Origin of the sequence: Erythrobacter sp. NE805, assembly GCF_046452355.1 — a bacterium.
Lineage (GTDB): Bacteria > Pseudomonadota > Alphaproteobacteria > Sphingomonadales > Sphingomonadaceae > Erythrobacter.
The window spans coordinates 1-219,437 of the sequence record NZ_JBKFDI010000003.1; the positions used below are offsets into that span (position 1 = coordinate 1).

Here is a 219,437-nt window from a genome sequence, read left to right on the forward strand (position 1 = left end):
AAGGTCGTCGGCGACCACCGTCTCGGCGGCGGCGGCAGCGGCGGGTGCGGCGACCGGCGAGCGCCCGGCCTGCGGGCCCGACACCCAGCGTGCGCCCTCGGGGCCGAGCTCCATGACATCGGCATGGGCCGGCACCGCGCAAAGGCTCGTCGCGGCTGCGAGCGCGAGACCGCCCGCCCGGGCAAGAATCATTCCGGACCCTCCAAGAAAGCGCGCGCGGTCTAACCCAAAATAGCCTCGTTTGACACCTCTTATGATGCCCGCGCGGCTCGGGTCACCGCATCGGCGGGGGGCATGGCGTGCGGGTGCCGGGAGGGGGATGGGGCGCATCGATCGATCTCAGCCGGCGTCGAAGACGTAGCCCATCGAGCGCACCGTGCGCAGCGGATTGCCCCCGCCCGCGGCTTTGATCGCGCGGCGCAACCGGCCGACCCAGACGTCGACCGTGCGCTCGTCGATCGGCGGCTCGCGCTTGCCGAGCCCGGCGATCAGGTCCTCGCGGGTCAGCACCCGGTTGGGGTTCTCGGCGAGGAAGCGCAGCAGCCGGAACTCGTTGGGCCGCAGGACGATCGGCTGCCCCGCCCAGCGCGCCTGGAGCGCCGCGAGGTCGATGGTGAGCGCGCCCACCTCGAAACGTCGCGGCGCCTGGCGCTCGGCGGTGCGCGATTGCAGCGCGAGCACCCGGTCGAGCACCGCGGTGCGGGTCAGCGGGCCGACCACGTAGTCGTCCGCACCGGCCCGCAGCGCGCGGCGGCGGTCCTCGGGATCGTCGGCCTCGAGCACCATCGTCACGTGCGCCTCGGCAGTGCGCGGATCGGCGCGCAGGCGGCGGCACATCTCGAGCCCGGCAAGCTCGGGCATCACCCAGTCGACGAAGGCCCACATCGGCCCCTCGACGAGGCGCAGCGGCCCCTCGGGGCCGAGCCTGTCGAAGGTGAAGCGGCGCTGGTCGTGCACGAAGTCGGCAAGGCCGTCGCCGAGGTCACCGGTCAGGAAGATGTTGATGACGTCCATTCTGCGCGGCGGCCCCGGTTTCGGAGAATCGCGTGGCGCAGGCGTGTGACGGGACTGTGACCGAATTTCAATTGTGTGTCATGATTGGTTTGGCGGCCACCTGTGGTGGCGCAGACCTCCCGCCCCATTCCTCCCCGTTCCGCAGGAATGGGGAGGTGGCGCGCGCCGCAGGCGCGTGACGGAGGGGTCATGCGGCCGGGCTTCACCCCTCCGTCACCGCTTCGCGGTGCCATCCTTCGACAGGCTCAGGACAGGCTCTCCCCATCCGTTCCGGACGGGGAGGGACTGGTCAGAGCACGCTCACCCGGTCCATCGCGGGCACCGGCATCCCCATCCCGGTCGGGAACTTGGGGCGGTAGGGCGCCTCGAGGCCTGCGGCCTCTTCGGCGCTGAGGGTGATGTCGAGCGCGCGGACGGCGTCGGCGATGTGCTCGGGCCGGGTCGCGCCGATGATCGGGGCGGTCACCTGCGGCTTGGTGAAGTGCCAGGCGAGGCCGATCGTCGCCATCGGCACGCCCCGCGCCGCGGCGACCTGCTGAACCGCCTCGACCACCGCGCGGTCGGCCTCGTCCTCGGCCTTGTAGAGCGCCTTGCCGACCACGTCGGTCTCGCTCCTGACGGTGCTCTCCCCCCAGGGCCGGGTGAGGCGGCCGCGGGCGAGCGGGCTCCAGGGGATCACGCCGACACCCTCCACGCCGCACAGCGGGAGCATCTCGCGCTCCTCCTCGCGGTAGAGGAGATTGAGCTGGTTCTGCATGGAAATGAACCGCGTCCAGCCGTTCGCCCGCGCCACCTCCTGCGCGCGGGCGAACTGCCAGGCGAACATCGAGGAGGCGCCGATATAGCGCGCCTTGCCCGCCTTCACGATGTCGTGGAGCGCCTCCATCGTCTCCTCGATCGGCGTCTTGTCGTCCCAGCGGTGGATCTGGAAGAGGTCGACATGGTCCATGCCGAGGCGCGTCAGGCTGTCGTCGATGGCGGTCAGCAGCGCCTTCCTCGACAGGCCCCCGCAATTGGGGGCGTTGCGCCACACCCCATAGGCCTTGGTCGCGACCACGATCTCGTCGCGCCGGGCCATTTCGCGCAGGAGCTTGCCGGTGATCTCCTCCGAGGTGCCGCCCGAATAGATGTTGGCGGTGTCGAAGAAGTTGATGCCCGCTTGCAGCGCCTCGCGGAAGAAGGGTCGCGCGGCGTCCTCATCGAGAAGCCAGTCGCCGTGCCAGCCCTTGGAGGTGTCGCCATAGCTCATGCACCCGAGGCACAGGCGCGAGACGGTGAGGCCGGACTTGCCGAGGCGGGTGAACTGCATGGGGCGCGTCTCCTTCGCGAAATCCTACAGCGGGCGCGGGCGGCGTGTAGGAAAAGTTTCGTTCAATGGGTCCGAAAAGCCGGTTTGCGGGAGTGTTTCATCAACTTGCGCCCCCTCAGGAGAGGGTCAGCCCCCCGTCCACCACCAGCGTCTGCCCGGTGATGTAGGACGAGAGCGGCGAGGCGAGGAACAGCGCGGCGCCCGCCATGTCCTCAGGCGTGCCCATGCGGCGCAGGGGGATCTTCCGCAAGGACGCTTCGAGCCGCTCCGGGTGATCGGTGGTGACCGCAGTGAGCTTGGTCGGCACCAGCCCCGGGGCGATGCCGTTGACCCGGATGCCGTCCCGCGCCCAGGCCTCGCCCAGCGTCTTGGTGAGGCTCGCCGCACCGGCCTTGGAGGCGGCGTAGGCGGGGGTGCCGATGGTCGACTTGAAGGCGGCGACGCTGGAGACGATGATGATCGTGCCCTTGGTGGTGGCCAATGCCGGATGGAAGGCGCGGGCGGCGTCCATCACCGAGTTGAGGTTGACGTCGACCACGGCGTCCCATCCCTCGCGGGTGAATTCCTGCCGCCCGTAGCGCACCGTCCCCTGGCACAGCACCAGCACGTCGAGCGGGCCGAAACCCTCCGCCAGCCGCCCCGCCGCCGCGCGGTCGGTGAGGTCCAATTGGCGGTAATCGAGCCCGGTGAAGTCCGAATCCTCGGCTTCCAGATAGTCGCCGAAATCGGGCCGGGTGCCGGTGACGGTGACGCTCGCCCCGTGCGCGCGGAAGCCGTGGGCGATGCCGTTGCCGATCCCCGACGATCCGCCGATGACGAGGACGCGGCGGCCGGTGAAGTCGAGCGGTTCGGTCATGTCAGGCCCCTCCCAAGGCGCTTGCGTGCCTCCTCAGATCGAGCGGCTGATCACTTCCTTCATGATCTCGTTGGTGCCGCCGAAGATGCGGGTGACGCGGGCGTCGCGCCACAGTCTCGCAATCGCGTACTCGTTCATGTAGCCCGCCCCGCCGTGGAGCTGGAGCGCGGTGTCGCAGGCCTCCCACTGGAGCTCGGTGTGCCACAGCTTGGCCGCGCTCGCCTCGTCGGTGGTGAGCTCGCCCGCGAGGTGCTTCCTGATCGCCCAGTCGAGATGCGCCCAGCCCACTTGCAGCTTGGCCTTGAGGTCGGCGAGGGTGAACTTGGTGTTCTGGAACTCGAACACGGTCTTGCCGAAGGCGGCGCGCTCCTTGGTGAACTTGACCGCCTCGTCGAAGGCACGCTGCGCCGCCGCCTGCGCGCCGACCGCGATGCCGAGGCGTTCCTGCGGCAGCTCCTCCATGAGGTGCACGAAGCCCATGCCCTCGGCGCCCAGGATGTTGGTCATCGGCACGCGGCAGTCGTTGAAGAACAGCTCGGAGGTGTCGGCGGCGTGCTGGCCGATCTTGTCGAGATTGCGCCCCCGCTCGAAGCCGGGGGTGTCGGCGTCCACCAGCACCAGCGAAATGCCCTTGGCGCCCTTCTCGGGATCGGTCTTGGCGACGACGATCACGCAGTCGGCGTTCTGGCCATTGGTGATGTAGGTCTTGGAGCCATTGATGACGAGGTGGTTGCCGTCCTTCTTCGCCGTGGTGCGGATGCCCTGGAGGTCGCTCCCTGCACCCGGCTCGGTCATGGCGATCGCGGTGATGATGTCGCCGCTGACCATGCCGGGGAGATACTTGGCGCGCTGCTCGGGGGTGCCGAGGCGCTCGAAGTAGTTCGCGGTGATGTCGTTCTGGAGGGTGAAGCCGGCCGAGGAGCCAAGGTAGGAGAGCTCCTCGGTCAGCACGCAGTTGAAGCCGAAATCGAGCCCGAGCCCGCCGTTCTCCTCCTTGACGGTCATGCACAGCATCCCCGCATCGCCGACCGCCTTCCACACGGAGCGCGGGACGATGCCGTCGGCCTCATGCTGGTCCATGTGCGGGGCGACGTGCTCGGCGAAGACCTTCCGGACGGTGTCGCGGAAGGCCTCGTGGTCTTCGTTGTAGGCGGTGCGATGGGCGGTCGCGAGCATGGGGGTTCTCTCCGGAGGACGGGTTGCGTTTTGCCACGATAAAGCCGCGCGGGCGGGCGGGGGTCAAGCGCGAAAGTGGGGGTGGGGTAAGCCTTCTGACCTGTTGCCAGCATCCCCGATCAAAGCCATCATCCCGTGATGAAAACAGTTCCTGCGCTTCTTGCCCTCTTCGCCGGTTCGGCATGCTCTGCACAATCGAGCGAGCACGAAGCGATCATGGAGACCTCACGATCAAGCCTTGGCCGCCACGCAGGGAAAGGCTGGACAATCACGTTGGTTTGACGACTATCTCGAACTGCCAACAATTCTGGATGGCGGGTGTGACGCGGTTACTATCATCTACGATCCGCACACCAAGAAGGTCGAGAGCGCGGAGTGCAACGGGGACGCGTGATATCAACCCCACGTCATCCCAGCGCAAGCTGGGACCTAGGGCGGCGAACGCTGCCGTGTGAGGCTCTAATGCCCCAGCGTTCGCTGGGGTGACGGAGAGATCTGAACTCAAGATCCTTCGTCACCCCGGACTTGATCCGGGGCTAGGCTTCTACTTTTCGGTATTCGACCAAAGGGCAGCCAAGCCCCGTGTCAAGCACGGGGCGACCTTCTACTCTCACCCCCGCTGGCAGAGCACCAGCACGCGCAGGGTGTTGCCGCTGCCGGAGAAGACCGGGGTCGCATGGCCGACGGGCAGGGTCTCGAGCAGCGTCGCAAGCCGCGGCGGGAGGCGGTCGGGCGTCACGCGGGCGTTGCGCACCACCTCGGCGCCGAGCTCGCCGGCAAGCTTCACCGCCTCGGGGCAGGAGCGGATCGCCCCGGTGCGGGTCTTGAACTCGCCGGTGGCGACCTTGCCGGGGTGAAGCGAGAGCTGGATCAGCGCGTAGCTGACGGGGGCGGGCGCCTCGCTCGGGGCTGCGGCAGGCTGCGCGGCGGCGGGGGCAATGGCCAGCGCAGCGGCCAGCAAGGCGGGCGTCATCCGGGCCATGCCTCCCCTCCCCGCGCCGTGCCTCGCGTCAGCCGACGAAGGCGCGTTCGATCACGAACTGGCCGGGCGAGGCGTTGCTGCCCTCGGTGAAGCCGCGGCGTTCGAGGTCGGCGGCGTGGTCCTTGATCATCGCCATCGAGCCGCACAGCATCACGCGGTCCTCGTCCGGAACGAAGCGCTGCGGGCCCTTGGACTGTTCGAACAGTCGCCCGTCATCGATCAGCTGCTGGATGCGGCCCTGGGTGTGGAAGGGCTCGCGCGTGACGGTCGGCACGTAGATCATCCGCGCGCGGTCTTCGTCCTCGAGCAGCGGGTCGCCTTCGAGCTTGCTCTCGAGCAGCTCGCGATAGGCGAGCTCGGCGACGTTGCGCACCGAGTGGACGACGATCACCTCCTCGTACATCCCGTAGACCTCGGGATCGCGCACGAGGCTCATGAAGGGCGCCAGCCCGGTGCCGGTCGAGAGCATGAACAGCCGCTTGCCCGGCAGCAGCGCGTCGGTGACGAGCGTGCCGGTCGGCTTCTTGCCGAGGTAGATCGGGTCGCCGACCTGGATGTGCTGGAGGCGCGAGGTGAGCGGACCGTCCTGCACCTTGATCGACAGGAACTCCAATTCCTCGGCGTAGGAGGGCGAGGCGACGGAGTAAGCCCGCAGCAGCGGCTTGCCGTTGTCGCCCGGCAGGCCGATCATCACGAACTCGCCCGAACGGAAGCGGAAGCTCGCCGGGCGCGTCATCTTCAGCGTGAACAGCCCCTCGGTCCAGTGGTGGACAAAGGTGATCGTTTCGATCGAGAGCGCCGCGCTTTCGGTGAACTGGTCGCGGTCGATGATGGGAGGGTTCACGCTCTAGCCTCGGATGCAGCAGTGGGGCCGCCCGGAAAGGGGCGGCGGGATGGGGCGCGCAAATGGACTAGTGGCGCGCCCCCTTCAAGACAGTTTAGCGTTAGGAGGTGAAAGGGTGCCTTGGTTTGCGCCGCGTCAATTCCACCGCGCGGCGTTGTAGAGCTGGGCCGCCCGCGCCTCGTTCCTGCCGATTTCCGACGCGCTCAGCGGGTCCGCCTTGAAGGTGCCGAGCGCCTCGACCGCCGAGGTCGGGGCGACGCCCTTGGCGGCCGGGTACTCGTTGTTGCCGTTGGCGAGGTACTTCTGCGCGCTCTCGGAGGAGAGATATTCGAGGAACTTGATCGCGTTCTCACGGTTGGGTGCGGTCTTCACCAGCCCCGCGCCGCTCATGTTGACGTGGGTGCCGGTGGTCGCCTGGTTGGGGAAGATGATCCCGAGGGCATCGAGCACCTTGCGCTTCTCGGGGGTGGCAAAGCGGGCAAGGTAATAGGTGTTGACCAGCGAGATGTCGCACTCGCCCGCCGCGACCGCCTCGATGTTCGAGACGTCGTTGCCCTGCGGGGGGCGCTGGAAGTTGGCGACCACGCCCTTCGCCCAGGCGCCCGCCTTCTCGGGCCCGTCATGCGCGATCATGCTGGCGAGCAGCGCGATGTTGTAGACGCTCGAGGAGGAGCGCATGCAGATGCGGCCCTTGAACGCCGGGCTCGCGAGGTCCTCGTAGGTGGCGAGGCCCTGCGGCGCGCCCTTCGCCTTGTTGTAGATGATGATCCGCGCCCGGGTGGTGAGCGCGAACCAGCGCTTCTGCGGATCGCGCAGGTTGGCGGGGATGCGCTCCTCGAGGACCTTGGAATCGACCGGCGCGAGGATCCCCGCCTCCTCGGCGCGCCACAGGCGCCCGGCGTCGGTGGTGATGAGCAGGTCCGCCGGGCTGAACTCGCCCTCGGCCTGGATGCGCTCGATCAGCGCGTCGGCCTCGGCCTCGATGCGGTTGACCTTGATGCCGGTCGCCCGCGTGAAATCCTCGTAGAGCGCGAGGTCGGTGTCGTAGTGGCGCGAGGAGTAGATGTTGATCTCGCCGGTGATCGGCTTGCCCTCAGTGGCGGCGGTCTCGCCGTCGCTGTTCGCGCAGGCGGCGAGCAGGCCGAGGCTGAGGCCGGCGAGCGCGGCGAGAAGGGTTCTTTTCATGGGGAGAGGCTTTCCGGTCAATTCTTGCGAATGACTTGCAATAGAATGCCCGCGCGCGCAAGACCTATCTGCGCGCGAAGGCTCTGACGCTGCCCGGATCGGGAAGCACCGAATAGGTCTTGTCCGGATCGACCGGCAGCGCGGTCTCGACCGTGATGCTCGCCCCGTCGGGGCTCTCGATCAGCACCCGGGCACGGGTGCCGAGGGGGTGGACGTCGCGCACCCGGCAGCCGCGCGGATCGGGGACGGGCACCAGCCGGTCGGCCTGGACGAGCAGGTCGAGCGCGCCCGCCTCCTCCGCCAGCTCGCCGATCAGCGCGGTGAAGGGCCACAGGCCGAAGACCGTGTCGAGCCCCTCGGCGCGCCATGCCCCGGCGATCACCTGCGCGCCGCCGAAGATCGCGCCGACCGCAGCGGTGGCGGGGGCCTCGTGGAGCTCTTGCGGCGTGCCGAACTGGACGATGCGCCCCGCCTCCATCACCGCGATCCGGTCGCCGATGTCGAGCGCTTCGGCGGGGTCGTGGGTGACCAGCACGACCGTCGCCCCCGCCTCGCGCAGCAGGATGCGGCACTCGCGGCGCAGGCGGCGGCGCAGCACGATGTCGACGCTCGCGAAGGGTTCGTCCATCAGCAGCACCTGCGGCCCCGGCGCCATCGCCCGGGCGAGCGCGGCGCGCTGCTGCTGGCCGCCGGAAAGCTCGTGCGGATAGCGGCCGCCCATCCCGGCAAGCCCGACGCGCGCGAGCCAGCCCTCGGCCTCGCCGCGGCGCTCCCGGGGGAGCCCGAAGGCGACATTGGCGGCGAGCGTCATGTGCGGGAACAGCGCCCCGTCCTGGAACACGAGGCCGACGGGGCGCGCCTCGGGCGGAGGGCTGCGGTGCGCATCGGCGAGCACCTCGCCCGCCAGCACGACCTCGCCCTGCTGCACCGAGAGCAGCCCCGCCGCGAGGCCGAGCAGTGTTGACTTCCCGCAACCCGAAGCGCCAAGCAGGCAGGTGATCTCCCCCGCGGGCGCGGTGAAACTCACGTCCTCCAGCGCCCTGACGGGCCCGTAAGCATGGGCAATATGACGGAATTCGAGGCTCAAGTGACCGATCCAGCCCAGTCTGACGCGGGGTTGCGAGTGAGCCGCATTAGGCGTTTTGCTTGGCCAAGCGCAAGCGGCGGCGCAGGCTGGTGGAGCGTGGCGGCGCTGGTCCTCGCGCTGCTGGCGGGCGTGCCGATCCTCGCGATCCTTTGGGAATCGCTCGCCGGCGACGCGGGACCCTTGCGCGAACTCGCCGCGACGGTGCTGCCGACCTACGTCCTCAACACCGCGCTGCTGATGCTGCTGACCGGGACCTTCGCGGGGGTGACGGGGACGGGCACCGCCTGGCTCATCGCCGCAACGCGCTTTCCGGGGCGCCGGGTGCTCGGCTGGGCGCTGGTCCTGCCGCTCGCGCTCCCGGCCTACCTCTCGGCCTATCTCTATGCCGACATGCTCGACTACGCGGGTCCGGTGCAGAGCGCCCTGCGCGGGGCGACGGGCTGGAGCGCAGGCGACTACTGGTTCCCCGACATCCGCTCGCTGCCGGGCGGCGCCTTCGTGCTCGGCTCGGTGCTCTACCCTTACGTCTACCTCCTCGCCCGCACCGCCTTCGCCACGCAAAGCGTGACCCAGTTCCGCGCCGCGCGCAGCCTCGGTGCGCCGCCGCTGCGCGCTTTCCGCCACGTTGCCCTCCCCGCCGCCCGGCCCGCCATCGCCGGGGGCCTCGCGCTGGTGCTGATGGAGGTGCTCGCCGACTTCGGGGTGGCCGACTACTTCGCGATCCCGACCTTCTCGACCGGCATCTTCCGCAGCTGGCTGGCGATGGGCGACAAGCCCGCCGCGCTCAAGCTCGCGGCGGTGATGCTGCTGTTCGTGATCGCGCTGGTGACGTGGGAGGCGCACACCCGCGCCGGGCGCAGCGACAGCCGCGACGGCCTCGCCGCGCGCGAGGGCGACGAGCCGCTGGTGGCGCTCACCCCGCTCGGCAAGGCGCTGGCTTTCGCCGCGTGCCTGCTGCCCGTGCTCCTCGGCTTCGCCATCCCGGCGGGCTATCTTGTCACCCTCGCGCTCAGTGATACCGCGCGGGCCGCGGCCGGGGACCTTGCGACCTATCTCGGCGGGAGCCTGCGTCTCGGCGCGCTCACCGCGGGCCTGTGCCTCGCGGTCGCGCTGCTGCTCGGCTTCGCCCGCGCCCGCTCGACCTCGCGCGTGACGGCGGGCGCGATCCGGCTGGCGACGCTCGGCTACGCGCTGCCCGGCGCGCTCCTCGCGGTCGGCCTGCTCGCGCCGCTCGGAGCGCTCGACGTCACCCTCACCCGCTTCGCCCGGGACAGCCTCGGCTGGAGCGGCGGCCTGCTGCTGACGGGGACCAGCGCAATCCTCGTCTATGCGCTGGCGGTGCGCTTCCTGACGGTCGCCTACAACAGCGTCGGCGGCGGCCTCGCGCGTATCCCCCCGAGCCTCGACGCCGCCGCGCGCAGCCTCGGTGCCGGGCCGTCGCGGGTGCTCGCCCGGATCTACGCCCCGCTGCTCGCCCCGAGCCTCGCCGGGGCCGCGGCGCTCGTCTTCATCGACACCCTGCGCGAGCTTCCGGCGACGCTGATCCTGCGGCCCTTCAATCTCGAGACCCTCGCCACCCGCACCTACCGCCTCGCCGGCGACGAGCGGCTGGTCGAGGCGGCGATTCCGGCGCTGATCCTGCTTGCCGCGGGGCTGCTGCCGGTGCTGGTGCTGAATCGCTTGTCCCGCCGCTGACGCATCGGGAGCAGACACCCCCCGCCCCGCCTCCCCACCTGGCCACCATAGCCTGATGGTATCGTTGGTGGTCGGGTGGGGAGGCGGGGCGGGGGGTCTGCCGGTTCGCGCAAGCGAACCGCGCGAACGAACTGTCCAGCCAGCTTGTCACTCCCCCTTGTCCAAACCCGGCTTGTCGCTACAAGGTGGCGAGAATGGCACGCTTCCCCTTCTCCGCGATCGTCGGTCAGGACGAGATGAAGCAGGCGCTGCTGATCGCGGCCGTCGACCCGAGCATCGGCGGGGTGATGGTGTTCGGCGACCGCGGCACGGGCAAGAGCACCGCCGCCCGCGCGCTCGCCGCGCTGATGCCGCCGATCATGGCCGCCGAGGGCTGCCCCTATGGCGGCTCGAAGGAGGATCAGGCGCGCTATCCGGGCGTGGTCGGCAGCGGCAGGATGGTGAGCCGCCCCGTCCCCTTCGTCGACATGCCGCTGGGCGCGACCGAGGACCGGGTGATCGGCAGCCTCGACCTCGAGCGCGCGCTCAGATCGGGCGAGAAGGCCTTCGAGCCCGGGCTGCTCGCCAAGGCCCATCGGGGCTTCCTCTATATCGACGAGATCAACCTCCTCGAGGACCATCTCGTCGACCTGTTGCTCGATGTCGCCGCCTCGGGCGAGAACGTGGTCGAGCGCGAGGGGCTTTCGGTGCGCCACCCGGCGAAGTTCGTGCTGATCGGCAGCGGCAACCCCGAGGAGGGCGAGCTGCGCCCGCAGCTGCTCGACCGCTTCGGCCTCTCGGTCGAGGTGCGCACCCCCAAGGACATCGAGACGCGCATCGCGATCATGAAGCTGGTCGCCGAGAACGAGGCCGACCCCGCGGGCTTCGCCGCGCGCTGGGCGGAGGAGGACGCGAAGACCCTGAAGCGCATCGCCAGGGGCAAGGCGCGGCTCGCCAAGCTGGTGCCGGGCGAGGACGTGCTGCGCGATGCCGCCGAGCTGTGCCTCGCGGTCGGCGCCGATGGCCTTCGCGGCGAGCTCACCCTGATGCGCGCGGCCCGCGCGCTGGCGGCGCTCGAGGGCGCCAAGAGCGTGACCCGCAAGCACCTCGTCGCGATCGCCCCCAGCGCGCTCCGGCACCGGCTGCGGCGCGACGTGCTCGACGAGACCGGCTCGACGGTGCGCATCACCCGCGCCCTTACCGAGCTGTTCGGATGACCCCCGAAGCCGCCGACCCGCTGGAAGACGCGGTGCTGGCGGCGCGGCTTTTCGCCCTCGCGCCGAAGGTGTTCAAGGGGCTGGTGCTGCGCGGAAGCAGCCCGGCGCGCGAGGCGCTCGTCGCCGCGCTCGGCGAGGCGATCCCCTTGCGCCGCTTGCCCGGCCACATCGACGACGAGCGGCTGCTCGGCGGCATCGACCTCGCCGCGAGCCTCTCCGCGGGGCGCCCGGTCCGCCAGACCGGGCTGATCGAGGAGGCCGCGGGGGGCGCGCTGATCGCCCCGATGGCCGAGCGGATCGACGCCGGCGTCGCCGGGCGGCTCGCGCAGGCGCTCGATGACGGCGCGACCGCGCTGGTGCTGCTCGACGACGCCGCCGAACCCGAGGAGGCGCCGCCGACGAGCCTTGCCGAGCGGCTCGCCTTCCCCTGCGACCTCGCCGCCTCGCGCCGCTGGCAGGAGGTGACGCTCGAGCCCGCGCGAGGCGGCCTCGCGGCGGTGCAGCCGCTCGAGGAGGCCCAGCTGCGCGCCCTTGCCGCGACCGCCGCGGCGTTGGGGGTGGACTCGATGCGGGCGCTGATCTTCGCCGGTGAGGCTGCGCGCGGGCTTGCGGCGCTGGCGGGTCGAACCGCCGCCGACGCCGCCGACCTCACCGGCGCCGTGCGCCTCGTCCTCGCACCGCGCGCCACCCGCCTGCCGCCGCAGGAGGCTCCCGAGGAGGCCCCGCCCGAGGACCAGCCACCCCCGCCGCCCGACGGCGAGCGGGACGAGCAGTCCGACAGCGACCGGCAGCAGCAGGACCCCGACCTTTCCGAACTGCTCGTCGAGGCGGCGCGGGCGGCGATCCCCGCCGACCTCCTCGCAAGCCTCGCCCAAGGCAAGGCCCCGCGCCGCGCGCAGAGCAGCGGCACCGGGCAGAGGCGCAAGGCGGCGACCCGCGGCAAGCCGCTCGGCGCACGCCCCGGAAGCCCGCGCGGGGGCGCGAAACTCGCGCTGATCGACAGCTTGCGCGCCGCCGTCCCCTGGCAAGCCGTCCGCCGCCGCGAGGCGCCCGCGTCACCCTCGGCGATCCTGATGCGCAAGGAGGACCTGCGGATCCGCCGCTTCGAGGAGCGCGCCGCGCGGGTGACGATCTTCGCCGTGGATGCGAGCGGATCGGCGGCGGCGGCGCGGCTCGCCGAGGCCAAGGGTGCGGTCGAGCTGATGCTGGCGCAGGCCTACGTCACCCGTTCGGAGGTCGCGCTGGTCGCCTTCCGCGGCACCTCCGCCGAGCTGCTGCTTCCCCCCACCCGCTCGCTGACCCGCGCGCGGCGGCGGCTCGCGGAACTCCCCGGCGGAGGCGGCACGCCGCTCGCGCTCGGCCTCGCCGCCGCGCGCGAGGTCGCCGAGAGCGTCATCGCCAGGGGGCGGAGCGCCGCGCTGGTGATCCTCACCGACGGGCGCGCCAACATCGCCGCCGACGGCTCGCCGGGGCGAGGGCAGGCGAAAGAGGACGCCGAGGCCGCCGCGCGCGCCATCGCGCGCGCCGGGATCGACGCGCTGGTGATCGACATCGCCGCCCGCCCCGGCCCCGAGGGCGCGGCGCTCGCGAGCGCGCTCGGCGGACGCTTCCTCGCGCTCCCGCGCGCCGACGCGAAGATGCTCCAGGCGGCGATCAGTGCCGTCCAGCCGCTCGGCCTTGCGGCATGAGCCGGCTCGACTGGAACCGCGAGGGGCAGATCTGGCCGCACCGCGAGGCGAGCAGCTTCATCGCGGCGGGGGCCAAGCGCTGGCACGTGCAGCGCATGGGAGAGGGACCGCCGCTGCTGCTGCTCCACGGCACCGGCGCCTCGGTGCACTCGTGGCGCGGGGTCATGCCGCTCCTCGCCCGCACCCACGCCGTGACCGCGATCGACCTCCCGCGCCACGCCTTCACCACCGGGCACGACGCCTATGCCATGAGCCTCCCCGCGATGGCCGCCGCGGTCGCCGGGCTGCTCGAGGCGCTGGCGCTTCGGCCCGCCGCCATCGTCGGCCACTCGGCCGGGGCGGCGATCGCGCTGCAACTCGCGCTCGCGCACGGTCATCGCGGCCCCATCGTCGGCCTCTCCGCGGCGCTGCGTCCCTTCCCCGGCCCTGCGGCGCAAATCTTCCCCGCCATCGCCAAGGCGCTGTTCGTCAACCCCTTCGTGCCGCGGCTCTTCGCGGGCACCATCGACATCGCGGGCGGGACCGAGCGCTTCATGTGGCGCTCGACCCGCTCGCGGATCGATGCCGCGGGCATGGCCTGCTACCGCACGCTGCTCAAGAACCCCGAGCACGCGGGCGGGGGCCTCGCGATGATGGCGAACTGGGACCTGCCCTCGCTGCGCGCACGGATCGGCGAAGTCGCGAACCCGGTGCTGCTGGTCCACGGCGCGCGGGACCCGGCGATCCCGCTCGAATGGGCGCGGGAGGCGGCCGGATGGCTCGCCGACGCGCGGCTTGAAGTGCTCCCCGGTCTCGGCCATCTTGCCCACGAGGAAGCGCCCGAGGCAGCCGCCGCGCTGATCGCCGCCTTCCTGGCTGAAGCGGAGGCGTAGCGATGCACGGCGGGCAGTATGGCTGGATCGAGATCGCGCTGTTCTACGGCCTCGCGATCGGCTTCGGGCTCTGGCAGGTCGTGTCGATGGACCGCAAGCTGAAGAAGACCCGCGCCGAGGCCGCCGCCCGCGACGCGGCCGAGCGCGAGGGGACGCCGCCCGAGGGCTAAGCCCCGGCGAGCGCCGCCTGCCAGGCGCGGCCGAGCGCCTGCGCCGCTCCGGTCCCGAACACGTGCCGGTCGGGCCGGACCAGCACCGCCTCGGCCGCGTGCGCCGCGAGCCATTGCCCGAGTTCCTCCGCGAAGGGTGCGAGCCGCGAGGTGCCCAGATCCGCGCGGGCGATCGTCCACGCGCCCGACCCGAGCACGTCGTCGAGGCGCGTCCCGTCGGCGGCGATGCCTTGGGGAAAGTAGCTCCCCGCGCCCGGCGACCCTGCGAGGATCGCTCCCGCGGCGAGCGGCGGGTAGGCGGGCGGGCCGGAGGGCAGCTTGCCGAGCGCGCGGGCAAGGCCGAGCTTCGCGTCGCGCAGGGCGGCACCGAACCGGCTCGTGATGCACACCATCCGGCCCATCATCACCGCCATGTCGATGGTCGCGCGCAGGTTCGGCGCGCGCTCGGGCTGGTAGGTGTCGAGCAGCGCCGCCTCGCCCTCGCCCCGCGTCACGGCGGCGAGTTTCCACGCGAGGTTCGTCGCATCGCGCAGGCCCGAGCACAGGCCCTGCCCCGCGAAGGGCGGCGTCTGGTGCGCGGCGTCGCCTGCGAGCAGGATGCGCCCCTGCCGCCAGCTCCGCGCAATGCGGGCGCGAAAAGTGTAGACGGCGGTGCGCTCGATCCGCACCGCGCCCGCGACGTTCCACGGGGCCAGCAGGCGCTCGACGCTCTCGGGCGCGGCGATCGCCTCGGGGGTCTCGCCGGGCAGGATCATGAACTCCCAGCGGTGCCGCCCTTCGCCCATCATGACGCAGGTGGTGGGGCGCGCGGGGTCGCAGATCTGCAAGTTTGCCGCGGGCAGGCGCGCGGGATCGTCGACCAGCACGTCGACCACCAGCCAGGGCTCCTCGAAGCCGAGGTCCTCGAAGGCGATGCCGCAGGCCTTGCGCACCGGGCTGCGCGCCCCGTCCGCGCCGACCAGCCATCTGGCGGTGAGCAGGCGCTCGCCCTCGGGGGTGGCAAACTCGGCGGACACCCCCTCGTCCTCCTGTTCGAAGGCGAGCATCTCCCAGCCACTCCGCAACGCGCCCGGCGCGCGGTCGGCGAGCGCGGTCCGGAGCGCCGCCTCCACCGAGGGCTGGTGGATCATGTTGGCAATCGGCCAGCCGCCCGGGCCGATGCCGCTCGCGCCATCGAAGGCCATCAGCACGCGCCCGCGCGCGTTGCGGAACTCGTAGGCGTCGGCGCGGCGGCTGGTCGCCATCACCGCCTCGGCCGCGCCCGCCTCCTGGAGGATGCGCATTCCCTCGTGGTCGATGTGCGCCGCGCGCGGGAGCGGGAAGATCCGGGGCTCCTTCTCGGCGACGATCACGCTGACCCCGCGCGCGGCGAGCAGCGAGGCGAGCGTCACCCCGGTCGGCCCGCCGCCGACGATCAGCACGTCGCAGTCGAAGGCTCCCCCCGCCGCCATGGCGCGTCAGCCCTCGGCGACCATCGTGCCCTCGATGTGGCCGATGCTGTCGATCTCGGTGCGCACCACGTCGCCGGCCTTCAGGAACTGGCGCGGGTCCATCGCCGCGCCGATCCCGCCGGGAGTGCCGGTGAACAGGCAGTCGCCGGGCTCCAGCGTCATGCCGACCGAGAGGTGCTCGACCTGCGCCCAGACATTGTAGACGAGGTGCCGGGTGTTCGAGTTCTGCCGCTCCTCGCCGTTGACGAAGCAGCGGATGCCGAGGTCGTGCGGATCGCCGATCTCGTCGGCGGTGACGATCCACGGGCCCATCGGTGCGTGGGTGTCGAAGCTCTTGCCGAGCGACCATTGCGGCACGGCGTGCTGCCACATCCGCTCGGTGACGTCGTTGCCGACCGTGTAGCCGAAGATCGCCGCGGGTGCGTCGGCGGCGGCGATGTGCTTGCCGCCCTGGCCGATCACCGCGACGAGCTCGGCCTCGTAGTCCGGGGTCATGGTGCCGCGGGCGATCAGGATCGGATCGTAGGGGCCGTTGACCGAGGTCTGCGCCTTGGTGAACCACACCTGCCGCTCGGGCGTGCCGAGGCCGCTTTCGGCGATGTGGTCGGCGTAGTTGAGGCCGATCGCGAAGATCTTGCCGGGGCGCGGGACGGGGGCCTCGAGCTTCACCTCGGCGAGCGGGATCGCGCCGTCGCCGATCGCTGCCTTGGCTTCGAGGCCGGGCTTCAAGCTCTCCCAGTCGCGGATCAGGTCGATCATCGTGCCGGGGACGCCGGTCGGGACGACGGTCTCGCCGACGACGATCCCGGTGCGGGTGTGGCCCTCGTGGGTGAAAGTGCAGAGCTTCATGGGGTCAGGCTTCCTTGGGGGTGCGGGAGAAGAGGCGCTTGATGCGCAGTTGCAGGGCGGTGATCCAGGCGACGAGGCCGGGGGGCGGGGCGAGCTTGCCGGCGAACATCGGGTGCGGGGCGCCCCATTGCACGGCGAGCAGCGCCTGCATGGTCTGCTTGGCCGGCGGGTCGGCGGCGGTGAACAGGTCGCCGTCGGTCCAGTGCTCGAGCTCGTTGCCGAAGGGGTCCTTCCAGTAGTCGAAGATCTGGCTGCCCATGATGTGCCGCCCGACTCCCCATGCGGCCTCACGGCTTCGGGCCTTCAGCCACTCATGGCCGCACATCAGGTCATCGAGGCTCTCGACCTCGAAGGCGGCGTGGAGCAGGCCGAGGGGGCCGGGGAGCTGGGCGAGGAAGATGGTGTGGTGGTCGGAGGGCAGATCGCCCCGGTCGCAGCGCATGAAAGCACCGAGCGGCACGCCCGGCGCGGCCTCGATCTCGTCCGAGGTGAGGAACCCGAAACGCTCTTTCCACCAGGCCTCGGAGCGACGGAAGTCGCTGACCTTGAGCACCGCGTGGCCGATGCGGCGGACATGCGCGGGGGCGGGCGCGAGGCGGATGGTCTCGCGCTGGCGCGGCTTGGCGGCGGCGGAGTTGAAGCGCGGCGCGGCGCAGGGCGCGGGCGCGTCGCACGCCTGCCCGGCGATGACCTCGATACAGTAGCCGTCGGGATCGGTGAGGCGCACCACCATGGCGCCGCCCGGGTCATTCAGCGGCGCGACGGCAACGCCTTCGTGCGCGGCGAGGCGTTCGAGATCGGCGATGCTGGCGGCGCGCAAGCCCACGGCGAGGAACTTCGCATCGCCGCGCTCGGTCACGTGAACGAAGGGGCGCCCGTCGCTCCCGGCGCCGTAAAGCCGCCCGCGGGCCTCATAGCAGACGAGGCCGAAATCCTCGAGGAAGCCGCGCATCAGAGCGAAGTCGGGCGCGGCGAAGCGGACATGGGCAATGTCCTCGACCTTGATGATGGCCACGATCCCCTCCTCCTGTCCGACTTTTCGATTTGCGCCGAATCAATTCTGACTATTTGGTCAAGTAACTTGAAAATGACCGATCGGTCAAGTATGCGGAAACGATGGTCGCCGCCCGCTCCCCCTCCCCGCGCACCCGCCGCACCCGCGACGCGCTGCTCGCCGCCGGGCTCGACCTGATGGTCGACCGCCCCATCGACGCCATCGCCATCGACGAGCTGGTCGCCCGCGCCGGCGTCGCCAAGGGGAGCTTCTTCAACCACTTCGTCGACAAGCACGGCTTCGCCTCGGCGGTCGCGGCGATGGTCCGGCTCGAGGTCGAGGCCGAGGTCGCGCGCGCCAATGCGGGGATCGCCGATCCGGTCGCGCGGATCGCCGGGGGGATGGTGGTGGTCGCCCGCTTCGCCCTCGCCGACCCGCGCCGCACCGCGGTGCTGCTGCGCGCGCAGGAGCCCGCCACCAGCCAGACCCACCCATTGAACCGCGGCCTCAAGGGCGACATCGAGGCCGCGCTCGCCGCCGGCCTGCTGCGCCCCGAGGCGCGGGAGATGGGGGTGACGCACTGGCTGGGCCTGTGCCTCGTGCTCGCCGCGCACCTCATCGTCACCGCCCCGAGCCGCGAGGAGGCCGAGAAGGCGCTTGCCGACATGCTGGTGCTCGGCCTCACCGGCCTCGGCGTGCCCGCCGAGCGTGCCGCCGCGATCGCCTGGGAGGCCCGCCTTTAGGCCCTCTTGCGGGGCATCCGGTAGGGCAGCATGAACTGCACGGGCCGCGAGGAGAAGCGCCGCATGTCGAGGCTCTCCTGCACCGCCACCACCTCCTCGCCGAGGAAGCGCGAGGCAAGCTCGGAGCGCGCGTAGAAGGGCGTGTCCTCCCAGGTCCGCCGCACTGCCGCGACCCCGATATCCGAGCGCGTCCGCCGCTCGATCCGCCATGCGCTCTTCGGCAGGCGCGCGATCGGCGGCAGCTCGACCGGCTCGGGCACGCCCTTCGCATCGAACCTGAGCGCGCTGGCGAACAGCGATCCGTCACCGCGTTCGCCCTCGTAGCACACCAGTGCGCCCTGCCTGAGATGCGCGCGCGACCAGTGCCAGGTGTTGAAGCCGGTCTCCAGCGGCTCGGCCCCGCGGTTGTGGTCGAGATAGGCTTTGCCGCTCCACGACAGCCCCGGCGAGGTCATCTCGACCTCGATCCGCGCGCACGGCGCAAGGCAATGCCAGATGTGCTTCTCCGCCGGATCGAGCGCGAAGGCGGCGCGGTTGAGGATCTCCGGGATCACCCGCACGCGCCCCACCACTCTCCTCTGCCAGGGCACGAACAGCCGGGTGTCGCCTTCGTGGATGTCGATGACGAGTTCCCCGCCCTCCCAGCGCACGCTGCTCGGTCCGATGGCGAGGTTCGCCGCATCACGCGCGACCGCGCCGCGCGGGCGCTCGGTCATCACCCAGCGGTGCTGCGGCCCATAGAGCGCGACATTCAGAGCGCAGTGGTCGAGCGGATCGCCCCGACCGCTCCGCTTGTAATAGGGCGAGAACACCGAGCCCAGGAAGGCGATGATCGTCAGCCCGTGCTGCCCGTCGTCGCTGATCGCGTCGACATACCACCAGGAATAGCCACCCGCGGGGATCGCCTCGTCGAAGCGAGGTCCTTCGCGATCACTCGCGCGGCCAGCTGCCCGGACAAGGCTGCCATGGGGACGCCGGCCGCCGGATGGGTCGCCCCGCCCGTGCAGTAGAGACCGGGGAGCCGCGTCCGGGGCCCCTGCCGCTGGAAGGAGGCCGCCCAGCCGTGCGACGCTCTGCCATAGAGCGCGCCCCCCGTGGCCGGGAACAGCTGCTCCCAGTCCTGCGGGGTCATGAGCCGATGCGGCAGCGGGTCCTCGAGCGCGAGGCCGCAGCGTCTCAGCGTGGCGATCATGGCCTGCGTGCATTGCTCTCTCTCCTCGGGCGAATAGGCGTGGACGTCCCCGTCGGCGGGCGCGTTGACGATGATCTGGAGGCGCTCGCGCGCGCCGGGCGGCGGGGCCGGGTCGGACAGGCGCGCGCCGCGGTCGATGGCGCAGACGTAGACCGTGGGCTCGGACGGGGTCCGGCCCGCGGCGATCTCGCGGAACTCGCGGGCATAATCGCGCGAGAAGAAGACGTTGTGGTGGGTGAGCTCGAAGCCTCGGGTGCGGGTGTGGGCGTACCAGACCAGCGCCGACAGCGAACGCCGCCCGGGCGGGATCGCCGGCACCGCGCGGCGGACCTCGGTCCCGAAGCGCCCGGTGGCGAGCGCCGACGGGTCGGCGTTGCAGATGACGATGTCGGCGGGAATCACCTCGCCGCTCGCGAGCCGGACGCCGCTCGCACGGCCGTTGGTGGCGAGCACCTCGGCAACGGGTGCATTGGTCCGAACCCTTGCGCCCTGCCCCTCGGCGAGGCCCGCGAGCGCCTTCGCCAGCGCGTGGATGCCACCCTCGATCAGCCACACCCCCATCGCCTCGACATGAGCGATAAGCATCAGCGTTGCGGGCGCGGCGAAGGGGGAGGAGCCGCAATAGGTCGCATAGCGCCCGAACAGCTGCTGGAGGCGCGGGTCGGCGAAGTGCTCACCGAGCGCGCGCCACATCCCGTCGAAGGGCCGCATCGCGAGCATCTCGGGCAGGCGCGCGAGCCCGATCCGCCGCATCATCGGGAACGGCGTCGAGGCCTTGTCGCCGCGCAGGAAGGGCTCCTCGAGCACCCTGAAGATGCGCGCGGCCTCGGCGGCGAAGGCGCGGTAGCCCGCCGACGCCTCGGCACCGGCGAAGGCGCCGACCGCCTCCACGCTCGCCTCGCGGTCGGCGAAGAGGTCGAGCGTGCCCCTGTCGTCCCAGGCGTGGCGGGCGAGCACCTCGGCGCGGGTGACCTTGACATGATCCTCGAGCCGCGCGCCGCACGCGGCGAAGACCTCGTCGAAGACCGCGCGGTAGGTGAAGACCGTGGGCCCGCCGTCGATCGCAGCGCCGTCAACCGCGACGCGGCGCGCCTTGCCGCCGACCCAGGCCTCCTTCTCGAGAACGGTGACCTCGGCCCCGCGCGCGGCGAGGAGCGCGGCGCTGGTCAGCCCCCCGATCCCGGCTCCGATCACGGCGACTCGCACGTTCACTCGCCTCGCTCCCGTCAATCCCCGTTTATCATTGACCTTACGCCTCTATCTGTCCAATCATTTAGACATATGGCGTGTAAGGCACCTTGATGATGCGGCGGCGGGATCGCGTCCGGATCGGCTACGCCCGGCGCCGCAACCGGCTCTTCGCCGATCCCCGCTTCCAGCACTGGGCCGCGCGCCTGCCGCTGATCCGCTGGATCGCGAGAAGCCGCGCCAACGGGGCTTTCGACCTGCTCGCGGGCTTCGCCTATTCGCAGGTGCTGCGCGCCTGGGTGGAGGGCGGTCTGTTCGCGGTGTTGCAGGACGGGCCGCTGCCCCCTGCCGCGGTGGCCGCGCGGATGGACCTCACGGAAGAAGCCGCGCTAACCCTCCTGCGCGCCGGCTGGGCGCTGATGCTCGCCGAGGAGCCTGCCCCCGGCCTGTGGATGCTCGGCGAGCAAGGCGCTGTTTTCGCGAGCAATCCCGGCGTGCAGGCGATGGTCCGACACCACCGGTTGCTCTATGCCGACCTCGCCGATCCGCTGGCGCTCCTGAGGGCAGATCGCCGCGAGCCGACCGCCCTGTCGCGCTTCTGGACCTATGCGGGCGCGCTCCACGGCGCGGCGGAGCGGGGGGTGGAGACAGCGGAGTATTCGCAGCTGATGGCCGCCTCGCAGCACTTTGTCGCGGACGAGGTGCTCGCCTCGGTGAGCTTCCGGGGCGCCCGGCGGCTGCTCGACGTCGGCGGCGGGCACGGCGCATTCCTGCGCGCGATCGGCACCGCGCACCCGCACCTCGCGCTCGGCCTGTTCGACCTGCCCGAAGTCGCGGCAACCGGCGCGAGGCTCCTCGGCGAGGCGCTCGGGCCGCAGCGGGTCACCGCTCATCCGGGAAACTTCTTCAAGGATTCCATACCACAAGGCTACGACATGGTGTCGCTGATCCGGATCCTCCACGATCACGACGACGGCCCCGCACAGGCGCTGCTCGCCAACATCCGCGCCAGCCTCGCGCCCGGCGCGCAGCTGCTGATCGCCGAGCCGATGGCGCGGATCCCCGGGCTAGAGCCGATGGGGGAGGCCTTCTTCGGCCTCTACCTCTGGGCGATGGGCTCGGGCCGTCCGCGCAGCCCGGGGGAGATCACCGCGATGCTCACCGCCGCCGGTTTCGCCCGCGTTCGGATCGTCGCAACAGCGCAACCGGTCAACGCAAGCGTCGTCCTCGCCACCGCCTGAGCATAAATTGTCCAAGTTGTTTGACAGTCAGATGCGTAAAGCGTAGCAAACAGATGGGAGAACGCATTATCGGACTTCTGAGTCGGCGTTCGCGTCGGCGGAATCCGAGAAATCGGAAGAGAGCGCAGCGATGAACACCCTGGCCGTCATCCTCGAAGCACCGGAGCGCCTCGCGCTTCGCTCGCTCGAGATGAAGGCACTGGAGCCCGCCGACGTTCTCGTCGAAATCGCGTTCAGCGGGATCAGCACCGGGACCGAGAAGCTGCTCTGGTCGGGCCGGATGCCGCCCTTCCCGGGCCTCGGCTACCCGCTCGTCCCCGGATACGAATCCGTCGGCCGGATCGTCGACGCCGGGCCCGAGGCGCGGGCCCGGGTCGGCGACTGGGTCTTCGTCCCCGGCGCCAATTGCTACACCGACGCGCGCGGCCTGTTCGGCGGCACGGCGCGTCGGGTGATCGTGCCGTCGGCGCGGGCGCTGCCGATCCCTGAGCACCTCGGCGAGGCCGGGGTGCTGTGCGCGCTCGCGGCGACGGCGCTCCACGCCATCAAGGGCGGGTTCGCCCGGCGCGAGGCGCTGCCCGACCTCATCATCGGCCACGGCGTCCTCGGCCGCCTGCTCGCCCGACTGACGCTGGCCCTGGGCGGCGCCGCGCCGACCGTGTGGGAACTGAGCCCCGCCCGCCGCCACGGCGCGGTCGGCTACGAAGTGATCGACCCCACCACCGACGAGCGGCGCGACTACCACGCGATCTACGATGCGAGCGGCGATGCCGGCCTCATCGACGATCTCGTCATGCGCCTCGCCAAGGGCGGCGAGATCGTGCTCGCGGGCTTCTATTCCGAGCGGGTCAGCTTCGCCTTCCCCGCCGCCTTCATGCGCGAGGCGCATTTCCGCGTCGCCGCCGAATGGCAGCCCGGCGACCTCGCCGAAACGCGCGCGCTGATCGAATGCGGGAGGCTCGACCTCAGGGGCCTCGTCACCAACCGGCGCCCCGCCGGCGAGGCGCTCGACGCCTACCCCCAGGCCTTCACCGATCCCGATTGTCTCAAGATGGTTCTCGATTGGAGCGAATGCTGATGTCCGTGCTCGACACCCAGACTGCCCAATTGCGCGAAGAAGCGAGCGTCGAGCCCGATCCGGTCCACACCGGCGAGGTCAGGAGCGAGACCCAGGTCATCGCCATCTACGGCAAGGGCGGCAGCGGCAAGAGCTTCGCGCTCGCCAACTTGAGCTACATGATGGCCCAGCAGGGCAAGCGCGTGCTGCTGATCGGCTGCGATCCCAAGTCCGACACCACCAGCCTGCTGTTCGGCGGCAAGGCGACGCCCTCGATCATTGAGACCTCCTCGAAGAAGAAGCTCGCCGGCGAGGAGGTGCGCATCGAGGACGTGTGCTTCCAGCGCGACGGCGTCTTCGCGATGGAACTCGGCGGCCCCGAAGTCGGGCGCGGCTGCGGCGGGCGCGGAATCATCCACGGCTTCGAGACGCTCGAGAAGCTCGGCTTCCACGAGTGGGGCTTCGACTACGTGCTGCTCGATTTCCTCGGCGACGTGGTGTGCGGCGGCTTCGGCCTGCCGATCGCGCGCGACATGTGCCAGAAGGTGATCGTGGTCGGCTCGAACGACCTCCAGTCGCTCTATGTCGCCAACAACGTGTGCCACGCGGTCGAATATTTCCGCAAGATGGGCGGTAACGTCGGCGTCGCGGGCATGATCGTCAACAAGGACGACGGCACGGGCGAGGCCCATGCGTTCGCCGAGGCGGTGGGCATTCCGGTGCTGACCGCGATCCCCGCCAACGAGGACATCCGCCGCAAGAGCGCCAATTACCAGATCGTCGGCAAGCCCGGCGGCGAATGGGCGAGCCTCTTCGAGGAGCTCGCGACCAACGTCGCCGAGGCCCCGCCGCTGCGCCCCAACCCGCTCGATCAGGACGGGCTCCTCGGCCTGTTCAGCGCCGATGTGGTCGGCGGCAATGTCGAGCTCGTCCCCGCCACCCAGGCCGACATGCGCGGCGGCGTGTTCGAAACCCGCCCCAGCCTCGAAGTGATCTACGACGAGGCATGAGCGAACACGGCGCCTTTGACGCACCGCGCGCACCCGATCGGATCGACCTTGCGTCGACCCCGGCGGAGGGCGGCGCCTGCGCGTCGAAGGACACGATGATCGAGGCCGCGCGCGCGGCGGGCAAGAGCGAGATCCTCGACCAGTATGCCGCCGACTATCCGGTCGGGCCGCATGACCAGCCGCAGTCGATGTGCCCCGCCTTCGGGAGCCTGCGGGTGGGCCTGAGAATGCGGCGCACCGCGACCGTGCTCTCGGGCTCGGCCTGCTGCGTCTATGGCCTCACCTTCACCTCGCACTTCTACGGCGCGCGGCGGACGGTGGGCTACGTGCCCTTCTCCTCCGAGACGCTCGTCACCGGCAAGCTGTTCGAGGACATCAAGGAAGCGGTCGAGGGTCTCGCCGACCCGGACGCTTACGACGCGATCGTCGTCACCAATCTTTGCGTCCCCACCGCGAGCGGCGTGCCGCTCAGACTTCTCAAGAAGCAGATCAACGGGGTGCGGATCATCGGCATCGACGTCCCCGGCTTCGGCATCCCGACGCACGCCGAGGCGAAGGACGTGCTGGCGGGCGCGATGCTGCAATATGCCCGCGAGGAGGTCATGGCAGGCCCCGTCGCCGCCCCGCGCGAGCGTTCGGACAAGCCGACCGTCGCGCTGCTCGGCGAGATGTTCCCGGCCGATCCGGTGGTCATCGGCCAGATGCTCGCGCCCCTCGGCCTTACCGCAGGGCCGGTCGTCCCGACCCGCGAATGGCGCGAGCTCTATGCCGCACTCGACTGCGCGGTGGTCGCCGCGATCCACCCATTCTACACTGCCAGCATCCGCGAATTCGAAGCCGCCGGACGCCCGGTGATCGGCTCGGCGCCGGTCGGGGCCGACGGCACCGCCGCCTGGCTGCAATCGCTGGGCGACGTCATGGGGCTACCCCAGGCCCAGGTCGACGGCGTCAAGAACGCGATGATCGGCGCCTGCCGCGGCGCTTTGTCGAAGATGCCGATCAAGGGCCGGATCACCGTCTCGGGCTACGAGGGCTCGGAGCTGCTCGTCGCCCGCCTGCTGGTCGAGAGCGGCGCCGATGTGCGCTATGTCGGCTCGGCCTGCCCGCGCACCAGGTGGTCGGACGCCGACCGCGAATGGCTCGAGGCGCGCGGCGTGCAGGTGCAGTTCCGCGCGAGCCTCGAGCAGGACATCGCCGCTCTCGAGGAATACCGCCCCGACCTCGCGATCGGCACCACCCCGGTGGTGCAGCACGCCAAGCAGCGCGCCAATCCGGCGCTCTACTTCACCAACCTCATCTCCGCGCGGCCCCTGATGGGCCCGGCGGGCGCGGGCAGCCTTGCGACCGTGATCAACGCCGCGATGGGCAACAAGGCGCGCTTCGACGCGATGCGCGACTTCTTCGAGGGCGTCGGCACCGAGCATGCCGCGGGCGTGTGGGAAGACTTGCCCGTCGACCGGCCGAAGTTCCGCAAGAAATACGCGGCCCTCAACGAAGCGGCGCGCAAGGCGTCGGAGGCGGTGGGATCATGACCCTCGTCCTCGATCACGACAGGGCCGGCGGCTACTGGGGCGCGACCTACGTCTTCACCGCGGTGAAGGGGTTGCAGGTCATCATCGACGGGCCCGTCGGCTGCGAGAACCTGCCCGTCACATCCGTCCTCCACTACACCGACGCCCTGCCTCCGCACGAGCTGCCGATCGTCGTCACCGGCCTGGGCGAGGAGGAGCTCGGCAAGACCGGCACCGAGGGCGCGATGAAGCGCGCCTGGCAGACGCTCGACACCGAGCTGCCCGCGGTGGTCGTCACCGGCTCGATCGCCGAGATGATCGGCGGCGGCGTCACGCCCGAGGGCACCAACATCAAGCGCTTCCTGCCGCGCACCATCGACGAGGACCAGTGGCAGTCGGCCGACCGCGCGCTGACCTGGCTGTGGACCGAGTTCGGCCCCAAGAAGCTCCCCGAGAAGCGCGAGCGCAAGGACGGCGAGAAGCCGCGGGTCAACATCATCGGGCCCTCCTATGGCATGTTCAACATGCCCTCGGACCTCGCCGAGATCCGCCGCCTCGTCGAAGGCATCGGCGCCGAGGTCGGCATGGTCTTCCCGTTGGGCAGCCACCTCGCCGACATCCGCGACCTTGCGACCTCGGACGCCAACGTCTGCATGTACCGCGAGTTCGGCCGCAACCTGTGCGAGACATTGGAGCGGCCCTATTTCCAGGCCCCCGTCGGCCTGTCGCAGACCACCAAGTTCCTGCGCGCGCTCGGCGCCGAGCTCGGCCTCGACCCCGAGCCCTTCATCGAGCGCGAGAAGCACACCACCATCAAGCCGCTCTGGGACCTGTGGCGCTCGGTCACCCAGGACTTCTTCGGCACCGCAAGCTTCGGGATCGTCGCGAACGAGACCTATGCGAGGGGCATCCGCCACTTTCTCGAGGACGACATGGGCCTCCCCTGCAACTTCGCGTTCTCGCGGTGCGCCGGGGTCAAGCCGAAGAACGACGAGGTGCGCGCCGCGATCCATGCGAGCCCGCCGCTGGTCATGTTCGGCAGCTACAACGAGCGCATGTACATGGCCGAATGCGGGGCGCGGGGGATGTACATCCCGGCGAGCTTCCCGGGCGCGGCGATCCGCCGCCACACCGGCACGCCCTTCATGGGCTATGCGGGCGCGACCTACCTCGTGCAGGAGGTGTGCAATGCGCTGTTCGACGCGCTGTTCCACATCCTCCCGCTCGCGACCGACATGGACAAGGTCGAGCCGACGCCCGCCAGGGCCGACGCGCCCTTGATCTGGGACAAGGACGCCAAGGCGCGGCTCGATAGCCTGGTCGAGGCCCAGCCGGTGCTGATCCGCATCTCCGCCGCCAAGCGGTTGCGCGATGCGGCCGAGCGGACCGCGCGCCGGCGCGGCACGGACGAAGTCACGGCGGACTGCCTCGATGAGGCGCTGCTCGAAGGCGCGGGAGCATGACGACGATGCTGTCTCGCACCACCAGATTGTCGCCGCAGCGGAAGCCTTCCGCGGCGGCACAAGCCCATGCCCCCGGCGAGGGGGCTCTCCAATCCACGTGGGGGATCACGCGGGGATGCCGACGGGGGCCTTCGGGACCCCATTCACACCCAACTGAACGGAGACAACCCAATGAATGAACGCATCGGGACTCACCTGACGCCCGAAGAGGCTCAGGAAATCCACAAGGGGTTCATGGGGACCTTCACCCTTTACGTGGTGATCGCTCTCGTGGCTCACGCCCTGCTGTGGGCCTACAAGCCCTGGCTCTGAGCCCGGCTTGACCCGGCGCGGTCCGCTGTTCGCGGGCAGCGCAACATCCTGATCGGTTTCACGAAAGGAATTTTCCCATGTGGAGAATCTGGTTCTATTTTGACATCCGCCGCGTGCTCGTGGCCCTGCATGTGGGCCTCGCTGTGCTGGCCTTCACCATCCACTTCATCCTGCTCAGCACGGATCGCTACAACTGGCTCGAGCGCGCTCCCGGCGCACCCGCTCCGGCCCAGGCGCACGTGGAATCGTCGGAAGCTCCGGCAGCGACCTGACGCGTCTCGAAAATGTGAGGGGGCAGGTTCGCCTGCCTGCCTCCTGACACTCTCGTCGAACAACTCATGAAACCCGCCCTCGTGGCGGGGAGGATGGACCTATGGCGCTCCTTAGTTTCGAGCGGAAATACCGCGTCCGCGGCGGCACATTGATCGGCGGCGACCTTTTCGACTTCTGGGTCGGGCCGTTTTATGTCGGATTCTTTGGAGTGACGACGGCAATCAGCGCGCTGCTTGGCACCGCGCTGATCTTCGCCGCCGCGACACAGGGCCCGACCCTCAACCCCTGGCTGATCTCGATCAACCCGCCGCCGGTCGAATACGGCCTCAGCCTCGCGCCCCTGAAGCAGGGCGGCTACTGGCAGATCATCACCTGCTGCGCCGTCATCGCCTTCGGCTCCTGGGTGCTGCGGCAGGCGGAGATCTCGCGCAAGCTCGGCATGGCATACCATGTGCCGATCGCCTTCAGCGTCGCGGTCTTGGCCTATGTCACGCTCAACGTCATCCGTCCGCTGCTGATGGGCGCGTGGGGCAACGGCTTCCCCTACGGGATCTGGACCCACCTCGAGTGGGTGTCGAACGTCGGCTACGCCTTCGGCAACTTCCACTACAACCCCGTGCACATGCTCGCGATCAGCTTCTTCTTCACGAACTGTCTCGCGCTCGCGCTGCACGGCGGCCTGGTCTTGTCGGCGGTCAACCCGAGCGGGGGCACCGACGTCAAGTCGCCCGAATACGAAGACACCTATTTCCGTGACTTCATCGGCTATTCGGTCGGCACGCTCGGCATCCACCGGGTGGGGCTCTTCCTCGCGCTTTCCGCCGCGTTCTGGAGCGCCGTCTGCATCGTCATCTCCGGCACTCTGTATGTCGGCAGCTGGATCGAATTCTGGGATTTCTGGAAGAAGATCCCGATCTGGTCGTAAGGAGCACCTGAAACATGGCGACTTATCAGAACATCTTCACGCAGGTTCAGGTCAAGGGGCCGCCCGAGATGGGCGTTCCCCTGGCCCCTGAGGAAGACATCCGCATCCCCTTCACCGGGCACACCTACTGGTTCGGCAAGATCGGGCAGGCCCAGTGGGGGCCGATCTACCTCGGCTGGACGGGCATGCTCAGCCTCGCCTTCGGCACGCTGGCGATCCTCATCATCGGCCTCAATTTCTGGGCCCAGGCCGGGTGGAGCCCGCAGACCTTCATGCGCGAGTTCTTCTGGCTCACGCTGAACCCTCCGGGGCCGGAATACGGCTTCAGCCCCTTCGTGCCGCTGAAGGAAGGCGGCTGGTGGATCCTCGCCGGCTTCTCGCTGACCGTCTCGATCCTGCTGTGGTGGGTGCGCACCTATCGCCGGGCCAAGGCGCTCGGCATGGGCATGCACATCCCCTGGGCCTTCGCGAGCGCGATCTGGCTTTACCTGGTGCTCGGCTTCATCCGGCCGATGCTGCTCGGCCAGTGGTCGGAAGCGGTGCCCTTCGGGATCTTCAGCCACCTCGACTGGACCAACAACTTCTCGCTCACCTACGGGAACCTGTTCTACAACCCCTTCCACGCGCTCTCGATCGTCTTCCTCTACGGGTCGGCGGTGCTGTTCGCGATGCACGGGGCGACGATCCTGGCGCTCGGTCGCTACGGCGGGGAACGCGAGATCGAACAGATCACCGACCGCGGGACCGCCGCCGAGCGCGGCGCGCTGTTCTGGCGCTGGGTGATGGGCTTCAATGCCTCGTTCGAATCGATCCACCGCTGGGCCTGGTGGTTCGCGGTGCTGACCACGCTCACCGGCGGGATCGGCATCCTCTTGACCGGCACGGTGGTCGACAACTGGTACCTTTGGGCACAGGAGCATCACTATGCTCCCGACACCATCAACTACGACCCGACCGGAGCGGCCCAGGCCTCCGCCGGCAACAAGTAGGGGCGCAAGCGAGCCGGGCGGCGGCGTCCGGCTCCACCGCGCACATTTCGGACCCGGCCGGGCGCGAGCCCGGCCGGGTTTTCCTTTGCGCTGGCCGGACGCGGAGCGGGGGCAAGCGGGCGAGCTCCCTGGGCGGGGACGGAGGGGCGCTCGAGCGTCGGGGGAGGCCTCTCGCCCCACCTTGAGGTCCCTGCCCCTGCGCAAGGGGCCTCGCCAGACGATCATGGCACGACCCCGCACCCGATGATGGCCCCGGGATCACGCGTGATGGAGAGCGGGAGGGGGCGCTCGGCTTCGCCTTCGCGCTCCCGTTTGGTTGCCCGGAGCGGCCGGGACCTCCGACGCCTCCGCCGCGCGCCTCTCCTCGCGCGCTCAGCCCTTCAGCCGCGCGCGCAGGTCCATGAGGTGAAGCGGCAGCGAGGCCGCGAGCGGCGGGGCGATCCACCACCACGCCGCCCCCGTCAGCGCAGCCCTCAGCCCGAGGACGATCAGCGCCGCGGGGCCGAGCAGCCCGGCGATCGCGCCCCAGCGCCAGCCCCGGCCCCAGCGCAGCCACGCGCCCTCCACGGCGAGCACGGCGAGGATCACGTCGGCCGCGTGGCCGGCCTCGAAAAGCAGTGCGATGAGGCCCTGGCCGGCCAAGCGCGCGTCCCCGCCCCCGCTCTCGCCCGGCGCCCCGCCGGCCTCAGCCGAAGGGCGCGTTGAGCTGGACCACCGCCCAGTTGAGCGCGCCTGCGAAGCTCACCCAGCCGAGATAGGGCACCAGCAGCAGCGCGGCGCTCCGCGAGAAGCGTGCGGCATAGACCATGATCGCGAGGATCGAGGCCCACAGCAGCACCACCTCGACGAAGGCCCAGTCGGGGCGCTGGAAGCGGAAGAACAGGATCGACCAGGTGATGTTGAGGAAGCCGTTGAGGGCGAACAGCCCGATCACCCACTCGGCCTCGGCGCTGGTCCGGGCGGCGCGCCAGGCGGTGATCGCCGAGACGGTGATGAGCGCGTAGATCGCCGTCCAGCCCATCGGGAAGACGACGTCGGGCGGGTTCCACTCGGGCTTGGCGAGCCCCTGATACCACGGGCCGAGGTCGGTGACGGTCGCGCCCAAGGCTGCGACGCAGACCGCCGCGACGGTCGCGACGGCGACCGGGATGATCATCATCGGCTTCATGAAGGCGGGTCTAGGACCCGTCCGGCGGGCCTGCAACCCGGATGCGCGGCGCATCGTCGCTCCCTCCTCACTCGGTCGCCGGCCTGAGGCCGAGCAGGTGCGCGGTGTCCTTGAGGAAGATCTTGACGTGCGCCATCGGCTTTGCGCGCACCAGCTTCTTGTGCATGTAGGCCTGCCAGGTGAGCTCCTGCACGTCCTTGTCGTCGCACATGGTGACGAAGCGCTCGCGGCGCTTGTCGGAGGAGTACCAGAAATACTGCATGATCCCGAGCACCCAGAAGACGCGGCCGTGCTCCTTCATGAAGCGCTTGCGGGCGGTGCGCAGGTGCTTGGCCTCGCCGGTCTTCAGGAACGCCGCCGAGGCCTCCGCGACGAGCCTGCCGCCGACCATCGCGTAGTAGATCCCCTCACCCGAGGCCGGGGCGACGATCCCCGCGGCGTCGCCCGCGACGATCACGTCGGCGCCGTTGTCCCAGCGCTTCAGGGGCTTCAGCGGGATCGGCGCGCCCTCGCGGCGGACCGTCTCGCAGCGGTCGAGGCCGAGGTCGTCGCGCATCGTCGCGATCGCGCCGCGCAGGGAGAAGCCCTTGTTGGCGCTTCCCACCCCGATGCTCGCGGTCTCGCCGTGGGGGAAGACCCAGGCGTAGAAATCGGGCGAGAGGCGACCCTGGTAGAAGACGTCGCAGCGCGAGGCGTCGAACTGTTCGCTGTTGCGCGGCGGGGACTTGATGATCTCGTGATAGGCGAAGACGCAGGGGATGCGTTCCGCGCCGACGAGGCACTGCTTCGCCACCGCCGAGCGCGCGCCGTCGGCACCGATCACGACCCGGGCGCGCACGCTCTCGATGGGCCCTCCGCGGGTGCGGCGGAAGGTGACCAGCGGGTGCGCCTTGTCGTCACGCTCGATCTTCTCGAAGGTCGCGGTGAGGCGTTCCGCCCCCGAATGGCGCGCCCGCTCGCGCAGCCATTCGTCGAACTCCTCGCGGTCGACCATGCCGACATATCCGATCTCGCCCACCGGCATGTCGACCGCGCGGCCCGAAGGTGCGATCATGCGGGCCGAGCGCGCCTTGGCGACGAGCAGGCTCTGCGGAATGTCGAAATCGGCGAGCAGCCGGGGGGGGATCGCGCCGCCGCAGGGCTTGATCCGCCCGCCGCGCTCGATCAGCAGCACCGAGTGCCCGGCGAGCGCGAGGTCGGTCGCCGCGGTCGCGCCCGAGGGTCCGCCGCCGATCACCACCGCGTCGTAGATGTCCTGGTTCATGCGAACTGCTCCCTCTCCCGTTTCGCGAGCCCCGCCCGCATCGCCGCGCCCCCGGTCGCCCTGACCGCGAGCGCCGCCGCGAGCAGGAAGGCGCCCGCCTCGACGGCGAAGACCAGCTGGAAGGCCGCGCCGACCTCGCCCAGAGCCGCCCGCGCGAAGTCGAGCCCGACGGCGCCGAGCAAGCCGCCCAATCCGAAGGCGATCGCCTGCGAGGCGCCCCACACCCCCATCCGCACGCCCTCGCGGGTGGTCTCGCCCGCGCCCGCGAGCCCCATCATCGCGCCGATGCTTGCGACCGCGAAGATGCCGTTGCCGAGGCCGAGCACCATCAGGTTCATCTCCAGCGGCCACGGCGGCCCGCTCACCGCGGCAAGCCCGAGCCCGCCGAGCCCGAGCCCCGAGGCGAGGCAGCCGCCGACCACCCAGGGGCGAAGGCCATCGGGGCGCTTGCCCGAAAAGGCGCTCCCGCCGATCCCTGCGAGGATCATGCCGATGAGGATGCCCCCTTGGTGGAACTGGCCGACCGTCTTGGTGCTCTCTCCCGGCGCCATGCCGAAGATCAGCCCGGCGAAGGGCTCGAGGATCAGGTCCTGCATCGAGAAGGCGATCATCGAGACGAAGATGAAGATGGTGAAGCGCCGCGCCGGGGCTTCCGCCCAGATCTCGCGGATCGCGGCGCGGAAGTCGGGCGCGGGGGCGCTCTCGTCCTCGTCGCGGAAGTGGCCCGCCTGACGCTCGAGCCGGAAGGTGGCGAGCACCACGGCCAGCACCATCACCGCCGCCAGCCCTCCGGCGACCTCGATCAACCGGGCGGGGGAATAGGGGATCAGCAGCTTGCCGACGGTGATCGCCGAGGCGACGATGCCGCCGACCATCATGATCCACGTGACCGCCGCCGCCGCCGCGCGGCGTTCGGGCGCGACCCCGCTCGCCAGCAAGGCCAGCGCCGAGGTCCCGCCCGCGCCCACTCCGGCACCGATCAGCGCATAGGCGAGGATCGCGAGCGCGAGGGCGAGCGGAAAGTTATCCCCCATCATCAGCGTCGCCTGGGTCGCGAGCAGTCCGCCCGCCGCCAGAACGCCGAGCCCGCCGACGATCCACGGCGTCCGCGCGCGGCCCTTGTCCGAGCCGTGGCCCCACAAGGGCCGGGCGAGCTGCACCCCGTAATGCCACGCCACCAGCCCCGCGGGGATTGCGGCGGCGAGCGACATCTCGACCACCATGATGCGGTTGAGGACCGTCGTCGCGAGCATCACCAGCGCGCCGATCGCCGCCTGCACCACGCCGATGCGCATGATCCCGAGCCAGCCGAACCCCGCCCGCGTCGCCGTGTCGGGCAGGCCGCCGTGCATCAGATATAGCCCCCGAGGCCGAGCGCTGCGGCGAGCATCCCGAGCACGTAGAGCGTGACGCCGACCCCGTTGTACCACGGCGCCTGTTTCGCGGGATTGCGGATCAGCCGCGGCATGGCGGCGATCTGCGCGGCGAGCACCCCGGTCACGACCAGCGCCGAGATGCCGTAGCCCCACACCGCGAGCAGGCCGATCACCACGATCTGCGCCGAGGCCATCGTCGTGCAGGCGAAGCGCGCGGCCTCGGCGACGCCCATCGTCACCGGGAGCGAGGTGAGGCCGGTCCGGCGGTCGCCCTCCACCGCCTTGAAATCATTGAGGACCATGATCCCGTGCGCGCCCAGCGAATACATGAAGAGGATGAGGCAGGTCTCGACCGAGGGCGCGGCGCCGAGCATCACGGTCGCGCCGGTGAACCAGCTCAGCCCCTCATAGGTGAGCCCGCACACCAGCGGGCCGAGGAGGCCGTTCGCCTTGAAGCGGAAGGGCGGCGCGGAATAGGCCCAGGCGAAGGCGAGCCCGACCAGCGCCGCGGCGAAGACCAGCGGGCCGAGCAGCCAGCCCACGCTCGCCGAGACAAGCGTGGCGAGGATGGCGATATACAGCCCCCAGCGCCCCGGGATGCGGCCCGAGGGGATCGGCCGGTGCGGCTCGTTGATGGCATCGACATGGCGGTCGAACCAGTCGTTGACCGCTTGGCTGGTGCCGCACACCAGCGGCCCCGCGAGCAGCACGCCGCCCGCGACGAACCACCAGCGGCCCTCCAGCCCGGCGCCGGACGAGACCGCGCCGCACATGAAGGCCCACATCGGCGGGAACCAGGTGATGGGCTTGAGAAGTTCGAGCACGTCGCCCGGGCGCAGGCGCGGCTTGCCGGCCGGCGCCATGGTCGGGGCGGTGCGATTCGAGGGGATCGACTGCTCCATGTGAGGAAGCTATCATGACAGGCCAAAGCGTCAACTTGTTTGGACACTGCTGTTCCAACAGAAGCCGGTTTCGCTGTCGAAATTCGTTAAGGCGGCAAGAACCCTGTCAAATGTGTGCCTGTCAGGCAGTTGGCGTGTTGGGAAAACCCGCTGCGCCGACTCGCACATTTTCAGGAGGCGGTTTGCGGCAATTCGCGGCCGGCCAGACCGCGCCATCCCCCGCCTAGACCCCCTCCAGACCCCGCCAGGCCCCCGCTTGCCCGGGGTGCCCTGCGCGGGGCCGGATTGTCCTACGAGCAGGTGTCAGTCATCCCCGGCAAGGTTGCCGAGGCCGTAGCGGTGGAGCTTGGAATAGAGGCTCTGGCGCGAAAGGCCGAGGATTTCCGCGGCCGAGGCGCGGTTGTCCGAGGTATAGGAGAGCGCCGCCTCGATGCACAGCCGCTCGATCAGGTCGGTGCTCTCGCGCACGATGTCCTTGAGGCTCATCCGGCCGACGAGGTCGGTGAGCTGCTCGACCGAGCGCGGCAGGTCCTGCGAGCCCGGCGGCAGATCGCGCAGCCGGCGGCCGACGGGGCGGATCACGAAGGCGTAGTAGCCATCCTCGCCGGTGGTGCGGACCGCCGATAATTCAACGGGTTCGCCCTCGATATCGTGACCGACGCGCAGGATCGTCGCGACATTGCGCGCTGCGCCGTGCTGGTCGATCTGGCCCTCGATCAGGTCGAGGTCGATGCCCGGCCGGCCGATCGATTCCGAGAGGTGCCGCCCGCGCAGCTGGTCGACGCTGGCGGCCTGGAGGAGCTCGACGAAGGCGGCGTTGGCGGTGACGATCTCGAGGTTGCTGTCGGCGACCACGAAGGCGTCGGGCATCTGGTCGACGAGGCTGAGGACGGGGGAGAACTCGGCCGCAGGACGGTCCGAGGCGGGCACCAGCCGGACCAGCAGGAACTGTCCGCGGTCCTGGGTGAAGCCGTTGACCGAGGCCATCACCTCGCGCGAGCCGCGCGCGATGCGGATGCGCCCGGGGCTCACCGTGTCGGAGACCAGCGCCGCACCGACGAGGGCGGAGACCGCCTCGTGCGAGCCGCGGTCGATGAAATTGAGGAGCTTCTTGCCCGGCAGGCTCGCCGGCCGCGCGCCGACCAACTGGTGCGCGGCGGGGTTCGCCTCGCGGACCCGGAGCGTGCCCGCCTCGACGATCAGCACCGGCTCGGTCGAACGCTCAAACAGCATCCGGTAGCGCGCCTCGAGCTGGCGCATCCTGAGGTAGTCACGCTCGAGCGATTGCTGGACCTGGAGGAGGCGCTGCTGGAGCTTGCCCGCCTCGCGCAGGTCGCGGCCGAAGGCGATGCGGTGCTCGCCCCCGTTGACGCTGAGCACGGCGTAGCGGATCGGCACGTCGCCCTCGCGCGAGGGGTGGTTGACCTGGCGCCAGTGCTGCACCTCGCCGCGCCGGGCGGCGGCGAGCATCTCCATGACTTTCGGGCGGGATTCGTCGGTGACGGTCTCGATCCAGTTGGTCCCGACCAGGCTTCCGAATGTCGGGAACTCGCGCGGGTCGAAGGCCGCGTCGAGGATCGTTCCGGTGTCGTCGAGCACCAGGGTCACGTCGCCCGCGACCATCGCGAGCTTCATCGCCGCATCGGCATCGAGCGTGTTGAACAGCTCGGCGGCGCGTCCGAACGGGTGCTTGCCTTCGATGCTGTGCTTGCGGGTGAGCATGGTGCCGTGCCGCCCCTATCGCAGGGTCAAGGCGCGGGCTGCAGCAGTCTTCACCAGGCCGTTCGCGAGCTCGAGCGCGGCGAGCGCGTCGGCACCCGTGCCGTCCGCTCCCACCTCGCTCGCGATATCCGGATTCTCGTTGATCATTCGTCCGCCGACCAGCACGATGATGTGGGGGTTGGCGGAGACATTGCGCACCGCCCTGATGAGGTTGCCGAGCGCGGCGCTAGGGCAATCGCGGGCGAGCGTCAATCCTAGCAGGTCGAAGGGCTGGCGGGCGAGCCGGTCGAGCAGCTCGCGGCGCTCGGGCTTGACCAGTGCCTCGCTGCGCCAGCCGCCGCGGGCGAAGACCTCCTCGATCATCAGGGTGCCGAAATTGTGGTGGTCGCCAGGCATCGGGGAGAACAGCGCGCTGTAGGGCAGCTGGGCCTCGCCGAGGTCCATCGGCGACCGCGCGGCGACCTCGCGCATCACCTCCTGGAGGCGCCACAGGCCCATCGTGACGTCGAGGAAATCGCACTCGTCGCGGTCCCACATCTCGCCGAGCTTGCGGGCGGCGGGGGCGAGCAGGTCGAGGCAGATGGTCTCGACGCTGGCGCCCTTGGCCATGAAGGCGTCGACCTCCTCGAGCAGGCTCGCCGCCTCGAGCCGGAGCGGGAGCATCGCGAAGCGCGAGGCCTCGTCCGCGGAGATCGCGCGCGAGCGGCGGGCACGGGCGGCGGTGTCGGAGGTGTTGTGCGCCATCAGCAGGCGCGGGATGATCTGGCTCTCGATGATGGTGTTGACCGTGTCCACCGGGTCCGGATCGGCCGCGGCACTACGGCGTCGGACCCGTTCGAGCGGCGCGGCGATCACTCCGCGGAGCACCGCCGAGCCGGCTTCGAACATCGAGGTCTTCGACTCTCCCATACTGACAGACCCTCCCCAGGTCATGCGGACGACCCTCCGCACGGGGTATTGGGCACCAAAAAAGGCCCTTGGCCCTGATCCCGAAAAGCCAGCGACTCCAACCTACGCTCTTTTGTCCGCTCGCGCAAACGACCTTACCCAGTATAGACCGAGCGTCAACAAGATCGAACGTCCAATTGAGTTGACACTTAAGTTGGAAAGCGTAAACCTCCGAGTCCGAAAACAAAGGCTGACGCAAGCATGACTCGGATGGATCAGGCATCCCCGGTCGAACCCGGAACCACGGTGAAGGGGGCGGGCCACGAGAGGGGCAAGAGCCGAGCACTCTACACCGCCGAAGAGCGGCAGCGCCGCGACTCATCGGTCTGGACCATCGTGCAGGGCGTGCTCGCCCCGGTGCAGTTCTTGGTGTTCCTCGTCAGCCTCGGCTTGGTGCTGCGAACCCTCGCAACGGGCGAAGGCGCCTTCGCCGCCGACGTCTCGATCGTCGCCAAGACGCTGGTGCTCTACACCATCATGATCACCGGCTCGATTTGGGAGAAGGTGGTGTTCGGCAAGTGGCTCTTTGCCGAGGCCTTCTTCTGGGAAGACGTCTTCTCGATGCTCGTCCTCGCGCTGCACAGCCTCTACCTCGTGCTGCTGCTGGGAGAGATCGGCACGCTCGAGCAGCGCATGCTGGTTGCGCTGGCGGGCTACGGCACCTACGTCGTCAACGCCGGCCAGTTCCTGTGGAAGCTGCGCATGGCCCGGCTCGAAGGCGCGGCCACGCCCCGGGCGGTCGCCGCATGAGCCCGGTCGCCATCCTCGACGGCTGCACCGCCGAGCTTGCCCGGCCCGCGGCAGAGGCGCAGCGCCCGGTGCTGCGCGAGCGAGGGCAGCGCGAGGTGTTCTGCGGGCTCACCGGCATCATCTGGCTGCATCGCAAGATGCAGGACGCCTTCTTCCTCGTGGTCGGCTCGCGCACCTGCGCGCACCTCCTCCAGTCGGCTGCGGGCGTGATGATCTTCGCCGAGCCGCGCTTCGCCACCGCGATCATGGAGGAGCGCGACCTCGCCGGCATGGTCGATGCCCAGGACGAGCTCGACCGCGTCGTGAACCGCCTGCTCGAGCGCCGCCCCGACATCAGGACGCTGTTCCTCGTCGGCTCATGCCCCTCGGAGGTCATCAAGCTCGACCTTGCCAAGGCCGCGCAGCGCCTCGGCGCCATCCACATGCCGCGGGTGCGGATCCTCAACTACTCGGGCAGCGGCATCGAAACGACCTTCACGCAAGGGGAGGACGCCTGCCTCGCCGCTCTGGTGCCGGTCATGCCCGCCCTGCCCGCCGATGCGGCGAAAGAGCTGCTCATCGTCGGCAGCCTGCCCGACATCGTCGAGGACCAGTTCCTGCGGCTCTTCGCCCAGCTCGGCATCGAGCGCGTCGGCGTGCTCCCGGCGCGCAACGCCCGCGACCTGCCGGGCGTCGGCCCGAGCACACGCTATCTCCTCGCCCAGCCCTTCCTCGGCGAGACCGCGATGGCGCTCGAAAACCGCGGTGCCACGCGCATCGAGGCGATGTTCCCGTTCGGCGCCGAAGGCACCTCGGACTGGCTCCACGCCGCCGCCCGCGCCTTCGGGATCGACCCCGCGCACGCCGAGCAGGTCATCGCTGCCCCCCGCGCCCGCGCCGAGAAGGCGCTCGCCAACCTGCACCCGCAGCTGGCCGGCAAGCGCATCACCTTCCTGCCCGACTCGCAGCTCGAGGTGCCGCTCGCGCGCTTCCTCCAGGACGAGCTCGGAATGGAGCTGGTCGAGGTCGGGACGCCCTACCTTCACCGCGCGCACCTCGCCCGCGAGCTAGAGCACATCGGCGCCGAGGTGCGCCTCTCCGAAGGCCAGCACGTCGAGCGCCAGCTCGACCGGGTGCGCGCCGACCGGCCCGACATCACGGTGTGCGGCCTCGGTCTCGCCAACCCGCTCGAGATGGAGGGGCTCACCACCAAGTGGGCCATCGAGCTCGTCTTCTCGCCGATCCACGGCTTCGACCAGGCCGCGGATCTCGCCGAACTCTTTGCCCGGCCGCTGCGGCGGCGCGATCTGCTGGAGGTCTAGACCCATGCAGCTCGCCGTCTGGACCTATGAAGGGCCGCCTCACGTGGGCGCCATGCGGGTCGCGACGGCGATGGAGAAGCTGCATTACGTGCTCCACGCGCCGCAGGGTGACACCTACGCCGATCTGCTGTTCACGATGATCGAGCGGCGCGGCAAGCGCCCGCCGGTCACCTACACCACCTTCGAGGCGCGCGATCTCGGCAAGGACACCGCGCAGATTTTCCAGGATGCCGCGCGCGAGGCCGTCTCGCGGTTCGATCCGCAGGCGATCATCGTCGGCGCCTCGTGCACCGCCGAGCTGATCCAGGACGATCCCGCCGGTCTCGCCGAGGCGATGGGCCTGCCCTGCCCGGCGATCCCGCTCGAGCTTCCCAGCTACCAGCGCAAGGAGAACTGGGGCGCGGCGGAGGCCTTCTACCAGATCGTCCGCGCGCTCGCCGACAAGGGCCTCAAGCGCGAACCCCGCCAAGGCCGGAAAGCGCGGGCCAACATCCTCGGACCGACCGCGCTGGGCTTCCGCCACCGCGACGATCTGGTCGAGATCCGCAAGATTCTCAGCGCACTGGACGTCGAGGTGAACCTCGTCGCCCCGCTGGGCGCCACCCCCGAGGACATCGCCCGCATCGGCGCGGCCGATTTCAACATCGTCCTCTACCCTGAAATCGCAGATGAGGCCTCACGCTGGCTCGAGCGCACTTTCGCTCAACCCTGTGTGCGGACCGTCCCTATCGGCGTGGGAGCGACTCGCTCTTTCATTGCCGACGTCGCCGAGCTGGCAGGTGCAGATCCCACGCCTGCCCTCGGCGACACCTCTTCCCGGATGCCCTGGTGGTCACGGTCGGTCGATTCGACCTACCTGACCGGCAAGCGCGTCTTCATCTTCGGTGATGCGACCCACGCCGTCGCCGCCGCCCGCATCGCTCGCGAGGAACTGGGCTTCGAGGTCTGCGGCCTGGGCTGCTACAACCGCGAATTCGCCCGCGAGATCAGGGCCGAGGCCGCGCGCTGCGGGGTCGAGCCGCTGATCACCGACGATCACCTCGCGGTCGAGGACGCGATCGCCGATGCCGTGCCCGAGCTGGTGCTCGGCACCCAGATGGAACGCCACATCGCCAAGCGCCTCGGGCTCCCCTGCGCGGTGATCTCGGCCCCGGTTCACGTGCAGGACTTCCCGGCACGCCACTCGCCGCAAATGGGTTTCGAGGGCGCGAACGTGATCTTCGACACCTGGGTGCACCCGCTGGTGATGGGGCTCGAGGAGCACCTCCTCACCATGTTCCGCGACGATTTCGAGTTCTCCGACGAGGCTGGCGCCTCGCACCATGCCGCGCATTCCCCACGCAAGCAGACACCTGAACCCGTCCCGTTCGTGTCGAGCGAAGTCGAGACACAGGCGTCATCGCCAGTTCCGGGTCTCTCGACTTCGCTCGAGACGATCGGGGACTTGGCGGATACGCTCTGGACTGCCGAGGCCGAGCGCGAGCTAAAGAAGATCCCCTTCTTCGTGCGCGGCAAGGCGAAGCGCAACACCGAGGCCTTCGCCGCCGCCGAGGGGCGCGGGCAGATCGATCTCGACACGCTCTACGATGCCAAGGCGCATTATGCACGGTAGTGTCGCCTCGTCCTCCTCCGTGGACCCGCGCGCGCCCGTCCGGGTGGTGATCATCACCCTCGACAACCACCTGAAGGGCGCCGTCTCGCGCGCCGAGGAGGCCCTCGCCAAGGAAGGCATCCTCCTCAGCCTCCACGCCGCCGCCGAATGGGCGAGCGATCCGGCCGAGTTCGAGACGCTCACGGCCGCCATCGCCGAGGCCGACGTCCTGATTGCGACGATGCTGTTCCTCGACGATCACATCCGCATGGTCCTCCCGCTCCTCGAGGCGCGGCGCGAGGCCTGCGATGCGATGGTCTGCCTGATGAGCGCGGGCGAGGTGGTGCGGCTCACCAAGATGGGCGCCTACCGCATGGATGCGCCCGCCAAGGGCCCGCTGGCGCTGCTCAAGAAGCTGCGCGGTTCGCCGAAGCCGGGCGGCAATTCGGGCGCGGGGCAGATGAAGATGCTGCGCCGCCTGCCCAAGCTGCTGCGGTTCATCCCCGGCACCGCACAGGACGTGCGCGCCTATTTCCTCACGCTGCAATACTGGCTCGCGGGCTCGGACGAGAACGTGGTGGCGATGGTCCGCGCGCTGATCGACCGCTATGCCGCGGGCGAGCGGATGTATCGCCGCGGCATCACCAAGGCGGCCGAGCCGCTCGAATATCCCGAGACCGGGGTCTACCATCCCGCCACCCAGCAGCGCATCTCCGAGAGCCTGCGTCTCCTGCCGCGCGGCGAGGGGCGCGAGGGCACGGTCGGGCTGATCCTGCTGCGCTCCTACCTGCTCGGCCGCGACAGCGCGCATTACGACGGCGCCATCGCGGCGTTCGAGGCGGCGGGGCTCAAGGTCGTGCCGGTGTTCGCCGCCGGGCTCGACGCGCGGCCCGCCATCGAGCAGTTCTTCATCGGCTCCGACGGCCGGCCGACGGTCGATGCCGTCGTCAACCTCACCGGCTTCTCGCTGGTCGGGGGCCCCGCCTATAGCGACGCTGAGGCGGCGCGCGAGGTGCTGGCGCGGCTCGACCTGCCCTATCTCGCCGCCCACGCGATCGAGTTCCAGACCATCGAGGAATGGGCGCACCGGCCGCAGGGCCTGCTCCCGCTCGAGGCGACGATGATGGTCGCCCTTCCGGAGCTCGACGGCTCGACCGTCCCGCACGTCTTCGGCGGCCGCGCCGGATCAGGCGAGTGCTGCAACGGCTGCGAGCGTCACTGCGCGCGGCCCGCGGCCGAGAAGGCGCGCCCGATGCAGGCCTGCGCCGAGCGCGCCGAGGCGCTCGCCGCCAAGACCGTCCAGCTGATCCGCCTGCGCCGCGCCGAGCGCGCGAACCGCAAGCTCGCGATCGTCGTCTTCAACTTCCCGCCCAATGCCGGGGCGACCGGCACCGCGGCCTTCATGGCGGTGCACGAGAGCCTCTACGAGACGCTCAAGCGGCTCAAGGCGGAGGGCTACACCGTCGATGTGCCCGAGAGCGTCGATGCGATGCGCGACGCGCTGCTGGGGGGCAATTCCGACCGCTACGGCACCGACGCGAACGTGGCCCACAAGATCCCGGCCGACGAGCACGTCGCGCGCGAGCCCTACCTCGCCGAGATCGAGGCCGCCTGGGGTCCGGCGCCCGGCAGGCAGCTCTCGGACGGCGGGCACATCCTCGTCCAGGGCGCGCAGTTCGGCAATGTCTTCGTCGGCGTCCAGCCCGGCTTCGGGATCGAGGGCGATCCGATGCGGCTGCTGTTCGAGGGCAGCTTCGCGCCGACCCACGCCTTCAGCGCCTTCTATCGCTGGATCCGCGAGGACTTCGGGGCTCACGCGATCCTCCACTTCGGGACCCACGGCGCGCTCGAGTTCATGCCGGGCAAGCAGGCGGGGATGTCGGGCCAGTGCTGGCCGGACCGGCTGATCGGCGACACCCCCAATTTCTACCTCTATGCCGCCAACAACCCCTCGGAAGGCATGCTGGCCAAGCGCCGCTCGGGCGCGACCCTCATCAGCTACCTCACCCCGCCGCTCGCCCAGGCCGGGCTCTACAAGGGCCTTACCGAGCTGAAGGCGAGCGTCGAGCGCTGGCGGGCGACCATCGACGACGAGACCCACGCCGAAGAGCGCGCCGACCTCGCGCAGCTGATCGCCGACCAGTGCGAGGCGCTCGACATCGCCTACACCGAGATCGGCGAGCTGCCCGCGCGGCTCTACGAGATGGAGGAGGCGCTGATCCCGCATGGCCTCCACGTCTTCGGCCGCAACCCGCAAGGGGCCGAGCGCGAGGACATGCTCGATGCGATGATGGAAGCGGGCAGCCACGACGGTCCGACGCCCGACCGGGCGCGGCTCGCCGCGAAGCTCGACAGTTCGGACGAACTCGGGGCGCTGATCCACGCGCTCGACGGCGGCTTCGTCCTCCCCGCACCCGGCGGCGATGTGGTGGTGAACCCCGATGTGCTTCCCACCGGGCGCAACATCCACGGCTTCGACCCCTTCCTCCTGCCCTCGTCATTCGCGTGCCGGATGGGCAGCGAGCAGGCCGAGCGGCTGGTCGCTCGCCATGTCGAGAGCGGGCAGCCCTTCCCCGAGAGCATCGCGATGGTGCTGTGGGGCACGGACAACATGAAGTCCGAAGGCGTGCAGATCGCCCAGGCGATGACCCTGATGGGCGCGCGGCCCCGGCGCGACACCTATGGCCGCCTTGCCGGCGCGGAGCTGATCCCGCTCGCAGAGCTCGGCCGTCCGCGGATCGACGTGGTGATGACCCTCTCCGGGATCTTCCGCGACCTCCTGCCGATGCAGACCCGGATGCTCGCCGAGGCCGCGCTGCTCGCCAGCCGCGCCGAGGACGAGCCGCTCGCGGCCAATTTCGTCCGCAAGCACACGCTCGCGCAGATGGAGCGGCACGGCTGCGACCTCGAGACCGCAGCGCTGCGTGTCTTCTCCAACGCCGAGGGGGCCTACGGCGCCAACGTCAACCAGATGATCGAGGGCGGCGTCTGGGCCGATCCGGACGAGCTCGCCAACGCCTTCGAGGTCAACAAGGGCTTCGCCTACGGGGTCGGCGGCAAGCCGGTGCAGCAGCGCGAGCTGTTCCAGAGCGCCCTCGGCACGGTCGATTTCACCTACCAGAACCTCGAGAGCATCGAGCTCGGGATCAACGACGTCGACCAGTATGTCGACGGCCTCGGCGGGGTGACCCGCTCGGTCGCCCGCGCCAAGGGCGCCGAGACCCCGGTCTACATCCTCGATGCGACCCGCGGGCGCACCAAGGTGAGGACGCTCGCCGAACAGATCGACCTCGAGGCGCGCACCCGCACCCTCAACCCCAAGTGGTTCGAGGGCCTGCTCGAGCACGGCTTCGAGGGCGTGCGCCAGATCGAGGGGCATGTGACCAGCACGCTCGGCTGGTCGGCGACCACCGGTCAGGTCGCGCCGTGGGTCTATCAGAAGATTTCCGAGACCTTCGTGCTCGATGCCGAGATGCGGCGGCGGCTCTCGGCCTTGAACCCCAAGAGCGCGGGCCGCGTCGCCGGACGCCTGCTCGAAGCCTGCGACCGCCATTTGTGGGAGCCGGACGAGGCGACGCTCGCCGCCTTGCGCGAAGCAAACGACGAGCTGGAGGACCGCCTCGAAGGCGTGTTCCCGGCCGAATGACAAAGGGATCGCTCGCATGAACCTGCACAACCCCCGCTCCGCCTTCAGCCCTCCCGACGGCGAGGGCTCGGTTCAGGTCCAGCTCGACCCGCGCGACCGGATCGGCGGCGCGAAGGTCTTCGCGGTCTACGGCAAGGGCGGGATCGGCAAGTCGACGACCTCCTCGAACCTCTCGGCGGCCTTCTCGAAGCTCGGCCACCGGGTGCTCCAGATCGGCTGCGATCCCAAGCACGACAGCACCTTCACGCTCACCAAGAAGCTGATGCCGACGGTCATCGACGTGCTCGAGACGGTCGAGTTCCACTCCGAGGAACTGCGGCCCGAGGACTACATGTTCGAAGGCTACAACGGGGTGATGTGCGTCGAGGCGGGCGGGCCGCCGGCGGGCACCGGATGCGGCGGCTATGTCGTCGGGCAGACGGTCAAGCTGCTGAAGCAGCACCACCTGCTCGAGGAGACCGACGTCGTGATCTTCGACGTGCTCGGCGACGTGGTGTGCGGCGGGTTCGCCGCCCCGCTCCAGCATGCCGAGCGCGCGATCGTGGTCGCCGCCAACGATTTCGATTCGATCTTCGCCATGAACCGCATCGTCGCGGCGATCGGCGCGAAGTCCAAGAACTACGACGTGCGCCTTGCCGGCGTGGTCGCCAACCGCAGCCGCGAGACCGACGAGATCGACCGCTTCTGCGACCGCATCGGGATGCAGCGCCTCGCGCATTTCCGCGATGTCGACGCGATCCGCCGCTCGCGCCTCAAGAAGTGCACCCTGTTCGAGATGGGCGACGATCCCGAGGTGGTCGAGGCCCAGAACGAATACCTGCGGCTCGCGCAGATGCTCTGGGACGGGGTCGAGCCGAGCCTCGCCCAGCCGATGAAGGACCGCGACATCTTCGACTTCCTGGGGTTCGAGTGATGGCGACCCGGCTCCCCTCCGATTACGACACCCGCCGCGAAGCGCTGGCGACCTATTTCGACAGCACCGCGCGCCAGGCGTGGATCGACCTCACCTCCGACGCCAAGGTCTCCGGCATCCGCGCGACCGTGCGCGCCGGGCGTGACGCGATGCGCGGGGCGCTGCTGGACTGGCTGCCGACAGACCTCCGGCGCACCCGCATCCTCGATGCCGGCTGCGGGACCGGATCGCTGGCGGTCGCGGCCGCCTGCCGGGGCGCCGAGGTGACCGGGATCGACGTCGCCGCCGGCCTCGTCGACGTCGCCCGCCAGCGCACGCCCTCCTTCATCGGCCACGGTCGGATCACCTGGCTTGCGGGCGACATGCTCGACCCGGCCTTGGGCACCTTCGCGCATGTCGTGGCGATGGATTCGCTGATCCACTACCAGCCCGAGGACCTCGTCGCCGCGCTCGCCCGGTTGGCGAGCCGCACCACGCACTCGATCCTCTTCACCTTCGCCCCGCGCACGAAGCTGCTCGCGGCGATGCACAATATCGGCAAGGTCTTCCCCAAGTCGGACCGCAGCCCCGCGATCGTACCCGTCGCCGAGGCCAAGCTGCGCGAGCGGCTGGCGCGTCTCAGCGGCTGGAGCATCGGGCGCACGCAGCGCATCCAGTCAGGCTTCTACACCTCGCAGGCGCTCGAGCTGGTGAGGCACGGATGACCGTCCCGGCTCGCCCGACCCCCCCGCGCCTTGCGGAGCTGGTGTTCCGGATGCTGCCCTTCGCGGACGCGGCGAGCCCCGACCTGCCCCTGCCGCGCCTGCTGCGCCTCTCGCTGTTCCAGGTGAGCGTCGGCATGGCGACGGTGCTGCTCAACGGCACCTTGAACCGGGTCATGGTGGTCGAGCTTAGTACGCCGACCTGGCTGGTGGCGCTGCTGATCGCGGTGCCGCTGCTCGCCGCGCCCTTCCGTGCACTGATCGGCCACAGGTCCGACACCCACCGCTCGGTGCTCGGCTGGCGGCGGGTGCCCTATATCTGGTTCGGCACGATCATGCAGTTCGGGGGGCTGGCGATCATGCCTTTCGCGCTGCTGCTGCTCGAGATTCCCGAACGCTTCGTGCTCGGCCTCGTCGCGGCGACGGTGGCCTTCCTGCTCACCGGGACGGGCTTCCACGTCACCCAGACCGCCGGGCTGTCGCTGGTCACCGACCTCGCCGCGAAGGACAAGCGCCCGCGCGCGGTGGCGCTGCACTACGTGACGCTGCTGATCGGCATGATGTTCTCGGCCTTCGTGATCGGCGGGATCCTCGCGGATTTCTCGGCGACCAAGCTCGTCCAGGTGATCCAGGGCTGCGCGGTCCTCAGCGTGATCCTCAATGTCACCGCGATCTGGAAGCAGGAGGCGCGCAATCCGGCGCTCACCAAGGGGCCCGAGCCCGACCAGCCGGGCTTCCGCGAGCTGTGGCGCGAGTTCGTCAGCAATGGCCGCAACGCCCGGCTGCTGATCGCGATCGGCATCGGCGCGGCGGGCTTCGCCATGCAGGACGCCCTGCTCGAGCCCTATGGCGGCGAGATCCTCAAGCTCTCGGTCGGCGGGACGACCGGGCTGACCGGGGCCTGGGCGCTGGGCTCGCTCACCGGCTTCACCCTCGCCGGCGCGGCGCTCGCGCGCGGGTGGGACCCGCTGCGGCTCGCGGGAACGGGCATGGTGATCGGGATCAACGCTTTCCTGCTGGTGCTCTTCGCCGGGCCTTTCTCGGAGCCGGTGATGCTTTATGCCGGTGCACTCGGCATCGGGGTCGGGCTCGGCCTGTTCTCGGTCGGCACGCTGATGGAGGCGATGAACCTCGCCGCCGCCGACGGCGCGGGGCTGGCGCTCGGCGCATGGGGCTCGGTGCAGGCGACCTGCGCGGGGCTCGGCATCGCGGTCGGCGGCTTGCTGCGCGACGGGGTCGCGGCGCTCCTCAGGAGCGACGCGCCCGCCGCCAGCATGGCGATGCGCGCGACCGGCTACGGCACGGTCTACATCCTCGAGATCGCGCTCCTCCTCGCAGGCCTCGTCGCGATCGGCCCGCTGGTCTCCTACCAGCGCCGGGATCCCGACGCACCTGAACAGCAGGGCCAGCCCTTCGGCCTGATGGAGTTCCCGACATGATTACCCGTGCCCGCCCGTCCCGATCCTTCCCCGGCTCCGCCTCAGCCGGCCTGTTTCACGAGAGGAATGTGAAATGAACGCTGCCTATATCGTCGGCACCTTCGATGTTGCCGAGCTCGCCTTCCTGACCTTCCTGGGCTTCTTCATCGCCCTCGTCTTCTACCTCAACCGCGAAAGCCGCCGCGAGGGCTACCCGCTCGAGGACGAGGACACCGGGCGCATCCACCCGATCAAGATCACCGACGGCGACAAGAAGGTCTTCCAGCTGCCCAACGGCCGCGGCACCTACGTGCCCGAGGACGTCGCCCGCGACGACATCAACGTCCCCGCCGTCCAGGCCTTCCGCGCCGCCGGCGCCCCGCTGGTGCCGACCGGCAACCCGATGATCGACGGCATGGGTCCGGCCGCCTGGGCGAACCGCTCCAAGTATCCCGACCTCACCTTCGACGGCCGCCCGCGCATCGTGCCGATCGCGCAGAGCCACGAGCTGGTGATCGCGCCGAACGACCCCCAGCTCGTCGGCTGGACCGTGATCGGCGCCGACAAGCAGGTGGTCGGCAAGGTCAGCGACGTGTGGGTCGACCAGGCCGAACACATCATCCGCTACCTCGAGGTCGAGACCACCAGCGGCAAGAAGGTGCTCGCCCCGATGCCGGTCGCAGTGGTCCAGACCAAGGGCTTCTTCGGCGACCGCCCGGAGCTGGTCGAGATCGACGCGATCACTGCCGCGCAGTTCGAGGACGTGCCCGCGATCGAGACCGCCGGGATCATCACCCGCTACGAGGAAGACCGCATCCAGGCCTATTTCGGCGGCGGTTACATGTATGCGACGCCTGAAAGGTCGGAAGCATGGCTCTGAACGACCCTGCGGCTGGATCGGGCCCTGCGGCGGGGGCGGCAGCGCCGGTCGCCGCCGGGCGCGACCATTCCGCGCTCGAGAACGACGGTCCCCGGGCCTTCGGCGACCGCATGGGCACGCCGCAGCCTGACGAGGCGGTGCTGTGGAAGGGCCGCCCGCAAGTCGGCCTCCTCGCCCGCACCGCCTTCCACACCCGCACGCTCGGCCTCTACATGGCCGCGCTCGCAGGAGTAGCGGTGGTGCTCGGCAGGACCGATGCGGCGCTGGTCGCGGCGGGGCTCGGCATCGCGCTGACGGCGCTTCTCTACGGCCTTGCCTGGATGAGCGCGCGCACCACGCTCTACATCCTCACCGACACGCGGCTGATCATGCGCATCGGCATGGCGATCGAGACGCGGGTCAACATCCCGCTGAAGCAGGTCACCGCCGCCCATCTCAGGCTGCGCGGCAAGGGGCATGGCGACATCGCTTTCGAGCTCTCGGGCGAACGGATGCTCGGCAACCTGCTGCTCTGGCCGCACGTGCGCCCCTGGCACTACGCCATGCCGCAGCCGATGCTGCGCGCGGTGCCCGACGCGGCGGCGCTCGCGCAGATGATCGCCGAGGCCCGCGCGCGGTTCGGAGCGATCGATCGCAATTTGAGCGAGATCAAGGAAGCCGCCCCGGCCGGCGGGCAGACGCTGGGGCAGCCCGCGGCGGCGACCGGCCGCCGGGCGCCGGTCCTGCGCGGCGAACCGGGACTTGAGGGAGCCCCCGCATGATCGTTCGCGAATACGAGAAGGACGAGGTCACCGTCAGCCGGGCGCCGCTGGTTCTCGCCGGCGGGATCATCGCGATCTCGCTGGCGCTGACCGCCTCGGTGCGGCTCGGCTGGTTCGAGCGCGAGGCCGTGCCCGCCGAGGCGCGCGCCGCGGCCGGGGTGACGGTCTCGGCCGAGCGCCCGCTCAAGTTCTACGACGAGGCCGACGGCACGGTGCGGGTCGAGGACGGCGCGACCGGCGAGGTGCTCGCGCGCTTCGGCCAGGGCGAGGGCGGCTTCATCCGTGCGACGGTGCGCAGTCTCGTCCACCAGCGCCGCATCCGCGACATCGGACCCGAGGTGCCCTTCACCCTCACCCGCTGGACCAACGACACCCTGACCCTCGCCGACCCCGCCACCGGGCGCAGCGTCGAGGTGAGCTCCTTCGGGCCGGACAACCGCAAGGTCTATGCCGACATGCTCCCCCCGAAGGCGGAGACCCGCTGATGCCGCTGTCGCTGCTCGCCCGCGAAACTTTCGAGCTGCCCTGCACGATCACGGTCGAGCAGAGCTCCGAGGCGTTCCACGCCCATGTCGAGCTCGCGCAGGAGGTGGCGATCCAGCCCGGTGACAAGGTCCGCGTCCACGGCGCGCCGATCCAGATCCCCTTCGGCACACGCCAGGTGTTCGAGCGCCGCGCCACGGTGACCCGCGCCTCCCCGCTGCTGCGCGGCCTCACCAGGCTCGCGGCCTATTTCGATCTCGCCGAACTCTACGAAGTCAGCTTCAACGCCGGGAGGATCAAATGAACGCCTACAAGCCGATGACCAGCGAGGAGGCGATGGCGCTGGCGACGCAGGACACGATGCTGACCCCGCGCTTCTACACCACCGATTTCGACGCGCTCGACGCGATCGACGTGTCGCCGGTGCGCGCCGAATGGGACCAGCTGATCGCGGACATGGTGGGCGATCCGAACAAACTCCACTTCAAGCACACCGACGCCTTCAAGGGCGTGATCGAAGGGCTCGAGCCGGCGCTGCGCCAGGAGTTCACCGATTTCCTCGTCAGCTCGATGACGAGCGAGTTCTCGGGCTGCGTGCTCTATGCCGAAATCGCGCGGCGGACCAAGAACCCCGACGTCAAGCAGCTCTTCCGCCTGCTCGCCCGCGACGAAAGCCGCCATGCCGGCTTCATCAACGAAAGCCTCAAGGATGCCGGAATCGGCGTCGACCTCGGCTATCTGACGAAGACCAAGAAATACACCTACTTCAAGCCGAAGTTCATCTTCTACGCGGTCTATCTGTCCGAGAAGATCGGCTACGCGCGCTACATCACGATCTTCCGGCACCTCGCGAGAAACCCGCAATACAAGTTCCACCCGATCTTCGACTGGTTCGAGGAGTGGTGCAACGACGAGTTCCGCCACGGCGAGGCCTTCGCCATGCTGCTGCGCTCGGACCCCAAGCTGCTCGAGGGCGCCAACAAGCTGTGGGTGCGCTTCTTCCTGCTGTCGGTCTACGCGACGATGTACGTGCGCGATCACAACCGCCCGGTGTTCCACGCCGCGCTCGGGGTGGACCCGACCGAGTACGACTACAAGGTCTTCGCGATCTGCAACCAGATCGCCCGCCAGGTCTTCCCGGTCGAGCTCGACATCGATAGCCCCGCCTTCCGCCGCCAGATGGAGAAGCTCCGCCTCGCCGCCGCGCGCATCGAGGAGGGCAAGGAAGAGGGCGGCCTCGGCGGGCTCGTCAAGCGCGTCACCGGGGCGGCGGGCGCGGGCCTCGCCTTCGCACGGATGTATCTCCAGGCCCCCAAGCCCAACGCCCTGCCCCGCTCGATCCGGCTCCAGCCGGCATGGTGAGCTGGAGCGGCCATGTCCTGCCGTTCATCGTGACGGTGGCGATCTGGTTCGTCGCGACCGGGCTCATCGCCTGGGCCGACAACCGCGAGCGCGCCACCTTCTCGCGCAGCCTGATGATCGGCAGCGTCGCCGGGATTGCGGGCCTAGTAGTGATCCTCGTCGCCTCGCTCTCGGCCGAGGTCTGGGCGGTCTACCTGTCGTTCGTCGGCGCGCTGATGGTGTGGGGCTGGCACGAGCTCGCCTTCCTCACCGGCGCCGCCGCGGGGCCGCGCCGCGAGCCGGCCGACCCGGCGCTGACCGGCATCGCGCGCTTCCGCCAGGCCGCCGCGACGATGATGCACCACGAGGTCGCACTCGCAGTCACCGCGCTCCTGCTCATCTCGCTCTCGTGGAACGTCCCGAACCAGATCGGCGCGACCGTGTTCGTGCTGATGTTCGCGATGCGGCTGATTTCGAAGATCAACCTTTTCGTGGGCGTGCCCAATTCGACTTCGGAAATGCTGCCCGCGCATCTGGCCTACCTCAAGACCTATTTCGGACGCAGCCGCATGACGGTGCTGCTCGCAGCCTCGATCGCCGCCATCGCCTCGGCGACTGCCTGGTTCGCCGCGCTCGCCCTCGCCGCCCCGGCAGGCAGCGCCGCGATGGTCGGCGCGAGCCTCCTCACCACGCTCGCCTTCCTCGGCGTGCTCGAACACCTCTTCCTCGCCCTCCCGTTCCGCGACGGGATGCTGTGGGGCTGGGCCATCCCGACCCGTGCAGGGGCACAAGGGAACGACAACGCATGACGACACACACCACCAAGGGAACCCCGATGGACTTCGAAGCCTATTTCGCCGGCGAACTCGACACCGTGCGCGCCGATGGCCGCTACCGGGTGTTCACCGACATCAAGCGCCACCGCGGGCGCTTCCCGCACGCGACCCGCTTCATCGCCGAGGAGACGCAGGCCGTAACCGTGTGGTGCTCGAACGACTACCTCGGCATGGGCCAGCACCCCGCGGTGCTCGAGGCGATGCACGCCTGCCTCGACGAGTGCGGCGCGGGCGCGGGCGGCACGCGCAACATCTCGGGGACCAACCACTATCACGTTGAACTCGAAGCCGAACTTGCCGACCTCCACGGCAAGGAGGCGGCGCTGCTGTTCACCTCGGGCTACGTCTCGAACTGGGCGGGCCTCGGCACGCTGGCGGGCAAGATCCCGGGCTGCGTGGTGTTCTCCGACGCCTTGAACCACGCCTCGATGATCGAGGGCATCCGCTATTCGCGGGCGCCGTACAAGATCTGGAAGCACAACGACGTCGCGCACTTGGACGAGCTGCTCTCGATGTACGGCCCCGAGGTGCCCAAGCTGGTCGCCTTCGAAAGCGTCTACTCGATGGACGGCGACATCGCGCCGATCGCCGAGATCCTCGACGTCTGCGAGAAGCACGGCGCGATGAGCTATATCGACGAGGTCCACGCGGTCGGCCTCTACGGCCCGCGCGGTGGCGGGATCGCCGAACGCGAGGGGCTGATGGACCGCATCACCGTGATCGAGGGGACCCTCGGCAAGGCCTTCGGGGTGATGGGTGGCTACATCGCGGCGAGCGCAAACCTCGTTGATTTCGTTCGCTCTTTCGCGAGCGGCTTCATCTTCTCGACCGCCCTCCCCCCCGCCGTCGCGGCGGGCGCTGCGGCAAGCATCCGCCACCTCAAGGTCTCGAGCGAGGAGCGCGAGCTCCAGCAGAAGCGCGTGGCGCAGGTGCGCCGTGCGCTCGACATCATGGGCATCCCGCACTTGGACAACCCGAGCCACATCATCCCGGTGATGGTTGGGGACGCCAAGAAGTGCAAGATGATCAGCGACTGGCTGATGGACAACCACGGCATCTATGTGCAGCCGATCAATTACCCGACCGTGCCCGTCGGCACCGAGCGGCTGCGCGTCACGCCCTCGCCGGTGCATTCGGATGGCGACATCGACCGGCTGATCAAGGCATTGAGCGAGATCTGGTCGCATTGCGAACTCGCCCGGATGGCAACCGCCGCCTGAGGCTTGCCGACTGACAGGACTACCGGTTCTCCCTTGGACGGGAGTGAGGGCGGTCGCCTTTGGGGGAAGGCGGCCGCCCTCTTTGTGTTGGGGGGCGGGGGCTTTTGGGTGATGGCGATTAGGGGGCGAATGTCGGCAAGTGGGTGGTTTCCGGACGCTCCCTCATGCCCACCCCGCTGCGACTAAGCGCACCTACGGCGCGCTAAGTCTCGCTCCCCTCCCGCCTGCGGGAGGGGCTGGGGGTGGGCCCGTACGATGTCCGCAACGGGGTCGCTTCCAGAATGTCCGCTTTCGGTGGCGAGATGGCTTAAGCTGCCATCCTCTCCACCGTCGCCCCGTGCTTGCCTGCCCCGGCGAAGGCCGAGGACACGGGGCTAGGCTTCCGTTGGCGTACACCATGCAAGAAAAGCCTAGCCCCGTGTCAAGCACGGGGCGACGAAGGATCATCCCCGAGGCTCCCGCCCCCTCACTTCACCGGAATGAACCGCACCGCCACCCCGCCCGAGGCAGCAAGGTGCACCGCGAAGGTGTCGCCGCCGGTGACGACCTTTTCCTCGATCACGATGTCATAGGGGTTGTAATCCCAATGCGCGTGCGGGCCGTCGCGGTAGATCTGGGCGCGGTATTTGCGGCCCGGCTCGAGGAAGCTGAGCGGCAGCGACAGGTCGCGGGGATTGGCGTCCGTGACTGCGCCGAGGAACCACTCCTTCGATTTGCGCCCCTGCCGCGCGATCGCGACATATTCGCCGACCTCGCCGGCGAGCGCGATCGACTGCTCCCAGTCGGCCTCGACGTCCTTGATGAACTGGAAGGCGTCCATGCGCTTCTCGTAATTCTCGGGGAGGTCGGCGGCCATCTGGAGCGGCGAGTAGATCGTCACGTAGGTCGCGAGCTGCTTGGCGAGCGTCGTCTGCGGGCGGTTCTTAGGGTCGCCGCGCGGCATGTCGGGGCGGACCGGGGGGCGCTCGTTGGGGCGCAGGTCGAAGATGCCGGGGGTGTAGTCGAAGGGCCCGGCGAGGAGCGCGGTGAAGGCGAGCATCGGCTCGTGGCTCGGCGGATTGGGCGGCGAGCCCCAGGCGTTGAACTCCATCCCCCGCGCGCCCTCGCGGCTCATCCAGTTGGGATAGGTGCGCCGCAGCCCGGTGTCCTTGACCGGCTCGTGGGTGTCCATGGCGATCTGGCGCTCGGCGGCTTCCTTGATGACCTTGAGGTGGTGCTCGATCATCCGCTGGCTGTCGTAATATTCGTAGTGGCGAATGCCCTTGTCGTCGGTCCACACCGCGTCGCCCGCGTCGGAGACATAGCCCGACTTGACGTAGTGCGAGCCGATTTTCTTCACGAGGTCGAGCCCCGCTTCCAGCTGGTTCTCGTAATTGGTGAGGTTCGCGGACGTTTCGTGGTGGACGATCAGCTGGACGCCCTTGGCGGCGGCATATTTGCCAAGGCCTTCGATGTCGTAGTCGGGATAGGCCTCGGTGAAGCTGAAGACGTCGCCGTTGTTGAACCAGTCGCCGTCCCAGCCCTTGTTCCAGCCCTCGACGAGGACGCCGGAAAAGCCGTGCTTTGCGGCAAAGTCGATGTAGCGCTTGGCCTCGGCGGTGGTCGCGCCGTGGTAGCGGTTGCTCGCCCAGGTGCGGTCGTTGATGTGCATCGCCCACCAGATGCCGACATACTTGCCGGGCTTGGCGTAGGAGACGTCGCCGAGCTTGTTGGGCTCGTTGAGGTTGAGGACGATGTCGGAATTGATGAGGCCGACGGCGTCGGGGGCGATCTGGATCGTGCGCCACGGCGACTTGAAGGGCGCCTTGGTCTTGACCTTCGGACCGCCCGACCAGTTCCTCAGCCGTGCCTCGAAATTGCCGGGGCGCAGCGCGAGGAGCGACATCGACGACCAGTCGACGAGCCCTGCCTCGTGGATCGCCATGTAGATGCCGTCGGGGTTCTTGAAAGTGGCGGGCGTGTGCGCGGTCTCGACCTCGCCGGCGGGGGCGACGCGGTAGATGTACTCGTTGCGGTTGAAGCCGTCGGCGGGCGTGTACCAGGTGGTGGTTGTCTCGCCGACGCCGAACTGGGTGAGTTCCTCGACGACCGCGACGTCGCCGTCGAGCGCGGGCTGGGCACCGAACTCGTAGCGGAAGCCGATGCCGGTGTCGAAGGCGCGGAAGCGGACGGTCATCTGCCGGTCGGGGCCTTCAGAGGAACGGAAGGTGACGGCGAGCTCGTTGTGCTGGTCGCGCACCAGCCGGCGCTCGCCCCAGGGCTGCTCCCACGTGGTGTCGTTGGTGGCGGTCGTCGATCCGGCGATGACGAGCCCGCGCTCGAAGCCGTGGTGCTCGGCGAAGAGCAGGCCCAGCTTCGAGGGCGCGATGACCTGCTTGCCGTTGTAGGCGACGGCATAGGTCGCCTGGCCACCGTCGTCCTTGACGGTGACGGTGATCTTCCCGTCGGGCGAGGCGAGGGTCAGGGTCTCGGCGTGAGCGGGCGCAGCGGCCCCCATGGCTGCCCACGCGATGGCGGCGAACGCCACGAGTGATTTCCAGTGCTTCGTCATCGTCCCTCTCCTCGCGCAGGCCCTAGGGGCGGCCTCGCGTCACTTGGTTTCCTTGAAGATGCGGTAGCCCCAGGCGGGCAGGTCGAGCGTCTCGCCGCCGCCGAAGCGCGCGGGCGCGCCGGTGAGCGCGTCGGTGTAGCGGCCGTGGTGGCGGGCCTTGTCGAAGGTCACCGCGTGCGGCCGTGGCGACAGGTTGAACACCGCGAAGATGCGCTCGCCCGGAGCGCCGCGGGTGAAGGCGTAGACGTCGGCGCTCTCGCTGGTGGGCACCTCGACCATCGGCGCGCCGAAGCGGCCGTTGTGGAGCGCGGGGGTCGCGGTCTTCAATGCGATCAGCTTGGCGAAAAGCGCGGCGTGCTTGCCCTCCTTCCAGACGATCGGGTCGCGCTCGAAAAACTTGAGCTGGCGGTCGTTGTCGGCCTCCTGCCCGTTGTAGATCAGCGGGAGGCCGGAGCCCGTGAAGGACAGCGCGATCGCCGCTTCGTAGGCCGGACCGTAGATCTGGCTCGCGACCCCGTCCCACGAGTTCTGGTCGTGGTTCTCTGTGTAGATCATGCGCATCGCGGCGCGCGGCCATGTCTCGGCCTGCGCCGCGTAGTAGCCGCGGATTGCTCCTGCCCCCTCGCCGCTCCTGACGAGCTTCTGCATCGCCTCCTTCCAGCCCCAGCCGTAGGTCGCGTCGAAGGCGCGGGCGTGGAGGTCGCGCTGCTCCCATTCGGCGAGCATGAAGACCGGCTTGACCGTGTCGAGCTCGGCCCGCGCGGTCTCCCAGAAGTCGGTGGGGACATAGCCCGCGACGTCGCAGCGGAAGCCGTCGATGCCGTATTCGCGCACCCAGTGGGCGAGGCTCTCGGTCATGTATTGCCTGAGACCGGGTTGGCTGTAGTCGAAGTCGGCGACGTCTGACCAGTCGGTCCCCTGCGGGCTCATCAGCGCGCCCTCGGGGGTGCGGGTGTACCACTCGGGGTGGCTCTTGGTCAGCGGGTTGTCGGTGGCCGAGTGGTTCGCGACCCAGTCGAGGATCACCTTCAGCCCCAGCCGGTGCGCCTCGGCGACGAAGGCGCGGAAGTCGGCCTCGGTGCCCAGCTCGGGATTGACGGCGCGGTAGTTGCGCACCGCGTAGGGGCTGCCCAATGAGCCCTTGCGGTTCGCCTCCCCGATCGGGTGGATCGGCATCAGCCAGACGATGTCGACGCCCATCGCGGCAAGGCGCGGGAGCTGCCTCGTGGCGGCGCGGAAGGTTCCCTCGCTCGTGAACTGGCGGGTGTTGAGCTGGTAGATCACCGCGTCGCGCGTCCACTCCGCGTTCCGGACCTCGACATAGTCGCGCGGCGTGTAGTCGGGCGCGGCGAGCGCCGGGGCGGCGAGGACGGCACTCGCCAGCAGCGTGAGCCCGAGCCGCATCACGCCTGCTCCGCGCGGAGCGCGGGCGCCTCGGCCCGGTCGCTGTCGGTGACGAAGAAGGTCGCCGCCGCCGCGAGCACGAAGCTCACCGCCGCGATCACCATCGCGTAGATCGGGTGCCCGGCGAAGAGGTTGGTGAGGAGGAAGCCGAGCAGCGTCGAGGCGAGCAGCTGGGGCACGACGATGAAGATGTTGAACACCCCCATGTAGATGCCCATCTTTTCCTGCGGCACGCATCCGGCGAGGATCGCATAGGGCATCGACACGATCGAGGCCCAGGCGATCCCGATCCCGATCTGCGGGATCCACAGGAGCGCCGGATCGCGCACCAGCAGCACCGCGGCAAACCCTGCTGCGCCCAGCAGCAGGTTGACCGCGTGGAGCCGGCAGCGGTCGATCTTCGCGGCGACCAGCACGAAGCCCAGCGCAGCGGCAGCGGCGAGGCCGTTGCGCACCGATCCCATCAGGCTCCACCAGTCGGCTCCGTCCTGATAGGCGGCGCTCACCGTGTCGGTCGCGCCGAAGTGGTATTCGGTCACCCCCGGCGTGCCGTAGATCCACAGCGCGAACATCCCGAACCAGCTGAAGAACTGCACCACCGCGAGCTGGCGCATCGTCTTCGGCATGGCGAAGAGGTCGGTGACCACCTCCATGAACCCGCTCTCGTTCCGCCCCTGCCCGCGCAGCATCCCGGCAAGGAGCTGGATCACCCCGAACCCGGCGACCAGCGCGGCGAGGACGTAGATGTCCTTGGCGACCTCGATCGTGCCGAGGAACGCCGGACGCGCCTCGCTGCGGGCGAGCATCACCAGCGCGGCGATCAGCGCTCCGGCGAAGGCCCAGATAATCCCGCCGCGGGTGAACTGCGCGGCGCTGCGCTCGTCGACGTCGCGCGCGGCGCTGCCGCCCGCCCCGCGCGCCGCCTCGAAGCGGGCGAGGTCCTGGGGGGAGTATTCCTTGGTCGAAAGCACCGTCCAGGCCACCGCTGCGAGCAGCGCCGCGCCGCCGATATAGAAGGACCAGTGCACCGTCTCGGGGATTTGCCCGGCGGGAGCGACGTTGCTGAGGCCCATCCAGTTGGTCATCACCCAGGGCAGGGCCCCGGCCATGACCGCTCCGGTGCCGATGAAGAAGCTCTGCATCGCATAGCCCATCGTCCGTTGCCGATCGGGCAGGTTGTCGCCGACAAAGGCGCGGAACGGCTCCATCGTGACGTTGAGCGAGGCGTCCATCACCCACAGCATCCCCGCCGCGACCCACAGCGCGGAGGCGTCGGGCATGACGAACAGCGCGAGGCTCGCCAGCAGCGCCCCGGCGAGGAAATAGGGGCGGCGGCGGCCGAAGCGTCCCCAGGTCTTGTCGGAGAGGTGGCCGATGATCGGCTGGACGATCAGCCCGGTCATCGGCGCGGCGATCCACAGGATCGCGAGCTCGCCGACGTCCGCGCCCAGTGTCTGGAAGATCCGGCTGACATTGCCGTTCTGGAGCTCGAAGCCGATCTGGATTCCGAGGAACCCGAAGCTCATGTTCCAGATCTGCGCTGCGCTGAGCGCAGGCTTGTGGCCGCCTTGCGTCATGGTCGTCGTCATCCCTCTCCCCGCCGCGCCGCCCGATCGGGCATGACGCGGCTCGCGGCAGGACCTATGCTGGTGACGGGTCTTGCGCCCGCGCTCGCCATGCACGCTGCCGCCGGGCAGTCTGGACGCGCTGCAAATTTTTGCAAGAACCTTCGTGCGTCCGGCTCCGCAAAAATCGTCCTCTGCCCCGCCCTTATGGCAGTTTGTCGTCGGAAATGCGCGCCTTGTCTGCCCGCCGCGGCGCATCTCGCGCCTATCACAAAGATTTGCAAAATTTTTCCGCAACTGTCACAAGCTGCGGCGAGGGAGAAGGGTCATGACGCGAATCTTCGTGAGGCTTGCGGCTGCGCTGTGCGCCGGAACCGCGCTGGCGGGCGGTGCGCTCGCCGCCGGGGCGCAGGCCCAACCGGCCGCGCCGCCGCCGATCGCCGAGCGCCAGCTCGAGGACGAGGTGATCTACTTCGTCCTGCCCGACCGCTTCGAGAACGGCGACCCCAGGAACGACCGCGGCGGGCTCAAGGGCGGGCCGCTCCAGCACGGCTTCGATCCCGCCGCCAAGGGCTTCTACCACGGCGGCGACCTCAGGGGGCTGACGAGCCGCCTCGACTACATCCAGGGCATGGGCGTGACCGCGATCTGGTTCGCGCCGATCTTCAAGAACAAGCCCGTCCAGGGCAAGCCCGGCGAGGAGAGTGCGGGCTACCATGGCTACTGGGTCACCGACTTCACCAGCGTCGACCCGCATTTCGGCACCAATGCCGAGTTCAAGGCCTTCGTCGATGCCGCCCATGCGCGGGGGATGAAGGTCTACATGGACATCATCGTCAACCACACCGCCGACGTGATCGACTATGCGGAAGGCACCTACGACTACCGCAGCAAGGGCGACTATCCCTTCTCGAGGCTGGGCGGCCCGGGCGGCGCGCCCGTCAACGCGGGCTTCGCGGGCGACGACAATCCCGATCCCGCCAACTGGGCGAAGCTCACCGACCCCGCCTTCGCCTACACCCCCAAGGTCGCCGAAGCCGAGCGGAACGTGAAGGTCCCCGCGTGGCTCAACGACACCGCGCTCTACCACAATCGCGGCAACTCGCACTGGGTGGGCGAGAGCAGCCTCTACGGCGACTTCTCGGGGCTCGACGACCTCGCGACCGAGCACCCGCGGGTCGTTCAGGGCATGATCGACATCTTCGGCCAGTGGATCGACGACTACCGGATCGACGGCTACCGCATCGACACCGCCAAGCACGTCAATCCCGAGTTCTGGCGCGCCTTCGTCCCCGCGATCCTCAAGCGTGCCGAGGCGAAGGGCATCAAGCACTTCCACATCTTCGGCGAGATCGCCTACGAGGAGCCGACCGCGACCATCGCCGCGCAGGTGATGGCCGACAGCCACCTGCCCTATGCGCTCGACATGGGCTTCGCCAAGGCCGCGCAGATGGTCGCGAGCGGCAAGAGCCCGCCGCGGGTGATGGCCGAGTTCCTCCAGCAGGACGCAATCTATCCCGGCGGCGCGAAGACGGCGCTGGGGCTTCCGACCTTCCTCGGCAACCACGACTTCGGGCGCTTTTCCATGTTCGTGCGCCAGATGAGCGGCTCGGACGACGAGGCGAGCCTGCTCGCCCGAGTCCGGCTCGGCCATGCGATGATGTTCCTGCTGCGCGGGGTGCCGACGGTCTACTACGGCGATGAGCAGGGCTTCATCTCCGACGGCAACGATCAGCTCGCCCGCGAGGACATGTTCGCGAGCAAGGTGGCGGTCTACAACGACAACAACCTCATCGGCAGCGACGCGACCACCGCGCAGGCGAATTTCGATCCCGCCCACCCGCTCTACAAGCTGGTCGGCGAGCTCGCCGCCGCGCGCACCGCGAGCCCCGCGCTGCGCCGCGGCCTCAGCACGGTGCGCGCCTTCGAGGAGGCCGCCCCCGGGCTTCTCGCGGTCGAGCGGCACGATTTCGAAAGCGGCCAGCGCGTGCTCGTCCTATTCAACACCGGCGAAACGCCACTTTCGCGCAATGTCGAGGTAAGCTACGGCGCGCGCCGCGTCACGCCGCTGGTGGGCCAGTGCCCTTCGGCGCCCGCCGCGCCGGGTTCGCTCGCCGTGACCTTGCCCGCCTACGGCTTTGCCGCCTGCATTCTGGAGACCGACGACTAATGGCAACCGCCGAGGCCATCACGGGCACCCCCGCCGACACCGCCAGCGCGCTCGCCTGGTGGCGCGGCGCGGTCATCTACCAGATCTATCCGCGCAGCTTCGCCGACACCAACGGCGACGGCATCGGCGACCTTGCCGGCATCGCCGAGCGGCTCGACTACGTCGCCGACCTCGGGGTCGACGGCATCTGGATCTCGCCCTTCTTCACCTCGCCGATGAAGGACTTCGGCTACGATGTCGCCGACTATCGCGGGATCGATCCCTCCTTCGGCACCTTCGCCGACTTCGACCGAGTGGTCGAGAAGGCGCACAAGCTCGGCCTCAAGGTGATCATCGACCAGGTCTATTCGCACACCTCGGACGAGCACGCCTGGTTCCAGGAGAGCCGCCAGAGCCGCACCAACCCCAAGGCCGACTGGTATGTCTGGGCCGACCCCCGGCCCGACGGCTCGCCGCCGTCGAACTGGCAATCGGTGTTCGGCGGCTCGGCGTGGCAGTGGGACGGGCCGCGCAAGCAGTATTACCTGCACAATTTCCTGACCTCGCAGCCCGATCTCAACGTCCACAGCGTGGAGGTGCAGGATGCGCTGCTCGACGTGGCGCGTTTCTGGCTGAACCGCGGTGTCGACGGCTTCCGCCTCGATGCGCTGAACTTCTCGATGCACGACCCCGAGCTGCGCGACAATCCGCCCTCGGGCCTGCCGATGGAGCTGGTCACCCGGCCCTTCGACATGCAGGTCAAGCGCTACAACCAGTCGCACCCCGACATCACCCGCTTCCTCGAGCGGATCCGCGCCACGATCGACGAATTCCCCGGCCGATTCACGGTCGCCGAGGTCGGCGGGCCCGAGCCGCTCGCCGAGATGAAGGCTTTCACCGAAGGCGGCAAGCGGCTCGATTCGGCCTATAACTTCGACTTCCTCTACGCCCCGCGCCTGACCGCGCCGCTGGTCCGCGCGAGCCTTTCGCAATGGAGCGGCGAGCCGGGCGAGGGCTGGCCCTCCTGGGCCTTCTCGAACCACGACGCCCCGCGCGCGGTGACCCGCTGGGCGCTGGACGGCGACATGGCGCGCGCGGCGCGGCTCAACCTGCTGCTGCTGCTGTCCTTGCGCGGCAACCCGATCATCTACCAGGGCGAGGAGCTCGGCCTGCCGCAGGGCGAGGTCGCCTTCGAGGACCTGCTCGATCCCGAGGCGATCGCCAACTGGCCGCACACCCTCGGGCGGGACGGGGCGCGCACCCCGATGCCCTGGGCCGCCGACGCCCCGCAGGCAGGCTTCTCGAGCGCCAACCGCACCTGGCTGAAGCGCGATCCGGTCCACGCCGCCTATGCCGTCGACCGGCAGGCCGCCGACCCCGGCTCGACCCTAGCCTATGCCCGCACGATCCTCGCGCTGAGGCGCGAGCACCCCGCGCTGGTGCGCGGCGACATTGCGCTGCTCGACACGCCGCCCGACATCCTCGCCTTCGTGCGCGAGGCCGACGGCGCGCGGGTGCTCGCCGTCTTCAACCTCGGCGAGGCGCCGGGGCACTGGGCGCCGTCCGCGCTGGGCGGCGTCCGCCTGCTCGCCACCGAGAGCAGGGTCGGCGGCGGGAGCCTGCCCGAGGCGCTCGCCCCCGGCACCGGCTACTGGGCCGCGCTCGAGCGCTGATGGCCGACGCGCCCCCTCCTCCCTCGCGCCGCAGCGCCACGCTGGAGGACATCGCGCGCGAAGCGGGGGTGTCGATCTCGACCGTCAGCCGGGCCCTCAACGACAGCCCCTCGGTCAAGCGCCGCACCAAGCAGCAGATCTGGCAGATCGCGCGCGCCCACGACTACGAGTTCCGCGCCTCGATGCCGAGCGGCCCGATCGGCGCCGACGCGACCATCGCCGTCGTCGTCCCCGCCCCGCAGGCACGCGACACGCGGGTCTCGGACCCCTTCTTCCTCGAATTGCTCGCCGGGATCGCCGAGGCCGCGCGCGAGCGCAATGCCGACCTCATCGTCAGCCACCTTTCCCCGCGCGCCGGGGGCGACCTCGACTACGCGATGAGCACCAGCCGCGCGACCGGCGTGATCTTCATCGGCCAGAGCTCGCTCCACCACGAATTCAACGCCCTGGCGGCGCGCGACGACCGGTTCGTGGTGTGGGGCGCGGAGTTTCCGGACGCGCAATACTGCGTCGTGGGCTCGGACAACCTCGCCGGCGGGCGGCGCGCGACGGCGCACCTCGCGCGGCTCGGACGGCGGCGCATCCTGTTCCTCGGCGACACCGAGGCACCCGAGGCCGAGCAGCGCCTGCGCGGCTATCGCCAGGCACTGGACCAGGCGGGGATCGACCTCGACGACGGCCTGATCCTCCCCGCTCACTTCGAGGTCCACTCCGCCGAAGCCGCGCTGCGCAGCGCGATCGCGCGGGGGCTCAGGTTCGACGCGGTGTTCGCCGCGAGCGACCTCATCGCGATCGGCGCGATCAGGGCGCTGACCCGCTCGGGGATGCGGGTGCCCGAGGACGTCTCGGTGGTCGGCTACGACAACATTCCGGCCGCGCGGCTGGTGACGCCGCAGCTCACGACGATCGACCAGGACGCGAACCTTGCGGGCCGTATGCTGGTCTCCAAGCTGATCGACCGGGGCGAGGGCCCGGCGATCTCGCAGCGGCTTGAAACGAGCCTGCTGATCCGCGAAAGCTGCGGGGGGTGACGTCATGACTGAAGCCAGGCCCTTGAAATCCATCGTGATCGTCGGCGGCGGCAGCGCGGGCTGGATGACCGCGGCGGCGCTCGCCGAGGCGGTCGGCCGGTCCTGCGCGATCACCCTCGTTGAAAGCGAGGCGATCGGCACCGTCGGCGTCGGCGAGGCGACCATCCCGCCGATCCGCCACTTCAACGCGCGCCTCGGGATCGACGAGGCGACCTTCGTGCGCGAGACGCAAGGGAGCTACAAGCTCGGCATCGAGTTCGTGAACTGGGGGCGGCAGGGGCACCGCTATTTCCACCCCTTCGGCCAGTATGGTGCTGAATTCGATAGCGTTCCCTTCTACCACCACTGGATGCGCGAGAGCCTCGAGGGCCGCGTCGAGGGCCCGATCGACGACTTCTCGATGTGCTGGGCGATGGCTCGCGCCGGCAAGTTCGCCCACCCCTCGCCCGACCGGCGGCTGATCCAGTCGACCTTCGACTACGCCTACCATTTCGATGCCGGGCTCTACGCGGCCTTCCTCAGGCGCTATGCCGAGGCGCGGGGTGTGACCCGGGTCGAGGGCAAGGTCGTCGATGTGGCGCTCGGGGGCGAGGACGGGTTCATCGAAGCAGTCACGCTCGACGATGGCGAGCGGATCGAGGGGGAATTCTTCATCGATTGCAGCGGCTTCCGCGGCCTGCTCATCGAGGAGGCGCTGCACGCAGGCTACGACAACTGGCAAGCCTGGCTCCCCTGCGACCGCGCCGTCGCGGTCCCTTGCGAGCGGGGCGAGTTCACCCCCTACACCCGCTCCACCGCGCGCGAGGCGGGGTGGCAGTGGCGCATTCCGCTCCAACATCGCACCGGCAATGGTTATGTCCATTGTTCCCAGTTCATTGGCGAGGACGAGGCGGCCGCGACCCTGCTCGCCAACCTCGACGGCGAGGCGCTCGCCGACCCGCGGCCCTTGCGCTTCGTCACCGGCAAGCGGCGGAAATTCTGGGAGAAAAACTGCGTCGCCATCGGGCTGTCGGCGGGGTTCATGGAGCCGCTCGAATCGACCAGCCTCCACCTGATCCAATACGGCATCCTGCGCCTCCTCGCGCTGCTCCCCGACAGCGCCATGTCGCCGCTCCTGGCGCGCGAATATAATGCCCAGACTTCAAAGGAATACGAGCTGATCCGGGACTTCCTGATCCTCCACTACAAGGCCACCGAGCGCGACGATTCCGAGCTGTGGCGCTACTGCGCGGCGATGCCGATCCCGGACAGCCTGCAATACAAGATCGACCACTTCCGATCCAACGGGATGCTTGTCGCCGACGGGCAGGAGCTGTTCGCCAATCCCAGCTGGATCGCGGTCTATCTCGGCCAAGGCATTGTTCCTGCAAGCGTTCCTGCCCTCGCCCGGATGCGCGAGGGTGTGCCGGTGGCCCAGAGGCTCGGGCAGATCCGGCACGCCATGGACGAGGCCGTGGCGGCGATGCCGTCACATGGCGAGTTCATCGCCCGGCATTGCGCCGCGCCTGCCCTTGCGGGCTGATTGGTCCACTTGGAAGCGAAGCTCTGCGAAGCAGAAACATCACTGAAAAGCCCCCTCTAGAGGGGGTCAAGCCGGGGTCTGGGAGGGGTCTAGAGGGGGTCTGGCGCCGTCCTGACCCGTGCAAGCACGCCGCTGGCACCACCCAAACAGAAAGGGCCCGCCGCTGCCGGCGAGCCCCTCCTTGCCACCCTCGATCAGGCCCGAGGGGCCGATCCGTCAGAAGCTCTTGCGAATCGTGAGGTTGAACGTGCGACCGTAGGTCTCGTGACGGCTCGGGAAGGTCCCGACCGGCGCCGTGCCTGCCGCGTTGAGAAGGGTGTTCTCGGTCACGAAAGGCTCGTTCGTCAGGTTGAACACTTCCGCGAGGATCTGCACGCCGTTGAGCAGACCGTCGGCCTTCTCGAAGGTGTAGCCGATCTGCGCATCGACGATCGTTTCCGGCAGAGCCTGCGCGCCCTGGAGCTGGCCTGCGAAGTTCTGCACCTCCGACAGGAAGCCGGCGCGGTAGCGGGCGGCGAGCTTCGCGCGGAAGCCGTTCTTCTCGTAGAAGATGTCGCCCGACCAGGTCACATCCGAATAGCCCGGGATCGGCGTCGCGCGAACGCCGTTCGAGATGTTGGCATCGGCGTAGGTGATGCTGGCAAAGCTGCCGAACCCGTCGAGCGCGTCGACGAGATCGCCGTAGTTGATGCGCAGCGTCCCTTCGATGCCCTTGATCTTGCCGCTCGCGAAGTTGGTCGGGCCCGAATAGGTCCCGGTGCGCAGCTGCGGGTTGGCCGTGAGCAGCCCCTGCCAGCCGGCAAGGTTGATCTCGCGGGTCAGATCGGCGGTGCTGGTCTGGTCGACGACCCAACCCGACAGATCCTTGTAGAAGGCCGCGATGATGATCGCGGTGCCCGGCGAGAAGTACTTCTCGAAGGACAGGTCGAGGTTGGTCGAGCGGTAGGGCTCGAGCCGCGGGTTGCCGCCGCCGAGGGTGAAGCACACGTTGAGCGGCGGATTGAAGGTGTTCGGCAGCAGCGTGTCGGGGATCTGGTCGGCGTTGCTGTCGACGCAGACCTGGTTGCGGAACCCGATGTTCTGGTTGGCCGCCAGCTGGTCGAGCCGCGCACGGGTCACGGTCTTGGAGGCGGCGACGCGGATGAAGGTATCCTGCGCAACCTCGAAGGCCAGGTTCATCGTCGGCAGCCAGTTGTCGAAGGAATATTCGACCACGTTGTCACGGCCGCCGGCGATCGACCCGCGCGAGCGCTGCGTTGTGTCGGCATAGCGCAGACCGATATTGCCGCGCACCGGAACCGAGCCGAGGTCGCCGTCGATATTGGCCTGGATGTAGAAGTTGTGGATCTTCTCGCCCACGGTCCACTGCGTGTCGAAAGTGGCCTTCTCGACGCGGTAAGTGCCGTCGGTCAGGAACTTCGCCGGGTTGTAGGCGAGGATGTCCATCCCCAGGCTCTTGGTGTTGGTCGACCCGACGATCGCGCCGGCAGGAATGGCGAGGCCATTGCCGAAGGCGTTGGTGGGACGCAGGAAGCTTTCGTTGGAATCGAAGTTCTTCTCGCGGTCGGTATAGAGCCAGCCGACGGTGATGCGGTCGATCAGCCCGCCGTCGAACTCCCAATAGGTCTCGGCGCGCAGCTGGTGCAGCTCGTCCTGGATGATCGGCTCCTTGATGAAGCCGACCTGGCCCCAGCCACCCGGATCGGTGAGCAGCACGTTGGCGGGGTTGGTGTAATCGAGCTGGGTCTGGATCGAATAGGCGCCGCTGCGCGGCATGGTGAAGGTCAGGCGGTCCTGCGCGCCCGAGCGCGCGCGGCCCGAACCGGCATAGCTTTCGTAGTTGATGTCGTTACGGTCGAGGGTCGAATAGCCGTAGTCGAGCACGAAGCCGAGATTGTCGGTCGCCTTCCACTCCATGTTGGCGCCCAGCGCCCAGATGTCCGAATCCGCGCCCTGCGTGTCGGTGCGCAGGATCGGCACCACCGCCGAGTAGGTTGCGGTTTGAGCAAACTGATCGCGGGTGCCGGTCGCACCGACGAAGCCCGCGCCGCTCCACGAGGCGATCGGGGTTTCGGTGCCGCGGAAGATCCCGGCGTCCTTGGTGTTGGTGTAGAAACCGTCGAGGGTCAGCGAGAAGCTGTCGGTCGGCTCGAACTGGAGGCTGCCGGCGACCGAGGTGCGCTGGAACTCGCGGCTCACCACGCCCTGGCGCGGGTTGTCGGCGGGGTAGAACACGCCGTTGGCATCGCGGCGCACCTGGCCGTTGAGGACGGTCGGATTGCCGTTCTCGCGGGTGTCCTGGGTCTTCAGTTCGCGGCTGATGTACTGGGTCGGGATCGACTGGATGGTCGCACCCAGCGACCAGCCGATGGTGCCGTCGGCGTTCTGGTCGATATAGCTGCCGAAGAAGCGGTAGCCGCTCGCCGAGAAGTCGGGGTTGAGCTTGCCGTTGTCGTTGTAGGAATAGGTGCCCGACAGCGTGATCTGGCGCTTCTTCGAATCGAGCGGACGGATCGTGCGCAGGTCGACCGCGCCGGCGATGCCGATCGCGGCGAGCTGGGCGTCACCGGTCTTGTAGACCACGCCCGAGGCCACGAGCTCGGAGGGGAACTGGTCGAACTCGATCCCGCGGTTGTTGCCGGCCGAGACGACTTCGCGGCCATTGAGCAGCGCGAGCGAGAAGTCCGGGCCGAGGCCGCGGATCGAGACCTGCTGCGAGCGGCCGCGCACGCGCTGGGCGGTCACGCCGGGCAGGCGGGCGAGGGTGTCGGCGATCGACTGGTCGGGGAGCAGGCCGATGTCTTCGGCCGCGATCACTTCGACGATCGAGGTGGCGTTGCGCTTCTGGTCGAGCGAGGTCTGGATCGAGCCGCGGATACCGGTGACGGTGATCCCCTCTTCGGCCTGGGCCTCTTCCTTCGCCTCGACAGTACCCGGCTTGGGTTCGCCGGAGGCTTCCTGGGCAAGGACCGGCGCGCCGGTGGCTGCCAGAGCCAGGAAGGTTGCGGCCCCGCACAGCAGGCGCGCGCTTGCATTGATCCCGTTCGTCTTCATCAAGAGTCCCCTCCGCACACGTCGTTGTGTCGACGCTTTTGCAGATTTTTTCATAGCCGAACCTGAACCGCAGGTAAATCGCCAATCCGCAGGAACCTGTGTGCGGCCCAGTTTTCTTGGATTAGGAATTTGATACAATGGGTTAGATGAGGCACAGGGCGGTGGTGAAGGCGTTCGGGCGGTGTTGCGCGCTGTGAATGTTGCGGGATTGTCACAGGTATCTTGCGTTTTCTTGCCCGGAGCGGCGGTTCGGCGCACGAGGGTGCGGCGGCCCGCGGCGTGAGTGCAGCCATGGGCTCGAAATCCTCAGCGTTTCCTTGCGCTTGAGCATCGCGCTTGGAGCGGTCGCGGGACTGCGGTAGGCTGCTACGCCATGACCGCCCTGCCCGCCTCGCCCGCTTCGCCGCCCCTCGATCGCTGGGGAATCGCCCTCGGCGGGGCGCGCGGCGAGCGTTTTTCCGGGCAGAATCACCTGCTGGTGACGGTCCCGGGCTTCCTCGAACATCCCGAAGCGGCGATCGAAGCAGCGACTTTGCAAAATTTTGCAAAGATCACCCCGCAATATCCCGGGGTGCGCGCGGCGCTCGATCCGGCGGTGTGCCGCACCTGGCTCGGAGCCCTGGGACCGCTGCTCGACGAGGCCTTCGGGCGCGCGGAGGGGGGCTGGGCGATGCAGGCGTGGTTCTCGCTCGTCACCACCCCGCCCGCCGCGCTCCTGCCGATCCAGCGCCTGCCGCACGTCGACGGCACCGACGCGCGGCAGGTGGCGATGATGCTCTACCTCCACCGCACCGGCCACGGCGGGACGGCGTTCTTCCGGCACAAGGCGACCGGGCTCGAGGCGCTCACCCCCGAGACCTGGCCGCGCTATGCCGCCGCGGTGCAGGCCGAATACGGGCGCGCCCTGCCGCCCGCCGCCTACCCGACCGACGGCGCGCCGCATTTCGCGCGCACCCATGTCGTCGCCGGGCACTTCAACGAGGCGGTGTTCTACCGCGGCAACATCCTCCATTCCGGCGTCATCGACAACGCCGCGCCGCTCTCCGCTTCCCCAAGAGAGGGACGGCTCACGATCAACGCCTTCTTCCGCCCGGCGGCGGGGTGACACGATAAGGGACGGGACATGGGACAGCCTGAAGTGAGGAAACTGGTGATCGTCGGCGGCGGCACCGCGGGGTGGATCACCGCCGCGGCCTTTTCCCGGCTGCTCGGGGGGCGGCTCGCGATCGAGCTCGTCGAGAGCGAGGCGATCGGCACGGTCGGCGTCGGCGAGGCGACGATCCCGCAGATCATCCGGCTGAACGCCATCCTCGGCCTCGACGAGAACGCCTTCCTCAGCGCGACCTCGGGCACCTTCAAGCTCGGGATCGAGTTCGTCGACTGGGGGCGCAAGGGGAGCCGCTACCTCCACACCTTCGGCGAGACGGGGATGAACCTCGGCCACGTCGCCTTCCACCACTACTGGCGGAAGAGCGTCGCGGAAGGGACGCCCTCCTCGCTGTGGGACTATTCGCTGCACCAGATGGCGGCGACCCAGGCGAAGTTCGGCAAGCTCGACCGGGTCGGCAACACCTCCATGACCGGCCTCGCCTATGCCTACCACTTCGACGCGAGCCGCTATGCGCTGTTCCTGCGCGCCTATGCCGAAGGGCGCGGCGTGACGCGCACCGAGGGGATCGTCGAGAGCGTCCAGCGCGATAACGAGAGCGGCGACCTGACGGCGATCACCCTCAAGGGGGGCAGACAAGTCGAGGGCGACTTCTTCATCGACTGCACGGGCTTCCGCGCCCTGCTACTGGGCGATGCGCTGGGGGTGGGCTACCGGGACTGGTCGAAGTGGCTCCCCTGCGACCGCGCGCTCGCCGTGCCGAGCGAGCGGCTGCCGGTGCTCGTCCCCTACACCCGTGCGACCGCGCGCGACGCGGGGTGGCAGTGGCGCATCCCGCTCCAGCACCGCACCGGCAACGGGCATGTCTATTCGAGCGGCTTCACCAGCGACGAGGTGGCGGCCGACACGCTGATGCAGGGCCTCGACACCCGCGCGCTCGACACCCCGCGCCCGATCCGTTTCACCACCGGGCGGCGCGAGACGTTCTGGGCGCACAACTGCGCCGCGATCGGCCTCTCCAGCGGGTTCCTCGAGCCGCTCGAGTCCACCTCGATCCACCTCATCCAGTCGCATGTCAGCCGGCTCATCCAGCTCTTCCCGCGCGCGGGTGACCCGGCGGCGCTGCGCGCGGAATACAATGCCCGCTGCGCCGAGGAATTCGCGCAGATCCGCGACTTCCTGATCCTCCACTACCACCTGACGGACCGCGAGGATTCGGAGTTCTGGCGCTATTGCAAGCACATGGAGGTGCCCGACAGCCTCACCCACAAGATGGCGCTGTTCGCAGCTGGGGGCCGCGTCGGGCGCGATGTCGACGACCTGTTCCGCGACGCGAGCTGGGTGCAGGTGATGCTCGGCCAGGGCATCATGCCCGCCGACCACGACCCGATGGCCGACCAGGTCGCGCCTGCGCAGCTCGCCGAGTTCCTCGCCAACGTGAAGACCCTCACCCAGCGCGCGGTGGCCGGCCTGCCGAGCCACGAGGACTACCTCGCCCGCCACTGCCCCGCCGATCCGGCGCTGCTCGCGGCCTGAGGAAGGGCGCGCCAATTCCCCTCCCGCTTGCGGGAGGGGTTGGGGGTGGGCGCGCGCGGCGCGCGCTTGCTTTTCGACAGGCCCACCCCCGGCCCCGATACCTGCCCCGCCCACGCAAAAGGGCGACGCAGTTGCCTGCGCCGCCCCTTCGATCCGGCCCCGCGGGGGGCCTTGCGGATTACTTGGCCGACTGCTGCTCGAGATAGGCGACGAGGTCGGCGCGCTTCTGGTCGTCCTTGACGCCCGGGAAGGCCATCTTGGTGCCCGGGACGTAGCCCTTCGGGTCCTTGAGGTATTCGAACAGGACCTGCGGCGTCCAGGTGATGCCGCTGTTCTTGTTGGCGTCCGAGTAGCTGAAGCCCGGGACCGAGCCCGACTTGCGGCCGACGACCTTGTGCAGCGACGGGCCGACGCGGTTCACGCCCTCGTCGAAGACGTGGCAGGTGCGGCACGCGGCGAAGACCTTCTCGCCCGCGGCGGCATCGGTGGTGAAGCTGGCATATTCGAGCTTCGCGCCGTCCGCCGGAGCGGCCGCAGCGGCAGTCTCGGTCGCGGCCGGGGTCTCGACGGCGGCAGCGGTCTCGGCCGGAGCCGGTGCGTTGGCGTCGCTGCCGGCACCGCCGCCGCACGCCGAAAGGGTGGCAAGGCTCGCCAGCGCAGCCGCGCCCATCAGGAAATTACGCTTCATGTCGTTTGTCCTCTTGAACAATTCAGTTCCTCCCGCATCCCAGCGGGCTTTACCGCAGATTCTCGGGCATGAAAAGCGGGACTTCACGCATGGTAAACCCCCTCCCCCCGGGTGCCGTGAAGCCGTAACGCCTCGCCTGCGAAAGGGTTTCCGCGCGCCTCGCAAAGATTGCCAAGGCAAACGGGCGCGTTATGCTCGCGGGCATGATGAACACCCTGCCGCGCCACGCCAAGATCCTCCTCGTCCTGCTGGTCCTGCTGCCGATCTACTTCGCGATCGCTTCATTCGGCACCAAGATCGGGCTGTGGGGATGGAAGTTCGGGCTGGTGGCGATGACGCTCGGCGGGGGGGTGGTCCTGCTCGGGCTGGTGGCGCTCGCGGCGCTGGTCTCGCTGGTGATGGCGCTGCGGGCCAAGCCCCGCCGCAAGGGGCTGGTCGCGCTTGCGATCCTCGGCCTGCTGGTGCCCGCGTCGGCGCTGCTCGTGTTTGTGGGCGCGCTCGGCAAGGGGCAGGCCAACCCGATCCACGACATATCGACCGACACCGCCAACCCGCCCGCTTTCTCCGCCAGCACGATGGCGGCGCGCGAGGCGGCGGGCGCGAATCCGCTGTCCGACTACCAGACCCCGCTCGGTCAGCTTGCCTTCTTCAAGGACAAGGGCCTCTCGCCCGAGCTCGCGGTCAAGAGCCATGCGCAGATCATCACCGACCGCCCCGACCGCCCCGCCCCGCTGCCGCTGGGCGGCGCGAGCAAGGCGGAAGGGGTCGCGGCGGTGGCGGCGGCGATGGGGCAGATGGGCCTCACCGAGATCCGCTCCGACCCTGCGACCGGCATCGTCGAGGGCGTTGCGGAGACCTTCTGGTTCGGCTTCAAGGACGATATCGTCGCCCGCGTCGGCGATGCGCAGATCGACTTCCGCTCGGTGAGCCGGGTGGGGGTGAGCGACCTCGGCGCGAACACCGCGCGCATCCTTGCGCTGCGCGAAAAGGTCCAGGCGCAGCTCGGGGCGGCGAGCCGCTAGTCGCGGAAGGTCAGGGCCGCCAGCGCGCTCCTCTGGAACACGGTGAGCACGCAGAGCGCCGCATAGGCATAGGCGATGGCGCCGAACCATCCGGGCGCGAGGCACATGGCGATGAACACCGCGATGGTCTCGGCCCCCTCGGCGAGGCCGGTCGAGTAGAAGAAGCTCTTGCGCCCATGCGCCTCGGTGGTCGCACCGCGCTTGGCGGCGATCACCGCGAAGGCGAGGAAGCTGACGCCGGTCAGCACGAAGCTCGCCACCAGCACCAGCGCGGGAAGCGTGCGCCCCTCGTCCCCGAAGCCGAAGGCGAGGGGCACGCTCACATAGAAGGCAAAGTCCGCGACGATGTCGAAATAGCCGCCGAGGTCCGAGGGGCCCCGCACCCGCGCCACAGCGCCGTCGAGCCCGTCGAGGAGCCGGTTGGCAAGGATCAGCGCGAGGCCCGCGCCGAGGTGGTCGAAGGCGATCGCGGCGGCACCCGCGAGGCCGAGCGCGAGGCCTGCGAAGGTCAGCGTGTTGGCGGTGACCCCCGCCCTCGCGAGCGCCCGCCCGGCAGCGTTGAGCGGCGGGTCGATGAGGGGGCGCAGGCGGGCGTCAAGCAAGTGTCACCAGCCCGATCCACGCCCCGGTCATCGCGCTCGCGATATTCCCCGCGACCCAGCTCTTCATCCCCAGCCCCGCGGCCTCGGCGCGGCGCTCGGGGCAGAGCGTGCCGATGGTCGAGACCAGAAGGCCGACGCTGGCAAGGTTCGCGACGCCGCACAGCGCATAGGTGACGATCAGCAGGCTGCGCGGCCCGAGCGTCCCCGCCGGGAGCGCGGCGAGTTCGAGATAGGCGACATATTCGTTGAGCACCGCCTTGGTCCCCATCAGCGCGCCCGCCGCCTGCGCCTCGCCCCAGGGCACGCCGATGCTCCACATCGCCGGCGCCAGCGCCCAGCCGAGCAGCCGCTTGAGGCTGATCGGCGCGCCCTCGACGAGGGGGAGCGCGGCCAGCATCCCGTCGACCAGCGCGACCAGCGCGAAGACGGTGATGATGACCGCGATCACCGCGAGGAACAGCTGCATCCCGTCCATCGTCCCGCGCACGATCGCATCGATGCTCCCCTCGTAGGCGAGCGCGGGCGCGCCGTCCTCGTCCTCGTCCTCGGCCTCGGTGGCGGTGTCGTCCGCACCCGGCGGCACCATCAGCCGCGCGGCGAGAAGCGCGGCGGGGATCGAGATCAGCGAGGCGGCGATGAGATGGCCGACCGCGTCCGCCACCACCAGCCGCAGCGTCGTCGCGTAGAGCACCAGCAGCGCGCCGCTGATCGTCGCCATCGCGAGCACCATCAGCTGGAACAGCTCGGAGCGGCTCACCCGGGCGAAATAGCCGCGGGTGACGAGCGGGGTCTCGACCACTCCGAGGAACAGCGCCGCCCCGCCGGCGAGCCCGACCACGCCCGACACCCCGAGCGAGCGGCGCAGCAGGAAGGCGAGGCCATTGACGATCCAGCGCAGCACCCCCCAGTGCCACAGCAGCGCCGAGAGCGCGGAGAAGACGATCACCAGCGGGAGGATCCGGAAGGCGATGATAAGCGGCGCCTCGGCGCCCGGCTTCAATGCGAAGGGCAGTTCCGCCCCGCCGAGATAGCCGAACATGTAGGACGAGCCCTTGAGCGTCGCCTGCTCGACCGCGCTGACCGCGCTGTTGGCGAGGCCGACCGCCTCCCAGACGATCGGCACGCGCACGATCAGTACCGCGAGGAGCCCCTGCATCGCCAGCGCGCCCGCCATCCAGCGCCACCCCGGATGCCCGCGGCGGTTCTCCGAGAGGGCCCAGGCGATCCCCATCAGCACCGCGATGCCGAGGATGCCGCGGGTCTGGTCGAAGAGTTCCGCCCCGCTCATCCGCGCCTCCAGGCGTGGTAGCGCTCGACCCACTTCAGCAGGCCCTCGGGCTTGTGGGCCTTCTTCCAGTTGCCCGCGGCGAACTTGTTGGCCTCGGCGAGGGTCGGGTAGGCGTGGATCGTGCCGAGGATCTTGTTCAGCCCGATCCCGTGCTTCATCGCCAGCACGTATTCGGCGATGAGCTCGCCCGCGTGGGCACCGATGATGGTCGCCCCGAGGATGGTGTCTTTCCCACCGGCGGGGGTGAGCACCTTGACGAAGCCCTTGGTCTCGCTCTCGGCGATGGCGCGGTCGAGGTCATCGAGCTCGTAGCGGGTGACCTCCACCGCGATCCCCTGCTCGGCCGCCTCGCGCTCGGTGAGGCCGACGCGGGCGAACTCGGGGTCGAGGAAGGTGACCGCGGGGATCACCCGGTAGTCGGCCTTGAACTTGCGAAATTGGCCGAACAGCGCGTTCACGCTCGCGTACCACGCCTGGTGGCTGGCGGTGTGAGTGAACTGGTAGGGCCCCGCGACGTCGCCGGCGGCGAAGATGTTGGGGAACTTCGTCGCGAGAAAGGCGTCGGTGACCACCGTCTTGTCGGTCTCGACCCCGAGGTCCTCGAGCCCGAAGCCGGTGAGGCGGGCCTTCCTGCCGACCGCGACGATCAGCGTGTCGAAGGGGATACGCACCTCGTCGCCCGCGTGGGTGGCGACCAGCACCCGGTCCTCGATCCGCGCGGCCGTGTGGCCGGTGAGGACGCGCACCCCGTCGGCTGCGAGCACCGCCCTCGCCAGCGCCGAGACGTCGGCGTCCTCGCGGGCGAGCAGCGCGTCGGCCATCTCGACCTGCGTCACCTGCGAGCCGAGCCGCGCCAGCGCCTGAGCCAGCTCGCACCCGATCGGCCCGCCGCCGAGCACCGCCACCCGCGCGGGCGCGGCGTCCATCTGCGCGAAGGCCTCCCACATCGTCTCGCTGGTGAGATAGCCGCTTGCCTCGATCCCCGGGATCGGCGGGACCACCGGCTCGGCGCCCGTAGCGATGACGATGCTGCGGGTGGTGAGCCGCTGGGTGCCACCAGCGTTGCGGGCAATCTCGACCGTCCAGGGATCGATCACCTTCGCATAGCCCTTCACGACATCGACCCCGAGGCCCTCGTAGCGCTCGACCGAGTCATGCGGCTCGATCGCTTTCACCGCCTCGCGCACGCGGGCGATGACCTGCCGGAAGGGCACCTGCGGCTCGGCGGGGGCGAGGCCGTAGCGGTCGGCGTGGCGCATCGTGCTCGCCACCTTGGCGCTCTTGATCAGCGCCTTCGAGGGCACGCAGCCGGTGTTGAGGCAGTCGCCGCCCATCTCCTTCGCCTCGATGAGCGTGACCTTCGCCTTCACCGTCGCGGCGATATAGGCGCTGACCAGCCCCGCCGACCCTGCGCCGATCACCACCAGGTTGCGATCGAACTTCTTCGGGCGCGTGAAGCCGGCATAGACCTTGCGCCGCTGCAAGGCTCCGACCGCCAGCTTCGCCAGCCACGGCGCGAGGCCGAGCAGCACGAAGCTCCCCAGCACCTCGGGCGAAGCGATGCCGGAAAGGCTCTCGATCCGCGCCAGCTGCGTGCCCGCGTTGACGTAGACGATCGTGCCGAGCAGCATCCCCAGCTGGCTCACCCAGACATAGGTCGTGACCCTGATGCGGGTGAGGCCCATGACGAGGTTGACCACGAAGAACGGGAAGGCCGGGATCATCCTGAGGGTGAAGAGGTAGAAGGCCCCGTCGCGCTCGACGCCCGCGTTGATCGCCTTCAGCCGCTCGCCGAAGCGCGCCTCGATCGAGTCCCGCAGCACGTAGCGCGAGGAGAGGAAGGCGAGGCTCGCCCCGGCGGTCGAGGCGAAGGAGACCAGCACCGTTCCCGTCACCACCCCGAACAGCGCGCCCGCCGCCAGCGTCATCAGCGCCGCCCCCGGCAAGGAGGCGGCGGTGACCGCGACATAGACCGCGAAGAACCCCGCGAGCACCGCGACGGGGTTGGCGGCGTAGAAGGCCTCCCACTGCGCCACCCCCGCCTTGATCCCGGCGAGCGTCAGGTATTGCCCGAGGTCGAAGACGAAATAACCCGCGACCACGGCGGCGAGCGCGGCGAGAATGGCAAGTTTCTTCACACGTGATCCCTCTGTTCGCCCGCCAGCCTCGCGTATTTCGCGATCCAGCCTTTGTCGATCCGGTGCTTGAGGGCAAGCACCCAGCGCCCTTGCGCCGCGAGCGGCCCGTAGCTGGCGATCGCCGCGCCGTCGCCGGTGTTGAGGAGATAGAGGCTGTGGCGGCGCGGGCTATAGGCCGCGCGTGGAAGGCTGCCTTCCATGACTGCGCGCAGATTGGCGGCGAGCACCGGCCCGGCGAAGACCGCGTGGACGCCCGAGTGCGCGAGCGGTCGGTCGGCGCGGGCGGCGACGTCCCCGGCGGCGAAAATGCGCGGGTGCGAGAGCGAGCGGTGGTGCGCGTCGACCAGCAGGAAGCCCTCGGCGTCGGTGGCCACCCCCGAGGCGCGCACCCAGCCCGGCGCGGCGCTGCCGAGCGCGGCGACGACGAGGTCGGCGGGTTCGAGCGAGCGGGAGCCCGCCACCAGCGCCCCGCCCTCGAACCGCACATCCTCCTCGAGCACCGCGATCCCCTGCCGGGCGAGCGCCCGCGCGACAAGCCGCCGCACCGCGGGCGCGAAGCCGGGGAGGAGGCCGCCGCGCCCCGTCGCGAGCGTCACCTCTGGCAGCGTCGGCGCTCCGGCGAGGTTGCGCAGGGCGAAGGCCAGTTCGACGCCGCCCGCGCCCCCGCCCGCGACCACCATGCGCTGCAACCCGCGCCGAGACGCCCGCAGGGCGGCGAGGCGCTCGACGAACGCCCCGATCGGCCGCACATCGACGAGGCGCGGGTCCTCGCCGAGGAGCGCCGCCGCCCGCCCCTCGCCGCCGGTGTCGAAGGAGGCGACGGCGAAGCGCAGCGCGCCGCCCCCCGCCAGCCGCACGACGCGGGCCTCGGGATCGAGCGCGACGCAACGATCGAGGACCAGCGCCACCCCCGCGCGCGCCGCCAGCGCGGCGAGGTCGACCAGCCCCTCGTCCTTCCCATGCTGCCCGGCGAGCCAGCCCGGGACCATGCCCGAGTAGCGCAAGACGGGCTCCGGGGTGAGCAGCACCGCGCGCGCTCCCGCGGGCACCCCGCGGCGGACGAGATCGGCGAGCACCGCGACATGGGCATGCCCGCCGCCGACCAGCAACAGCCCCGCCTCCCCGTCCTGTGCCTTCGAACCCGTCATCGCTCCCGCTTCATCGCCTCTGGTTCATCGCAGGGCAAGCTTTGCGCGGTAACGGGGTCTTGATACAACATAACTTGGCGCGCACCTCTCTCATGCTCGTATCTTCAGGAATTTGCAGGCCTTTTGCGGCCCCGGAACCCTGTGCAAGCTCGGGGATTGACGACTTGCGGCAGCCGCCGCTTGCCATCAAAGCAATTCGCCGCGACCGCTCGCCCTCCGGCGCGGCGGCGCGGCACCCACACACCGGTTTCGCAACGGAAGGCTGACATGGCAGGGGAAGGCCAAAGCTACGGCTCGCAGATCAGCCTCGTGAAGTTCTTCAGGATTTTCTTCGACATCCTGAAGCCCGAGGCCAATTTCTACTGGCTCGCCGCGGTCTACGGGATCGGCATCAGCCTGCTCAGCCTCGCGACGCCGATCTCGGTGCAGATGCTCATCAACACCATCGCCAACACCGCGCTGACCGCGCCGCTGGTGGTGCTTAGCCTCACGCTGTTCGGCCTGCTGCTGATCTCGAGCCTGCTCTACGCCTTGCGCATCCACCTGATGGAGATCTTCGCCCGGCGCTTCTATGCGCGCATGGTGGCGGAGGTTTCGCTGATCTCCGTCTACGCGCAGAACCCGTTCTTCTCCGATGCAAAGAAGGGCTCGCTCTTCAACCGCTACTTCGACGTGATCTACGTTCAGTCGCTGGTGCCCAACCTGATGATCGGCGGCTTCACCGTGCTCTTGCAGATCGCGGTCGGCTTCGTGCTGGTGAGCCTCTACCACCCCTACTTCCTCGGCTTCACGCTGGTGATGATCGCGATCATCTGGTTCGTGTGGCTGGTTTGGGGCGCGCGGGCACTGCGCACCGGGGTGGACGTGAGCCACGCCAAGCACGCGACGGCCGCCTGGCTCGACACGATCGGCCACTCCAACGGCTTCTTCAAGTCGCAGCGCCGCATCGACTACGCGCTCGACAAGACCGACGATCACACGCGGGTCTACATCACCGAGCGCAAGCGGCATTTCCGCCACCTGTTCAGCCAGACCCTCACCTTCCTGGTGATCTATGCCGCCGCCAGCGCAGCGCTGCTGGGCCTCGGCGGCTGGCTGGTGATCCAGAACGAGCTCACCCTCGGCCAGCTGGTCGCGGCCGAGCTGGTGCTTTCCGCCGCCTTCGTCGGGGTTTCGCAGCTCGGCACCTATCTGGGCTATTTCTACGATCTTTTCGCCGCGGTCGAGGAGATCGCGCAGTTCTACGATGTCGAACAGGAACAGCCCAAGGGCGCCGATCCCTTCGACGGGCCGGATCACACCATCGTCATGTGCGGCGTGGGGGGCAAGGCGCGCCATGAGGCGGTGAACTTCGATCTCGAGATTCCCTCGGGCGCAATCATCATGGCCGCCGCCAGCCAGCATGGGGTGCAGCGGCTGTTCACCAACATCCTCAAGCTCCACGATCTGCCGCAGGGCGGGATCGCGACTTTGGGCGGGATCGACATCAAGGCGATCGAGGCGCACCACTTGCGCAAGAATGTCCACGTCCTCGACCGGCCGACGATCGTCGAGATGACGATCCGCGAATACCTCGCCCTGTCCTGCCCGGAAACGGCGCCCCAGCGCATGGTTTCCGCGCTCGAGACGGTGGGTCTTGCCGAGACTGTCGCGACGCTGCCCAAGGGCCTCGATACCCCGCTCGCGACGACCGGCTACCCGCTCTCGGCGGTCGAGCTCCAGCAATTGAAGCTCGCCAATGCGCTGCTCGAGCGGCCGCGCATCCTCGTGCTCAGCCGGCTCTTCGACCTGCTCGATCCCGAGCCGATCGCCGCGGCGGTCGCCGAGCTGCGCGCGCAGGCCTATTCGACCGTGATCTACTTTTCCAATCGCCGGATCGATCTGGGCTTCGACCGCTTCCTCTACCTCGAGGCCGGCCGCCAACGCTTCTTCGACACCTTCGAGGAGTTCAGCGCCGCGCTGGACCTGCCGACCGCCAGCAAGGGAGCCATGTGAGATGGCCACGCTCAAGGAAGACATGGCGCATTTCACCACCCTCGCCTCGATCCGCGTGCCGCGGGTCATGCGGGTGGTGTTCTTCCTGATCCTCGCCGCGCTGGTCATCGCAGTCGCTTTTCTCGTCTACGTGCCCTGGGTGCAGACCACCTCGGGCCGCGGGGTGGTGACGACATTGAGCCCCAACGAGCGCAAGCAGGACATCAACGCGCTGGTGCCGGGCCGCATCGAAGAGTGGTACGTGCGCGACGGGAGCTCGGTGAAGAAGGGCGACCCGATCGTCCGGATCGCCGACATCGACCCCAACCTCATCCAGCGCCTCCAGGCCGAGCGCACCCAGATCGAGCTCCAGCTGCGCGCGGCCGAGGCGGCGCTCGCCACCGCGCAGATCGACGTGCGCCGTTCGCGCGAGCTGTTCGAGGCGGGGCTCGCCGCGCGGCGCGACTACGAGCTTGCGCAGATCAAGGTCGAGGACCTGCGCGGCAAGGTCGCCGCCGCCGAGGCCGACCTCAACCGCGCCGACGTCAACATCTCGCGCCAGTCGGTGCAGATCGTGCGCGCCCCGCGCGACGGCTTCATCCAGAGCCTAAACGCGGGGGACGCGGCGACCTTCATCAAGGCCGGCGACGTGCTCGCGACCTTCGTGCCCGACGGGGCCCAGCGGGTGATCGAGATCTTCATCGACGGCCGCGACGTCGCGCTCGTGCGCCCGGGGGATCCGGCGCGCATCCAGTTCGAGGGCTGGCCCGCGGTGCAGTTCTCCGGCTGGCCCTCGGTCGCGGTCGGGACTTTCGGCGGCCGGGTGATCGCGGTCGACCGCTCGGCGCAGATCGACGGCCGCTTCCGCGTGCTGATCGCCGAGGAGAAATACGAGGGCTATGGCTGGCCCGAGGAGCGCTACGTGCGCTTCGGCGCGGCGGTGCAGGCCTTTATCCTGCTCGAGACGGTCCCGGTCGGCTACGAGATCTGGCGCCAGCTCAACAACTTCCCGCCCGAACTGCCGGCGGCCACCACCAACGGCGGGGCGACCAAGAAGTGATTCCGGTCCGCCGGCCTGGCGCGTGGATCGCGGGAGCGGCGCTTGCGCTCGCGCTCGCGCTCGCCGCCGCGCCCGCGCCTGCCGCCGCGCAGGACATCGTGCCCAATGCCGAGCCGCTCGATGTCGCGCTCAGGACCGGGCCGCTGACCCCCGAGGAGGTGCTGCGCTCCTCGGCGCTGACCTTCCCCGCGATCCTCGAGGCCTTCGAGCGCGAGGCCGCCGCCCGCTCCGACCAGCTCGCCGCCGACGGCGCCTTCGACCTGATGCTCAAGGGCGAATATTACGACCGCCTCACCGGCTACTATTCGGGCGGCTACGGCAAGGTCGAGGCGCGCCAACCCTTGCGGCCCTACGGCGCCGAGGTGTTCGGCTCCTACCGCGTCTCGAACGGCGACTTCCCAATCTACGAGAACTACAATTACACCAACAACCTCGGCGAGGTGAAGGTCGGCGCGCTGTTCTCGCTGCTCAGGAACCGCGACATCGACAGCCGCCGCTTCGCGATCGAGGACACGCGCCTCGCCGCCAGCCAGGCGCAGCTCGATGTCATGCTGGTGCGCCTCAACACCCAGCACGAGGCGCTGCGCGCCTATTGGCGCTGGGTCGCGGCGGGCGAGGAGATCCACGTCTTCGAGGAATTGCTCGAGATCGCCGAGGCGCGCCAGGTCGGCCTCGCCCGCGAGATCGGCGAGGGCGCGCGCGCGCGTATCGCGCTCACCGAGAACGAGCAGAACCTGCTGCGACGGCGCACCCTGCTCGAACAGGCACGGCGCGACTTCGCGACCGCCTCCAACTCGCTCGGCTTCTACCTGCGCGGGAGCGACGGGCAGATGATCGTGCCGACCCGCGACATGCTGCCCGACCTCAAGCGGATGAAGGCGGTCCCTTCCGCCGAGGCGCTCGCTGCGACGCCGGTGGGCGAGGTGATCCGGAGCCGGCCCGAGCTCCAGACCTTCCGGCTCGCGCTCGAACGCGCCACCAACAAGGTCGCACTGAGGCGGAACGACCTCCAGCCCTCCTTGAACGCGAGCGTCGAGCTGTCGCGCGATTTCGGGCAAATCGGCCCCGGCGGCCCCGGGTTCGATTCCACCGACACGGTGGTCGGCGTCACCTTCTCGGTGCCGCTCCAGCGCCGCACTGCGCAAGGGGCGCTGAGCCGCGCCGAGGCCGAGCTGCGCGAGACCGAGCTGCGCCAGCGCCGCATCGCCGACCAGATCACCACCGATGTCGGCAACATCCTCGCCAACCTCGGCGCGGCGGTGAAGCTCGCCGAACTGGCCGATGCCGAGGTCAAGCAGGCCAATGCGATGGTGCAGGCCGAGCGGACCCGCTTCCGGCTCGGCGCGGGCGAGTTCTTCCTCGTCAACGCCCGCGAGGAGACCGCCGCCAACGCCCAGATCGGCGCGATCCGCGCGCAGCTCGCCGGGCGTCTTGCCGAGGCGAGCTACAACGCGGCGACGATGAACCTCAGGGCGCTGGGGCTGGAGTAGGCGCCGGGGACGCGGCAGGCTCGGTCGCGGCGGTGGCCTCGGCAACGGCCGCCTCGATCGCCTCGGCGGCCTCCTCCTCCGCTTGACCGACGAGGTCCACCGGCACGTCGCGCTCGTAGGCGAGCACCCCCGGCACCGGCGGGATGCGCCCGACCATCGCGTTCAAAAAGTTGTTGCGCTTGCCCGCCGCGCGCAGCTCGGCCCTGGCGAACGTGTATTTGGCGAGCGCCTCGGGCACGCTCCAGTCGGTGGGCCTGGCCGGCCGGTCGGGCAGGAACTCGCGGACCACGGTGGTCTGTTCGAGCGCCTTGCGATCCGCCCAGCCGAGGCTGAGGAAATCGCCCAATGAGGTGATCTGCCCGGCCTTCGCCTCGAACTTCACCGAACCCATGCAGTAGCACGTTCCCGCCGGCGCCGCGCCGGGCAGGTAGAACAAGGGGCCGAGAAAGGTGTATTCCCCGGGCTCCACTTCGACGAGGTAGCTGAAGCTCTTCTCGGTGCCCGGCGCGTCGACCTTGTCGAAGACGAATTGCGGGCCGAAGGCGACCAGCATGCGCATCTCGATCGGGGTGATCGCGAAGCTCTCGGCGGTCGGCTCCTCGGGCTTCCTGCCGCGCGAGCCGGACTTGGCAGTGGCCTCCCACGTCTTGAGGTCGCGCGCATAGCGCTCCTGCGCCTTGGCGAACTGGCGCTTCCACTCGTTCTCGTAATTCGCGATCTCGGCGGCGCTGGGCGTCTTGAGGAACAGCCCCTGCGAGCGGTTCAGGGGGCTGCGGATGAAGATGTAGGCCTTGGCCGGGTCGATTGTCTGCTTGCCCGAGACGATGCTCTTGAGCTCGATCGCCTTGGCCTCGGCGAGGTCGGGCTTCTCCTTCTCGGCGGCCGCGGCAGGCAGGGCGGCGGCGGTGGCGGCGAGCGCGAGCGCGCCCGCGAGGGCGGCAATCCGTGCGATCATGGTTCGAGCACCTCGTATTGCGGTTTCGGGCCGGAGGCGACGCGCGCCTGCTTCTTGAGGGCCGCCTCGCGGTCCTTGGCGTTCTCGCGGCTGAGGCCTTCCTCGAAGTGGAACTTCTGCCACAGCTCCTTCTCGAGTCCGTAGCGGTCATAGCCCTTGTAGAACATGCAGTTGCGCAGGTTGATGCGCTTGATGCGGCGGCGCTCGGCGGAGCCGAAGATCGCGTCGGCCAGCACGCTCCCGATCACCCCGCCGACCGCTCCCGCTGCGCCGTACTGGGCCACCGCGTTCTGCATCGCCCAGTTGTCCGCGCCCATGTAGAAATTGATCCCGCTCGCGAGGGAATCGCATTCGATGATGTCGGCGTAGGCGGTGCTGTAGTCCGTGCCTTCGCGGTGGAAGAAGAAGTACTTGTCGAAGTCCGCCGCGATCAGCGGATCGGGCTTGTAGGCAAGATCGGGCATCTCGACCGCCTCGATCTCGGCGGCGGTGAAGACCTTCTTCTCGGGTTCGGACTTGATTGCCTGCGCCCCGGCGGCCACCGGCATCAACGCCAGCAGCACGGGGGCTGCGGCAAGCAGCTTTTTCATGTTGATGCGCCCCTGTTGCACAATGGGCTTTAGCTGGCAGAGCGCGGTTTGCGCCGCAAGCCGGTTTTTGGCGGCGCGCTAGAGCTTTCCCCGGAGCGCCTGATAAGCCGCCGCCGAGACGGTGTTGGCGAGGTTGAGCGAACGGATCACCTCGCTGCGCATCGGGAGCTTGAACAGGCTGTCGGCATGGCGCTCGATGATCGCCTTGGGGATGCCCTTGGTCTCCTGCCCGAACACCAGAAAGGCGTCGTCGGGGTATTCGGGTTCATAGAAGGAGCGCGCGCCGAATTCCTCGAACAGGAACAGCTGGTCCGGGCGCGGAGAGCGGGCCGCAAGGAAGGCGTCCCAGCTCGCATACTCGGTAAGGTGCACGTGCGGCCAGTAGTCGAGCCCCGAGCGCTTCACCCGCTTGTCGGTGATGGTGAAGCCCAGCGGGTGGATCAGGATCAGCTCTATGTCGAGCGCCACACAGGTCCGCCCCACCGCGCCGGTATTGCCGGGGATCTCGGGCTGGACGAGGACGATGGCGGTCATGCGGGGCCGTTCAATAGATCGGCTGGAGCTCAAATCCGGTGAGTGCCAGCATTGCGAGGCCCGTATCGCGCACCGCCCCGCCATCTGGAGACCAGCGCTCGAAGAACGCGTAGCGCCCGTCCTCGACAAGCTCCACAATCCACTGGGCTCCGTCCATCCCGAGGTCGCAATGGCCCGCCGGTTCCGACTGCAGTTCGCCGCGCCCGAGCCGGTCCTTGATCGCCGACCATTCCGACGGCGTCAGGTCGCGGCTGACACGCTTGGCAATCTTTCCGGGGTCATAGCCACCGGCGCCTGACAGCATCTTCGCCTCGATCGTCGCCGTCCCATCCGGCTGCTCGTCGATCCGCACGACTATCGGGCGGTGGAAGGAGCGAAGCCAGGTGAACCGGAGGTGGACATTCTGCGGCGCGGCACGGGCCGCATTGATCAGCGATTGCTCCCCGGCGGCCTTCAGATGGGACGAATACCACCGGTTGGTGAAGTCATCGAGCAACGGCCCGTTGCCGATTTGGCCAGTGCAACCTCGGTCCGTCGTCCAGAGATAGGTCGGGAAAAATCCGTCCGGCGCGACTTTGGTATCGGCCAGCGGGCGGATTGCTGCACCACCCGTCGGCTGCTCACCGGAAGCCGGAACGAAAGCGCAGGCAGCGGCAAGCAGCAATCCGGCTTGCATCCATCTTGCCAAGCCTGTCTGCATGTCTCGTCCTCCTTCCAGCGCCCTGCCCCTACCCCAGCTTGCCCTTCAGGAGCTGGTTCACCAGCTGCGGGTTGGCCTTGCCCTGCATCGCCTTCATCGTCTGGCCGACGAAGAAGCCGAACAGCGCTTCCTTGCCCGCGCGGTATTGTTCGACCTTGTCGGCATTGGCGGCGATGATCGCGTCGACTGCGGCTTCGATCGCGCCGGTATCGGAGACCTGCTTGAGGCCCTCGGTGTCGGCGATCTCGTTCGGGTCGCGCCCCGTTCTGAGGACGATCTCGAAGATTTCCTTGGCCTGCCCGCCGCTGATCTCGGCCTTGTCGGCCATCGCGAGGATGCTCGCCTGCGCGCTCGCGGTGGCATTGGCCGGATCGCCCTCGTCGCCCAGCGCCTTGATCACCCCCGGCGCGACCGAAAGCGACCAGTTGGCGACCTGCGTCGCGACCGCGGCGTCATCCTTGCCGGTGGCTTTCGCCGTCTCGGCCAGCAGCGTCTCGAACCGAGCGAAGGTCTCGACTTCGGCGGTCAGCTCGCGGGCGTTGTAGGGGGTGAGGCCCAGCACCTCGACATAGCGCTTACGCTTGGCGTCGGGCAGCTCGGGGAGCGAGGCGCGGCATTCGGCGAGGAAATCCTCCTCCAGCACCAGCGGCAGCAGGTCGGGATCGGGGAAGTAGCGATAGTCGTGCGCGTCTTCCTTGCTGCGCATGGTGCGCGTGGTGCCGGTGCCGGGGTCGAACAGGCGCGTCTCCTGCACCACCGTGCCCCCGCTCTCGAGCACATCGACCTGCCGCATCGCCTCGTGCTCGATCGCCTGCATGACGAAGCGCACCGAGTTCACGTTCTTCGTTTCCGTGCGGGTGCCGAAGGGCTCGCCGGGCTTCCTCACGCTGACATTGACGTCGGCGCGCATCGAGCCTTCTTCCATGTTGCCGTCGCACGAGCCGACATAGCGCAGGATCGCGCGCAGCTTCCTGAGGTAGGCCCCCGCCTCGGCGGGCGAGCGCATGTCGGGCTTGGAGACGATCTCCATCAGCGCCACGCCCGAGCGGTTGAGGTCGACATAGGACATGGTCGGGTGCTGATCGTGCATCAGCTTGCCCGCATCCTGTTCGACATGGATGCGCTCGATGCCGATGACCTTGTCTTGCGGAATGCCCGCCTTTTCGTCCGCCTCGATCAGCAGCGAGCCTTCGCCGACGATCGGGTGATAGAGCTGGCTGATCTGGTAGCCCTGCGGCAGGTCGGCGTAGAAGTAGTTCTTGCGGTCGAAGCGGCTCCAGGCGTTGATCTCAGCCTCGATCGCCATGCCGGTGCGCACCGCCTGACGGATGCACTCGCGGTTGGGGACGGGCAGCATCCCGGGCATCGCGGCATCGACGAGGGAGACCTGCGCATTGGGCTCCGCCCCGAAAGCGGTCGCCGCGCCCGAGAACAGCTTGGCGTTGGAGGTGACCTGCGCATGGACTTCGAGGCCGATCACGACCTCCCATTCGCCGGTGGCACCCTGGATGCGGTAGTTGCTCATTTCTTGTCCTCGTCTTCGATCACCTTGCCATCCGGCCCGAAGCGCAGCTCGCCGTGATCGACGTTCTTGCGCACCCAGTTGGCGACCATGAAGGTCAGCGGCACCGCCAGCATGATGCCGATCCCGGCGATCCACAGCGGCGTGTCGGCGATCACCACCACTTCTCCGGCTTGGCGGTGAAGCCAGCGCGCTGCTGGATCGCGAGGCCGGCGTTCAGGACGCCCTGTTCGTCAAACGGGCGGCCAACCAGCTGGAGACCGAGCGGCAGGCCGTCGGCGTTGATCGTCGCGGGCACGCTCATCGCGGGCAGGCCGGCGAGGCTGGCGGGGACCGCGAAGACGTCGTTCAGATACATCGTCAGCGGGTCTTCGGTCATCGAGCCCAGCGGGAAGCTCGCGGTCGGCGTGGTCGGCGCGAGGATCACGTCGCACTCTTCGAAGGCGCGGGCGAAGTCGCGGGCGACGAGCGCGCGGACCTTCTGCGCCTGGGTGTAATAGGCGTCGTAGAAACCCGCCGAGAGCACGTAGGTGCCGATCAGGATGCGGCGCTTGACCTCGTCGCCGAACCCGGCGGCGCGGGTCGCGGCGTACATGTCTTGCAGGCCGACGCCATCGGGCAGATCGCGCAGGCCGTAACGCACCCCGTCATAACGGGCGAGGTTCGAGGACGCCTCGGCGGGGGCGACGATGTAGTAGGCGGGCAGCGCATACTTGGTGTGCGGCAGCGAGACGTCGACGATTTCCGCTCCCGCGTCCCTGAGCCATGCCTTGCCCTGCTCCCACGAATCGAGGATCGCCTGATCGGTGCCCTCCATCCGGTATTCGCGCGGGATGCCGACCTTCTTGCCGCGCAGGTCGCTGTTCAGCGCCGCCTCCCAGTCGGGCACGGGCATGTCGAGGCTGGTCGCGTCCTTGGGATCGAAGCCCGCCATCGCGCCGAGCATGATCGCGCAATCCTCGACGCTGCGCGCCATCGGCCCGGCCTGGTCGAGGCTCGAGGCGAAGGCGACGATGCCCCAGCGCGAGCAGCGCCCGTAGGTCGGCTTGATCCCGCAGATGCCGGTGAAGGCCGCGGGCTGGCGGATCGAGCCGCCGGTGTCGGTCCCTGTCGCAGCCGGGGCGATGCGCGCGGCGACCGCGGCGGAGGACCCGCCCGAGGAGCCGCCGGGGCTCATCGCGGCGTTGCTGCCGGCCTTCTTCCACGGCGAGGTGACATTGCCGAAATAGCTCGTCTCGTTCGACGAACCCATCGCGAACTGGTCGAGGTTGAGCTTCCCCAGCATCCCCGCGCCCGCGTCCCACAGCTTCTGCGAGACGGTGCTCTCGTAGCGCGGCGTGAAGCCCTCGAGGATGTGGCTGGCGGCGGTGGTCTGGACGCCGTGGGTGGCGAAGAGGTCCTTCATGCCGATGGGCACGCCCGCCATCTTGCCCAGCGTCTCGCCCGCAGCGCGCGCGGCATCGACTGTGTCGGCGGCGGCGAGCGCGTGGTCGGGGGTGGTGACGATGAAGGCATTGAGCGCGGCAGCCTCGGCCACGGCGGCGTTGAAGCTCTCCGCCACTTCGCGCGCAGTGAAATCGCCCTTGGCGACGCCGTCGCGGATGTCCTTGACACCCAGAGAGGTAAGGTCGGTCATTCTATCTCCCCTCCCGCCTGCGGGAGGGGCCGGGGGTGGGCCTGTCCACGCGCGGGGGAATGTGTGTTCGTGCCCACCCGCGTTGAGAGGCACGTGACTCTCAACGCCCCCTCCCGCGAGCGGGAGGGGGACAGGCGGGCAAAGCGCAAAATCACTCGATCACCTTGGGCACGCCGAAGAAGCCGTGCTCGGCGGCCGGTGCGTTGGCGAGCACGTCATCGCGCTTTCCGCCGCCGGTCAGCGGGTCGGCGTCGACCACGTCGTCGCGCAGGCGCAGCGTGTTGGGGATCACCGCCGCCATGGGCTCGATGCCGGTGACGTCGACCTCGCCGAGCTGCTCGACCCAGTCGAGGATGCCGTTGAGTTCCGGGACCATGCGCTCGAGCGCCGCGTCGTCCATGCGGATGCGCGCGAGGCTCGCGATCTTGGCGACGGTTGCCTTGTCGACCGACATGACGCCTCCGCCCCGCTTACTGCGCCGGACCGCCGGCGGGAGCCTCGCCGCCGGGCGCCTGGCCCTGTTGCGGCGCCCCGTTCGGCCCCGCGCCGCCGCCCTGGCCGCCCATCTGGGCCTCCATCGTCTGGCGCAGAATCTGGAGGTTGCGGTCGAAGGTCGCGCGGCTCATCACGCCGGTCACCTCGATCTCGAACTCCAGATCGGCATTCGCCGGGATCGGCGAGCCCGGGGGCGGGCTCGCGCCATAGGCGAGGTCGGCGGGGATGAAGAGCTTGTACTTGCCGCCCTTCTGCATCTGCTGGAGGCCCTGGAAGAAGCCCGGGATGGTCGCGCCTTCCTCGACCGGGAAGGGGTTGCCCGCGGGGAACAGGCCCGGGACGGGCAGCGGGATATCCTGCGATTCGTCGAAGGGCTTCTCGACACCGGCAACCCGGCCCTTGTACTTGACGAAGACCACGTCGCCCTTCGCGATCGTGGGACCCGTGCCCGCCTGCACGACATCGACGTCGAGCCCGCGCGGCACCGCCGCCCAGGCGAGCCCGGCGCCGACCAGCACCGCGAGGATCACCCCGATCCACAGCTTGGTCAGCGAGCCCTTGGCGATGGGCTTGATCGGAACGCGGGTAATCTCGGTCATGGTTCAGTCCTGATGGGCCGCGCAGGCAGCGCGGCGGTATGACGGCAAAAGGGCGCGGGTTTGAGCCGCGCCCTGATGGCTGATCGAAGAGGGGGATTCAAGCGGTTCCGGCTACGGATGCGCGCCTGACGGACGGGATCACTTGCTCCCGTCGCGCTCCATCCGCTTGCGCTCCATCTTGCGGGCGCGGCGCACGGCGGCAGCCTTTTCGCGGGCGCGCTTCTCGGAGGGCTTCTCGTAGTGGCGACGCAGCTTCATTTCGCGATAAACGCCTTCGCGCTGCAGCTTCTTCTTGAGCGCGCGCAGAGCCTGATCGACATTGTTATCGCGAACCATGATTTGCATAAACGACGACTACCTCATTTCCGAGAACCAGAGCCCCGCCTTGCGATTTGCGGGGGGTGGACGGTGAACTTGCAACGGGAGACGGGCGATTCCCGCACGGGAGTCGCCCTCGAAACCGCGCCCCGATAGTCCAACACCGCCGCGAAGGCAAGCCGCGAGAAGCAGGCCGGGGCAAGAGCGCGCCCTAGGCAGAGCGCGTCGCCATCGCTAAAGGCCGCGCATGGCCGGTGAAATCTCCCCTCTCGTGGCAAGCCTCAACGTCGCCGTCGGCGGCGCGGCGGGCTCGGTGCTGCGCTACCACGTGGGGCGCGCGGCGAGCGGGCTCGCAGGTCCGGGCAACGCCTTTCCCTGGGGCACGCTCGCGGTCAATATCGCCGGGAGCCTCGCGATGGGCGCGCTGCTCGGCTGGCTGGCGCGCGGCAGCATGGCCGAGAGCGCCAGCGAGAACGCGCGCCTCCTGATCGGCGTCGGCCTGCTCGGCGGCTTTACCACCTTCAGCGCCTTTTCCGCCGAGCTCGTCACCATGCTCCACCGGGGACAGGCCGGGCTTGCCGCAGGCTATGCCGCCGCCTCGCTGATCGCCGGGATGGCGGCGGTGATCGTCGGCCTCGTCGCCGCGCAGGGGTCGGGCGCATGAGTCAGCCCCCCGCTCCCGAGAGCGTCCGCCAGTTCACCGTCGGCGCGGACGACGACGGGGTGCGCCTCGACCGCTGGTTCAAGCGCAACCTTCCGCAGGTCGGCTTCGCGACGGTCTCGCGCTGGGCGCGCACCGGGCAGATCCGGGTCGACGGCAAGCGCGCCAAGCCCGAGGATCGCCTTGCCGCCGGCCAGGTGCTGCGCGTGCCTCCGGGCGGCGAGGACACGCAGCGCGAGGCGGCGAAGCCGCGGGCGCGCCCCCTCTCGCCCGAACAGATCGCCGAGGCGAAGGGCATGGTGATCCGCGAGACGCCGACGGCGATCGTCCTCAACAAGCCCCCCGGCCTCGCCACTCAGGGCGGGAGCAAGACCACGAAGCACGTCGACGGCCTGCTCGATGCCTTCGTCGCGGACGAGCGCAGCCCGCGCCCGCGCCTCGTCCACCGGCTCGACAAGGACACCTCCGGCGTGCTCCTCATCGCCCGCACGCCGGGCAGCGCCGCGAGCTTCTCCAAGCGCTTCGCCAGCCGCAGCGCGCGCAAGGTCTACTGGGCGCTGGTGGTCGGCAACCCGCAGCTCTCCGAAGGCGTGATCGACGCCCCGCTCGCCAAGCAGCCGGGGACGGGCGGCGAGAAGATGCACATCGACGAGGAGAACGGGCAGGCGGCCAAGACCCGCTACCGCGTCGTCGACCGCGCGGGCCAGCGCGCCGCGTGGGTCGAGCTCGAGCCGCTCACCGGGCGCACCCACCAGCTGCGCGTCCACATGGCGGCGATCGGCCACCCGATCGTCGGCGACGGCAAGTATGGCGGGCAGGACGCCTTCCTCACCGGCGCGGTGAGCCGCAAGATGCACCTCCACGCCCGCCGCCTCATCATCACCGAGCCCAAGGCCGGGGAAGGCACCGCCAAGAATGGGGGCGGCAAGCTCGACGTCACCGCCGAGCTTCCCCCGCACTTCGCGGCGAGCATGGAGGTGCTGGGCTTCGACCCGGCGATGTCGGACGCCTCGCCCTTGCGCGAGGAGGTTCCCGAGAAGACCGCCGAGGAGAAGAAGCAGGCCGCGCGCCGCCACTTCAAGCAGGCAAGGAAGGAAACCCGCGCCCCCCGCCGCGCCCGCGGGGCCGCGAAGGCGCAGGCCAGACCGAAGGGCAAGAGCAAGCCCAAGGCCCCGGCGAAGGGTAAGCCCAAGGGCAAGCGTCGCTGATGCACCCCAACCCGCTCTACCGCACCGATGACCGCGACCTGATGGAGTCGCTGATCGACGAAATCGGCTTCGGCATGGTCTTCGCCCAGACCCCCGACGGCCCGCGCGTCGCGCACACCCCGCTGCTCTCGACCGGCGACGGCGCCGTGCAGTTCCACCTCGCGCGCGGCAACGCCCTTGCGCGCCACCTCGCCGCGGGGGCCGAGGCGCTGATCGTCGTCAACGGCCCCGACGCCTATGTCAGCCCCCGCTGGTACGCCAACCGCGACACGGTGCCGACCTGGGACTACATCGCGCTCGAAATCGAGGGCCGGGTGCGGAAGATGGAGGACGAGGGGCTCGAGGCCTTCCTCCATGCGGCGATCCTCAGGCACGAAGGGCGGCTCGAAGGCGAACCGTGGCGGGCCGAGGAATCCTCCGAGAAGGTCTGGGGCGGGCTGTTTCGCGGCATCGTCGGCTTCGAGATGGAGGTGCTCGCCTGGCGGCCCACCCTCAAGCTATCGCAGAACAAGCAGGCCGAGGAGCGCGAACGGATCGCCGCGGGACTCGAAGCCGCGGGCCACTCTGCCCTCGCCCATCTGGTGCGGAACATCGCCTCGTGAGGCTCGCGGTGTTCGACTGCGACGGGACCCTCGTCGACGGGCAGGCGGACGTGTGCTGGGCGATGGAGCGCGCCTTCGCCCGCGCCGGGCTCGAGGCGCCCGACAGCCACGCGGTGCGCCGGATCGTCGGCCTGAGCCTCCCCGCCGCGGTGCGCGCCCTCGCCCCCGGCCTCTCCGACGAGCAGAACCGCGCCGTCACCGAATTCTACCGCACCAGCTTCCGCGCGCGGCGCGAGGAGGGCCTCCTCGACGAGCCGCTCTACGCCGGGATCGCCGACCTGCTGCGCGCGCTCCACGCCGGGGGCTGGAGCCTCGCGGTGGCGACCGGCAAATCCGACCGGGGCCTTGCCGCCTGCCTTGCGGCGCACGGCATCGCCGACCTGTTCGTCTCGCTCCAGACCGCCGACCGCCACCCCTCCAAGCCCCACCCGGCGATGCTCGAGGCGGCGCTGTTCGAGGCGGGGGCGCAGCGCGAGGAGGCCGTCATGATCGGCGACACCAGCTTCGACATGCTGATGGCGCAGAGCATCGGGGTCGCGGCGATCGGAGTCGGCTGGGGCTATCACGACGCCGCCGAGCTGCTCGCGAGCGGCGCGGGCCGTGTGGTCGAGACCGCCGCCGAGCTCGGCACGGCGCTCGCGGAGACCCTGCCATGACCTCGCGCCGCGACCGGAAGGCAGAGGAGGCCCGCGCCCGCAACGGGTTCCTCGTCATCGCCGCCGTGCGCTTCGGGGGCGTGGCGATGATCATGCTCGGCTTCGCCATAGCCCGCGGGCTCATCGACCTGCCGTGGTTCGTCGGCGCGATCATTGCCGTCGCCGGGTTCATCGAGTTCTTCTTCTTCCCGCGCTTGGTGGCGCGGGCCCTGATCGCGAAGGACGACACGCGCGGATGATTCGCCGCTTCTACAAGGACGTGACGCTCGCCGAGGCGGCGGGCGGTTTTCAGGTCATGCTCGACGGCCGCGGCGTGAAGACGGTCGGCGGCGCGGCCCAGATCGCGCCGACCGAGGCGCTCGGCGAGGCGCTCGCGGCGGAATGGCGGCGGCAGGGCGAGCGGATCGACCCCAAGAGCCTGCCCTTGCGCGACATGGCCGACTACGCGATCGACATGGTCGCGCCCGATCCGGCGGCGGTGGCAAAGAGCCTCGTCGCCTATGCCGAAACCGACACCCTGTGCTACCGCGCCGATCCCGACGAGCCGCTCCACGCGCGCCAGCAGGCCGTGTGGGAGCCGCTGCTCGCGGCGTTCGAGGCGGCGAACGGCGTCACGCTGGTGCGGGTCAGCGGGGTGCTCCACCGCCCCCAACCCCCCGAAACGCTGACGAGGCTGGAGGTGCGGCTACGGGCGCTCGATCCCTTCGTGCTGGCGGGAGTCGAGGCGATGACCAAGCTCGCCGCCTCGCTGGTGACGGCGCTGTCGGCGCTCGACGCGGCGCACGAGGAGGAACCGCTCGCGCTGTGGCGGGCGGCGTGTCTCGAGGAGGAGTGGCAGGCCGAGCTGTGGGGCCGCGATGCCGAGGCCGAGGAACGACGCGAGCGGCGCGAGGCGGATTTCCTCAGGGCCTGTGCCTTCGCGCGGATGGCTCGGGGGTAACTTACCCCTCCGTCAGCCCCCCGCCACCCAGTCGGCGACTTCGCCCGCCACCCGGTTGGCCGCGGTGTTGAGCGCTGCGCCGACCGCGCGGGTCTCGGGGGCGATGCCGGTCTCGCGCGCCTCGAAGCGGCGGGTCGAGACCTTGCCCTCGGGATCGATCCGGACCGCGTCGAAGCGCACCACCGCGGACTGGCTCGGCGCGTCGTAGCCCATGTCGATCAGCGTGCCCCGCAGGGTGAGGCTCGGCAGGGTCGCGGTGCTGTCGCCGTCGATCACCAGCGCCTTCCCCCGGGCGCGGATCGTCTCGCCGACCAGCCGGCGGAACAGGCGCGCGGGCTTCTCGACCCAGAAGGCCTCCTGGAGATAGGCGAGCTCGGTATCGCTCACCGCCACGGGCACGCGCAGCACGTCGAGCTTGGCAGGGGTGTCGATCGACTGGACCGCGACCACCGGCTGCCCCGCCGCGCTCGCCGCACCGGCAGGCGCGGTGGCAGCGGGGCTGAGGGTCAGCAGGCTCGCGGGCGGATCACCGCCGAGGCTGATGCAGCCGGAGAGCGCAAGAAGCAGCGGCAGGGCGAACAGGGCGGGCCGGGTCATTGTCCAGTTCCTCACGGCTTGTAATCCGGCAGCGACTTGCCGCCGACCAGCGAGCGCGCGCCCTCGCTCTCGAGCTTCTCGGTGATCGCGCGCAGGCTCCGGGTGGTGGCGCGCAGGTCCTCGAGCGTCGCCTCGGCGGCGGGCAGCGTCGTGGTGCGCAGCTGACGGGCGGCGGGGCGGGTGTCCTCGAGCGTCGCCGAGAGCGAGGCGAGCGCGGCATTGGCGCTCTTCAGCGTCGCGCGCAGCTCCTGCGCGAGCGGCTCGCCCTCCTTGTCGAGGAGGTTGTCGGTGGTCAGCGCGAGCTTCTCGGCGGCATCGAGCGTCTGGTTCAATTCGGCGAGGGTCGTGCGGAAGTCCTTGAGGCTCGCCACCAGCTCGGGGCTCGCATCGGCGAGCCCGGCGCTCAGCCGGTTGGTGTTCCTGAGGATCCCGGCGATCTCCTTCTGGTTGTCGGGGCCGAGGATGACGTTGAGCTGCTCGGTGAGGGTCGCCAGCCGCTCGAGCAGCAGCGGCGCGTTGGCGACGATCTCGCCGAAGCCGCCGCGCCCGGGCGGGATCACCGGGCGCCCCTCGGGGCAGGCGGTGGTCTCGCAGGTGATCGGCGGATTGTCCTTGCGCGCCCCGTCGAGGAGGATCGTCGAGACCCCGGTGAAGCTCGCCTGGATGGTCGCCTGGGTGCCGACGAGGATCGGCACGTCCTCCTTCACCTTGATCCGCACGCGCACGAATTCGGGGTTGTCCTTGGCGAGCGCGATCTGCGTCACCTGGCCGACCGGCACCCCGGCGAAGCTCACCTGGCTTCCCTCGGCGAGGCCCGAGACGGACTGGCTGTAGAAGATGTCGTACTCGTCCTGCTCGCCCTCGTTGAGCCGCGCGATCCAGACGATGAACGCCGCCAGCGCCGCCAGCAGCACCAGCGTCACCGCACCGACCCACAGATGATTGGCTCTCGTCTCCATGCCTTGTCCTATGCGGCCCGGCGGGCGCGGTTGTCCAACATTATCCGGCTCATGCCTCGCCCCTCAGATGCGCCGCGTGCGCGGTGCGGCCGCGCGGGCCGTTGAAATATTCCTCGATCCACGGGTGGCCGGTGGCGATCAGTTCGGGGATCGTGCCGACCGCGATGATCTTGCGGTCGGCGATCACCGCCACGCGGTCGCAGATCTCGTAGAGCGTATCGAGGTCGTGGGTGATGAGGAACACCGTCAGCCCGAGCGTCTCCTGCAATTCGCGGGTCAGCCGGTCGAACTTGGCCGCACCGATCGGGTCGAGCCCGGCGGTCGGCTCGTCGAGGAACAGGAGCTCGGGATCGAGCGCCAGCGCGCGGGCGAGCCCGGCGCGCTTCTTCATCCCGCCCGAGAGCTCGGCCGGATATTTCTGCACCGCGCTTTCGGGGAGGCCGGTGAGCATCACCTTGTAGCGCGCGATCTCGGCCCGCAGGACGGGATCGAGATCGGGGTAGAACTGCTTGATCGGCACCTCGACATTCTCGCCCACCGACAATGTCGAGAACAGCGCCCCGCCCTGGAACAGCACGCCCCAGCGCTCGCGGACCACGAGGTCGGTCTCGGCGTTCTCGCCGCACAGGTTGCGCCCGAGCACGGTGATCCGCCCCGCCTCGGGCTGCTGGAGGCCGATGATCGAGCGCATCAGCACCGACTTGCCCGTGCCCGACCCGCCGACCACGCCGAGGATCTCGCCGCGCCGCACGGTGAGGTCGAGCCCCTCGTGCACAGCGAAGTCGCCGAAGCGGTTGACGAGGCCCTCGACCACGATCGCCGGCTGGTCGTCGTTCTCGGTGCGGGTGATCTTCATCGCCTCAGCCCCACCCGATCTCGGTGAAGAACACCGCGAAGAAGGCGTCGAGCACGATCACCGCGAAGATCGCCGAGACCACCGACATGGTGGTACGCCGCCCGACCTCCTCGGAATTGGAGCGCACCTGGAGGCCGTTGTAGCACCCGGCGAGCGCGACGATCAGGCCGAACACCGGGGCCTTGATGAGCCCCACCCACAGGTCGTGGGTCGGCACCACCTCCTGGATCCGCAGCAGGAAGGTGAGGAAGGGGATGCCCAGCCCGAACTGGCCCACGACCGCCCCGCCGACGATCGCCACCACCGAGGCGTAGAAGCCGAGGAGCACCATCATGAAGGTCGCGGCGAGGATGCGCGGGATCACCAGCACCTCGATCGGCGAGATGCCGATGGTGCGCATCGCGTCGATCTCCTCGGTGAGCTTCATCGTGCCCAATTGCGCCGCGAAGGCGCTGCCCGAGCGGCCAGCGACCATGATCGCGGTCATCAGCACGCCGAGCTCGCGCAGGGTGATGCGCCCGACGAGGTTGACCGTCAGTGCCTCGGCCCCGAACTGCTCGAGCTGCACCGAGCCCTGCTGGGCGATGACGATGCCGATGAGGAAGCTCATAAGCCCGATGATCGGCAGCGCCGAGACCCCGACCAGCTCCATCTGGTGGACCAGCGCCTTCACCGGGAAGCGGGTCGGGTGGCGGAGGAGGCTCGCCGCGCCGATCAGGATCTGGCCGAAGAAGCCGACCACCCCGAAGATGCCGCCACGCGCGTTGAAGACGTGCTCGCCGAGCTTGGTCGGCACGCGCTCCCACACCGGCAGGCGGTGGGGATGGTTGTCGCCCGCGGTATCGATCTCGCGCACCGCGGCGAGCAGGCGCTCGGCCTCGGGGCTCGCACCGGTGATGTCGCTGTCGAGCCTTCGGGCGAAGCGGCAGACCACGTAGGCGCCGACGGTGTCGATCTCCTCGACCTGCGAAAGGTCCACGACCTCGACCGGCCCGGGCATCGCCCTGAGCTCGGCCTCGATCGGGCCGATCCGGGCGAGCGTGAGCTGCCCCGACAGCACCAGCCGGGTGGTGCCCGCGCCGTCGTCGATCAGCGAATGTTGCGCGGCAGACTGCATGTCTTTGCAGCTATGGGGTGATTTTCCGCCCCCCGCAAGGCTCTCGCGCCCGCCCGGCGCCACCTCCATCATTGCATAGCAACATCGGTGCTGGCATGGCGCGGCCCACCATGACCGATACCCTCCCGACCACCTTCGACCCCGCCGAGATCGAGGCGCGCTGGTATGCCCATTGGGAAGCGAAGGGCTGTTTCCGCCCCGAACGTCCCGACGCCGAGGCCTTCACCATCGTCAACCCGCCGCCGAACGTCACCGGTTCGCTGCACATCGGCCATGCGCTCGACAACACGCTGCAGGACGTGGTGATCCGCTATGAGCGCCTCCGCGGCAAGGACGCGCTGTGGGTGGTGGGCACCGACCACGCGGGGATCGCGACCCAGATGGTGGTCGAACGCCAGATGGAAGCGCGGCAGGACAAGCGCACCAACTACTCGCGCGAGGCCTTCGTCGAGAAGGTGTGGGAGTGGAAGGCTGAAAGCGGCGGCACGATCACCAACCAGCTGCGGCGGCTGGGGTGCTCGATGGACTGGTCGCGCGAGCAGTTCACGATGGACCCGCACTTCACCAAGGCGGTCATCAAGACCTTCGTCGACCTCTACAACGACGGCCTCATCTACCGCGACAAGCGGCTGGTGAACTGGGACCCCAAGCTGAAGACCGCGATCAGCGATCTCGAGGTCGAGACGCAGACCATCGCGGGCAGCTTCTGGCACTTCAAGTATCCGCTCGCGCCCGATGAAAACGGAAACCCCTTCACGCTGCCGGACGGGCGCGATTATCTGGAGGTCGCCACCACCCGCCCTGAGACGATGCTCGCCGACATGGCAGTGGCGGTGAACCCGGCGGACGAGCGCTATGCCAGCGTCGTCGGCAAGCACGTGATCCTGCCGCTGACCGGCCGCCGCATCCCGGTGATCGCCGACGAGCACGCCGATCCCGAGCTCGGGAGCGGCTGCGTCAAGATCACCCCGGGTCACGACTTCAACGATTTCGAGGTCGGCAAGCGCGCCGGGATCGCGGCGGGCGAGATGCTCAACATGCTCGATGCCGAGGCGAACGTGTGCCAGACGGCCGACGGGCTGGTGCCGGAGGAATTCCTCGGCCTCCACCGCTTCCGCAAGGACGGCGAGGACGGCGCGCGCGAGTTGGTCGTCCGGCGGATGAAGGAGCAGGGCTTCCTCATCCCGCACATCGTCGAAAAGGACGGCGAGCGTGTGGAGCACGACGCCGAGCCGCGCCAGATCGCCACCCCCTTCGGCGACCGCGGCGGCGTGGTGATCGAGCCGTGGCTGACCGACCAGTGGTATGTGAACGCCGCGGAGCTGGCGAAGAAGCCGATCGCAGCGGTGCGCTCGGGCGACATCCAGATCGTGCCGAAGACCTGGGAGAAGACCTTCTTCAACTGGATGGAGAACATCCAGCCCTGGTGCGTCAGCCGCCAACTGTGGTGGGGGCATCGGATCCCGGCGTGGTTCGCCGAGGACGGCCGCTGCTTCGTCGCCGAGACCGCCGAGGCGGCGCAGGCCATGGCGGGCGAAGGTGTCGCCCTGACGCAGGACGAGGACGTGCTCGACACGTGGTTCTCCTCGGCGCTGTGGCCCTTCGCGACGCTGGGGTGGCCGGAGGGCGACAGCCCGCTCCTCCAGAAGCACTTCCCCAACAGCCTCCTCATCTCCGGCTTCGACATCCTGTTCTTCTGGGATGCGCGGATGATGATGATGGGCTTCCACAACATGGGGCAGAAGCCCTGGGACAGGCTCTACCTCCACGGCCTCGTGCGCGCGGCGGACGGGGCGAAGATGTCGAAGTCCAAGGGCAATGTCGTCGATCCGCTGGGCCTCATCGACCGCTACGGGGCCGATGCGCTCAGGTTCTTCATGGCGGCGATGGAGAGCCAGGGCCGCGACATCAAGATGGACGAGAAGCGGGTCGAGGGTTACCGCAACTTCGCCACCAAGCTGTGGAACGCGGCGCGATTCTGCCAGTCGAACGGGATCGGCGCCTCGGACAGCATCAAGGCCCCGCCCGCCCGCCTCGCCGCCAACCAGTGGATCATCGGCGAGGTCGCGGCCTGCGTCGCCGAGATCGAGCGCGCGATGGCGGACCTGCGGTTCGACGCCGCGGCGAACGCGATCTACCAGTTCACCTGGTCGAAGTTCTGCGACTGGTACCTGGAGCTCATCAAGCCGGTCTTCGCCGGGGACGCCGACAGCCCGCCCGCGGTCGAAACCCGCGCGGTCGCCGGGTGGGCGCTCGACCAGATCCTCGTGATGCTCCACCCCTTCATGCCCTTCATCACCGAAGAGCTGTGGCACAAGCTGGGCACCCGGCCCTACGAGCTGATCGTGGCGCAGTGGCCCAAGCCGGAGGCGGAAGTCAGCAAGGAGGCGACCGACGCGATCGACTGGGTGATCGACCTCACCACCAGCACCCGCTCCGCGCGCGCCGAACTCGGCATCGCGCCCGGCGCGAAGCTGGCGGCGTTCCTCGCCTCGCCCTCCGAAGTCGCAGCGCGCACCATCGCGCGCTCCAGCGCCGCGATCGAGCGCCTCGCGCGGCTCGCCCCGGTGACCATCGGCGAGCCCCCCGCCGGTCCGGCGATGCAGGTGACCGCGGGCGAGGACGTCTTCGTCATCCCGCTCGAGGGGATCGTCGATATCGCGGCCGAGAAGGCGCGGCTCGAAAAGGCGCTGGCGACGAGCGCGAAGGAGGCCAAGAGCCTCGAAGGCCGCCTCTCGAACCCCGCCTTTGCCGAGAAGGCCAAGCCCGAAGCGGTCGAAAAGGCCCGCGCCGATCTCGCCCATCACCAAGGCGAGGTCGAGCGGCTGACCGCGGCGCTGGCGCGGCTGGGGTGAGGTGAACCTCACCCTCGCCACCGACGACACCGGCGGGCCGGAGATCTTCGCCTCGCTGCAAGGCGAAGGGCCGAGCATCGGGATGCCGGTCGCCTTCGTGCGGCTGTCGCGGTGCAACCTCGCCTGCCAGTGGTGCGACACCGCCTACACCTGGCGGTTCGAGGGCGACAACCGCCCGCACCGCGACGGGCTCGCCTATGACCGCAAGGCCAACCAGGTGACGCTCTCGCCCGAGGAAACCGCCGCGCGGATCGCCGCGCTCGGGCAGAAGCGCCTCGTCATCACCGGGGGCGAGCCGCTGCTTCAGGCCCCCGCCCTCGCCGCGATGCTGGAGCACCTGCCCGACATGAGCGTCGAGATCGAGACCAACGGCACGGTCGCTCCGCCGGTGCGGCTCGATATCCGGGTCGACCAGTACAATGTCAGCCCCAAGCTCGCGCACTCCGGCAACCCCGCCGACCTCGCCCTCGTCCCCGAGCGGCTCGACGCATGGGCAAGCGAGCCGCGCGCCTTCCTCAAGTTCGTGATCGCGAGCCCCGCGGACGTCGAGGAGGTGCTCGCCCTCCACCGCCGCTACCGCTTCCGGCCCGAGCGCGTCTTCCTGATGGCCGAAGGCAAGGACAGCGCCACCCTGCGTGCGCGGCAGGCGTGGCTGTCGGAGTTATGCCTGAAGCACGGCTTCCGGATGAGCGACCGGATGCATATCCATCTTTATGGTGACACGCGGGGGACGTGATCCCTCGTCATTGCGAGGAGCGAAGCGACGCGGCAATCCATGGCCCATGGGTACCGCTCGCGGGAACGTCCGGCCATGGATTGCTTCGCCTGCGGCTCGCAATGACGAAGATAGCTTCTAACCCTGCGAGCGCCAGCGCATCACCACGCGCTCGACCAGTTCGTCCTCGCCGCCGTCCTTGCTCCACAGCTCGACGAAGCTCGGATCTTCCGAGGCGGGGCGCTTGTGTTCTTCGAGCGCGTCGAACGTCACGCGGATCGGGATCGCGACGCCCTCGCCGCAGATGATGCATTCGCGGTTCCTGAGCGCCGGGATCGAATCGAGGAACCCGCGCGCCCCTTCGGGCATCGCGGCCTTCACGAAGGCCTGGTCGCGGTCGTTGTTGAGGCGCATCGAGATGATCGTGCCGCATTGCGAAAGCACGCCCTCGGCAAGGTCCGAGGGGCGCTGGGTGATGAGGCCCAGCGAAATGCCGTATTTGCGGCCCTCCTTGGCGATGCGCGAGAGGATCTTGCCCACCGACGATCCGTCGGCGTTCTTCTCGTTGGGGACGTAGCGGTGCGCTTCCTCGCACACCAGCAGCACAGGGCGGGTCTTCTCGTCACGGCCCCAGATCGCGAAGTCGAAGACGAGGCGGCTCAAGACCGCCACCACCGTCGAGGTGATGTCCGACGGCACGCCCGAGACGTCGATGATCGAGATCGGCTTGCCGTTGCCCGGCATGCGGAAGATCTTCGAAATGAAGTCGACCATCGTGTCGCCGACCAGCATCCCTGAGAACATGAACTGGTAGCGCGGGTCGGCCTTGATCTCGTCGAGCTTCTGCTTGATCCGCATGTAGGGCGCGGTCGAGGTCGCCTTGTCGAGGCGGCCCATCTCGTCCTGGAGGATGTTGCTGAAATCGCTGAGCAGGTAGGGGATCGGGCTGTCGACGGTGATCTTGCCCATCACCTGCGCCAGCCGGTTCTTGGTGCGCGCGGCGAGCAGCACCTTGGCGAGAATGTCGGAATCCATCTGCCGCTCGTTGCCGCTCGAGGACAGCAGCACCTCGCAGTGCTCCTCGAAGTTCATCAGCCAGTAGGGCATCTGGAGGTTCGAGACGTCGAGGATCTGCCCCGTCTGGCGGAAGGCGGCGGAGTATTCGCCGTGCGGGTCGATCATCACGATGTGACCCTTGGGCGCGGCCTCGCAGATGCGGTGGAGGATCAGCGCGGCGCTGGTCGACTTGCCGGTGCCGGTCGAGCCGAGGAGGGCGAAGTGCTTGCCGAGCATCGCGTCGATGTAGAGCCCGGCGCGGATGTCCTTGGTCGGGAAGACCTTGCCGATGGTGATGCTCGCGCGCCCGTCGCTCGCGTAGATCTGCTCGAGGTCGCGGGTGGTGGCGGGATAGATCATCGCGCCGGGGATCGGATAGCGGGTGACGCCGCGCTTGAAGCCGTGGATGCGGCCCGTCAGCTTCTCCTCGCCGCCCTCGCCGAGGAAGTCGATATGGGCGATGATCCCGCCCTCGGTGCGGCGGTCCTTGCGCTGGTCGCGGACGTTGGCGAGCAGCCAGGCGTCGCCGACGCGGATCTTGATCTGGCTGCCGACCTGGCCGGTCATCGCGATCGAGGGATCGGGGTCGGCCATGCACTCGGTGATGCGCTGCATGTCGAGCGCGATCTGCGAGCCCGAGCCCGAGATCTCGAGCACCACGCCGATCGGCAGGCGGGCATTGTCGAGGCTGCTCTCGGCGCGGGCTGCGGCGAGCTCCTCGGCGCCCGCCGGGTTCGGCCCGGTGAAGCGTTCGAAATCATGCCTGCCGTGATCGATCATCTGCGCCTCTCCCTCGCGCGCCCCTGAAACCCGGAGGGAATAGGGGAAGCGAGGTTAAGATCGCGTCAACATTGCACTTTCCTGCAATGGCGCGCAGGTTCAGGTGCGGGCGAACAGCCGCCCGGCGATCCACCCCATGCCGAGCGACAGGAGGATCGCGCCGAGCCCGTAGAGGAACGAGAAGCGCTGCGCGGCGGTCACCACCTGCCCCTCGAGCCCGGCCTTCACCACCTCGATCCGCGCCGTCGCGCTCGCCACCACCCGGCCGCGCGCAACCGCGAAGGTCTCCGCCGTGTAGCGCCCGGTGGTGACGTTGGAGGGCAGGTCGATGCGCGCCTGGTAGAGCACCTTCTCGCTGATCCTGACGCCGCCGGGGTTCTCCTGGTAGAGCCCCTGCCGCTCGCGCAGTTCGACCAGCCCGCGGGCGAAGCGCGCCTGCTCCTCGGGGTCGATTTCGCCCGAGGGGGAAAGCTGGATGAACTCGGTGCCGAGCTCGTAGATCGCCGCGGTGCGCGGGTCGACGATCGCGCCGACGGGCCGCGAGGAGGCGACCGCGAAGAACGAGGGGGCGGAGCGGAAATCGCTCGCCTCGGCGTTCATCCAGATGCCGGCGATGCGCGCCTTCTCGCGGATCCGGACCGGCTCGGTCGGGCCCTTGAGCACCACCACGATGTCGTAGTCCCCGGCGCGCCCCTGCGCCTCGGGATCGATCACCGCGCCGTAGAGGAGGAGGCGCGCGCCGGTGAAGCCCTGGCGCACCTCGATCCGCGACTGGCTGACCTCGGGCACGAGGATCGGCTCGCGCTGGGCGGCGGCGGGGGCCGCGAGCCCGGTGCAGGCGAGCAGCAGCGCCAGCCCCCGACGCACCACGCTCATGCCGCTGCCCTCGGGTTGCCGGTCACAGCGGCTCCACGGTGTAGATCTCGTCAGGCGCGACACCGAGGCCGTAGAGCATCCGCAAGGCGATCAGCAGCACCAGCGCGGCGAGCGCGAGGCGCAGGTATTCGGGCCTCGCCTTCAATGCGATCTGCGTCCCGAACTGCGCGCCGAGCACCGAGCCGAGCAGCAGCAGCCCGGCCAGCACCAGATCGACCGCACGGGTCGTCAGCGCGTGGGTCATGGTGGTGACCATCGTCACGAACAGGATCTGGAACAGCGAGGTGCCGACCACGACATTGCCGCTCATGCCCAGGATGTAGAGCATCGCGGGCACCAGCAGGAAGCCGCCGCCGATCCCCATCAGCATGGTGAGGATGCCGACCCCCGCGCCGAGCAGCAGCGGCGCGAGCGGGGAGATGTAGAGGCCCGAGGCGTAGAACCGCCAGCGGTAGGGCAGCGAGGCGACCAGCGGGTGGTGGCGGCGCTTCCTCACCTGCGGGCGTGCCTTGCCGAGCAGGCCGGGGCGCAGCGTGTCGACCGCCTCGCGCATCATGAGCGTCCCGATCGAGCCGAGCATCAGCACGTAGAGCACCGAGATCACCACGTCGATCTGGCCGAGGCGCTGGAGCAGGCTGAACAACCCAGCCCCGACCAGCGCGCCGACCATGCCGCCGACCACCATCACCGCACCCATGCGGTAATCGACGCCCTTGCGCCGCGAATGGGCGAGCACGCCCGAAACGCTCGCCCCCGTCACCTGCGTCGCCGCCGAGGCCGCCGCCACCGTCGGCGGGATGCCATAGAAGATCAAGAGCGGCGTCGTCAGGAACCCGCCGCCCACCCCGAACAGGCCCGACAGGATGCCCGTCAGGCCGCCGAGCAGGACGATGTAGAGCCCGTTGACCGAGAGATTCGCGATGGGCAGGTAGACGTCCATGCGAGGGACGCTAGCCGAGGCGGCGGAGGGATTAAAGCCGCGGGGGATACTTGTTCTCCGCAAGTGCGGCCCTGCGGCCCACCCCCAGCCCCTCCCGCAAGCGGGAGGGGAGCGAGACTTGGCGGCTACGCCGCCTGGTCGCAGCGGGGTGGGCCTCCGCCGCGCGTGGCGAAAGGGCCTCTAGAACCCCGTCGTCACCGTCGCCGCGATCCCGGAGCCCGGGGCGGCGGCGCCGGCGACGTGGTGGCGCCAGTCGACCGAGACGCGGGTGGGGATGCGGCCGACCTTCAGGTCGAAGCGCAGGCTCGGGCCGACGTCGACCCGCTCGACCCCGCGCTGCGCCCCGCCCCACACGCCCGCGCCGAAGCTCATCTTCAGCGCGTCCTTGCTCATCCGCCCGACGAAGGGGAGGTCGCGCATGATCGTCGCCTGGCCGTCGGCGAAGGCGGTCTCGGCCTTGCCGCCGACCCAGCCCGCCTGCCCATAGGCCTCGAGGCTCGTGCCGAGCGGCAGCCTGATCGGCGGCAGCTCGGTGATCGCCAGCGCCGCCGGGCGGACCGCGGAACCGGTCGGGAACCAGGTGTAGCGCGCCTCGGCGGCGACCCGCACCGGCACCGCGGGCAGCGGCCGGACCGAGGCGCCGAGCGCCGCCTCGCTCTCGCCGCCCGGGATCAGCGCGCGGTAGCCCCGCAGGTAGAGGCGCGGGTCATGGCGGCTCCTGGTCGCGAGGCGGTATTGCAGCAGCGCCCCGGCCTGGCTCGCGCCGTAGACCGGCAGGCGGCCCTGCGGGATCGGCGCGGCGCCCGAAGAGCCCTGGCGGTTGAAGGCCCAGGTGTCGAGCGACCAGCGGCGCGGCTTCTTCGGCGGCTCGGCGGGCGCGCGGGGGGCGGCGATGCCGGAGGGCAGGACCGGCGCGGCGGCGACCGCGACCGCGCCCGCCTCGCCGTGGGCGAGGAACTCGGGCCGGATCGGCTGGCCGGGCGGCAGGCTCGGATAGGGCGAGACGCCGGGGAGCACGATCGGCGGCGCGGGGTCATAGGCGACGAGGCGGCGCGGGCGCGGCGCGGGCACGAGCACGTAGCCGGGCGGCGCGTAGCCGGGCTGCCCGTAGCCCGGCGGCGGCGGCGCGTAGGCCACCTGCGGATAGGCTGCCCCGGGCATCGGCAGCCCGACCGCGACCGGGTCGTAGGCCGCCTCGGGCAGGGGCACGCCGGAGAGCAGCAGCGGGCTCGCCAGCGAGCGCGGGGCGATGCCCGCCGGCGCTGCCGGCGCGGCGAAGGCCGGGGCGCTCGCGGAGAAGGGGTCCTCCCACCACAGCATCCGCAGCATCCCCCAGCCCGCGAACAGCACCAGGATCATCACCAGCGGCCCCCCCCGGGACCCGAGCCGCGGCGGCTCGGCGCCGTGGGCGAGGGGCTGGCCGGCGTTCACCTCGTCCCCGTCCGCGCCATGCCGAGGGCGCCCTCGCCGCGCCCGCGCGCGGGGTTGGCGTCATGCTCGGTCTTGTCCCAGGCCGCCGCGCGCCCGGCGAGCGCGGCGATGTAGCTGAACACCGCCCGCCGCCCGGAGACGATCGCGATGACATTGGCGAGCGGCACCCTGAGGATCGCCCAGAGCCCCTCGTTCATGCCATATTCGCGCGCGGTGAAGGCGAAGCGCATCGCGATCCGCCACGCGAAGGCGAGCGCATTGAGGCCGAGCACCGCCTTCAGCGCAGGCGAGAGCGGCAGCGGCTCGGCGAAGCCGAACAGCACCATCAGGCCCATCGCCCCGGTCAGCAGCACCAGCGCATAGCCGACCAGCAGCAGCAGCGCGGTGAGCGGCCCGCGCCGGTCGCGCGCGCGCATCCAGAACTCGACCAGCCCGCCCGCCCAGCCGACCCGGTCCCAGCCCTGCAAGCTGATGCCGAGCACCCAACGGCTCTTCTGGCGCACCACGGTACTGAACAGGTGGGGGAAATAGGCGCGGGTGGCGATCAGCCGCCCGTCCTCGCCGCGCGCCCGCACGAAGCGGCAGCGCCCGCCCGCGGCGGCGATCGCGAGGCCGAGCTCGTAATCCTCGGTGAGCGAATCGCTGGCGAAGGGCACGCCCTCCGCGCCGTCCTCGGCCTTGCGCCGGGCCACCAGCCAGTCGAGCGCCCGGCGCGAGGCGGCGCAGCCCACCCCCGCTCCCGGCAGGCCTGCGCCGAGCGCGTCGCGCACCACCATCGCCTTGCCGTGAGCCTCGGCAAATTGGTCGTTACCGCAGCGTGCTGTTGAGTGTTTGGTGCGGGCTTTCGGTCAGATTAAGGCGGGTGCGGTACTTCCGTTCCAGTTGACACTACCCACCTATTGGACGCATCAGTCCGCGCAGCGTGACGTGGTGCGGTGATTTCGCCTTACCTAATCTCGCCTTGGCATCGCGCCATTAGGATCGTCAGTGAAACCAGTCAGGCCGAACTTCGAGCGCCCTCCCCTTCAGGAACAGGCGATATCGGTGGTCTTTCAACCCCTGAGTGGGTTCCGAATTGTGGACTACGGCCTCTTCTGGTCGGAGATTGCTGACGCGTTCCCGGAGGTCAGCACAGATAATCCGATCGAGGCCCCCATTGAGCAATTCGAGGGCTTTCGCCCGACGGCGATGTCATTCCAGCTGGTCACCGCGCCGCCGTTGCCGCGGGCGATGTTTCGGAATCCAGCTAGCGGGGAACTCGTGCAGCTTCAGCACAATCGGTTCACCTTCAACTGGGCTAAGGTAGAAGGACAGGAGTACCCGAGGTCGGAGCCTCTTATGGCTCGCTTCGAAGAGCTGTTCATCGCGTTCGAAGATTACGCTCGCCGAAACGATCTTGGTGATCTTCGGCTGACGCAGTGCGAGATCACCAACCTTAACGTCATACCTGTTGCTGATTTCGGTACGAAGTTCGCGCAGCTGAACAGAGCTCTCGATGTAGCGGATCCAGATTGGAAGATCGATTGCCTGGAGCCTGAGATTGTTGAGCGATCTATCCAGCAGCGGATTATCGACGGGACCGGTGCATCAGTAGGGCGACTGCATGCGGTGATAGCTCCCGTTATCTCGAATGTGGATAACTCACAGGGCATTCGATACGAACTTACAGCACGAAGTGCGCCGAACATCTCTACGCTCGAGCAGGCAAAGAATTTCTTTGGTTTAGCTCGCAATGCGATTAACGCGGCCTTCATGGCATCCGTTACAGACGAGATGAAAGCACATTGGGGAGAGATCGATGGCCACTAATCTGGCTCAGGTTGATCGCAGCTGGGAGCAAAGTGCAGCTCCTTTCCCTGCGCAGCGATACATGCAGGCCGACATGGCGCTGCGCGCGATCCCGCGCGGGAAGATCGTTGAGCAGATCGAACCTAAGACGTTCAATGTGCTAGGCGTGGAAATTGTTTGGATTCCTGATGGCCGTGAGTTCCCTCCGGCGATCTTGTCGGCCATCAACAGCCTGTATGAGTTCGCTGAACTCGAGCAGAACTGGGACAGCTACAGTGGTCGCCCACTCGACGTGAGTGTGGTCGCGCCGACGCTCAAGCTTCTTTTTGCCAGTCATAGGCGCGGCGAAAAGTGTAGTCGCCTTGTCCCGCTACCTAGCGGCGGCGTTGGGCTCAGGTGGTCCTCGGGTAACAGGTCGATAGAGGTTGATCTCTACCCCGGCGGTCGCTGTGACGTTTCGATCGAAGATGTGGAAACGGATCAGACACAGTACTTGGACGCAGTCACCGTTGACGAAGCTGAACGGGCGCTAGCCGACCTTCGCTGAGCCAGGTGCACTGGTGCTAGAACTGCCTGGCTGGGCGAAAGATGATCCGCTAATCGCAGGGCCGATCAGGCTTTTGCGCCGCGTGCACCCGATGCTGGTTCATCAGGGGCAGATCGAGAAAAACGTCTTCGATGACAAGGAGCCCGGTTGGGGGCTGTCAGTGACTGTTTGGGAAAGCCCGGCGGACCTCGAGGACGTCATGCGAGATCACGAGGATTTCTCGGTGGTCTGCGTAACGGCAGCGGATTTCAGAGACCATGGAGTGGTCATCGCGCGCCGCCCTCTTGTGGGGAATCTAAACCACTGCGAGATCTTTCCAAGACTGACGAACAGCCAGAAGAAGAAACTGAAAAGCGTCCACAAGTGGGTCTACTATGCCGACTCAGTTCTCCCTGAACACAGAGGCGCACTAGAAATCTTCTAGGCCCTAAGCCCGCCGCCTCTCCGCCAGGGCGAGCACCTCGTCGATGTGGCGGATCACCTCGAGCTCGACGCCGCGCTTGCCTTCTGAGGGGGTGACCACGATCCGGGCGATCAGCTTGCGCAGCCGGGGTGCGGCTTCCTTTCGGGTTTCCTCGTCGGCGAGCTCTTCGTGCAGCTGCTCGATCGCCTTGCGGTACTGCTGCGCGAGGCCGGGGTGCAGCGCGATCGCGGGGAGCGCGTCGAGGCTGGCGAGCTGCTGACGGGCGGCGGCGGCTTCGGCCTTGGCGCTTGCGAGGGCCGTGCGGATCTCGGGGAACTCGCTGCCGCCGTCGGCCAGTGCGGCGATGAGGTTGGCAACTTTCCGATCGGCATCGGCGGCGCGGCGTTCGAGCTGGGCGCGCTCGCGCACCGCCTCGCGGGCGCGACGGGTGTGCTCCTCGCGGTACTCCTCGAGATAGGCCTCGACCACGTCTGGCGCGAGCATCTGGTCGCGCAGCTCGGCGAGCACGCGCTGCTCGTACTCGTCCTTGCTGATCAGCCGCCGGTTGGAGCAGGCGTTGCCGTCGACGACGCTGCCGCAACCGAAGTAGCTGTCGCGGGTGATGATCCAGCTGCCGCCGCACACGCCGCACTGGCCGAGCTTCGAGAGCAGGTGCCGCGGGCGGCGCTGACGGTGGGCCGGGCCGGTGCTGCGCGCCTCGAGCTCGTCCTGCACCATCTGCCAGAGCGCATCGTCGATAATCCGCAGATGCGGTGCCTCGCCGGTGGCGATCTCGCCGCTCGCCCGGCGCGTGCCACGCTTGCGGGTGCGGGGATCCGTCACGGTCTCGGTCCGGCCGTAGAGGAGCTTGCCGATGTAGATCGGGTTGGTAAGGATCGCGAGGCCGTCGCGGCGGTGCCCGGCGATCGTTGAAGCGCGCCAGATCCCGCCGCGTGGAGCCGGGATGCCACCGGCATTCAGGTCGCCCGCGATCTGCCGCGCGCTGCGGCCATCGGCATAGTCGCGGAAGATGCGTTGCACGACCTCGGCCGTCGCCGGGTCGATTTCGCGCAGCCCCCGGATCGGCTCGCCGCGCTCGTCCAGTTTCGCCACCCGCCGGTAGCCATAAGCCACGCCCGAGGGCGAGCGCCCCTGCGCGATCACGCCGCGGTGGCCACGACGGACGCGCTGGGCGAGATCCTTGCGGGTGCGGGCATCGAACAGGCTCTTGATGGTGCCGGTGATGTCGTCGACCACGCCATCCATCAGGGTGAAGAGGCGCGCACCGGCGTGCTCGATCAGCTCGCGCACCGCGAATGCGTCGCCCTGGTGGCGGGCGATGCGGTCAGTGCTTTCGGTCAGGACCTGGTCGATGCCGCCGCGCTCGACCCGCTCGAGCAGCGCGGCAAGGCCGGGGCGCTGGCTCTCGTCGATCCCGGCGGCACCGCTGATGGCGCGATCGTGGAACTCGCCGATGATCTCCCAGCCCTCGGTCTCGGCCCGCGCGCGACAGGCGGCGAGCTGGTCCTCGATCGAGCGGGGGTTCTGCAGCTGGCTAGAGTAGCGCGCGTAGATCAGCGTTCGCACGGCTCGTCTCTCCCCATGATTGCGTCTGCGAGTCCCGGGCCGCGGCAATGTCGCGCCTCGCGTGCGCCCGCGCAAGGGCGCGTGCGATCTCGAGCACGAGCGGATCCGAGGGAGGGCGCGCGGCGGGTTTCACGAGCGCTTCGGCATCCCGTTGTGCTCGACGCCGTCGAGCAGGCGCCCGGCGCGCTTCTTACCGATGCGGTGAACAACCGCCCCGTCGATGTCGCGGGTCTCGCGGACGCTTGTCGCGTCGACGACGTAATCGTTGGCGAAGGCGGGATACCACTCGCCCCATTGCTTGAAGAAGAAGGGGACGCCGGCGGCGGCGCACTGGTTTCGGAGGGAGCGGGCCCAGTCGGGGTGCATCGGGCGCGCGCCCGCGCCGCTTTCGCCGCCGACCACTACCCAGTCGATGGATGCGGTCAAATCCTTCGCGTCGCGCGCCCACATCGCATCGATGATGCTGACCGGCCCTAGCAGGGGTTCGGCGCTGATCCAGCGGACGGCGGCGGGGGTGGCGAGCAGGTCGGGGATGCGCTCGTCGGCGCGCTGCTGGTCCTCGACGCTGACGCCGAGCCAGACGTTCGGGAGGGGCCACCAGTTGCAACCGCCGATGTTGGACGCCTGATACCGATGAAGATCGAGCGCTTCGGCTGCACCATGCACGCGGTAAAATGCAGCCTCGTTCCAGTTCTCCGGAGCCCGCTCCTCTTGCCAGCGATGGCGCAGATACTCGCGCATCCGTGCCGAGCGCTTCGTGAGCACCTGGAAGGTGTGCTGCGGGCAGAGCGCCATCACCGCGAAGATGCGGTCGATCCACGCGTCGGGCACGCTCTCGTGAAAGAGGTCGCCGTGGGCGCAGACGAAGATCATGCGCGGGCGCTTCCAGCGCAGGGGCTGGTCGAGCCATTGCTCGTTGAAGCGGACCTCGCCCGTCCAGACCGGCCCGGCCCTGCTGTCCTGCGTCAGGCCGGCGCGGCTCGGGTGCTGCGCGAGGCGTGTGCCGGCGAGCTTCATCGCGTAGCAGTTGGTGCAGCCGGGGCTGGCGAGGGAACAGCCGGTGATCGGGTTCCAGGTGGCCTCGGTCCATTCGATGTGGGTGCCGTCAGCCATCACTCTTCCTCTTCGCTGTTGGTGTCAGCCGGGTCGGCCTCGGCAAGGGCCTTGCGGGCGTTGGCGGCCCAGCGAAGGACGAGCTGCTCGCCGTTATCCCAGGTGCAGCTGGCGGTGACGCCGGCGAGGCGCAGGGTGTTGGTGTTGCCGAAGACGAACTGCGCGCCGATCCCCATCAGCGAGTCACGGGCTTCGCAGGTAAGCGCCGCCCAATCATCGGCATCGTTGATGTTGCGGATGATCGCGAGCGCGGCCTCGAGCTTGGCGCGGCGGGCGGGGGTCATTGGGTGTCATCCCCGGCGAGAGCGGCTTGCAAGGCGGCCTTCGTTTCGTCGCTGAGGATCGAGACGAAGAGGCGCACTACCGCTCCGCGGCAGTCATCCTCGGCCGCGCGGCTGCACTGGTCGATCGCCTGCTCGAGGACGTCACGAGCCGTGATGGTCATCATTCCGGTCGCGCCGGCCTCGGTCAGCATGGCCAGACCGTTGCGCTTAAGCACCTCGAAGATCTGCTCGCCGACGTGGCCGGCCATGTCCTTCACGATGTGGTTGGCCTCGGCGAGCAGGAAGTCGGCGAGCTTGTTGTTGTCGTCCTCGCTCACGACTTCACCTTGGCCAGCAGGCCTCCGAAGAGCTTCTCGAAGATGTCGGCCTCGCGGGCGCGCTGGCGCTGTTCCTGCCATTCGCGGTTGGTGACCGGCGGGCGGCTGCGGACGATCGGGATGAGGTAGGCGGGGCGGCCGTTGCGCGTCGCGATGCGGCCGCGGTTGAAGCGGGTGCTCATTGGCTGAGCCTTTCGATGACGGCGGGGAGCGCCGGGATGAACATCTGGAGGAGGATGACCCCCGCGAGGACGCCGGCGGCGAACTGCCAGCGCTGTTCGGAGCGGGTGGTCATGGCAGCGGCCTGTGTGCGAAGGCCCAGATGCCCTCGCCCGCCGAGATGTAGCTCAGGATCACGATCATCATGATCGTGGCGACCATGATGCGGGTGCCGGTGTCGGGGCGCTCGGTCATTGCTCTACCTCAAGCTTCCTGACCTTGCCTTCTTCGACCGCAATGACGTCTGAATGGGAGTAAATCCGCCACGCTTCCGCTTCGGCAGCTTCAAGCGCTTCGTCTTCCGACCAGGCTTCGACCTCGATGATCTCGACCTCACGGCTCGTGACCGTCAGGTCGAGAGTCACCTCGTAGCGCGCCTTCTCGGTCGCGCCCTCGGGCAGCGGCTTCGCCCAGTCATGGACGTAGTGTTTGCGCATGGCACCGATCGACGCCGGAAACGGCATGGCCGCGATCTCGTGCAGGCTGGGCTTGCTCATGCCGCGATCCCCCACTTCTGGGCCATGTCGGCATCGGGCACCCCGGCCTGGGCGGCGCGGGACCAGTCGATGGGTGGGGCGCCGAGGGCATCGGCGAGGATGACGAGGTCGCGGGCGCGCTGTTCGGCGCGGATGTTGCGCGGGCGCTGTTCGGACTTTGCGAGCGCGACGTCGCGGGCGCGGGCGAGCTCACCCTTCCAGGCGTGCTCCCTGGCGATCCTGTCGGCGGTCGGCAGGTAGCGGGCGCCGACCGGGAAGAGGCACTTCACCTCGATCGCGGCGCAGACCTCGCGCGGGAGATCGCGGCCGACGCCGGCGGCGAGCGCGATGGCGAGCCAGAGGCGCAGGTTCTCGTTGGCCGGATCGCCGGGCCAGCTCTCGCCCATGTCGCGCGCCTGCTTCTGCGCGGCGGCGTAGCGGCCCTTGAAGTGCTCGAGCGCGATGGCGCGGATGCTGGGGCTGGTGCGGATCATTCCGGCCTCCCCGGCGCAATGCGTCGGAAGCCTTCGGTCCGGAGCGGCTTTACTGTGACCGGTTCTCCGCCGGTGAGCAGGGTAACAGGACCCCTCAGGACGATGTCTGGGGTCCCTTCCGGAACCAGCGTCTTGAAGACCGTCCCGGGCGGGAGCGTAACTTTCCGCGACATACTCGCCTCCGTTGTTGAACGGGGCGATTTGTTTCACAGAATGAAACAGCCGTCAATGGGGAATGTTTCAGTCCGTGAAACTAGGGGGCGATAACCACTCGGCGCGTTGCCAGATCGCGGACGCCGCCCGCCTCCTGAACGGTGACGATTCGCGTTCCGGCCTTGCCGCCAAGGCCGATGCAGGCGGCGGTGGTGATAAGGTTCGTCTGCTCGGCTTCCGTGAGCTGTTGCCACGCGGCTTCGTTGACGCCCGGAACGGCCCCGCCGTGGGCCCAGACGCCGAGATCGCGAAGGCGCTCATAGTCGGCGAAGCATCGCGTCGTGCGCGCTTTCTGCGTCATGCCGTCGAGCGGGGTTCCGGTAATCGGTTCATCACTGCCGCCCGAGCATCCGGCAAGGGTGGTCGCGGCGAGGGCAATCAAGGCTAACCGGTTGCGCGTGACGTCCATTCCGGGAAATCCTCTGCTGTTCCCGGATTGTAGGGAAGGCGCTGGTCGGCGGCAAGCCGGATCGCGGCCCTCACCTGCCGGATTGCCATCGCGTCGGCAGGGTGGAGCAGCAGCTCCCAGGGCGAGATACTCAGCGCGGCGGCGGCTTCGTTCACGTCCTGCCGGCGGTAATCCTGCTGCCCGTTGACCAGAAAACTGGTCTTGCGCTTGTCCCATCCGGTGCGGCGACCGAGAGCGGCCTGCGTCGTCTTGGTGGCGGCGAGCCACTGCGCAAGGAACCAGTCGGGAGCCGGGTCTGCCATGCGTGCGATGTTACAGGATTTGAAGATGAAGGGCGTTATCGGCATCTGAAAAAGTTTCACTTGACGGAACGTTTCAGAATATGAAACAAGGCGCCATGACCACGAGCGCCACCCCCTTCACCATCGCCGAGCTGCGGTCCGAGATGGGCCTCAGTCTCGAACAGTTTGCCGCGCGCGTCGGCCTGCAATCGCGGGGCCGGATGTCGGTGATCGAACGCGAAGGGCGCTGCTCGCTGGACGTCGCGCTGGCGATCGAGGCGCTGTCGGGCGGCCGGATCGATGCGGCCGAGCTGAGCGATGATGTGAAGGCGGCGCGTCATGTCCCGAGCTTCACCCCTGCGACCGAGGATCGCGCGGCATGAGCGCGCTTCCCACCACCGACATCGAGCAGGTCCGCCTGATCCAGCTACGCACTGCCCTTCGGTGGGCCATGCTCCAGTGCCGCCGCGCTGGCGGATGCCAATGCTTCAAGAAGCCGATGGGGCAATATGCCCGCAATGTCGGCGACGCTGGTGACGAGGCCCAGGATCGGCGTGCCGTCCTTGGTGAAGCTGAGACGTATGTCATGGATTGCGGGAAAATCGTCCGGATCGGCTTCGGCCATCGTGTCGAGTGCGAGATTTCCGAGCGCGATGCTGACGCTCCGCGCGTCACGTGCCGCGATGTAATGGGTTTTTCCCGCGATGCGCAGGCGGATGCGCCCGGCTTCGGCGGCGATGTCGATGTCCTGAGCTTTGAGAACGGCCATTGGGTGCAACTCCCTGTTGAACGGGGCGCAGCATGATGGTCGCGGATGCGAAGGGCAAGGCACTGGCTCATCGGGTCGGGGTTACCTCTGAGAGCGCGCCTCTGTCGCCGGGAATGTCCGGCGATGTTTCCCGCGAGGCGGCGGCCTGATGCCCAACCCCTCGCTCAAGCTGGCGGTGCGCGCCGCGATCAAGGCCGGCGGAGGGATCAAGAACGCCGCGCACGTCTGCGGCGTGTCCGAGACGCAGGCCGGGCGCTGGAACTGCCTGACCGATCACGACCTGCCCAAGCGCGAACACCTCGGCCCGCTCGACGAGCTGGCGATGGCGGCGAGCGGGCGGGCGCCGATCCTCGAGGAGCTGGCGCGGCAGCTTGGCCATGTCGCCTTCCCTCTGCCCGAGGCCCACGGCGAAGGACAGGCCGTGGCTGTCCAGCTTGCGGAGGCGACCGCAGAGTTCGGCCAGATCGCGCAGGCGGTGGTCGCGGGGCTCGCCGATGGGCGGCTCGACGCCGGGGAGAGTGCGGCCGTCGCGACCGAGATCGACGATGCCCTGCGTGCCCTCGGCCGGCTGCGCGCTCTGGTGGTGGATGACGAGGCGCTCGTGGCCTCGAGCGCCTCGGCGGCGGGTCGCCAAGGCGCTGGCGTGCGGGCGGTCTAGGATGTTCGGAGGGGGTAGCATGGCGCTGGCGGCGCGAGCGGATCATCAAGCGGACACTTTCAGCCTTGCCCTGGCATGGGTTCGGCCGGTGACAGCGCTGACCGGATGGTTCGACCAGGCGCACGCAGGGGACCGGATCGAGTATGCCCGGGGCATTGACCTCCCGCGCGAGGAAGCCGGGGTGCTGCTCGTCCAGCGCTGGATCCGCGAAGGCGCGGTGCGACCATTCTTCACGCGCGATCCGGACAATGCGGCAGTCTCGGTGTGGATCGTGGAGCGCGTGACCACCGCGCCTGTGCAGCCGCAAGGACAGCCCGATCTTGCCGACCTCCAGATGAAGGCCCTGCTGCGCGCCCTGACCGGCGCGGCGGTCCAGGGCGAGGCCTGCCCGTCGCGCGGGAAGCTCGCGATCGAGGCGACCGGGCAGCGCTCCGAGCGGGCCAAGGAGCGGGTGCGCTGGCTGATGAAGCGGCTCGAAGCCGATGGGAAGATCGCGGTCGAGCCCGCACCGCGCGGCGCGCAGCACGGCCCGGTGGTGACGATCCTGACCGGCCGACACGCCGGCAAGTCGACGAGGAGAATGGTGTGATGCAGACGATCATTGCTGACCGCCGGGCCTTTGCCCGCGCGCTCGATCTGGCGACGAGTGTGGCCGACAGGCGCTCGACAATTCCGATCTGCCAGACGGTCAACATCGTCGCCAACGGCGCGCTGCGGTTCGAGGCGACAGACCTCGACACCTTCGCGACGGTGGAAATCGGCTATATCGGCGAACCTATCGCGCCCTTCGCCTTGAAAGGACCGGAGAAGGTCGGCCGCGCGCTGCGGCAACTCGACAGCGATACGGTATCGCTCTCCGCCTTGGTCGACGTCGCGCCTGGTGGCCGCCCTGATCTTCGTGCGCCTATCGCCAGCGGCCAGTTCCGCAGCTCGATGGCGACCATGCCGTCGGACGATTTCCCGACGCAGGCTCCCATCGGGCACGAAGAGTTCGCAGTCGATCTGGGGCAGGCCGAGCTCGCCCTGATCGCCCGCGTCATCCCGGCTATCTCGACCGAGGAGACCCGCTACTACCTCAACGGGATCTGCGTCGACCGGATCGACGAATGGACCTATCGCTTCGTGGCCACCGACGGGCACCGGCTGATGATCGCCGACGTTCCGCTGCCGGGTGCGGTGGGGATAATCCCTGACCGCACGGTCATCCCCCGCCGCTTCGTCAACACCGTGATGAGGCACTTCGCCAGGACGAAGGATGCGGTGCGCCTGACCTATGGCCGGCGGCTGCTCGAGAACAAGCCGGACAAAGGTCTGGCTCCCGAACTTGGAGGTGCCCCGCTGGTGAGTGTCGCCGGCAAGGTCGGACCCGCGCGGCTCGCGCTCACCAGCAAGCTGATCGACGGCACCTATCCCGAATACACCCGGGTCATTCCTTCGACCTTCGCGCACACGATCCGCGCTTCCCGTTCCGAGTTGCTGCGGGCGATCAGGGGGCTGGTCGCGCTGGCCGATGGCAAGGTGCGCGCGCTCAAGATCGAGGCGGTCGATGGCGGTGTGCGCCTGTCCACGCGAGCAATCGACCTCGGGGACGGGTCCTTCGTCGTTCCGGCCGAGCATGGCTTCAAGCCCGAGACGATGATCGTCGGCTTCAACGGGCAGTATCTTCTGGATTGCCTGACTTCGCTGCGCGGCGAGGAGGTCCAGTTCGATCTCGATGCGAGCCACGAGCACGCGCCAGCGGCGATCCATGACCCGGCGGACACGGCGTTCCGCTGCGTCCTCATGCCGATGCGGGTGTGACGATGGGCGAGCGGGAGTTTCGGGCTTTCGCCCGGCCGCAGGGCTATGGCGACCTCGGCCTCAAGGGCGTGCTAATCGAGGTCCAGGAGCGCCCGGCGCACGGCACCCCGAAGCTCCGGGTGCTGACCCGCGCAGAGGCCGCGCAGCTGCACGCCGAGCTGGGCGCGGCGCTGCGCACCCTGATGGTCGGTCAGGCGATGGCCGATCCTGAGCGGCCGCGCGCCTATACCGGGCCCTATCCGATCCGCGGGCCTTCGCTCGCCGAGGTCGATGTCGAAGCCGAAGGGAGGGCCGCCTGATGGCGAAGACCTTCACACGGGAAGCGATGCGGCCGCCGCGCGGCACGCTCGCGGTGATGCAGTATTGCCTCCCCGGTCAGCTCGAGATCGATCCCACCTATCAGCGCTCGATCGACAATCCCGAGAGCCAGGCGCTGATCGCGGATATCGCGCTTAACTGGCATTGGGGCCGGGCGCAGGTGCTGACCGTCTCGCGGCGCGAGGGGCGGCTCTATGTGGTCGACGGGCAGCACCGGCTCGCTGCCGCGAAGCTGCGCGGCGACATCCAGCAGCTGCCCTGCCTCATCGAGGAGTTTGCCGACGTCGCCGAGGAGGCGCAGCTGTTCGGCGATCTCAACGATCGCCGGCGTCCGGTCTCGGCGATCGACAAGTTCCGCGCGGCGCTGGTCGGCGGCGATGCGGATTGCATGGCGATCGGCGCGGCGATGGAGCGGGCTGGCCTGACGCTGGCGCCGCATGGCAACCCGACCTCGTGGAAGCCCAGCCAGCTCGCCAACATCGGCGGGATCCGCGCGGCCTGGAAGACCCACGGCGCGGCGGCGACCGAACTGGCGCTGACGCTCATGGCGAACGCCTTCAAGGGCGAGGTGCTGATCTATGCCGGCACGATCTTCCCCGGCCTCGCCACGGTCTGCGCGGGCAAGCCCGAGCAGGACACGATCGACGATGCCGGGCTCACGCGCCTGATCGAGGTGCTTGGCGCGAAGACGCAGGGTCAGTGGCGCTCGGCCGCGCTCGAGGAGATGGCGGGTTCGGGCGTCGGGCGCGTGGCGGCCATGGCGCATGTCCTGCGCAGCGCGATGGCGAGCGGCAGTGTGCCTGCCGTTCCCTATCTCGGTTCGAATCCGGTGCCGTTGATCAGCGGCGGCGGCTCGGCCTTTGGCGACGGCTACGAGCAGCGCAAGGCCGGCGCCCAGTTCTGCGCGCAGTGCGAAAAGCTCGTCTCGCCCGACAAGGCGAAGCGGTGCGCCAGCGCCTGGTGCAAGCTGCGGGACCTCTCGGCCTCAAGCAGCGTTGCGGTAGGCCGGCAAGGACGCGCGGCGTGAGTGCGGGCGTTCAGGACTTCATCGCCGCGATGACGGCGGCGGGCGTGGTGCCGGTCGAGCCGATCGCGGGGAAGCTCGTCGGCGGCAAGATCGTGCGCTTTCGCTGCCAGGGCGACGGCCGCAAGCGCAATGGCTGGGCGATCTTCTTCGACGGGGAGCGTCCCGGCGGGGCCTATGGCAACCACAAGCAGAACACCGGCACGATCACCTGGTCGGCGAAGCGCGAGGGCCCGCCGCTCTCGCCGGAGGAGCGCGCCCGGCTGCGCGAGCAGATCGCGGCCGAGGAGGCGCGGCGGGCGCGCGAGCAGGCCAGCACACAGGAATACGTCGCGCGGGAGGCGCGAGCGACCTGGGCGGCGTCGTCGGCTGCCGATCCCGCGCATCCCTATGCCGCGACAAAGCGGATGAAGGTCGCCGGGCTGCGGCAATCGGGCGAGGCGCTGCTGGTGCCGATGCGCGACATCGAGGGGGTGCTCTGGAATCTGCAGCGCATCTATCCTGACGGGACGAAGCGCTTCGTGAAGGGCGGGCGGATCCTCGGCCTCATGACGGTGATCGAGCCGCGGCTCGGCTTTGCCCGCGGCGTGGTCTGCGAAGGCTATGCCACCGGCGATGCGATCGCCCAGGCGCTGGGCGCCGGTCCGGTGGTGGTCGCGTTCAACACCGCCAATCTCGGCGAGGTCGTGGCCGCCTGTGTCGATCGTCATCCGCGCGCCGACTGGGTGATCGCGGCCGACGACGATCACCTGACCGGCACCCGGATGGAGGAGCGCGGCCAGCCCTATCAGAACCCCGGCGTCGACAAGGCGCGCGAGGTGGCGGTGCTCCACGGCTGCCGGGTCGCCTATCCGCTTTCCGTGGTGGAGCGCTGGGTGGACGGTGTCGTGGCCGAGCCCGCCAACGTCGATTTCAGCGACCTTCTGCTCGCCGGCGGGGCGGTGGACATCCGCGCGGCCTTCGATGGGGCGCGCCGCCCGGCCGGGAGCGCGCAGCCGAGCCTCGCCGAGCGGATCGGGAGGGCGGCATGAGCGAATTCATCGAAGGCCAGCGGGTCGTTCTGACCAAGTATGGCCGAGACTATGCGACCGTAGCGGGCGATGGATCACGGCCGGAAACCATCATGCTCCACGTCGACGGGCGCTATCACAACCCGCAGGAACACTGGCGCGTCGATGTGGTGCCTGCCGTCGCTGCGCGTGACATGGTGATTGGGGATCTGCTCAACTTGCAGATGCTCAAGGAAGTGATCGAGGTGCCCTTCCTCGGCTCACTGTGGACGCATGGCGATAGCGGGATGCTCACGCCCTACGTCTGTGAGCGCTCGTTCGGCGACGGGCTGAGACTGCTTTGCATCTCCACGATCAACCAGCGCCCGAACTATCATGTCGTTCGCGTTCACAGCGGTTGGCACGCAAGCAACTGGCACGACGGCGAGACAGTCGGAGAGCACCTTGATGACATCCTAACGGCGATCGAAGAGGAATGTGGGTGCGCTCGCGCCTACTGCGATGAGTGCGAGGAGCAGCCCTGCGAGTGCGACGACGCCCCTGAGTATTCCGCTGACGAGGCATTCCCAGCGCTCGATGATGAATGCGGATGCTCTTGGGGCTGGTTCGACTGGCGCGACCTGATGAGTAAGATCGGGTTAGTGCCATGAGCGACGATCGGCTGCGCCTCTATGTCGAGCGGATCGAGCGCATCAGCGAGGAGATTGCGGGCCTGCAGCAGGACCGCAAGGACGTCTATGCCGAGGCGAAGGCGGTCGGTTATTGCCCGACCACCATCCGCAAGGTGATCGCGCGGCGGGCGATGGAGCCCGACGACCGGGCCGAGGCCGACATGCTGCTCGAGACCTACGAGGCGGCGCTGGGCGGGCTGGCCGGGCCGGTGCGGCCCGTCGAGCCGTCCGAGGCCGCGCGCGAGCTCGCGATCGCGATCCTTGCCGAGCAGGTCGAGGGGATCGGGGATCCGGCGCAGGCGGCCAGCCTCGCCGAGCATGTCGCGGTGATCCTCGACATTCGGGCCGAGATCGCGCTGCTGCGCGCGCAGGAGAAGGCGCGCAAGGCGCTGGCCGCCTCCGAGGGCTTCGACGCCCCCGCCCTCACCCGCGTCGTCCGCTGGATCGAGAAGTGCGCCAGGCACGGCGCCGACGCGATGCGCGCGGGCGAGGCGCTGTTCCACCTTTACCGCGGGACGATCGAGGGGCGCGGCGGGCCGCCGGCCTCAAGCAGCGGAGCGGTAGGCCGACTAGGCCTGCCTGCCCCCGTCAAGTTCGATCCCACGCAGGAGAAGGCGGGCCGCAAGAGCGCCGCCGCGACGAAGAACGCCGCCCGCAACGCCGCGTGGCTGGCCTCAGGACTGGGGGAATAAGTGGGACAGTTGCACGTCATGACGCCGCCCGATCCGCTCGAGCTCGCCTGGTATCCGACCTCGGATGCCGGGAACGCCCAGCGGCTCGCCAAGCGATCGCAGGGGCTGCTGCGCTGGGTCGATCTCGGCAATGGCATCGGCTACTGGATCGCCTATCAGGACGGGCGCTGGCGCACCGATATCGGGATGCTTCGCGCGCGCCTCGCGACCGACGACGTCGCCGCCTGTCTCCACGAGGAGGCCAAGGCGCTCTATCGCCAGATCTCCGATCAGAAGCTGCCGCAGGGGATGACCGCCGAGGTCGCCAACGAGCGGCTCACCGAGCTGCGCAAGTGGGCGCGGGATTCGGGCAATGCCAATCGCGCGCGGGGGATGCTCGACAAGGCGTGGCCGCTGCTGGCGGTGAGCGTCGACGCCTTCGACACCGAGCCCTTGGCGGTGAACGTGCGCAACGGCACCCTGCGCTTCGTCGAGGGGCCCGAGGGCTGGTCGGTGCGTCTCGACCCCCACGACCCCAACGACATGATCAGCCGCATGGCCGAGGTCGATTACGATCCCGCCGCCACCTGCCCCAAGTGGCTGAAGCGCATCGAGCGGCTGCAGCCCGAATCCGACCAGCGCGAGTTCATGCGGCGGATCTTCGGCTATGCGCTGCAGGGGCTCAGGTCGGAGCAGGTCTTCATCGTCGCCCAAGGCAAGGGCGGTGACGGCAAATCGCTGACCCATGTGATCCTGTCGGGCATCTTCGGCGATTACTACAAGCACGCGGACGTCCAGAGCTTCCTGCAGGGCGGGCGCAAGTCCGGCTCCGACCACTCGGAAGACCTCGCGCGGCTCGCCGGCGACACGCGGCTCGTCACCTGCGACGAGCCGGAGCGCGGGTCGGTCTGGAACTCCAAGATCATCAAGCAGATGACCGGCGGCGGGAAGATGACCGTGCGCGCGCTGCGCGAGGCGAGCCGCGAGATCCGGCCCGGGTGGCTGGCGATCGTCGAGTGCAACACCTTTCCGCGCGTGCCGACGTCGGACGACGGCTTCTGGCGGCGCTGCAAGGTGCTGGAATGGCCGGTGCAGCTCAGCCGCGCCGAGCAGGGCGATTTCGAGGGCCTCAAGGCCGAGATGCTGGCCGAGCGGTCCGGCATCCTCAACTGGATGATCGGCGGGGCGCTGGCGTGGCTGTCCGAGCGGACGCTGTGCGAGAGCGAGCGGGCGGTGGAGGTGCGCGAGAGCTATCGCAACAGCTCGGACCCTTTTGGCGAATGGTACCGGGCGCGCTGCGTCGTCGGTAATGCCGAGCAGCTGCGCGAGCAGATCACCCGCCTGCACGAGGATTTCGCCCGCTATTGCCGCGACGAGATCGGCATCGACGAGGACAAGATCCCGAAGATCAGGGCGTTCGGCACCCAGCTCGACGAGCGGCAGCACCGCGCGCGGAAGTCGAACGGGGTGAAGGTGCGGCTCGGCATACGGTTGAAGACCGAGGCGGAGCTCGAGACGGATGCCAAGCGGCAGTCCGCCGCGACCTCGCCGCCTGCTGCGCCGCCACCCGAGGACGGGCTCGCCAACCGGCCTTTTGCGCCACCGCCGATCGACGAGGAGCGCTGGGACGGCCTCGACGGGTGGGACGATGGCGATGCGTGATCTTCGACCCTGCCCGCTCTGCAACTCTCGCGCCGTCAATCTGGTGCGTCACCCGGGGCAAAAGCCCACCGTTGTCTGCCTCGAGCTCGACTGTGCCTGCCGGGCCTATCTGCCGGCGTGGCAGGGGCTCGTCCTCAACAGGGAGGTTTCCGGGGAGGAATTGGGGAGCCGGGGAGGATCGTCGTCCTTATCGTCGGTTTCATCATCGAGCGCGGCGAATGAAGGCGCGGGATTGATCGATGCAGGCGATTGCGGGGACGGGCAAAGCTCCCTTCCTCCCCGCATCCTCCCCGCGCCAAGGTATTGAATTTGCAAGGTTCAGGGAGGTTCAGGGAGGAAGGGAGGAATTCCCTCCAGTTGGCGGTCATGTGTGCGCGCGCATGTGTGGCTGTATCTGCATCAATCCTCCCTTCCTCCCTGAAACCATCATCGGAGCATTGAGACATGGGACAGGCGGTGTTGACCTTGGGTGCGATGGAGGAGGCGTTGGCCGAGCTGCGCGATCTTGAGTGGCGGGCGCCTTCGGGTGGGCGGTCGCTGGCGGTGTCGCCCTGGGCGAAGGATGGGCCGTGGCATCTGGCGCAGGCGACGGGCGACGACGTTGCGGCCGGGAATGTCGAGTATTCGGAGACGCTGCTCACCATTGCTGCCGGCAAGGAGCTGCTGGTGCGCAAGGTCGACAGCCTGCGGCCGAGGACGCCGCTGCGCTCGGTGGAGGTGGCGCGGCTCGAGGAGCTGCGCGGGTGGCTCGAGCTGCTCGAGGATGGGTTGGATCGCGCGATCGTGTGGGAGGCGAGCTTCCACCTGTCGCGGGGCGAGCCGAAGGACTGGCCGCGCATCAAGCGGCGCGTGGCCTATCCCTACAGCCGCCAGCGGCTCGCGCGGCGCTATCGCGAGGCGCTGGCCAAGCTGGTGTGCCGGGTCAACGGGGTGCCGGTGCGGCACTTCCGCGCGGTGCTGGCGCGCGAGGGGTGCGCTTTCGTCGATCTTCTCCCCCGTTGAAGGGCGCGGAAATGCTCGACTTGCGGAAAGTCAACGGTGGAGTTTTCCTCCCCCCTAAAGATCGCGGTTTCTCTCCCCCGTCTGCGAGGGGTATCCGGGGGATAGCCTGGACGCGAGCGTTCGGGCGGTGCGCCGGCACCGGCACCGCGTTGCCTCGAGCCCCCCTCCCTGGCGGCGCGGTGCCGGTCGAAGCGGTCTTCTCTCTCTCGGACTTGGCGCGGTTGATCCGGTGATGGCTCTCAAGCGATTGCCGGGTCGGATCGGCCGTCCTCCTGTCCGGGTGGCGGCGCTGCCGAAGAAGGCGGAGAGCTTCTACCAGTCGGCCGAGTGGCGGGCGTATCGGGCGGCGCACAAGGCCGAGACGGTGCGGCGTCAGGGCGGCGTGTGGTGCTCGGTGTGCGGGTCGCGGCACAAGCTGGTGCTGGACCATGTGGTCGAGCGGCGGGATGGTGGGGCGGACTTTCCTCCTCACGAGGGGGCTAAGTGGTACTGCGGCGGCTGCCACAACGCGAAGACGGCGCGGGCGAGGCTGGCGCGGGTCTCGGAGGCCAAGCGGTAGGGGGGTGGTCGAAAGTCTGGAGGTCGACGAGCCGGGAAACCGCCGCTCATCTCATTCGGAGATTTTTTTCATGGATCAGGAATTTTCAGGAGAGGTCGACCTGTTCGGCTGCCCTGTCCTTGTCCGTAAAGCGAGGCGCGGGCGCCCCGAGCATGTTCGGACGCCGGAAAATGCCAAGCGCGTCAGCATGTTGTTCGCGATCGGCCGGAGTGTCGAAGCAGTCGCTGCGGCAATCGGCGTCACGCAACCGACGCTGAGGAAGCATTATTTTTCAGAGGTCCAGCAGCGGCAAGCTCTGCTCGATCGGCTCGAGGCCGACCAGCTCGCCAAGCTGTTCGATCAGTCGGCAAACGGAAGCACGGCCGCGACCAAGGCGCTCCTCGACCGTTGCGACGATGCCCGCACGGCGCGCTTCGCCGCGGCGGTGGTCAAGGATCGTCGCCAGGCGGACAAGCCGGCGCAGAAGGGCAAGAAGGAGCAGCAGCGCGAAGCCGCCGGCAACGTCGGTGGGCGCTTTGCTCCGCGCGAGGCCCCGTCGCTGCTGATCCAGTGAGGCGCGCCTCGTGAAGTGGTCGACCGCTTGCCCCGACTGGCGCGAGCGGATCGTCGCCGGGGATAGCCTGGTGCCGCTGGCGCCGCTGTTCCCGGACAAGGCCAACGACGCGCTCGGCGTGTTCTGCAGCTTGCAGGTCACCGACCTCGCGAAGAAGAAGGACGACACCTGGCCGACGCTCGGTGAGGTGGTCGACCAGCGTGTCATCGACTTGGTCGCGGCGATTTTCGGGGCCGAGGATCCGAAGACGGGGCGGCGGCTCATCCGCCGCTTCATGCTGCTGATCAGCAAGAAGAACGGCAAGTCGACGATCGCGGCGGGCGTCATGCTCACCGCGTTGATCATCAACTGGCGGCACAATGCCGAGCTGATGATCCTCGCGCCGACGATCGAGATCGCGGGCAACAGCTTCGCCCCGGCGTGCGGCATGGTCCGCGCGGATCCGGAGCTGAGCAAGTTGCTCCACATCATCGAGAACCGGCGCACCATCAAGCACCGGGTCACCGGGGCCGAGCTCAAGATCATCGCCGCGGACAGCGACACGGCCTCGGGCAAGAAGGCCGGCATGGTGCTGGTCGAGGAGCTCTGGCTGTTCGGCAAGAAGCCGAAATCTGCCGCGATGCTGCGCGAGGCGCTGGGCGGGCTGGCGGCCCGCCCCGAGGGTTTCGTGCTCTACGTCACGACGCATTCGGACGAGCCGCCCGCGGGCGTGTTCAAAACGGAACTCGCCTATTTCCGCGACGTGCGGGACGGGGTGATCGACGATCCCGAGACCCTCGGGGTGCTCTACGAGTGGCCAGAGGAGATGCTGGAGGACAAGGCGTACCTCGACCCGGCGAATTTCGGGGTGACCAATCCCCACCTGGGGCGGTCGGTCACGCGCGAATATCTCGAGGCCGAGCTTGCCAAGGAGCAGCGCGGCGACGGCGAGGGATTGCAGATCTTCCTCGCGAAGAACCTCAACGTCGAGATCGGCCTGAGGCTGCGCCGCGATCGGTGGATGGCAGCGGACTACTGGGAAGATGCGACCGAGCCCGGGTTGACGCTCGAGCAGCTGATCGACCGCTCGGAAGTGATCGTTGCCGGCATCGACGGCGGCGGTGCGGACGACCTGTTCGGCCTGGCGGTTGCCGGGCGCGAGCGGGACACCGGGATCTGGCTGGCCTGGGCGCATGCCTTCGCCCGCCGGGTGGTGCTTGATCGGCGCAAGGACATCGCCTCGCTGCTGGAAGGGTTTGCCGCCGACGGTGACCTGACCTTCACCGACACCGGGCAGGAGATCGTGGACCTGGTCGCGCGCCGGGCGGTGGCCTTGCGAGAGACGGGCAAGATGCCCGAGGTCGGCGCGGTCGGTCTCGACAGCTGGGGCATGGGGACGCTGGTCGATGCGCTCGTCGCGTCGGGCTTCGAGACCTATGACGAGGTGACCCGCAAGGGCGGTTCGATCGCCTCGGTGCGGCAGGGTGTCGGCCTGACCGGCACGATCAAGACGATAGAGTTCAAGCTGGTCGATGGGATGCTGCGCCACGGGGGCAGCCGCCTGATGGCCTGGTGTGTGTCCAATGCGAAGGCCGAGCTGCGCGGCAGCAACCTCTACATCGCCAAGGAGCGCGCGGGCGTGGCGAAGATCGACCCGCTGATCGCGCTGCTCAACGCGGTGCAGATGCTCGAGCTCGGCCCGGTGGCGGCAACTGCGAAGAAGGCGGGAGTGATCTTCCTATGAAGTTCCTCGACTTCTTCTGGCCGCAAGCCCCCGAGGCGCGGACCGACAAGCTGCCGGCCGGTTCGGTGATCCGCACCGGAGGCGGGAACTTCATCACGGTCGGGGGCTCGGCGGGCACCGGACTGCCGGTGGTCAACGAGAGCACGGCGGCCAGCATCAGCGCGGTCAACGCCTGCGTCAAGCTGCTCGCCGGGGCGGTCTCGGCGCTGCCGATGAACCTCTACCAGATGAACTTCCAGAACGGCGCGAAGTCGCAGCTCTGGAACGAGGACCTCTGGTGGGTGCTCAACGAGCAGTGGCATCCGCAATGGTCGGCCGCCGCCGGGTGGGATCACCTGATGCGCAGCCGTCTCTACCACGGCGATGCCTATGCCACGATCGAGCGCAACGCCGCAGGCGCGGTGCTCGGCCTGGTGCCGGTCGCGAAGTCGCGGGTGGTCACCTACCTGATGGAGAGCGGCCGTCTGATCTACGGCGTGCTGCCGCATGCGCGATCGACCGAGGCGAAGGTCTGGTACTACGACCAGGACGACATGATCCATGTCGCCGGGGACGGGTTCGACGGGGTGACGAGCCCCAGTGTGCTGCAGTTCGAGCTCCGCGGCTCGGCCGGGACGGCGCTGGCAGCGCAGGATGCGAGCGGGCGGTTCTTCGCCAACGGGATGATGCCGAGCATCACGCTCGAGTTCCCGAGCGAGCCGCCAGCGGCCGAGGTCGAGGAGCTGCGCGCCAAGGTCAACCAGAACTACGGCGGCGTGCAGAACGTCGGCAAGCCGATGCTTCTGTTCGGCGGCGCCAAGGCCAACGCGCTGTCGGTCTCGCCCGACGACGCGCAGCTGCTGGATTCGCGCAAGTTCCAGGTCGAGGAGATCGCCCGGATCTACGGCGTCCCGCCGTGGATGATCGGGCACAACGAAAAGACCACCAGTTGGGGGAGCGGGGTGGAGGCGATGGGGTCGGGCTTCGTCCGCTACACCCTGCGTCGCCACCTCCACGCGATCACCAACGAGTTCAACCGCAAGCTTTTCCGCCGCGGCAACAAGTTCTGCCAGTTCGACACGAGCGAGCTCGAGCAGCCCTCGTTCAAGGAGTTCACCGACGCGCTGCGCACCGGCGTTGGCCGGGCCGGCGAGCGGCCGATCTTCACCCAGAACGAGGCGCGCGCGCGCTTCAACCTGCCACCGGTCGATGGCGGCGATTCCGTCGAGCCGGTGGCGCGAGCCGCCGTTGCGCCGTCGGGCGACACGCCGCCCGCCGATCCCACCGAACCGGCAACCTGAAAGGACCCGCGATGAACAAGCTGCAAGCACTCTACCGCGCCAACCGCGGTAGGGGCAAAGGCCTGCGTGTCGAGGCGACCGACGACGACGAGCCGCGGATGATGATCTACGACATCATCGTCAGCAGCGACGCCGACGCCGAGTGGTGGGGCGGTGCCAGCGCCGAGAGCTTCGTCCGGGCGCTGCAGACGATGTCGGCACCGAGGGTTCATGTTCACATAAACTCGCCCGGTGGCGATGCGTTCGCCGGTATCGCCATGGCCCAGGCGATCCGCGCCTACCCCGGTGAGGTGGTGGTGCATGTCGACGGCCTGGCGGCCAGTGCCGCGGGCTTCCTGGTCGCTTCCGCGCCCCGTGCGATCATGGCGCTGGGCGCGATGATCATGGTGCACAAGTCCTGGACTTGGGCGGTGGGCAACAGCAACGACCTGATCGCGCAAGCCGCCGTGCTCGAGAAGCTCGACAGCCAGCAGGTCGAGCTCTTCAAGACGAAGAACGAGGATTACGACTGGGAGGCGGCGCTCGCCGCCGAGACCTGGTTCACCGCAACCGAGGCGATCGCCCTCGGGCTCGCCACCGAGCACGCCGCGCAGGAGCCCGGACAGCCGGCTGCCAAAGCGCATGCCTTCGATCTTTCGGTGTTCGGGCGCGCGCCCTCTGTTCCCGAAACGACGTCTTCGCCACTCGAGGTCGAGGCGGCCAATGACCCGGATCAAGTCGCGCGACGCAGCCGCATCGCCCGCATGCACAAGTACAGAAATCCCTAGCGCGCTGCGCGAGGACAAGCGGCCCGGCGCATCCGGGATCATCCATGAAGGAGTAAATGGCCATGAGTATCCAGGCCCTCCGTGAACAGCGCGCGGAAAAGGTGAAGGCGCTGCAGGCTGCGGTCGAGAAGCCGGAGGAATTCGCGGCCCTCGAAGCTGACATCAAGGCGCTCGACGAGAGCATCGAACGCCACCAGAAGGCGATCGAAGCCGCTGCTCGGCTGCAGGAGCCCGCCACTCCGGCGGCTCCCTCCACCCCTGCCACTCCGGCCGCCAAGGCGCCTGCCCAAGTCGCCGAGAAGGGCCTGCGTTTCGGTGCCGCGATGCGCGCCGTCGCGGCAGCCGGCGGGGACCGCCAGCGTGCGGTCGCGATCGCCGAAAGCTGGGGCCACTCCGGCTTGTTCGCCCAGCAGTCGGGCCTCACCGGCCCCGCCGGCGGCTTCCTCATCCCCGAGGACGTCTCGGGAGAGCTGATAGAACTGCTCCGTCCTGCCAGCGTCGTGCTGTCGCTCGGTCCGGTTATCTTGCCGCTCCCCAACGGCAACCTCACCATGAACCGGATCAACGTCGGCACCACCGCCAGCTACGTCGGCGAGCTGCAGAACATCGTCGCGACCGGCGTGCAGTTCGGCCAGACCAAGCTGTCGGCCAAGAAGCTGGCGGCGCTGGTGCCGATCTCGAACGACCTCCTCGCCTCGGCAAGCACCCAGGCCGATGCGGTGGTGCGGGACGACCTCGTGATGTCGATGGCGACCCGCATGGACCTCGCCTTCATCCGCGGTTCGGGGACGCAGTTCTCGCCGCTGGGGATGCGCAACATCCTGACCGGCACGAGCTTCGCCACGAGCAACGTCATCGCGGCCAACGGCACGGTGAACCTCGCCAACGTCACAAACGACCTCGGCAAGCTCGAGCTCGCGCTGCTCAATGCCAACATCGCGATGACCCGCCCGGGCTGGATCATGTCGCCGCGCACCATGATGTTCCTCTGGAACCTGCGCGACGGGAACGGCAATTATGCCTTCCCCGAAATGCAGAACGGGCAGCTGCGCAACAAGCCGTACCGCGTCACCACCCAGATTCCGGAGAACCTGGGCGGCGGCACCAACGAGAGCGAACTCTACCTTGCCGACTTTGCAAACGTCCTCGTCGGCGAGCAGTCGGGTGTCGAGCTCGCGATCAGCACCGAGGCGGCCTACGTCGACGCGAGCGGCAACCAGCAGGCGGCCTTCAGCCGTGACGAGACGGTGGTGCGCGCCATCGCCAAGCACGACTTCGGCCTGCGCCACCTTGCGACGCTCGCGATCCTCACCGGCGTCACCTGGGGCGCCTCCTGAGGATGACGGGGCGGGTCGCTGATCCGCCCCTTCTTCCCGCTCTCTTCATGGAAAGGACAATCCCATGAGCACCGTTGAGAACAAGAACATCGGCAGCAGTATCTCCGTCGTGCGCGCTGCCGCGAACACCGCCGTCACCGCCGGCGGCGGCGGCGACAACACCGCCGTTACCGGCGTGATCATCGACCGCGCCGCGCTGGGCTGGCCGTCCTCGGGTGTGGTGGCGGTGCCTTTCACCGCCACCCTCGCCGCGGCCGCAACCCTGTCGCTCGCTATCACCGTGCAGGACGGCGATGCCGCCAACCTCTCGGACGCGGCGACCTTCGCGACCCGCGCCAACGCCGTGGTTGCGACTGGGCCGGGCGGCGGCGGCACCGTCACCGGCACGATCGAGCTCGACGTGAACTTCGAGGGTGCCAAGCGCTACGTCCGCGCCAACTTCACCCCGGACCTTTCGGCTGCCAACACCGACACCGCGGCACTCTCCGCGGTGATCGCGTTTGGCGGGGCGCGGAGGCTGCCGCAATGAGCGTCGCGGTGACCTTCCTTAAGCCCTACTCGCTCTACAACGCCGGCGAGACCGCCGGGTTCGGAGAGGAGCAGGCCGAGGCGCTGATCGCGGCGGGTGTCGCGGTCGAGGCGGACGACGCCAACAAGGCCGAGAAGGCCGCTGCCAAGGCGCTCGCCAAGCAGCAGGCTGCGGAAGCCAAGGCGCAGGCTGAAGCCGCCGCCAAGGCCGAAGCCGAGAAGGCCGCTGCCGAAGCCGGCAAGGCCTGACAGTGACGCTGGCCGGGATGTCGATCCCGGCCCGCGTCCCTTCCCGATCATCATCAACGCGAGGGCGAGATGCAGTTTGAACTGGCACCCTTCGCCCTCCCGAACGGCTATGCCGAAAGCATCCTGCCGCTCGCCGACCTCAAGGAGCACCTCGGGGTGCTCGAGGATGACCAGAACGCGCTGATCGGTCTCTACCGCGACGCCGCAATCGATATGGTCGAGCGCTATTGCGGCGTCCGGCTCGGTGCGCTCACCGGGCTCGTGTGGCGCGGGGAGGAACTGCCCTCGCCGCTCGCCCTGGGCGTCTGGCCGGTTACCGCGATCACCGCGATCAGTTGGCTGGACGAGAGCGGGAACAGCGTCACCGGGACGGCCGCCGACTGGCGGATCGTGCGGCGTGACATCATCGCCCTGAAGCCGGGTAGGATCCTGCCGACCAATGTCGGCGGAGGGGTCGAGGTTACCTTCAACGCCGGGCTCACCGACGCGCAGCGCCCCGAAGCACTGGTCCAGGCGGCAAGGCTGTTCGCCGGGCACCTGTTCGTCAACCGCGAGGCGGTGGTCGGCGGCACGATCGCCGGCGAGGTTCCGCTCGGCTTCCGCCAGCTGTGCGGCGCCTACCGGGTGCCGGTGATCTGATGCCCCGCATCGCTGCCGGTAAGCGCGACCGGATCGTCACCTTCTACCCGCGCGAACGGGGCGAAGGCTCGCTCGGGACCGAGATCATGGTCGACGGCGACCCGATCCGTGCCTGGGCGAATGTCCGTTTCGGCTCCGGGCAGGACCGGCGCGAGATGGCGCAGGCCGGGTCGAGCCAGACCGCCACATTCCGGGTGCTCTCGACCGCAACCTTGCGGGCCGCGACCGAGCGCTGGGAGATCGAGTTTCTGGGCGCGCGCTGGGGGATCCAGTCGATCGCGCCGATCGGCGAGGCCGCCGACATCGAATTTACCGCCACCCGCCGGGGCTCGTGAGCCGGCGCTGACAGGAGCACATCATGGCTGACCTCTCGATCACCGCGACCGCCGTCGTCCCCGGCGAAGCGGCCGACCTCCAGACCTACATCGCGGGCGCGACCATCGCCGCCGGCAAGTCGGTCTATCTCGACACCGACGGCACCGTGAAGCTCGCCGTCGCCAACGGCACCGCGACCTCGCGCCGTCCGCTCGGCATCGCCGTCAACGGCGCGTCGGCCGGGCAGCCGGTCGAGGTCCAGCGCGGCGGGCGGCTGACCGTCAATGCCGTGCTGACCAAGGGCGTCGCCTACTACCAGTCGCGCACCGCCGGGGGCATCGCGCCCTTCGCCGATCTCGTGACCGGGGACTTCCCGACGCTGCTCGGCATCGCGCAGTCGACCACCGTCCTCGACGTGGTGGTTCGCGAGGCCGGCTCGGCGATCTGACCATGACCAAGGTGCGCGTGAAGTTCGAGGGCGGGAAAGAGCTGGAGAAGGCTCTTGGCCAGCTGTCTTCGCAAGTCACCCGCAAGAACGTCGCGCGTCGCGCACTGAAGGCGGCTGCCGAGCCGATCCGGGATGCGGCCAAGGCCAAGGTGCCTGTCGACACCGGGCGCCTGCGCGAGGCCATTGGCGTGCGCAACAAACGGCGGTCGACCGCTTTCCGCGAGCTGGCCTATCTGTCGTTCCGAACCTTTGGCGACATCCGGATGGCCAAGGGGTTTAGTGACAAGTCGGTCGAGGTGGAGGTGGCGGTCTACGGGTCGCCGTCGCGGAACAAGAGAACGGGCAAGCGTACTGGCCTTCTGGTTTATGCCGAAGTCCAGGAGCGAGGCAACGAGGTGATGCCGGCGCAGCCCTTCATGCGCCCGGCTTGGGATTCGCAAGGGGGAATGACGGCACTCAACCGTATCCTCGCAGCGCTTCGCATCGAGATCGACAAGGCTGTTGCCCGCGCCGCCCGTCGCGCCCTGAGGCCGAAGAAGTGAGCACCTGGCGGCAGGACCTTCTCGCGCGCTTGCGCGAGACCGAGGCGCTCGCCGCGGTGTTCGGCACCCGGATCGCGTGGTTCGAAGCGTCGCGCAGCTGGGAGGCCTTCCCGCGGCTCGTGCTCCAGGAGATCAGCCCGGGGCGCGAGTACACCCATGACGGCCCGGACGGGCTCGATGGCCCGCGCGTCCAGTTCGACATCTACGCCGAGACCGATGCCGGCCTGCTCGCGGGCGAGACGGCGTTGATCGCGGCGATGGAGACCACCGCCGACAAGGGCGGCACCCGCTTCGGCATGGGCTTCCTCGAGGCCCGCTCCTCGCCCGAACCCGGCGACCTCGCCAACGACCGCCGCATCCTGCGGCTCAGCCTCGACTTCACCTTCTACCACGAAGCTCTCTGACGAAAGGATCAGGACATGACCGCTGCCGCCAAGACCACCTTCGGCACCGTCCTCAGGCTCGCCGTGTCCGGCGGTTCGCTGGCGACGGTGGCCGAGCTCACCAGCATCACCCCGCCCGCCTTCACGCGCGCGTCGGTCGATGCCACCAGCCACGACAGCGCCAGCGGGGCGATGGAGTACATCCCCGACGGAGTGTTCGACGTCGGCGAGATTCCGATCGAGGGGCACCTCATCCTCGGCTCGACCAACGACAACTTCTTCACCACCGCGATCAACTCGGCGCAGGTGCTCGATTGCGAGATCATCGGCAAGGCGGCTAGCGGCACCCGCAAGTGGGCGGGCAAGGCGATCGTCACCGCCTATGAACCGGGCGCGATGCCGCTCCAGGGCAAGCAGACCTTTTCGGCGACCCTCAAGGGCACCGGCCCCTGGACGCAGTCGTAAGCATGGCCCGGGTCCGCACCGTCACCGACACGCTGGAATTCGAGGGCGAGCGCTACACGCTCGTCTTCGACTTCGAGGTGATCGCCGATTTCGAGGAAGGCCTCGGCGTGTCGATCGGCGATGTCCTCAACCCGCCGGGCGGCGGCTCGCCGATGGTGTCGCGTCTCGCCAGGCTGATGCTCGCCGCGATCCGGCGGCATCACCCCGACGCCGACCTCAACCTCGCCGGCGCGATGATGACCGATCCGGCCATCGCCGCGCAGTTCTACGGCGCGGTCACCAGCTCCATGCCGCAGGCCGGCGACGTCGAAGGGGAGGCCGGCTCGGCAGCCACGGCAAACCCTCCGAACCGGCGGGCCCGCCGGGCCGCGGCCTCCGCTGGCAAGACTGGCTCGTCGCCGCGACCGAAGCGGGGCTGAGCCTCGACACCTTCTGGCGCGCGACCCCGCGCGTCGTGAACCTCGCGGTCGAAGGCTATCGCCGCCGCCGCGCCTGGGCCGCGTTCCACGCCGGCTATGGCGTCCACACCAAGGATGCCGAGATCGGGCACCTGCTCGGCCGTCAGGCCGAGAAGGCGCCGATGTCGGTCGAGCAGATGATGGCGAACCTCGACGCTCGCCTGACCGCCCATAACGCCCGCACCCGGGGCGAGACCTAGGAGCTTTCCCTCATGGCCAACTCGGTGATCGGCGCCCTCCGGGTGATGCTCGGCATGGATACCGCCGAGTTCGAGCAGGGCGCGACCCGGGCGCAGCGCGCGACCGCGCGTTTCGAGAAGGACATGACGAAGCTGGGGGGCAACCTCCAGAAGATCGGCGCGGGGATGACCCTCGCGCTCACCGCCCCGCTGACGGCGTTCGGCGTGTCGAGCTTCAAGGCGGCGTCCGACGCCGCCGAGCTCCAGTCCGCCTTCAACCAGACCTTCGGCGCCCTCGCCGGCGCGATGAACGACTGGGCGGTGAAGACCGGCGATGCGATGGGCCGCTCGACCCAGTCGATGCAGCAGCTCGCCAACACCTTCGGCATCTTCTTCAACCAGGCCGCGCCCACCCGGGAAGAGGCGGCGAAGATGAGCCAGACCTTCGCCGTCCTGGCGCAGGACCTCTCCTCCTTCTACAACGTCACCGAGAGCGAGGCGCTCGCCAAGCTGCGCTCGGGCCTGTCGGGCGAAAGCGAGCCGCTGCGCGACTTCGGGGTGTTCCTGTCCGAGGCGGCGGTCCAGTCCAAGGCGCTCGAGATGGGGCTGACGGGGATCAACGATCCCCTCACCGAGCAAGAGAAGGTCTTGGCCCGCTACGTCATCATCCTTGAGCAGACCAAAAAGGCGCAAGGCGATGTTGAGCGGACCTCGGGCGGCACCGCCAACCAGATCCGCGCCGCGCAGGCTGCGTTCGCAGAATTGCAGGTGGTGGTCGGCACCAAGCTGCTGCCGGTGATCACCCCGCTGATCGAGAAGCTGGCGGCGATGCTCGAATGGTTCACGACGCTGCCCGAGCCGGTCCAGACCTTCGCCCTGGCCGCCGCCGGGATCGGCGCCGCTCTCGGCCCTGCGATCACGGCGCTCGGCACCATCATCACGATCGCCCCCAAGCTCGTCACCGCCTTTAAGGCGATTGAAGTGGCGGCTTGGTGGCTGGCAGCCAATCCCGCGATCCTCGGCTTCGCTGTCGTAATCGGCGGGATCGTGGCGGCTTGGTATTACTGGGACGAGATCCCCGGAATCGTGAGGCGCGTGTACGAGGGCGTGAAGCGCTGGTTGGTCGAGAAGCTCGCCGGCGTCCTCGTCTGGCTGCGCGACAAGATCCTCGCCGTCACCGGCTTCTTCAAGGACATGTATGTCGCCGTCGTCGGCAATTCCTACGTGCCCGACATGGTGACCGAGATCGGCACCGAGTTTGCGCGGCTGCAGCAGCTGATGGTCGACCCGGCGGAGAAGGCCGCCAAGGGCACCAAGGAGGCCATGCGCAACATGGCGACCGAAGTCTCCGGGCTGCTCGACCGGCTGTTCCCCCAGATCGCCGAGACCCGCCGCCAGATGGAGGAGCTCGCGCTGCTCGACAAGGCGCAGGCCTCGGGCCTGATCTCCGACGACCTGCGCCGCCAGGCGCGGCTCAAGGTGCTGGTCGGCGACGGCAAGGCGCCGGTCTCCGAGGGCCTGCTCGGCACCGAGCCGCTCGAGGAGGCGCGCAAGGTCGCCGACTATGCCGAACGGGTCGGTTCGGAGATGAAGCGCCTCGGCGATCGCACCCAGGTGCAGACGGTGCGGATCGCGCAGACCTTCCAGGACATGGTCGACAAGAGCCTGAGCGCGCTGCGCCAGCTCGCCGGCGGGATCAAGAGCGGCAACTTCTTCGACATCCTCGAGGGGGTGATCGGGCTCGGCATGCAGCTGGGGCAGGCCGGCGTTTTCGGGCGCGGGTTCCAGTCGCGGCTGCAGCAGACCCCTGGCTTCGCCACCGGCGGCACCATGCGGCTCGGCGGGATGGCCGGGGTTGATCGCAACGTGCTGTCTCTGAACGGCTCGCCGATCGCGCGCGTCACCGCGGGCGAGACGATGCAGATCCGGCCGGCGAACGACCGCGGCGCGGGCACGACCATCGTCCAGAACTACTACACCCTCCCCTCCGACGAGTTCTGGAACCGCGTCGACACCCGTGCCGCGACGATCGCGCAGCCCGTCGCCCGCGCCGAGGTCGGCAACGCGATGATGCGCTCGCGCGCCGCGCAGGGTCGGAGCCTCGCCTGATGCCGGTGACAGCTCTTCCCGACAACCCCGGCTCGGCCCGCATCGGGTGGTCCCTGATCGACTTCGGCGGCAACCAGGGCGGCGTGCTCGGCGGTGCGACCCAGCGCGTCAACCGCCTGGGCTCGCGCTGGCGCTGCGAGGTCACCCTCCCCCCGATGACCCCGGCGCTCGCTCGCGAATGGGCGGCCGCGCTGGCCAGCGGGCGGCGCAACGGCGTGTCCTGGAAGGTCCGCGAGCCGGGCACGCCGGCGGGCTTCCCGGGAGCGGTGTTGGTCAATGGCGGCGGCCAGGCAGGATTCGCGCTCGCGGTCGACGGCGCGACGCCGGGGCATGTCGTCCGGCAGGGAAAGTGGCTCTCCATCCAGACCGGCGGGCGCCGCTACCTCCACCAGGCGGCATCGACCGTGACGCTCGACGGATCGGGGGCGGGGACGCTGGCGATCGAGCCGGCCCTGCGCGCCATCCCGGCCGACAACAGCCCGGTCGGCATCGCCGTGCCGATCATCGAAGGCCTGCTCGCCGACGTGCCGAACTGGGTGCTCGACGAGACGCGCCTGGTGCGCGGCCTGACCTTCGCGATCGAGGAAGCCGCCTGATGGCCGTCTCCGATCTCGTCATCACGCTCGCGGCCGTGCTCGAGTGGCAGGCGCCCGGCGGCGATGTGCGGCTCGCCGATGGCGGCGTGGTCAGGTTCAACCCCGGCACCGGGACCGTCACCTTCACCGCCGAGGACGCGCGCTTCGGCACGCTCGCCGGGCTCGACGTCTTCGAGACCGGGATCGGCGACATGGTCGAGGGCGGCACGATCGCCTTCGTCCCGCCCGCCGACGCTGCGACCGGCGACTGGTGGCGCGCCGATCTCGAGAACACCCGGCTGCGCCTCTGGCTGGGCGAGATCGACCCGGCCGACGGTGTCACCCTGACCAATGCCGAGCCGGTCGCGGACTGGCTGGTCGACACGCCCTCGCGCGAGCAGGCGGCGGGGCAGGACGTGCTCTCGCTCGCCTTCATGACCCGGCAGGAGAAGCTCTTCGAGACGAGCCAGGGCAACGTCTGTTCGGACACCTTCCATCAGTCGATCTGGCCCGGCGAGCGCGGCTTCGAGAACTGCACCGACGCCCAGCAATTCTTCGCCTGGGGCGCCGAGGCACCGCCCTCGAGCAGCGTCGGCGGTGGAGGGTCCAGCGGCGGCGGGTGGGGCGGCGGTGGCTGGCTCACCCTGGGCCAGCAGGTCCAATGAGGGAAACGCGCGCATGACGCTCGCCATCCGCCAGGCCGCGACCGAGAAGACGCTGGAGCGGTTCCGCAACCGGCCCTTCTCGTGGGCCGGGGCGAACTGTGTCCGGCTCGCGCGGACGCAGGCGGTCAACATGGGGCACAGGCTGCCGCCGATCCCGCGCTTCGCCTCGGCGCTGGGGGCGAAGCGGGCGCTCACAGCGCGCGGGGCGGCGAGCGTCGCCGAGCTGCTCGACCAGCACTTCGCCCGGCTGCCGGGTCCCGCCTATGCCTGGCTCGGCGACCTGATCGCGCTGCCCGGAGACCCGGCCCTCGGTCTGGACGCGGTCGGCATCGCCGACGGGCAGGGTAACGTCTGGTGCTGGCATGACGGCTACGGTCTTCACGAGATGTGCGCGGTGCTGACCGTCAACGCGGACGCGCTCGGGGCCTGGCGGCTATGAGCGGGGTGTTCCGGGTCATCGGCCAGATCGCCGCCGTCGCGGCGATCATCCCCGGCCCGCACCAGGCGATCGCGGCCGCCGTGGCCGCCGTTTCGAGCACGCTGGCGCAGGTCACCGCCAAGGGCCCGCGCTCGCAGGGCTCGGTGGTCTCCTACCTGACCGGCGCCAACCAGAAGCTGCCCTACCTCATCGGCGAGGCCTATACCGAGGGGGTCGAGATCTACCGCGTCGGCTACGGGGGCGAGATCAACGACGTCAAGAACCCCTATGCCTTCCTCCCGCGCGTGCTGTCGTGCTGCGGGCCGATCGAGGACATCGGGCCGAGCTATCTCAACTTCACCGCCGAGAGCTTCTCGGGGTCGGTCGGCTCGGTGCGCGCGGCGACCGGCTATTACGCCGACTATCTGTGGATCGACGAGCAGCTCGGGCAGCGGCCCGAAAGTGACCAGCTCAAGACGCCGAGCGGGTGGGGCATCCCGCCCAACTGGTCGACGGCGCACAAGCAGTCGGGCTTCGCCGCGGTCGGGTGGAGCCTCAAGTGGTCGAAGAAGGCCAAGCGCTTCCCCGGCGGGCAGATGCCGCCGCTCGGCAAGATCGCCAAGGGGGTGAAGGTCTACGATCCGCGGGCGGATTCGACCTTTCCCGGCGGCTCCGGCCCCCAGCGGATCACCGACGAGAGCACCTGGGCCTATAGCCGCAACCCGGCGCTGCACGCGATCACCTATGCCTATGGGCGGCTGATGAACGGCAAGCCGATCTTCGGCGTGCGGCTGTTCGATCCGGCCGCGATCAACCTCGCGCAGGCCGTCGCCTGGGCCAACGTCTGCGACGCGAACGGGTGGACCGCCAACGGCACGATCTTCGAGCCGGGCGACAAGTGGAACAACCTCAAGCGCATCTGCGAGGCGGGCGGTGCGCAGCCGGTGCCGGGTGCGGTGCTCGGCTTCGACTGGCAGGCGCCCCGCACCAGCCTCTACACCGTCGGCAAGGACGACCTCGCCGGGCCGGTCCGCGCCAGCCTCGGCAAGGGGTGGAAGAACCGCCACAACGTGATCGTCCCGCGCTACCGCTCGCCCGATCACCAGTGGGGTTACGTCCAGGCCACGCGGGTCAAGAACGACACCTGGATCGCCGCCGATGGCGAGGAGAAGGTCGACGAGCGGCAGTGGGACCTCGTCACCGACAAGGACCAGGTGACCGAGCTCGCGATCTACGACCTCTGGCAGCGCCGCGAGGCTGGGCCCTTCGTGATCGTGTGCAAGCCGCACATGCGCGTCTTCCGCCCCGGCAACTGCGTCACACTCGAGGACGAGCTCGGCGCGCATCCCGACGGCGCGGTCAAGGTGGTAATCCGCCGCCGCGCGGTCGATCCGGTCGCGGGCACGGTGACCTTCACCTGCGAGGCCGAGACCGATGCCAAGCACACCGCCGCGCTCGGCACGACCGGCACCGGGCCGCCGCCGATCGCCTGGCCGACACAGGACGAGATCGACGACACCTTCGCGGTCAACACCAGCGCGGCGAACGTCGTCTATGGCGACGGGCTCACCAGCGTCGAGGAGCTGAAGCCGCTCGAGCCGGGGGCCGACGTCACCGTCACCGCCCAGCGCGCGATCGTGCCGGAGTACCCCTCGATCGAAGTCAAGGAAGGCGACCCCGGCAACAGCGGCACCCGCACCGTGACCCATGAGGCACGGCGCGGAACCACCACGCTGACCGGCGGGACCTGGACGCTCGAGGCGATCGACCTCGGGGCCGGCTCGGCCTCGATCGATGCTAGCACCGGCACGGTCACCCTCAGCGGGATCGTCGAGACCGGCGCCTATGCCGTGCGCTACGAGCACACCGACGGCGCGCCGACCGACCTCGCAGTCAACGTGAGCTTCCTCGAGACCCCGCCGACGGCGGTGCAGCAGGCCAAGGCAGGAAGCGCGACCAGCACCAGCGGGACCGCCAACAACAACCTCTGGCAGGACATCCTGGTGCTCTCGATCCCGGGCGCGCCGGCCGGGAGGGTGACCTTCGGCGACTATGGCCTGCGCCCGCTATCGTTCCTCAACGTTGTCGCCGCGACCGGCACGGCCGACTTCGAGGCGCGGCTGACGCTCGACGGGGTGACGCTGACCTCGGTGCTCAGCCAGTCGGTGGTGGTCGGCGGGGTTCTCCAGTTCGCCCAGTGGGACGAGCTCTTCGCCGGGGCCTACGACGTGACCGCCGGGACGCGCGAGTTCCGCATCCAGATGCGCCGCACCAGCGGCACCGGCACGATCACCACGACCAGCACCGCCCTCGAGGCGCAGATCCTGCAGACCTGACGATGACGCTCGAGGAAGCCCTTGCCGCCGTCGCCGCCGGCGAGGCGCAGCGCATCTGCGCCGTCGGCCAGTGGGTGGTGTGGCGCCAGGGCGAGCTCGTGATGAGCCGCGACCTTACGGCCGAGCCCTGACAACCGGAGACGACGATGCAGACCAGGTACATCGAATGGCTCGCCGCCGAGCGCGCGGCCGGGCGTGGAGGCATGATCTTAGTGGAGCCGTCGATCGTGCGCGGGCAGCCGTTCGAGCTGGCCTTCAGCTTCCCCGGCGACCTGACCGGCACGACTTTCAGCGCGACGCTCTCGCAGGCTCCCGGAAGCGTGCCGTTTGCAACCTTCGAGGCATCGCTCGGCGCCTACGATCCGGCCACGGACAAGACGCTGCTCACCCTCGGCTTGCCTGCCACGGCTCTCGACGGAGAGCTTCCCGCCGACAGCGATCACAACGGTGTCGGCGAAGTCATCTTCGAGCTCGACGCCGCGGCAGCGGGAGAAGCGTCGCCGGGCCGACTGATCGGCCTCGTCATCCAATTCACGGAGTAATCGTTCAATGAGCAACGACAAGCTCAAGGTCGGCGGCAAGGTTGTCGACGTCCTCGCCCCGGCCAGCAAGGCACAGCAATGGGCCGAGGGCACGTTGCCGGGGGGTCCGGGGACCAAGAGCGCCAAGGAGCACGCCGAGGACGCGGCTGCAAGCGCCGTGACAGCCAGCCAGGCGGCGGGATCGGTGACGGCAGTCGTCGCGGCGCGTGACGAGGCACTGACACAAATCGCCACCTCCCGCACCAACGCACTTGCCGATCTGAGCGGTGCAGGCACGACCCAGACCACTGCCGTCAACTCTGCGGGCACCACACAGGTCGCGGCGGTCAACAGCGCGGGCAACTCGGCCCTGTCGGCCATTTCGGGGGCGCGGTCGGGCGCTCTTGCGGACCTCGAAACCGCGCGCGTCGCGGCGGTCGGCGATGTCACTACGGCGGGCACCTCGCAGGTCGCTGCCGTGAACAGTGCCGGGACGGCGCAGGTCGCTGCCGTGAATACGGCCAACACCAACGCGGTCGCCGCGATCAACCAGGCCGGGGCCGCTCAGCTCGCATCCGTCACGGCAGCGGGTGCCGCCTCCGTCCCCACCCTCACCGACAACAGCCTGACGCTCCGGCATCAGACCATCGGCGCGTTCGGCATTGCCACCCTCGCCTCGAACGTCGGGGTGCTGCAGTTCGGCCTGCGCGTCGGCACCGACATCATTGCGGGCGAGGACATTGCCGCGATGCGCTGGTCCTGGGCCTGCGCCTCCGATACGAGCCGCGTCGAAATCCTCGTCTACGAGCGCGACGTGGCGGCGGCGACGACGGCGGGGACGCTGAACAACAGCGGCGTCGTCGCGCAGGACACGCTGATCCGCACCTTCAACACGACGCCCTCGGCGCTGAACGTGACCCCCGGCACCAGTTCGCCGGTGCTCACCCGCGCCTATCGCCTGCCGACCCCGATCACCGCCCGGACCGGCTTCAACCTGATCTTTTTCTTCCGCAACTACAACGCCTCGAACGCGCTGGTGAACTGCGGCTTTTCGGCGGCGGTCACGCCTTCGGGTGCGAACATCCGCTCGGGCTATCAGGCCGCGACTGCCACCCCGACGACCTTCGCCCTGATTAGCGGGGGCACGGCCCGTAGCGCCGTGGTTTCGGTGCTCGGGCGGCGCGTCCCGACCGCGCAGGCCGAGACGGTGACGAACAATCAACTGCGCGGCGACTATCGCGACGAGGACACCCTCTCGCGGATGAACCGCCGCAACGTCCAGAACCTGTTCGCGAACCGTTCGGCCTATGCGAGCAGCGCCAACACGCTGTCGGTGCCGGCCTCGTTCTGGGGTGACAGCCTCGTCTTCGACAGCCTTGGCGGCGCGCCGCTTGCCGACCGGGCCCTCACCATCGTCGGCAACCTGATCTCGGGGACGATCAACAATTACGGGATCAACGGGCAGACCGCGAGCCAGATCACCGCGCGTGTCTCGGCGGCGACGTCCGGCGAGAAAGCCGGGCTGAACTACGTGATGATGGGGGCGAACGATCTCCCGGCGAGCAAGAGCAGCGCGGCGATCCTCGCGGATTACGCGACCTGCGCCGCCGCATTCACCAATTCGGCCTATGTCATGGCCGCGACCTGGCGGGACTCGATGCGTCCGCGCGACCGCGATGTCTGGCGGGGGCTGCGCTCGACCTATGGGGCCAATGCGCTCGACATGGCGCAGGTGTGGGCGCGCTACAGCGCCGGGGCCTCGGATGCGGTTGCTGCCCGACAGGCGCAGATCGCCGCGGGCTTCACCAACGACAACCTGCACAACAACAGCGCGGGCTGTCTTGTGAAGGGCTATGAATGGGCGGCCCTGACCGTCGCCCGCAATGGCGGCGCGCCCTACGTTCACGACGACATCATCGGGATGAAGAACGGGGACGCGGCAGGCACGGCAATCATCACCCCGCGCGTGCTGGGCACGGCCTATAACTACACGATCATAGCCGGGAACGATGATGACGCGGTGCAGATCGATCGCACCACCGGGGCGATCACCCGCACCGGCAACGCCATCCTCCAGCCCTACCGCGAGGTGTTCGTCGAGGCCGAGAACAACCGGGGAGCGGGCCGCAACGGGCGGATCATCATCGTGCGCCAGATGGACGGGACCGATCCGCAATCGGGCGTCGAGGTGCTCGGCAACCGGGCAAGCTATGCGCGCCTGCCCTCGACCTATGCCCCGGCTGATGGAACGGGCCTTACCATCGTGGTGTGCGCGCGGCTCAACCTCGACCGCGTCAACGGCAACCTGATCGGGCAGGTCGCGGCGGGAACGAGCGGCGTTCTCGTCCAAGTTGGCGCGAGCCTGCGGTTCGATGGTCGGAATGCCGCGCAAACGTCTTTGGGAAATGTGAGCCTATCGGCCCTGCAACCGAGTGACTGGAACTTCTACTTCTTCTCGATCGACACGGCCTCGGTCGTGCGCGGGTCGGTGAACGAGACGACCTCGTCGGGTTCCGCCCCCACCGCCGGGAACATCAATTACGCGACGATCAACGAGCTTTTCGCCAACTCCTCGAACACGCTTCCGTTCATCGGCGGGATCAAGATGCTGTGGATGGCGAACCAGTATTACGACGTCCACGACAGCACGTTCCGCAACCGCTTTTACGACAGCACCACGAAGCTTCCCAAGGACATCGGGAACGACGGCACCGCGAGCGGCGCGCTGGCAGCGCCGGAAATGTATCTGCGCGGCATGGCCGGCGACTACATCCTCGGCAAGAACTTCGGGACGGCGGGCGATCTGCACGTGCCGCTCCCGCTCGGGCGGCGCCATCTTGGCTTCACGGACAGCGTGTCGTGATGAGTGCGCCGGATCCCGAAGGCCGCTGGGAGCTCAGCCTCGTCGAGAAGATCGTCGGCACCGTGCTGATTGGCCTCCTCGGATGGATGGCCTTCACCCTGCAGGGCGTCACCGTCGATGTCGCCGTGATCAAGAACGAGATCGCCTCCGGCAATCGCGACCGCTTCAGCGCCCAGGAGGGGCAGCGGCTCGCCGACCGCATCCAGCGGGCCGAGGACCGCATCAAGCAACTCGAGGAAAGGACCATCCCATGAGCAAGGCCAACCGCGAGGCGCTGCAGCGCTTCCTCGTGTCCAAGGGCGCGATCCTGACCGTCGACGGCGTGGTCGGACGGCACACCCAGCGCGCGATCTGGGACCTGTTCGCCAACCGCGCCGCGCCGGGAGTGACGCCGGGCGAGATCGGCGTGATCGCGCGCGAGCTCGGCGTCGCGCCCGAGCAGGTCCGCGCGGTCGCCGCAGTCGAGAGCTCGGGCGGCGGGTTCCTGCCCTCCGGTCACCCGAAGATCCTGTGGGAGCGGCACTGGCTGTTCCGCCGCCTCGGCCGCTCGCTGTCCGCCTCGAGCGTTGCCGGCGCCTTCCTCGCCGCGCCGCAGATGGGCGGCTATACCCTCGACGCCGACAAGGACGGGCTCAACGACAGCTGGGAGAAGCTGGTCGAGGCCTGCGCCGTCGATCCTGTCGCCGCCTTCGAGAGCTGCAGCTGGGGCAAGTTCCAGATCATGGGCGGGCACTGGAAGGCGCTCGGCTATCCCGACGTCTTCACCTTCGCCTGGGCGATGCGCGAAAGCGAGATGGGGCACTACCGCGCGCTCGCCGCCTTCATCAGGGCCAATCGGCTCGAAGGCGCGATGAGCAAGCTCGGCACCACGCCGAGTCAGAATGTGCCCTTCGCGCTCGGCTATAACGGCAAGGCCTTCCGCCGGAACGGCTACGACGTGAAGCTCGCCAAGGCGATGCTCGAGGAGCTCGCGGCATGATGCGGACCATCATCGCCAAGCTCGCGATCCGCGAGTTCTGGATGTTCACTATCGCCGGGGTCGGGATGATCACCCTCGCGGTGATCGGCGTCCTCGCCGCCTTCTACGGCGTGCCCAAGAGCTCCGAGGCCGTGCTGACGGCGATCGTCACTCTCATCGGCCTGCGCGTCGGCGACGTGATCAACGCGATCCGTGCGCTCTGGCGGGTGAGCCAGGAGCACATCGAAGCCGAACCGGGAGAGAAACCATGATCGCCGCCACCCTGTTGTGGTTCCGCTCGCTCACGCCGAAAGGCTGGGCCTACCTCCTCGCGATCCTGCTCGTCCTGTCGGCCGTGCTCGGCTTCGGCGGGGTGCTGCTCTGGAATGCCTGGCAGGCGACGGCCACGGCGAAGACCGAGGCCAAGCTCGGGAAGAACCAGACCGGCGCCGCGCTCGCCAGTGGGGCCGATGCGGTCGCGACGGTCGGTGAAGTCGGCGCCCGCGCGGACGATCACGACACAATCACCAAGGAGAATGCCGATGCGTTCCGTTCTGCTCCCGGCGCCGCTGCGCCTGTCGGTGCTCCTCTCGACGCTGTTGCTCGCGAGCGGCTGTGTCGGCGCGCCGTCTATCGTGTCCGCCCCGAGTGCCTGCAGTTCCCTGCTGCCGACTGAATGGCGCGCGGGGGTTCCGGGCGCGGACTTGCCGAGCGGCTCCACCGTTGGCGACTGGATCGCCTTCGCCGACGCGCAGACCGCGCAGCTCGACAAGGCGAACGATCGCTATGCGGCCGCCGTCGGGATCGTTGAACGCTGCGAGGCGCGCGATCGCGAGGCGTTGAAGAAGGCGAAGCGCCGCGGGCTGTTCTAGGATGCTCGGTATAGGTGTCTTCGCTGAGCTTCCGCTGCACCGCGTGGCAATCTGGCAGGGCTAGTCAGACTCTCATTGCTGCCAACCTCCCTTTCTGCAGCAACAGTCTGGCCGCCGATCGCCCTCTTGCCACACCCCATCGACGCGATCGGCGGCACTTTTCTCAGCTCTCGCGGCTCAGCACCTCCTTCACGGCCTCGCGCAGCTGGTGCCACGCCTGCAGCTCGTCCGGCAGGTGCTCGGGGAATGACTTCACCCGGTCATAGGCCTCGCGCAGCCGCGGATCCTCGTTGCCGCGCCGCTCGAACCACCGCTCCACCGCGCCGCGCAGGTAGATCCACCAGATGCGCTGCTCCGGCTCGAAGCGTGAGAACGCCGCCACCCGGGTATACTGGCGCGCGAGATCGTCGGGATCATGCATCGGCGGTCATGGCTATCAAGGGCAGGCACGATCTGGTAGCGTCCGCCGACGGCCAGTGAAAGGCCCGTTGGCGATTGGGGGCGGCCGCTCGACCCGGAGCGGCCGCCCCCGGTTGCACCGCGCTCAGCACCACCCGCTCCGGTCCCCCCAACGTCGCGCCAGCCCCTCGGCGATCAGCTGCTCGGCAATCGGCCCGAAGGTCGCCAGCGTGCGGCCATAGCGATCGGTGCCGACCCGTTCGAATCGCACCGGCCCGGCATTGAGCAGCACCACGAGCCGCGCCTGCGCGCGCACCGCCAGAGCCTTCTCCCGAGGGCACCGCCCGCGCAGCTCGGGCGCGTCGATCTCGGCAATGCGGATCTTCTCGCCCTGCCACCAGATCGTGTCCCCGTCGACGACACACTGATGCCGCGCCCCTGAGGGCGGACACACCGCCAGGGCGGCGGCAGCAAGGGCGGAAAGCAGCATGACACCACCCTAGCACCGGCCCCGGCCCATTACACGAAGAGTTCTGCCGAGCTCGGGTTTGGCCGCCGGCACCACGGGCTCTTCGTACAAAGCTCCTACAGCGGCCATCAGTGAAACGCCGCTGCGCTGAGGCGCAGACGTTGCGGTAACGACCAGTTCGTTTCGGCGAATTCCTCGCAGTAATGCGCGCCCACGTGCCGCGCGAGGAAGGGGCGGTGGTGCGGGACCAGCGGCTCGACGGGGAGCTGCACGAAATCCGCACCCTCCGCGATGCACTCGTCGAGCAGGCCCAGCGCGCCGGCATCGACGATGTCCTCGGCATCGTGGAAGACGATCGCGGCGTAGCGCCGCCCCCCGCGCTCCTCGTCGAGCGCCAGCGCGGCGTAGAGGCGGTTGAGGCAATCGGCCTTGGTGGTCGGCCCGTCGCGGTCGAGGATCACGAGCCTCAGGCGCGGGTCGCGCCGCGCGGCGGCGATCGCGGCGCCGAGGGTGGCGGGATCGTTGCGGTAGCAGCCGACATAGAGCCGCAACTGCGGCTGCGGCCAGATGTCGAGCAGGTGGCGGATCGTCTGGCCGATCACCGCGGCCTCGCGCCAGGCGGGGATCAGCACCGCGACGGGCCCGGAAAGCGGCCGGTTCTGGAGCTGGCCGCGGTTGCGGCGCGCGGTCCTCCCCGCGCCGCCCGCGCGCATCGTCAGCCACAATGCGTCGACCGCCAAATCGTCGAGCGCGCCGATCAGGAAAAACACCCCGGCGAACAACAAGAGTTCATGTTGCAGGAGCGCGAGCCACTGCCAAGTATCGATTTCCCCCATGGAAGGCGACCCCCTTCCCCAAAACAGTCGTCAACTTACATTGACGGGGGGCGCCATGCAACGGGCGAATTATTCTGTTGGTTTAAATCGATTTAAGATCGTCAGCGGGAGGTGACCGCAAAGCTTACCAGCTGCCGACATTGGGCATGCTCACCCACGGCTCGGCGGGCGGGAGGTGGCCCTCCTGGAGCAGCTCGACCGAGATGCCGTCGGGCGACTTGACGAAGGCCATGTGCCCGTCGCGCGGGGGGCGGTGGATGGTGTGGCCGGCATCGAGCAGGCGCTGGCAGGTCTCGTAGACATTGGCGACCCGGTAGGCGAGGTGCCCGAAATTGCGCCCGCCGCTATATTCCTCCGCCGGGGAGCCGTCCGCGGGCGGCCAGTTGTAGGTGAGCTCGACCTCGGCGAGCCCCTCCTGCCCGGGCGCTGCGAGGAAGATCAGCGTGAAGCGCCCCGCCTCGCTGTCGAAGCGGCGCACCTCCTCGAGCCCGATCAGCCTGAAGAAGGCGACCGTCGCCTCGGGATCGGCGACGCGGATCATGCTGTGAAGATATTTGACCATGAGGCTCTTCCATTCAAAAACGGTTCATCGACGATGATGCACAACTCGTCGCACCAACCAAGCGGGGTGACAATGCGATGAGCGGTGACGATGTGCAACCGGCAAACACGACGAGCAGTGCCTTGACGGAGCCCGCTTCGCTGCGCTGGTTCGGGACTGCGGGGATCCTCGCCATCGGCATGATCGCGGGCGGCTACCTGCTCGGCAACGGGCTGCTGCGCGCCAAGGATGCCGAGCGCGCGGTGACGGTGCGCGGGCTCGCCGAGCGCGACGTCACCGCCGATCTTGCGACCTGGACGATCTCCTACTCGACCACCGCGACCGACATCGGCGCGGCGCAGGCCAAGGTGCGCGCCGACACCGCGACGATCGAGGGCTTCTTCAAGGAATTGGGCTTCCCCGCCGACGCGCTCCAGCCGACCGGCGCGAACGTGTCGAGCATGACCGACAGCAACGGGGTGACCTCCTACACCGTCCGCCAGCGCCTCGCGCTGAGGACCAACGACATCGCCCGCGCGCAGAAGGCGGTCGCGCGGCAGTTCGACCTCGTCGGGCGCGGGGTGTTCCTCGAGGAGGGCTCGGGGATGGCCTACACCTTCACCAAATTGAATGACATCAAGCCCGCGATGGTCGCCGAGGCGACCAGGGACGCGCGCGCGGCGGCGCAGCAGTTCGCCGAGGATTCGGGCAGCGGCGTCGGCAAGATCCGCGACGCCACCCAGGGCTATTTCGAGGTCGCCTCGCGCGACGGGGACTCCGGCGGCGGCTGGGGCATGGCCGATAGCCCCTACAAGAAGGTGCGGGTGGTCACGACGGTGAGCTTCACGCTCGATTAAACCGGGTGCGATACGGCTGGGCGACAAATTTGCACCGGCTGCCGCCATGCGCGAAGGGTCGGTTGCGATCGTGCGTTAGGGGTCTTAAGCGCCATCCTCGCGCGTCGGGGGCGGCGCGGATTCCTCTCGCCGTGTCACTCTCGTCGGGTCACCGAACCGGATTGCCTTGATGGTCATGCTGCAGCGCCTGCGCGATTTCCTCCGCTCCCCCCAGCCGGTCCGGCTGCCGCGGGTGCCGGACGGCACGCGCTACTATGCGATCGGCGACATCCACGGGCGGCTCGACCTCTACGAGGCGATGATCGCCGCGATCGAGGAGGAGATCGCCGCGGCGCCGGGCGTCGAGCACCGCGTCGTGCTGCTCGGCGACCTCGTCGACCGCGGGCCCGAGAGCGCCGGGGTGATCCACCGCACCCAGGTCTGGCAGCAGAGCCGCAACGTGCGGGTGCTCGCGGGCAATCACGAGGACATGTTCCTCAACGCCTTCAGGAAGCCCGAGCAGCTGCGCCACTTCCTCAAGCACGGCGGCTACGAGACCGTGCTGAGCTTCGGCCTCACCCGCGACGAGCTCGCGAGCCTCGAGATCGAGGAGCTCCACGCGCTCTACTGCGCGCGGGTGCCGCAATCGGTGCGCGACTATGTCGCCGCTTTCGAGACGATGATCCGCGCCGGGGACTATGTCTTCGTCCATGCGGGGATCGACCCCACCCGCCCGCTCGCCGAGCAGAAGCGCTCCGACCTGCTGTGGATCCGCGGCGGCTTCCTCGATCACGAGGGCGCGCTCGAGAAAGTCGTGGTCCACGGGCACACGATCTTCGACCATGTCATGGACTGCGGCAACCGCATCGGGATTGACACTGGCGCTTTCCGCTCCGGTGTGCTTACAGCGCTGGTGCTCGAAGGCGACCAGCGCCGCATCCTGCAGGCGCGCACCGACGAGAACGGAGCGGTCTCCATGCACCATGGGGACCGGCCGCATTGACGCCGTAGCCGGGCGCCGCCGCGCGCCCCGGCAAACCCTTGGGGGCCGGGAAGACCTATGAAGATTGCGATGGTGGGATCGGGCTATGTCGGGCTCGTGTCGGGGGCGTGCTTTGCCGATTTCGGGCACGACGTGGTGTGCATCGACAAGGATCAGGGCAAGATCGACCGGCTCCACGCCGGGATCATGCCGATCTACGAGCCGGGCCTCGACGCGCTGGTCGACAGCAACGTCAAGGCCGGGCGCCTCAGCTTCACCACCGACCTCGGCGAGGGGATCGCGGGCGCCGACGCGATCTTCATCGCGGTCGGCACCCCCAGCCGCCGCGGCGACGGCCACGCCGACCTCACCTTCGTCTACGAAGTCGCGCGCGAGGTCGGCGAGAAGCTCGCGGGCGACGCGGTGGTCGTCACCAAGTCGACCGTCCCCGTCGGCACCGGCGACGAGGTCGAGCGGATCATCCGTGAGACCGGGACGGGCCACCGGGTCTCGGTCGTCTCCAACCCCGAGTTCCTGCGCGAAGGCGCGGCGATCGGCGACTTCAAGCGCCCCGACCGCATCGTCATCGGCGCCGAGGACGAGTTCGGCCGCGAGGTGATGCGCCAGGTCTACCGCCCGCTGTTCCTCAACGAGTCGCCCATCCTGTTCACCAGCCGCCGCACCAGCGAGCTCATCAAATACGCCGCCAACGCCTTCCTCGCGACCAAGATCACCTTCATCAACGAGATGGCGGACCTGTGCGAGAAGGTCGGCGCGAACGTGCAGGACGTCAGCCGCGGGATCGGCATGGACAACCGCATCGGTTCGAAGTTCCTCCACGCCGGGCCCGGCTATGGCGGGAGCTGCTTCCCCAAGGACACGCTCGCCCTCTTGAAGACCGCCGAGGATTACGACAGCCCGACCCGGATCGTCGAGGCCGTGGTCAAGGTCAACGACACCCGCAAGCGCGCGATGGGCCGCAAGGTGGTCGACGCGCTCGGCGGGATCGAGGCGGCGCGGGGCAAGAAGGCGGCGCTGCTCGGCCTCACCTTCAAGCCCAACACCGACGACATGCGCGACAGCCCCGCGATCGCGGTCGCCCAGACGCTGATGGATGCCGGCGTTGCGGTCGCCGCCTATGATCCCGAAGGCATGGAACAGGCCCGCCCGCTCCTGCCGCAGGTGACCATGTGCGGGAACCCCTACGAGGCGATCGAGGGCGCCGACGTGGTGGTGATCGTCACCGAATGGGACGCCTTCCGCGCGCTCGACCTGAGGCGCGTCAAGGAACTGCTGACCCAGCCGGTGATGGTCGACCTCAGGAACATCTACAAGCCCGACGACATGCGCGCGGCAGGGTTCCAGTATGTGAGCGTGGGGAGGGGGTGACCCCCAAGTCCCTCCCCGTTGCGCAGCAATGGGGAGGTGGCACCGCGCAGCGGTGACGGAGGGGTATCGGGCGCCGGAGGATTACCCCTCCGTCAGCCCTGCGGGCTGCCACCTCCCCATCCCTTCGGGACGGGGAGGGACTGGGAAAATCGGCCCGCCACCGGACGGGCCGCGAGGCCACGCGGCCGAGCCGCAGGTGCTCGAGCCTGAAAGGCTCGAAACGCACCGAGGACGAACCCGCGGAGGCGGGTTCGAAAAGTCAGGAGGCCATCATAAGCCGGGTTCTGTCTCCCCGGGCGGTATCCTGACGGACCGGCCCCGGGGCGGCAGCCATTCATCTGGGCCGGCGATCGCTCGACGGCTCTAGCAGCCAACCCGGGTCTCTCGGCGCGAAACTCGCCTGCCTTGCGGCACGAGACCCCTATTCGGCCTTGCTCCGGGTGGGGTTTGCCATGCGGACCCTGTTGCCAGCGTCCCGGTGCGCTCTTGCCGCACCCTTTCACCCTTGCCTGTGCCTCCGTTGCGGGGAGCCATCGGCGGTCTGCTCTCTGTGGCACTTTCCCTTGCGCCCCCGAAGGGACGCCGGCGGGCGTTACCCGCCACCCTCGTTTCGTGGAGCCCGGACTTTCCTCGCACTCTCGCACGCGGCTGCCTCAGGCCCCCTGACCGGGCGGCCTATAGGCGCAGGCGCCCGGAATAGCTAGCGCGTCCGCCCCTGGTCGCGGTCGAGGAGGAGCTGCCAGAGGATCGCCGCCACCTCGCCGTCGGGCACGCCGGTGATGCGCTCCGGCCGCCAGCGGCGCTCGAAGGCCTCGACCGCCTTGGCCGGATCGGTGATGTCGTAGCCGAAGCGCTCGAGCGCGAGGAAGAAGCTCCCCTCGTTGTGGAACGGGTTGCCCGCCGCGAGGCATTGCGGGCGCGGCAGGCACAACTTGTGCTGCGCGAGCCGTTCCCAGGGGAAGAGCTCGCCCGGATCCACTTTGCGCATCGGCGCGACGTCGGAGTGGCCGACGACATTGGCGCGCGGGATGTCATACTGCTTCACGAGTCGGCCCAGCAGCGGGATCAGCGCGTCGATCTGCGCCTCGGCGAAACCGCGGTAGCCCCCATTCTCGGGCAGGTGCCCCGGATGATCGAGCTCGATCCCGATGCTCGCCGAATTCACGTCGGGAATGCCGCGCCAGTAGCTCGCCCCGGCGTGCCACGCGCGGCGCTCTTCCGGCACCAGCCGGATCACCTCGCCCTCCTCGGTGATGCAGTAATGCGCGCTGACCGAGGCGGCGGGATCGCACATCCGGGCGAGCGCGGTCTCGACCGGCTTCATCTCGGTGTAGTGGATCACGACCATCGAGATCGGCAACGTGCGCTCACCGTGGTTGGGCGAGAGCACCTCGCGGTGGACCAGTTCGTCGCCGTCCATGCCCCCCGACACTTGAACGCCCTAGCCGATCATGCCGTCAGGCTCGGGCAGGACAGCGCCCAAGACCAGCGCCCCCTCGCCGAGCTTGTACTGGAGGCCGCCCTCCATCTCCTCGGCGAGCACCGCGATCATGTGCGCGGCCGCGGTGCGCGAGGTGATCTCGGCTTCGTCGAGGTCGCCCTGGAGCGCGCGGCCGATGGTCTCGTCGAAGGCGATCCGCTCGCCGCGCGCGCGGGCGACGATCTCGACCGCGCCGTCGCGCCGCTCCGCCCCGATGTCGAGCGTGCCGCCGCGCACGAGGCTGTCCAATGCGATCTGGGCGAGGTTCAGCAGCACCTTGACCGCGGGCTTGGGCAGGCTCGGCTCGGCGATCGCCCAGTTGACGCTGACCCGCTTGGCGTCGGAGGCGAGCGCCTCGATCACCGCCTGCGCCTCGCTCACCGGGATCGCCTCGCCGAAGCCGCCCGCGGCCCCGAAGGCGAGGCGGAAGAACTTGAGCTTGTCGGTGCTGATCTTCGCCGACTGTTCGAGCAGCTCGACCACCCGGGCGCGCATCTGCGGGTCCTGCTCGTCGGCGAGGAGCTCCAATCCGTTGGCGAGCGCGCCGACCGGCGAGAGCATGTCGTGGCACAGGCGCGAGCACAGCATCGCGGCGAGATCGGTCCGGGAAATCATCGCGCTTCCCTAGCCATCGCCGGGACGGAAGGAAAGTGCGGTGAAACCCGCTTCCCCGTCTCTCCAGAACGTGACGTCCTTGCCCGCGAGGATCGCCCACACCCGCCCGTCCCCGGCAGCGCAGGCGCGGTCGGTCGCGGACGGGGCGGCGGGGCCGGCCGGGTGCGAGTGGAAATAGCCGAGCACCGCAGCCCCCCCGGCGCGCGCGGCCCGGTGCGCATCGATGAGCGCCTGGGGGTCGATCTCGAAATGGGTGTGCGGGGTGGGGTGGACATTGGCGGCGGGGCGCGCCTCGGTGATGCGCGAGCCCTCGCCGAGGAGGATGCCGCAAGCCTCGCGCGGGTGCGCGGCGGCCGCGGCGGCGCGCATCTGGCTGAGGGCACGGCTTGTCACTTCCACCTCCATCGCGCATGGCCATAGCATGTCCGCGGGCGAAATCATCACCGGCACCATCCCAGCGTCCGCGGGGTCCAGCGCCCGCCTCGACAAGGCGCTGGCGGAGGCGACCGGGCTCTCCCGCGCGCGGGTGCAGGCGCTGATCGAGGAGGGGCGGGTCGAGGTCGCCGGAAAGCCCGCGAGCTCGCCGTCCGCCAGGGTCGGCGAGGGGACGCCCTTCGCGCTTCACCTCCCGCCCACAGCGCCCGCCGCGGCGGGGCCGGAGGACATCCCGCTCGTCATCGCCTACGAGGACGAGCACCTCGTCGTCGTCGACAAGCCCGCGGGGCTCGTCGTCCACCCGGCGGTGGGCAACCTCACCGGGACGCTGGTCAATGCCCTGCTCCACCATTGCCGGGGGCAGCTCTCGGGGATCAACGGGGTCGCGCGGCCGGGGATCGTGCACCGCATCGACAAGGACACCTCGGGGCTGCTGGTCGTGGCCAAGACGGACCTCGCGCACGAGAACCTCGCCGCGCAGTTCGCCGCGCACACCGTCCACCGCCGCTACATCGCCGTCACCGCCGGGCACCCCTCCCCGCCCGAAGGCACGATCGACGCGCGGCTCGGGCGCTCGGACGCGGACCGAAAGAAAATGACCGTGCTCCCCAACAATTCCTCGCGCGGCAAACCGGCGATCACCCATTACAGGACCCTCGAGAGGCTGGCCCACGCCGCCGCGGTCGAATGCCGGCTCGAGACCGGCCGCACCCACCAGGTGCGCGTTCACTGCGCGTCAATCGGCCATCCGCTAGTGGGAGACCCCGTCTATGGCCGCACCCCTGCACAATTGCGCCCGCTCCTCGCGCGACTCGGCTTCGCCCGGCAGGCGCTGCACGCCGCCGAGCTCGGCTTCGTCCACCCGGCGAGCGGGGCGTTCGTTCAGTTCCGGAGCGATCTTCCGCAGGACATGGCCGGGTTGATCGACCAACTGCGCCATAGTGATCGATGAAACGCGCAACCATTTCCCGCGTTTTCGCGTATACACAGAACCCGTGACCCACGCCGCGGGATGCCCATCAGGGGTCCTGCGCAAAGCGGTCGACGCCAGAAAGGTTAGGTAACCAGTGACCAAAACGAAGACCCCTTCGGTCCCGGCCCTGAGCGGCGAGCAGTCGCTCAACCGCTATCTCGCCGAAATCCGCAAGTTCCCGGTGCTGACGGCCGAGCAGGAATACATGCTCGCCAAGCGCTACCAGGAGCACGAGGATCCCGAGGCCGCCGCCCAGCTCGTCTCCAGCCACCTCCGCCTCGTCGCCAAGATCGCGATGGGCTACCGCGGCTATGGCCTGCCCGTCGCCGACCTCATCTCGGAAGGCAATGTCGGCCTGATGCAGGGCGTCAAGAAGTTCGAGCCCGATCGCGGCTTCCGCCTCGCGACCTACGCGATGTGGTGGATCAAGGCCTCGATCCAGGAGTTCATCCTGCGCTCGTGGAGCCTCGTGAAGATGGGCACCACCGCGGCCCAGAAGAAGCTGTTCTTCAACCTTCGCCGGATGAAGAAGCAGCTCGAAGCCTACGAGGATTCCGACCTCTCGCCCGAGGACGTCACCAAGATCGCCACCGACCTCGGCGTGCCCGAGCAGGAGGTGGTCAACATGAACCGCCGGATGATGATGGGCGGCGATGCCTCGCTCAACGTCTCGCTGCGGGGCGACGAGGAAGGCTCGGGCCAGTGGCAGGACTGGCTCGCCGACGATCGCCCCTTGCAGGACGAGACCGTCGCCGAGGCCGAGGAATCGCAGCTGCGCATGGCGATGCTCAGCGAGGCGATGAATTCGCTGAACGAGCGCGAGCGCCACATCCTCACCGAACGCCGCCTGACCGAGAAGCCCCAGACGCTCGAAGAGCTCAGCCAGGAATACGACGTCAGCCGCGAACGCATCCGCCAGATCGAGGTGCGCGCCTTCGAGAAGCTTCAGAAGGCGATGCAGCGCATCGCGGGCGAAAGGCTGCTGCCGGGCATCGCGTAAGCCCACGAAGTTCCGACTTTTCAGGGCCCTCCGTTCCCCATAGCATGGCGAGCGGAGGGCTTTTTCATGACCGGGATCCTGTCTCGACTGACAGCTGTAACGATCGCGATAGGTCTCGGTCTTGGCGGACCGACGAATTCGCAGGCGGCAGGCCGCATCGAGCGCGAGACCTATCGTCACTGCGACACCGGTATCCTCTTCCCGTCCGACCTCGGTGGGCTGGCCCGGGCCTCGATGAACATACAAGACCCGAGCAAGTGCTTCCTTCATGGGATCAGATACTTGGTCCCAGGTCTCAGGGGCAGTGCGACCATCCGGATCAGTCCCGGCGGCGGCGAACGGTGCATAGCGCGCTTCGCCAAGGAGGACGAGCGGATGCGAGCGGTGTGGTGGCACCGCGAACCGCGCCTAAACGGCGAGCCGCTCCGCTTGCTCGGCAGCGATGTCCAGCAGCACACGGCGCGCTACACCGACGGCGAAAACATCGGCGGCCGGCATCAGAGGCCCGAGACTAATCTGACGCTGTGGGTCGGTTGTATCGGGCCGGGGCGGGGCGAGACCGCGACCTGGGTGGTGCGGTATGAGAGCGACTTCGAAGCAGCGGACGAGGCGAAGGTTGCAGACCTCCCCCAAAAGCTCTTCGCCGCGATCGACTGGAGCCCGATCGCCGCGAAGTGAGCGGGGCGCGGATTTGTTGGAGGCCTCCAGCCCTGCCTCATCCGGCCCCTAGCCCCGGCTAGACCCCCCTCACACCCCCATCAGCCCCCGCTTCCGAACCCGTCGGAGGGGCCGGGTGAGCTGTTGGAAGCGCCTCACACGTCCGTTCGCCCTGAGCCTGTCGAAGGGCCGTCCTACCCTTGGCCTCCAGCGCCCAACCCGTTGAAGAAGAACGGTCCTTCGACAAGCTCAGGACGAACGGATTCGGGGCGAGAAAGCCCTACAATCCAACAGAAAAGGGGCGCCGCACACCTCTGCATCGCCCCTCCGGCCCCTGCCGATGTTTCACGTGAAACATTTTGCGAACATCACTTCTTCCCCGCAAGCTCCAGCACCGCCGCGACCATCGCCCTTGCACCCAGCGTGATGCTCTCCTTCGGCGCGACCTGGAACAGGGGCGAGTGGTGCCCGGCGATCGCCGGTCCGCCCGCCTTGGCCGCCGCGAGCCGTTCGGGCGTCGTCCCGCCGACCACGAAATAGTAGCCCGGCACCCCCGTTTCCGGGGCGACGAAATAGGTGAAGTCCTCCGCGCCCATGTTCTGCTGGACGAAGGGCACCACCACCCCCTCGCCCAGGGCACGCGCCATCGCCGTGTTGAGGCGGCGTGCAAGCACGGGATCATTCGCGGTCACCGGGACTCCTGCGCCGATCGTGACGTCCACGGGAAGATCGTCGGGCAGGCCATGCGCCTTGCCGATGCCCGCCGCGATCCGCCTGATCGCCGCCAGGGTCGCCGCCATGGTCTCCTCGTCGTTCGCGCGGACCGTGAGCTGCAACCGGGCCTCGTCGGGGATGATGTTGCCGCGCGTGCCGGCATGCATCGATCCGACCGTGACCACCACCGGCTTCAACGGGGAGATCTCGCGGCTGTCGATCGACTGCAAGGCGGTCACGATCTGCGAGGCGATATAGATCGGGTCGCGTCCCAGCTCCGGCGAAGCGCCATGTGTGGCGATGCCGGGCACGCGGATATCGACCCCGACCGTTCCCGACCATTGCGTGCCTTCCGAAGCGGACACCTTGCCCGTCTCGAGATTGGCCGCGACATGGAAGGCGAGCGCATAGTCGGGCTTGCCGAAGCGCTGGTAGAGCCCGTCCGCGAGCATCGCCCTGGCCCCGGCGACGCGCTCCTCAGCGGGCTGGACGACGAACATCAGCGTGCCGCTCCACTGCCGCCTGATCGACACGAGCCGCCTTGCGGTGGCGACCATCGCGGTGATGTGGGTGTCGTGCCCGCAGGCGTGCATGGTGGGGTATTCCCTGCCGTCGCTGTCCACCTGCCTTGCCTTCGAGGCGTAGCCGAGGCCGCTCTTCTCCTCGACCGGAAGCCCGTCCATGTCGGCGCGGATCAGGATGGTGGGGCCGGAGCCGTTCCTGAGGATGCCGACCACGCCGGTGCCTCCCACGCCCTCGGTCACCTCGAGCCCCGCCTTGCGCAGCTCGGCCGCCATGATCCCGGCGGTGCGGGTCTCGCGGAAGCCGAGTTCGGGGTGCTGATGGAAGTCGAGGAACAGCGCGGCGAGCGAGCTGTCGTAATCGGCCTCGATCGCCTTCGCCGTGGCGGCGTCGTCGGCGCGCGCGGGCTGGGCGGAAAGGGCAAGCGCGAGCGCGCTGGCGGCGAGTTGGAAACGGTGCATGATGGCTCCCCCGATGGTTGTGCGCACAGCTAAGCGGGGGCGATGTCCTACCGCAAGAGGCCGGTGCTTCCCTGTCCGCCGACCTTGCGCTAGAGGCAGGCCATGGTCCGCACAATCCTGCGCTTCATCGCCAAGGCGATTGCCGGCTTTGTCGGGCTGACGGTGGTACTGGTGGTGGCCTTCAAGTGGCTTCCGGTGCCGGTCACCGCGACCATGCTGATGGACCCCAACGGCATCACCAAGGACTGGGAATCGCTCGACAATATCGACCGCAACCTGGTCAGCGCGGTGATCGCCTCGGAGGACCAGCGGTTCTGCCAGCACTCCGGGTTCGACACCGAGGCGATCGAGAAGGCGATGCGCGCCAACATGGAAGGCGGCAAGATCCGCGGCGGATCGAGCATCAGCCAGCAGACCGCGAAAAACGTCTTCCTGTGGCAGGGCGGGGGCTATTTCCGCAAAGGCCTGGAGGCGTGGTTCACCTTCTGGATCGAGCTCGTCTGGGGCAAGCGCCGGATCATGGAAGTCTATCTGAACGTTGCAGAAACCGGCATCGGAACCTACGGCGCCGAGGCCGGTGCGCAGCGCTATTTCGGCCACTCCGCCGCCCGCCTTTCGCGCGACGAGGCAAGCCGCATGGCCGCCGCGCTCCCCTCCCCGAAGAAGCGCGCGGTCAAGGGCGTGAGCGGATGGATCGCGCGCCACGGCAACCGCATCGAGCGGCGGATCGGCATCGTCAGGCGTGACGGGCTCGACGCCTGCGTCTACAACTGAATCCGCCATGCACGCGCACGCCCATCCCCACCATCATCACGGCCATGACCACGGCCATGGGCATTCGCACGCCCCGGCCGATTTCGGCCGCGCCTTCCTGATCGGGATCTTGCTCAACTCCTTGTTTGTGCTGGTGGAAGCGGGCGCGGGCCTCGCCTATGGCTCGATGGCGCTGATCGCCGATGCGGGGCACAACCTGTCCGACGTCCTCGCCCTCGCGCTCGCCTGGGGGGCGAGCATCGCGGCGAAGCGCCCGGCCTCGGGGCGGTTCACCTATGGCTACAAGAGCTCGACCATCCTCGCCGCGCTCGCCAATGCGCTGCTGCTCGCGGTGGCGATCGGGGCGATCGGGTTCGAGACGCTCCACCGGGTGATGAACCCCGCCGAGCCCGAGGGCACCGCGATGATCGTCGTCGCCGGGATCGGTATTGCGATCAACGCGTTGACGGCCATGCTTTTCCTTGCCGGCCAGCACGATCTCAACATCCGCGGCGCCTATCTCCACATGGCGGCCGATGCGGCGGTGTCGCTCGGCGTCGTCCTCGCCGGGGCGGCGATCGTGGTCACCGGCTTTGCGTGGATCGATCCGCTGGTGAGCCTCGCGATCCTCGGCGTGATCGCCTGGAGCACCTGGGGCCTGGCCCGCGACAGCTTCGCGATGGGGCTGCTCGCGGCGCCGGCGCGGATCGATCTTGTGCAGGTGAAACAGCACCTTGCGGGCCTCGACGGCGTCACCGCCGTGCACGATCTCCACGTCTGGCCGATGTCGACCACCGAGGTTGCGCTCACCGCCCACCTCGTCATGCCGGGCCGCCCCGCCTCGGACAGCTTCCTGCGCGACCTCGCCGCCAGCCTCGAGCACCGCTTCGGGGTCGGCCATGCGACGATTCAGGTCGAGAGCGGCGAGAACCCCTGCCAGCCCTGCGGAGCGGACTGCTGATGGCCGCCCGCCCCCGCCCCACCTCGGACGCGGCGCGCGAGGCGCTGCAGGGCGCCATGGCGCGGCTGGCGCAGGGCGACCAGGCGGCGCTCGAGGAAATCTACCGCGCGACCCGGGTGAAGCTGTTCGGCATCACCTTGCGTATCTTGGGCGACAGGAAGGAAGCCGAGGACGCCTTGCAGGACGTCTATGTGAACTTGTGGCAGCGGGCCGACCGCTACGATCCCGCGCGCGCGAGCCCGATCGCGTGGCTCGCGGCCTTCGCGCGCAACCGCGCGATCGACCGGCTGCGCACCGGCAAGGTGCGCGGCGGGGCGGTCCCGGTCGAGGAAGCCGCGCCGCTTCCCGACGAGAGCCCGCTCGCCGACGCGCTGCTGGTCGATGCCGAGCAGACCGCGCAAATCCACAAGTGCCTGGGCGCTCTGGACGCCCGCACGCAGGGGCACATCCGCGCGGCCTTCTTCGAGGGCAAGACCTACGCCCAGCTCGCCGAGGCCGCCGACGTCCCGCTCGGCACGATGAAGAGCTGGATCCGCCGCGGCCTCCAGCGCCTGCGCGCCTGTCTCGAAGCGAGCGAGGCCGCATGAGCGCGCCCGAGGATACCGTGCCCGAGACCGGCGCGATGCGCGACGATCCGCTGCTCGCCGCCGAATGGTCGCTCGGCCTGCTCGAAGGCGAGGAACTGCTCGCCGCGCGCGGGAAATACGCGACCGATCCGGACTTCGCGTGGCGCAAAGAATGGTGGGACGGCTGGTTCGCCCCGCTCGCCGACGCGATCCCCGGCGCCGAACCGGGCGAGCACGTCTGGGAGGGCATCGCCGCGCGCATCGCCGCGCAGCAAGCGGCGGCGGCCGAGGCGCCCGCGGGCAACGTCGTCGCGCTCGAGGCGCGGGTGCGGCGCTGGCAGCTTGTCGCCGGCCTCTCGAGCGCCGCCGCCGCGCTCGCGCTGGTGTGGAGCTTCGTGCTCGCCCCGGCGCGCGTGGTCACGACACCGCCCGAGCCGGTCGCTGTCGCCGCCGCGGCGCCGCTCGTCGCCACCGTGCCGATCGGCGCGGACGGTCTCAGGCTCGACGTGACCTACATCCCCGAGAGCGAGCGCATGGTGGTCGGCGCAATCGGCCTGACCCGCGACGGGGTGCACGATCACGAGCTGTGGCTGGTCCCCGCCGACGGCGGCGCGCCGCAGTCGCTGGGGGTGATCCAGCCGGGCGAGGTGCGTTCGATGATCCTCCCCCACGCGCTCGCCGAGCAGCTCCGGCGCGGCGCCGGGCTCGCCTTGTCGCGCGAGCCGCTCGGCGGGGCGCCCGAGGGCAAGGCCCCGGGCCCGATCGTCGGCCAGGGCGCGTTCAACCGCGTCTGATGCCGGGCTCGCTTCGGCGCGGGCCAGCGGCAATTCATCCGCAATCGCAACAAGCCCGCATCCGGCCGCATCGGGCCCGCGTAGCTCCCTGTGCAAGCGGGAGAGCTTGCACCCCGTGACCCTGATTGACGGAGTTCGAACGTGACCCCCAAGCACACCCTCACCGCGCTCGCCGCCGCGTTGGCCGCCTTCACCGGCCTTGCCGCTGCGCCCGCGCTCGCCGATAACCACACCGAGACACAGGGCGATGTTCCGACCGTCGGCGGCGCGCCGATGTACCCGACCAAGACGATCGTCGAGAATGCGGTGAACTCGAAGGACCACACCACGCTCGTCGCCGCGGTGCAGGCCGCCGGCCTCGTCGAGGCGCTCTCGGGCCCCGGCCCCTTCACCGTCTTCGCGCCCACCAACGCCGCCTTCGCCAAGCTCCCCGCGGGCACGGTCGAGACGCTGGTAAAGCCCGAGAACAAGGCGACGCTGACCTCGATCCTCACCTACCATGTCGTCCCGGGCAAGGTCTCGGCCGCACAGCTCACCGATCTCATCAAGCAGGGCGGCGGCAAGGCCGAACTCAAGACCCTCAACGGCGGCATCCTCACCGCGCGGGTCGAGGGCGGCAAGGTCGTGCTGACCGACGCCAAGGGCGGCAAGGCGACCGTGACCCAGGCCGACGTCTTCCAGTCGAACGGCGTGATCCACGTGACCGACACCGTGTCGCTGCCGGGCTGACCCCGGCTCCGGCGTCGCGCTGCCCCGCCTCCCCACCCCCATTCGCGCGGGGCAGCGTGTCTCCGCCCCGTCCGGCCTACCTCCAGGGCCGGGCGGGGCTTTTCGTGTTCGGGTTTATACCCTTGTAAAATATGTTTTTTCTCTGCGTCCGCCGCGTCCGCGCAGCCGTAGCTCGGGGGCAAGCGGGAGGGGCTTGCACCTCTCAACCCAGGAACAAGGAGAACCCTCATGACCTTCAAGACCACGCTTGCCGCCGCTGCCGCCGGTGCCCTCGCCCTCACCGCCGGCCTCGCCGCCCTCCCCGCCGCCGCGCACGGCCACGCCGCCTCGAGGACCGCCGCCGCCGTCGCGCGCCCGAACATCGTCGAGGTGGCGATGAGCACCGGCGTCCACACCACGCTGGTGACCGCGGTCAAGGCCGCGGGCCTCGTCGACACGCTCTCGAGCCCCGGCCCCTTCACCGTCTTCGCGCCCACCGACACCGCCTTCGCCAAGCTCCCCGACGGCACCGTCGCGAGCCTCGTGAAGCCCCAGAACAAGGGCGCGCTGACCGACATCCTCACTTACCATGCGGTTGCCGGTAAGGTGACCAGCACCGACCTCGTCGCGCTGATCCGCAAGCACGGCGGCACGGCGACGCTGACCACCGTCTCGGGCGGCAAGCTCAAGGCGCGGCTCTCGGGCGACACGATCGTGATCACCGATGCGCGGGGCGGCACGACCGCGGTGACCCAGGCCGACGTCGCAACCTCGAACGGCGTGGTGCACGTGACCGACGGGGTGTTCCTGCCTGCGTGATTTGCGCGTGAATTACCCCTCCGTCACCGGCTTACGCCGCTGCCACCTCCCCATTGCTGGGCAACGGGGAGGGACTTGCGAGGCGATCTCTGGTAAGTCCCTCCCCGTCCTGAAAGGATGGGGAGGTGGCACCGCGAAGCGGTGACGGAGGGGTAATTGCGCAAGAGCGACCACAACTACACCCTCGCCCGCGCTCAGCGAAAGACACCGAGCCTTCCCGAAGGCCTGCTCTGGCGCGAGTTGCGCGCAGCACGGGGAGGCCTCAAGTTCCGCCGCCAGCACCCCGTCGGGCCCTATGTGCTCGATTTCTCCTGCGCAGCGGCGAAGTGCGGCTTCGAGATCGACGGGATGGCGCACGAGATGGGCGACAGACCCGCGCTGGACGAACGGCGCGACGTGTTGCTCGCGGCGCAGGAGATCAGGGTGAAGCGGATTCCGGCGAGCGAGGTGCTGGCCGATCCGTCGGCGGTGGCCAAGGCGATGGTCCGGCTCTGTGCGGGGATCATCGCGGGAGACGCCTGAAGGACCCCTCCGTCACCGCTCCGCGGTGCCACCTCCCCATTGCTGCGCAACGGGGAGGGACTTGGCGGCCACAGGTCCCTCCCCGTCCCGATGGGAGGTGGCAGCCCGCAGGGCTGAGGGAGGGGTAACTCCGCCAGACCGAGACTAAGCCGCCTCTTCCTTCTTCTTTTCGCTGCCGATCACGCGGATCGGTTCCTTCTTGCCGGCGACCACGTCGGCGTCGATCACGATCTCGGTCACGCCTTCCATGTCGGGCAGGTCGAACATCGTGTCGAGCAGCAGGCCCTCGACGATCGAACGCAGGCCCCGCGCGCCGGTCTTGCGCTTGATCGCGCGCTCGGCGATCGCCTGGAGGGCGTCGTCGGTGAAGGTCAGCTCGACGTCCTCGAGCTCGAACAGCTTGCGATACTGCTTGACCAGCGCGTTCTTGGGCTCCTTGAGGATCGTCACCAGCGCCGGCACGTCGAGATCGTGCAGCGTGGCGATGACCGGCAGGCGGCCGACGAATTCGGGGATCAGGCCGAACTTGAGCAGGTCTTCCGGCTCGGACTTCTCGAGCAGCTCGCCCACGCGCCGCTTTTCGGGATCGGCGACGTGGGCGCCGAAGCCGATCGAGCGCTTCTGCAACCGGTCGGCGATGATCTTGTCGAGGCCCGCGAAGGCGCCGCCGCAGATGAACAGGATGTTGGTCGTGTCGACCTGCAGGAATTCCTGCTGCGGATGCTTGCGCCCGCCCTGCGGCGGCACGGAGGCGGTGGTGCCTTCCATCAGCTTGAGCAGCGCCTGCTGCACGCCCTCACCCGAGACGTCGCGGGTGATCGAGGGGTTTTCGGCCTTGCGGGTGATCTTGTCGATCTCGTCGATATAGACGATCCCGTGCTGCGCCTTCTCGACGTTGTAGTCCGAGGCCTGGAGCAGCTTCAGGATGATGTTCTCGACGTCCTCGCCGACATAGCCCGCCTCGGTCAGCGTGGTCGCGTCGGCCATGGTGAAGGGCACGTCGAAGGTGCGCGCCAGCGTCTGCGCAAGCAGGGTCTTGCCGCTCCCGGTCGGGCCGACGAGCAGGATGTTCGACTTCGCCAGCTCGACGTCGCCCGCCTTGCCCGAGTGCTTCAGCCGCTTGTAGTGGTTGTGGACCGCCACCGAGAGCACGCGCTTCGCCCGGTCCTGGCCGATCACGTAGTCGTTCAGCGTCGTGAAGATGTCCATCGGCGTGGGGATCTCGCCGTCCTTCTTGCCGGCGATCCCTGCCTTGGTTTCCTCGCGGATGATGTCGTTGCACAGCTCGACGCATTCATCGCAGATGAACACCGTCGGCCCGGCGATGAGCTTGCGCACCTCGTGCTGCGACTTCCCGCAGAAGCTGCAGTAGAGGGTGCTTTTGCTGTCGGATCCGCTCAATTTGGTCATTCCTGTGTCCTCGAATCCGCTGCCCCAGACGCCGAGACACCTCGGGCGGATTCGTCAAGTGTATCGCTCGCGCAGCATGAATCAACACATCGCGCGTGAATTCGTGCTGTTACCATGATGCCCCGGCCTGCGAAGGCGCGCAATTGCCACGCCCTGTCGCAGCTGTCCCGCGCCGGTGCAGGTCGCGGGAGGAGGTGAGGGGAAGGGCCTACTCAGGCGCGCCGCCCGAACCGTCCTCGAGGCCGGTTTCCTCGTTCTCGGGTCGGGTCTCGAAGACCTTGTCGACGAGCCCGAAGGCGCGCGCTTCCTCGGCTTCGAGGAAGGTGTCGCGGTCCATCGCCTTCTCGATCTCCTCGAGGCTGCGGCCGGTGAACTTGACGTAGAGATCGTTCATGCGGGCACGGATGCGCAGGATCTCGCGCGCCTGGATCTCGATGTCCGCCGCCATCCCGCGCGCGCCGCCCGAGGGCTGGTGGACCATGATCCGCGCATTGGGGAGCGCGATGCGCATGCCCGGCTCGCCCGCGGCGAGCAGGAAGCTGCCCATCGAGGCCGCCTGGCCGATGCACACGGTCGAGACCCGTGGCTTGATGTACTGCATGGTATCGAAGATCGCGAGGCCCGCCGTCACCACCCCGCCCGGCGAGTTGATGTACATGCTGATCGGCTTGGAGGGATTCTCGCTCTCGAGGAACAGCAGCTGGGCGATGATCAGCGAGGCCATGTTGTCCTCGACCTGGCCGTTCACGAAGACGATCCGCTCGCGCAGCAGGCGGCTGAAGATGTCGAAGCTGCGCTCGCCCCGGCTGGTCTGCTCGACCACCACCGGCACCAGCGCGCCCGTGTAGGGATCGCGGGTGAACTGCCCCTGGGTGCCGTAGGTCTCGCCGGAATTGCCGAACAGATCGATCATGGGATGCGGTGTCCTTGAGGTGTGTCGATACGGCTATGTCGGAGCCTCACGGGCAATTTCAAGGGCGTTTACCTTGTCCCTGTGAATTCGCCGGGGAGCATCGGGCTCGGCCGGGGGAGACCTAGGTGTTTTACCCCTTGAGCGCCGCGCGCGGCGTGGCACATCTGGCGGTCATGAACCACCGCATCCTCGCCCGCCCGGCCCTCGCCCTGCTCCTCGCCACCACCGCCAGCGCAGCGCTCGCCCAGCAGGCGGGCGGCGACATCGTGCTGCGCGAAAGGCCCGTTCCCGCCATCGCCGACACGGCGGCGCAGATCGAGCGTATCCGCACGCTCGACGATGCCGGTCCGATGCTCAACGCGGTCATCGTCTACAACCCCGACGCCGCCGCCGTCGCGGTGACGCAGACAGGCAAGCCGCTCGCGGGGCGCACCGTGATGGTCAAGGACAATGTCGAGACCGCGGAGTTTCCGACCACCGCGGGGAGCCTCGCCCTCAAGGACAACGCCACGGGGCGCGATGCGCCGCTGATCGCGAACCTGCGCAAGGCGGGCGGCGTGGTGCTCGGCAAAACCAACCTCTCCGAGTGGGCGAACATCCGCTCGAACGATTCGACGAGCGGGTGGAGCGCAGTCGGCGGGCTGACGAGGAACCCCTTCGCGACCGACCGCAACACCTGCGGCTCTTCCTCGGGGAGCGGGGCGGCGATCGCGGCGGGCTTCGCCTGGGGCGCGATCGGGACCGAGACCAACGGCTCGATCGCGTGTCCGGCGAGCATCAACGGCCTCGTCGGCTTCAAGCCCTCGGTCGGGATCGTCAGCCGCACCCACGTGGTGCCGATCTCCTCGACACAGGACACCGCCGGGCCGATGACGCGGACGGTCTACGACGCCGCGCTGCTGCTCACCGCGATCGCCGGCGAGGACCGGGCGGACCCGGTGACGCTCGAGGCGAAGCGGGTCGCCGACTACACCGCCGGGCTCGACACCGCCTCGCTCAAGGGCGTGCGGATCGGGGTGCTGCGCGGCGCGACGGGCAGCCGGGCGGACGTCAAGGCGCTGTTCGACACCGCCCTCGAAGACCTGAAGCGCGCAGGCGCCGAGCTCGTCGACGTCGAGTACAGCGCGCCTGGCGAGCTGTGGGCGGCGGCGCTCCCGGTGCTGCTCTTCGAGCTGCGGGTCGAGATGGACAAGTACCTGAGCACCCGCCCCGGCACCGGCGGGCCGCGCAGCCTTGCCGACGTGGTCGCCTTCAACAGCGCCAATGCTGCGACCGAACTGCGCTTCTTCGGGCAGGACCTGTTCGAAGAGGCGCTGAAGACCACCGACGCGGCGGCTTACCAGAAGAACCTCGCCACCCTCAGGCGCCTGACCCGCGCCGAGGGGATCGACAAGCTCCTCGCCGACAACACAGTGAGCTTCCTCGTCGCGCCCACCCAAGGCCCGGCGTGGAGCACCGACCTCGTCAACGGCGACAATTTCAACGGGCGGATCGGCGCGGGCTACCTCGCCGCGATCGCGGGCTATCCGCACCTCACCGTGCCGATGGGCGCGGTCGAGGGACTGCCGATCGGGCTCTCGATCATGGGCGCCCAGTGGCAGGACCACGCGGTCCTGAAGGCCGGCGCGGCTTACGAAAAGGCGCGGACAGCGGTGCTGCCGACGCCCACCTTTGCGCCCTGGAAGCCGGCGGGCGAGTGAACCAAAGCTAACCGCAACGGTAAGCGGTCGCATTTGTTGTCCGCCTGCGGCATGACTCGTGACGGCAGCAATCCCGCTGCCAGATCAACGAGTAAACATACATGACACTGGTAGAAGTGTGCGTGTTGCTCGGACTGTTGATGGCCTTTGCCACCCTCATACTGAAGGTGGTCGAGATCTCTCGGTCCAAGTAACTGTCAGTCACGGTCCGGGGGGCTGGTTGCAGCCGGCCCCTCGGGCTCCTGAAGCAGTTGACCCCCAGCCGTTGCAGCGGCCGGGGGTCGATCAACAGGGTAAACCTGTCACTGGTAGCCTTCGTATAGGCTCAATCCCCCAAAAAGGCAAGATGCCGCTCAGGGAGATCGATATCGAAAGCCCTTACTTCTTGGCCGCCGCCTTCTTGGCCGGAGCCTTCTTGGCGGGCTTGGCATCGGCTTCTTCCGCCGGAGCCTCGGCCTTCTTCTTCGCGGGGGCCTTCTTGGCGGGCTTCACCTCTTCGGCGGTCTCGGCCGCCTCGGCAGCGGCGCCTTCGGCGGCGGCCTTCTTGGCGGGAGCCTTCTTCTTCGCCGGCGCCTTCTTCGGCGCGGGCGCGGCCTCGGCGCCTTCCTCGGCCTCGATCGCGGCCTGAAGCTCCTCGACAGTCACTTCACGCGTCGTGACCTCGGCCTTGTCGAACAGGAAGTCGACGACCTTGTCCTCGTAGAGCGGGGCGCGCAGCTGGGCGGCGGCCATCGGCTCGGACTGGATGTACTGGACGAAGCGCTCGCGGTCCTCGGGGCGATACTGCATCGCCGCCTGCTGGATCAGCATCGACATCTCCTGCTGGGTGATCTCGACACCGTTCGCCTGGCCGATTTCCGAGAGCAGCAGGCCGAGCCGCACGCGGCGCTCGGCGATCGAGCGGTATTCGTCCTTCTCGTCCTCGATCTGCTTCAGGGCCTCGGCCGGGTTCTCGTCGCGCGCGGCTTCCTGCTGGAGCTGCGCCCAGATCTGCTGGAACTCGGCCTCGACCATGCTGCCGGGCACCTCGAAGGAGTGGCCCGCGGCGAGCTGGTCGAGCAGCGCGCGCTTCATCTGGGTGCGGGTAAGGCCGGCGGTCTGCTGCTCGAGCTGCGCCTTCATGATCTCGCGCAGCTTGTCGAGGCTGTCGAGCCCGAGGCTCTTGGCGAAATCCTCATCGATGGTGGTCTCGCCCTCGACCTTGACTGCCTTCACGGTGATGTCGAAGGTCGCTTCCTTCCCGGCGAGGTGGTCGGCCTGGTAGTTCTCGGGGAAGGTGACGGTGATGGTCTTCTCCTGTCCCGCCTTCACGCCGACGAGCTGGTCCTCGAAGCCGGGGATGAAGGTGCCCGAGCCGATCACCAGCGCGGCGTCCTCGGCCTTGCCGCCCTCGAACTCGACGCCGCCCAACTTGCCGACGAAGTCGATGATCAGCTGGTCGCCCTCGGCCGCCTTCTTCGTCTTGGGCGCGTCCTTGTAGCTCTTGTTCTGCGCGGCGATGTTGCCGAGCGCCTCGTCGACCTGCGCGTCGGTCACGGGCACCACCAGCTTCTCGAGCTTGAGGCCCTCGATGCTCGGCGCCTCGATCGCCGGGAGCACCTCGAGGCTCACGGTGATCGCCGCGTCCTTGCCCTGCTCGTAATCCTCGTTGAGCCCGATCTCGGGCTGCATCGCCGGGCGCAGCGCCTCGTCACGGATCAGCTTGTCGACCGATTCGCGGATCGTGTCGTTCACCACCTGGCCGTGCAGCGCCTCGCCGTGCATCTTCTTGACGAGATTGGCGGGCACCTTGCCGGGACGGAAGCCGGGCATGCGGACCTGCGGCGCGATCTTCCTGATCTCGGCATCGATCTTGGCCGACAGCTCGGCGGCCGGGATCGTGATCGTGTAGGCGCGCTTGAGCCCTTCGTTGACGGTCTGCTGGGTCTGCATGAACTTGTCTGGAGCCTTTTGATGAGTAATCCGTGAGGCCGGGCAGTCCGGGCGGCGAATTGGTGCGGGCGAAGGGACTCGAACCCCCACATCTTGCGATGCCAGAACCTAAATCTGGTGCGTCTACCAATTTCGCCACGCCCGCTTGCCCGAACGAAGCCGCGCGGGAAGCATGGCCCCCCGCGCGTATCAGCGAGCGCCCTTATCCGTCTCGCGGGAAAAGGGCAAGCGCAACACGCTTGATGCAAGCGCCAAGCCCCGATAGAGGCGCGCGCCATGAGCGACAAAACCCCCGAGACCACCCCTGCGGCAACCCCTGCGACAGGCGCCGGCAGCGACGTTCCGCCCGATCGCCTGTCGGTCAATCCGCGGAGCGAACACTTCGACGCGGAGAAGCTCCAGCGCGGGGTCGGCATCCGCTTCAAGGACCGGGTGCGCACCGACATCGAGGAATACTCGATCTCCGAGGGCTGGGTGCGGGTGCAGGCGGGCAAGGCCGTGGACCGCAAGGGCCAGCCGCTGACGATCAAGCTCACCGGCCCGGTCGAGGCGTGGTACGAGGACCTCGGCGAGAACCCGCCGGTCGCCCGGAAGGGCTGAGCCCCCTCTCGGCTTGCCAAAAGAGGCGTTTGCGCCCACTTGGGCCGGGTCATGTCCCTCCCCAAGAAGCCTGAAGTCGTCATCATCGGCCGCCCCAATGTCGGCAAGTCCACGCTGTTCAACCGGCTGGTGGGGAAGAAGCTCGCGCTCGTCGACGACCAGCCGGGGGTGACCCGCGACCGCCGCATGGGCGATGCGGTGATCGCCGGGCTGCACTTCACCGTGGTCGACACCGCCGGGTGGGAGGACGAGGACGCGCTCTCGCTCCCCGGGCGGATGAGGAAGCAGACCGAAGCGAGCCTCGCGGGCGCGGACGCGGCGATCTTCGTGATCGACGCGCGCGCCGGGCTCACCCCCTTGGACGAGGAAATCGCCCGCTACCTGCGCGAGGCCGAGGTGCCGGTGGTCCTCGCCGCCAACAAGGCCGAAGGGGCGGCTGCCGAGGCGGGCGTGATCGAGGCCTGGTCGCTCGGCCTCGGCGAGCCGCTCGCGCTCTCGGCCGAGCACGGCGAGGGGGTCGCGGACCTGTTCGGCGGGCTGTGGCCGATCATCGGCGCCAAGGCGGAAGCGTGGGAAGAGGCGAACGACGCCGAGCGCGCCGCGCTGCGCCAGATGGACGAGGAGGAGCGCCCCTCCGGCCCGCTGAAGCTCGCCATCGTCGGGCGGCCCAATGCGGGCAAGTCCACGCTCATCAACCGCCTGCTCGGCGAGGACCGGCTGCTGACCGGGCCCGAGGCCGGGATCACCCGCGATTCGATCGCGATCGACTGGCAATGGACCGATCCCAAGTCGGGCGAGACCCGCGAGATCCGCCTCATCGACACTGCGGGGATGCGCAAGAAGAAGAACGTCACCGAGAAGCTCGAGAAGCTCTCGGTCGCCGATGCGCGCCGGGCGGTGGACTTCGCCGAGGTGGTGGTGCTGCTGCTCGACGCGACGCAGGGGCTTGAGCATCAGGACCTCAAGATCGCGAGCCTCGTCCTCGAGGAAGGCCGCGCGCTGATGATCGCGATCAACAAGTGGGATGTGGCGGAAGACGCGAGCAAGCTCTTCAACGGCATCCGCGCCGCGCTCGACGACGGGCTCGCGCAGGTCCGGGGCCTGCCGCTGTTCGCCGTCTCGGCGAAGACGGGCAAGGGCCTCGACCAGATGCTCGCGGGGGCCTTCGAGCTGCGCGAGGCGTGGTCGAAGCGCGTCTCCACCTCGGCGCTCAACCGCTGGTTCGACGACGCGATGGAGGCGAACCCGCCGCCCGCCCCCGGCGGCAAGCGCATCAAGCTCAGGTACATCACCCAGGCCGGCACCCGCCCGCCGCGCTTCGTCATCTTCGGCTCGCGCCTCGACCTGCTCCCCAAGAGCTACGAGCGCTACCTCGTCAACGGCATCCGCGCGAAGCTCGGCTTCGAGGCCGTTCCGGTGCGGGTGACGCTGCGCACCAACAAGAACCCCTACGCCAAGGAGGGGTGATGAGCGCGCTCGACCTCCTCGCCGCGGTCCTCCACGCACCGCCCTTCGCCTCGGAAATCCTCGAGCGCACCGCCTCCACCCCGCGGGTGCAGCAGGTGGTGCAGCTTTCGCTGGCACCCGCATTCCTGCTCTCGGGCATCGGGGCGATCATGAACGTCATCATGAGCCGGATGATCTGGATCGCGCGGCGGGTCGAGAACATCGAGGAGAAGATGGAGGAGCACCGCACCGCCAGGCAGGCGCGCGAGCTCGGCTGGCTGATGCGGCGCCGCAAGCTGATGCAGGGGGCGATCATGTTCTCGACCGCGGCGGCGGTGATGATCAGCCTCGTCATCGGCCTCCTCTTCATCGCCGCCTATATCCACGCGCAGATCGGGACGGTGATCGCGGTGCTGTGGGTGCTGACGATGGTGCTGCTGGTGACGGGTCTCGGCTTCTTCCTGTTCGAGACGCGGCTGGCGGCGCGCGGGGCGGAGGAGCCGAAGGGGTAGTGGCAGAATTGACCGGATGGTCAACTGCAGGAGGGCGGGGCCGCAAGGCCGTCCCCGCCCCCCACTATGGCGCGATCACTTGCCGGTGAAAGTCACCTCACGCAGCAGATAGGTGCCCTGGATCTGGCGGATCTTGTTGTAGAGCTCGATCTGGGTCTTGTTGCCGGCGTCGATGTTCGCCTTGCCGTAGGCCTCGAGGAACTTGAGGTAACGCTCCTTGCTCGGCCCCACGGCTTCGGTGTTGGGGAAGACGATGATCAGGACGATGTTGAACTCGTTGTCGCCGTAAGGGACCCCGTAGATGCCGTAATCCTTGATGTAGCCGAGCTGCTTCTGGACCTCGTTGGCCGCCGCCCACGTCTTGCGCAGCCCTCCGAGGTAGGTGTCGGCCTGGCCCTCGTCGACCTTGACGAGGGTCATCTCGACCACCTCTTCGGCCGGCGTGTAATCCTTGTAGACCTCGGCGGCCTGCGCGAAGGCCGGTGCCGCGAAAGCGAGCGCCGCTGCGGCGATGCCGCACTCGATCATCTTGGTCAGTCTGCTCATCATGTGCCTCCAATATGTGCATCGGAGGGCTTGAGCCCGTGTGCTGCGGCGAAATAGACCCTGTGCGACCCGATCGTGATTCCGCGCAGACCAGCCCGCAGCTGCCCGCGCTCCTCCCCCCGCGGCGAGAGTGCGCCCGGTGGGCAGCGACGTCAAGCCATTTATATCAAATGTTAAAGCCCGCTCCGACCAGGCCGCCCGCGTGGCGGACAGCGCTACGCAAAAGGGGCAGGACCGCCCCTCGCGGCCCTGCCCCTTTTTTGTGCAGCCCTGCGGCTTCTGCGTAGCTTGCTCAGCTGTCGCCCGCGGGCGCGCTCTGGAGTTGCACATAATTGTGCAGGCCCATGCGCTCGATCAGCTCGAACTGGGTCTCGAGGAAGTCGACGTGCTCCTCCTCGTTCTTCAGAATATAGGCAAACAGGTCGCGCGATACGTAGTCGCGGACGGATTCGCTGTATTCGACCGCGTCGCGCAGCAGCGGGATTGCCTCTTCTTCGAGCGCGAGGTCGGCACGCAGGATCTCCTCGACCGTCTCGCCGACCTTGAGCTTGTGGATTGCCTGGAAATTGGGCAGCCCGTCGAGGAACAGGATGCGCTCGGCGAGCTTGTCGGCGTGCTCCATCTCCTCGATCGATTCCTTGCGCTCGTAGGCGGCGAGCTTGGTCACGCCCCAGTGCGAGAGCACGCGGTAGTGCAGCCAGTACTGGTTGATCGCGGTCAGCTCGTTGGTGAGCGCCTGGTTGAGAAAATCGATGACCTTGGGGTCGCCCTTCATGGGGAATGCTCCTTGCGAGATATCAAAGCGCCGGCGGCGGCATTGCGGCGATTGTAGCCGCAGCCGCCCGGTGCCCGCAAGGGGCGCAGGTCAAAATTCCTTGCGAATCAGTCGCTTGCGAGCCGTTCGCAATCGCGGCGGGCAGCGCTTATACTGCGAGTGCCTCGCAAGCCGCGGCAGCGCGCTCGGCATCGATGATTTCCTGCGCCTCCTCAAGGCATTGGCCGCAATTGGGGCGCTTGCCGAGGCAGGCGTAGGTCGCTTCCGCATCCCCGTCGCAGGTCAGCGCGGCCTTGCGCAAATCATTCTCACGGATCGCATTGCAGATGCAGATGTACATGGCCGCTCGAATCACTCCTGCGAGGCGTTTGCAGGAGCGAATGTATGCGAGTTATTCGCAATAACAAGGGTGAAGTGCATCCGGCGCTGCCCTCTCCGGGAAAGCGCGGAGGCGACCTCACTTGCGCAAGGGAAAGAGCCGCCGGTAGGTCAGGCAGCGCCACAGCCACTCGAGCGGGCCGTAGTGGAAGCGGTCGAGCCACGGCTTCGACCAGGCGAGCATGAGCGACCAGGCGAGCACCACCACGACATAGAGCTGCGGGCGGTTCAATTGCCCGAACAGCCCCAGCGCCCAGCCGTGGAAGACGAACATCATCACCACCGAGGTGCCGAGGTAATTGGTGAAGGCCGCCCGCCCCGCGGCGCGCACCCGCTCGCCGAGCCATCCGTTCGCGCCGGGCGCATAGGCGACCAGCAGCGCGGCGAGGCCGAGGATCGACCACAGGCGCGGCAGCGGGCTCCACGCGACGAAGCCGGCGAGGGTGCCGTGGAAGGTGAAGCCCCCCGCCTGCACCACCAGGCCGATGGCGAGCTGCACCAGCCCCCCGGCGATCACCCCGATCCACCCCCAGCGCAGCAGCGTGCTCCGCGCCACGGCTCCGCTGAAGAAGCCGAGCCGGTAGAGCGCCACCCCGAGCAGCATCAGCGGGATCGTCTCGAAGCCGAACAGCAGCGCGTTGCTGAGCGGCTCCGACCACTGCTCGGTGAAGCGGTGCGCCACCAGCGCGGGGTAGTCGCCCGCGGCGATCGCGGCATTGGGCACCTCGCCGCGCGCCAGCGCCGCGGCGCCGTCGCCCTGCATCATCGCGCGCTGCTCGGGCATGGCGTCGCCATAGGGGGTGTCGACGATCAGCCAGGGGAAGGTGAGGCCGCTGTAGACCACCACGCCCAGCATGTAGCCGGCAAGGCCGACGATGAGCTGGGTCTTCACGCTCCACCTCAGGCAGGCGAGCACGACCAAGCCGAACAGCGCGTAGTAGAACAGGATGTCGCCGGGCCAGATGAAGAAGAAGTGGATCATCCCGAAGCCCATCAGCACCGCGAGGCGCCACGCCTGCAAGCGCCGGGTCGCGCCGCGCGCCCAGGCCTTCTCCATGAACAGGAACATCCCCGCCCCGAACAGCAGGGTGAAGAGCCCGCGCATCTTGCCGTCGACGAGCACGAATTGCGCGATCCACAGCCAGCCCCCGGGATCGCCGGTATCGGTGAGGAAGCCCGCGGGGTACATGTAGGCCTCGAAGGGCTGGCCGAAGGCGACGATGTTCGCCCACAGGATGCCCATCACCGCGATGCCGCGGATGAAGTCGAGCGTGTCGATCCGCGCCGCGGCGGCGACGGGCGCGACGGCGGCGGCGCGGTCCTCGCGCAGGTCCTGCATCGCGGAAGGCGCGAGCGTCTCGTTCATGGCTGATCCCCCTAGCCTGTTCGTGCGCGGGAGATTAGCGACTCCGGCGGGCTTGGAAAGGGCCCCCCGTCGAGACGATCACGCCATTCGTCGCGCGTGCGCCCGGGGGCTCAGCCCTGCCCCGCCACCACGCAGGCCTTGCCGTCGCGCTTCAGCGAGGCGCAGGCGCGCGAGGCTTCGGCTTCGCTCGAAAAGCCGGAGGCGAGCAGGCGGGTGAGGTTGCCGCTCGGCAGCAGGGTCTTGGCAGTCCCGGCGAGCGCGGCGTGTCCGCCGACCTCGCGCCACAGCTTGTCGGCGTTGGAGGCGACCCCGAAGGCGCCGAGCTGGACGCGCCAGCGGCCCTGCTTGCGCACGGCTTGCGCGGGGGTGGGCGCGGCGGCGAGCGCCGGCCTCGGCGCGGGCGGCTGGGCCGCGGCGAGCACCACCGGCGCGGCGGGCTTCTGGGTGACGGGCTGGGGCGTGAGCGGCCTGGGCGCGGGCGGCAGGCCCATCGGCTTGGGCGCGCTCACCGCGACCTGCGGCGGCGCCTTCGCGGCGGGCGCGGGCGCGGCGGCAGGAACCGGCTTCGAGCCGAGCTCGGCCGCGGCCAGCTCCGCCTGGCGCTGCGAGCGCGCGCCCGCGTCGAGCTCGCGGGCGAGCGACTGCGCCGCAACGCGCTGCGCCTGCGGCACATACTTGTCCATCTGCGCGAGCGCGTCGCGCGCCTGCGGCAGGCCCGCCCCATTGGCAAGGGTCATCAGCGCATAGGCGCGCACCCAGTCCTTGGCCGCATAGTCGGCGTTGAAGTGCGACAGGCCGAGCACGTACTGCGCGCGCGGATCGCCGCGCTCGGCGGCGGCCTTGATGAGCGGCATGGCGCGGGCCTGTTCGCCCTCCTGGAACAGCATCAGCCCGAAATTGTCGGCCGCCTTGACGTGGCCGAGCTTCGCGGCCTCCTCGTAGAGCTTGCGCGCGCGGGCATTGTCGACCTCGACCCCACGCCCCAGCCGATAGGCCTGCGCGAGGTTGAACAGCGCATCGGGATCGCCCGCCGCCGCCGGACCCTGCCATTCGACCACCGCGCGGTTGAAGTCGCCCGCGCTCCAGGCGTCGACCCCGGCCTTGACGTCGGCGAGCGCCGGTCCGGCCAGCAGCGCCAGCAGCCCTGCGCCGAGCAGCGCGCCTGCGGGTTTGCACATCGTGATGCTCGTCATCCTTCTGCCTTCGCCTCGCGATCGGGAAATCATGCGTTAGCCGCCGGATAGCCGAACAGGGTTAGCAAATGGTTGCCGCGCACTGAGGGCCGATCCGGCGGCCCGCCCGGCCGAACCGGGGGTCGATGACAAGCCTGCCCGAGGCGCGGGGTGTTAACCCTAAATTAGGGGTATCCTGCGAAGCCATGCCCATCCAGCCGTTGTCAGGCGCTGCAATCGGGCGGCGTGCGACGGTTCAATCCATGGGGGACCCAGGCGTTGCGTGTACTCGCTTTGGCATCGCAGAAAGGTGGATCGGGCAAGACCACCCTGTCCGGACATCTCGCCGTCCAGGCGCAGCGCGCCGGCGCCGGCCCGGTCGTGCTGATCGACATCGACCCGCAAGGCTCGCTCGCCGACTGGTGGAACGAGCGCGAGGCGGAATACCCCGCCTTCGCCCAGACCACCGTCGCGCGGCTCGCCAACGACCTCCAGGTGCTGCGCCAGCAGGGCTTCAAGCTCGCGGTGATCGACACCCCGCCGGCGATCACCATGGCGATCCAGTCGGTGATCTCGGTCGCCGAGCTGATCGTCGTCCCGACCCGCCCCTCCCCGCACGACCTGCGCGCCGTCGGCGCCACGGTCGACCTGTGCGAGCGCGCGGGCAAGCCGCTGGTGTTCGTCGTCAACGCCGCCACCCCCAAGGCCAAGATCACCTCGGAAGCCGCGGTCGCGCTTTCGCAGCACGGCACGGTCGCGCCGATCACGCTGCACCACCGCACCGATTTCGCCGCCTCGATGATCGACGGGCGCACGGTGATGGAAGTGGACCCGGAAAGCCGTTCGGCCGCCGAGATCGCGGCGCTGTGGCGCTACATCGCCGACCGGCTCGAAAAGAACTTCCGCCGCACCGTCTTCGCCGCCGCGCCCAATGCGCCGATGCAGATGGGCGGCGTGCCGCGTCCCGCGGGCGGCTTCGGTCGCCGGGTGGCCCAGTAAGACGCGCGGGGGGCGAGAGCACCATGTCCGAACCCGGTTTCGCCTCGCTCGGCCCCTCGCTGCTGGCCCGCAAGGGCGGCGCCAAGCCCGCGATGCGCCCGCAGGTCGCCCCGCTGGTCGCCGACGAGGCGGTGGTCGCTGCGCTCCCCGAGGAGCAGCTCGAGGATCTCGGCTGGAACGATATGGGCGACGGTGAGCCGTCCGGTGCCGAGATCGTGCCGATCCACGGCGACGTCGCGCCCGCGTCCGATCCCGCCGGCCCGATCGTGCGCCGCCAGCAGCGCCGGCTCGAGGAGCGCGTGCTCGCCGATGCGGCGATGACCGGCCCCGAGGATCGCGAGCCCGAATACGACGAGGAAGAGGACGAGGGCTTCACCGCCGGGGAGGCGGACGAATCGCTCCACGCGCCGCTCGCGCCCGCGGTGCCCGCCACCAAGGCCAGGGCCCGCGTCCCCGCCGCCCAGTCGGGCCGCCGCGCCGCCTTCACCCTGCGCCTCGACGCCGACCGCCACCTCAAGCTGCGCCTCGCCGCCACCATGCACGGCGTCAGCGCGCAGGTGCTGGTGACCGAGGCCTTGGACCGCCTGCTCGCCGAATATGACGAGCTCGAGGTCATCGCCAACCACCTGAAGCGCCATTGAGCGGCGTGACCCGCCACCGACCGAACAGCCGATACGAACAGGGGACCAAGACCATGGACCGCAAGCTCAAGACCGGACTTACCGCTCCGCGCCTCGCGCTGGCCGCCACCACCGCGATCGCCGCGCTGGCGCTGCCGGGCTGCATGACCTCCGCCGCACCGCCCGCGCAGGTCTCCTTCGACAAGGCGCATGGGGCGCTCGCCAAGGGGCAGGTCGACAAGGCGATCGCGCACGCCGAGGCCGCGGTCCTCGCCGATCCGCGCAATCCGGGCTTTCGCGCGCTGCTGGGCGCCGCCTATCTCGAGGCGGGGCGCTTCCAGTCGGCGGCGACCAGCTTCGGCGACGCGCTCGACCTCGGTGACGACAACCCGCGCACCGTGCTGAGCTTCGCGCTCGCCAGGATAGCGCTCGGCGAAGGCCGCGCGGCGGCGAGCGTGCTCGACGAATATGCGGACAGCATCGACCCCGCCGACCTCGGGCTCGCCCTCGCGCTCGCCGGGCAGCCGGAGCGCGGGGCGGGCGTGCTCGTCAATGCGGTGCGCGCGAGCGATGAGGCCTCGCCCAAGCTGCGCCAGAACCTCGCCTACACCTATGCCCTTGCCGGCAACTGGAAGATGGCCCGCGTGATGGCCGCCGAAGACGTGCCCGCCGACCAGCTCGACGCGCGCCTCGGCGAATGGGCCACGGCCGCCGCGCCCGAGATGTTCCAGCAGCGCATCGCCGCGCTGCTCGACGTGACCCCGCGCGCCGATGCCGGCCAGCCGCAGCGCCTCGCGCTCGCCAACTTCCCCGCGCAGGAGGTGATGGTCGCCGAGGCGGCGGCGCAGGGCGATGTCTCCGCCGACGAGGAGCCCGTGCAGGTCGCCGCCGCCGAATCCTCGCCCGCCTTCACCCAGGCCTTTGCCCCCGCCGAGCCCGCGATCGCGACCGTCGAGCCGGCCTCCAGCCAGGGGCTACGCTACGTCTCGAACCCGGTCGTGCAGCAACTCGGCGTTCGCGGCACGGGCGCACCGCGCGTCGCCGGTGCCGTTCCCCAGCGCCGCATGGCCGCCACCGCCGCCGCGGTGCAGGCGCCCGTCGCCAAACCCGAGGGCACGCACCTCGTCCAGCTCGGCGCCTATAGCAGCAAGCTCGAGGCCGAGCGCGGCTGGGTGGTGCTCAAGGCCAAGTTCCCGCAGCTGGGGGACCGCTCGCCGGTCATCACCCAGGCGGTCGTCAATGGCCGCACCTTCTGGCGCGTCGCCGCCGACGGCTTCGGCCGGCAGAGCGCCAGGGCCATGTGCGGGACGGTCAAGTCGGCCGGGCGCGGCTGCTTCGCCTATGCCGCCTCGAGCCCGCCCAAGGGCGCGGTCGCGAGCGAAGTCCGGGTCGCCGCCCGCACCCGCTGAGCTTTCTCTTTCCTCATGAGCAACCTCGCTCCCGGACGGCCCCCACGCTGTCCGGGAGTTTTCTTTTGCCCTGCGAGAGGGGCGTGCCGCGGGGCGCTTTCCTACGGGCGTAGGGCGGCCTAGGGTCTGCAAATGGCTGTCCGGGGCCATTGCGGCCCGGCTGGCGGCGTGAAACATCGGTGATGCGATGTACGGCGCTGGATTTCTTGGATAAAACGGCGTGAAACCAACTTCGGAAAGCCGTTCCGGGCCGCTTCCAGGCCCGTCCAGACCCCCTCTACACCCCCTCTACACCCCCTCTACACCCCCTCTACACCCCCCTCAGCCGCCGCTTGACCCCGGCTTGCCCGCCATCATGCGGCGCCTCGCGCGGGGCTCGGTTGTAGGACGGGGCGAATCACCCGCCGAGCAGCGGGCGGGCGAAGGCCTGCCACGCGGGGTTGTTCCAGGCGAGCATCACCGCCGTCCCCGTCGGCACCATGACGGCGAGGTAAATCCAGTAGGCCCGGTGCACCCCGCGCCCCCGCGCGAGGTCCCATGCCAGCATCGGCACGAGGCACAGCGTCGGCCACAGCAGCGTCGAGAGCGGGCTCGCCGGACCGGAATTCCACAGGAACGGCATCCGCGCGAAAGCCGCCCCGATCGGCGCGATGGTGGCGAGGATGATCAAGCGCTTGTGCAGCCCCGCATCGCGCCCCCGCGCGGCGAACCCGAGGCCGACCAGCACCGCGAAGCAGAAGCCGCTCCTGAGCTGCATCGCGGCGGTGTTGGTCATGGCGCGCATCATCTGCGCGATCTCCGCGGGGCTCTCGCCCGCGCCTTGCGCAAAGGCGACCCGCGCGGCGAAATTCGCGGGCACGAGCATCACCCCGGCGATCACCAGCAGCGGGGCGAGCACCATCCCGAGCACCCCCAGCTGCCCGTGCCACCCGCCGCGCCCCGTCGCCATCAGCAGCGTCTGGGCGAGCAGCAGCGCCATCCAGCTCGCCATCGTCAGCGCGTGGAAATGGGCCTGCCACAGGAAGCCCCCCCGCCCGCCCGCGGCGATGTCCTCGATCCGCAGGAAGCTGTCGGGCACGAAGCCGACGAGGATCACGGTGACGAGGAACAGCGCCATGCCGACGAAGAACCAGCGGTCGACCGCCTCGCCAAGCGAGGACCCCTGCCCTGCCGCCTGCGCAAGATGCACCTGTGTTGCCATGTCGCTTTCCCCCAATCCCTGGAGCGGGAATACGCTTCCCGCGCGGAGAATGCAAAGGCGGGCTCAGGCGCCGAGCCGGACCCCGCCCTTCCACAGCCCGAGCACCTTCCCGAACGCGCCCTGGCGGTCGAAGGGGGTGTTGTCGGCGGTCGCCTCCATCTTGCGGCGATCGATGATCCACGGCGCGTCCGGGTCGATGAGCGCGAGGTCGGCCTCGAGCCCCGCGGCGAGCGCCCCGGCGGGAGCCCCGAGCAGGCGTGCGGGGTTGGCCGCGACGAGATCGAAGGCGCGGGGCAGGTCGATCACGCCGTCGCGCACCAAGGCGAGCACCATCGCGAGCAGCGTCTCGGCTCCCGCCATCCCCGGCGCGGCATCGGCGAAGGGCAGGCGCTTGTCCTCCGGCCCCCGCGGGTCGTGCCCGCTGGCGATGACATCGACCGTCCCGTCGGCAATCGCAGCGCGCGCGGCCTGCCGGTCGGCCTCGCTCCGCAGGGGCGGCGAGAGGCGGGCGAAGGTGCGGAAGTCAACGGTCGCAAGGTCGGAAAGAAGGAAATGCGCAGGGGTGATCCCACAGGTGACGGCGAGCCCCCGGGCCTTGGCGGCGCGCACCAGATCGAATCCCCGGGCGGTCGTCACCTGCCGGATATGGAGTCTGGCCCCCGCCAGTTCGGCAAGCGCAATGTCGCGGGCAATCGCCAGCGCCTCGGCCTCGGCAGGGGCGGCAGGGAGGCCCAGCCGGGTCGCGATCTCCCCGGCGGTGGCGGAGGCCTCGCCGACCAGCCCCGCGTCCTCGGCATGGGTGACGACCACGAGGCCGAGCATCGCGGCATATTGCAGGAGCCGCAGCATCACGCCCGAATCGGCGATCCAGCGCCGCCCGGTCGCAATGCCCCTCGCCCCCGCCTCCTGCATCAGCGCGAGCTCGGCAAGCTCCCGCCCCTCGAGGGCGCGGGTGGCGGCGGCGAGCGGGTGGACCCAGAGGTCGGGCTTGCCGCTCTTGGCGATGAAGCCGACCCGGCTCGGCAGGTCGAGCGCCGGCGACTGGTCGGGCATCAGCGCCGCGCGGGTGATGCCGCCGAAGTGGAAGGCGGGCTTGTCGACCGCAAAGACCCCGAGGTCGACGAGGCCGGGGGCGAGGAGCTTGCCACGCGCGTCGAGGGTCTCGTCGCCGTCCTCGGGCCGCACGTCGCTGCCCAGGGCGAGGATCACGCCGTCAGAGCAGCGCAGCGCCCCCTCGGCGAGGCCGCCGGGGGTCACGAGCCGCGCGCGGGTGATGGTGAGAGGCCGCACCTGTTTCACGCAATGCTCCGTTCGTGTCGAGCGCAGTCGAGACACACCGCGCCAAGGCCTCTCGGCTTCGCTCGAGGCGAACGGGACTGGTCCGGCAAGCTCATGCCCACCCCTCCTGCCCCCGCGCCTCGCGGGTCAGGATGTCGAGGCACGCCATGCGGATCGCCACCCCCATCTCGACCTGCCGGGTGATGAGCGAGCGTCCGGCCAGATCGGCGACCTCGCTGTCGATCTCGACCCCGCGGTTCATCGGGCCGGGGTGCATGACCAGGGCATCGGGCCGGGCGAGCGCGAGGCGCTTCCTCGTGAGGCCGTAGAGGTGGCGGTATTCGCGCGCGCTGGGCACGAATTGCCCGCTCATCCGCTCGGACTGGAGGCGCAGCATCATCACCACCTCGGCGCCCTCGAGCGCCTCGTCGAAGCGGTGGTGGACGCTCACCCCCATCGCCTCGACCCCCGCGGGCATCAGCGCCGGGGGCGCGCAGACGCGGACCTCGGCGCCCAGCGCGGTCAGACACAGGATGTTCGAGCGTGCCACGCGGCTGTGGAGGATGTCGCCGCAGATCACGATCCTGAGGCCGGTGAAGTCCTCCGCCCCCTCCCCGCGCTCGGCGAGGGCATGGCGCAGGGTCAGCGCATCGAGGAGCGCCTGCGTCGGATGCTCGTGCTGCCCGTCGCCCGCATTGAGCACCGGGCAATCGACCTTGTCCGCGATTAGCCGGGTCGCCCCCGAGGAGCCGTGGCGGATCACGATCGCATCGGCGCGCATCGCATTGAGCGTGATCGCGGTGTCGATCAGCGTCTCGCCCTTCTTCACCGAGCTTTGCGCCGCGTGCATGTTGACGACGTCCGCCCCGAGCCGCTTGCCCGCGATCTCGAAGCTGAGCAGCGTGCGGGTCGAGTTCTCGAAGAAGGCGTTGATGATGGTGAGCCCGGCGAGCAGGTCCGAGTGCTTGGCGCTCTGCCGGTTCAGCGCGACCCACTGCTCGGCCTCGTGAAGGAGGTAGAGGATTTCGTGACGCTGGAGGTGGCCGATACCGGTGAGGTCGCGGTGCGGAAAGGCCATCCGCCCGGCCGGAAAGCGGGTTGCGGAGGCGGAAAGGTCGGTCGCGGTCATCAAAGCCACGCCCTTAGTCGAGCCGGCTCGCCCGCTCAACCCATGCCTGACGCTTTCCGTTGGAACTTCGCGGGGCAAGGCCCTAGATCGGGGGGCAAGGCACAAGGAAACCATTGATGAGCTTCGTCGGCAAGGTGTGGAAGATCCTCGTCGGGATCAAGGACGGGCTCGTCCTCCTGTTCATGCTGCTGTTCTTCGTCGCGCTGTTCGGCATCCTCTCCGCGCGGCCCAATCCGGGGCAGGTGCGCGACGGGGCGCTGCTGATCGACCTCTCCGGCATCGTCGTCGAGGAGCGCTCCTCGCTCGACCCGATCGAGGCGCTGCTGTCGCGCTCCGCGCCGGTCGGCGAGACCCGCGCGCGCGACATCACCCGCGCGCTCGACGCCGCCGCGGCCGACGCCCGGGTCAAGGCGGTGGTGATCGACATGACCACCTTCCTGGGCGGTGGGCAGGTGCACCTCAAGGACATCGGGGAGAGCATGGACCGGGTCCGCAAGGCCGGGAAGCCCGTGCTCACCTACGCGAAGGCCTATGCCGACGACCACATCCTCATCGCCGCCCATGCGAGCGAAGTGTGGCTCGACCCGATCGGGGTGGCGGTGATCTCGGGACCAGGGCGCCACAACCTCTACTATGCCGGGCTGCTCGAGAAGCTCGGGGTGAATGCTCGGGTCTACCGGGTGGGCGAGTTCAAGGCGGCGGTCGAGCCGTGGTCGCGCACCTCGATGTCCGATGCGGCGCGGGCCAATATCGGCGGGCTCTACGCGGCGCTGTGGGAGGAGTACAAGGCCAATGTCACCCGCGCCCGGCCAAAGCTCCAGCTCGCGAGGGTGACCGGCGACCCGCAGGCGTGGATCGAAAGTTCGGGCGGCGACATGGCCGAGGCGGCGCTCGCCGCGGGCCTCGTCGACCGGCTCGGCGACCGGGCGCAGTTCGGCGCGCGCGTGGCCGAGCTCGCCGGCAAGGACCCGTGGAGCGAGAAGCCCGGCGCCTTCGCCGCGAGCGAGCTTCCCGCCTACCTCGCCGACATCGGGGAGAGCCGCGCAGGGAAAAAGATCGGGGTCGTCACGATCGCCGGCGAGATCGTCGACGGCAAGGCAGGGCCGGGCGTCGCGGGCGGCACGCGGATCGCCGACCTCCTCGACGAGGCGCTCGACGACGACCTTGCCGCGCTGGTGGTGCGGATCGATTCGCCCGGCGGCTCGGTCACCGCCTCCGAGGAAATCCGCCGCGCGATCCAGCGCTACCGCGACCGCAGGATCCCGGTCGCGGTGTCGATGGCCAACATGGCGGCGAGCGGCGGCTACTGGGTCTCGACTCCGGCCGAGCGGGTCTTCGCCGAGCCCGAGACCGTCACCGGCTCGATCGGCGTCTTCGCGGTGGTCCCGACCTTCGAGGGCACCGCGGCGAAGCTCGGGGTGACCGCCGACGGCTATCGCACCACCGACCTGTCGGGCCAGCCCGACCCGCTCGGCGGCTTCACCCCGGCGATGGACAGCCTGCTCCAGACCACCATCGCGGGCACCTACAAGGACTTCCTCGCGCTGGTGTCGAAGGCGCGGCGAATGCCGGTCGAGCGGGTCGACGCCATCGCGCAGGGGCAGGTCTGGGACGGCGGCACGGCGCGCCAGAACGGCCTCGTCGACGCTTTCGGCGGTATGCCCGAGGCGCTCGCCTGGGCGGCGGAGAAGGCGGGGGCGAAGGACGGCGAGTGGCACGCGGTCTATCTCGGCGACAAGGGCAACAGCTATGATTCGCTGATCCGCCAGCTCGTCACCCGCGAGGAGGAGGCCCCCGCGTCCGCGGGCGGCGATCTCTTCGCGATGACCGCGGTCAGCCGCGAGAGCCTCGCCGCAAGGCTGCTCGACGACGTGCAGCGCCTGACCGGCACGCGCGGGATCCAGGCGCTGTGCATCGCCTGCCCTGCCGCGCCTGCCGTCCCGGTGCGAAGCAGCACCGCCGCGCCAGAGGGCCTGCTCGCGCTCCTCGCCTGGCTCGCCGGCCGCTAAATCGCAAGCGGCCGGTGCGGTGGCGCTTGCCAAGCCCGCCCGACCCCATTAAAGGCGCGCCCCTGTCCGGCCCGCGAGGGCCCTCGGACGGGCGCGTAGCTCAGCGGTAGAGCACACCCTTCACACGGGTGGGGTCACAGGTTCAATCCCTGTCGCGCCCACCATCTTTTCCTTCGCTTGAGAGAGATGGTGCCGGCCTTCGTGCGAGGCGGGCAAGCCGTTTGCGCGCCTCCGCGATGCACCGGACGAGCGCCGGCCGATGCAACCCCGTAGTGCTACGGGACCGGCCCTGACGATTTCTTGCCGCCCCGCTCCCTAACAATCTTTCCTGCGCGCAAAGCCGTTCAGGTCCCTGTCGGCCGATCGCGCAGCATGACGCTCCCCGGGTCCGCCCGGGGCGCATCATGCATCTCTGCGGGAGGCTCCCCCTACCACCCGCGGAGATGCAGCCACCCGAGGTTTCCGGGCGCCGGTTGGTCTGGTCCCCAAGCGCGCTCGGGAACTTCCGGGGCGATCGTGCCCATCCGATGTGGCGCCCTCGGACTCTTCTAGAACGGAGCGACCGTTGAGGCGGGCGTGCGCGCGGCCAGCAGGGCCTGTGCCTCCAGGGCGCGAACCGCGGCAGCAGCGTCAGGGCTGCGTCCACCCCCGCTTGCGCGCCGCGGCTTCGCCTTCGGCATCGAGCGCCCCGCCTGCGGCCATATCCTGCGCTGCGGCCATGAGGTCGGCCTCGCTTCCGGCCTGACGAAACTGGCCCGCCGGCGCGCCGTCCAGCGCGAAGCGCCGCTCGATCTTCCAGCCGGCCGCGTCGCGGCACGCGATCCCGCCTTCCGCGCCCGAGCGGTAGGCGCGGCACAGATCGCCCTCGGTGCGTGCGAAGCTGAGGAGGATGCGCGTCGGGGCGCCCGACGGCTGATCGCCCGCCAGCTGCGTGTCGAGCGCCGCCGCCAGCTCGCCCCGCGCGTAGCCCTCGGGCACGCCGGCCTGCCACGGCTGCCACAGCGCGAGGATCAGCGAGGCCGCGAGCGCCGGACCCGCGATCGGCGCCCAGCGGCGCACCGCCGGGGCAAGCCCGCGCTTCTGCCGCGCGGCGGCGAGGCTCACCACCTCGGCAGGGGCCGCTGGCGGCACCGCCAGCAGCGCCGCGAGCCGGTCCGGCACGGCCTCTTCGGCAAGCGGTGCGTAATGCGCCGCGAGCCGCGCCTTCAAGGCCCGGTGCGCGGCGAGCCGCGCGGCGAGCGCCGGGTCTGCGGCGATTGCCGCCTCGACCTCGGCCCGCTCCGCGCCCTCGAGCTCGCCGTCGGCATAGGCCGCGAGCCGCTCCTCGCTCACGCTCATTGCGCATCCTCCAGCATCGCCATCAGCGCGTCGCGCCCGCGCACCAGCCGCGAATTGAGCGTGCCGACCGGGCAGCCGACGATTGCCGCGGCCTCCTTGTAGGACCAGCCCTCGACCATCACCAGCAGCACCGCCTCGCGCTGCTCGTCGGGCAGGCGGGCCATCGCGCGGTCGATCAGCGACAGCTCGACCGCGGCCTCCTGCGCCCCCTCGCCGCCGACCGCGAGACCCGCCTCCGCGTCCACGAAGGTCTCGCGGCGGCGCGCCCCGGCGCGGGCCTCGTCGATGAAGATGTTGCGCATGATCCGGTACATCCAGCTGTCGAGCCGCGTTCCTGCCTGCCATTGGTCGCGGCGGGCAAGGGCGCGCTCGATGGTCATCTGGCACAGGTCGTCGCCGTCGGCCCGGGACCCGGCGAGCCCGATCGCGAACCGCCGCAGCCGCGGCAGCAGGGCGAGCACCTGGTTCTCGAAGCTCTCGGGCAGCGTTCCATGCCTTTCACTGGGGATGAAACGGATGGGCTCGTCCGTTTCATCCATGCTTAATGCGAAATGGGGAAAGAGGCCAATGATGCGCGGCGTGACGAGATTGCTGGCGATGGCGGCCCTTGCCGGGACGGTCGGCTTCCCGCTGGCCGCGCAGCTCCAGGTGCCCGCGGTGCCGGTGCGCGTGCCTCGGGTCGGCGAGGTGCTGGGGGATGTCACCGGGCCGCTCGACGAGACCCTCGGCGAAGCCGGCGCGCTCACCGAACGGCAGGCGCGCGGGTTGCTGCGGCTGCGCGAGCGGGCGCTCGACCGGCTGCTCGGCGCGCATCCCGAGGCGATCGAGCGCGACTCCGGCGGCAACCTCGCCCGGCGCGGCGCGCTGCTGGCGACGGGCGTCGCCGAGGCGGAACTCGCGGCGCTAGAGGCGGCGGGCTTCCGGGTGCTGGCCCGCGAGCGGATCGAGGGGCTCGACATCGCCTTCGCGCGCCTCGTGGTGCCGGCGGGGATGCCGCTCGCCGAGGCGCAGGCCCGCGCCGCCGCGCTCGCCCCTGAGGCCGAGGTGGAGGCCGACACGCTGCACCTCGCGGCAGGCGGAGCCCTCCCCTCCCGCGCCCTTCCCCTCGCCGCGACGGCGCAAGCGGCGACGGCAGCGGCTGAGGTGCAGGTCGGCGTGATCGACGGCGGGGTCGGCGCGGGCGTGCCGGTGCTCGCGCAGAAGGGCTTCGCCGCGGGCGCGCCGCACCCCTCCGACCACGGCAGCGCGGTGGCGAGCCTCGTCCACGCGCATGGCGCGCCGCGGCTGCTCGTGGCGGACGTCTATGGCAGGGACCCGGCGGGCGGCAATGCCTCGGCCCTCGCGGGCGCGCTCGGCTGGCTGACGGCGCGGGGGTGCCGGGTGGTGACGATCAGCCTGGTCGGCCCGCGCAGCGCGCTTGTCGCGCGGGCGGTCGCGGCGGCGCAGGCCAAGGGGGTGGTGGTGGTCGCCGCAGTCGGCAACGACGGCCCGGCCGCGCCGCCCGCCTACCCGGCGTCCTATGCGGGGGTGCTGGCGATCACCGGGGTCGACCGCAAGGGCCGCGCGCTGATCGAGGCCGGGCGGGCGCTGCACCTCGACTATGCCGCACCCGGCGCCGAGGTCCATGCGCCCGATGCGCGCGGGCGGACGAGGGCGTGGCGCGGCACCAGCTTTGCCGCTCCCCTCGCCGCGGCGCGGGTGGCGGCGGCGCTCGGCGGCGGAGCGGCGTGGCGCGCGCGGCTCGATGCCGAGGCGCGCGATCTCGGCCCGAAAGGCGCGGACGCCGCCTTCGGGCGCGGCCTGCTGTGCGGGGGCTGCGGCCAGCGGAAGTGATTTTTCCGGAGCGCCGTGGATTAAGCGCGCCGCCCCATCCGTTTTCCTTTCGAGCGGGCAAGCGAAGTCCCGCCAGGTATCTGAAAGGAGACGAACATGAAGAAGCTCATCCTCGCCGCCAGCGCCCTCGCCCTGTTCCCCGCTGCCGCTGAGGCGCAGCTGCTCGGAGGCGGCGGCGGTTTCGGGGGCGGCCTCGGCGGCAGCATCGGGGGCACGCTCGGCGGAACCCTCGAGCGCACCACCACCACGGTGCGCGGCACGGTCGATAGCACCGTGAGCGGCCGCGGCTCGACCCGCGGCAGCCAGTCGGTCGACGCCAAGAAGGGCACCGTCGCCGCCGAGCGCAGCGCCGAGGGCTCGCTGACCGGCTCGACCGCGAGCCTCGCCGACCTCGTCGTCCCGCCGATGGGCCAGATGGGGTCGATGACGCAGGCGAGGGGCAGCGGCTCGGCGAGCGGACGGGGCAGCGCGAACGCGCAGCTGCTCGGCACCGACGCGGTCACCGGCGCCCTCGCCCCCGCCGCCGAGAGCGCGCGGGGCATGGCGGGCCAGGCGGCCGGCACCGCGATGGGGATGGCCTCGGCTACTCCAACCGCGCTGCCCGCCGGCGGCGCGACCGGCGGCGGCAGCGGCTCGGCCGCGGGCGACGGGAGCGCCTCGCTCGCAGGCCCGCTCTTCGCGGTGGCCGGGAGCGCGGCGGCGGCGGGTGAGGGTGCCTTCACCGTCTCGCGCGGGATGCCGGTGACGACCCCGGAGGGCGCCTCGCTCGGCAAGGTGCGCGAGGTCGTCGCCAATGGCCGGGGCGAGGTCGAGCAGATCGTCGTCAAGCAGGGCAAGGTCACCCGCGCGCTGCCGGCGGGGATGTTCAGCGCCTCGGGCGACGTGCTGGTCGCGGGCGGGGCGCAGGGCGAGGGCGGGGTCGCCCCGGCACCGGCTCCGGCACCGGCTCCGGCCCAGCCCGAGGCGCCGCCGGCGGAGTGATCCGCAAGCTTGCCGCCTGCGGTTCCGGTTCCGATGAGCAGGCCGGCAAGAGACTGGAGGCGGCTGCCCCGCGCAGCCGCCTCGCTTTTCGTCTGGCCGAGCGATGATTCACGTGAAACATCGCCGAAATGCGCCGCCGGTGGGGGGGATGGCGGGGGTGTGACGGGGGTCTGGAGCGGGCTGGAGGGGGTCTGGACGGGGCCTGACTCCACCCTGCCGCCGCCGCCCTGCGCGCCGCCCCGCCCGCCGCCTCCTCGTCATTCGCCCCTCCCGGCTTGACCGCGGCCACCTTGTCGCGGCAACACTCGGCCGCTCCGCCGTCCGGCGGGAAGTGCAAGGAACCATCATGCTCAACGCTTTCCGGGGCGCCGGCCTCCTTCTCGCCGCGGCCCTCGCCCCGCTCGTTGCCGCCCCCGCCGCCGCGCAATCCTTCGCGCAAGGGCAGTTCGACCCCGCGATCCCGACCCTCACCCAGAGCGCCGGCCACGCCCCGGGCACCCGCATCACCCCGCCCGACCAGGCGGTCGCCTATATCAAGGCCCTCGCCGCCGCCGCGCCCGATCGCACGCGGCTCGTGCAATATGCGACGAGCTGGGAGGGCCGCCCGCTCACCTACCTCGTCATCTCTGCGCCCCCGAACATCGCGAACCTCGACGCGATCAAGGCCGACCTTGCGGCCATCGCCGCCGGAAAGCCCGGCAACGGCACCGCGCTCCCCGTCACCTGGCTCGCCTACGGGGTCCACGGCAACGAGATCTCCTCGACCGACGCCGCGCTGATGACCGCCTATCACCTCCTCGCCGCGAAGGACGACGCGCGCGCGGCGAAGATCCTCGCCAACACCATCCTCGTCATCGACCCGATGCAGAACCCCGACGGGCGGGCGCGCTTCGTCAACAACTTCCTCGCCTCGACCGGGATCGCCGCCGATGCCGACCGGCAGGCGGCCGAGCACGACGAACCCTGGCCCTCGGGCCGCGTCAACCACTACATGTTCGACTTGAACCGCGACTGGTTCACCCTCTCCCAGCCCGAGACGCGCGGCAAGGTCGCCGCGATCCGCGCATGGAACCCGGTGGTGGTCGTCGACCTCCACGAGATGGGCGGGGACGAGACCTATTTCTTCTCGCCCGCCGCCCAGCCCTTCAGCCCCAACCTCACGCCCGCGCAGATCCGCGCCTACGAGCTGATCGGCCGCTACAACGCCGCCGCCTTCGACGCGCGCGGCGAGCCCTACTTCACCCGCGAGGTCTACGACCTCTTCTACCCCGGCTACGGCGACACCTGGAACGCGCATCAGGGGGCGATCGGCTCGACCTACGAGCAGGGCTCGGCACGAGGCCTCGTGTTCGAGCGCAGGGACGGCACCACGCTCACCTATGCCGACGGGGTGATGAACCACTTCACCGCCAGCCTCGCCACCGCCGAGGCGGTCGCCGACAATCCGGCGAAGTTCCTCGCCGACTTCGCCGCCTACCGCGCCGCCAATGCCACCGGCGCGGCGGGCAAGGGCTCCTACGTGATCGACCTTGCCAAGAAGCGCTGGAACGCCGAACGCCTCGGCCGACGGCTCGCGGCGCAGGGCATCACCGTGCTGCGCCGCGAGGGCGCTGCGAGCCTCTGCGGCAGGTCCTATCCGGCGGGCTACCTCGCCGTGCCCCAGGCCCAGCCCGCGGCGCGGCTGGTGCGCAGCCTCCTCGACAAGGACACCCCGCTCCCGCCCGATTTCCTCGCCGAGCAGGAGCGCCGCCGCGCGGTCGACCTGCCGCACGAGCTCTACGACGTCACCGCCTGGTCGGTCGGCCCGATGGCGGGCGTCGATGTCAGCCTGTGCAACGCCGCCGCGCCCGGCGAGGCGATGAGCGCCGACACGCCGATCGCCGCCAAGGCTTCCGGCACCGGCAGTTTCGCCATCGCCGTGCCGTGGAGCGACGGCGGACAGGCGCGGCTCGTCACGCTGGCCCTGCGCGAAGGCATCGAGGGCCGCGTCACCGACAAGGCCTTCGTGACCGCCGGGCGCAGCTTCCCGCGCGGCACGGTGGTCTTCCCCGCCGGCTCCAACACCCCCGAGAAGATGGCGCGCCTCGCCGCGATTGCCGACGAGGTCGGTGCCGAGACTGTCGCGCTCGTGAACGGCTGGGTCGATTCCGGCCCCAACCTCGGCAGCGAGCACTTCACCCGCCTGACCCTGCCGCGCGTCGCGGTGGCGTGGGACGACGGGGTCTCGCAGCTCTCGGCGGGCGCCCTGCGCTACGTGCTCGAACAGCGCATCGGCCTGCCGGTGACGCCGATCCGCACCGCCCGCCTCGCCCGCGCGGACCTTGCGGACTACGACGTCGTGCTGGTGCCCGAGGGCAATCCGGCGGGCGTGCTCGGCGAGGGCGGGCAGCGGGCCCTGCGCGCCTTCGTCCAGCGCGGCGGGGTGCTGGTCGCGATCGGGGAAAGCCTCGAGGCTTTCACCGGCGGCGACAACCCGCTCCTCGCGGTGAAGCGCGAGGCGGCGCTGGGGCGCGACCCCGAGGCGAAGAAGGACGGCAAGGGCGACCTCGCCGAAGGCCAGGCGATCGCCACCGACGCCGAATATCGCGAGGCCATCAAGGATCAGGCGGCGCTCCCCGACACCATGCCCGGCGCGCTGCTCAACGTGGTGGGCGAGCCCGACCACTTTCTCTCGGCGGGCTATGACGAGGGCGGCGTGGTGCTCGCGACCGGCACGCAGATCTGGACCCCGCTCGACCGCGCCAAGGGCGTCAACGCGCTGCGCTTCGCCGCTCCGGGGAACCTCATCGCCAGCGGCTATGTGTGGGACGAGAACCGCAAGCAGCTCGCCTACAAGCCCTATGTCATGGCGCAGCGGACGGGCCGCGGGTTGACGATCGGCTTCGCGCATGATCCCTCGACCCGCGGCTATCTCGAAGGGCTCGACCTGATGATCGCCAATGCGGTGCTGGTCGCGCCCTCGCGGGTGCGGTGAGAGTGTCCTAGCGAACTGACACGCATTGTGTCATGCTGGCGGGCATGACGCTGTTCCACGCGCTCGTCGCCCTTCATGTCGCCACCGGCGCGGTGGGGCTGACGGCGTTCTGGGGGCCGATCGCGACGAAGAAGGGCTCAGGCAAGCACCGCAAGTGGGGCCGGGCGGCGTGCTACGGTTTCCTTGGCGCAGGGGGGCTCGCCATCGCGATGGCTTTCCTGTCGCTCTACGGTCCGGAGCACCGCCACCCCGAAATCACCGACCGCGCGCTGTTCGACGGGCTGTTCGGGTGGATGATGCTCTATCTCGGGGTGCTGACCATCGGCTTCGTCGATTACGGCCTCGCGGTGGTGAAGCACTCGCGCGACCGGCGGGCGCTGCGGGCGGTGCGTTATCAGGGCGTGATCGCGGCGGTGATCGTGACGGGGGCGTGGTGCGGAATCTACGGCTGGCGGGTCGGGCACCCGCTGATGGTGTTGGTCGCGTTTATCGGCATCGTCGCGATGCTGATCCAGCAGCGCTACATCTGGCGGGGGGATGATCTGCCGAGGGGAACGCACGTCGGCGAGCATTTTCGCGCGCTGATCGGCATGGGGATCTCGGCCTACACGGCCTTCCTGTCGGTCGGGCTGATCCGGCTGGTGCCCGAGCACGTCTTCAACCCCGCGATCTGGGCCGGGCCGAGCGTCATCGGGGTGAGCCTGATCCTGTATTTCACCGTGCAGGCCAAGAAGGCTTCCGCCGCCCCGCGCGCCTCAGGGGTGCGCCCACATCCGCAATAGGTTCGCGATGGTCTTGTCGAGCGTCAGCAGCTCGGCCGACTGGCTGGGGAGCTGCGAGCGCAGCGCGGCGCGCAGGTTCTCGAGGTCGAACAGCATCTCGCGCCGCGCCGGGTCGGCGACGAGGCTCTCGATCCAGCCGACGCAGACGATCCGCGTGCCGCGCGTCACCGGGCGCACCTCGTGGATCGCGCCCGAGGGGTAGAGCACCATGTGCCCCGCCTCGCCCTTCACCGACTGGGTGGTGCCCGCGGCGTGGATGACGAGCTCGCCGCCCTCGTAGTCGCCGGGTGGGGTGAGGAACAAAGTGAAGGAGAGGTCGGTGCGCAGCCGCTTGGCACCGCGCCCCATCAGCGCATTGTCGACATGCGCGCCGTAGTGCCCGCCGCCTGCGGTGCGGCTGATGAGCAGCGGCGAGAACCGGCGGGGCTGCGCGGCGGCGCGCAGCACCGGGTGCTCGGCGAGAAGGCGGGTGATCTCCTCCTGCAGGGCGCGCCCGGCGGCCCCCTCCATCGCCGCCTGCTCGTTGCGCTTGACCTCGCGCGCCACCGGCCCCGCGGTCTCGCGCCCGTCGCGCCACTGGAGGAGCACGATCCGCTCGTGGATCGCGGCGAGATCCTGGGCTGAGGGAATGGCGTGGATGGCGAGGATCATGGGGACGGCCTAGACCTGCGCGGGCGGCAAGAGCAAGCTGGTTCGCATAGTTCATGCGGTAGCCGGGTCAGGGCGACATGAACGAAGCTGAAAACACGCCCTTTTTTTGCGCTTCTGCGTCGCATTAGTACAACCGATGAGGAGCGGATCAGCCTTTCCTACCGCCGCGCGATGCCCTCCGCCAGCAGGCGGTTGACCCCCGCCGCGACCGCCTCGGCGTCGGGCCCGCCCTTCTCGCCCCAGACGACGTAGCGCAGGCCGACGAAGACGTTGATCCCCATCAAGGCCCAGGCCTCGAGCTCGCCGAGCTCCTCGCGCAGCTCGCCGGAGGCGCTGCCCGCGGCGAGGCGCTCGGCGAAGCGCGCGGCGATCGTCTCGTAGTGGGCGCGGTAGCTCGCCGGATCGACGAACTCGGCCTCGTCGATGATCCGGTAGATCTCCTTGTGCTCGGCCGCGAAGCGCAGGAAGGCGGCGAGTGCCGCGCGTTCGATCTCGAGCGCGCCCATGCCCTCGCTGAGCGCCGAGCGCGCGCTGGTGCGCACCGCCTCGCTCATGTCGGCGACGAGCGCGCGGAACAGCGCGTCCTTGCTGTCGAAATAGGTGTAGAAGCTCCCCAGCGCGACCCCGGCGCGGCGGGTGATCGAGCTCACCGAGGCCTCGTGGAAGCCCTTCTCGCCGAACTCCACCGCGGCCGCGTCGAGCAGCTTGCGCAAGGTCCGCCGCCCGCGCTCGGTGCGCGGCGTCTTGGCGTCGACCTCCGCCGCGCTGCTGCCAGTGTTGCGCATCCGCACCTCCTCCCGCGCTTTCGGTAGGCGGCACAGGCCCCGCGCGCAAGTCTGAACTTGAAAGGTGGTTCACCTTTCAATATTGATAGCGCCATACAAAGGGCGACAGGAGAGGAAACCGCCATGACAATGAAACTTCGTGCCCGTGCGCTGCTGCTCGCCGGGTCGGCCGGGCTCGCCGCCTTCGCCGCGCCCGCCGTCGCGCAGGATGCCGCCGCCGACACCGCCGCCACCGCCAGCGAGGCCGCCGACAGCGGCGAGATCGTCGTCACCGCGCGCCGCCGCGAGGAGCGCCTGATCGACGTGCCGGTCGCGGTCACCGCCTTCGACCAGGCCGATCTCCAGCGCGTCCAGGCGGTCGACCTCTCGGGCCTCCAGGCCGCCGCGCCCAACCTGAACCTCGTCCAGGGCCGCGGCTCGGCGGCGAGCGCCAACATCTTCATCCGCGGCCTCGGCCAGCCCGACGCGCTCCAGACCTTCGACCCGGCGGTCGGCATCTATGTCGACGGGGTCTACCTCAGCCGCATCCAGGGCGCGCTGCTCGGCCTGTTCGACGTCGAGCGGATCGAGGTGCTGCGCGGGCCGCAGGGCACGCTCTACGGCAAGAACACCACCGGCGGGGCGATCTCGATCGTCAGCCGCAAGCCCGACCTCGCGACCCTCAAGGCCGCCGGATCGGCGCTCTACGGCAGCTACGACCAGATCGTCCTCAACGGCTACCTCAGCGCGCCGCTCGTCACCGACAAGGTCGCATTGAGCCTCGCCGGACAATACGACAAGCGCGACGGCCTCGTCACCGACCCGCGCACGGGCCGCAAGTACAACGACCGCGACAGCCTCACCCTGCGCGGCATCCTGCGCGTGCAGCCGACCGAGCGGCTGGAGATCCTCGCGAGCGGCGACTACAACCGCCAGCGCAACGCGCTGACCCTCGGCTACCCGACCGCGCCGCTGCTGCGCACCAACTTCACTTTGGGCGCGCAGACGCTCGTCCCCGCGCAGCCCTATGGCCGCTACGACTACAAGGCCTCGACCAGCTTCACCGGCGACGAGGGCCAGAAGCTCGATCACTGGGGCGTCAACCTCACCGCCAATTACGAGCTCACCGACGCGATCACGCTGACCAGCATCACCGCGTGGCGCAAGCTCGAGCCCGACCTGTTCATCGACATCGATGCGAGCCAGGCCGAGCTCGGCGACGTCTTCGTCGGCATCGACCAGCGCCAGTTCAGCCAGGAACTGCAACTGAAGTGGGACGCCGACCGCTTCTCCGGCGTCTTCGGCCTGTTCTACCTCAACGAGACGATCGCCTCGCACCAGGAGGCCTATGCCGACGACCTGTTCGCCTTCGGGGCGCTGCCGCTGACCTTCCTGCGCACCATCGACGACCGGCAGAACACCAAGAGCTACGCCGCCTTCGGCCAGGCGACCTACGACTTCACCGACAGCCTCAGCCTCACCGCGGGTCTACGCTACACCAAGGAAAAGCGCACCTACGACCGGATCACCACCACCGCCTCGACGCTGGCGGCGCTCAACGGGCTGACCTTCCGCTTCCCGGGCAACCTCCCCGCGCCGCTCAACCTCGACAACGACGTGAGCTTCGACGCCTGGACGCCGAGCGTCACGCTCTCCTACAAGCCGAGCGCCGACAGCCAGATCTACGCCTCGGCCTCGCGCGGGTTCAAGGCGGGCGGGTTCAACGGGCGCGCCAACAGCCTCGCCGACCTGACGCTGGTGGTGAACGGCACCTCGCAGCTGGTGACGAGCTTCGCGCCCGAGACGGTGTGGACCTACGAGACCGGCGCCAAGGCGAGCTTCGCCGACGGCAAGGTCTATCTCGCGGCCAACGTCTTCTACAGCGACTTCAAGAACTTCCAGGCGCGCGTCGGCGGCGGCGGGGTGGGCACCTTCCCGGTGCTCAACGCCGGCAAGATGTCGATCTGGGGCGCCGAGGTCGAGGCCGTGGTCAAGCCGACGAAGGCGTGGACGGTGCGCAGCAGCCTCGGCTATCTCGATGCGCAATACGAGGAGTTCAACGACGGCCGCCGCGCCCCGGCCTTCAGCTGCAACCCGACCGGCACGCGGATCACCTGCGAGCCCGCCTTCGCCCCGCCGCTCACCGTCAACCTCGCGAGCGACTACCGGATCGACATTGGTGATGCGGGCAGCATCACCTTCGGCGGCGATGCGCGCTTCGTCGACAAGCACTTCCTCAGCGTCGACAACCGCCCCGGCCTCGTCGAGGACGGCTACTGGCTGGTCAATGCCTTCCTGCGCTACGACGATGCGGCGCGGAAGTGGTATGTGCAGGGCGGGGTGAAGAACCTGACGAAGACGCTCTACAAGACCGACGGGCAGGAGTTCAGCTCGGTCGGGAACATCCAGACCGTCTATTTCGGCGATCCGCGCACCTGGAACGTGATGGTCGGCTTCGCCTTCTGACGCAGGGTTCGGGGCGGCGCCTCACCGGGCGCCGCCCCGTTTGCGCCGTCTTCAGTAATCGACGTTGGAAGCGACCGGCACGGGCTTGGTCGCGGCCGGGGAGGGAAGCTGGCGCTGACCGCCCGCGGCGGCGGTCTCGCGCCTGTCCATGTAGCGCTTGGCGACATAGCCCCCGGCGGCGAGCGCGATCATGCCGGGCAGGCTCAGCCGGCCTATCACCCAAGGCACCGCGGCGCCGAGCGCGGCCCCGGTCGCGCCGCCCACCGCGGGCGAGTTCTTGGCGAGCTTCGCGCCGATCGCGGCGCCGATGATCCTCTTGAGCATGGGTCTTTCTCCTTCGCTTCATCTACCCGCCGCGGGGAGGCGCGGTTCCTCGCTCCGTCGCAGCGGGGGTGCGGCTCGGCAGCAGCGGCGGTCCCCCCTTCCCTCAGGCGCTGCGAGCGGGCATAGGCCCGGGCCATGCACGATATCCGACTGATCCGAGACAACCCGGAAAGCTTCGACGCGGGGCTGGCGCGGCGCGGATTGCCGCCGCAGGCCGCCGCGCTGATCGCATTGGACGAGGCGCGCCGCGCCGCCGTCACCGAGGTGCAGGTCGCGCAATCGCGCCGCAACGAAGCCTCGAAGCTGATCGGCGCGGCGATGGCCAAGGGCGACCGCGAGGGCGCCGAGGCGATCAAGGCCGAGGTCGCCGCCCTGAAGGACGCGATGCCCGCGCTGGAAGCCCGCGCCGAGGCGCTGGCGGGCGAGCTCAAGGCCGCGCTCGAGATCATCCCCAACCTCCCCGCCGCCGACGTGCCCGATGGCGCGAGCGAGGAGGACAACCGGGTCGAGAAGGAATGGGGCGAAAAGCGCGCCTTCGACTTCGGGCCCAAGGAACACGCCGACATCGCTCCGGCGCTCGGCATGGATTTCGAGACCGGCGCGCGCCTATCGGGTGCCCGCTTCACCTTCCTCAAGGGCGGCATGGCAAGGCTCCACCGCGCGCTCGGCCAGTTCATGCTCGACGTCCAGACCGGCGAGCACGGCTATGCGGAGTGCAACCCTCCGGTGCTCGTCAAGGACGAGGCGATGTACGGGACGGACAAGCTGCCTAAGTTCGCGGAGGATTCCTTCCGCGCGGGCGGGGAGCACTGGCTCATCCCCACCTCGGAAGTCTCCCTCACCGCCAGCGTCATGGGCGAGCTGCTCGACGAGGGCGCGCTGCCGATGCGCCTGACCGCGCTCACCTTGTGCTTCCGCTCCGAAGCGGGCGCGGCGGGGCGCGACACCCGCGGGTTCATCCGCCAGCACCAGTTCGAGAAGTGCGAGCTCGTCTCGATCGTGCGGCCCGAGGACTCCGAGGCCGAACACCAGCGCATGACCCGCGCCGCCGAGACCATCCTCGAGCGCCTCGCCCTCCCCTACCGCAAGCTCCTGCTGTGCACCGGCGACATGGGGTTCGGCGCGCGCAAGACCTACGATCTCGAGGTGTGGCTCCCGGGGCAAGGCGCCTTCCGCGAGATCAGCTCGTGCTCGAACACCGGTGACTTCCAGGCGCGGCGGATGAACACCCGTTACCGCGTCGCGGGCGAGAAGGCTACCCAGTTCGTGCACACCCTGAACGGCTCCGGCCTCGCGGTCGGCCGCACGCTGGTGGCGGTGATCGAGAACTATCAGAACGCCGATGGCTCGGTGACCGTGCCCGAGGCCCTGCTGCCCTACATGGGCGGCGTCACCCGATTGGAACCCGCCTCGTAATGCGCATCCTCCTCACCAACGACGACGGCATCCACGCTCCCGGCCTCGCGGTGCTGGAGGCGATCGCGCGCCGGTTCTCCGACGACATCTGGGTTTGCGCCCCGTCCGAGGAGCAGTCGGGCGCGGGCCACTCGCTCACTCTCACCCGGCCGGTGCGGCTCCACAAGCATGGCGAGCGGCGCTTCGCGGTCACCGGCACGCCCACCGACAGCGTGATGATGGCGCTGCGCACCGTCATGCCCGCCCCGCCCGACATCATCCTCTCGGGCGTCAACCGCGGCGCGAACCTTGCCGACGACATCACCTATTCGGGCACGGTCTCGGCCGCAATCGAGGGCGCGCTCGCCGGCATCCGCTCGATCGCCTTCAGCCAGGTCTATGCCCGCGAGGGGATGGGCGACGACGTCCCCTTCGGCGCGGCGAGCGAATGGGGCGCGAAGGTGCTCGAGAAGCTGATCGACGCGCCGATGGCCGAACGCACGCTCGTCAACGTCAACTTCCCCGCCATTCCCGCGGAGGAGGTCAAGGGCATCCGCGTCGTGCGCCAGGGCTTCCACGACTATTCGCGCGGCACCATCGTCGAGGGCCGCGACCCGCGCGGCTACCGCTATTTCTGGTTCGGATTGGACCAGATCGAGCACACCCTCGACCACGGCACCGATCTCGAGGCGATCGAGGAGGGCTTCGTCGCGGTCACGCCGCTGCAGCTCGACCTCACGCATTACTCGACGATCGGCCTCCTCGCCGAGCGCTTCGCCTGAGGGGCCCCGCGCGGATGGCCGACCAGCCGAGCCGCAACCCCTTCAAGCGCAAGCCGCTGCTCGCTGACCGGTTTCGCCCGCTCCGGCGGCAGGTGAAGCTGCCCGTGTGGGGCGACCTCGGCCTCCGGCTCGGGCTCGCCTTCCTGCTGATCGGGCTGGTGGTCGCGATCCACTGGTGGGACCGCGAGGGGCTGAAGGACGGGCACGACGGCGTCATCAGCTTCCTCGATGTCGTCTATTTCACGATGATCTCGATCACCACGACGGGCTTCGGCGACATCGCCCCGATCTCCGACCGCGCCCGGCTGATCGAGGCGGTGATCGTCACCCCCGTCCGCATCGCCGTCCTGTTCATCTTCGTGGGCGCAGCCTACGATTTCGTCATCAAGCGCAGCTGGGAGAAATGGCGCATGGCCCGCATCCAGGAACAGCTCACCGGGCACGTGGTCGTGCTCGGCTACGGCGTCTCGGGCTCGCAGAGCGTCGGCGAGCTGATCGCGCGCGGCGTCGACCCGCGCTGCATCGTCGTCATCGACCCCTCGGAGGAGCGCCTGGCCGAGGCCGAGAAGCTCGGGGTCAACGTGATGGCGGGCGACGCGACCCGCGACGAGAACCTCAAGGCGGTGCGCATCGACAGCGCGGCGAGCGTGCTGGTCTCGGCGGGGCGCGACGACACCTCGATCCTGATCGTGCTGACCGTCCGCCACCTCGCGCCCAGCGTGCCGATCAGCGTGGTGGTGCGGGCGGAGGACAACGAGCTCCTCGCCCGTCAGGCGGGCGCGAACAACGTCATCAACCCGGTGCGCTTCACCGGGCTGCTGCTGGCAGGCTCGGTCAAGGGCGCGCACATCGCCGATTACCTCGCCGACCTCGCCAGCGTCGGCGGGCGGGTGCAGCTTGTCGAGCGGACGGTCAGTCCCGAGGAGTGCGGGCGTTCGATCGAGGACCTCGCGAGCGGCGGACAGGGCCTGAGGGTCTACCGCCAGGGCCGCGCGATCGGCTTCTGGGAGGACGAGTGCAAGCGCCTCCAGCCGGGCGACGTGGTGGTCGAGATCGTGCCTACCGCGGGGAGCGAGGGCGCGGGAGCGTAGGCGGCGGCGGGTTCGGGCCTGCCGGGGCGCAAGCTCTGCCCTCAGGTGGCGGATGGTCAGCCCTGGGCCACTTCGGCTTCCGTCCACCACCGCAGGTCGCGGATGTCGTCGCTTCCCCGCAAGATTCCCTCGACGGCATCTGCCAGCCGCTCGACCGGCTGTTCGGTCGGTATTCGCCTGAGCCATCGCCGCACGAAAGGCTTCGACGGCTCGATGAAGCACAGGAAGCCGTCCTCGTATTCCGGATAGAAGCCGCAGCCGATGCGGAGGGGAAAAGGATCATGGCGCAGTCTGACCCACCATCCCCAGTCCTCGGGCACCGAATCCTCGACCTCGAAACCAGCGCTCGGCAGCTTGGAGATCAGCAAGGCCGCGACCGCCTTGCCTTGCGGCAGGTCCGGGTCATCGTGCGCATCGAGGAGGCTCTTGGAGCGAAATTCCAGGTGGGTACGCAAGGTACAGAGGCCCCCGCTACGAGCGGAACCACACGAACACCCCGCCCATCGCCGCCATGCCGACGAGGAAGTGCCCGGCGTCGATCAGGAACAGCGCGAGGCTCTTCCTGAGGTACAGGTAGTTGATCCCGATCGCCGGGATCATCACGCCCGCCGCGAAGCCCGTCGCCATCATCATCACCACGTGCGGGGGCGGGTCGGTGCGGGCGAGGAGGTGCCACAGGACCATCGCGATCAGCATCTCGAAGGCGAAGGTCAGCGCGAAGATCAGGCCCATGTTGCTCGCCTGGAGCTGCGAGTTGGTGAGCCCCGCCGCGCGCTGCCAGACCTTGGGGAAGATCACCCCGTACCACAGCGCGCCGACCGCGAAGAAGGCGGCGGTTCCCGCCAGCACCGGCCACAGGGCGAAGTCGTTCATTCGTGCTCTCCCAAGCATCCCCCGAGCTTTGTTAGCAGGGGCGGGGCGCGAGGGGTAGTCGGCGCTCGCGTCAGATGACGTAGGCGAACTCTTCCTCGCCCGGCGCGGGCACGCGGCCGCGCATCTCGGCGTCGAGCTGCACCACGGTGCGGCTCGCAGTCCTGACGAACAGGCCGGGGATAGCCGCGTGGACCATGCAGGCAAGCCCGCCGAGCGTCATGCGCGCCCCGAAGCTCATGGCGGTGCGCGCGTGCTCGGCATAGGTCTCGCCGATGGCGCGCGGGTGGTCGAGGAACAGCTTGGCGATCATGGCGACGGAATGCCCGCTCGGAGGCGGTGCGGTCAAGCCTAGCGCACGGGGCGCACACAGTGTAGGGGCCGCGCCGCCATGACCTCGACCCCCACCACCCTGCCCGACCAGAAGAAGATCGGCATGGTCAGCCTCGGCTGCCCCAAGGCGCTCGTCGATTCCGAGCGCATCCTCACCCGCCTGCGCGCCGACGGCTATGCCTTCGCCGAGGACTATGCGGGGGCCGACGTGGTGCTGGTCAACACCTGCGGCTTCCTCGATTCCGCCAAGGAGGAGAGCCTCGCCGCGATCGGCGAGGCGATCGCCGAGAACGGGCGGGTGATCGTGACGGGGTGCATGGGCGAGGAGGCCGAGGCGATCCGCGCCGTCCACCCGCAGGTGCTCGCGGTGACGGGCGCGCACCAGTACGAGCAGGTGGTCGAGGCGGTCCACACCCACGCCCCGCCGAGCCAGGGGCCTTTCGTCGACCTCATCCCGCAGCCCGACATCAAGCTGACGCCCCGGCACTACAGCTACCTCAAGATTTCCGAGGGCTGCAACCACTCCTGCGCCTTCTGCATCATCCCCGCGCTGCGCGGGAAGCTCGCCAGCCGGCGGATCGACGCGGTGCTGCGCGAGGCGGAGAAGCTGGTCGCGGCGGGGACGAAGGAACTGCTCGTCATCAGCCAAGACACCAGCGCCTACGGGGTCGATATCCGCCACGAGGCCCGCCAGTGGAAGGGCCGCGAGGTGCGCGCGCACATGACCGACATGGCGCGCGAACTGGGCCAGCTGCGCACGCCCGAGGGGCAGACGCCGTGGGTGCGGCTCCACTACGTCTACCCTTACCCCCACGTCGACCAGGTCATCCCGCTGATGGCCGAGGGGCTGCTGACGCCCTATCTCGACATCCCCTTCCAGCACGCCGCGCCGAAGGTCCTCAAGCTGATGCGCCGCCCGGCCAACGAGGCGAAGGTGCTCGAGCGGCTGAAGTCGTGGCGCGCGATCTGCCCCGAGATCGCGATCCGCTCCTCCTTCGTGGTCGGCTTCCCCGGCGAGACCGAGGACGATTTCCGCTACCTCCTCGACTGGCTCGAGGAAGCCCAGCTCGACCGCGTCGGCGCCTTCCGCTTCGAGCCGGTCGAGGGCGCCGCCGCGAACGCGCTGCCCGATCCTGTGCCCGAAGCGGTCAAGGAAGAGCGCTACGCCCGGATCATGGAGGTGACCGAGCGGATCAGCGCCGCCAAGCTCGCCGCCAAGGTCGGCCGCACGCTTCCCGTGATCATCGACGAGGTCGGCGAGGCGGACGAGGATGGCGACATCGGCGCCACCGGCCGCTCGCAGGCCGATGCGCCCGAGATCGACGGGGCGGTGTACCTCAGGAACGTGCCCGGGACCCTTGCGCCGGGTGACATCGTCGAGGTGCGCGTCGAGGATGCCGACGCGCACGACCTGTTCGGGGTGATCGCCCGTTAACCCCCGCCCCCCGCGCGTCCCCCGCCGGGACGCGACATGGTTAACGGCTGGCAACGATCCGGCTAACGCGGCATAATCCTCCGCATGATCCGCGCCCTCGCCTTCCTGATCGCCGTGGCGGTGCTGCAATATGCCGCTTCCGCCCAGACCTCGAGCGCCCGCGCCGGCGAGGCCGCCGAGGCGGTCGCGGCGCGCGCGACGGGGGCGTTCGAGCAAGTCGATCCCGACGAAGATGCCGCCGCGGCCGCCGCGCGCCGGGAGGAGGCCGCCAGCACCTATGCCGGCCTGCCGCCCGTCGCCGCGGCGCAGCCCGAGGTCCGGCCCGCAGCCGCAGCCGCAGCCGCAGCCGAGCTCGAAGTCGCCCCTGCCCCGCGCGGGCCCGCGGTGCGGATGATCCCGCGCGAGGTCGTCCAGCCGCTTCCGCCCGCGGTGAAGGCTCCCGCCCCCGCCTCGGCGCCGACCGCCATCGCCCGCACCCGGCAGGAGCCCTTCGTGGTCAAGTCGATCCTGCCGATCGGGGGCACGATCCGCTACGGCGACTGGTTCTGGGACGAAAGCGCCGCGCCCGGCCAAGGCCAGCTGGTCATCACCGTCGACCTCGCCGCGCGCGTCATCAGCGCCTTCCGCGACGGGCACGAGATCGGCACCGCGGTGGTCCTCGTCGGCACGCAGGAACACCCCACCCCGCTCGGCACCTTCCCGATTCTCACCAAGGAGCGCGACAACGTCTCCGAGAAATACTTCAACGCGCCGATGCCCTGGACGCTGCGGCTGACCTGGGATGGGATCGCGATCCACGGCTCGCCGGTGATGAACGGCTACGCGAGCCACGGCTGCATCGGCGTGCCCGACGAATTCGCGGCGAAGCTCTTCGCGGCGGCCAAGCGCGGGGACAAGGTGATCATCACCCGCGGGAAGATGATCGGCATCGGGGACAAGGTTCTCTAAAGCAAAAAGGACCCCGCTCGTCCTGAGCCTGTCGAAGGACTGCACTTTCTTCGGCGCTGCGGGCGAGAAGGAAGAACAGCCCTTCGACAGGCTCAGGACGAACGGCCGTTCCTAGTTGACGCTCCCCCGCGCCGGCTCGGGCCTGAACCGCCACACCCGCATCATCACGCCGACCTTCTCGATCCTTTCCACCCCCGGCACCGCGAGCACGCCGCCCAATGAGGCGTTCTCGCCCGCCCACAGCCGGTCCCACGCTCGCGCGGCCTCGGCGCGGGTGGCGTGGCCGCCGAGTTCGCGGATGATCCTGAGGATCGTCTCGATCGCGACGATCCGGGGCACGTTGGCGCAATAGGCGAAGCCGGGCGCCTCCTCGTCGCGCATCACCATCTCGTGCCAGTCGAGCTCGGCATACCATTCGAGCGCCTGCCAGGCTTCGGCGAGGTGCGCGGCGCTGGCGGCGATCCGGACCGGGTCGAGCCAGTCGGCCGCGGCGAGGCGGGCGCGCAGGCGGGCGCGGTCGAAGGCGGGGTCGGCGTTGGAGGGGTCCTCGGCGGGCACGATTCCCGCGGCGGCGACCACTGCGGCAAGCTCGGCCTTGCGCCAGCCGAGCAGCGGGCGCAGCAGCGGCACCGCGCTGCCCTCGATGGTCGCGCGCGCGCGCACCCCCGCGAGGCCTGCGAGCCCGCTCCCGCGGTTGAGCCGCATCAGCAGCGTCTCGGCCTGGTCGTCGGCATGGTGCGCGGTGGCGAGCGCGCCGAGCCCCGCGTCCCCCGCCCAGCGCGCCAGCGCGGCATAGCGCGCGGCGCGCGCCTCGGCCTGCACGTTGCCGGGGGCGAGGCGGACCGCGAGCGGGGCGAAGGGGATGCCCCGCTCGCCCGCGATCCGCTCGACCAGCGCGACCTCGCCCGCCGCCTCGGGGCGCAAGCCGTGGTCGATGCTCGCGACCGCGATCCGCCCGGGGAGCGCCGCGTGGGCAATCAGCAGCAGCGCGAGGCTGTCCGGCCCGCCCGAGACCGCGAGGCCGAGGGCGCCCTCGCGCTCGTCCTCGGGCCAGAGCCGCGCGAGGTCGGCGGCGAAACGCGCGGGCACGCCCGCTAGCTGCACTTCACCTTGGCGCGGGTCGCCTGGAACTCGCTCGCGAGCCGACCGGCAGCGACCAGCGGATAGGTATCGGAAAATTCGGCGAGCGCGATGCAGGCGCGCTTGGTGTCCTTCATCGCGATCATCGCGGCGCCGAGGTAGAGCAGGCTGTCGGGCGCGCGCTCGCCGGCCTTGTTGGCCTGGTAGTTCCTCAGGAACCAGCGCGCCGCGTCCTCGGGCATGTTGTCGTCGAGGAAGGCGCGGCCCAGCAGGTTGCGCCCGTAGCTGATCTTGGCGTGGGTCGGGTATTTCTCGACATACCTGGTGAGCTGCTGGCGCGCCTCGGGGAAGAACCCGGCGTTCCAGAGGCGGAAGCCGTAGGAATATTCGTCGTCGCCGACGTCGGCGGTCTGCGGCTTGGCAATCGCCTGCACCGCGGCAAGGCGGGTGGCGCTCGGGGCAGGCGTGGTCGGGGCGGGCGTGGGCGCGGGGCGCTGCTGGACGGGCGCGGCGGCGGCCTGCTGCACCGGCGGGCGCGGGGGCGCGGTGGTGGCGGGCGGGCCCTGCACCGGGGCGGTGGGGAGCGTCGCGACCGGCTGGATCGAGGGCTGGGTGCCGGACGCCGCCGTCTCAGGGCCAGCGGTCACCACCGGCGCGTTGGCCGCGGTCTCGAGCGCGACCAGCCGGCGCTCGAGCTGGGCGAGGCTGTTCGCCTGCTCCTCCGAACGCGCGGTGAGCGCCTGCAATTGCTGTTCGAGCGCGTCGAGCCGCACGAGGATGTCGGTCACCGCGGTCGCCGCAGGGGCCACGGTCGTGGGAGCGGCGGCGGTCGCCGGGCCCTGCGCGGGGGCGCCGATCTGCGGCTCGAAGAACTTGCCGTCGCCGCCGGGGAAGACCTTGCGCTGCAAGGCGCGGACCTCGGCCTCGATCTTCTTGAGGCGCGCCTCGGCGGCGCTGTCGGCCTGCGCGGCGGCGGGGGGCGCCACCGCGACGAGGCTCGCCGCGCTCGCACCGATCAGCGCGGCGCCCGCGAGGCGCGCGGTCAGGGTCTTCAGGGGGGTGGTCATGGCTGGTCGGGCTCCCTGGTGCATGGCCGCGCCCTTGTGACGCGCGTCACCTGAACGTTAACCGAATCCCTGCCCGCGCCTGCTCGCCAAGTCGAGAGCGGGAGGCGGCTTCATCACCGGGAAAAAGGCGTCTAGCGGGTGCCCGGGGCGCGCGGCTCGCCCGCCGGGGCGGCAGGCGCAGGCTCGGTCGCGGCAGGCTCGGCGCTTTCCACCGCGCCCTGCATCGCCGGGCGGCGCGGCACGCGGCGGCGCGTGGGCACGGTCTCGGCGGCGACCGGGGTCGCGCTCGTCGCGGCCGGGGTGCCGCGCGCCAGCAGCGCCGCGGCCGAGACCGGCAGGCCGGTGATCGTCTCGGGCCGCTCGGAGAGCTTCGCCACCGGCTGCCCGCCGATCGTCACCGCGAGCGCATCGGGCCGGCCGGTGTTGATTCGCGGATCGCGCGCGGCGGGGGGCACCTCGAGCGTCTCGCCCTGGCGGAGCGTGCGCTCGGCCAACCGCTCGCCGCCTTCCTCGTAGAGCCGCACCCAGATGCCGTCCTCGGTCGCGGTCAGCACCACCGGGCCGCTCGGCGCCGGTGCGGGCGCGGCGGCGACGGGTGCGGCGGCGCTCGCGGTCGGCTCGGGGGGGAGCAGCGAGCCCGGCTCGGCTCCGGCGCCGAAATGGGTGCGGTAGAAGGCGAAGGCGCCGATCGCGAGGATCAGCACCGCCGCCGCCGCCGCCCAGGCGAGGCCCGAGGAGGGCAGGCGCGCCGGGTCGCCCGGCTCCATCGCCGAGGCCGGCACGGTGCGCCGCGTCGACCCGTCGGCGAGCTCGGCGCGCACCAGATCGGTGATCTGAGCCGGGTCGAGCCCGACCGCCTTGGCATAGGTGCGCGCAAAGCCGATCGCATAGGTGCGCGAGGGCAGCGCCTCGAACTGCCCGTCCTCGATCGCCTGCAGGTGGCGCAACGGGATGCGGGTGTCGGCGGCGATGTGCGGCAGGTCGAGATGCAGCGCCTCGCGCGCGGCGCGCAGCCGTTCGCTGGGGCCGGCAACGGGCGCGTCTTGCGCGGCATCCGCGCTGGTGGGGGTTTCGCTATCCATGATGACCCGGGTTTCCGCGCCTTCTTGCCGAGGCTTTCGCATGAGTGAGTGGTGGGGTTTGTCGAGCGCCGGGACTCGCCCGCCGGGGCCTGTCCTGTCAACCCGGCCTTTAGCACACTACCGCAGCGCGCGCACGTCTCTCCGCACCGCGCGGCTCAATCGCATTCGATGTCGCGCGCGCAGGCCCAGGCGGCGAGCACCTCGCGCAGCGATTTCTGCGGGGCTGTCAGCCAGTTGTTCATCGCCGCGGTGAGCTCGGCGAGGTCGACCTTGCGCACCAGCTCCTTGATCGGGCCGACCGCGGCCGGCGTGATCGAGAGACGGCGATAGCCGATGCCGAGCAGCGCCAGCGCCTCGAGCCTGCGCCCGCCCATCTCGCCGCACACGCCGATATCGACCCCGCTGCCGATGCTCGACTGCATCACGCGGCGCAGGAACCTGAGGATCGACGGCGAGAGCCAGTCGTAGCGCTCGGCGAGCTTGGGGTTGGCGCGGTCGGCGGCGAACAGGAACTGCGTGAGGTCATTGGTCCCGATCGACAGGAAGCTGAGGCGCGGCAGCAGCATGTCGAGCACCTCGGCGAGCGCGGGCACCTCGAGCATCGCGCCGAAATGGACCTTCTCGGGCAGCAGCTTCTTCTGCGCCTTCAGGAAGGCGAGCTGCTCGTCGAAGACCTGCTTGGCGGCGTCGAACTCCCACGGCTCGGAGACCATCGGGAACATGACATAGAGCGATCGCCCCGCCGCCGCCTCGAGCAGCGCGCGCGCCTGGATCTTCATCAGCCCCTCGCGTTCGAGCGCGAGCCTGAGCGCGCGCCAGCCCATCGCCGGGTTCTCGTCCTGCGCGGCGATCTCGGAGGCGAGGTAGGGCACCGACTTGTCGCCGCCGATGTCGACGGTGCGGAAGATCACCGGCTTGTCGCCCGCCGCGTCGAGCACGTCGCGGTAGAGCTTCGTCTGGCGCTCGCGCTGCGGCAAGGTCGCCGAGACGAGGAACTGGAACTCGGTGCGGAACAGCCCGACGCCGTCCGCCCCGGTCATCGCGAGCGCGGCCATGTCGTCCCTCAGGCCTGCGTTCATCATCACCTGGATGCGCGTCCCGCATCGGGTGAAGGGCTCGACGTCGCGGAGCGAAGCATAGGCCGCCTGCTTCTCGCGGCTCCTGGCGAAGCGCGCCTGGAAGGCGTCGGCGGCCTGCGGCAGCGGGCGGACGATCGCGCTTCCGGCGCCCGCATCGAGCAGGATCTCGTCGCCCTCGCGGATCGTGGTCCGCACGCCCTTGGTCCGCCCGATGACGGGCACGTTCATCGCCCGTGCGACGATCACCACGTGGGCGGTGAGCGAGCCCTCCTCGAGGATCACGCCCTTCAGCCGCCGCTTGTCGTATTCGAGCAGCTCGGCAGGGCCGAGGTTGCGCGCGATCAGGATCGTGTCGCGCCTGAGGCCCTGCGAGGCCGCGGTGCCGACCTGCCCGGCGACGATCCGCAGCAGCCGGTTCGCGAGGTCCTCGAGATCGTGCATCCGGTCGGCGAGCAGCGGATCGTCGATCTCGCGCATCCGCATCCTGGTGTGCTGCTGCACGCGCTCGATCGCGGCCTCGGCGGTGAGGCCGGCGTCGATCGCCTCGTTGATGCGCCGCGACCAACCCTCGTCGTAGGCGAACATCTTGTAGGTCTCGAGCACCTCCTCGTGCTCGCCGCCCACGCCGAACTCGGCCTGGCTGGCGAGGCTGTCGATCTGCTCGCGCATCTTGTCGAAGGCGCGGTAGACGCGCTGGCGCTCGGCCTCGATGTCCTGCGCCATGACCTGCGTGATCTCGACCCGCGGCTGGTGATAGACCGCGTAGCCCGCCCCCAGCCCCTTCACCAGCGTGAGGCCGGAGAGCGTCTGCGGCCCGCTCATCTCGGCGGTGAGGCCGAGCGCCTCCTCCTCGTCGATCAGCTCGGCATTGGCGATCAGCTCGGAGAGCACCATCGCGGTGGTCTGGAGCGCCTCGATCTCGATCTCCTCGTAGCGGCGCGGCTCGACATGCTGGACGCACAGCACGCCGACCGCGCGCTCGCGGTAGACGATCGGCACCCCGGCGAAGGAATGGAACTTCTCCTCGCCCGTCTCGGGGCGGTACTGGAAGTCCGGGTGCGCCTTGGCCTCGGCGAGGTTCAAGGTCTCGACCTTCTTCGCGATCTGCCCGGTCAGCCCCTCGCCGATCGCCATGCGGGTGACGTGCACCGCGCTCTGGTTCAAACCGCGGGTGGCGAACAGCTCGAGCATGCCCTCGCGCAGCAGGTAGATCGAGCAGACCTCGCTCGACAGGCATTCACCGATGATCTCGACGACCTGGTCGAGCTTGCCCTGCGCGTGCAGGCGCGAGGCCATCACCTCGGTGAGGCGGGTGAGGATCTGGCGGGCGGCGGCGGCGGCGGTCATGTCGTCACGGACTTATGCGGTCCGCGCGGCAAATGCAAAAGGGCCATGTGCCGATATGCGCGCCGGCCGCGGCCGCGCCGCGCTGCCCGGGGCGTCAGAAGCCCGCGATTTCCTCCTTGAGGCGCAGCTTCTGCTTCTTGAGCGACTGGATCGTGGCGGTGTCGGGCACGGGGCGGGCCATTTCCTCGCGCAAGCGGGCCTCGAGGCCGGCGTGCTTGGTCTGAAGTGCGTCGAGGTGCGAAGACACTGCGGTCGATGCCATTGCTGCATTCTCCTGCCAGAGCGGGGGGCTGCCCCCGGGAAGGCGACTCGGACAGTCGCGGCCGAGCCGCAGGTTTCATTGAAACCACAGCGAGACTGGCTTTGAAAGTGCCAATGCATCCTTAACGGATGCCCTGTTGCGGGCCTGCGGGGAATGGTGGCCGCGCCCTTGCGGATTGTGTGCCGAGCCATCTTACAAATCGCCGCGGGAACGGGTAGCGGGGGCGTGCATTGGCGCGGGAGCGGCGATGCGCGCGAGCAGAGGAACCAGGGGCCGACATGACCGAGCAGGAGCTGCGCAAAAGGCTCGAATTGCTCAAGACCGAGCACCGCGACCTCGACGCGGCGATCACCGCGCTCACCGAGGCGGCGCGCGGCAGCGCGTCGGCCGACATGCTCCAGATCGCGCGCCTCAAGAAGCGCAAGCTGCGTCTCAAGGACCAGATCGCGATCATCGAGGACACGCTGCTGCCGGATATCATTGCTTGATGCGATCGCGCTGACGCGCGGCGCAGACCGCCCGCCCCGCCTCCCCACCCGGCCACCAACGATACCATCAAGCTATGGTGGCCGGGTGGGGAGGCGGGCGGGCGGTCTGCGCCGCCGAAAGTGGCTCGTGGTTAACGGCACCGCCATTCTGTTCCCGGCAGGGACGGATGTGAAAATTACCGGGAAAGTAACCATCTCCATATGGCAAGCCCACGCGGGGCGGCGTATCCTGCCGCCCTCATGGATCGCACCCCCAACCTGTCGCGCCCGATCATCGAGGCGCTCTACACCGAAGCCCTCGTGCTGGCCGACGATGTGCGCGCGGTGTTCGCCGCCGGGGTGCGCGAGCCGGTCACCGGGGAGGACGCCTTCGTGCGCCTCGCGCTGTCGACCGAGGGGCTCAAGACCACCACGCGGATGATGCACGTGCTCGCCTGGCTGCTCAACCAACGCGCTCTTTTCTCAGGCGAATTGTCCGAGAACCAGGTGCGCCTCCACGGTGCCCTCCCCCCCGACCGCGCCGCCGACGAGAGCCAGCTCGCCCTCCTCGAGCCCGAGACCCGCGAGCTCATCGCCGACACCGAGCGCCTCCACCGCCGCATCGCCCGCCTCGACGAGGCGTGGCGCCAGCAGATCGAGGCGCGTTCGCCGGTGCGGGCTTTCCAGGACCAGATCGGACGGGCTTTCGGCCGCATGGCCTGAGCGAACTCCGGGACCGCGTGTTTCTGCTTCGCAGAGCTTCGCTTCCACGTGAAACATCGCTGTTGAGCGGGGTCCGGCGGGGGTCTGGAGCAGACTAGACGGGGTCTAAGGCGGGGTTGGCAGGGGTCTGCGAGCGTCTGGCGGCACCCTCACGCCGCCGCCAGCGCTTTCCGCCACGCTGCCAGCCGCGCCTCGCGCACGCCGCCGTCCATCGCGGGTTCGAAGCGGTGGAGCCGCCCGCGCATCGCCTGGGCGGCGCTCGCCAGGTCGGGGTAGAGCCCCGCCCCCGCCGCCGCGAGCATCGCCGCACCCAGCGCGGTCGTCTCGACGAAGCCGGGGCGCTCGACGATCACGCCCAGAATGTCGGCGAGGTCCTGCGCCATCCAGTCGTTGGCCGCCATCCCGCCGTCGATCCGCAAGGTCTCCCAAGGCGCGCCGTCGGCAGCGAAGGCCGCGCACAAGTCGTGGGTCTGGTGCGCCATCGCCTCTAGGGCCGCGCGCGCGAGCTCGGCCTTGCCGCTCGCGAAGGAGAGGCCCGCGATCACCCCCCTTGCCTCGGCCCGCCAGTGCGGCGCCCCCAGCCCGGCGAGCGCGGGGACGATCACCACGCCGCCGCTGTCGGGGATCGAGCGCGCCAGTGCCTCGGTCTCCGCGGCGACCTCGACGATCCCGAGCGAGTCCCGCAGCCACTGGACGAGGCTCCCCGCGACGAACACCGAGCCCTCGATCGCATAGGTGCGCTGCCCGTCGCACTGGGTCAGCACTGTGCCGAGCAGGCGGTTACGAGAACGCGGAATGCGGCTGCCCTGACAGGTCAGCACGAAGGCGCCGGTGCCGTAGGTCGCCTTGGTCTGCCCGGGGGCGAGGCAGGCCTGCCCGATGGTCGCCGCCTGCTGGTCGCCCGCGAGCCCGGTGATCGGGATCGCCCGCCCAAACAGCGCGGGATCGGTCGCGGCGAGCGGCCCGCAGGTGTCGACCACGCCGGGTAGCGCTTCGATGGGCACGCCGATGAGGGCGCAGAGCTCGTGGTTGAACTGCGCGTCCTCGAGCCCCATCAGCAGCGTGCGGCTGGCGTTGCTCGCATCCGAGATATGCGCCGCGCCGCCGGTGAGCTTGTACACCAGCCAGCTCTCGACCGTCCCGAAGGCGAGGCTGCCCGCGTCGGCCGCCGCCTTCACCGCGGGCACGTTGCCCAGCATCCAGCGCATCTTCGTGCCCGAGAAATAGGGATCGAGCAGCAGCCCGGTGCGTTCCTGCACCGCCGCCTCGTGGCCTGCCGCGCGAAGCTCGGCGCAAAAAGGCTCGGTGCGGCGGTCCTGCCAGACGATCGCGTGGGTGAGCGGCTCGCCGGTCGCCTTGTCCCAGGCGATCACGGTCTCGCGCTGATTGGTGATGCCGATACACGCGATGCTCGCCGCCCCGCCCGCCTTGGGGACGATCTCCTGCGCACAGGCGAGGGTCTTCTCCCAGATCTCGCGCGGATCGTGCTCGACCCAGCCGGACTGCGGGTAATGCTGGGTAAGCGGCGCCTGCGCGCTCGCGACCAGCACCCCGTCCGAGGCGAACAGCATCGCGCGGGTCGAGGTGGTGCCCTCGTCGAGGACGAGGATGTAGTCGGACATGGATCGCTCTCCCGTTTGCCGCTTCCTAGCCGGAGCGCGCGCGGGAAGTCGAGATGTCGCGCAGGCCCACCCCCAGCCCCTCCCGCAAGCGGGAGGGGTTAGGGGTGGGCAAGTCACTTGCTGTCTGCCCGCGACAGGCCCAAATGGGGCGCATGGTCACCATCCCCGAGAAACCCTGGCCGACCGGCCTTGCCGAGGACCTCGAGCCGCTCGTCCGCCGCGTCCTCGCGCCCAATCCCTCGCCCTACACCTTCACCGGCACCCAGACCTATGTGGTGGGCGCCGCGGACGGGCCGGACTGCGCGGTCATCGACCCCGGCCCCGCCGAGCCCGAGCACCTCGCCGCGATCCTCGCCGCGGTGGGCAACCGCAGGATCCTCGCGATCATGTGCACCCACACCCACCGCGACCACTCCCCCGCCGCAGCCCCGCTCGCCGCCGCGACGGGGGCGCCCATCGTCGGCTGCGCGCCCTTGGTGCTGGCGGTCGACGGGCCGCGCTCGGACGAGGCCTTCGACCCGACCTATGCCCCCGACCGCGTGCTCCTCGACGGCGAGGGGATGCGCGGCACCGGCTGGACGCTCACCGCCGTGGCGACGCCGGGGCACACCTCGAACCACCTGTGCTTCGCGCTCGAGGAGAGCGGCGCTCTCTTCACCGGCGATCACGTGATGGGCTGGTCGACGAGCGTCGTCATCCCGCCCGACGGCGACATGGGCGACTACATGGCGAGCCTCGAGAAGCTGATGGCGCGCGAGGACCGGGTCTATCACTCGGCCCACGGCCCGGCGATCGACAAGCCCAGGCAGCTGGTGCGCGGCATGATCGGCCACCGCCGCCAGCGCGAGAACCAGATCCTGCGGCTGCTCGGCGAGGCGGCGCGGCCGGTCGGCGGGTTCATTCCCGAGATGTACAAGGGCCTCGACGAACGCCTGATCCCGGCGGCCGAGATGAGCGTGACCGCGCACCTCCTCGATCTCGAAAAGCGCGGGATGGCGCGCGAGGATGCGGGGGTGTGGCAGCCGGTCTAGTGCAGCCGCTTGCACAGCGCCCCGATCCGTGGTCCACTGCCCAGAGGGCTTTTGGGGGATCACACATGGCTACCGTAGCAGCACCGCCGCGCGCCGCGCCCAAGGGCGACACGCGCTTCTTCATGATCATGGCGCTGGTCATGTGCGCCGCGACCGTTTCGGGCTTCCTGCTCAATCTCGCGCTCGGCCGGTCGAGCTTTGCCGAGCCGGCGGTGGTCCACGCCCACGGCATCATCTTCATGTCGTGGCTCGGGCTCTATGCGGCGCAGGCGATCAGCATCGCGAGCGGGAACGTCGCGCTGCACCGCCAGTTGGGCCGCGCAGCTTATGTCGTCGTCCCGGTGATGATGGTCACGGGGACAGCGGTGATGGTCCATTCCGCCCAGGCGCGCGGGGGCCCGTTCTTCTTTGCGGTCAACGAATTCGTGATCAGCAACGCGATGGGGCTCTATTGCTTCGGCGGACTTGCCCTGTGGGCCTTGCGGGTGCGGCGGCATCAGGGCTGGCACCGGCGGCTGATGCTGGTGGCGATGAGCATCCTCACCGGCCCCGGCCTCGGGCGCATCCTGCCCGCGCCTTTCCTGATCCCCTATGCATGGCCGATCTCGATCGCGGTAACGTGGATCTTCCCGCTGATCGGGATCTTCGCCGACTGGCGCAGGAATGGCCGCGTGCACCCGGCCTATTGGTGGGGCATGGGGATCAATGTGGGGGTCTTCGCGGCCTCGATGGCGATCGCCTATTCGCCCGTCGGCTATGCCTTCACCGAATGGCTCGTCGCCGGAACGCCGGGGGCGGCGCGGCCGATGGCGCCCTTCCTGCCGCCGGGCTTCGGCGGCTGAGGCTCACGCTTTTCGCTCGAAAATAGCGGCGCCGCCCCTATATCGGCCTCTCCTGATGGAAGGGGATCCGTTCGATGAGCCTGCTGACCCGCAATCCCACCGGCGCCGACCTGCTGGCCGAGATCGACCGCCTCCGCCGCGAGCGGAACGCGGTGATCCTCGCGCATTACTACCAGACGCCCGACATCCAGGACATCGCCGACTTCGTGGGGGATTCGCTCGAGCTGTCGCGCAAGGCCGCCGCGACCGACGCCGACGTGATCGCCTTCTGCGGGGTCAAGTTCATGGCCGACACCGCCAAGATCCTCTCGCCGCAGAAGACCGTGATCCTCCCCGACATGGACGCCGGCTGCTCGCTGGAAGACAGCTGCCCGCCCGAGAAATTCCGTGCCTTCCGCGAAGCCCACCCCGATCACATCGCGCTGACCTACATCAACTGCTCGACCGAGGTGAAGGCGCTCTCCGACGTGATCGTGACGAGCTCCAGCGCCGAGACGATCCTTGCGCAAATCCCCCCGGAGCAGAAGATCATCTTCGGCCCCGACCGGCACCTCGGCGGCTACCTCGCGCGCAAGTTCAACCGCGAGATGCTGCTGTGGCCGGGCGTATGCATCGTCCACGAGGCCTTCTCCGAGACCGAGCTCCTCAAGCTCAAGGAGCAATACCCCGGCGCGCCGATCGCCGCGCACCCGGAATGCCCGCCGACGATCATCGACCACGCCGATTACGTCGGCTCGACGAGCGGGATCCTGTCCTTCGCCAAGACCTTCCCCGGCGACACCCTGATCGTCGCCACCGAGCCGCACATCATCCACCAGATGCAGAAGGCCCTGCCCGAAAAGACCTTCATCGGCGCGCCCGGCGCGGACGGGAACTGCTCGTGCAACATCTGCCCCTACATGGCGCTGAACACGATGGAGAAGCTCTACGTGGCGCTGCGCGACCTCTCCCCGCAGATCGAGATCGAGGAAGGCATCCGCGTGAAGGCGAAGCGCAGCCTCGACCGGATGCTCGAGATGGCGAGCGGGACCGTGGGGATGGGGGATTTGGGCAAGGTGCATTTCAGCGGGGACTAGGGCCAAGGGCTGAAATCTTGACCTAGTGCACTCATTGCACTATTCATGCCCCCATGGTCACCATGCACCGCGGGCCGAACTGGAAGATTTCGGTCTATGCGGGTGACCACGGCGTGCCGCATTTTCATATCGAGGGGCGCGGATTCCGCGCCTCGGTCGCCATCGCCACGCTGGAGGTGATCGTCGGCACGGTGCCGCGCCCGGTCAAGGTCACCGCGCTCGACTGGGCGCTGGTCCATCAGGCGGAACTGCGCGCCAAGTGGGAGGAGCTCAATCCATGAACACCGATTGGATGCGGACAATTAGGTCGGTAGAGGCCCGCGGCAATGCGCAGCTCGCGCTGCTCTGGTCCGACGGGACCGCCGCTGAGATCGCCGTGCCGCCGGGTGTCGATCCCGCGGCGGGCGACCCGGAGATCGGCGACTGGGGACACGCGCTGGTCTGGCCGGACGGGAGCGAGGCGGGGGCGGACCGGCTGTGGCTCGAGACCTTGACGGCGATCGGCCGTCCGGACGCTCGCGCCTTTCTCGAATGGCGAATGAAGCACGGCCTGTCGCTCACCCGCGCCGGCGAGGAGCTCGGGATTTCCCGGCGGACTGTCGCCAATTACTCCAACGGCTCGCAGCCCGTTCCCAAGGCGATCCTACTGGCCTGCAGGGGCTGGAGCGCGATCAAGGCCGAGGCCGCCTAAGCCTTGGCCCTGCTCACCGCCAGCGCGGCGCCCACCAGCACCATCCCCACGATATCCAGCTCCGAGAGCACCTCGCCGAACGCCAGCCAGCCGTAGAGCGAGGCGACCGCGGGCTGGGTCAGCAGGGCGAGGCCCACCACCAGCGGGGGGAAGTATCTGAGGGCGAAGACCATCAGACCCTGCCCGACGAGCTGGCTCAGCACGAACAGTCCGACCACCGGCCCCCACGCCTGCGGCCACACCGGCTCGCCGAGCAGGAGCGCGATCCCGAGCAGCACCGGGGCGCCGAAGATGCTCACCCAGACGAGCAGGCTCCACGATCCGAATTTTTCCCGCGCGCCCTGCAAGGTGAGCAGATAGACCGCGTAAAGCAGCCCCGCTGCCACGCTGAACAGGTCGCCAACCAGCGTCTCGTGCGAAATCTCGAGGCTGCGCCCCATCAGGATCGCCGCGCCCGCGAGTGCAAAGATGATCGCCAGCACCTCGAGCCGCCCGGGCATGACGCGGTGGACGATGAAGCCCCAGAACAGCAGCACGATCGAGCCGGCATTGCCGAACAGGGTCGCGTTGCCGAGCCGGGTCATGCCGATCCCGATGTGCCAGCTCGCAAGGTCCAATGCGAAGGTCACCGCGCCCAGCGCCACCAGTCCGAGCGTTCGCGCCCCCATGCCGGTCAGCTTCTGGCGGTTCGCCCGCGCCAGCACCACCATGAAGGGCAGCGCCAGGAACATCCGCCAGAACCCGGCCGCGACCGGCCCGGTGTCTGCGATCCGCACGAACCACGGCCCGATCGCGAGCGCGACATTGCCGCCGAACAGCGCGAGCAGCAGCAGCCACTGCGCCGGGCGCGTGTTCTCGCGAACAACTTCTGCTTGCAGGGCACCCTCTTTTTCCATGGTTGCGCCCTAGCCAGCCTGCCCCCTAGTGCCTAACCAAAAGACACAGCCGAAGGAGGTTTTCCCCGATGCACGACGTGTTGTTCCAGCCGCTCCAGATGGGCGCACTCAAGCCCAAGAACCGCATCCACATGGCCCCGCTCACCCGCGGGCGCGCGGCGGAGCCGATGTTCGTCCCCAACGAGCTGATGGCGCTCTACTACCGCCAGCGTGCGGGCGCGGGGATGATCCTGACCGAAGCGACCGGGATCAGCCGCGAGGGCCTCGGCTGGCCCTCGGCACCGGGCATCTGGAGCGACGAGCAGACCGAGGCGTGGAAGGCCACCACCAAGGCGGTGCACGAGGAAGGCGGCCTCATCGTCATGCAGCTCTGGCACATGGGCCGCATCGTCCACCCCTGGTTCCTGGACGGCGAGCCGCCCTTCTCGGCCTCTGCCACCAAGGCCCCGGGCGAGGCGCACACGCCGATCGGCAAGCAGGAATATGCGACCGCGCGGGAGATGACCCTCGAGGACATCAAGCGCACCATCGGCGACTACCGCCGCGCCGCCGAGAACGCCAAGGCGGCGGGCTTCGACGGGGTGCAGCTCCACGGCGCCAATGGCTACCTCGTCGACCAGTTCCTGCGCGACGGGACCAACCTGCGCACCGATGGATATGGCGGCTCGCCGGAGAACCGCACCCGCTTCATGCGCGAGGTACTCGAGGCGCTGATCGACGTGTGGGGCGCGGACCGCGTGGGCATCCGCCTCTCGCCCAATGGCGATTCGCAGGGGACCGATGACAGCAATCCGCCCGCCACCTTCGGCGCGGCGGCGAAGGTCTGCGAGGAACTCGGCCTCGCCTTCGTCGAACTGCGCGAGCCGGGGCCGGAGGGCACTTTCGGGCGCACCGACGTCCCCAAGCAGAGCCCGCTGATCCGCCAGCTCTACTCGGGCGCGCTGATCCTCAATTCGGACTACACCGCCGAGGAGGCCGCGGCGGATGTGGAGAGCGGCAAGTGCGACGCGGTGAGCTTCGGGCGGCCCTATATCTCCAACCCCGACCTCGAGAAGCGCATCGCGGCCGGAGCGCACTGGAACCCCAACAAGGACGTGCCGAAGAGCTGGTACTTCCCGATTCCGGAGGGCTATGTCGACTACCCGACGCTCGCCGAGGAACAGGCCGAAGCGGCGGAGTAAGGATCCGCTCACCCGCCTCGTCACCCCGGCGAAAGCTGGGGCCCAGGGCCTCGAAGACAGCGCTTGCGGCCTTGGATCCCAGCTTGCGCTGGGATGACGAGCTGAATGCTACCCGGTCGGCGCAGCGACCGGGACGGCCGGCTGCGGGGCGGCGCCCTCGCTCGCCGGCACGCCCTCGGGCCCCAGCGCCGGGTCGACGACCGGCTGCTCGGCGTCGAGGTTGTCCGACGCCGCCGGATCGACCTGCCGCGGCGCGAGCGGGGCCTCCGAGGTCAGCTGGTCGAGCGGGATCATCGCGTCGCTGACCGAACCCTGAAGGATTTCGCCCGAGGCCTCCCCGCCCTGCTCCGCCGGCGCGCTCGCCTGCTCGCCGCAGGCGGCGAGGAGGAGGGCAGGGGCAAGGACGGCGATCCGCTTCATCGGCACGCCCTTTTCGCCGCCGCGTCCAAGGCGTCAAGGAAATCCGGCGCGCAGGCGATCAGCGCCTCGTCCCATTCGTCATTGGAAACCTTCAACCCCAGCTGCGCGAGGCTCGTCACCCCGTATTCGGCGATGCCGCAGGGGACGATCCCGCCGAAGTGGCTGAGGTCGGGGTCGAGGTTGACCGAGAAGCCGTGCATCGTCACCCAGCGCCGCACCCGCACGCCGATCGCGCCGATCTTGGCCTCGCTGCCGTCCACGTCGCGGGTCCAGATGCCGACGCGGCCCTCGGCGCGCCAGCTCTCCACGCCGAAGCGCGCGAGTGTGGCGATCACCCAGCCCTCGATCGCGTGAACGAAGCAGCGCACGTCCTTGCCCCTTTCGGCGAGGTTGAGCACCAGATAGCCGACCCGCTGGCCGGGGCCGTGATAGGTGTAGCGCCCGCCGCGCCCGGCCTCGACCACCTCGAAGCGCGGATCGACGAGCTCGGCCGGGTCGGCGCTGGTGCCGGCGGTGTAGACCGGGGGGTGCTCGAGCAGCCAGACGAGCTCGGCCGCCTCGCCCGCGTGGACGGCGGAATTGCGCGCCTCCATCTCGGCCAGAGCCACAGCATAGGGCACCTGCGCGACCTCGCGTCGCCATTCGATGGGGAGTGCGCCGCGCGGGGCGGGAGCAGTGCTTGCCATGCGCCAGCGGTGGGGGCATTGAGCGCCGAGATCAAGAGGCTAATGCGCAGCCTCACGGGAGGGATCGCCGATGGCACACCGCAAGCTCGACATGGGGCAGGCCTGGACCCAGGCGACCGGCATGGTCGGGGCCAACCGCGACCTCGTCGGCGTGCTCGCCGGGCTGTTCCTGTTCCTGCCGATGTTCGTGCTGATCTACGCGCTGTTCACCAGCGGCATGGATTTCGGGAGCGGCGGGGGCGAGCCCGACCCCGAGAAGCTCGCCGCGCAGATCAACGCCTTCCTCCTCGCCAACTGGTGGGGGCTGCTGCTGACGGTGATCGGCCAGATCGCCGGAGGGATCGCGATCCTCGCGCTGCTCGCCGACCCGCGCCGCCCGACCGTGCGCGAGGCGCTCGGGCGAATCCCGCGGCTCGCCCTGCCGGCGATCGGCGCGCAGGCGCTGATCGGGATCGTCACCCAGCTCCCCTCGCTCGTCACCGGCGCGCTGCCCGCCGCGAGCCTCGTCGCCCTGCCGGTGACGCTCTACCTCACCATCAAGTTCTCGCTCGTGACCGCGGTGATCGTGCTCGGGCGGATCGGCAACCCGGTGACCGCGATGCGCAAGTCGTGGGGGCTCACCAAGGGCAATTCCTTCCGCCTGTTCGTGTTCTTCACGGCGCTGGTGCTGCTCTCGGGCGTGATCGGCCTCATCGTCATGCTGATCGTCGGGCTGATCCTCTCGGCGCTCCCCGAGCAGGTCGCGCTGATCGGCAGCGCGGCCTTCTTCGGCGTGCTGCTGACGATCTTCTACACCGTCTCCTTCGCGCTGACCGCGGCGATCTACCGCCAGCTTTCCGAGCCGCTGCCCGAGGCGGAAGCGGACCTGTTCGGCTGAGGAACGAGGCCCCGCGCGCCCATGGCCGACACCGAGCCCGTCCTGACCCCGCCGGGAACACCCGCCGCCGAGGCCGCGACCGCGAGCGCGATCCCGCCCTCGCGCATGGCGCTCTTGTTCATGGTGATGCTGGTGACCGCGGCGGGCAACACCGCGATGCAGTCGGTGATGCCCTCGATCGGGACGGCGCTGAAGGTCGCGGACGTGTGGATCAGCCTTGCCTATTCGTGGTCGGCGCTGCTGTGGGTCGTGTGCGCGCCGTTCTGGGCGCGGCGCTCGGACCAGCGCGGGAGGAAGGCGATGATGGCGCTGGGGCTCTCCGGCTTCATCACCAGCTTCGTGCTGTGCGGCGCGGCGCTGTGGGCCGGGCTCGCCGGCTGGATGACCGCCTTCTGGACGCTCGCGCTGTTCGCTGCCGCGCGCAGCCTCTACGGCGGCTTCGGCAGCGCCGCGCCCCCGGCGGTGCAGGCCTATGTCGCCTCGCGGACGCCGCGGGCGCAGCGCACCCAGGCGCTCTCGCTGATCGCCTCGAGCTTCGGCCTCGGCACGGTGATCGGCCCGGCGCTCGCCCCGCTGATGGTGGTGCCCTTCCTCGGGCTCGGGCTGACGGGGCCGTTCCTGTGCTTCGCGGCGATCGGGCTCGTCGCGCTGGTGCTGCTGCG

The 219,437-nt window shown here is 69.4% G+C and carries 224 protein-coding genes, 2 tRNA genes, 1 other RNA gene and 3 pseudogenes (1 of these 230 running past the window's edge); 132 read left to right on the forward strand and 98 right to left on the reverse strand.

Annotated elements, in window-relative coordinates:
• The 9 genes and pseudogenes from ACLBKU_RS11360 to ACLBKU_RS11400 all read right to left on the reverse strand — a co-directional run.
• A pseudogene (locus ACLBKU_RS11360) lies at window positions 1–192 on the reverse strand (lytic transglycosylase domain-containing protein); the annotation flags it as partial.
• Window positions 193–339: 147 nt separating this feature from the next.
• Window positions 340–1,014, reverse strand: a complete 675-nt coding sequence (locus ACLBKU_RS11365) for a response regulator transcription factor (RefSeq protein ID WP_410179671.1) — start codon at window positions 1,012–1,014, stop codon at window positions 340–342.
• A 289-nt stretch (window positions 1,015–1,303) separates the two neighbouring features.
• Entirely contained in the window at window positions 1,304–2,323 is a 1,020-nt protein-coding gene (locus ACLBKU_RS11370; protein WP_410179672.1) for an aldo/keto reductase, read from the reverse strand.
• Window positions 2,324–2,438: 115 nt separating this feature from the next.
• A complete protein-coding gene (locus ACLBKU_RS11375) occupies window positions 2,439–3,179 on the reverse strand; it encodes an SDR family NAD(P)-dependent oxidoreductase (RefSeq protein WP_410179673.1) in 741 nt (246 codons plus the stop codon).
• A 33-nt stretch (window positions 3,180–3,212) separates the two neighbouring features.
• A complete protein-coding gene (locus tag ACLBKU_RS11380; RefSeq protein ID WP_410179674.1) occupies window positions 3,213–4,355 on the reverse strand; it encodes an acyl-CoA dehydrogenase family protein in 1,143 nt (380 codons plus the stop codon).
• 610 nt (window positions 4,356–4,965) lie between these two features.
• Window positions 4,966–5,337, reverse strand: coding sequence for a hypothetical protein (locus ACLBKU_RS11385; RefSeq protein ID WP_410179675.1), 372 nt, complete (start codon window positions 5,335–5,337; stop codon window positions 4,966–4,968).
• Between the two features lie 28 nt (window positions 5,338–5,365).
• Window positions 5,366–6,181: a ferredoxin--NADP reductase gene (locus ACLBKU_RS11390; protein WP_410179676.1), complete on the reverse strand. Its 816-nt coding sequence runs from the start codon at window positions 6,179–6,181 to the stop codon at window positions 5,366–5,368.
• A gap of 135 nt (window positions 6,182–6,316) precedes the next feature.
• Window positions 6,317–7,366, reverse strand: coding sequence for a Fe(3+) ABC transporter substrate-binding protein (locus tag ACLBKU_RS11395; protein WP_410179677.1), 1,050 nt, complete (start codon window positions 7,364–7,366; stop codon window positions 6,317–6,319).
• Window positions 7,367–7,430: 64 nt separating this feature from the next.
• Window positions 7,431–8,453 (reverse strand): ABC transporter ATP-binding protein, encoded by a 1,023-nt coding sequence (locus tag ACLBKU_RS11400; RefSeq protein ID WP_410179678.1) that lies wholly within the window; start codon window positions 8,451–8,453, stop codon window positions 7,431–7,433.
• Between the two features lie 96 nt (window positions 8,454–8,549).
• On the opposite strand from ACLBKU_RS11400, the gene ACLBKU_RS11405 reads away from it, so the two are divergent.
• From ACLBKU_RS11405 to ACLBKU_RS11425, 5 genes are all read left to right on the forward strand, one after another.
• Window positions 8,550–10,148 carry an ABC transporter permease gene (locus ACLBKU_RS11405; RefSeq protein WP_410179679.1) on the forward strand — a complete coding sequence of 533 codons (1,599 nt, stop codon included), beginning with the start codon at window positions 8,550–8,552 and terminating at the stop codon, window positions 10,146–10,148.
• A gap of 194 nt (window positions 10,149–10,342) precedes the next feature.
• Entirely contained in the window at window positions 10,343–11,344 is a 1,002-nt protein-coding gene (gene bchI / locus ACLBKU_RS11410) for a magnesium chelatase ATPase subunit I (RefSeq protein WP_410179680.1), read from the forward strand.
• On the forward strand, window positions 11,341–13,032 hold the full coding sequence (locus ACLBKU_RS11415) for a magnesium chelatase subunit D (RefSeq protein WP_410179681.1): 1,692 nt from the start codon (window positions 11,341–11,343) through the stop codon (window positions 13,030–13,032). The genes bchI and ACLBKU_RS11415 overlap by 4 nt, the downstream gene beginning before the upstream one ends.
• Window positions 13,029–13,904 carry an alpha/beta fold hydrolase BchO gene (gene bchO / locus ACLBKU_RS11420; protein ID WP_410179682.1) on the forward strand — a complete coding sequence of 292 codons (876 nt, stop codon included), beginning with the start codon at window positions 13,029–13,031 and terminating at the stop codon, window positions 13,902–13,904. The genes ACLBKU_RS11415 and bchO overlap by 4 nt, the downstream gene beginning before the upstream one ends.
• Before the next feature lie 2 nt (window positions 13,905–13,906).
• Complete coding sequence (locus ACLBKU_RS11425) at window positions 13,907–14,074, forward strand: hypothetical protein (RefSeq protein WP_410179683.1); 168 nt, start codon at window positions 13,907–13,909, stop codon at window positions 14,072–14,074.
• Here the strand turns inward: ACLBKU_RS11425 and ACLBKU_RS11430 are convergent.
• The 3 genes from ACLBKU_RS11430 to ACLBKU_RS11440 are packed head-to-tail and all read right to left on the reverse strand — an operon-like array spanning window position 14,071 to window position 17,389.
• A complete protein-coding gene (locus ACLBKU_RS11430; RefSeq protein ID WP_410179684.1) occupies window positions 14,071–15,525 on the reverse strand; it encodes a bifunctional 3-(3-hydroxy-phenyl)propionate/3-hydroxycinnamic acid hydroxylase in 1,455 nt (484 codons plus the stop codon). The two genes, ACLBKU_RS11425 and ACLBKU_RS11430, sit on opposite strands and share 4 nt — an antisense overlap.
• 6 nt (window positions 15,526–15,531) lie before the next feature.
• Window positions 15,532–16,374, reverse strand: coding sequence for a fumarylacetoacetate hydrolase family protein (locus tag ACLBKU_RS11435; protein ID WP_410179685.1), 843 nt, complete (start codon window positions 16,372–16,374; stop codon window positions 15,532–15,534).
• Window positions 16,375–16,378: 4 nt separating this feature from the next.
• The gene (locus tag ACLBKU_RS11440; protein WP_410179686.1) at window positions 16,379–17,389 is read right to left on the reverse strand and encodes a VOC family protein; all 1,011 of its coding nucleotides are present in this window, start codon (window positions 17,387–17,389) and stop codon (window positions 16,379–16,381) included.
• A 101-nt stretch (window positions 17,390–17,490) separates the two neighbouring features.
• On the opposite strand from ACLBKU_RS11440, the gene ACLBKU_RS11445 reads away from it, so the two are divergent.
• Window positions 17,491–18,111 (forward strand): TetR/AcrR family transcriptional regulator, encoded by a 621-nt coding sequence (locus ACLBKU_RS11445; protein ID WP_410179687.1) that lies wholly within the window; start codon window positions 17,491–17,493, stop codon window positions 18,109–18,111.
• On the opposite strand, the gene ACLBKU_RS11450 is transcribed toward ACLBKU_RS11445, so the two are convergent.
• Window positions 18,108–18,923 carry a hydroxyneurosporene dehydrogenase gene (locus tag ACLBKU_RS11450; RefSeq protein ID WP_410179688.1) on the reverse strand — a complete coding sequence of 272 codons (816 nt, stop codon included), beginning with the start codon at window positions 18,921–18,923 and terminating at the stop codon, window positions 18,108–18,110. The two genes, ACLBKU_RS11445 and ACLBKU_RS11450, sit on opposite strands and share 4 nt — an antisense overlap.
• Window positions 18,924–18,946: 23 nt before the next feature.
• Entirely contained in the window at window positions 18,947–20,515 is a 1,569-nt protein-coding gene (gene crtD, locus ACLBKU_RS11455) for a 1-hydroxycarotenoid 3,4-desaturase CrtD (RefSeq protein ID WP_410179689.1), read from the reverse strand.
• A gap of 89 nt (window positions 20,516–20,604) precedes the next feature.
• Between crtD and ACLBKU_RS11460 the strand changes: the two genes are divergently transcribed.
• The 9 genes from ACLBKU_RS11460 (at window position 20,605) to pufM (ending at window position 29,272) form a co-directional block, all read left to right on the forward strand.
• On the forward strand, window positions 20,605–21,732 hold the full coding sequence (locus ACLBKU_RS11460; RefSeq protein ID WP_410179690.1) for a methyltransferase: 1,128 nt from the start codon (window positions 20,605–20,607) through the stop codon (window positions 21,730–21,732).
• Between the two features lie 130 nt (window positions 21,733–21,862).
• Window positions 21,863–22,810 carry a chlorophyll synthesis pathway protein BchC gene (bchC, locus tag ACLBKU_RS11465; protein WP_410179691.1) on the forward strand — a complete coding sequence of 316 codons (948 nt, stop codon included), beginning with the start codon at window positions 21,863–21,865 and terminating at the stop codon, window positions 22,808–22,810.
• Window positions 22,804–23,799 (forward strand): chlorophyllide a reductase iron protein subunit X, encoded by a 996-nt coding sequence (locus tag ACLBKU_RS11470; protein ID WP_410179692.1) that lies wholly within the window; start codon window positions 22,804–22,806, stop codon window positions 23,797–23,799. Before bchC ends, ACLBKU_RS11470 begins: the two co-directional genes overlap by 7 nt.
• Window positions 23,796–25,331: a chlorophyllide a reductase subunit Y gene (bchY, locus tag ACLBKU_RS11475; RefSeq protein WP_410179693.1), complete on the forward strand. Its 1,536-nt coding sequence runs from the start codon at window positions 23,796–23,798 to the stop codon at window positions 25,329–25,331. Before ACLBKU_RS11470 ends, bchY begins: the two co-directional genes overlap by 4 nt.
• Window positions 25,328–26,773, forward strand: a complete 1,446-nt coding sequence (gene bchZ, locus ACLBKU_RS11480) for a chlorophyllide a reductase subunit Z (protein ID WP_410179694.1) — start codon at window positions 25,328–25,330, stop codon at window positions 26,771–26,773. Before bchY ends, bchZ begins: the two co-directional genes overlap by 4 nt.
• A gap of 171 nt (window positions 26,774–26,944) precedes the next feature.
• Window positions 26,945–27,085, forward strand: coding sequence for a light-harvesting antenna LH1, beta subunit (gene pufB / locus ACLBKU_RS11485; protein ID WP_410179695.1), 141 nt, complete (start codon window positions 26,945–26,947; stop codon window positions 27,083–27,085).
• 77 nt (window positions 27,086–27,162) lie between these two features.
• Window positions 27,163–27,357: a light-harvesting antenna LH1, alpha subunit gene (gene pufA, locus ACLBKU_RS11490; protein ID WP_410179696.1), complete on the forward strand. Its 195-nt coding sequence runs from the start codon at window positions 27,163–27,165 to the stop codon at window positions 27,355–27,357.
• A 101-nt stretch (window positions 27,358–27,458) separates the two neighbouring features.
• Window positions 27,459–28,283 carry a photosynthetic reaction center subunit L gene (gene pufL, locus ACLBKU_RS11495; protein ID WP_410179697.1) on the forward strand — a complete coding sequence of 275 codons (825 nt, stop codon included), beginning with the start codon at window positions 27,459–27,461 and terminating at the stop codon, window positions 28,281–28,283.
• Between the two features lie 14 nt (window positions 28,284–28,297).
• Entirely contained in the window at window positions 28,298–29,272 is a 975-nt protein-coding gene (pufM, locus tag ACLBKU_RS11500; protein WP_410179698.1) for a photosynthetic reaction center subunit M, read from the forward strand.
• Window positions 29,273–29,644: 372 nt separating this feature from the next.
• Here pufM and ACLBKU_RS11505 read toward each other — a convergent pair whose 3' ends face one another.
• From ACLBKU_RS11505 to ACLBKU_RS11535, 7 genes are all read right to left on the reverse strand, one after another.
• Window positions 29,645–29,914 (reverse strand): hypothetical protein, encoded by a 270-nt coding sequence (locus tag ACLBKU_RS11505; RefSeq protein ID WP_410179699.1) that lies wholly within the window; start codon window positions 29,912–29,914, stop codon window positions 29,645–29,647.
• Between the two features lie 43 nt (window positions 29,915–29,957).
• The gene (locus ACLBKU_RS11510) at window positions 29,958–30,440 is read right to left on the reverse strand and encodes a TspO/MBR family protein (protein WP_410179700.1); all 483 of its coding nucleotides are present in this window, start codon (window positions 30,438–30,440) and stop codon (window positions 29,958–29,960) included.
• Window positions 30,441–30,507: 67 nt separating this feature from the next.
• The gene (locus ACLBKU_RS11515) at window positions 30,508–31,704 is read right to left on the reverse strand and encodes a geranylgeranyl diphosphate reductase (RefSeq protein WP_410179701.1); all 1,197 of its coding nucleotides are present in this window, start codon (window positions 31,702–31,704) and stop codon (window positions 30,508–30,510) included.
• Window positions 31,701–33,056: a BCD family MFS transporter gene (locus ACLBKU_RS11520; RefSeq protein WP_410179702.1), complete on the reverse strand. Its 1,356-nt coding sequence runs from the start codon at window positions 33,054–33,056 to the stop codon at window positions 31,701–31,703. The genes ACLBKU_RS11515 and ACLBKU_RS11520 overlap by 4 nt, the downstream gene beginning before the upstream one ends.
• Window positions 33,056–33,982 carry a chlorophyll synthase ChlG gene (gene chlG, locus ACLBKU_RS11525; RefSeq protein WP_410179703.1) on the reverse strand — a complete coding sequence of 309 codons (927 nt, stop codon included), beginning with the start codon at window positions 33,980–33,982 and terminating at the stop codon, window positions 33,056–33,058. The genes ACLBKU_RS11520 and chlG overlap by 1 nt, the downstream gene beginning before the upstream one ends.
• Before the next feature lie 303 nt (window positions 33,983–34,285).
• Complete coding sequence (ppsR, locus tag ACLBKU_RS11530) at window positions 34,286–35,704, reverse strand: transcriptional regulator PpsR (RefSeq protein ID WP_410179704.1); 1,419 nt, start codon at window positions 35,702–35,704, stop codon at window positions 34,286–34,288.
• Window positions 35,705–35,719: 15 nt separating this feature from the next.
• On the reverse strand, window positions 35,720–36,613 hold the full coding sequence (locus ACLBKU_RS11535) for a B12-binding domain-containing protein (RefSeq protein WP_410179705.1): 894 nt from the start codon (window positions 36,611–36,613) through the stop codon (window positions 35,720–35,722).
• A gap of 249 nt (window positions 36,614–36,862) precedes the next feature.
• Here ACLBKU_RS11535 and bchF point away from each other — a divergent pair, with 249 nt between their 5' ends.
• From bchF to hemA, 14 genes are all read left to right on the forward strand, one after another.
• Window positions 36,863–37,402, forward strand: a complete 540-nt coding sequence (bchF, locus tag ACLBKU_RS11540; protein ID WP_410179706.1) for a 2-vinyl bacteriochlorophyllide hydratase — start codon at window positions 36,863–36,865, stop codon at window positions 37,400–37,402.
• Window positions 37,399–38,703, forward strand: a complete 1,305-nt coding sequence (locus ACLBKU_RS11545; protein ID WP_410179707.1) for a ferredoxin:protochlorophyllide reductase (ATP-dependent) subunit N — start codon at window positions 37,399–37,401, stop codon at window positions 38,701–38,703. Before bchF ends, ACLBKU_RS11545 begins: the two co-directional genes overlap by 4 nt.
• Before the next feature lie 4 nt (window positions 38,704–38,707).
• On the forward strand, window positions 38,708–40,315 hold the full coding sequence (bchB, locus tag ACLBKU_RS11550; protein ID WP_410179708.1) for a ferredoxin:protochlorophyllide reductase (ATP-dependent) subunit B: 1,608 nt from the start codon (window positions 38,708–38,710) through the stop codon (window positions 40,313–40,315).
• On the forward strand, window positions 40,305–43,940 hold the full coding sequence (locus tag ACLBKU_RS11555; RefSeq protein WP_410179709.1) for a magnesium chelatase subunit H: 3,636 nt from the start codon (window positions 40,305–40,307) through the stop codon (window positions 43,938–43,940). Before bchB ends, ACLBKU_RS11555 begins: the two co-directional genes overlap by 11 nt.
• 16 nt (window positions 43,941–43,956) lie before the next feature.
• Complete coding sequence (bchL, locus tag ACLBKU_RS11560) at window positions 43,957–44,853, forward strand: ferredoxin:protochlorophyllide reductase (ATP-dependent) iron-sulfur ATP-binding protein (RefSeq protein WP_410179710.1); 897 nt, start codon at window positions 43,957–43,959, stop codon at window positions 44,851–44,853.
• On the forward strand, window positions 44,853–45,557 hold the full coding sequence (gene bchM / locus ACLBKU_RS11565; RefSeq protein WP_410179711.1) for a magnesium protoporphyrin IX methyltransferase: 705 nt from the start codon (window positions 44,853–44,855) through the stop codon (window positions 45,555–45,557). Before bchL ends, bchM begins: the two co-directional genes overlap by 1 nt.
• On the forward strand, window positions 45,554–46,993 hold the full coding sequence (locus tag ACLBKU_RS11570) for a BCD family MFS transporter (RefSeq protein ID WP_410179712.1): 1,440 nt from the start codon (window positions 45,554–45,556) through the stop codon (window positions 46,991–46,993). Before bchM ends, ACLBKU_RS11570 begins: the two co-directional genes overlap by 4 nt.
• Window positions 46,994–47,066: 73 nt before the next feature.
• Window positions 47,067–47,852 (forward strand): photosynthetic reaction center subunit H, encoded by a 786-nt coding sequence (puhA, locus tag ACLBKU_RS11575; protein WP_410179713.1) that lies wholly within the window; start codon window positions 47,067–47,069, stop codon window positions 47,850–47,852.
• Window positions 47,843–48,613 (forward strand): photosynthetic complex putative assembly protein PuhB, encoded by a 771-nt coding sequence (gene puhB / locus ACLBKU_RS11580; protein ID WP_410179714.1) that lies wholly within the window; start codon window positions 47,843–47,845, stop codon window positions 48,611–48,613. Before puhA ends, puhB begins: the two co-directional genes overlap by 10 nt.
• Window positions 48,610–49,098: a photosynthetic complex assembly protein PuhC gene (gene puhC, locus ACLBKU_RS11585; protein WP_410179715.1), complete on the forward strand. Its 489-nt coding sequence runs from the start codon at window positions 48,610–48,612 to the stop codon at window positions 49,096–49,098. Before puhB ends, puhC begins: the two co-directional genes overlap by 4 nt.
• Window positions 49,098–49,400 (forward strand): hypothetical protein, encoded by a 303-nt coding sequence (locus ACLBKU_RS11590; RefSeq protein WP_410179716.1) that lies wholly within the window; start codon window positions 49,098–49,100, stop codon window positions 49,398–49,400. Before puhC ends, ACLBKU_RS11590 begins: the two co-directional genes overlap by 1 nt.
• On the forward strand, window positions 49,397–50,458 hold the full coding sequence (gene acsF / locus ACLBKU_RS11595; protein WP_410179717.1) for a magnesium-protoporphyrin IX monomethyl ester (oxidative) cyclase: 1,062 nt from the start codon (window positions 49,397–49,399) through the stop codon (window positions 50,456–50,458). The genes ACLBKU_RS11590 and acsF overlap by 4 nt, the downstream gene beginning before the upstream one ends.
• Window positions 50,452–51,246: a putative photosynthetic complex assembly protein PuhE gene (gene puhE, locus ACLBKU_RS11600; protein ID WP_410179718.1), complete on the forward strand. Its 795-nt coding sequence runs from the start codon at window positions 50,452–50,454 to the stop codon at window positions 51,244–51,246. The genes acsF and puhE overlap by 7 nt, the downstream gene beginning before the upstream one ends.
• Before the next feature lie 26 nt (window positions 51,247–51,272).
• Window positions 51,273–52,493, forward strand: a complete 1,221-nt coding sequence (gene hemA, locus ACLBKU_RS11605) for a 5-aminolevulinate synthase (RefSeq protein WP_410180178.1) — start codon at window positions 51,273–51,275, stop codon at window positions 52,491–52,493.
• Window positions 52,494–52,959: 466 nt separating this feature from the next.
• Here the strand turns inward: hemA and ACLBKU_RS11610 are convergent, their stop codons facing one another.
• The 3 genes from ACLBKU_RS11610 to ACLBKU_RS11620 are packed head-to-tail and all read right to left on the reverse strand — an operon-like array spanning window position 52,960 to window position 58,037.
• Complete coding sequence (locus ACLBKU_RS11610; protein WP_410179719.1) at window positions 52,960–55,044, reverse strand: glycoside hydrolase family 97 protein; 2,085 nt, start codon at window positions 55,042–55,044, stop codon at window positions 52,960–52,962.
• A 39-nt stretch (window positions 55,045–55,083) separates the two neighbouring features.
• Window positions 55,084–56,448 (reverse strand): alpha-amylase family glycosyl hydrolase, encoded by a 1,365-nt coding sequence (locus tag ACLBKU_RS11615; protein ID WP_410179720.1) that lies wholly within the window; start codon window positions 56,446–56,448, stop codon window positions 55,084–55,086.
• Window positions 56,448–58,037 (reverse strand): MFS transporter, encoded by a 1,590-nt coding sequence (locus ACLBKU_RS11620; RefSeq protein WP_410179721.1) that lies wholly within the window; start codon window positions 58,035–58,037, stop codon window positions 56,448–56,450. The genes ACLBKU_RS11615 and ACLBKU_RS11620 overlap by 1 nt, the downstream gene beginning before the upstream one ends.
• A gap of 304 nt (window positions 58,038–58,341) precedes the next feature.
• Here ACLBKU_RS11620 and ACLBKU_RS11625 point away from each other — a divergent pair, with 304 nt between their 5' ends.
• The 4 genes from ACLBKU_RS11625 to ACLBKU_RS11640 are packed head-to-tail and all read left to right on the forward strand — an operon-like array spanning window position 58,342 to window position 64,388.
• Complete coding sequence (locus ACLBKU_RS11625) at window positions 58,342–60,183, forward strand: alpha-amylase family glycosyl hydrolase (protein ID WP_410179722.1); 1,842 nt, start codon at window positions 58,342–58,344, stop codon at window positions 60,181–60,183.
• Window positions 60,183–61,835, forward strand: coding sequence for an alpha-amylase family glycosyl hydrolase (locus tag ACLBKU_RS11630; RefSeq protein ID WP_410179723.1), 1,653 nt, complete (start codon window positions 60,183–60,185; stop codon window positions 61,833–61,835). The genes ACLBKU_RS11625 and ACLBKU_RS11630 overlap by 1 nt, the downstream gene beginning before the upstream one ends.
• Complete coding sequence (locus ACLBKU_RS11635) at window positions 61,835–62,866, forward strand: LacI family DNA-binding transcriptional regulator (RefSeq protein WP_410179724.1); 1,032 nt, start codon at window positions 61,835–61,837, stop codon at window positions 62,864–62,866. The genes ACLBKU_RS11630 and ACLBKU_RS11635 overlap by 1 nt, the downstream gene beginning before the upstream one ends.
• Window positions 62,867–62,870: 4 nt before the next feature.
• On the forward strand, window positions 62,871–64,388 hold the full coding sequence (locus tag ACLBKU_RS11640; RefSeq protein WP_410179725.1) for a tryptophan halogenase family protein: 1,518 nt from the start codon (window positions 62,871–62,873) through the stop codon (window positions 64,386–64,388).
• Between the two features lie 216 nt (window positions 64,389–64,604).
• Here the strand turns inward: ACLBKU_RS11640 and ACLBKU_RS11645 are convergent, their stop codons facing one another.
• Window positions 64,605–67,442 (reverse strand): TonB-dependent receptor, encoded by a 2,838-nt coding sequence (locus tag ACLBKU_RS11645; protein WP_410179726.1) that lies wholly within the window; start codon window positions 67,440–67,442, stop codon window positions 64,605–64,607.
• A gap of 373 nt (window positions 67,443–67,815) precedes the next feature.
• Here ACLBKU_RS11645 and ACLBKU_RS11650 point away from each other — a divergent pair, with 373 nt between their 5' ends.
• Both ACLBKU_RS11650 and ACLBKU_RS11655 read left to right on the forward strand, forming a co-directional pair.
• Window positions 67,816–68,547, forward strand: a complete 732-nt coding sequence (locus ACLBKU_RS11650) for a DUF6445 family protein (RefSeq protein WP_410179727.1) — start codon at window positions 67,816–67,818, stop codon at window positions 68,545–68,547.
• Window positions 68,548–68,565: 18 nt separating this feature from the next.
• Window positions 68,566–70,086, forward strand: a complete 1,521-nt coding sequence (locus tag ACLBKU_RS11655) for a tryptophan halogenase family protein (protein ID WP_410179728.1) — start codon at window positions 68,566–68,568, stop codon at window positions 70,084–70,086.
• A 178-nt stretch (window positions 70,087–70,264) separates the two neighbouring features.
• On the opposite strand, the gene ACLBKU_RS11660 is transcribed toward ACLBKU_RS11655, so the two are convergent.
• Entirely contained in the window at window positions 70,265–70,774 is a 510-nt protein-coding gene (locus tag ACLBKU_RS11660) for a c-type cytochrome (protein WP_410179729.1), read from the reverse strand.
• A gap of 203 nt (window positions 70,775–70,977) precedes the next feature.
• Between ACLBKU_RS11660 and ACLBKU_RS11665 the strand changes: the two genes are divergently transcribed.
• On the forward strand, window positions 70,978–71,796 hold the full coding sequence (locus ACLBKU_RS11665; RefSeq protein ID WP_410179730.1) for a DUF1499 domain-containing protein: 819 nt from the start codon (window positions 70,978–70,980) through the stop codon (window positions 71,794–71,796).
• Here ACLBKU_RS11665 and ACLBKU_RS11670 read toward each other — a convergent pair.
• From ACLBKU_RS11670 to ACLBKU_RS11685, 4 genes are read right to left on the reverse strand one after another with little or no spacing between them, the layout of a single operon-like run.
• Entirely contained in the window at window positions 71,793–72,398 is a 606-nt protein-coding gene (locus ACLBKU_RS11670; RefSeq protein WP_410179731.1) for a CDP-alcohol phosphatidyltransferase family protein, read from the reverse strand. The genes ACLBKU_RS11665 and ACLBKU_RS11670 overlap by 4 nt on opposite strands.
• Entirely contained in the window at window positions 72,391–73,686 is a 1,296-nt protein-coding gene (locus ACLBKU_RS11675; protein ID WP_410179732.1) for a NupC/NupG family nucleoside CNT transporter, read from the reverse strand. The genes ACLBKU_RS11670 and ACLBKU_RS11675 overlap by 8 nt, the downstream gene beginning before the upstream one ends.
• Entirely contained in the window at window positions 73,683–75,824 is a 2,142-nt protein-coding gene (locus ACLBKU_RS11680) for an FAD-dependent oxidoreductase (protein WP_410179733.1), read from the reverse strand. The genes ACLBKU_RS11675 and ACLBKU_RS11680 overlap by 4 nt, the downstream gene beginning before the upstream one ends.
• On the reverse strand, window positions 75,821–76,972 hold the full coding sequence (locus ACLBKU_RS11685; RefSeq protein ID WP_410179734.1) for an FAD-dependent oxidoreductase: 1,152 nt from the start codon (window positions 76,970–76,972) through the stop codon (window positions 75,821–75,823). The genes ACLBKU_RS11680 and ACLBKU_RS11685 overlap by 4 nt, the downstream gene beginning before the upstream one ends.
• Before the next feature lie 267 nt (window positions 76,973–77,239).
• On the opposite strand from ACLBKU_RS11685, the gene ACLBKU_RS11690 reads away from it, so the two are divergent.
• Genes ACLBKU_RS11690 through ACLBKU_RS11700 form a run of 3 tightly spaced genes read left to right on the forward strand, consistent with a single transcriptional unit; the run spans window position 77,240 to window position 81,496 of the window.
• Window positions 77,240–78,967, forward strand: a complete 1,728-nt coding sequence (locus ACLBKU_RS11690; RefSeq protein ID WP_410179735.1) for an ABC transporter transmembrane domain-containing protein — start codon at window positions 77,240–77,242, stop codon at window positions 78,965–78,967.
• 1 nt (window position 78,968) lies between these two features.
• Window positions 78,969–80,006, forward strand: coding sequence for an HlyD family secretion protein (locus ACLBKU_RS11695; RefSeq protein WP_410179736.1), 1,038 nt, complete (start codon window positions 78,969–78,971; stop codon window positions 80,004–80,006).
• Window positions 80,003–81,496 carry a TolC family protein gene (locus ACLBKU_RS11700; RefSeq protein ID WP_410179737.1) on the forward strand — a complete coding sequence of 498 codons (1,494 nt, stop codon included), beginning with the start codon at window positions 80,003–80,005 and terminating at the stop codon, window positions 81,494–81,496. Before ACLBKU_RS11695 ends, ACLBKU_RS11700 begins: the two co-directional genes overlap by 4 nt.
• Here ACLBKU_RS11700 and ACLBKU_RS11705 read toward each other — a convergent pair.
• From ACLBKU_RS11705 to rpsU, 10 genes are all read right to left on the reverse strand, one after another.
• Window positions 81,474–82,451 carry a hypothetical protein gene (locus ACLBKU_RS11705; protein ID WP_410179738.1) on the reverse strand — a complete coding sequence of 326 codons (978 nt, stop codon included), beginning with the start codon at window positions 82,449–82,451 and terminating at the stop codon, window positions 81,474–81,476. The two genes, ACLBKU_RS11700 and ACLBKU_RS11705, sit on opposite strands and share 23 nt — an antisense overlap.
• Window positions 82,448–83,041 (reverse strand): hypothetical protein, encoded by a 594-nt coding sequence (locus ACLBKU_RS11710; RefSeq protein ID WP_410179739.1) that lies wholly within the window; start codon window positions 83,039–83,041, stop codon window positions 82,448–82,450. Before ACLBKU_RS11710 ends, ACLBKU_RS11705 begins: the two co-directional genes overlap by 4 nt.
• 78 nt (window positions 83,042–83,119) lie before the next feature.
• On the reverse strand, window positions 83,120–83,575 hold the full coding sequence (locus tag ACLBKU_RS11715) for a tRNA (cytidine(34)-2'-O)-methyltransferase (protein ID WP_410179740.1): 456 nt from the start codon (window positions 83,573–83,575) through the stop codon (window positions 83,120–83,122).
• 10 nt (window positions 83,576–83,585) lie between these two features.
• Window positions 83,586–84,275, reverse strand: coding sequence for a hypothetical protein (locus tag ACLBKU_RS11720; protein WP_410179741.1), 690 nt, complete (start codon window positions 84,273–84,275; stop codon window positions 83,586–83,588).
• 28 nt (window positions 84,276–84,303) lie between these two features.
• The gene (gatB, locus tag ACLBKU_RS11725; RefSeq protein WP_410179742.1) at window positions 84,304–85,800 is read right to left on the reverse strand and encodes an Asp-tRNA(Asn)/Glu-tRNA(Gln) amidotransferase subunit GatB; all 1,497 of its coding nucleotides are present in this window, start codon (window positions 85,798–85,800) and stop codon (window positions 84,304–84,306) included.
• Window positions 85,797–85,958, reverse strand: coding sequence for a glutamyl-tRNA amidotransferase (locus tag ACLBKU_RS11730; RefSeq protein ID WP_410179743.1), 162 nt, complete (start codon window positions 85,956–85,958; stop codon window positions 85,797–85,799). Before ACLBKU_RS11730 ends, gatB begins: the two co-directional genes overlap by 4 nt.
• Window positions 85,952–87,433: an Asp-tRNA(Asn)/Glu-tRNA(Gln) amidotransferase subunit GatA gene (gatA, locus tag ACLBKU_RS11735; protein ID WP_410179744.1), complete on the reverse strand. Its 1,482-nt coding sequence runs from the start codon at window positions 87,431–87,433 to the stop codon at window positions 85,952–85,954. Before gatA ends, ACLBKU_RS11730 begins: the two co-directional genes overlap by 7 nt.
• 151 nt (window positions 87,434–87,584) lie before the next feature.
• The gene (gene gatC / locus ACLBKU_RS11740) at window positions 87,585–87,887 is read right to left on the reverse strand and encodes an Asp-tRNA(Asn)/Glu-tRNA(Gln) amidotransferase subunit GatC (RefSeq protein ID WP_410179745.1); all 303 of its coding nucleotides are present in this window, start codon (window positions 87,885–87,887) and stop codon (window positions 87,585–87,587) included.
• A gap of 16 nt (window positions 87,888–87,903) precedes the next feature.
• Window positions 87,904–88,527, reverse strand: a complete 624-nt coding sequence (locus ACLBKU_RS11745; protein ID WP_410179746.1) for an FKBP-type peptidyl-prolyl cis-trans isomerase — start codon at window positions 88,525–88,527, stop codon at window positions 87,904–87,906.
• 138 nt (window positions 88,528–88,665) lie between these two features.
• The gene (gene rpsU, locus ACLBKU_RS11750; RefSeq protein ID WP_017664771.1) at window positions 88,666–88,872 is read right to left on the reverse strand and encodes a 30S ribosomal protein S21; all 207 of its coding nucleotides are present in this window, start codon (window positions 88,870–88,872) and stop codon (window positions 88,666–88,668) included.
• A 220-nt stretch (window positions 88,873–89,092) separates the two neighbouring features.
• Here rpsU and crcB point away from each other — a divergent pair, with 220 nt between their 5' ends.
• The 6 genes from crcB to ACLBKU_RS11780 are packed head-to-tail and all read left to right on the forward strand — an operon-like array spanning window position 89,093 to window position 92,912.
• A complete protein-coding gene (crcB, locus tag ACLBKU_RS11755) occupies window positions 89,093–89,509 on the forward strand; it encodes a fluoride efflux transporter CrcB (RefSeq protein WP_410179747.1) in 417 nt (138 codons plus the stop codon).
• Entirely contained in the window at window positions 89,506–90,714 is a 1,209-nt protein-coding gene (locus ACLBKU_RS11760) for an RluA family pseudouridine synthase (protein ID WP_410179748.1), read from the forward strand. The genes crcB and ACLBKU_RS11760 overlap by 4 nt, the downstream gene beginning before the upstream one ends.
• Window positions 90,714–91,316, forward strand: a complete 603-nt coding sequence (locus ACLBKU_RS11765) for an FMN-binding negative transcriptional regulator (RefSeq protein WP_410179749.1) — start codon at window positions 90,714–90,716, stop codon at window positions 91,314–91,316. Before ACLBKU_RS11760 ends, ACLBKU_RS11765 begins: the two co-directional genes overlap by 1 nt.
• The gene (locus tag ACLBKU_RS11770) at window positions 91,313–91,972 is read left to right on the forward strand and encodes an HAD-IA family hydrolase (protein ID WP_410179750.1); all 660 of its coding nucleotides are present in this window, start codon (window positions 91,313–91,315) and stop codon (window positions 91,970–91,972) included. Before ACLBKU_RS11765 ends, ACLBKU_RS11770 begins: the two co-directional genes overlap by 4 nt.
• Window positions 91,969–92,211 (forward strand): hypothetical protein, encoded by a 243-nt coding sequence (locus ACLBKU_RS11775; RefSeq protein WP_410179751.1) that lies wholly within the window; start codon window positions 91,969–91,971, stop codon window positions 92,209–92,211. The genes ACLBKU_RS11770 and ACLBKU_RS11775 overlap by 4 nt, the downstream gene beginning before the upstream one ends.
• Window positions 92,211–92,912 (forward strand): ATP12 family chaperone protein, encoded by a 702-nt coding sequence (locus tag ACLBKU_RS11780; RefSeq protein ID WP_410180179.1) that lies wholly within the window; start codon window positions 92,211–92,213, stop codon window positions 92,910–92,912. The genes ACLBKU_RS11775 and ACLBKU_RS11780 overlap by 1 nt, the downstream gene beginning before the upstream one ends.
• 12 nt (window positions 92,913–92,924) lie before the next feature.
• On the opposite strand, the gene ACLBKU_RS11785 is transcribed toward ACLBKU_RS11780, so the two are convergent.
• From ACLBKU_RS11785 to ACLBKU_RS11800, 4 genes are read right to left on the reverse strand one after another with little or no spacing between them, the layout of a single operon-like run.
• Complete coding sequence (locus ACLBKU_RS11785) at window positions 92,925–93,509, reverse strand: ABC-type transport auxiliary lipoprotein family protein (RefSeq protein WP_410179752.1); 585 nt, start codon at window positions 93,507–93,509, stop codon at window positions 92,925–92,927.
• Window positions 93,510–93,520: 11 nt separating this feature from the next.
• Window positions 93,521–94,468, reverse strand: coding sequence for an MlaD family protein (locus tag ACLBKU_RS11790; RefSeq protein ID WP_410179753.1), 948 nt, complete (start codon window positions 94,466–94,468; stop codon window positions 93,521–93,523).
• Between the two features lie 49 nt (window positions 94,469–94,517).
• Window positions 94,518–95,324 carry an ABC transporter ATP-binding protein gene (locus ACLBKU_RS11795; protein WP_410179754.1) on the reverse strand — a complete coding sequence of 269 codons (807 nt, stop codon included), beginning with the start codon at window positions 95,322–95,324 and terminating at the stop codon, window positions 94,518–94,520.
• 4 nt (window positions 95,325–95,328) lie between these two features.
• Window positions 95,329–96,441, reverse strand: a complete 1,113-nt coding sequence (locus tag ACLBKU_RS11800) for an ABC transporter permease (RefSeq protein ID WP_410179755.1) — start codon at window positions 96,439–96,441, stop codon at window positions 95,329–95,331.
• A 110-nt stretch (window positions 96,442–96,551) separates the two neighbouring features.
• Between ACLBKU_RS11800 and ACLBKU_RS11805 the strand changes: the two genes are divergently transcribed.
• Window positions 96,552–99,296, forward strand: coding sequence for a valine--tRNA ligase (locus ACLBKU_RS11805; protein ID WP_410179756.1), 2,745 nt, complete (start codon window positions 96,552–96,554; stop codon window positions 99,294–99,296).
• A gap of 1 nt (window position 99,297) precedes the next feature.
• On the forward strand, window positions 99,298–100,032 hold the full coding sequence (locus tag ACLBKU_RS11810; RefSeq protein WP_410179757.1) for a 7-carboxy-7-deazaguanine synthase QueE: 735 nt from the start codon (window positions 99,298–99,300) through the stop codon (window positions 100,030–100,032).
• Between the two features lie 117 nt (window positions 100,033–100,149).
• Here the strand turns inward: ACLBKU_RS11810 and ACLBKU_RS11815 are convergent, their stop codons facing one another.
• The 5 genes and pseudogenes from ACLBKU_RS11815 to ACLBKU_RS11835 form a co-directional block, all read right to left on the reverse strand.
• Entirely contained in the window at window positions 100,150–101,847 is a 1,698-nt protein-coding gene (locus tag ACLBKU_RS11815; RefSeq protein ID WP_410179758.1) for an ATP-binding protein, read from the reverse strand.
• Window positions 101,848–101,946: 99 nt separating this feature from the next.
• Window positions 101,947–102,723, reverse strand: coding sequence for a TIGR02186 family protein (locus ACLBKU_RS11820; protein WP_410179759.1), 777 nt, complete (start codon window positions 102,721–102,723; stop codon window positions 101,947–101,949).
• A 22-nt stretch (window positions 102,724–102,745) separates the two neighbouring features.
• Window positions 102,746–103,663: a sulfite exporter TauE/SafE family protein gene (locus ACLBKU_RS11825; protein ID WP_410179760.1), complete on the reverse strand. Its 918-nt coding sequence runs from the start codon at window positions 103,661–103,663 to the stop codon at window positions 102,746–102,748.
• 180 nt (window positions 103,664–103,843) lie between these two features.
• A complete protein-coding gene (locus ACLBKU_RS11830) occupies window positions 103,844–105,094 on the reverse strand; it encodes a hypothetical protein (RefSeq protein WP_410179761.1) in 1,251 nt (416 codons plus the stop codon).
• A pseudogene (locus ACLBKU_RS11835) lies at window positions 105,091–105,918 on the reverse strand (glycosyltransferase family 2 protein); the annotation flags it as partial. The pseudogene ACLBKU_RS11835 and the gene ACLBKU_RS11830, both read right to left, overlap by 4 nt.
• 163 nt (window positions 105,919–106,081) lie before the next feature.
• On the opposite strand from ACLBKU_RS11835, the gene ACLBKU_RS11840 reads away from it, so the two are divergent.
• The 3 genes from ACLBKU_RS11840 to ACLBKU_RS11850 are packed head-to-tail and all read left to right on the forward strand — an operon-like array spanning window position 106,082 to window position 107,853.
• On the forward strand, window positions 106,082–106,903 hold the full coding sequence (locus tag ACLBKU_RS11840; protein ID WP_410179762.1) for a TIGR04255 family protein: 822 nt from the start codon (window positions 106,082–106,084) through the stop codon (window positions 106,901–106,903).
• Window positions 106,893–107,429: a hypothetical protein gene (locus ACLBKU_RS11845; RefSeq protein ID WP_410179763.1), complete on the forward strand. Its 537-nt coding sequence runs from the start codon at window positions 106,893–106,895 to the stop codon at window positions 107,427–107,429. The genes ACLBKU_RS11840 and ACLBKU_RS11845 overlap by 11 nt, the downstream gene beginning before the upstream one ends.
• A 13-nt stretch (window positions 107,430–107,442) precedes the next feature.
• Complete coding sequence (locus ACLBKU_RS11850) at window positions 107,443–107,853, forward strand: hypothetical protein (RefSeq protein WP_410179764.1); 411 nt, start codon at window positions 107,443–107,445, stop codon at window positions 107,851–107,853.
• Between the two features lie 3 nt (window positions 107,854–107,856).
• Here ACLBKU_RS11850 and ACLBKU_RS11855 read toward each other — a convergent pair whose 3' ends face one another.
• The 10 genes from ACLBKU_RS11855 to ACLBKU_RS11900 form a co-directional block, all read right to left on the reverse strand.
• A complete protein-coding gene (locus ACLBKU_RS11855) occupies window positions 107,857–109,419 on the reverse strand; it encodes a recombinase family protein (protein ID WP_410179765.1) in 1,563 nt (520 codons plus the stop codon).
• A gap of 129 nt (window positions 109,420–109,548) precedes the next feature.
• On the reverse strand, window positions 109,549–110,532 hold the full coding sequence (locus ACLBKU_RS11860; protein ID WP_410179766.1) for a phage Gp37/Gp68 family protein: 984 nt from the start codon (window positions 110,530–110,532) through the stop codon (window positions 109,549–109,551).
• On the reverse strand, window positions 110,532–110,816 hold the full coding sequence (locus ACLBKU_RS11865) for a hypothetical protein (RefSeq protein WP_410179767.1): 285 nt from the start codon (window positions 110,814–110,816) through the stop codon (window positions 110,532–110,534). Before ACLBKU_RS11865 ends, ACLBKU_RS11860 begins: the two co-directional genes overlap by 1 nt.
• Complete coding sequence (locus ACLBKU_RS11870; protein ID WP_410179768.1) at window positions 110,813–111,133, reverse strand: hypothetical protein; 321 nt, start codon at window positions 111,131–111,133, stop codon at window positions 110,813–110,815. Before ACLBKU_RS11870 ends, ACLBKU_RS11865 begins: the two co-directional genes overlap by 4 nt.
• Entirely contained in the window at window positions 111,130–111,315 is a 186-nt protein-coding gene (locus ACLBKU_RS11875; protein ID WP_410179769.1) for a hypothetical protein, read from the reverse strand. The genes ACLBKU_RS11870 and ACLBKU_RS11875 overlap by 4 nt, the downstream gene beginning before the upstream one ends.
• Window positions 111,316–111,424: 109 nt before the next feature.
• Window positions 111,425–111,547 (reverse strand): hypothetical protein, encoded by a 123-nt coding sequence (locus tag ACLBKU_RS11880; RefSeq protein ID WP_410179770.1) that lies wholly within the window; start codon window positions 111,545–111,547, stop codon window positions 111,425–111,427.
• Window positions 111,544–111,849 carry a hypothetical protein gene (locus ACLBKU_RS11885; protein ID WP_410179771.1) on the reverse strand — a complete coding sequence of 102 codons (306 nt, stop codon included), beginning with the start codon at window positions 111,847–111,849 and terminating at the stop codon, window positions 111,544–111,546. The genes ACLBKU_RS11880 and ACLBKU_RS11885 overlap by 4 nt, the downstream gene beginning before the upstream one ends.
• Complete coding sequence (locus ACLBKU_RS11890) at window positions 111,846–112,322, reverse strand: hypothetical protein (RefSeq protein ID WP_410179772.1); 477 nt, start codon at window positions 112,320–112,322, stop codon at window positions 111,846–111,848. The genes ACLBKU_RS11885 and ACLBKU_RS11890 overlap by 4 nt, the downstream gene beginning before the upstream one ends.
• A 253-nt stretch (window positions 112,323–112,575) precedes the next feature.
• Entirely contained in the window at window positions 112,576–112,944 is a 369-nt protein-coding gene (locus ACLBKU_RS11895) for a hypothetical protein (protein ID WP_410179773.1), read from the reverse strand.
• Window positions 112,920–113,246, reverse strand: coding sequence for a hypothetical protein (locus ACLBKU_RS11900; protein ID WP_410179774.1), 327 nt, complete (start codon window positions 113,244–113,246; stop codon window positions 112,920–112,922). Before ACLBKU_RS11900 ends, ACLBKU_RS11895 begins: the two co-directional genes overlap by 25 nt.
• A 95-nt stretch (window positions 113,247–113,341) precedes the next feature.
• Between ACLBKU_RS11900 and ACLBKU_RS11905 the strand changes: the two genes are divergently transcribed.
• The gene (locus ACLBKU_RS11905) at window positions 113,342–113,608 is read left to right on the forward strand and encodes a hypothetical protein (RefSeq protein WP_410179775.1); all 267 of its coding nucleotides are present in this window, start codon (window positions 113,342–113,344) and stop codon (window positions 113,606–113,608) included.
• Window positions 113,609–113,652: 44 nt separating this feature from the next.
• Here the strand turns inward: ACLBKU_RS11905 and ACLBKU_RS11910 are convergent, their stop codons facing one another.
• A complete protein-coding gene (locus ACLBKU_RS11910) occupies window positions 113,653–113,994 on the reverse strand; it encodes a hypothetical protein (protein WP_410179776.1) in 342 nt (113 codons plus the stop codon).
• 148 nt (window positions 113,995–114,142) lie between these two features.
• Here ACLBKU_RS11910 and ACLBKU_RS11915 point away from each other — a divergent pair, with 148 nt between their 5' ends.
• The 39 genes and pseudogenes from ACLBKU_RS11915 to ACLBKU_RS12105 all read left to right on the forward strand — a co-directional run bounded on the left by ACLBKU_RS11915 (window position 114,143) and on the right by ACLBKU_RS12105 (window position 144,552).
• Entirely contained in the window at window positions 114,143–114,652 is a 510-nt protein-coding gene (locus ACLBKU_RS11915) for a phage regulatory CII family protein (protein WP_410179777.1), read from the forward strand.
• An 88-nt stretch (window positions 114,653–114,740) separates the two neighbouring features.
• A complete protein-coding gene (locus tag ACLBKU_RS11920; RefSeq protein ID WP_410179778.1) occupies window positions 114,741–115,241 on the forward strand; it encodes a hypothetical protein in 501 nt (166 codons plus the stop codon).
• Complete coding sequence (locus tag ACLBKU_RS11925; protein WP_410179779.1) at window positions 115,241–116,452, forward strand: DNA polymerase III subunit beta; 1,212 nt, start codon at window positions 115,241–115,243, stop codon at window positions 116,450–116,452. Before ACLBKU_RS11920 ends, ACLBKU_RS11925 begins: the two co-directional genes overlap by 1 nt.
• A gap of 2 nt (window positions 116,453–116,454) precedes the next feature.
• Window positions 116,455–116,751 (forward strand): hypothetical protein, encoded by a 297-nt coding sequence (locus ACLBKU_RS11930; RefSeq protein ID WP_410179780.1) that lies wholly within the window; start codon window positions 116,455–116,457, stop codon window positions 116,749–116,751.
• The gene (locus ACLBKU_RS11935) at window positions 116,751–117,797 is read left to right on the forward strand and encodes a DUF6551 family protein (RefSeq protein WP_410179781.1); all 1,047 of its coding nucleotides are present in this window, start codon (window positions 116,751–116,753) and stop codon (window positions 117,795–117,797) included. Before ACLBKU_RS11930 ends, ACLBKU_RS11935 begins: the two co-directional genes overlap by 1 nt.
• Window positions 117,794–118,825 (forward strand): hypothetical protein, encoded by a 1,032-nt coding sequence (locus ACLBKU_RS11940; protein WP_410179782.1) that lies wholly within the window; start codon window positions 117,794–117,796, stop codon window positions 118,823–118,825. The genes ACLBKU_RS11935 and ACLBKU_RS11940 overlap by 4 nt, the downstream gene beginning before the upstream one ends.
• Window positions 118,822–119,454 carry a hypothetical protein gene (locus ACLBKU_RS11945; protein WP_410179783.1) on the forward strand — a complete coding sequence of 211 codons (633 nt, stop codon included), beginning with the start codon at window positions 118,822–118,824 and terminating at the stop codon, window positions 119,452–119,454. Before ACLBKU_RS11940 ends, ACLBKU_RS11945 begins: the two co-directional genes overlap by 4 nt.
• Window positions 119,451–119,669, forward strand: a pseudogene (locus ACLBKU_RS11950) (DUF2312 domain-containing protein); the annotation flags it as partial. The gene ACLBKU_RS11945 and the pseudogene ACLBKU_RS11950, both read left to right, overlap by 4 nt.
• A gap of 516 nt (window positions 119,670–120,185) precedes the next feature.
• Window positions 120,186–121,808: a phage/plasmid primase, P4 family gene (locus tag ACLBKU_RS11955; protein ID WP_410179784.1), complete on the forward strand. Its 1,623-nt coding sequence runs from the start codon at window positions 120,186–120,188 to the stop codon at window positions 121,806–121,808.
• Window positions 121,809–122,252: 444 nt separating this feature from the next.
• Window positions 122,253–122,810 carry a hypothetical protein gene (locus tag ACLBKU_RS11960; RefSeq protein ID WP_410179785.1) on the forward strand — a complete coding sequence of 186 codons (558 nt, stop codon included), beginning with the start codon at window positions 122,253–122,255 and terminating at the stop codon, window positions 122,808–122,810.
• Between the two features lie 232 nt (window positions 122,811–123,042).
• Window positions 123,043–123,369, forward strand: a complete 327-nt coding sequence (locus ACLBKU_RS11965; protein WP_410179786.1) for a hypothetical protein — start codon at window positions 123,043–123,045, stop codon at window positions 123,367–123,369.
• A 4-nt stretch (window positions 123,370–123,373) separates the two neighbouring features.
• Entirely contained in the window at window positions 123,374–123,922 is a 549-nt protein-coding gene (locus ACLBKU_RS11970) for a hypothetical protein (protein ID WP_410179787.1), read from the forward strand.
• Between the two features lie 10 nt (window positions 123,923–123,932).
• Complete coding sequence (locus ACLBKU_RS11975) at window positions 123,933–125,645, forward strand: terminase large subunit (RefSeq protein WP_410179788.1); 1,713 nt, start codon at window positions 123,933–123,935, stop codon at window positions 125,643–125,645.
• Window positions 125,642–126,925 (forward strand): phage portal protein, encoded by a 1,284-nt coding sequence (locus ACLBKU_RS11980; protein ID WP_410179789.1) that lies wholly within the window; start codon window positions 125,642–125,644, stop codon window positions 126,923–126,925. Before ACLBKU_RS11975 ends, ACLBKU_RS11980 begins: the two co-directional genes overlap by 4 nt.
• Before the next feature lie 11 nt (window positions 126,926–126,936).
• Window positions 126,937–127,692, forward strand: coding sequence for a head maturation protease, ClpP-related (locus ACLBKU_RS11985; protein WP_410179790.1), 756 nt, complete (start codon window positions 126,937–126,939; stop codon window positions 127,690–127,692).
• Window positions 127,693–127,754: 62 nt separating this feature from the next.
• Window positions 127,755–129,029 carry a phage major capsid protein gene (locus ACLBKU_RS11990; protein WP_410179791.1) on the forward strand — a complete coding sequence of 425 codons (1,275 nt, stop codon included), beginning with the start codon at window positions 127,755–127,757 and terminating at the stop codon, window positions 129,027–129,029.
• 64 nt (window positions 129,030–129,093) lie between these two features.
• Window positions 129,094–129,558, forward strand: a complete 465-nt coding sequence (locus ACLBKU_RS11995) for a hypothetical protein (protein ID WP_410179792.1) — start codon at window positions 129,094–129,096, stop codon at window positions 129,556–129,558.
• Window positions 129,555–129,806, forward strand: coding sequence for a hypothetical protein (locus tag ACLBKU_RS12000; protein ID WP_410179793.1), 252 nt, complete (start codon window positions 129,555–129,557; stop codon window positions 129,804–129,806). The genes ACLBKU_RS11995 and ACLBKU_RS12000 overlap by 4 nt, the downstream gene beginning before the upstream one ends.
• A gap of 69 nt (window positions 129,807–129,875) precedes the next feature.
• On the forward strand, window positions 129,876–130,445 hold the full coding sequence (locus tag ACLBKU_RS12005; RefSeq protein WP_410179794.1) for a phage head-tail connector protein: 570 nt from the start codon (window positions 129,876–129,878) through the stop codon (window positions 130,443–130,445).
• Window positions 130,445–130,780, forward strand: a complete 336-nt coding sequence (locus ACLBKU_RS12010) for a head-tail adaptor protein (RefSeq protein ID WP_410179795.1) — start codon at window positions 130,445–130,447, stop codon at window positions 130,778–130,780. Before ACLBKU_RS12005 ends, ACLBKU_RS12010 begins: the two co-directional genes overlap by 1 nt.
• A 23-nt stretch (window positions 130,781–130,803) precedes the next feature.
• Window positions 130,804–131,208: a hypothetical protein gene (locus ACLBKU_RS12015; protein WP_410179796.1), complete on the forward strand. Its 405-nt coding sequence runs from the start codon at window positions 130,804–130,806 to the stop codon at window positions 131,206–131,208.
• A gap of 2 nt (window positions 131,209–131,210) precedes the next feature.
• Window positions 131,211–131,750, forward strand: a complete 540-nt coding sequence (locus ACLBKU_RS12020; protein ID WP_410179797.1) for an HK97-gp10 family putative phage morphogenesis protein — start codon at window positions 131,211–131,213, stop codon at window positions 131,748–131,750.
• On the forward strand, window positions 131,747–132,154 hold the full coding sequence (locus ACLBKU_RS12025; protein ID WP_410179798.1) for a DUF3168 domain-containing protein: 408 nt from the start codon (window positions 131,747–131,749) through the stop codon (window positions 132,152–132,154). Before ACLBKU_RS12020 ends, ACLBKU_RS12025 begins: the two co-directional genes overlap by 4 nt.
• Window positions 132,155–132,169: 15 nt before the next feature.
• On the forward strand, window positions 132,170–132,598 hold the full coding sequence (locus ACLBKU_RS12030; protein WP_410179799.1) for a hypothetical protein: 429 nt from the start codon (window positions 132,170–132,172) through the stop codon (window positions 132,596–132,598).
• A gap of 2 nt (window positions 132,599–132,600) precedes the next feature.
• Window positions 132,601–133,017 (forward strand): hypothetical protein, encoded by a 417-nt coding sequence (locus ACLBKU_RS12035; protein WP_410179800.1) that lies wholly within the window; start codon window positions 132,601–132,603, stop codon window positions 133,015–133,017.
• 35 nt (window positions 133,018–133,052) lie between these two features.
• The gene (locus ACLBKU_RS12040; protein ID WP_410179801.1) at window positions 133,053–133,256 is read left to right on the forward strand and encodes a hypothetical protein; all 204 of its coding nucleotides are present in this window, start codon (window positions 133,053–133,055) and stop codon (window positions 133,254–133,256) included.
• Window positions 133,257–133,268: 12 nt separating this feature from the next.
• Window positions 133,269–135,344, forward strand: a complete 2,076-nt coding sequence (locus ACLBKU_RS12045; protein WP_410179802.1) for a phage tail tape measure protein — start codon at window positions 133,269–133,271, stop codon at window positions 135,342–135,344.
• A complete protein-coding gene (locus ACLBKU_RS12050; protein WP_410179803.1) occupies window positions 135,344–135,940 on the forward strand; it encodes a hypothetical protein in 597 nt (198 codons plus the stop codon). The genes ACLBKU_RS12045 and ACLBKU_RS12050 overlap by 1 nt, the downstream gene beginning before the upstream one ends.
• Entirely contained in the window at window positions 135,940–136,584 is a 645-nt protein-coding gene (locus tag ACLBKU_RS12055; protein ID WP_410179804.1) for a hypothetical protein, read from the forward strand. Before ACLBKU_RS12050 ends, ACLBKU_RS12055 begins: the two co-directional genes overlap by 1 nt.
• A 13-nt stretch (window positions 136,585–136,597) precedes the next feature.
• Window positions 136,598–137,023, forward strand: a complete 426-nt coding sequence (locus ACLBKU_RS12060; RefSeq protein WP_410179805.1) for a DUF6950 family protein — start codon at window positions 136,598–136,600, stop codon at window positions 137,021–137,023.
• Window positions 137,020–139,338: a hypothetical protein gene (locus tag ACLBKU_RS12065; RefSeq protein ID WP_410179806.1), complete on the forward strand. Its 2,319-nt coding sequence runs from the start codon at window positions 137,020–137,022 to the stop codon at window positions 139,336–139,338. Before ACLBKU_RS12060 ends, ACLBKU_RS12065 begins: the two co-directional genes overlap by 4 nt.
• Before the next feature lie 2 nt (window positions 139,339–139,340).
• Window positions 139,341–139,469, forward strand: coding sequence for a hypothetical protein (locus ACLBKU_RS12070; RefSeq protein ID WP_410179807.1), 129 nt, complete (start codon window positions 139,341–139,343; stop codon window positions 139,467–139,469).
• Between the two features lie 15 nt (window positions 139,470–139,484).
• Entirely contained in the window at window positions 139,485–139,880 is a 396-nt protein-coding gene (locus ACLBKU_RS12075; protein WP_410179808.1) for a hypothetical protein, read from the forward strand.
• Between the two features lie 7 nt (window positions 139,881–139,887).
• Window positions 139,888–142,722 (forward strand): hypothetical protein, encoded by a 2,835-nt coding sequence (locus ACLBKU_RS12080; RefSeq protein WP_410179809.1) that lies wholly within the window; start codon window positions 139,888–139,890, stop codon window positions 142,720–142,722.
• A complete protein-coding gene (locus ACLBKU_RS12085; RefSeq protein ID WP_410179810.1) occupies window positions 142,719–142,976 on the forward strand; it encodes a hypothetical protein in 258 nt (85 codons plus the stop codon). The genes ACLBKU_RS12080 and ACLBKU_RS12085 overlap by 4 nt, the downstream gene beginning before the upstream one ends.
• Entirely contained in the window at window positions 142,973–143,701 is a 729-nt protein-coding gene (locus ACLBKU_RS12090) for an N-acetylmuramidase domain-containing protein (protein ID WP_410179811.1), read from the forward strand. Before ACLBKU_RS12085 ends, ACLBKU_RS12090 begins: the two co-directional genes overlap by 4 nt.
• Window positions 143,698–143,952 carry a hypothetical protein gene (locus ACLBKU_RS12095; RefSeq protein WP_410179812.1) on the forward strand — a complete coding sequence of 85 codons (255 nt, stop codon included), beginning with the start codon at window positions 143,698–143,700 and terminating at the stop codon, window positions 143,950–143,952. Before ACLBKU_RS12090 ends, ACLBKU_RS12095 begins: the two co-directional genes overlap by 4 nt.
• Window positions 143,949–144,356 (forward strand): hypothetical protein, encoded by a 408-nt coding sequence (locus ACLBKU_RS12100; RefSeq protein ID WP_410179813.1) that lies wholly within the window; start codon window positions 143,949–143,951, stop codon window positions 144,354–144,356. Before ACLBKU_RS12095 ends, ACLBKU_RS12100 begins: the two co-directional genes overlap by 4 nt.
• Window positions 144,357–144,384: 28 nt before the next feature.
• Window positions 144,385–144,552 carry a hypothetical protein gene (locus ACLBKU_RS12105; protein WP_410179814.1) on the forward strand — a complete coding sequence of 56 codons (168 nt, stop codon included), beginning with the start codon at window positions 144,385–144,387 and terminating at the stop codon, window positions 144,550–144,552.
• Between the two features lie 163 nt (window positions 144,553–144,715).
• Here ACLBKU_RS12105 and ACLBKU_RS12110 read toward each other — a convergent pair whose 3' ends face one another.
• From ACLBKU_RS12110 to ACLBKU_RS12125, 4 genes are all read right to left on the reverse strand, one after another.
• A complete protein-coding gene (locus tag ACLBKU_RS12110; RefSeq protein WP_410179815.1) occupies window positions 144,716–144,973 on the reverse strand; it encodes a hypothetical protein in 258 nt (85 codons plus the stop codon).
• A gap of 123 nt (window positions 144,974–145,096) precedes the next feature.
• The gene (locus ACLBKU_RS12115) at window positions 145,097–145,441 is read right to left on the reverse strand and encodes a thermonuclease family protein (RefSeq protein ID WP_410179816.1); all 345 of its coding nucleotides are present in this window, start codon (window positions 145,439–145,441) and stop codon (window positions 145,097–145,099) included.
• Window positions 145,442–145,548: 107 nt separating this feature from the next.
• Entirely contained in the window at window positions 145,549–146,256 is a 708-nt protein-coding gene (locus tag ACLBKU_RS12120; protein ID WP_410179817.1) for a glycosyltransferase, read from the reverse strand.
• A gap of 124 nt (window positions 146,257–146,380) precedes the next feature.
• On the reverse strand, window positions 146,381–146,818 hold the full coding sequence (locus tag ACLBKU_RS12125) for a VOC family protein (protein ID WP_410179818.1): 438 nt from the start codon (window positions 146,816–146,818) through the stop codon (window positions 146,381–146,383).
• 77 nt (window positions 146,819–146,895) lie between these two features.
• Here ACLBKU_RS12125 and ACLBKU_RS12130 point away from each other — a divergent pair, with 77 nt between their 5' ends.
• From ACLBKU_RS12130 to ACLBKU_RS12140, 3 genes are all read left to right on the forward strand, one after another.
• Window positions 146,896–147,654 (forward strand): SIMPL domain-containing protein, encoded by a 759-nt coding sequence (locus tag ACLBKU_RS12130; protein WP_410179819.1) that lies wholly within the window; start codon window positions 146,896–146,898, stop codon window positions 147,652–147,654.
• 169 nt (window positions 147,655–147,823) lie between these two features.
• The gene (locus tag ACLBKU_RS12135; protein WP_410179820.1) at window positions 147,824–148,636 is read left to right on the forward strand and encodes a metallophosphoesterase; all 813 of its coding nucleotides are present in this window, start codon (window positions 147,824–147,826) and stop codon (window positions 148,634–148,636) included.
• A gap of 57 nt (window positions 148,637–148,693) precedes the next feature.
• Window positions 148,694–150,004: a UDP-glucose dehydrogenase family protein gene (locus ACLBKU_RS12140; RefSeq protein WP_410179821.1), complete on the forward strand. Its 1,311-nt coding sequence runs from the start codon at window positions 148,694–148,696 to the stop codon at window positions 150,002–150,004.
• 255 nt (window positions 150,005–150,259) lie between these two features.
• Here ACLBKU_RS12140 and rnpB read toward each other — a convergent pair.
• From rnpB to ACLBKU_RS12160, 4 genes are all read right to left on the reverse strand, one after another.
• Window positions 150,260–150,670, reverse strand: an RNA gene (rnpB, locus tag ACLBKU_RS12145) — RNase P RNA component class A.
• A gap of 34 nt (window positions 150,671–150,704) precedes the next feature.
• On the reverse strand, window positions 150,705–151,424 hold the full coding sequence (locus ACLBKU_RS12150; RefSeq protein WP_410179822.1) for an N-acetylmuramoyl-L-alanine amidase: 720 nt from the start codon (window positions 151,422–151,424) through the stop codon (window positions 150,705–150,707).
• A gap of 21 nt (window positions 151,425–151,445) precedes the next feature.
• Entirely contained in the window at window positions 151,446–152,099 is a 654-nt protein-coding gene (locus tag ACLBKU_RS12155; protein ID WP_410179823.1) for a histidine phosphotransferase family protein, read from the reverse strand.
• 9 nt (window positions 152,100–152,108) lie between these two features.
• Entirely contained in the window at window positions 152,109–152,504 is a 396-nt protein-coding gene (locus ACLBKU_RS12160; RefSeq protein ID WP_410179824.1) for a Mov34/MPN/PAD-1 family protein, read from the reverse strand.
• 16 nt (window positions 152,505–152,520) lie between these two features.
• On the opposite strand from ACLBKU_RS12160, the gene ACLBKU_RS12165 reads away from it, so the two are divergent.
• The 3 genes from ACLBKU_RS12165 to ACLBKU_RS12175 all read left to right on the forward strand — a co-directional run bounded on the left by ACLBKU_RS12165 (window position 152,521) and on the right by ACLBKU_RS12175 (window position 155,185).
• The gene (locus tag ACLBKU_RS12165; RefSeq protein WP_410179825.1) at window positions 152,521–153,486 is read left to right on the forward strand and encodes an RluA family pseudouridine synthase; all 966 of its coding nucleotides are present in this window, start codon (window positions 152,521–152,523) and stop codon (window positions 153,484–153,486) included.
• 115 nt (window positions 153,487–153,601) lie between these two features.
• On the forward strand, window positions 153,602–154,507 hold the full coding sequence (gene rpoH / locus ACLBKU_RS12170; RefSeq protein ID WP_410179826.1) for an RNA polymerase sigma factor RpoH: 906 nt from the start codon (window positions 153,602–153,604) through the stop codon (window positions 154,505–154,507).
• Window positions 154,508–154,573: 66 nt separating this feature from the next.
• Complete coding sequence (locus ACLBKU_RS12175; RefSeq protein ID WP_410179827.1) at window positions 154,574–155,185, forward strand: hypothetical protein; 612 nt, start codon at window positions 154,574–154,576, stop codon at window positions 155,183–155,185.
• Window positions 155,186–155,532: 347 nt separating this feature from the next.
• Here the strand turns inward: ACLBKU_RS12175 and ACLBKU_RS12180 are convergent, their stop codons facing one another.
• Entirely contained in the window at window positions 155,533–156,861 is a 1,329-nt protein-coding gene (locus ACLBKU_RS12180) for an amidohydrolase (protein ID WP_410179828.1), read from the reverse strand.
• Window positions 156,862–156,963: 102 nt separating this feature from the next.
• Here ACLBKU_RS12180 and mtgA point away from each other — a divergent pair, with 102 nt between their 5' ends.
• From mtgA to ACLBKU_RS12215, 7 genes are all read left to right on the forward strand, one after another.
• Window positions 156,964–157,635, forward strand: a complete 672-nt coding sequence (gene mtgA, locus ACLBKU_RS12185) for a monofunctional biosynthetic peptidoglycan transglycosylase (RefSeq protein ID WP_410179829.1) — start codon at window positions 156,964–156,966, stop codon at window positions 157,633–157,635.
• Window positions 157,636–157,642: 7 nt separating this feature from the next.
• Window positions 157,643–158,575: a cation diffusion facilitator family transporter gene (locus ACLBKU_RS12190; RefSeq protein ID WP_410179830.1), complete on the forward strand. Its 933-nt coding sequence runs from the start codon at window positions 157,643–157,645 to the stop codon at window positions 158,573–158,575.
• Entirely contained in the window at window positions 158,575–159,162 is a 588-nt protein-coding gene (locus ACLBKU_RS12195; RefSeq protein WP_410179831.1) for a sigma-70 family RNA polymerase sigma factor, read from the forward strand. Before ACLBKU_RS12190 ends, ACLBKU_RS12195 begins: the two co-directional genes overlap by 1 nt.
• The gene (locus tag ACLBKU_RS12200; RefSeq protein WP_410179832.1) at window positions 159,159–159,935 is read left to right on the forward strand and encodes an anti-sigma factor domain-containing protein; all 777 of its coding nucleotides are present in this window, start codon (window positions 159,159–159,161) and stop codon (window positions 159,933–159,935) included. Before ACLBKU_RS12195 ends, ACLBKU_RS12200 begins: the two co-directional genes overlap by 4 nt.
• Before the next feature lie 141 nt (window positions 159,936–160,076).
• Window positions 160,077–160,664 carry a fasciclin domain-containing protein gene (locus tag ACLBKU_RS12205; protein ID WP_410179833.1) on the forward strand — a complete coding sequence of 196 codons (588 nt, stop codon included), beginning with the start codon at window positions 160,077–160,079 and terminating at the stop codon, window positions 160,662–160,664.
• A 228-nt stretch (window positions 160,665–160,892) separates the two neighbouring features.
• Entirely contained in the window at window positions 160,893–161,462 is a 570-nt protein-coding gene (locus tag ACLBKU_RS12210; protein WP_410179834.1) for a fasciclin domain-containing protein, read from the forward strand.
• 156 nt (window positions 161,463–161,618) lie between these two features.
• Window positions 161,619–161,984, forward strand: a complete 366-nt coding sequence (locus ACLBKU_RS12215; RefSeq protein WP_410179835.1) for an endonuclease domain-containing protein — start codon at window positions 161,619–161,621, stop codon at window positions 161,982–161,984.
• Window positions 161,985–162,128: 144 nt separating this feature from the next.
• Here the strand turns inward: ACLBKU_RS12215 and clpX are convergent, their stop codons facing one another.
• Both clpX and ACLBKU_RS12225 read right to left on the reverse strand, forming a co-directional pair.
• Window positions 162,129–163,394 carry an ATP-dependent Clp protease ATP-binding subunit ClpX gene (clpX, locus tag ACLBKU_RS12220; protein ID WP_410179836.1) on the reverse strand — a complete coding sequence of 422 codons (1,266 nt, stop codon included), beginning with the start codon at window positions 163,392–163,394 and terminating at the stop codon, window positions 162,129–162,131.
• Between the two features lie 208 nt (window positions 163,395–163,602).
• Window positions 163,603–164,307, reverse strand: a complete 705-nt coding sequence (locus ACLBKU_RS12225; protein WP_410179837.1) for an ATP-dependent Clp protease proteolytic subunit — start codon at window positions 164,305–164,307, stop codon at window positions 163,603–163,605.
• A gap of 173 nt (window positions 164,308–164,480) precedes the next feature.
• On the opposite strand from ACLBKU_RS12225, the gene ACLBKU_RS12230 reads away from it, so the two are divergent.
• Window positions 164,481–166,007, forward strand: a complete 1,527-nt coding sequence (locus ACLBKU_RS12230; RefSeq protein WP_410179838.1) for an amidase — start codon at window positions 164,481–164,483, stop codon at window positions 166,005–166,007.
• A 378-nt stretch (window positions 166,008–166,385) separates the two neighbouring features.
• Here ACLBKU_RS12230 and tig read toward each other — a convergent pair whose 3' ends face one another.
• The gene (gene tig / locus ACLBKU_RS12235) at window positions 166,386–167,939 is read right to left on the reverse strand and encodes a trigger factor (RefSeq protein WP_410179839.1); all 1,554 of its coding nucleotides are present in this window, start codon (window positions 167,937–167,939) and stop codon (window positions 166,386–166,388) included.
• 60 nt (window positions 167,940–167,999) lie between these two features.
• Window positions 168,000–168,084, reverse strand: a tRNA-Leu gene (locus ACLBKU_RS12240).
• A 131-nt stretch (window positions 168,085–168,215) separates the two neighbouring features.
• Here ACLBKU_RS12240 and ACLBKU_RS12245 point away from each other — a divergent pair.
• The 3 genes from ACLBKU_RS12245 to ACLBKU_RS12255 are packed head-to-tail and all read left to right on the forward strand — an operon-like array spanning window position 168,216 to window position 170,497.
• Window positions 168,216–168,539, forward strand: a complete 324-nt coding sequence (locus ACLBKU_RS12245; RefSeq protein WP_410179840.1) for a DUF3297 family protein — start codon at window positions 168,216–168,218, stop codon at window positions 168,537–168,539.
• Window positions 168,540–168,590: 51 nt separating this feature from the next.
• On the forward strand, window positions 168,591–170,006 hold the full coding sequence (der, locus tag ACLBKU_RS12250) for a ribosome biogenesis GTPase Der (protein ID WP_410179841.1): 1,416 nt from the start codon (window positions 168,591–168,593) through the stop codon (window positions 170,004–170,006).
• Window positions 170,006–170,497 carry a DUF2721 domain-containing protein gene (locus ACLBKU_RS12255; RefSeq protein WP_410179842.1) on the forward strand — a complete coding sequence of 164 codons (492 nt, stop codon included), beginning with the start codon at window positions 170,006–170,008 and terminating at the stop codon, window positions 170,495–170,497. The genes der and ACLBKU_RS12255 overlap by 1 nt, the downstream gene beginning before the upstream one ends.
• A gap of 75 nt (window positions 170,498–170,572) precedes the next feature.
• Here the strand turns inward: ACLBKU_RS12255 and ACLBKU_RS12260 are convergent, their stop codons facing one another.
• The 5 genes from ACLBKU_RS12260 to ACLBKU_RS12280 form a co-directional block, all read right to left on the reverse strand.
• Complete coding sequence (locus tag ACLBKU_RS12260; protein WP_410179843.1) at window positions 170,573–171,046, reverse strand: hypothetical protein; 474 nt, start codon at window positions 171,044–171,046, stop codon at window positions 170,573–170,575.
• Between the two features lie 289 nt (window positions 171,047–171,335).
• Window positions 171,336–171,818 (reverse strand): bacterioferritin, encoded by a 483-nt coding sequence (gene bfr, locus ACLBKU_RS12265; protein ID WP_410179844.1) that lies wholly within the window; start codon window positions 171,816–171,818, stop codon window positions 171,336–171,338.
• 148 nt (window positions 171,819–171,966) lie between these two features.
• Entirely contained in the window at window positions 171,967–172,158 is a 192-nt protein-coding gene (locus tag ACLBKU_RS12270) for a bacterioferritin-associated ferredoxin (protein WP_410179845.1), read from the reverse strand.
• A gap of 117 nt (window positions 172,159–172,275) precedes the next feature.
• Window positions 172,276–173,562, reverse strand: coding sequence for a DUF418 domain-containing protein (locus tag ACLBKU_RS12275; protein ID WP_410179846.1), 1,287 nt, complete (start codon window positions 173,560–173,562; stop codon window positions 172,276–172,278).
• A 110-nt stretch (window positions 173,563–173,672) separates the two neighbouring features.
• Entirely contained in the window at window positions 173,673–174,755 is a 1,083-nt protein-coding gene (locus ACLBKU_RS12280; protein ID WP_410179847.1) for an SPOR domain-containing protein, read from the reverse strand.
• A 258-nt stretch (window positions 174,756–175,013) separates the two neighbouring features.
• Here ACLBKU_RS12280 and ACLBKU_RS12285 point away from each other — a divergent pair, with 258 nt between their 5' ends.
• The 3 genes from ACLBKU_RS12285 to ACLBKU_RS12295 are packed head-to-tail and all read left to right on the forward strand — an operon-like array spanning window position 175,014 to window position 177,762.
• Entirely contained in the window at window positions 175,014–175,733 is a 720-nt protein-coding gene (locus ACLBKU_RS12285) for an AAA family ATPase (protein WP_410179848.1), read from the forward strand.
• 23 nt (window positions 175,734–175,756) lie between these two features.
• A complete protein-coding gene (locus tag ACLBKU_RS12290) occupies window positions 175,757–176,374 on the forward strand; it encodes a hypothetical protein (protein ID WP_410179849.1) in 618 nt (205 codons plus the stop codon).
• 53 nt (window positions 176,375–176,427) lie between these two features.
• Complete coding sequence (locus ACLBKU_RS12295) at window positions 176,428–177,762, forward strand: tetratricopeptide repeat protein (protein ID WP_410179850.1); 1,335 nt, start codon at window positions 176,428–176,430, stop codon at window positions 177,760–177,762.
• Window positions 177,763–178,159: 397 nt separating this feature from the next.
• On the opposite strand, the gene ACLBKU_RS12300 is transcribed toward ACLBKU_RS12295, so the two are convergent.
• From ACLBKU_RS12300 to ACLBKU_RS12310, 3 genes are all read right to left on the reverse strand, one after another.
• Window positions 178,160–178,963, reverse strand: a complete 804-nt coding sequence (locus tag ACLBKU_RS12300) for a hypothetical protein (RefSeq protein WP_410179851.1) — start codon at window positions 178,961–178,963, stop codon at window positions 178,160–178,162.
• A gap of 63 nt (window positions 178,964–179,026) precedes the next feature.
• Complete coding sequence (locus ACLBKU_RS12305; RefSeq protein WP_410179852.1) at window positions 179,027–180,262, reverse strand: dihydroorotase; 1,236 nt, start codon at window positions 180,260–180,262, stop codon at window positions 179,027–179,029.
• A gap of 91 nt (window positions 180,263–180,353) precedes the next feature.
• Window positions 180,354–181,370, reverse strand: a complete 1,017-nt coding sequence (locus tag ACLBKU_RS12310) for an aspartate carbamoyltransferase catalytic subunit (protein WP_410179853.1) — start codon at window positions 181,368–181,370, stop codon at window positions 180,354–180,356.
• A gap of 116 nt (window positions 181,371–181,486) precedes the next feature.
• Between ACLBKU_RS12310 and sppA the strand changes: the two genes are divergently transcribed.
• Together sppA and ACLBKU_RS12320 are read left to right on the forward strand one after the other, a co-directional pair.
• Window positions 181,487–183,379 (forward strand): signal peptide peptidase SppA, encoded by a 1,893-nt coding sequence (gene sppA / locus ACLBKU_RS12315; RefSeq protein ID WP_410179854.1) that lies wholly within the window; start codon window positions 181,487–181,489, stop codon window positions 183,377–183,379.
• An 89-nt stretch (window positions 183,380–183,468) separates the two neighbouring features.
• Window positions 183,469–183,543 (forward strand) — tRNA-Val (locus ACLBKU_RS12320).
• Window positions 183,544–184,009: 466 nt separating this feature from the next.
• Here the strand turns inward: ACLBKU_RS12320 and ACLBKU_RS12325 are convergent.
• Together ACLBKU_RS12325 and ACLBKU_RS12330 are read right to left on the reverse strand one after the other, a co-directional pair.
• Entirely contained in the window at window positions 184,010–184,717 is a 708-nt protein-coding gene (locus ACLBKU_RS12325; protein ID WP_410179855.1) for a zf-HC2 domain-containing protein, read from the reverse strand.
• Window positions 184,714–185,256 (reverse strand): RNA polymerase sigma factor, encoded by a 543-nt coding sequence (locus ACLBKU_RS12330; protein WP_410179856.1) that lies wholly within the window; start codon window positions 185,254–185,256, stop codon window positions 184,714–184,716. The genes ACLBKU_RS12325 and ACLBKU_RS12330 overlap by 4 nt, the downstream gene beginning before the upstream one ends.
• 40 nt (window positions 185,257–185,296) lie before the next feature.
• Between ACLBKU_RS12330 and ACLBKU_RS12335 the strand changes: the two genes are divergently transcribed.
• The 4 genes from ACLBKU_RS12335 (at window position 185,297) to ACLBKU_RS12350 (ending at window position 191,287) form a co-directional block, all read left to right on the forward strand.
• Window positions 185,297–186,550 (forward strand): S8 family serine peptidase, encoded by a 1,254-nt coding sequence (locus tag ACLBKU_RS12335; RefSeq protein ID WP_410179857.1) that lies wholly within the window; start codon window positions 185,297–185,299, stop codon window positions 186,548–186,550.
• Window positions 186,551–186,646: 96 nt separating this feature from the next.
• A complete protein-coding gene (locus ACLBKU_RS12340; RefSeq protein ID WP_410179858.1) occupies window positions 186,647–187,531 on the forward strand; it encodes a hypothetical protein in 885 nt (294 codons plus the stop codon).
• Window positions 187,532–187,877: 346 nt separating this feature from the next.
• Window positions 187,878–190,505, forward strand: a complete 2,628-nt coding sequence (locus ACLBKU_RS12345; RefSeq protein WP_410179859.1) for a M14 family zinc carboxypeptidase — start codon at window positions 187,878–187,880, stop codon at window positions 190,503–190,505.
• Between the two features lie 44 nt (window positions 190,506–190,549).
• Window positions 190,550–191,287, forward strand: a complete 738-nt coding sequence (locus tag ACLBKU_RS12350) for a hypothetical protein (RefSeq protein ID WP_410179860.1) — start codon at window positions 190,550–190,552, stop codon at window positions 191,285–191,287.
• On the opposite strand, the gene ACLBKU_RS12355 is transcribed toward ACLBKU_RS12350, so the two are convergent.
• Window positions 191,261–191,938: a Fe2+-dependent dioxygenase gene (locus ACLBKU_RS12355; protein WP_410179861.1), complete on the reverse strand. Its 678-nt coding sequence runs from the start codon at window positions 191,936–191,938 to the stop codon at window positions 191,261–191,263. The genes ACLBKU_RS12350 and ACLBKU_RS12355 overlap by 27 nt on opposite strands.
• A gap of 158 nt (window positions 191,939–192,096) precedes the next feature.
• Window positions 192,097–192,723 carry a TetR/AcrR family transcriptional regulator gene (locus tag ACLBKU_RS12360; RefSeq protein ID WP_410179862.1) on the reverse strand — a complete coding sequence of 209 codons (627 nt, stop codon included), beginning with the start codon at window positions 192,721–192,723 and terminating at the stop codon, window positions 192,097–192,099.
• A gap of 123 nt (window positions 192,724–192,846) precedes the next feature.
• On the opposite strand from ACLBKU_RS12360, the gene ACLBKU_RS12365 reads away from it, so the two are divergent.
• The gene (locus tag ACLBKU_RS12365) at window positions 192,847–195,168 is read left to right on the forward strand and encodes a TonB-dependent receptor (RefSeq protein WP_410179863.1); all 2,322 of its coding nucleotides are present in this window, start codon (window positions 192,847–192,849) and stop codon (window positions 195,166–195,168) included.
• 51 nt (window positions 195,169–195,219) lie between these two features.
• Here the strand turns inward: ACLBKU_RS12365 and ACLBKU_RS12370 are convergent, their stop codons facing one another.
• Entirely contained in the window at window positions 195,220–195,492 is a 273-nt protein-coding gene (locus ACLBKU_RS12370) for a hypothetical protein (protein ID WP_410179864.1), read from the reverse strand.
• A gap of 135 nt (window positions 195,493–195,627) precedes the next feature.
• On the opposite strand from ACLBKU_RS12370, the gene serS reads away from it, so the two are divergent.
• The 3 genes from serS to ACLBKU_RS12385 are packed head-to-tail and all read left to right on the forward strand — an operon-like array spanning window position 195,628 to window position 198,760.
• On the forward strand, window positions 195,628–196,908 hold the full coding sequence (gene serS, locus ACLBKU_RS12375) for a serine--tRNA ligase (RefSeq protein ID WP_410179865.1): 1,281 nt from the start codon (window positions 195,628–195,630) through the stop codon (window positions 196,906–196,908).
• On the forward strand, window positions 196,908–197,669 hold the full coding sequence (gene surE, locus ACLBKU_RS12380; protein ID WP_410179866.1) for a 5'/3'-nucleotidase SurE: 762 nt from the start codon (window positions 196,908–196,910) through the stop codon (window positions 197,667–197,669). Before serS ends, surE begins: the two co-directional genes overlap by 1 nt.
• 14 nt (window positions 197,670–197,683) lie before the next feature.
• A complete protein-coding gene (locus ACLBKU_RS12385; protein ID WP_410179867.1) occupies window positions 197,684–198,760 on the forward strand; it encodes a potassium channel family protein in 1,077 nt (358 codons plus the stop codon).
• A 56-nt stretch (window positions 198,761–198,816) separates the two neighbouring features.
• On the opposite strand, the gene ACLBKU_RS12390 is transcribed toward ACLBKU_RS12385, so the two are convergent.
• The 3 genes from ACLBKU_RS12390 to ACLBKU_RS12400 all read right to left on the reverse strand — a co-directional run bounded on the left by ACLBKU_RS12390 (window position 198,817) and on the right by ACLBKU_RS12400 (window position 199,943).
• A complete protein-coding gene (locus tag ACLBKU_RS12390; protein WP_410179868.1) occupies window positions 198,817–199,215 on the reverse strand; it encodes a hypothetical protein in 399 nt (132 codons plus the stop codon).
• 16 nt (window positions 199,216–199,231) lie between these two features.
• Entirely contained in the window at window positions 199,232–199,633 is a 402-nt protein-coding gene (locus tag ACLBKU_RS12395) for a DUF1761 domain-containing protein (protein WP_410179869.1), read from the reverse strand.
• A gap of 70 nt (window positions 199,634–199,703) precedes the next feature.
• Entirely contained in the window at window positions 199,704–199,943 is a 240-nt protein-coding gene (locus ACLBKU_RS12400; protein ID WP_410179870.1) for a DUF6356 family protein, read from the reverse strand.
• A 78-nt stretch (window positions 199,944–200,021) separates the two neighbouring features.
• Here ACLBKU_RS12400 and rimO point away from each other — a divergent pair, with 78 nt between their 5' ends.
• Window positions 200,022–201,398: a 30S ribosomal protein S12 methylthiotransferase RimO gene (gene rimO / locus ACLBKU_RS12405; protein WP_410179871.1), complete on the forward strand. Its 1,377-nt coding sequence runs from the start codon at window positions 200,022–200,024 to the stop codon at window positions 201,396–201,398.
• Window positions 201,399–201,482: 84 nt separating this feature from the next.
• Window positions 201,483–202,346 carry a L,D-transpeptidase family protein gene (locus ACLBKU_RS12410; protein ID WP_410179872.1) on the forward strand — a complete coding sequence of 288 codons (864 nt, stop codon included), beginning with the start codon at window positions 201,483–201,485 and terminating at the stop codon, window positions 202,344–202,346.
• Window positions 202,347–202,457: 111 nt separating this feature from the next.
• Here the strand turns inward: ACLBKU_RS12410 and tilS are convergent, their stop codons facing one another.
• From tilS to ACLBKU_RS12435, 5 genes are all read right to left on the reverse strand, one after another.
• Complete coding sequence (tilS, locus tag ACLBKU_RS12415; RefSeq protein ID WP_410179873.1) at window positions 202,458–203,435, reverse strand: tRNA lysidine(34) synthetase TilS; 978 nt, start codon at window positions 203,433–203,435, stop codon at window positions 202,458–202,460.
• Between the two features lie 5 nt (window positions 203,436–203,440).
• Complete coding sequence (locus ACLBKU_RS12420) at window positions 203,441–204,493, reverse strand: tetratricopeptide repeat protein (RefSeq protein ID WP_410179874.1); 1,053 nt, start codon at window positions 204,491–204,493, stop codon at window positions 203,441–203,443.
• 131 nt (window positions 204,494–204,624) lie between these two features.
• Window positions 204,625–205,575 (reverse strand): helix-turn-helix domain-containing protein, encoded by a 951-nt coding sequence (locus ACLBKU_RS12425; protein WP_410179875.1) that lies wholly within the window; start codon window positions 205,573–205,575, stop codon window positions 204,625–204,627.
• Between the two features lie 155 nt (window positions 205,576–205,730).
• Window positions 205,731–208,001: a phosphoenolpyruvate--protein phosphotransferase gene (ptsP, locus tag ACLBKU_RS12430; RefSeq protein ID WP_410179876.1), complete on the reverse strand. Its 2,271-nt coding sequence runs from the start codon at window positions 207,999–208,001 to the stop codon at window positions 205,731–205,733.
• Window positions 208,002–208,095: 94 nt separating this feature from the next.
• Entirely contained in the window at window positions 208,096–208,263 is a 168-nt protein-coding gene (locus ACLBKU_RS12435; protein ID WP_410179877.1) for a YdcH family protein, read from the reverse strand.
• 278 nt (window positions 208,264–208,541) lie between these two features.
• Between ACLBKU_RS12435 and ACLBKU_RS12440 the strand changes: the two genes are divergently transcribed.
• Both ACLBKU_RS12440 and ACLBKU_RS12445 read left to right on the forward strand, forming a co-directional pair.
• Window positions 208,542–208,751 (forward strand): YdcH family protein, encoded by a 210-nt coding sequence (locus ACLBKU_RS12440; RefSeq protein ID WP_410179878.1) that lies wholly within the window; start codon window positions 208,542–208,544, stop codon window positions 208,749–208,751.
• A 240-nt stretch (window positions 208,752–208,991) separates the two neighbouring features.
• Window positions 208,992–209,453, forward strand: a complete 462-nt coding sequence (locus tag ACLBKU_RS12445) for a DUF1465 family protein (RefSeq protein ID WP_410179879.1) — start codon at window positions 208,992–208,994, stop codon at window positions 209,451–209,453.
• A 149-nt stretch (window positions 209,454–209,602) separates the two neighbouring features.
• Here the strand turns inward: ACLBKU_RS12445 and glpK are convergent, their stop codons facing one another.
• Window positions 209,603–211,075, reverse strand: coding sequence for a glycerol kinase GlpK (gene glpK, locus ACLBKU_RS12450; protein ID WP_410179880.1), 1,473 nt, complete (start codon window positions 211,073–211,075; stop codon window positions 209,603–209,605).
• Between the two features lie 152 nt (window positions 211,076–211,227).
• Here glpK and ACLBKU_RS12455 point away from each other — a divergent pair, with 152 nt between their 5' ends.
• The 5 genes from ACLBKU_RS12455 to ACLBKU_RS12475 all read left to right on the forward strand — a co-directional run bounded on the left by ACLBKU_RS12455 (window position 211,228) and on the right by ACLBKU_RS12475 (window position 214,715).
• Window positions 211,228–212,106 (forward strand): MBL fold metallo-hydrolase, encoded by an 879-nt coding sequence (locus ACLBKU_RS12455; protein ID WP_410179881.1) that lies wholly within the window; start codon window positions 211,228–211,230, stop codon window positions 212,104–212,106.
• A gap of 65 nt (window positions 212,107–212,171) precedes the next feature.
• A complete protein-coding gene (locus ACLBKU_RS12460; protein ID WP_410179882.1) occupies window positions 212,172–212,948 on the forward strand; it encodes a hypothetical protein in 777 nt (258 codons plus the stop codon).
• A gap of 74 nt (window positions 212,949–213,022) precedes the next feature.
• Complete coding sequence (gene nadA / locus ACLBKU_RS12465) at window positions 213,023–214,024, forward strand: quinolinate synthase NadA (protein WP_410179883.1); 1,002 nt, start codon at window positions 213,023–213,025, stop codon at window positions 214,022–214,024.
• A 53-nt stretch (window positions 214,025–214,077) separates the two neighbouring features.
• Complete coding sequence (locus ACLBKU_RS12470; protein WP_410179884.1) at window positions 214,078–214,305, forward strand: DUF4160 domain-containing protein; 228 nt, start codon at window positions 214,078–214,080, stop codon at window positions 214,303–214,305.
• Window positions 214,302–214,715 carry a hypothetical protein gene (locus ACLBKU_RS12475; RefSeq protein WP_410179885.1) on the forward strand — a complete coding sequence of 138 codons (414 nt, stop codon included), beginning with the start codon at window positions 214,302–214,304 and terminating at the stop codon, window positions 214,713–214,715. Before ACLBKU_RS12470 ends, ACLBKU_RS12475 begins: the two co-directional genes overlap by 4 nt.
• Here ACLBKU_RS12475 and ACLBKU_RS12480 read toward each other — a convergent pair.
• Complete coding sequence (locus tag ACLBKU_RS12480; RefSeq protein WP_410179886.1) at window positions 214,712–215,611, reverse strand: DMT family transporter; 900 nt, start codon at window positions 215,609–215,611, stop codon at window positions 214,712–214,714. The genes ACLBKU_RS12475 and ACLBKU_RS12480 overlap by 4 nt on opposite strands.
• A gap of 68 nt (window positions 215,612–215,679) precedes the next feature.
• On the opposite strand from ACLBKU_RS12480, the gene ACLBKU_RS12485 reads away from it, so the two are divergent.
• On the forward strand, window positions 215,680–216,792 hold the full coding sequence (locus tag ACLBKU_RS12485) for an alkene reductase (protein ID WP_410179887.1): 1,113 nt from the start codon (window positions 215,680–215,682) through the stop codon (window positions 216,790–216,792).
• Window positions 216,793–216,900: 108 nt separating this feature from the next.
• On the opposite strand, the gene ACLBKU_RS12490 is transcribed toward ACLBKU_RS12485, so the two are convergent.
• Both ACLBKU_RS12490 and lipB read right to left on the reverse strand, forming a co-directional pair.
• Window positions 216,901–217,212: a hypothetical protein gene (locus tag ACLBKU_RS12490; protein ID WP_410179888.1), complete on the reverse strand. Its 312-nt coding sequence runs from the start codon at window positions 217,210–217,212 to the stop codon at window positions 216,901–216,903.
• Complete coding sequence (gene lipB / locus ACLBKU_RS12495) at window positions 217,209–217,898, reverse strand: lipoyl(octanoyl) transferase LipB (RefSeq protein WP_410179889.1); 690 nt, start codon at window positions 217,896–217,898, stop codon at window positions 217,209–217,211. The genes ACLBKU_RS12490 and lipB overlap by 4 nt, the downstream gene beginning before the upstream one ends.
• Before the next feature lie 70 nt (window positions 217,899–217,968).
• On the opposite strand from lipB, the gene ACLBKU_RS12500 reads away from it, so the two are divergent.
• Together ACLBKU_RS12500 and ACLBKU_RS12505 are read left to right on the forward strand one after the other, a co-directional pair.
• On the forward strand, window positions 217,969–218,775 hold the full coding sequence (locus ACLBKU_RS12500) for a hypothetical protein (RefSeq protein ID WP_410179890.1): 807 nt from the start codon (window positions 217,969–217,971) through the stop codon (window positions 218,773–218,775).
• 21 nt (window positions 218,776–218,796) lie between these two features.
• Window positions 218,797–219,437 carry the 5' end (the start) of an MFS transporter gene (locus ACLBKU_RS12505; protein ID WP_410179891.1) on the forward strand. 721 nt of this gene lie beyond the right edge of the window, so only the first 641 of its 1,362 coding nucleotides appear in the window; its start codon is at window positions 218,797–218,799; its stop codon lies off the right edge, out of view.

Bases quoted from the DNA above. Each gene is read 5' to 3' on its own strand.
- ACLBKU_RS12045 (WP_410179802.1), top strand. From the start codon at position 133,269: ATGGCCAACTCGGTGATCGGCGCCCTCCGGGTGATGCTCGGCATGGAT.
- ACLBKU_RS11995 (WP_410179792.1), top strand. From the start codon at position 129,094: ATGAGCACCGTTGAGAACAAGAACATCGGCAGCAGTATCTCCGTCGTG.
- bchY (WP_410179693.1), top strand. From the start codon at position 23,796: ATGAGCGAACACGGCGCCTTTGACGCACCGCGCGCACCCGATCGGATC.
- ACLBKU_RS11955 (WP_410179784.1), top strand. From the start codon at position 120,186: ATGACGCCGCCCGATCCGCTCGAGCTCGCCTGGTATCCGACCTCGGAT.
- puhB (WP_410179714.1), top strand. From the start codon at position 47,843: ATGGCTCTGAACGACCCTGCGGCTGGATCGGGCCCTGCGGCGGGGGCG.
- ACLBKU_RS12070 (WP_410179807.1), top strand. From the start codon at position 139,341: ATGACGCTCGAGGAAGCCCTTGCCGCCGTCGCCGCCGGCGAGGCGCAG.
- ACLBKU_RS11895 (WP_410179773.1), bottom strand. From the start codon at position 112,944: ATGGACGTCACGCGCAACCGGTTAGCCTTGATTGCCCTCGCCGCGACC.
- ACLBKU_RS12440 (WP_410179878.1), top strand. From the start codon at position 208,542: ATGACCGAGCAGGAGCTGCGCAAAAGGCTCGAATTGCTCAAGACCGAG.
- ACLBKU_RS11885 (WP_410179771.1), bottom strand. From the start codon at position 111,849: ATGAGCAAGCCCAGCCTGCACGAGATCGCGGCCATGCCGTTTCCGGCG.
- ACLBKU_RS11745 (WP_410179746.1), bottom strand. From the start codon at position 88,527: ATGACCGAGATTACCCGCGTTCCGATCAAGCCCATCGCCAAGGGCTCG.
- ACLBKU_RS12425 (WP_410179875.1), bottom strand. From the start codon at position 205,575: ATGGATAGCGAAACCCCCACCAGCGCGGATGCCGCGCAAGACGCGCCC.
- ACLBKU_RS12230 (WP_410179838.1), top strand. From the start codon at position 164,481: ATGAACCACCGCATCCTCGCCCGCCCGGCCCTCGCCCTGCTCCTCGCC.
- ACLBKU_RS12340 (WP_410179858.1), top strand. From the start codon at position 186,647: ATGAAGAAGCTCATCCTCGCCGCCAGCGCCCTCGCCCTGTTCCCCGCT.
- ACLBKU_RS11635 (WP_410179724.1), top strand. From the start codon at position 61,835: ATGGCCGACGCGCCCCCTCCTCCCTCGCGCCGCAGCGCCACGCTGGAG.
- bchZ (WP_410179694.1), top strand. From the start codon at position 25,328: ATGACCCTCGTCCTCGATCACGACAGGGCCGGCGGCTACTGGGGCGCG.
- ACLBKU_RS12310 (WP_410179853.1), bottom strand. From the start codon at position 181,370: ATGACCGCGACCGACCTTTCCGCCTCCGCAACCCGCTTTCCGGCCGGG.
- pufB (WP_410179695.1), top strand. From the start codon at position 26,945: ATGAATGAACGCATCGGGACTCACCTGACGCCCGAAGAGGCTCAGGAA.
- rimO (WP_410179871.1), top strand. From the start codon at position 200,022: ATGACCTCGACCCCCACCACCCTGCCCGACCAGAAGAAGATCGGCATG.
- ACLBKU_RS12300 (WP_410179851.1), bottom strand. From the start codon at position 178,963: ATGGCAACACAGGTGCATCTTGCGCAGGCGGCAGGGCAGGGGTCCTCG.
- ACLBKU_RS11655 (WP_410179728.1), top strand. From the start codon at position 68,566: ATGGGACAGCCTGAAGTGAGGAAACTGGTGATCGTCGGCGGCGGCACC.
- ACLBKU_RS11900 (WP_410179774.1), bottom strand. From the start codon at position 113,246: ATGGCAGACCCGGCTCCCGACTGGTTCCTTGCGCAGTGGCTCGCCGCC.
- ACLBKU_RS11690 (WP_410179735.1), top strand. From the start codon at position 77,240: ATGGCAGGGGAAGGCCAAAGCTACGGCTCGCAGATCAGCCTCGTGAAG.
- puhA (WP_410179713.1), top strand. From the start codon at position 47,067: ATGAACGCTGCCTATATCGTCGGCACCTTCGATGTTGCCGAGCTCGCC.
- ACLBKU_RS12245 (WP_410179840.1), top strand. From the start codon at position 168,216: ATGAGCGACAAAACCCCCGAGACCACCCCTGCGGCAACCCCTGCGACA.
- crcB (WP_410179747.1), top strand. From the start codon at position 89,093: ATGGCCGGTGAAATCTCCCCTCTCGTGGCAAGCCTCAACGTCGCCGTC.
- ACLBKU_RS11915 (WP_410179777.1), top strand. From the start codon at position 114,143: ATGCCCAACCCCTCGCTCAAGCTGGCGGTGCGCGCCGCGATCAAGGCC.
- ACLBKU_RS12500 (WP_410179890.1), top strand. From the start codon at position 217,969: ATGGCACACCGCAAGCTCGACATGGGGCAGGCCTGGACCCAGGCGACC.
- ACLBKU_RS11945 (WP_410179783.1), top strand. From the start codon at position 118,822: ATGAGCGAATTCATCGAAGGCCAGCGGGTCGTTCTGACCAAGTATGGC.
- ACLBKU_RS11640 (WP_410179725.1), top strand. From the start codon at position 62,871: ATGACTGAAGCCAGGCCCTTGAAATCCATCGTGATCGTCGGCGGCGGC.
- clpX (WP_410179836.1), bottom strand. From the start codon at position 163,394: ATGACCAAATTGAGCGGATCCGACAGCAAAAGCACCCTCTACTGCAGC.
- ACLBKU_RS11645 (WP_410179726.1), bottom strand. From the start codon at position 67,442: ATGAAGACGAACGGGATCAATGCAAGCGCGCGCCTGCTGTGCGGGGCC.
- mtgA (WP_410179829.1), top strand. From the start codon at position 156,964: ATGGTCCGCACAATCCTGCGCTTCATCGCCAAGGCGATTGCCGGCTTT.
- rpsU (WP_017664771.1), bottom strand. From the start codon at position 88,872: ATGCAAATCATGGTTCGCGATAACAATGTCGATCAGGCTCTGCGCGCG.
- ACLBKU_RS12155 (WP_410179823.1), bottom strand. From the start codon at position 152,099: ATGATTTCCCGGACCGATCTCGCCGCGATGCTGTGCTCGCGCCTGTGC.
- ACLBKU_RS11965 (WP_410179786.1), top strand. From the start codon at position 123,043: ATGGCTCTCAAGCGATTGCCGGGTCGGATCGGCCGTCCTCCTGTCCGG.
- ACLBKU_RS12015 (WP_410179796.1), top strand. From the start codon at position 130,804: ATGGCTGACCTCTCGATCACCGCGACCGCCGTCGTCCCCGGCGAAGCG.
- ACLBKU_RS12260 (WP_410179843.1), bottom strand. From the start codon at position 171,046: ATGATGAGCAGACTGACCAAGATGATCGAGTGCGGCATCGCCGCAGCG.
- bchF (WP_410179706.1), top strand. From the start codon at position 36,863: ATGGATCAGGCATCCCCGGTCGAACCCGGAACCACGGTGAAGGGGGCG.
- ACLBKU_RS11395 (WP_410179677.1), bottom strand. From the start codon at position 7,366: ATGAAAAGAACCCTTCTCGCCGCGCTCGCCGGCCTCAGCCTCGGCCTG.
- ACLBKU_RS12490 (WP_410179888.1), bottom strand. From the start codon at position 217,212: ATGAAGCGGATCGCCGTCCTTGCCCCTGCCCTCCTCCTCGCCGCCTGC.
- ACLBKU_RS12400 (WP_410179870.1), bottom strand. From the start codon at position 199,943: ATGATCGCCAAGCTGTTCCTCGACCACCCGCGCGCCATCGGCGAGACC.
- ACLBKU_RS12010 (WP_410179795.1), top strand. From the start codon at position 130,445: ATGCCCCGCATCGCTGCCGGTAAGCGCGACCGGATCGTCACCTTCTAC.
- ACLBKU_RS11960 (WP_410179785.1), top strand. From the start codon at position 122,253: ATGGGACAGGCGGTGTTGACCTTGGGTGCGATGGAGGAGGCGTTGGCC.
- ACLBKU_RS11890 (WP_410179772.1), bottom strand. From the start codon at position 112,322: ATGATCCGCACCAGCCCCAGCATCCGCGCCATCGCGCTCGAGCACTTC.
- ACLBKU_RS11650 (WP_410179727.1), top strand. From the start codon at position 67,816: ATGACCGCCCTGCCCGCCTCGCCCGCTTCGCCGCCCCTCGATCGCTGG.
- ACLBKU_RS11860 (WP_410179766.1), bottom strand. From the start codon at position 110,532: ATGGCTGACGGCACCCACATCGAATGGACCGAGGCCACCTGGAACCCG.
- pufM (WP_410179698.1), top strand. From the start codon at position 28,298: ATGGCGACTTATCAGAACATCTTCACGCAGGTTCAGGTCAAGGGGCCG.
- ACLBKU_RS12125 (WP_410179818.1), bottom strand. From the start codon at position 146,818: ATGGTCAAATATCTTCACAGCATGATCCGCGTCGCCGATCCCGAGGCG.
- ACLBKU_RS11615 (WP_410179720.1), bottom strand. From the start codon at position 56,448: ATGCGGCTCGGGCTCACGCTGCTGGCGAGTGCCGTCCTCGCCGCCCCG.
- ACLBKU_RS12325 (WP_410179855.1), bottom strand. From the start codon at position 184,717: ATGAGCGTGAGCGAGGAGCGGCTCGCGGCCTATGCCGACGGCGAGCTC.
- ACLBKU_RS11625 (WP_410179722.1), top strand. From the start codon at position 58,342: ATGACGCGAATCTTCGTGAGGCTTGCGGCTGCGCTGTGCGCCGGAACC.
- ACLBKU_RS12370 (WP_410179864.1), bottom strand. From the start codon at position 195,492: ATGCTCAAGAGGATCATCGGCGCCGCGATCGGCGCGAAGCTCGCCAAG.
- ACLBKU_RS11905 (WP_410179775.1), top strand. From the start codon at position 113,342: ATGACCACGAGCGCCACCCCCTTCACCATCGCCGAGCTGCGGTCCGAG.
- ACLBKU_RS11620 (WP_410179721.1), bottom strand. From the start codon at position 58,037: ATGACGACGACCATGACGCAAGGCGGCCACAAGCCTGCGCTCAGCGCA.
- ACLBKU_RS12210 (WP_410179834.1), top strand. From the start codon at position 160,893: ATGACCTTCAAGACCACGCTTGCCGCCGCTGCCGCCGGTGCCCTCGCC.
- ACLBKU_RS12345 (WP_410179859.1), top strand. From the start codon at position 187,878: ATGCTCAACGCTTTCCGGGGCGCCGGCCTCCTTCTCGCCGCGGCCCTC.
- ACLBKU_RS11665 (WP_410179730.1), top strand. From the start codon at position 70,978: ATGATGAACACCCTGCCGCGCCACGCCAAGATCCTCCTCGTCCTGCTG.
- ACLBKU_RS11705 (WP_410179738.1), bottom strand. From the start codon at position 82,451: ATGATCGCACGGATTGCCGCCCTCGCGGGCGCGCTCGCGCTCGCCGCC.
- ACLBKU_RS12270 (WP_410179845.1), bottom strand. From the start codon at position 172,158: ATGTACATCTGCATCTGCAATGCGATCCGTGAGAATGATTTGCGCAAG.
- puhE (WP_410179718.1), top strand. From the start codon at position 50,452: ATGGTGAGCTGGAGCGGCCATGTCCTGCCGTTCATCGTGACGGTGGCG.
- ACLBKU_RS12180 (WP_410179828.1), bottom strand. From the start codon at position 156,861: ATGCACCGTTTCCAACTCGCCGCCAGCGCGCTCGCGCTTGCCCTTTCC.
- nadA (WP_410179883.1), top strand. From the start codon at position 213,023: ATGAGCCTGCTGACCCGCAATCCCACCGGCGCCGACCTGCTGGCCGAG.
- ACLBKU_RS12445 (WP_410179879.1), top strand. From the start codon at position 208,992: ATGGATCGCACCCCCAACCTGTCGCGCCCGATCATCGAGGCGCTCTAC.
- ACLBKU_RS12455 (WP_410179881.1), top strand. From the start codon at position 211,228: ATGGTCACCATCCCCGAGAAACCCTGGCCGACCGGCCTTGCCGAGGAC.
- ACLBKU_RS11415 (WP_410179681.1), top strand. From the start codon at position 11,341: ATGACCCCCGAAGCCGCCGACCCGCTGGAAGACGCGGTGCTGGCGGCG.
- ACLBKU_RS11515 (WP_410179701.1), bottom strand. From the start codon at position 31,704: ATGAACCAGGACATCTACGACGCGGTGGTGATCGGCGGCGGACCCTCG.
- ACLBKU_RS12135 (WP_410179820.1), top strand. From the start codon at position 147,824: ATGGTCATGCTGCAGCGCCTGCGCGATTTCCTCCGCTCCCCCCAGCCG.
- ACLBKU_RS12000 (WP_410179793.1), top strand. From the start codon at position 129,555: ATGAGCGTCGCGGTGACCTTCCTTAAGCCCTACTCGCTCTACAACGCC.
- ACLBKU_RS11925 (WP_410179779.1), top strand. From the start codon at position 115,241: ATGCAGACGATCATTGCTGACCGCCGGGCCTTTGCCCGCGCGCTCGAT.
- bchL (WP_410179710.1), top strand. From the start codon at position 43,957: ATGAACCTGCACAACCCCCGCTCCGCCTTCAGCCCTCCCGACGGCGAG.
- ACLBKU_RS11630 (WP_410179723.1), top strand. From the start codon at position 60,183: ATGGCAACCGCCGAGGCCATCACGGGCACCCCCGCCGACACCGCCAGC.
- ACLBKU_RS11805 (WP_410179756.1), top strand. From the start codon at position 96,552: ATGACCGATACCCTCCCGACCACCTTCGACCCCGCCGAGATCGAGGCG.
- ACLBKU_RS12005 (WP_410179794.1), top strand. From the start codon at position 129,876: ATGCAGTTTGAACTGGCACCCTTCGCCCTCCCGAACGGCTATGCCGAA.
- ACLBKU_RS11910 (WP_410179776.1), bottom strand. From the start codon at position 113,994: ATGGCCGTTCTCAAAGCTCAGGACATCGACATCGCCGCCGAAGCCGGG.
- ACLBKU_RS11375 (WP_410179673.1), bottom strand. From the start codon at position 3,179: ATGACCGAACCGCTCGACTTCACCGGCCGCCGCGTCCTCGTCATCGGC.
- ACLBKU_RS11610 (WP_410179719.1), bottom strand. From the start codon at position 55,044: ATGACGAAGCACTGGAAATCACTCGTGGCGTTCGCCGCCATCGCGTGG.
- ACLBKU_RS12255 (WP_410179842.1), top strand. From the start codon at position 170,006: ATGAGCGCGCTCGACCTCCTCGCCGCGGTCCTCCACGCACCGCCCTTC.
- ACLBKU_RS12035 (WP_410179800.1), top strand. From the start codon at position 132,601: ATGGCCCGGGTCCGCACCGTCACCGACACGCTGGAATTCGAGGGCGAG.
- ACLBKU_RS11590 (WP_410179716.1), top strand. From the start codon at position 49,098: ATGCCGCTGTCGCTGCTCGCCCGCGAAACTTTCGAGCTGCCCTGCACG.
- ACLBKU_RS11365 (WP_410179671.1), bottom strand. From the start codon at position 1,014: ATGGACGTCATCAACATCTTCCTGACCGGTGACCTCGGCGACGGCCTT.
- ACLBKU_RS11800 (WP_410179755.1), bottom strand. From the start codon at position 96,441: ATGCAGTCTGCCGCGCAACATTCGCTGATCGACGACGGCGCGGGCACC.
- ACLBKU_RS11845 (WP_410179763.1), top strand. From the start codon at position 106,893: ATGGCCACTAATCTGGCTCAGGTTGATCGCAGCTGGGAGCAAAGTGCA.
- ACLBKU_RS11660 (WP_410179729.1), bottom strand. From the start codon at position 70,774: ATGAAGCGTAATTTCCTGATGGGCGCGGCTGCGCTGGCGAGCCTTGCC.
- ACLBKU_RS11760 (WP_410179748.1), top strand. From the start codon at position 89,506: ATGAGTCAGCCCCCCGCTCCCGAGAGCGTCCGCCAGTTCACCGTCGGC.
- ACLBKU_RS12120 (WP_410179817.1), bottom strand. From the start codon at position 146,256: ATGGGGGAAATCGATACTTGGCAGTGGCTCGCGCTCCTGCAACATGAA.
- ACLBKU_RS12110 (WP_410179815.1), bottom strand. From the start codon at position 144,973: ATGCATGATCCCGACGATCTCGCGCGCCAGTATACCCGGGTGGCGGCG.
- bchC (WP_410179691.1), top strand. From the start codon at position 21,863: ATGAACACCCTGGCCGTCATCCTCGAAGCACCGGAGCGCCTCGCGCTT.
- ACLBKU_RS12190 (WP_410179830.1), top strand. From the start codon at position 157,643: ATGCACGCGCACGCCCATCCCCACCATCATCACGGCCATGACCACGGC.
- ACLBKU_RS12160 (WP_410179824.1), bottom strand. From the start codon at position 152,504: ATGGAGGTGGAAGTGACAAGCCGTGCCCTCAGCCAGATGCGCGCCGCC.
- ACLBKU_RS11785 (WP_410179752.1), bottom strand. From the start codon at position 93,509: ATGACCCGGCCCGCCCTGTTCGCCCTGCCGCTGCTTCTTGCGCTCTCC.
- ACLBKU_RS11425 (WP_410179683.1), top strand. From the start codon at position 13,907: ATGCACGGCGGGCAGTATGGCTGGATCGAGATCGCGCTGTTCTACGGC.
- ACLBKU_RS12385 (WP_410179867.1), top strand. From the start codon at position 197,684: ATGGCCGACCAGCCGAGCCGCAACCCCTTCAAGCGCAAGCCGCTGCTC.
- ACLBKU_RS11985 (WP_410179790.1), top strand. From the start codon at position 126,937: ATGAACAAGCTGCAAGCACTCTACCGCGCCAACCGCGGTAGGGGCAAA.
- puhC (WP_410179715.1), top strand. From the start codon at position 48,610: ATGATCGTTCGCGAATACGAGAAGGACGAGGTCACCGTCAGCCGGGCG.
- ACLBKU_RS12060 (WP_410179805.1), top strand. From the start codon at position 136,598: ATGACGCTCGCCATCCGCCAGGCCGCGACCGAGAAGACGCTGGAGCGG.
- ACLBKU_RS12330 (WP_410179856.1), bottom strand. From the start codon at position 185,256: ATGGATGAAACGGACGAGCCCATCCGTTTCATCCCCAGTGAAAGGCAT.
- ACLBKU_RS11710 (WP_410179739.1), bottom strand. From the start codon at position 83,041: ATGAAAAAGCTGCTTGCCGCAGCCCCCGTGCTGCTGGCGTTGATGCCG.
- ACLBKU_RS12030 (WP_410179799.1), top strand. From the start codon at position 132,170: ATGACCGCTGCCGCCAAGACCACCTTCGGCACCGTCCTCAGGCTCGCC.
- ACLBKU_RS12090 (WP_410179811.1), top strand. From the start codon at position 142,973: ATGAGCAAGGCCAACCGCGAGGCGCTGCAGCGCTTCCTCGTGTCCAAG.
- ACLBKU_RS12100 (WP_410179813.1), top strand. From the start codon at position 143,949: ATGATCGCCGCCACCCTGTTGTGGTTCCGCTCGCTCACGCCGAAAGGC.
- gatA (WP_410179744.1), bottom strand. From the start codon at position 87,433: ATGACCGACCTTACCTCTCTGGGTGTCAAGGACATCCGCGACGGCGTC.
- ACLBKU_RS12020 (WP_410179797.1), top strand. From the start codon at position 131,211: ATGACCAAGGTGCGCGTGAAGTTCGAGGGCGGGAAAGAGCTGGAGAAG.
- der (WP_410179841.1), top strand. From the start codon at position 168,591: ATGTCCCTCCCCAAGAAGCCTGAAGTCGTCATCATCGGCCGCCCCAAT.
- ACLBKU_RS12485 (WP_410179887.1), top strand. From the start codon at position 215,680: ATGCACGACGTGTTGTTCCAGCCGCTCCAGATGGGCGCACTCAAGCCC.
- ACLBKU_RS12140 (WP_410179821.1), top strand. From the start codon at position 148,694: ATGAAGATTGCGATGGTGGGATCGGGCTATGTCGGGCTCGTGTCGGGG.
- ptsP (WP_410179876.1), bottom strand. From the start codon at position 208,001: ATGACCGCCGCCGCCGCCGCCCGCCAGATCCTCACCCGCCTCACCGAG.
- ACLBKU_RS11435 (WP_410179685.1), bottom strand. From the start codon at position 16,374: ATGAAGCTCTGCACTTTCACCCACGAGGGCCACACCCGCACCGGGATC.
- ACLBKU_RS12225 (WP_410179837.1), bottom strand. From the start codon at position 164,307: ATGATCGATCTGTTCGGCAATTCCGGCGAGACCTACGGCACCCAGGGG.
- ACLBKU_RS12080 (WP_410179809.1), top strand. From the start codon at position 139,888: ATGAGCAACGACAAGCTCAAGGTCGGCGGCAAGGTTGTCGACGTCCTC.
- ACLBKU_RS12435 (WP_410179877.1), bottom strand. From the start codon at position 208,263: ATGGCATCGACCGCAGTGTCTTCGCACCTCGACGCACTTCAGACCAAG.
- ACLBKU_RS11765 (WP_410179749.1), top strand. From the start codon at position 90,714: ATGCACCCCAACCCGCTCTACCGCACCGATGACCGCGACCTGATGGAG.
- ACLBKU_RS12165 (WP_410179825.1), top strand. From the start codon at position 152,521: ATGTCCGCGGGCGAAATCATCACCGGCACCATCCCAGCGTCCGCGGGG.
- ACLBKU_RS11430 (WP_410179684.1), bottom strand. From the start codon at position 15,525: ATGGCGGCGGGGGGAGCCTTCGACTGCGACGTGCTGATCGTCGGCGGC.
- ACLBKU_RS12460 (WP_410179882.1), top strand. From the start codon at position 212,172: ATGGCTACCGTAGCAGCACCGCCGCGCGCCGCGCCCAAGGGCGACACG.
- ACLBKU_RS12075 (WP_410179808.1), top strand. From the start codon at position 139,485: ATGCAGACCAGGTACATCGAATGGCTCGCCGCCGAGCGCGCGGCCGGG.
- ACLBKU_RS12360 (WP_410179862.1), bottom strand. From the start codon at position 192,723: ATGCGCAACACTGGCAGCAGCGCGGCGGAGGTCGACGCCAAGACGCCG.
- glpK (WP_410179880.1), bottom strand. From the start codon at position 211,075: ATGTCCGACTACATCCTCGTCCTCGACGAGGGCACCACCTCGACCCGC.
- pufL (WP_410179697.1), top strand. From the start codon at position 27,459: ATGGCGCTCCTTAGTTTCGAGCGGAAATACCGCGTCCGCGGCGGCACA.
- surE (WP_410179866.1), top strand. From the start codon at position 196,908: ATGCGCATCCTCCTCACCAACGACGACGGCATCCACGCTCCCGGCCTC.
- ACLBKU_RS11980 (WP_410179789.1), top strand. From the start codon at position 125,642: ATGAAGTTCCTCGACTTCTTCTGGCCGCAAGCCCCCGAGGCGCGGACC.
- ACLBKU_RS12355 (WP_410179861.1), bottom strand. From the start codon at position 191,938: ATGATCCTCGCCATCCACGCCATTCCCTCAGCCCAGGATCTCGCCGCG.
- ACLBKU_RS12130 (WP_410179819.1), top strand. From the start codon at position 146,896: ATGAGCGGTGACGATGTGCAACCGGCAAACACGACGAGCAGTGCCTTG.
- ACLBKU_RS12175 (WP_410179827.1), top strand. From the start codon at position 154,574: ATGACCGGGATCCTGTCTCGACTGACAGCTGTAACGATCGCGATAGGT.
- ACLBKU_RS11570 (WP_410179712.1), top strand. From the start codon at position 45,554: ATGACCGTCCCGGCTCGCCCGACCCCCCCGCGCCTTGCGGAGCTGGTG.
- ACLBKU_RS11815 (WP_410179758.1), bottom strand. From the start codon at position 101,847: ATGATCGATCACGGCAGGCATGATTTCGAACGCTTCACCGGGCCGAAC.
- ACLBKU_RS11445 (WP_410179687.1), top strand. From the start codon at position 17,491: ATGGTCGCCGCCCGCTCCCCCTCCCCGCGCACCCGCCGCACCCGCGAC.
- ACLBKU_RS12420 (WP_410179874.1), bottom strand. From the start codon at position 204,493: ATGACCACCCCCCTGAAGACCCTGACCGCGCGCCTCGCGGGCGCCGCG.
- tig (WP_410179839.1), bottom strand. From the start codon at position 167,939: ATGCAGACCCAGCAGACCGTCAACGAAGGGCTCAAGCGCGCCTACACG.
- bfr (WP_410179844.1), bottom strand. From the start codon at position 171,818: ATGAAGGGCGACCCCAAGGTCATCGATTTTCTCAACCAGGCGCTCACC.
- ACLBKU_RS11685 (WP_410179734.1), bottom strand. From the start codon at position 76,972: ATGACGGGTTCGAAGGCACAGGACGGGGAGGCGGGGCTGTTGCTGGTC.
- ACLBKU_RS11555 (WP_410179709.1), top strand. From the start codon at position 40,305: ATGCACGGTAGTGTCGCCTCGTCCTCCTCCGTGGACCCGCGCGCGCCC.
- ACLBKU_RS11875 (WP_410179769.1), bottom strand. From the start codon at position 111,315: ATGAGCACCCGCTTCAACCGCGGCCGCATCGCGACGCGCAACGGCCGC.
- ACLBKU_RS12280 (WP_410179847.1), bottom strand. From the start codon at position 174,755: ATGACGAGCATCACGATGTGCAAACCCGCAGGCGCGCTGCTCGGCGCA.
- ACLBKU_RS11520 (WP_410179702.1), bottom strand. From the start codon at position 33,056: ATGCACGGCGGCCTGCCCGACACGGCGACGCGGGCGGGGTTCGGCTGG.
- ACLBKU_RS11675 (WP_410179732.1), bottom strand. From the start codon at position 73,686: ATGAGCGGGGCGGAACTCTTCGACCAGACCCGCGGCATCCTCGGCATC.
- acsF (WP_410179717.1), top strand. From the start codon at position 49,397: ATGAACGCCTACAAGCCGATGACCAGCGAGGAGGCGATGGCGCTGGCG.
- chlG (WP_410179703.1), bottom strand. From the start codon at position 33,982: ATGGAGCAGTCGATCCCCTCGAATCGCACCGCCCCGACCATGGCGCCG.
- ACLBKU_RS12365 (WP_410179863.1), top strand. From the start codon at position 192,847: ATGACAATGAAACTTCGTGCCCGTGCGCTGCTGCTCGCCGGGTCGGCC.
- ACLBKU_RS11715 (WP_410179740.1), bottom strand. From the start codon at position 83,575: ATGACCGCCATCGTCCTCGTCCAGCCCGAGATCCCCGGCAATACCGGC.
- ACLBKU_RS11385 (WP_410179675.1), bottom strand. From the start codon at position 5,337: ATGGCCCGGATGACGCCCGCCTTGCTGGCCGCTGCGCTGGCCATTGCC.
- hemA (WP_410180178.1), top strand. From the start codon at position 51,273: ATGGACTTCGAAGCCTATTTCGCCGGCGAACTCGACACCGTGCGCGCC.
- ACLBKU_RS11370 (WP_410179672.1), bottom strand. From the start codon at position 2,323: ATGCAGTTCACCCGCCTCGGCAAGTCCGGCCTCACCGTCTCGCGCCTG.
- ACLBKU_RS12055 (WP_410179804.1), top strand. From the start codon at position 135,940: ATGGCCGTCTCCGATCTCGTCATCACGCTCGCGGCCGTGCTCGAGTGG.
- ACLBKU_RS12470 (WP_410179884.1), top strand. From the start codon at position 214,078: ATGGTCACCATGCACCGCGGGCCGAACTGGAAGATTTCGGTCTATGCG.
- bchI (WP_410179680.1), top strand. From the start codon at position 10,343: ATGGCACGCTTCCCCTTCTCCGCGATCGTCGGTCAGGACGAGATGAAG.
- ACLBKU_RS11930 (WP_410179780.1), top strand. From the start codon at position 116,455: ATGGGCGAGCGGGAGTTTCGGGCTTTCGCCCGGCCGCAGGGCTATGGC.
- ACLBKU_RS11720 (WP_410179741.1), bottom strand. From the start codon at position 84,275: ATGCAGACAGGCTTGGCAAGATGGATGCAAGCCGGATTGCTGCTTGCC.
- ACLBKU_RS12290 (WP_410179849.1), top strand. From the start codon at position 175,757: ATGTCCGAACCCGGTTTCGCCTCGCTCGGCCCCTCGCTGCTGGCCCGC.
- ACLBKU_RS11470 (WP_410179692.1), top strand. From the start codon at position 22,804: ATGCTGATGTCCGTGCTCGACACCCAGACTGCCCAATTGCGCGAAGAA.
- sppA (WP_410179854.1), top strand. From the start codon at position 181,487: ATGAGCTTCGTCGGCAAGGTGTGGAAGATCCTCGTCGGGATCAAGGAC.
- pufA (WP_410179696.1), top strand. From the start codon at position 27,163: ATGTGGAGAATCTGGTTCTATTTTGACATCCGCCGCGTGCTCGTGGCC.
- ACLBKU_RS11790 (WP_410179753.1), bottom strand. From the start codon at position 94,468: ATGGAGACGAGAGCCAATCATCTGTGGGTCGGTGCGGTGACGCTGGTG.
- ACLBKU_RS12050 (WP_410179803.1), top strand. From the start codon at position 135,344: ATGCCGGTGACAGCTCTTCCCGACAACCCCGGCTCGGCCCGCATCGGG.
- ACLBKU_RS12295 (WP_410179850.1), top strand. From the start codon at position 176,428: ATGGACCGCAAGCTCAAGACCGGACTTACCGCTCCGCGCCTCGCGCTG.
- serS (WP_410179865.1), top strand. From the start codon at position 195,628: ATGCACGATATCCGACTGATCCGAGACAACCCGGAAAGCTTCGACGCG.
- ACLBKU_RS12115 (WP_410179816.1), bottom strand. From the start codon at position 145,441: ATGCTGCTTTCCGCCCTTGCTGCCGCCGCCCTGGCGGTGTGTCCGCCC.
- ACLBKU_RS12200 (WP_410179832.1), top strand. From the start codon at position 159,159: ATGAGCGCGCCCGAGGATACCGTGCCCGAGACCGGCGCGATGCGCGAC.
- ACLBKU_RS12475 (WP_410179885.1), top strand. From the start codon at position 214,302: ATGAACACCGATTGGATGCGGACAATTAGGTCGGTAGAGGCCCGCGGC.
- ACLBKU_RS11695 (WP_410179736.1), top strand. From the start codon at position 78,969: ATGGCCACGCTCAAGGAAGACATGGCGCATTTCACCACCCTCGCCTCG.
- ACLBKU_RS11820 (WP_410179759.1), bottom strand. From the start codon at position 102,723: ATGAGCGTGGTGCGTCGGGGGCTGGCGCTGCTGCTCGCCTGCACCGGG.
- ACLBKU_RS11880 (WP_410179770.1), bottom strand. From the start codon at position 111,547: ATGACCGAGCGCCCCGACACCGGCACCCGCATCATGGTCGCCACGATC.
- bchO (WP_410179682.1), top strand. From the start codon at position 13,029: ATGAGCCGGCTCGACTGGAACCGCGAGGGGCAGATCTGGCCGCACCGC.
- ACLBKU_RS12395 (WP_410179869.1), bottom strand. From the start codon at position 199,633: ATGAACGACTTCGCCCTGTGGCCGGTGCTGGCGGGAACCGCCGCCTTC.
- lipB (WP_410179889.1), bottom strand. From the start codon at position 217,898: ATGGCAAGCACTGCTCCCGCCCCGCGCGGCGCACTCCCCATCGAATGG.
- ACLBKU_RS12275 (WP_410179846.1), bottom strand. From the start codon at position 173,562: ATGAACGAGACGCTCGCGCCTTCCGCGATGCAGGACCTGCGCGAGGAC.
- ACLBKU_RS12350 (WP_410179860.1), top strand. From the start codon at position 190,550: ATGACGCTGTTCCACGCGCTCGTCGCCCTTCATGTCGCCACCGGCGCG.
- ACLBKU_RS12065 (WP_410179806.1), top strand. From the start codon at position 137,020: ATGAGCGGGGTGTTCCGGGTCATCGGCCAGATCGCCGCCGTCGCGGCG.
- ACLBKU_RS11990 (WP_410179791.1), top strand. From the start codon at position 127,755: ATGAGTATCCAGGCCCTCCGTGAACAGCGCGCGGAAAAGGTGAAGGCG.
- ACLBKU_RS12150 (WP_410179822.1), bottom strand. From the start codon at position 151,424: ATGGACGGCGACGAACTGGTCCACCGCGAGGTGCTCTCGCCCAACCAC.
- ACLBKU_RS12195 (WP_410179831.1), top strand. From the start codon at position 158,575: ATGGCCGCCCGCCCCCGCCCCACCTCGGACGCGGCGCGCGAGGCGCTG.
- gatB (WP_410179742.1), bottom strand. From the start codon at position 85,800: ATGAGCAACTACCGCATCCAGGGTGCCACCGGCGAATGGGAGGTCGTG.
- ACLBKU_RS12095 (WP_410179812.1), top strand. From the start codon at position 143,698: ATGATGCGGACCATCATCGCCAAGCTCGCGATCCGCGAGTTCTGGATG.
- ACLBKU_RS11545 (WP_410179707.1), top strand. From the start codon at position 37,399: ATGAGCCCGGTCGCCATCCTCGACGGCTGCACCGCCGAGCTTGCCCGG.
- ACLBKU_RS12410 (WP_410179872.1), top strand. From the start codon at position 201,483: ATGATCCGCGCCCTCGCCTTCCTGATCGCCGTGGCGGTGCTGCAATAT.
- ACLBKU_RS11865 (WP_410179767.1), bottom strand. From the start codon at position 110,816: ATGACCCCCGCCCGCCGCGCCAAGCTCGAGGCCGCGCTCGCGATCATC.
- ACLBKU_RS11795 (WP_410179754.1), bottom strand. From the start codon at position 95,324: ATGAAGATCACCCGCACCGAGAACGACGACCAGCCGGCGATCGTGGTC.
- ppsR (WP_410179704.1), bottom strand. From the start codon at position 35,704: ATGCTCACCCGCAAGCACAGCATCGAAGGCAAGCACCCGTTCGGACGC.
- ACLBKU_RS11535 (WP_410179705.1), bottom strand. From the start codon at position 36,613: ATGGGAGAGTCGAAGACCTCGATGTTCGAAGCCGGCTCGGCGGTGCTC.
- ACLBKU_RS11935 (WP_410179781.1), top strand. From the start codon at position 116,751: ATGGCGAAGACCTTCACACGGGAAGCGATGCGGCCGCCGCGCGGCACG.
- bchM (WP_410179711.1), top strand. From the start codon at position 44,853: ATGGCGACCCGGCTCCCCTCCGATTACGACACCCGCCGCGAAGCGCTG.
- ACLBKU_RS11380 (WP_410179674.1), bottom strand. From the start codon at position 4,355: ATGCTCGCGACCGCCCATCGCACCGCCTACAACGAAGACCACGAGGCC.
- ACLBKU_RS11775 (WP_410179751.1), top strand. From the start codon at position 91,969: ATGACCTCGCGCCGCGACCGGAAGGCAGAGGAGGCCCGCGCCCGCAAC.
- ACLBKU_RS11460 (WP_410179690.1), top strand. From the start codon at position 20,605: ATGATGCGGCGGCGGGATCGCGTCCGGATCGGCTACGCCCGGCGCCGC.
- ACLBKU_RS12480 (WP_410179886.1), bottom strand. From the start codon at position 215,611: ATGGAAAAAGAGGGTGCCCTGCAAGCAGAAGTTGTTCGCGAGAACACG.
- ACLBKU_RS11510 (WP_410179700.1), bottom strand. From the start codon at position 30,440: ATGAAGCCGATGATGATCATCCCGGTCGCCGTCGCGACCGTCGCGGCG.
- bchB (WP_410179708.1), top strand. From the start codon at position 38,708: ATGCAGCTCGCCGTCTGGACCTATGAAGGGCCGCCTCACGTGGGCGCC.
- gatC (WP_410179745.1), bottom strand. From the start codon at position 87,887: ATGTCGGTCGACAAGGCAACCGTCGCCAAGATCGCGAGCCTCGCGCGC.
- ACLBKU_RS11825 (WP_410179760.1), bottom strand. From the start codon at position 103,663: ATGGACGTCTACCTGCCCATCGCGAATCTCTCGGTCAACGGGCTCTAC.